At 63.4% G+C, this 225,716-nt stretch carries 215 protein-coding genes, 3 tRNA genes and 2 pseudogenes (2 of these 220 only partly in view); 102 read left to right on the top strand and 118 right to left on the bottom strand.

From position 1 onward, the window contains the following. Positions 1-775: the 3' portion of an NRAMP family divalent metal transporter gene (locus tag CWB41_RS04020; RefSeq protein ID WP_207206627.1), read on the top strand. Its footprint begins 566 nt before the window's first position; 775 of the gene's 1,341 nt are visible here — the last part of the coding sequence; its start codon lies off the left edge, out of view; the stop codon is at positions 773-775. A gap of 89 nt (positions 776-864) precedes the next feature. Then, positions 865-1,164 carry a hypothetical protein gene (locus CWB41_RS04015; RefSeq protein ID WP_129396390.1) on the top strand — a complete coding sequence of 100 codons (300 nt, stop codon included), beginning with the start codon at positions 865-867 and terminating at the stop codon, positions 1,162-1,164. Here CWB41_RS04015 and CWB41_RS04010 read toward each other — a convergent pair. From CWB41_RS04010 to lgt, 4 genes are all read right to left on the bottom strand, one after another. Beyond that, complete coding sequence (locus CWB41_RS04010; protein WP_165203973.1) at positions 1,161-2,501, bottom strand: Spy/CpxP family protein refolding chaperone; 1,341 nt, start codon at positions 2,499-2,501, stop codon at positions 1,161-1,163. The two genes, CWB41_RS04015 and CWB41_RS04010, sit on opposite strands and share 4 nt — an antisense overlap. Positions 2,502-2,597: 96 nt before the next feature. Beyond that, positions 2,598-3,371 (bottom strand): peptidoglycan editing factor PgeF, encoded by a 774-nt coding sequence (pgeF, locus tag CWB41_RS04005; RefSeq protein ID WP_115837180.1) that lies wholly within the window; start codon positions 3,369-3,371, stop codon positions 2,598-2,600. Continuing rightward, entirely contained in the window at positions 3,368-4,480 is a 1,113-nt protein-coding gene (locus CWB41_RS04000; protein WP_115837181.1) for a class I SAM-dependent methyltransferase, read from the bottom strand. The genes pgeF and CWB41_RS04000 overlap by 4 nt, the downstream gene beginning before the upstream one ends. Next, positions 4,477-5,289: a prolipoprotein diacylglyceryl transferase gene (gene lgt, locus CWB41_RS03995; protein ID WP_115837182.1), complete on the bottom strand. Its 813-nt coding sequence runs from the start codon at positions 5,287-5,289 to the stop codon at positions 4,477-4,479. Before lgt ends, CWB41_RS04000 begins: the two co-directional genes overlap by 4 nt. Positions 5,290-5,435: 146 nt before the next feature. On the opposite strand from lgt, the gene CWB41_RS03990 reads away from it, so the two are divergent. Beyond that, a complete protein-coding gene (locus CWB41_RS03990) occupies positions 5,436-5,696 on the top strand; it encodes an accessory factor UbiK family protein (protein ID WP_115837183.1) in 261 nt (86 codons plus the stop codon). A gap of 54 nt (positions 5,697-5,750) precedes the next feature. Continuing rightward, the gene (locus CWB41_RS03985) at positions 5,751-6,182 is read left to right on the top strand and encodes an MmcB family DNA repair protein (protein ID WP_115837396.1); all 432 of its coding nucleotides are present in this window, start codon (positions 5,751-5,753) and stop codon (positions 6,180-6,182) included. Positions 6,183-6,186: 4 nt separating this feature from the next. On the opposite strand, the gene CWB41_RS03980 is transcribed toward CWB41_RS03985, so the two are convergent. Further along, positions 6,187-6,786 carry an ActR/PrrA/RegA family redox response regulator transcription factor gene (locus CWB41_RS03980; protein ID WP_115837397.1) on the bottom strand — a complete coding sequence of 200 codons (600 nt, stop codon included), beginning with the start codon at positions 6,784-6,786 and terminating at the stop codon, positions 6,187-6,189. 83 nt (positions 6,787-6,869) lie between these two features. After that, entirely contained in the window at positions 6,870-8,228 is a 1,359-nt protein-coding gene (locus CWB41_RS03975) for an ActS/PrrB/RegB family redox-sensitive histidine kinase (RefSeq protein ID WP_115837184.1), read from the bottom strand. A gap of 353 nt (positions 8,229-8,581) precedes the next feature. Between CWB41_RS03975 and CWB41_RS03970 the strand changes: the two genes are divergently transcribed. Next, positions 8,582-9,853, top strand: coding sequence for a polyhydroxyalkanoate depolymerase (locus CWB41_RS03970; protein ID WP_245411317.1), 1,272 nt, complete (start codon positions 8,582-8,584; stop codon positions 9,851-9,853). 137 nt (positions 9,854-9,990) lie between these two features. Further along, entirely contained in the window at positions 9,991-10,758 is a 768-nt protein-coding gene (locus CWB41_RS03965; protein ID WP_115837185.1) for a M48 family metallopeptidase, read from the top strand. Between the two features lie 45 nt (positions 10,759-10,803). Here CWB41_RS03965 and trmB read toward each other — a convergent pair whose 3' ends face one another. The 13 genes from trmB to CWB41_RS03900 form a co-directional block, all read right to left on the bottom strand. Further along, a complete protein-coding gene (trmB, locus tag CWB41_RS03960; RefSeq protein ID WP_115837186.1) occupies positions 10,804-11,493 on the bottom strand; it encodes a tRNA (guanine(46)-N(7))-methyltransferase TrmB in 690 nt (229 codons plus the stop codon). Between the two features lie 3 nt (positions 11,494-11,496). Then, positions 11,497-12,693 carry a methionine adenosyltransferase gene (gene metK / locus CWB41_RS03955; protein ID WP_115837187.1) on the bottom strand — a complete coding sequence of 399 codons (1,197 nt, stop codon included), beginning with the start codon at positions 12,691-12,693 and terminating at the stop codon, positions 11,497-11,499. Between the two features lie 158 nt (positions 12,694-12,851). After that, positions 12,852-13,313, bottom strand: a complete 462-nt coding sequence (locus tag CWB41_RS03950; RefSeq protein ID WP_115837188.1) for a helix-turn-helix domain-containing protein — start codon at positions 13,311-13,313, stop codon at positions 12,852-12,854. 265 nt (positions 13,314-13,578) lie between these two features. Further along, positions 13,579-15,210: an apolipoprotein N-acyltransferase gene (gene lnt / locus CWB41_RS03945; RefSeq protein ID WP_115837189.1), complete on the bottom strand. Its 1,632-nt coding sequence runs from the start codon at positions 15,208-15,210 to the stop codon at positions 13,579-13,581. A 66-nt stretch (positions 15,211-15,276) separates the two neighbouring features. Beyond that, positions 15,277-16,278: a hemolysin family protein gene (locus CWB41_RS03940; protein ID WP_115837190.1), complete on the bottom strand. Its 1,002-nt coding sequence runs from the start codon at positions 16,276-16,278 to the stop codon at positions 15,277-15,279. Beyond that, positions 16,275-16,766: an rRNA maturation RNase YbeY gene (ybeY, locus tag CWB41_RS03935; RefSeq protein WP_115837191.1), complete on the bottom strand. Its 492-nt coding sequence runs from the start codon at positions 16,764-16,766 to the stop codon at positions 16,275-16,277. The genes CWB41_RS03940 and ybeY overlap by 4 nt, the downstream gene beginning before the upstream one ends. Further along, positions 16,763-17,818 (bottom strand): PhoH family protein, encoded by a 1,056-nt coding sequence (locus CWB41_RS03930; protein WP_115837192.1) that lies wholly within the window; start codon positions 17,816-17,818, stop codon positions 16,763-16,765. The genes ybeY and CWB41_RS03930 overlap by 4 nt, the downstream gene beginning before the upstream one ends. 46 nt (positions 17,819-17,864) lie before the next feature. Next, complete coding sequence (gene miaB / locus CWB41_RS03925; protein ID WP_245411336.1) at positions 17,865-19,241, bottom strand: tRNA (N6-isopentenyl adenosine(37)-C2)-methylthiotransferase MiaB; 1,377 nt, start codon at positions 19,239-19,241, stop codon at positions 17,865-17,867. Between the two features lie 291 nt (positions 19,242-19,532). Beyond that, positions 19,533-20,051 carry a GNAT family N-acetyltransferase gene (locus CWB41_RS03920; RefSeq protein WP_115837194.1) on the bottom strand — a complete coding sequence of 173 codons (519 nt, stop codon included), beginning with the start codon at positions 20,049-20,051 and terminating at the stop codon, positions 19,533-19,535. Next, positions 20,051-20,743 carry a tRNA (adenosine(37)-N6)-threonylcarbamoyltransferase complex dimerization subunit type 1 TsaB gene (gene tsaB, locus CWB41_RS03915; protein ID WP_115837195.1) on the bottom strand — a complete coding sequence of 231 codons (693 nt, stop codon included), beginning with the start codon at positions 20,741-20,743 and terminating at the stop codon, positions 20,051-20,053. Before tsaB ends, CWB41_RS03920 begins: the two co-directional genes overlap by 1 nt. Positions 20,744-20,765: 22 nt before the next feature. Further along, positions 20,766-21,329: a NifU family protein gene (locus tag CWB41_RS03910; RefSeq protein ID WP_115837196.1), complete on the bottom strand. Its 564-nt coding sequence runs from the start codon at positions 21,327-21,329 to the stop codon at positions 20,766-20,768. A 179-nt stretch (positions 21,330-21,508) separates the two neighbouring features. Next, on the bottom strand, positions 21,509-21,949 hold the full coding sequence (locus tag CWB41_RS03905) for a VOC family protein (RefSeq protein WP_207206626.1): 441 nt from the start codon (positions 21,947-21,949) through the stop codon (positions 21,509-21,511). Positions 21,950-22,280: 331 nt separating this feature from the next. Further along, positions 22,281-23,021: an outer membrane protein gene (locus CWB41_RS03900; protein ID WP_115837198.1), complete on the bottom strand. Its 741-nt coding sequence runs from the start codon at positions 23,019-23,021 to the stop codon at positions 22,281-22,283. Positions 23,022-23,532: 511 nt separating this feature from the next. On the opposite strand from CWB41_RS03900, the gene CWB41_RS16315 reads away from it, so the two are divergent. Beyond that, positions 23,533-24,021, top strand: a complete 489-nt coding sequence (locus CWB41_RS16315) for a tyrosine-type recombinase/integrase (protein ID WP_245411318.1) — start codon at positions 23,533-23,535, stop codon at positions 24,019-24,021. Positions 24,022-24,109: 88 nt separating this feature from the next. Here the strand turns inward: CWB41_RS16315 and CWB41_RS03890 are convergent. The 8 genes from CWB41_RS03890 to tsaD all read right to left on the bottom strand — a co-directional run bounded on the left by CWB41_RS03890 (position 24,110) and on the right by tsaD (position 30,304). Further along, a tRNA-Ile gene (locus CWB41_RS03890) sits at positions 24,110-24,185 on the bottom strand. 50 nt (positions 24,186-24,235) lie between these two features. Then, positions 24,236-24,730: a hypothetical protein gene (locus CWB41_RS03885; RefSeq protein WP_129396389.1), complete on the bottom strand. Its 495-nt coding sequence runs from the start codon at positions 24,728-24,730 to the stop codon at positions 24,236-24,238. Between the two features lie 19 nt (positions 24,731-24,749). Continuing rightward, entirely contained in the window at positions 24,750-25,778 is a 1,029-nt protein-coding gene (locus tag CWB41_RS03880; RefSeq protein WP_115837200.1) for a peptidoglycan -binding protein, read from the bottom strand. Continuing rightward, complete coding sequence (locus tag CWB41_RS03875) at positions 25,778-26,755, bottom strand: flagellar motor protein MotA (RefSeq protein WP_115837201.1); 978 nt, start codon at positions 26,753-26,755, stop codon at positions 25,778-25,780. The genes CWB41_RS03880 and CWB41_RS03875 overlap by 1 nt, the downstream gene beginning before the upstream one ends. 186 nt (positions 26,756-26,941) lie before the next feature. Beyond that, positions 26,942-27,733, bottom strand: a complete 792-nt coding sequence (locus CWB41_RS03870; protein ID WP_115837202.1) for an inositol monophosphatase family protein — start codon at positions 27,731-27,733, stop codon at positions 26,942-26,944. A gap of 60 nt (positions 27,734-27,793) precedes the next feature. After that, the gene (locus tag CWB41_RS03865) at positions 27,794-28,207 is read right to left on the bottom strand and encodes an EVE domain-containing protein (protein ID WP_115837203.1); all 414 of its coding nucleotides are present in this window, start codon (positions 28,205-28,207) and stop codon (positions 27,794-27,796) included. Between the two features lie 7 nt (positions 28,208-28,214). Next, entirely contained in the window at positions 28,215-29,234 is a 1,020-nt protein-coding gene (locus tag CWB41_RS03860) for an NAD(P)H-dependent glycerol-3-phosphate dehydrogenase (RefSeq protein ID WP_115837204.1), read from the bottom strand. 11 nt (positions 29,235-29,245) lie between these two features. Further along, a complete protein-coding gene (tsaD, locus tag CWB41_RS03855) occupies positions 29,246-30,304 on the bottom strand; it encodes a tRNA (adenosine(37)-N6)-threonylcarbamoyltransferase complex transferase subunit TsaD (protein WP_115837205.1) in 1,059 nt (352 codons plus the stop codon). A gap of 362 nt (positions 30,305-30,666) precedes the next feature. Between tsaD and hemC the strand changes: the two genes are divergently transcribed. From hemC to CWB41_RS03835, 4 genes are all read left to right on the top strand, one after another. Further along, positions 30,667-31,587, top strand: a complete 921-nt coding sequence (gene hemC, locus CWB41_RS03850; protein WP_245441065.1) for a hydroxymethylbilane synthase — start codon at positions 30,667-30,669, stop codon at positions 31,585-31,587. Between the two features lie 3 nt (positions 31,588-31,590). Beyond that, positions 31,591-32,301, top strand: coding sequence for a uroporphyrinogen-III synthase (locus CWB41_RS03845; RefSeq protein ID WP_115837207.1), 711 nt, complete (start codon positions 31,591-31,593; stop codon positions 32,299-32,301). A gap of 151 nt (positions 32,302-32,452) precedes the next feature. Continuing rightward, complete coding sequence (locus tag CWB41_RS03840) at positions 32,453-33,241, top strand: ABC transporter ATP-binding protein (protein ID WP_115837208.1); 789 nt, start codon at positions 32,453-32,455, stop codon at positions 33,239-33,241. A 71-nt stretch (positions 33,242-33,312) separates the two neighbouring features. Further along, positions 33,313-34,098, top strand: coding sequence for an ABC transporter permease (locus CWB41_RS03835; protein WP_115837400.1), 786 nt, complete (start codon positions 33,313-33,315; stop codon positions 34,096-34,098). Positions 34,099-34,169: 71 nt separating this feature from the next. On the opposite strand, the gene CWB41_RS03830 is transcribed toward CWB41_RS03835, so the two are convergent. Next, complete coding sequence (locus CWB41_RS03830; protein ID WP_115837209.1) at positions 34,170-34,568, bottom strand: c-type cytochrome; 399 nt, start codon at positions 34,566-34,568, stop codon at positions 34,170-34,172. Between the two features lie 126 nt (positions 34,569-34,694). On the opposite strand from CWB41_RS03830, the gene CWB41_RS03825 reads away from it, so the two are divergent. Genes CWB41_RS03825 through mutT form a run of 5 tightly spaced genes read left to right on the top strand, consistent with a single transcriptional unit; the run spans position 34,695 to position 38,225 of the window. After that, complete coding sequence (locus CWB41_RS03825) at positions 34,695-35,711, top strand: ABC transporter substrate-binding protein (protein ID WP_115837210.1); 1,017 nt, start codon at positions 34,695-34,697, stop codon at positions 35,709-35,711. 4 nt (positions 35,712-35,715) lie between these two features. Further along, positions 35,716-36,453, top strand: coding sequence for an ABC transporter permease (locus CWB41_RS03820; protein ID WP_115837401.1), 738 nt, complete (start codon positions 35,716-35,718; stop codon positions 36,451-36,453). Continuing rightward, entirely contained in the window at positions 36,422-37,156 is a 735-nt protein-coding gene (locus CWB41_RS03815) for an ABC transporter ATP-binding protein (RefSeq protein WP_115837211.1), read from the top strand. The genes CWB41_RS03820 and CWB41_RS03815 overlap by 32 nt, the downstream gene beginning before the upstream one ends. Then, complete coding sequence (locus CWB41_RS03810) at positions 37,153-37,827, top strand: HAD family hydrolase (RefSeq protein ID WP_115837212.1); 675 nt, start codon at positions 37,153-37,155, stop codon at positions 37,825-37,827. The genes CWB41_RS03815 and CWB41_RS03810 overlap by 4 nt, the downstream gene beginning before the upstream one ends. Then, positions 37,824-38,225 carry an 8-oxo-dGTP diphosphatase MutT gene (gene mutT, locus CWB41_RS03805; RefSeq protein WP_115837213.1) on the top strand — a complete coding sequence of 134 codons (402 nt, stop codon included), beginning with the start codon at positions 37,824-37,826 and terminating at the stop codon, positions 38,223-38,225. Before CWB41_RS03810 ends, mutT begins: the two co-directional genes overlap by 4 nt. Positions 38,226-38,236: 11 nt before the next feature. Here the strand turns inward: mutT and CWB41_RS03800 are convergent, their stop codons facing one another. After that, positions 38,237-38,803, bottom strand: a complete 567-nt coding sequence (locus tag CWB41_RS03800) for a L,D-transpeptidase (RefSeq protein WP_115837214.1) — start codon at positions 38,801-38,803, stop codon at positions 38,237-38,239. 213 nt (positions 38,804-39,016) lie between these two features. On the opposite strand from CWB41_RS03800, the gene CWB41_RS03795 reads away from it, so the two are divergent. The 3 genes from CWB41_RS03795 to CWB41_RS03785 all read left to right on the top strand — a co-directional run bounded on the left by CWB41_RS03795 (position 39,017) and on the right by CWB41_RS03785 (position 42,270). Then, positions 39,017-39,277, top strand: coding sequence for a hypothetical protein (locus CWB41_RS03795; RefSeq protein WP_129396388.1), 261 nt, complete (start codon positions 39,017-39,019; stop codon positions 39,275-39,277). A gap of 110 nt (positions 39,278-39,387) precedes the next feature. After that, positions 39,388-40,122 carry an outer membrane protein gene (locus CWB41_RS03790; protein WP_115837216.1) on the top strand — a complete coding sequence of 245 codons (735 nt, stop codon included), beginning with the start codon at positions 39,388-39,390 and terminating at the stop codon, positions 40,120-40,122. A 96-nt stretch (positions 40,123-40,218) separates the two neighbouring features. Next, a complete protein-coding gene (locus tag CWB41_RS03785) occupies positions 40,219-42,270 on the top strand; it encodes a M3 family metallopeptidase (protein WP_115837217.1) in 2,052 nt (683 codons plus the stop codon). Here CWB41_RS03785 and CWB41_RS03780 read toward each other — a convergent pair. Continuing rightward, a complete protein-coding gene (locus CWB41_RS03780; protein WP_165203969.1) occupies positions 42,267-43,022 on the bottom strand; it encodes a lysophospholipid acyltransferase family protein in 756 nt (251 codons plus the stop codon). The two genes, CWB41_RS03785 and CWB41_RS03780, sit on opposite strands and share 4 nt — an antisense overlap. Positions 43,023-43,159: 137 nt before the next feature. Here CWB41_RS03780 and olsB point away from each other — a divergent pair, with 137 nt between their 5' ends. Further along, positions 43,160-44,053: a l-ornithine N(alpha)-acyltransferase gene (gene olsB, locus CWB41_RS03775; RefSeq protein WP_115837219.1), complete on the top strand. Its 894-nt coding sequence runs from the start codon at positions 43,160-43,162 to the stop codon at positions 44,051-44,053. Here the strand turns inward: olsB and argJ are convergent, their stop codons facing one another. Both argJ and CWB41_RS03765 read right to left on the bottom strand, forming a co-directional pair. Continuing rightward, positions 44,054-45,301, bottom strand: coding sequence for a bifunctional glutamate N-acetyltransferase/amino-acid acetyltransferase ArgJ (gene argJ, locus CWB41_RS03770; protein WP_115837220.1), 1,248 nt, complete (start codon positions 45,299-45,301; stop codon positions 44,054-44,056). A gap of 73 nt (positions 45,302-45,374) precedes the next feature. Then, a complete protein-coding gene (locus CWB41_RS03765; RefSeq protein WP_129396387.1) occupies positions 45,375-46,076 on the bottom strand; it encodes a hypothetical protein in 702 nt (233 codons plus the stop codon). An 81-nt stretch (positions 46,077-46,157) separates the two neighbouring features. On the opposite strand from CWB41_RS03765, the gene CWB41_RS03760 reads away from it, so the two are divergent. After that, the gene (locus tag CWB41_RS03760; protein WP_115837222.1) at positions 46,158-46,628 is read left to right on the top strand and encodes a winged helix-turn-helix transcriptional regulator; all 471 of its coding nucleotides are present in this window, start codon (positions 46,158-46,160) and stop codon (positions 46,626-46,628) included. A gap of 1 nt (position 46,629) precedes the next feature. Here the strand turns inward: CWB41_RS03760 and CWB41_RS03755 are convergent, their stop codons facing one another. Continuing rightward, positions 46,630-47,487 carry a peptidylprolyl isomerase gene (locus CWB41_RS03755; protein WP_115837223.1) on the bottom strand — a complete coding sequence of 286 codons (858 nt, stop codon included), beginning with the start codon at positions 47,485-47,487 and terminating at the stop codon, positions 46,630-46,632. 350 nt (positions 47,488-47,837) lie between these two features. Between CWB41_RS03755 and secA the strand changes: the two genes are divergently transcribed. The 4 genes from secA (at position 47,838) to CWB41_RS03730 (ending at position 54,478) form a co-directional block, all read left to right on the top strand. Continuing rightward, complete coding sequence (secA, locus tag CWB41_RS03750) at positions 47,838-50,651, top strand: preprotein translocase subunit SecA (protein WP_115837224.1); 2,814 nt, start codon at positions 47,838-47,840, stop codon at positions 50,649-50,651. A 164-nt stretch (positions 50,652-50,815) separates the two neighbouring features. Next, entirely contained in the window at positions 50,816-51,088 is a 273-nt protein-coding gene (locus CWB41_RS03745) for a hypothetical protein (protein WP_115837225.1), read from the top strand. A gap of 164 nt (positions 51,089-51,252) precedes the next feature. After that, entirely contained in the window at positions 51,253-52,083 is an 831-nt protein-coding gene (locus tag CWB41_RS03740) for a transglutaminase-like domain-containing protein (RefSeq protein WP_115837402.1), read from the top strand. Positions 52,084-52,240: 157 nt separating this feature from the next. Next, positions 52,241-54,478 carry a primosomal protein N' gene (locus CWB41_RS03730; protein WP_115837227.1) on the top strand — a complete coding sequence of 746 codons (2,238 nt, stop codon included), beginning with the start codon at positions 52,241-52,243 and terminating at the stop codon, positions 54,476-54,478. 16 nt (positions 54,479-54,494) lie between these two features. On the opposite strand, the gene CWB41_RS03725 is transcribed toward CWB41_RS03730, so the two are convergent. Together CWB41_RS03725 and CWB41_RS03720 are read right to left on the bottom strand one after the other, a co-directional pair. Further along, positions 54,495-54,752 (bottom strand): hypothetical protein, encoded by a 258-nt coding sequence (locus tag CWB41_RS03725; RefSeq protein ID WP_115837403.1) that lies wholly within the window; start codon positions 54,750-54,752, stop codon positions 54,495-54,497. Between the two features lie 13 nt (positions 54,753-54,765). Beyond that, positions 54,766-55,323, bottom strand: a complete 558-nt coding sequence (locus CWB41_RS03720) for a thioredoxin family protein (RefSeq protein ID WP_115837404.1) — start codon at positions 55,321-55,323, stop codon at positions 54,766-54,768. A gap of 268 nt (positions 55,324-55,591) precedes the next feature. On the opposite strand from CWB41_RS03720, the gene CWB41_RS03715 reads away from it, so the two are divergent. From CWB41_RS03715 to CWB41_RS03690, 6 genes are read left to right on the top strand one after another with little or no spacing between them, the layout of a single operon-like run. Next, positions 55,592-56,155, top strand: coding sequence for a F0F1 ATP synthase subunit delta (locus CWB41_RS03715; protein WP_115837228.1), 564 nt, complete (start codon positions 55,592-55,594; stop codon positions 56,153-56,155). After that, positions 56,155-57,684 (top strand): F0F1 ATP synthase subunit alpha, encoded by a 1,530-nt coding sequence (gene atpA / locus CWB41_RS03710; RefSeq protein ID WP_115837229.1) that lies wholly within the window; start codon positions 56,155-56,157, stop codon positions 57,682-57,684. Before CWB41_RS03715 ends, atpA begins: the two co-directional genes overlap by 1 nt. Before the next feature lie 34 nt (positions 57,685-57,718). Then, complete coding sequence (locus CWB41_RS03705) at positions 57,719-58,585, top strand: F0F1 ATP synthase subunit gamma (protein ID WP_115837230.1); 867 nt, start codon at positions 57,719-57,721, stop codon at positions 58,583-58,585. Between the two features lie 12 nt (positions 58,586-58,597). Then, positions 58,598-60,043, top strand: a complete 1,446-nt coding sequence (gene atpD, locus CWB41_RS03700) for a F0F1 ATP synthase subunit beta (protein WP_115837231.1) — start codon at positions 58,598-58,600, stop codon at positions 60,041-60,043. A gap of 1 nt (position 60,044) precedes the next feature. Next, complete coding sequence (locus CWB41_RS03695; RefSeq protein WP_115837232.1) at positions 60,045-60,293, top strand: hypothetical protein; 249 nt, start codon at positions 60,045-60,047, stop codon at positions 60,291-60,293. Positions 60,294-60,310: 17 nt separating this feature from the next. Beyond that, positions 60,311-60,712: a F0F1 ATP synthase subunit epsilon gene (locus CWB41_RS03690; protein WP_115837233.1), complete on the top strand. Its 402-nt coding sequence runs from the start codon at positions 60,311-60,313 to the stop codon at positions 60,710-60,712. Positions 60,713-60,852: 140 nt separating this feature from the next. Here CWB41_RS03690 and msrA read toward each other — a convergent pair whose 3' ends face one another. From msrA to msrB, 3 genes are read right to left on the bottom strand one after another with little or no spacing between them, the layout of a single operon-like run. After that, positions 60,853-61,557, bottom strand: coding sequence for a peptide-methionine (S)-S-oxide reductase MsrA (gene msrA / locus CWB41_RS03685; protein ID WP_115837234.1), 705 nt, complete (start codon positions 61,555-61,557; stop codon positions 60,853-60,855). Positions 61,558-61,566: 9 nt separating this feature from the next. After that, complete coding sequence (locus tag CWB41_RS03680) at positions 61,567-63,360, bottom strand: cytochrome c biogenesis protein DipZ (RefSeq protein ID WP_115837235.1); 1,794 nt, start codon at positions 63,358-63,360, stop codon at positions 61,567-61,569. A gap of 9 nt (positions 63,361-63,369) precedes the next feature. Then, positions 63,370-63,864: a peptide-methionine (R)-S-oxide reductase MsrB gene (gene msrB / locus CWB41_RS03675; RefSeq protein WP_115837236.1), complete on the bottom strand. Its 495-nt coding sequence runs from the start codon at positions 63,862-63,864 to the stop codon at positions 63,370-63,372. Positions 63,865-63,993: 129 nt separating this feature from the next. On the opposite strand from msrB, the gene CWB41_RS03670 reads away from it, so the two are divergent. The 3 genes from CWB41_RS03670 (at position 63,994) to CWB41_RS03660 (ending at position 66,968) form a co-directional block, all read left to right on the top strand. Further along, entirely contained in the window at positions 63,994-65,808 is a 1,815-nt protein-coding gene (locus tag CWB41_RS03670; protein ID WP_115837237.1) for an ABC-F family ATP-binding cassette domain-containing protein, read from the top strand. Positions 65,809-65,872: 64 nt separating this feature from the next. Next, the gene (locus CWB41_RS03665; RefSeq protein ID WP_115837238.1) at positions 65,873-66,454 is read left to right on the top strand and encodes a YqaA family protein; all 582 of its coding nucleotides are present in this window, start codon (positions 65,873-65,875) and stop codon (positions 66,452-66,454) included. Between the two features lie 7 nt (positions 66,455-66,461). After that, positions 66,462-66,968, top strand: a complete 507-nt coding sequence (locus tag CWB41_RS03660; RefSeq protein WP_245411320.1) for a disulfide bond formation protein B — start codon at positions 66,462-66,464, stop codon at positions 66,966-66,968. 1 nt (position 66,969) lies between these two features. Here the strand turns inward: CWB41_RS03660 and rlmN are convergent, their stop codons facing one another. Beyond that, positions 66,970-68,250, bottom strand: a complete 1,281-nt coding sequence (gene rlmN / locus CWB41_RS03655; protein WP_245411321.1) for a dual-specificity RNA methyltransferase RlmN — start codon at positions 68,248-68,250, stop codon at positions 66,970-66,972. Between rlmN and CWB41_RS03650 the strand changes: the two genes are divergently transcribed. Next, positions 68,249-68,977 carry an SIMPL domain-containing protein gene (locus tag CWB41_RS03650; protein WP_115837240.1) on the top strand — a complete coding sequence of 243 codons (729 nt, stop codon included), beginning with the start codon at positions 68,249-68,251 and terminating at the stop codon, positions 68,975-68,977. The genes rlmN and CWB41_RS03650 overlap by 2 nt on opposite strands. On the opposite strand, the gene CWB41_RS03645 is transcribed toward CWB41_RS03650, so the two are convergent. After that, on the bottom strand, positions 68,974-69,846 hold the full coding sequence (locus CWB41_RS03645) for a methyltransferase domain-containing protein (protein WP_115837241.1): 873 nt from the start codon (positions 69,844-69,846) through the stop codon (positions 68,974-68,976). The two genes, CWB41_RS03650 and CWB41_RS03645, sit on opposite strands and share 4 nt — an antisense overlap. A 78-nt stretch (positions 69,847-69,924) precedes the next feature. Between CWB41_RS03645 and CWB41_RS03640 the strand changes: the two genes are divergently transcribed. The 4 genes from CWB41_RS03640 to CWB41_RS03625 all read left to right on the top strand — a co-directional run bounded on the left by CWB41_RS03640 (position 69,925) and on the right by CWB41_RS03625 (position 73,531). Continuing rightward, positions 69,925-70,725: a ComF family protein gene (locus tag CWB41_RS03640; protein ID WP_115837242.1), complete on the top strand. Its 801-nt coding sequence runs from the start codon at positions 69,925-69,927 to the stop codon at positions 70,723-70,725. Positions 70,726-70,762: 37 nt separating this feature from the next. Further along, on the top strand, positions 70,763-71,038 hold the full coding sequence (gene grxC, locus CWB41_RS03635; RefSeq protein WP_115837243.1) for a glutaredoxin 3: 276 nt from the start codon (positions 70,763-70,765) through the stop codon (positions 71,036-71,038). Further along, positions 71,035-71,457, top strand: coding sequence for a DUF1178 family protein (locus tag CWB41_RS03630; RefSeq protein ID WP_115837244.1), 423 nt, complete (start codon positions 71,035-71,037; stop codon positions 71,455-71,457). Before grxC ends, CWB41_RS03630 begins: the two co-directional genes overlap by 4 nt. A 94-nt stretch (positions 71,458-71,551) precedes the next feature. Further along, on the top strand, positions 71,552-73,531 hold the full coding sequence (locus CWB41_RS03625) for a tetratricopeptide repeat protein (RefSeq protein WP_115837245.1): 1,980 nt from the start codon (positions 71,552-71,554) through the stop codon (positions 73,529-73,531). Here the strand turns inward: CWB41_RS03625 and ubiG are convergent. Continuing rightward, on the bottom strand, positions 73,501-74,271 hold the full coding sequence (gene ubiG / locus CWB41_RS03620; RefSeq protein WP_115837246.1) for a bifunctional 2-polyprenyl-6-hydroxyphenol methylase/3-demethylubiquinol 3-O-methyltransferase UbiG: 771 nt from the start codon (positions 74,269-74,271) through the stop codon (positions 73,501-73,503). The genes CWB41_RS03625 and ubiG overlap by 31 nt on opposite strands. Before the next feature lie 146 nt (positions 74,272-74,417). Here ubiG and CWB41_RS03615 point away from each other — a divergent pair, with 146 nt between their 5' ends. The 3 genes from CWB41_RS03615 to prfA all read left to right on the top strand — a co-directional run bounded on the left by CWB41_RS03615 (position 74,418) and on the right by prfA (position 79,307). Beyond that, on the top strand, positions 74,418-75,653 hold the full coding sequence (locus CWB41_RS03615; protein WP_115837406.1) for an aspartate kinase: 1,236 nt from the start codon (positions 74,418-74,420) through the stop codon (positions 75,651-75,653). Between the two features lie 319 nt (positions 75,654-75,972). Then, positions 75,973-78,183, top strand: coding sequence for a phosphoenolpyruvate--protein phosphotransferase (ptsP, locus tag CWB41_RS03610; protein ID WP_115837407.1), 2,211 nt, complete (start codon positions 75,973-75,975; stop codon positions 78,181-78,183). A gap of 53 nt (positions 78,184-78,236) precedes the next feature. Further along, positions 78,237-79,307 (top strand): peptide chain release factor 1, encoded by a 1,071-nt coding sequence (gene prfA, locus CWB41_RS03605; protein ID WP_115837247.1) that lies wholly within the window; start codon positions 78,237-78,239, stop codon positions 79,305-79,307. A gap of 56 nt (positions 79,308-79,363) precedes the next feature. On the opposite strand, the gene CWB41_RS03600 is transcribed toward prfA, so the two are convergent. Beyond that, the gene (locus CWB41_RS03600) at positions 79,364-81,082 is read right to left on the bottom strand and encodes an SLC5/6 family protein (protein WP_115837248.1); all 1,719 of its coding nucleotides are present in this window, start codon (positions 81,080-81,082) and stop codon (positions 79,364-79,366) included. Between the two features lie 106 nt (positions 81,083-81,188). Between CWB41_RS03600 and CWB41_RS16310 the strand changes: the two genes are divergently transcribed. Next, positions 81,189-81,656, top strand: a complete 468-nt coding sequence (locus CWB41_RS16310) for a DUF6460 domain-containing protein (RefSeq protein ID WP_245441063.1) — start codon at positions 81,189-81,191, stop codon at positions 81,654-81,656. 99 nt (positions 81,657-81,755) lie between these two features. Here CWB41_RS16310 and CWB41_RS03590 read toward each other — a convergent pair whose 3' ends face one another. The 3 genes from CWB41_RS03590 to panB all read right to left on the bottom strand — a co-directional run bounded on the left by CWB41_RS03590 (position 81,756) and on the right by panB (position 84,109). Continuing rightward, complete coding sequence (locus CWB41_RS03590; RefSeq protein ID WP_115837249.1) at positions 81,756-82,874, bottom strand: quinone-dependent dihydroorotate dehydrogenase; 1,119 nt, start codon at positions 82,872-82,874, stop codon at positions 81,756-81,758. Beyond that, positions 82,871-83,215, bottom strand: a complete 345-nt coding sequence (locus CWB41_RS03585) for a DUF952 domain-containing protein (RefSeq protein ID WP_115837250.1) — start codon at positions 83,213-83,215, stop codon at positions 82,871-82,873. The genes CWB41_RS03590 and CWB41_RS03585 overlap by 4 nt, the downstream gene beginning before the upstream one ends. Positions 83,216-83,296: 81 nt before the next feature. After that, positions 83,297-84,109 carry a 3-methyl-2-oxobutanoate hydroxymethyltransferase gene (gene panB, locus CWB41_RS03580; RefSeq protein ID WP_115837251.1) on the bottom strand — a complete coding sequence of 271 codons (813 nt, stop codon included), beginning with the start codon at positions 84,107-84,109 and terminating at the stop codon, positions 83,297-83,299. Positions 84,110-84,220: 111 nt separating this feature from the next. On the opposite strand from panB, the gene dnaG reads away from it, so the two are divergent. From dnaG to CWB41_RS03550, 6 genes are all read left to right on the top strand, one after another. Continuing rightward, positions 84,221-86,161 (top strand): DNA primase, encoded by a 1,941-nt coding sequence (dnaG, locus tag CWB41_RS03575; protein WP_115837252.1) that lies wholly within the window; start codon positions 84,221-84,223, stop codon positions 86,159-86,161. 352 nt (positions 86,162-86,513) lie between these two features. Beyond that, entirely contained in the window at positions 86,514-88,571 is a 2,058-nt protein-coding gene (rpoD, locus tag CWB41_RS03570) for an RNA polymerase sigma factor RpoD (protein ID WP_115837409.1), read from the top strand. 156 nt (positions 88,572-88,727) lie between these two features. After that, a complete protein-coding gene (locus CWB41_RS03565) occupies positions 88,728-90,221 on the top strand; it encodes an NAD(P)/FAD-dependent oxidoreductase (protein ID WP_115837253.1) in 1,494 nt (497 codons plus the stop codon). 2 nt (positions 90,222-90,223) lie between these two features. Continuing rightward, positions 90,224-90,694: a GtrA family protein gene (locus tag CWB41_RS03560; protein WP_115837254.1), complete on the top strand. Its 471-nt coding sequence runs from the start codon at positions 90,224-90,226 to the stop codon at positions 90,692-90,694. Beyond that, on the top strand, positions 90,691-92,706 hold the full coding sequence (locus CWB41_RS03555; protein WP_115837255.1) for a hypothetical protein: 2,016 nt from the start codon (positions 90,691-90,693) through the stop codon (positions 92,704-92,706). The genes CWB41_RS03560 and CWB41_RS03555 overlap by 4 nt, the downstream gene beginning before the upstream one ends. A gap of 42 nt (positions 92,707-92,748) precedes the next feature. Then, positions 92,749-94,842, top strand: coding sequence for a hypothetical protein (locus tag CWB41_RS03550; RefSeq protein ID WP_115837256.1), 2,094 nt, complete (start codon positions 92,749-92,751; stop codon positions 94,840-94,842). Here CWB41_RS03550 and CWB41_RS03545 read toward each other — a convergent pair. Beyond that, positions 94,839-95,798, bottom strand: coding sequence for an inorganic phosphate transporter (locus CWB41_RS03545; protein ID WP_165203966.1), 960 nt, complete (start codon positions 95,796-95,798; stop codon positions 94,839-94,841). The genes CWB41_RS03550 and CWB41_RS03545 overlap by 4 nt on opposite strands. 146 nt (positions 95,799-95,944) lie before the next feature. On the opposite strand from CWB41_RS03545, the gene CWB41_RS03540 reads away from it, so the two are divergent. After that, complete coding sequence (locus CWB41_RS03540) at positions 95,945-97,429, top strand: hypothetical protein (protein ID WP_115837258.1); 1,485 nt, start codon at positions 95,945-95,947, stop codon at positions 97,427-97,429. Here CWB41_RS03540 and cbbX read toward each other — a convergent pair. The 6 genes from cbbX to CWB41_RS03510 are packed head-to-tail and all read right to left on the bottom strand — an operon-like array spanning position 97,401 to position 104,229. After that, positions 97,401-98,318 carry a CbbX protein gene (cbbX, locus tag CWB41_RS03535; protein ID WP_115837259.1) on the bottom strand — a complete coding sequence of 306 codons (918 nt, stop codon included), beginning with the start codon at positions 98,316-98,318 and terminating at the stop codon, positions 97,401-97,403. The genes CWB41_RS03540 and cbbX overlap by 29 nt on opposite strands. Before the next feature lie 8 nt (positions 98,319-98,326). Then, positions 98,327-98,737 carry a ribulose bisphosphate carboxylase small subunit gene (locus CWB41_RS03530; RefSeq protein ID WP_115837260.1) on the bottom strand — a complete coding sequence of 137 codons (411 nt, stop codon included), beginning with the start codon at positions 98,735-98,737 and terminating at the stop codon, positions 98,327-98,329. Positions 98,738-98,748: 11 nt separating this feature from the next. Next, positions 98,749-100,218: a form I ribulose bisphosphate carboxylase large subunit gene (locus CWB41_RS03525; RefSeq protein ID WP_115837261.1), complete on the bottom strand. Its 1,470-nt coding sequence runs from the start codon at positions 100,216-100,218 to the stop codon at positions 98,749-98,751. Positions 100,219-100,267: 49 nt separating this feature from the next. Then, entirely contained in the window at positions 100,268-102,274 is a 2,007-nt protein-coding gene (tkt, locus tag CWB41_RS03520; RefSeq protein ID WP_115837410.1) for a transketolase, read from the bottom strand. 11 nt (positions 102,275-102,285) lie between these two features. After that, positions 102,286-103,161 carry a phosphoribulokinase gene (locus tag CWB41_RS03515; RefSeq protein ID WP_115837262.1) on the bottom strand — a complete coding sequence of 292 codons (876 nt, stop codon included), beginning with the start codon at positions 103,159-103,161 and terminating at the stop codon, positions 102,286-102,288. Between the two features lie 12 nt (positions 103,162-103,173). After that, the gene (locus CWB41_RS03510) at positions 103,174-104,229 is read right to left on the bottom strand and encodes a class 1 fructose-bisphosphatase (RefSeq protein WP_115837263.1); all 1,056 of its coding nucleotides are present in this window, start codon (positions 104,227-104,229) and stop codon (positions 103,174-103,176) included. Between the two features lie 116 nt (positions 104,230-104,345). Here CWB41_RS03510 and CWB41_RS03505 point away from each other — a divergent pair, with 116 nt between their 5' ends. Further along, the gene (locus CWB41_RS03505; protein WP_115837264.1) at positions 104,346-105,266 is read left to right on the top strand and encodes a LysR family transcriptional regulator; all 921 of its coding nucleotides are present in this window, start codon (positions 104,346-104,348) and stop codon (positions 105,264-105,266) included. A gap of 19 nt (positions 105,267-105,285) precedes the next feature. Here CWB41_RS03505 and CWB41_RS03500 read toward each other — a convergent pair whose 3' ends face one another. Both CWB41_RS03500 and CWB41_RS03495 read right to left on the bottom strand, forming a co-directional pair. Further along, entirely contained in the window at positions 105,286-106,038 is a 753-nt protein-coding gene (locus tag CWB41_RS03500) for a hypothetical protein (protein ID WP_115837265.1), read from the bottom strand. Positions 106,039-106,156: 118 nt separating this feature from the next. Next, on the bottom strand, positions 106,157-107,410 hold the full coding sequence (locus CWB41_RS03495) for a cyclopropane fatty acid synthase (RefSeq protein ID WP_115837266.1): 1,254 nt from the start codon (positions 107,408-107,410) through the stop codon (positions 106,157-106,159). 241 nt (positions 107,411-107,651) lie between these two features. Between CWB41_RS03495 and CWB41_RS16110 the strand changes: the two genes are divergently transcribed. Continuing rightward, on the top strand, positions 107,652-108,269 hold the full coding sequence (locus tag CWB41_RS16110) for a hypothetical protein (protein WP_165203860.1): 618 nt from the start codon (positions 107,652-107,654) through the stop codon (positions 108,267-108,269). 97 nt (positions 108,270-108,366) lie between these two features. Here the strand turns inward: CWB41_RS16110 and CWB41_RS03485 are convergent, their stop codons facing one another. After that, on the bottom strand, positions 108,367-109,374 hold the full coding sequence (locus tag CWB41_RS03485; protein WP_115837267.1) for an NAD-dependent epimerase: 1,008 nt from the start codon (positions 109,372-109,374) through the stop codon (positions 108,367-108,369). Positions 109,375-109,541: 167 nt separating this feature from the next. On the opposite strand from CWB41_RS03485, the gene CWB41_RS16260 reads away from it, so the two are divergent. Then, on the top strand, positions 109,542-109,997 hold the full coding sequence (locus CWB41_RS16260) for a hypothetical protein (RefSeq protein WP_181902985.1): 456 nt from the start codon (positions 109,542-109,544) through the stop codon (positions 109,995-109,997). 265 nt (positions 109,998-110,262) lie between these two features. Further along, entirely contained in the window at positions 110,263-111,573 is a 1,311-nt protein-coding gene (hemA, locus tag CWB41_RS03475; RefSeq protein ID WP_115837268.1) for a 5-aminolevulinate synthase, read from the top strand. A gap of 16 nt (positions 111,574-111,589) precedes the next feature. On the opposite strand, the gene CWB41_RS03470 is transcribed toward hemA, so the two are convergent. Beyond that, positions 111,590-112,516 carry a hydrogen peroxide-inducible genes activator gene (locus CWB41_RS03470; RefSeq protein ID WP_115837411.1) on the bottom strand — a complete coding sequence of 309 codons (927 nt, stop codon included), beginning with the start codon at positions 112,514-112,516 and terminating at the stop codon, positions 111,590-111,592. Positions 112,517-112,666: 150 nt separating this feature from the next. Between CWB41_RS03470 and CWB41_RS03465 the strand changes: the two genes are divergently transcribed. Further along, complete coding sequence (locus tag CWB41_RS03465) at positions 112,667-113,221, top strand: peroxiredoxin (RefSeq protein ID WP_115837269.1); 555 nt, start codon at positions 112,667-112,669, stop codon at positions 113,219-113,221. A gap of 90 nt (positions 113,222-113,311) precedes the next feature. After that, entirely contained in the window at positions 113,312-113,833 is a 522-nt protein-coding gene (ahpD, locus tag CWB41_RS03460; protein ID WP_115837270.1) for an alkylhydroperoxidase, AhpD family, read from the top strand. 56 nt (positions 113,834-113,889) lie between these two features. Here ahpD and pnp read toward each other — a convergent pair whose 3' ends face one another. From pnp to CWB41_RS03435, 5 genes are all read right to left on the bottom strand, one after another. After that, positions 113,890-116,034 (bottom strand): polyribonucleotide nucleotidyltransferase, encoded by a 2,145-nt coding sequence (gene pnp / locus CWB41_RS03455; protein ID WP_115837271.1) that lies wholly within the window; start codon positions 116,032-116,034, stop codon positions 113,890-113,892. 431 nt (positions 116,035-116,465) lie between these two features. Further along, positions 116,466-116,735 carry a 30S ribosomal protein S15 gene (gene rpsO, locus CWB41_RS03450; RefSeq protein ID WP_115837272.1) on the bottom strand — a complete coding sequence of 90 codons (270 nt, stop codon included), beginning with the start codon at positions 116,733-116,735 and terminating at the stop codon, positions 116,466-116,468. Between the two features lie 147 nt (positions 116,736-116,882). Then, positions 116,883-118,499, bottom strand: coding sequence for a hypothetical protein (locus tag CWB41_RS03445; RefSeq protein WP_115837273.1), 1,617 nt, complete (start codon positions 118,497-118,499; stop codon positions 116,883-116,885). Continuing rightward, positions 118,487-119,524, bottom strand: coding sequence for an NAD-dependent epimerase/dehydratase family protein (locus CWB41_RS03440; protein ID WP_115837274.1), 1,038 nt, complete (start codon positions 119,522-119,524; stop codon positions 118,487-118,489). Before CWB41_RS03440 ends, CWB41_RS03445 begins: the two co-directional genes overlap by 13 nt. Before the next feature lie 136 nt (positions 119,525-119,660). Next, positions 119,661-119,912, bottom strand: coding sequence for a hypothetical protein (locus tag CWB41_RS03435; protein ID WP_115837275.1), 252 nt, complete (start codon positions 119,910-119,912; stop codon positions 119,661-119,663). Positions 119,913-120,261: 349 nt separating this feature from the next. Here CWB41_RS03435 and CWB41_RS03430 point away from each other — a divergent pair, with 349 nt between their 5' ends. Beyond that, on the top strand, positions 120,262-121,806 hold the full coding sequence (locus tag CWB41_RS03430) for a PAS domain S-box protein (RefSeq protein WP_165203963.1): 1,545 nt from the start codon (positions 120,262-120,264) through the stop codon (positions 121,804-121,806). A 12-nt stretch (positions 121,807-121,818) separates the two neighbouring features. Here CWB41_RS03430 and CWB41_RS03425 read toward each other — a convergent pair whose 3' ends face one another. Both CWB41_RS03425 and CWB41_RS03420 read right to left on the bottom strand, forming a co-directional pair. Further along, positions 121,819-122,730, bottom strand: coding sequence for a bestrophin family protein (locus CWB41_RS03425; RefSeq protein ID WP_115837277.1), 912 nt, complete (start codon positions 122,728-122,730; stop codon positions 121,819-121,821). Further along, positions 122,731-124,569, bottom strand: a complete 1,839-nt coding sequence (locus tag CWB41_RS03420) for a glucan ABC transporter ATP-binding protein/ permease (RefSeq protein WP_115837278.1) — start codon at positions 124,567-124,569, stop codon at positions 122,731-122,733. A 108-nt stretch (positions 124,570-124,677) separates the two neighbouring features. On the opposite strand from CWB41_RS03420, the gene CWB41_RS03415 reads away from it, so the two are divergent. From CWB41_RS03415 to CWB41_RS03405, 3 genes are all read left to right on the top strand, one after another. Then, positions 124,678-125,712, top strand: coding sequence for an RluA family pseudouridine synthase (locus CWB41_RS03415; protein ID WP_115837412.1), 1,035 nt, complete (start codon positions 124,678-124,680; stop codon positions 125,710-125,712). A gap of 178 nt (positions 125,713-125,890) precedes the next feature. Continuing rightward, positions 125,891-126,814 (top strand): RNA polymerase sigma factor RpoH, encoded by a 924-nt coding sequence (gene rpoH, locus CWB41_RS03410; RefSeq protein WP_115837279.1) that lies wholly within the window; start codon positions 125,891-125,893, stop codon positions 126,812-126,814. A gap of 95 nt (positions 126,815-126,909) precedes the next feature. After that, positions 126,910-126,986 (top strand) — tRNA-Pro (locus CWB41_RS03405). A gap of 43 nt (positions 126,987-127,029) precedes the next feature. Here CWB41_RS03405 and CWB41_RS03400 read toward each other — a convergent pair. Further along, on the bottom strand, positions 127,030-127,875 hold the full coding sequence (locus tag CWB41_RS03400) for an SDR family oxidoreductase (protein WP_115837280.1): 846 nt from the start codon (positions 127,873-127,875) through the stop codon (positions 127,030-127,032). A gap of 116 nt (positions 127,876-127,991) precedes the next feature. Between CWB41_RS03400 and CWB41_RS03395 the strand changes: the two genes are divergently transcribed. Then, complete coding sequence (locus tag CWB41_RS03395; RefSeq protein ID WP_115837281.1) at positions 127,992-128,393, top strand: winged helix-turn-helix transcriptional regulator; 402 nt, start codon at positions 127,992-127,994, stop codon at positions 128,391-128,393. Between the two features lie 9 nt (positions 128,394-128,402). Here CWB41_RS03395 and qhpR read toward each other — a convergent pair whose 3' ends face one another. Beyond that, on the bottom strand, positions 128,403-129,443 hold the full coding sequence (gene qhpR / locus CWB41_RS03390; protein WP_115837282.1) for an AraC-like transcriptional regulator QhpR: 1,041 nt from the start codon (positions 129,441-129,443) through the stop codon (positions 128,403-128,405). A 186-nt stretch (positions 129,444-129,629) separates the two neighbouring features. On the opposite strand from qhpR, the gene CWB41_RS03385 reads away from it, so the two are divergent. The 3 genes from CWB41_RS03385 to eutC all read left to right on the top strand — a co-directional run bounded on the left by CWB41_RS03385 (position 129,630) and on the right by eutC (position 133,487). After that, positions 129,630-131,195, top strand: a complete 1,566-nt coding sequence (locus CWB41_RS03385; RefSeq protein ID WP_115837283.1) for an amino acid permease — start codon at positions 129,630-129,632, stop codon at positions 131,193-131,195. 118 nt (positions 131,196-131,313) lie between these two features. Continuing rightward, complete coding sequence (locus CWB41_RS03380) at positions 131,314-132,693, top strand: ethanolamine ammonia-lyase subunit EutB (RefSeq protein ID WP_115837284.1); 1,380 nt, start codon at positions 131,314-131,316, stop codon at positions 132,691-132,693. Between the two features lie 2 nt (positions 132,694-132,695). Further along, on the top strand, positions 132,696-133,487 hold the full coding sequence (gene eutC / locus CWB41_RS03375; protein WP_115837285.1) for an ethanolamine ammonia-lyase subunit EutC: 792 nt from the start codon (positions 132,696-132,698) through the stop codon (positions 133,485-133,487). Positions 133,488-133,511: 24 nt separating this feature from the next. Here eutC and CWB41_RS03370 read toward each other — a convergent pair whose 3' ends face one another. The 8 genes from CWB41_RS03370 to CWB41_RS03335 all read right to left on the bottom strand — a co-directional run bounded on the left by CWB41_RS03370 (position 133,512) and on the right by CWB41_RS03335 (position 142,212). Beyond that, complete coding sequence (locus tag CWB41_RS03370) at positions 133,512-133,739, bottom strand: hypothetical protein (protein WP_207206625.1); 228 nt, start codon at positions 133,737-133,739, stop codon at positions 133,512-133,514. 29 nt (positions 133,740-133,768) lie between these two features. Beyond that, on the bottom strand, positions 133,769-134,668 hold the full coding sequence (gene truB / locus CWB41_RS03365; RefSeq protein ID WP_115837286.1) for a tRNA pseudouridine(55) synthase TruB: 900 nt from the start codon (positions 134,666-134,668) through the stop codon (positions 133,769-133,771). Beyond that, positions 134,668-135,072, bottom strand: coding sequence for a 30S ribosome-binding factor RbfA (rbfA, locus tag CWB41_RS03360; RefSeq protein WP_115837287.1), 405 nt, complete (start codon positions 135,070-135,072; stop codon positions 134,668-134,670). Before rbfA ends, truB begins: the two co-directional genes overlap by 1 nt. Positions 135,073-135,176: 104 nt before the next feature. Beyond that, positions 135,177-137,840, bottom strand: coding sequence for a translation initiation factor IF-2 (infB, locus tag CWB41_RS03355; RefSeq protein WP_115837288.1), 2,664 nt, complete (start codon positions 137,838-137,840; stop codon positions 135,177-135,179). Positions 137,841-138,187: 347 nt separating this feature from the next. Then, positions 138,188-138,889: an RNA-binding protein gene (locus CWB41_RS03350; protein WP_115837289.1), complete on the bottom strand. Its 702-nt coding sequence runs from the start codon at positions 138,887-138,889 to the stop codon at positions 138,188-138,190. Positions 138,890-138,919: 30 nt separating this feature from the next. After that, positions 138,920-140,527, bottom strand: coding sequence for a transcription termination factor NusA (gene nusA / locus CWB41_RS03345; protein ID WP_115837290.1), 1,608 nt, complete (start codon positions 140,525-140,527; stop codon positions 138,920-138,922). Between the two features lie 45 nt (positions 140,528-140,572). Next, positions 140,573-141,277: a ribosome maturation factor RimP gene (rimP, locus tag CWB41_RS03340; RefSeq protein WP_245411323.1), complete on the bottom strand. Its 705-nt coding sequence runs from the start codon at positions 141,275-141,277 to the stop codon at positions 140,573-140,575. A gap of 239 nt (positions 141,278-141,516) precedes the next feature. Beyond that, on the bottom strand, positions 141,517-142,212 hold the full coding sequence (locus CWB41_RS03335; protein ID WP_115837292.1) for an O-methyltransferase: 696 nt from the start codon (positions 142,210-142,212) through the stop codon (positions 141,517-141,519). Positions 142,213-142,360: 148 nt separating this feature from the next. On the opposite strand from CWB41_RS03335, the gene CWB41_RS03330 reads away from it, so the two are divergent. The 7 genes from CWB41_RS03330 (at position 142,361) to CWB41_RS03300 (ending at position 147,856) form a co-directional block, all read left to right on the top strand. Beyond that, positions 142,361-143,164: an AraC family transcriptional regulator gene (locus tag CWB41_RS03330; protein WP_115837293.1), complete on the top strand. Its 804-nt coding sequence runs from the start codon at positions 142,361-142,363 to the stop codon at positions 143,162-143,164. A 162-nt stretch (positions 143,165-143,326) separates the two neighbouring features. Next, complete coding sequence (locus tag CWB41_RS03325) at positions 143,327-144,262, top strand: metallophosphoesterase family protein (RefSeq protein ID WP_115837294.1); 936 nt, start codon at positions 143,327-143,329, stop codon at positions 144,260-144,262. A 17-nt stretch (positions 144,263-144,279) separates the two neighbouring features. After that, on the top strand, positions 144,280-144,597 hold the full coding sequence (locus tag CWB41_RS03320; RefSeq protein WP_115837295.1) for a cupredoxin domain-containing protein: 318 nt from the start codon (positions 144,280-144,282) through the stop codon (positions 144,595-144,597). 33 nt (positions 144,598-144,630) lie between these two features. Then, positions 144,631-145,173: a sigma-70 family RNA polymerase sigma factor gene (locus tag CWB41_RS03315; RefSeq protein ID WP_115837296.1), complete on the top strand. Its 543-nt coding sequence runs from the start codon at positions 144,631-144,633 to the stop codon at positions 145,171-145,173. Then, a complete protein-coding gene (locus tag CWB41_RS03310) occupies positions 145,170-145,940 on the top strand; it encodes an anti-sigma factor family protein (protein WP_115837297.1) in 771 nt (256 codons plus the stop codon). The genes CWB41_RS03315 and CWB41_RS03310 overlap by 4 nt, the downstream gene beginning before the upstream one ends. Before the next feature lie 122 nt (positions 145,941-146,062). Beyond that, positions 146,063-147,301: an argininosuccinate synthase gene (locus CWB41_RS03305; protein ID WP_115837298.1), complete on the top strand. Its 1,239-nt coding sequence runs from the start codon at positions 146,063-146,065 to the stop codon at positions 147,299-147,301. A gap of 243 nt (positions 147,302-147,544) precedes the next feature. Beyond that, positions 147,545-147,856 carry an SWIB/MDM2 domain-containing protein gene (locus CWB41_RS03300; RefSeq protein WP_115837299.1) on the top strand — a complete coding sequence of 104 codons (312 nt, stop codon included), beginning with the start codon at positions 147,545-147,547 and terminating at the stop codon, positions 147,854-147,856. A gap of 130 nt (positions 147,857-147,986) precedes the next feature. Here the strand turns inward: CWB41_RS03300 and CWB41_RS03295 are convergent, their stop codons facing one another. From CWB41_RS03295 to CWB41_RS03260, 8 genes are all read right to left on the bottom strand, one after another. After that, a complete protein-coding gene (locus tag CWB41_RS03295) occupies positions 147,987-148,616 on the bottom strand; it encodes a TMEM175 family protein (protein ID WP_115837414.1) in 630 nt (209 codons plus the stop codon). A gap of 53 nt (positions 148,617-148,669) precedes the next feature. Further along, positions 148,670-150,316 (bottom strand): glucose-6-phosphate isomerase, encoded by a 1,647-nt coding sequence (pgi, locus tag CWB41_RS03290; RefSeq protein WP_115837300.1) that lies wholly within the window; start codon positions 150,314-150,316, stop codon positions 148,670-148,672. A gap of 57 nt (positions 150,317-150,373) precedes the next feature. Further along, positions 150,374-151,594 (bottom strand): FAD-dependent oxidoreductase, encoded by a 1,221-nt coding sequence (locus tag CWB41_RS03285; RefSeq protein ID WP_342633314.1) that lies wholly within the window; start codon positions 151,592-151,594, stop codon positions 150,374-150,376. Positions 151,595-151,635: 41 nt separating this feature from the next. Beyond that, positions 151,636-152,172: a L,D-transpeptidase gene (locus tag CWB41_RS03280; RefSeq protein WP_245411325.1), complete on the bottom strand. Its 537-nt coding sequence runs from the start codon at positions 152,170-152,172 to the stop codon at positions 151,636-151,638. Positions 152,173-152,314: 142 nt separating this feature from the next. Further along, positions 152,315-154,261: an acetate--CoA ligase gene (acs, locus tag CWB41_RS03275; RefSeq protein ID WP_115837302.1), complete on the bottom strand. Its 1,947-nt coding sequence runs from the start codon at positions 154,259-154,261 to the stop codon at positions 152,315-152,317. 244 nt (positions 154,262-154,505) lie between these two features. Continuing rightward, a complete protein-coding gene (locus tag CWB41_RS03270) occupies positions 154,506-155,186 on the bottom strand; it encodes a hypothetical protein (protein WP_129396386.1) in 681 nt (226 codons plus the stop codon). Positions 155,187-155,292: 106 nt separating this feature from the next. After that, positions 155,293-156,021, bottom strand: coding sequence for a DUF1223 domain-containing protein (locus tag CWB41_RS03265; protein ID WP_245441062.1), 729 nt, complete (start codon positions 156,019-156,021; stop codon positions 155,293-155,295). Between the two features lie 199 nt (positions 156,022-156,220). Further along, entirely contained in the window at positions 156,221-157,420 is a 1,200-nt protein-coding gene (locus tag CWB41_RS03260) for a lytic murein transglycosylase (RefSeq protein ID WP_245411327.1), read from the bottom strand. Between the two features lie 180 nt (positions 157,421-157,600). On the opposite strand from CWB41_RS03260, the gene CWB41_RS03255 reads away from it, so the two are divergent. Next, complete coding sequence (locus CWB41_RS03255) at positions 157,601-159,442, top strand: CHASE3 domain-containing protein (protein ID WP_115837305.1); 1,842 nt, start codon at positions 157,601-157,603, stop codon at positions 159,440-159,442. Between the two features lie 240 nt (positions 159,443-159,682). Here CWB41_RS03255 and CWB41_RS03250 read toward each other — a convergent pair whose 3' ends face one another. The 6 genes from CWB41_RS03250 to CWB41_RS03225 all read right to left on the bottom strand — a co-directional run bounded on the left by CWB41_RS03250 (position 159,683) and on the right by CWB41_RS03225 (position 164,736). Continuing rightward, a complete protein-coding gene (locus CWB41_RS03250) occupies positions 159,683-160,462 on the bottom strand; it encodes a L,D-transpeptidase (protein WP_115837306.1) in 780 nt (259 codons plus the stop codon). Between the two features lie 187 nt (positions 160,463-160,649). Beyond that, complete coding sequence (locus CWB41_RS03245; protein ID WP_165203960.1) at positions 160,650-161,270, bottom strand: glutathione S-transferase family protein; 621 nt, start codon at positions 161,268-161,270, stop codon at positions 160,650-160,652. Positions 161,271-161,274: 4 nt separating this feature from the next. After that, positions 161,275-162,120: an enoyl-ACP reductase FabI gene (gene fabI, locus CWB41_RS03240; protein ID WP_245411328.1), complete on the bottom strand. Its 846-nt coding sequence runs from the start codon at positions 162,118-162,120 to the stop codon at positions 161,275-161,277. After that, positions 162,113-163,336 (bottom strand): beta-ketoacyl-ACP synthase I, encoded by a 1,224-nt coding sequence (fabB, locus tag CWB41_RS03235; protein WP_115837308.1) that lies wholly within the window; start codon positions 163,334-163,336, stop codon positions 162,113-162,115. Before fabB ends, fabI begins: the two co-directional genes overlap by 8 nt. Positions 163,337-163,396: 60 nt before the next feature. Beyond that, positions 163,397-163,921, bottom strand: a complete 525-nt coding sequence (fabA, locus tag CWB41_RS03230) for a bifunctional 3-hydroxydecanoyl-ACP dehydratase/trans-2-decenoyl-ACP isomerase (RefSeq protein WP_115837418.1) — start codon at positions 163,919-163,921, stop codon at positions 163,397-163,399. 233 nt (positions 163,922-164,154) lie between these two features. Beyond that, positions 164,155-164,736 (bottom strand): SH3 domain-containing protein, encoded by a 582-nt coding sequence (locus CWB41_RS03225; protein WP_245441061.1) that lies wholly within the window; start codon positions 164,734-164,736, stop codon positions 164,155-164,157. A gap of 250 nt (positions 164,737-164,986) precedes the next feature. On the opposite strand from CWB41_RS03225, the gene CWB41_RS03220 reads away from it, so the two are divergent. From CWB41_RS03220 to CWB41_RS03210, 3 genes are all read left to right on the top strand, one after another. Beyond that, positions 164,987-165,982, top strand: a complete 996-nt coding sequence (locus tag CWB41_RS03220) for a 2-hydroxyacid dehydrogenase (RefSeq protein ID WP_115837309.1) — start codon at positions 164,987-164,989, stop codon at positions 165,980-165,982. A 137-nt stretch (positions 165,983-166,119) separates the two neighbouring features. Continuing rightward, the gene (locus CWB41_RS03215) at positions 166,120-166,548 is read left to right on the top strand and encodes an Hsp20 family protein (protein ID WP_115837310.1); all 429 of its coding nucleotides are present in this window, start codon (positions 166,120-166,122) and stop codon (positions 166,546-166,548) included. 48 nt (positions 166,549-166,596) lie between these two features. After that, complete coding sequence (locus CWB41_RS03210) at positions 166,597-166,869, top strand: BQ00720 family protein (protein WP_115837311.1); 273 nt, start codon at positions 166,597-166,599, stop codon at positions 166,867-166,869. Positions 166,870-166,872: 3 nt separating this feature from the next. Here CWB41_RS03210 and CWB41_RS03205 read toward each other — a convergent pair whose 3' ends face one another. Next, positions 166,873-169,017: a transglycosylase domain-containing protein gene (locus CWB41_RS03205; RefSeq protein WP_115837312.1), complete on the bottom strand. Its 2,145-nt coding sequence runs from the start codon at positions 169,015-169,017 to the stop codon at positions 166,873-166,875. Positions 169,018-169,306: 289 nt separating this feature from the next. Between CWB41_RS03205 and dnaN the strand changes: the two genes are divergently transcribed. Continuing rightward, positions 169,307-170,425, top strand: a complete 1,119-nt coding sequence (gene dnaN, locus CWB41_RS03200; RefSeq protein ID WP_115837313.1) for a DNA polymerase III subunit beta — start codon at positions 169,307-169,309, stop codon at positions 170,423-170,425. 76 nt (positions 170,426-170,501) lie between these two features. Beyond that, positions 170,502-171,701, top strand: coding sequence for an SGNH/GDSL hydrolase family protein (locus CWB41_RS03195; RefSeq protein ID WP_181902979.1), 1,200 nt, complete (start codon positions 170,502-170,504; stop codon positions 171,699-171,701). Here the strand turns inward: CWB41_RS03195 and CWB41_RS03190 are convergent. After that, positions 171,698-171,862, bottom strand: a pseudogene (locus CWB41_RS03190) (carbamoyltransferase C-terminal domain-containing protein); the annotation flags it as partial. The gene CWB41_RS03195 and the pseudogene CWB41_RS03190 sit on opposite strands and share 4 nt — an antisense overlap. Before the next feature lie 351 nt (positions 171,863-172,213). Here CWB41_RS03190 and CWB41_RS03185 point away from each other — a divergent pair. Continuing rightward, the gene (locus CWB41_RS03185; protein ID WP_129396385.1) at positions 172,214-173,191 is read left to right on the top strand and encodes an SGNH/GDSL hydrolase family protein; all 978 of its coding nucleotides are present in this window, start codon (positions 172,214-172,216) and stop codon (positions 173,189-173,191) included. 9 nt (positions 173,192-173,200) lie between these two features. Here the strand turns inward: CWB41_RS03185 and CWB41_RS03180 are convergent, their stop codons facing one another. The 5 genes from CWB41_RS03180 to CWB41_RS03165 form a co-directional block, all read right to left on the bottom strand. Next, on the bottom strand, positions 173,201-175,042 hold the full coding sequence (locus CWB41_RS03180) for a carbamoyltransferase family protein (protein ID WP_115837316.1): 1,842 nt from the start codon (positions 175,040-175,042) through the stop codon (positions 173,201-173,203). A gap of 7 nt (positions 175,043-175,049) precedes the next feature. Further along, on the bottom strand, positions 175,050-175,199 hold the full coding sequence (locus CWB41_RS16105) for a DUF5989 family protein (RefSeq protein WP_165203957.1): 150 nt from the start codon (positions 175,197-175,199) through the stop codon (positions 175,050-175,052). An 11-nt stretch (positions 175,200-175,210) separates the two neighbouring features. Continuing rightward, the gene (locus tag CWB41_RS03175) at positions 175,211-175,636 is read right to left on the bottom strand and encodes an SxtJ family membrane protein (protein WP_115837420.1); all 426 of its coding nucleotides are present in this window, start codon (positions 175,634-175,636) and stop codon (positions 175,211-175,213) included. 122 nt (positions 175,637-175,758) lie between these two features. Further along, positions 175,759-176,724 carry an alpha-E domain-containing protein gene (locus CWB41_RS03170; RefSeq protein ID WP_115837317.1) on the bottom strand — a complete coding sequence of 322 codons (966 nt, stop codon included), beginning with the start codon at positions 176,722-176,724 and terminating at the stop codon, positions 175,759-175,761. A 43-nt stretch (positions 176,725-176,767) separates the two neighbouring features. Further along, complete coding sequence (locus CWB41_RS03165; RefSeq protein WP_115837421.1) at positions 176,768-178,225, bottom strand: circularly permuted type 2 ATP-grasp protein; 1,458 nt, start codon at positions 178,223-178,225, stop codon at positions 176,768-176,770. Between the two features lie 249 nt (positions 178,226-178,474). On the opposite strand from CWB41_RS03165, the gene CWB41_RS16100 reads away from it, so the two are divergent. Then, positions 178,475-178,642, top strand: a complete 168-nt coding sequence (locus tag CWB41_RS16100) for a hypothetical protein (protein ID WP_165203954.1) — start codon at positions 178,475-178,477, stop codon at positions 178,640-178,642. A gap of 9 nt (positions 178,643-178,651) precedes the next feature. On the opposite strand, the gene CWB41_RS03160 is transcribed toward CWB41_RS16100, so the two are convergent. The 3 genes from CWB41_RS03160 to CWB41_RS03150 form a co-directional block, all read right to left on the bottom strand. Beyond that, positions 178,652-180,256: a peptidoglycan L,D-endopeptidase MepK gene (locus tag CWB41_RS03160; RefSeq protein WP_245441060.1), complete on the bottom strand. Its 1,605-nt coding sequence runs from the start codon at positions 180,254-180,256 to the stop codon at positions 178,652-178,654. A 426-nt stretch (positions 180,257-180,682) separates the two neighbouring features. Next, positions 180,683-182,482 (bottom strand): L,D-transpeptidase family protein, encoded by a 1,800-nt coding sequence (locus tag CWB41_RS03155; RefSeq protein ID WP_115837318.1) that lies wholly within the window; start codon positions 182,480-182,482, stop codon positions 180,683-180,685. A gap of 150 nt (positions 182,483-182,632) precedes the next feature. Continuing rightward, positions 182,633-184,141, bottom strand: a complete 1,509-nt coding sequence (locus CWB41_RS03150; protein WP_115837319.1) for a sigma-54-dependent transcriptional regulator — start codon at positions 184,139-184,141, stop codon at positions 182,633-182,635. A 369-nt stretch (positions 184,142-184,510) separates the two neighbouring features. Here CWB41_RS03150 and CWB41_RS03145 point away from each other — a divergent pair, with 369 nt between their 5' ends. Both CWB41_RS03145 and CWB41_RS03140 read left to right on the top strand, forming a co-directional pair. After that, the gene (locus CWB41_RS03145; RefSeq protein WP_245411332.1) at positions 184,511-186,364 is read left to right on the top strand and encodes a M3 family oligoendopeptidase; all 1,854 of its coding nucleotides are present in this window, start codon (positions 184,511-184,513) and stop codon (positions 186,362-186,364) included. A gap of 220 nt (positions 186,365-186,584) precedes the next feature. Further along, positions 186,585-187,763 (top strand): glycosyltransferase, encoded by a 1,179-nt coding sequence (locus tag CWB41_RS03140; protein ID WP_115837321.1) that lies wholly within the window; start codon positions 186,585-186,587, stop codon positions 187,761-187,763. A gap of 110 nt (positions 187,764-187,873) precedes the next feature. Here CWB41_RS03140 and CWB41_RS03135 read toward each other — a convergent pair whose 3' ends face one another. Then, a complete protein-coding gene (locus CWB41_RS03135) occupies positions 187,874-188,557 on the bottom strand; it encodes a sterol desaturase family protein (RefSeq protein ID WP_115837322.1) in 684 nt (227 codons plus the stop codon). A 197-nt stretch (positions 188,558-188,754) separates the two neighbouring features. On the opposite strand from CWB41_RS03135, the gene CWB41_RS03130 reads away from it, so the two are divergent. Together CWB41_RS03130 and CWB41_RS03125 are read left to right on the top strand one after the other, a co-directional pair. Further along, a complete protein-coding gene (locus CWB41_RS03130) occupies positions 188,755-190,020 on the top strand; it encodes a glycosyltransferase (RefSeq protein ID WP_115837323.1) in 1,266 nt (421 codons plus the stop codon). A gap of 165 nt (positions 190,021-190,185) precedes the next feature. Further along, positions 190,186-191,058, top strand: a complete 873-nt coding sequence (locus tag CWB41_RS03125) for a hypothetical protein (protein WP_115837324.1) — start codon at positions 190,186-190,188, stop codon at positions 191,056-191,058. On the opposite strand, the gene CWB41_RS03120 is transcribed toward CWB41_RS03125, so the two are convergent. Both CWB41_RS03120 and CWB41_RS03115 read right to left on the bottom strand, forming a co-directional pair. After that, the gene (locus CWB41_RS03120) at positions 191,047-192,306 is read right to left on the bottom strand and encodes a glycosyltransferase (RefSeq protein ID WP_115837325.1); all 1,260 of its coding nucleotides are present in this window, start codon (positions 192,304-192,306) and stop codon (positions 191,047-191,049) included. The two genes, CWB41_RS03125 and CWB41_RS03120, sit on opposite strands and share 12 nt — an antisense overlap. Further along, the gene (locus tag CWB41_RS03115) at positions 192,306-193,472 is read right to left on the bottom strand and encodes a glycosyltransferase family 2 protein (protein WP_115837326.1); all 1,167 of its coding nucleotides are present in this window, start codon (positions 193,470-193,472) and stop codon (positions 192,306-192,308) included. Before CWB41_RS03115 ends, CWB41_RS03120 begins: the two co-directional genes overlap by 1 nt. 244 nt (positions 193,473-193,716) lie before the next feature. On the opposite strand from CWB41_RS03115, the gene CWB41_RS03110 reads away from it, so the two are divergent. After that, a complete protein-coding gene (locus tag CWB41_RS03110; protein WP_115837327.1) occupies positions 193,717-194,883 on the top strand; it encodes an LptF/LptG family permease in 1,167 nt (388 codons plus the stop codon). Between the two features lie 24 nt (positions 194,884-194,907). Here CWB41_RS03110 and CWB41_RS03105 read toward each other — a convergent pair whose 3' ends face one another. From CWB41_RS03105 to CWB41_RS03080, 6 genes are all read right to left on the bottom strand, one after another. Then, the gene (locus CWB41_RS03105; protein WP_115837328.1) at positions 194,908-195,675 is read right to left on the bottom strand and encodes an ABC transporter ATP-binding protein; all 768 of its coding nucleotides are present in this window, start codon (positions 195,673-195,675) and stop codon (positions 194,908-194,910) included. Next, the gene (locus CWB41_RS03100; protein ID WP_115837329.1) at positions 195,665-196,528 is read right to left on the bottom strand and encodes an ABC transporter permease; all 864 of its coding nucleotides are present in this window, start codon (positions 196,526-196,528) and stop codon (positions 195,665-195,667) included. The genes CWB41_RS03105 and CWB41_RS03100 overlap by 11 nt, the downstream gene beginning before the upstream one ends. Before the next feature lie 56 nt (positions 196,529-196,584). Continuing rightward, positions 196,585-197,610 carry a 5-oxoprolinase subunit C family protein gene (locus CWB41_RS03095; RefSeq protein ID WP_165203951.1) on the bottom strand — a complete coding sequence of 342 codons (1,026 nt, stop codon included), beginning with the start codon at positions 197,608-197,610 and terminating at the stop codon, positions 196,585-196,587. Position 197,611: 1 nt separating this feature from the next. After that, a complete protein-coding gene (locus CWB41_RS03090; protein ID WP_181902981.1) occupies positions 197,612-198,328 on the bottom strand; it encodes a 5-oxoprolinase subunit B family protein in 717 nt (238 codons plus the stop codon). 27 nt (positions 198,329-198,355) lie between these two features. Beyond that, the gene (gene uppP / locus CWB41_RS03085; RefSeq protein ID WP_115837332.1) at positions 198,356-199,231 is read right to left on the bottom strand and encodes an undecaprenyl-diphosphatase UppP; all 876 of its coding nucleotides are present in this window, start codon (positions 199,229-199,231) and stop codon (positions 198,356-198,358) included. A gap of 171 nt (positions 199,232-199,402) precedes the next feature. Further along, positions 199,403-200,284, bottom strand: a complete 882-nt coding sequence (locus CWB41_RS03080) for an SDR family oxidoreductase (RefSeq protein WP_115837333.1) — start codon at positions 200,282-200,284, stop codon at positions 199,403-199,405. A gap of 91 nt (positions 200,285-200,375) precedes the next feature. Between CWB41_RS03080 and CWB41_RS03075 the strand changes: the two genes are divergently transcribed. Then, positions 200,376-201,245 (top strand): helix-turn-helix transcriptional regulator, encoded by an 870-nt coding sequence (locus tag CWB41_RS03075; protein WP_115837334.1) that lies wholly within the window; start codon positions 200,376-200,378, stop codon positions 201,243-201,245. A gap of 71 nt (positions 201,246-201,316) precedes the next feature. Next, positions 201,317-201,799 carry a 50S ribosomal protein L19 gene (gene rplS, locus CWB41_RS03070; protein WP_115837335.1) on the top strand — a complete coding sequence of 161 codons (483 nt, stop codon included), beginning with the start codon at positions 201,317-201,319 and terminating at the stop codon, positions 201,797-201,799. Between the two features lie 29 nt (positions 201,800-201,828). Here the strand turns inward: rplS and CWB41_RS03065 are convergent, their stop codons facing one another. After that, positions 201,829-202,230, bottom strand: a complete 402-nt coding sequence (locus CWB41_RS03065; protein WP_115837336.1) for a VOC family protein — start codon at positions 202,228-202,230, stop codon at positions 201,829-201,831. A 171-nt stretch (positions 202,231-202,401) separates the two neighbouring features. On the opposite strand from CWB41_RS03065, the gene leuC reads away from it, so the two are divergent. From leuC to CWB41_RS03040, 5 genes are all read left to right on the top strand, one after another. After that, entirely contained in the window at positions 202,402-203,808 is a 1,407-nt protein-coding gene (gene leuC, locus CWB41_RS03060; RefSeq protein ID WP_115837337.1) for a 3-isopropylmalate dehydratase large subunit, read from the top strand. A gap of 278 nt (positions 203,809-204,086) precedes the next feature. Next, positions 204,087-204,173, top strand: a tRNA-Leu gene (locus tag CWB41_RS03055). Positions 204,174-204,344: 171 nt separating this feature from the next. Further along, entirely contained in the window at positions 204,345-204,554 is a 210-nt protein-coding gene (locus CWB41_RS16540; protein WP_115837338.1) for a GCG_CRPN prefix-to-repeats domain-containing protein, read from the top strand. 132 nt (positions 204,555-204,686) lie between these two features. Then, positions 204,687-205,745 carry a Dyp-type peroxidase gene (locus CWB41_RS03045; protein WP_115837339.1) on the top strand — a complete coding sequence of 353 codons (1,059 nt, stop codon included), beginning with the start codon at positions 204,687-204,689 and terminating at the stop codon, positions 205,743-205,745. Beyond that, positions 205,738-206,550, top strand: coding sequence for a family 1 encapsulin nanocompartment shell protein (locus tag CWB41_RS03040; protein ID WP_115837340.1), 813 nt, complete (start codon positions 205,738-205,740; stop codon positions 206,548-206,550). The genes CWB41_RS03045 and CWB41_RS03040 overlap by 8 nt, the downstream gene beginning before the upstream one ends. A gap of 41 nt (positions 206,551-206,591) precedes the next feature. Here the strand turns inward: CWB41_RS03040 and CWB41_RS03035 are convergent, their stop codons facing one another. Further along, the gene (locus CWB41_RS03035; protein WP_115837341.1) at positions 206,592-206,855 is read right to left on the bottom strand and encodes a hypothetical protein; all 264 of its coding nucleotides are present in this window, start codon (positions 206,853-206,855) and stop codon (positions 206,592-206,594) included. A 162-nt stretch (positions 206,856-207,017) separates the two neighbouring features. Between CWB41_RS03035 and CWB41_RS03030 the strand changes: the two genes are divergently transcribed. After that, positions 207,018-207,611 (top strand): hypothetical protein, encoded by a 594-nt coding sequence (locus CWB41_RS03030; RefSeq protein ID WP_129396384.1) that lies wholly within the window; start codon positions 207,018-207,020, stop codon positions 207,609-207,611. 84 nt (positions 207,612-207,695) lie between these two features. Here the strand turns inward: CWB41_RS03030 and CWB41_RS03025 are convergent, their stop codons facing one another. The 4 genes and pseudogenes from CWB41_RS03025 to uvrC all read right to left on the bottom strand — a co-directional run bounded on the left by CWB41_RS03025 (position 207,696) and on the right by uvrC (position 211,250). Further along, a complete protein-coding gene (locus CWB41_RS03025; protein WP_181902982.1) occupies positions 207,696-208,199 on the bottom strand; it encodes a molybdenum cofactor biosynthesis protein MoaE in 504 nt (167 codons plus the stop codon). A 1-nt stretch (position 208,200) separates the two neighbouring features. Next, positions 208,201-208,452 (bottom strand): molybdopterin converting factor subunit 1, encoded by a 252-nt coding sequence (gene moaD / locus CWB41_RS03020; RefSeq protein WP_115837343.1) that lies wholly within the window; start codon positions 208,450-208,452, stop codon positions 208,201-208,203. A 128-nt stretch (positions 208,453-208,580) separates the two neighbouring features. Continuing rightward, a pseudogene (gene pgsA / locus CWB41_RS03015) lies at positions 208,581-209,171 on the bottom strand (CDP-diacylglycerol--glycerol-3-phosphate 3-phosphatidyltransferase); the annotation flags it as partial. Between the two features lie 102 nt (positions 209,172-209,273). Then, complete coding sequence (uvrC, locus tag CWB41_RS03010) at positions 209,274-211,250, bottom strand: excinuclease ABC subunit UvrC (RefSeq protein WP_115837345.1); 1,977 nt, start codon at positions 211,248-211,250, stop codon at positions 209,274-209,276. Positions 211,251-211,516: 266 nt separating this feature from the next. Between uvrC and CWB41_RS16095 the strand changes: the two genes are divergently transcribed. From CWB41_RS16095 to CWB41_RS02995, 4 genes are all read left to right on the top strand, one after another. Next, a complete protein-coding gene (locus CWB41_RS16095) occupies positions 211,517-212,245 on the top strand; it encodes a hypothetical protein (protein ID WP_165203948.1) in 729 nt (242 codons plus the stop codon). Positions 212,246-212,347: 102 nt separating this feature from the next. Further along, entirely contained in the window at positions 212,348-212,770 is a 423-nt protein-coding gene (locus tag CWB41_RS03005) for a DUF2147 domain-containing protein (RefSeq protein ID WP_115837347.1), read from the top strand. Positions 212,771-212,823: 53 nt separating this feature from the next. Beyond that, a complete protein-coding gene (locus tag CWB41_RS03000; RefSeq protein ID WP_115837348.1) occupies positions 212,824-213,756 on the top strand; it encodes a ribose-phosphate pyrophosphokinase in 933 nt (310 codons plus the stop codon). Between the two features lie 185 nt (positions 213,757-213,941). Then, a complete protein-coding gene (locus CWB41_RS02995) occupies positions 213,942-214,892 on the top strand; it encodes an acetyl-CoA carboxylase carboxyltransferase subunit alpha (RefSeq protein ID WP_115837349.1) in 951 nt (316 codons plus the stop codon). A 24-nt stretch (positions 214,893-214,916) separates the two neighbouring features. Here the strand turns inward: CWB41_RS02995 and CWB41_RS02990 are convergent, their stop codons facing one another. Then, entirely contained in the window at positions 214,917-215,351 is a 435-nt protein-coding gene (locus CWB41_RS02990) for a nuclear transport factor 2 family protein (RefSeq protein ID WP_115837350.1), read from the bottom strand. A 10-nt stretch (positions 215,352-215,361) separates the two neighbouring features. Next, a complete protein-coding gene (purH, locus tag CWB41_RS02985; RefSeq protein ID WP_115837351.1) occupies positions 215,362-216,954 on the bottom strand; it encodes a bifunctional phosphoribosylaminoimidazolecarboxamide formyltransferase/IMP cyclohydrolase in 1,593 nt (530 codons plus the stop codon). A 123-nt stretch (positions 216,955-217,077) separates the two neighbouring features. Between purH and CWB41_RS02980 the strand changes: the two genes are divergently transcribed. Then, positions 217,078-217,908 (top strand): hypothetical protein, encoded by an 831-nt coding sequence (locus CWB41_RS02980; RefSeq protein WP_129396383.1) that lies wholly within the window; start codon positions 217,078-217,080, stop codon positions 217,906-217,908. On the opposite strand, the gene mtaB is transcribed toward CWB41_RS02980, so the two are convergent. Together mtaB and dapF are read right to left on the bottom strand one after the other, a co-directional pair. Beyond that, positions 217,880-219,091 carry a tRNA (N(6)-L-threonylcarbamoyladenosine(37)-C(2))-methylthiotransferase MtaB gene (gene mtaB / locus CWB41_RS02975; RefSeq protein WP_245411337.1) on the bottom strand — a complete coding sequence of 404 codons (1,212 nt, stop codon included), beginning with the start codon at positions 219,089-219,091 and terminating at the stop codon, positions 217,880-217,882. The two genes, CWB41_RS02980 and mtaB, sit on opposite strands and share 29 nt — an antisense overlap. A 71-nt stretch (positions 219,092-219,162) precedes the next feature. Further along, on the bottom strand, positions 219,163-220,029 hold the full coding sequence (dapF, locus tag CWB41_RS02970) for a diaminopimelate epimerase (RefSeq protein ID WP_115837354.1): 867 nt from the start codon (positions 220,027-220,029) through the stop codon (positions 219,163-219,165). 112 nt (positions 220,030-220,141) lie between these two features. Between dapF and CWB41_RS02965 the strand changes: the two genes are divergently transcribed. Genes CWB41_RS02965 through CWB41_RS02955 form a run of 3 tightly spaced genes read left to right on the top strand, consistent with a single transcriptional unit; the run spans position 220,142 to position 222,597 of the window. Beyond that, on the top strand, positions 220,142-220,882 hold the full coding sequence (locus CWB41_RS02965; RefSeq protein ID WP_115837355.1) for a GyrI-like domain-containing protein: 741 nt from the start codon (positions 220,142-220,144) through the stop codon (positions 220,880-220,882). Between the two features lie 16 nt (positions 220,883-220,898). Then, positions 220,899-221,888: a CDF family Co(II)/Ni(II) efflux transporter DmeF gene (dmeF, locus tag CWB41_RS02960; RefSeq protein ID WP_115837356.1), complete on the top strand. Its 990-nt coding sequence runs from the start codon at positions 220,899-220,901 to the stop codon at positions 221,886-221,888. A 31-nt stretch (positions 221,889-221,919) separates the two neighbouring features. Then, positions 221,920-222,597 carry a class I SAM-dependent methyltransferase gene (locus CWB41_RS02955; RefSeq protein ID WP_115837357.1) on the top strand — a complete coding sequence of 226 codons (678 nt, stop codon included), beginning with the start codon at positions 221,920-221,922 and terminating at the stop codon, positions 222,595-222,597. A gap of 17 nt (positions 222,598-222,614) precedes the next feature. Here CWB41_RS02955 and argE read toward each other — a convergent pair whose 3' ends face one another. Together argE and apaG are read right to left on the bottom strand one after the other, a co-directional pair. Next, on the bottom strand, positions 222,615-223,745 hold the full coding sequence (gene argE / locus CWB41_RS02950; protein WP_115837424.1) for an acetylornithine deacetylase: 1,131 nt from the start codon (positions 223,743-223,745) through the stop codon (positions 222,615-222,617). Positions 223,746-223,867: 122 nt separating this feature from the next. Then, positions 223,868-224,260 (bottom strand): Co2+/Mg2+ efflux protein ApaG, encoded by a 393-nt coding sequence (gene apaG, locus CWB41_RS02945; protein WP_115837358.1) that lies wholly within the window; start codon positions 224,258-224,260, stop codon positions 223,868-223,870. Between the two features lie 113 nt (positions 224,261-224,373). Here apaG and ybgC point away from each other — a divergent pair, with 113 nt between their 5' ends. Next, positions 224,374-224,793, top strand: a complete 420-nt coding sequence (gene ybgC, locus CWB41_RS02940) for a tol-pal system-associated acyl-CoA thioesterase (RefSeq protein ID WP_115837359.1) — start codon at positions 224,374-224,376, stop codon at positions 224,791-224,793. A 340-nt stretch (positions 224,794-225,133) separates the two neighbouring features. Next, on the top strand, positions 225,134-225,716 hold the 5' portion of the coding sequence (tolQ, locus tag CWB41_RS02935; protein WP_115837360.1) for a protein TolQ. It continues 146 nt past the right edge of the window; 583 of the gene's 729 nt are visible here — the first part of the coding sequence; its start codon is at positions 225,134-225,136; the stop codon falls past the right edge of the window.

Raw genomic sequence — 225,716 nt, 5'->3', positions numbered from 1 at the left:
CGCGACCTTTGTTCCGCATATCGAGTTCAACTTCGCCTTTCTGTTCATCATCACCGGTGTTTTGGGCACGTCGATCTCGCCTTACATGTTCTTCTGGCAAGCCTCGGAAGAGGTCGAGGAGGAAAGGGCGATCGCCGAACGCGACGGCAAGACGGAGCCGGAACTGCCGCCGCATTTCATTTTCAACATGCGCATCGACACGACGGTCGGCATGGTCGCCTCGCAGCTTGTGCAATGGTTCATCATCATCACCACCGGCACCGTGCTCTTCGCCCACGGCGTGAAGAACATCAACACCGCGGCAGACGCTGCGGCGGCGCTTGAACCGCTGGTGCGCTCGTTTCCCAATGCCGGGCAATTGGCGCGCGATATTTTCGCGTTCGGCGTCGTAGGGCTCGGGCTTCTCGCCATTCCGGTTCTTGCGGGCTCCGCAGCTTATGCCCTGGCTGAGGCGCTCGACTGGAAGCTGGGTCTGTCGAAGAAATTCGGCGAGGCGCGGGGCTTCTACGTCATCATCATGGTCGCGACCGTGATCGGGCTGGCGCTCAATTTCATTGGCATCGATCCGATGAAGGCACTGGTCTATACCGCCGTCTTCAACGGCATTGCCGCCGTGCCGCTCATCTTTGTCATCGCCAGACTGAATGGCCGGGCCGATGTCCTCGGCGAATATCGCGGTGGCCCGGTGTCGCGCTTCTTCGTCTGGCTGGCTTTCGTCGTCATGGCGATCGCCGGCGCGGCGCTCGTCTATACGACCCTGCACGGCGGCAGCTGAGTTTCCGATCGCTAAAATTTTAGCGACCCCACAAAAGGAAGATGAAGCCGCGCGAGCTATGACGTTACCGTAATAAAGGGGGGACGTTCATGGCGCTTTACGCCGTCGGATTTGGAACATCGCAATTTTCCCGGGCGACTCAGCCCCCGGCGCCGCAAAATGTAGCGGCGCAGCAGTCCCGCGACCTGTCCGACGCCCTAGTGGCGTTGCAGGCGCCCCGGATTCTGGCGACATCCGTTCGCGCCAGCGCCGGCACGCAGATGGCGACGCTCTGCCTCGTCCAGCCGAGTGACACGTCAAGCGATACAACAAGCCAGTCCGGCACGGCGTCGACAGGCGGCGCTTTCGGCAGCGCGCTCGCCGCCTATGCGACCGTGCTGGCTGATTAGCCGCGGCTCGTCGTGTCCGGCGTCGTATTCGCTGGCGGCGACAGAAGATTGAATTGCGCCTTCTGCTCGTCGGTGAGCGTCGCATAGAACGCCTTCAACTTAGGGTCGACCTGCTTGATCGCCGCGATCGTCGCCTTGAGGCGCGCGTCGATGGCGTCGAAACGCTCGGCGACGTTCTGCGGCGCTGTGTTCGGGCAGGCCGCCGCAACTGTCGCGCTGGCTTCGTCGGCGGCGGTTTTCAACGCATCGAAAGCGGACTTCTGATCCGGCGTCGGCTTGAGCGTATCAGCAATCTGCTGCGCCGGCAGCCCAGTGAATTGCTGCGAACGCTGCTTGCACAATGCGGCGACATCGGCGGGCGGTTCTTTCGCCTTGGTGGGCCGGGCGCGATGCCCGAGCGCGACCGCGTCGAACTTGGCCTTCTGCGCATCGCCAAGTGAGTCATAGAGGCGCGCGAGCGGCGTGCGAATCAGATCGATCGCCTGCTGCGTCGCCGTGAGCCTCTGCTCGATGGCGTCGAAGCGGGCCACGGGAGTCAGTGGCACCTGGCTCGGGCAGGCGGCGTGGAGAATGTCGCCGGCCTTGGTCTCGGCGTCCTTCAAATCGTTCAGCAGACTGGTCTGGTCGGTGCTGGGCTGAATCGCCTTGGCAATGCGATCGATCGGCAGAGACGTGACGTCCGGTGCCTGCGTCGCGCACGCATCCGACGCATTGGCTTGCGCCTGCGGCTGCTGCGTTTGCTGATGGTGGCGTCGATGGCGCGATGGCGGCGCTCCGGCATAGAGGTTGCCGGACCCATAGCCGCCGGAATAGGCGCCATAGCCGCTATCATCATAGCCCGGCCAGTAAAGTCCGGCGAAGAGAGCGTCCGGCCCGTAATCGAAAAACGAATCGTCGTAATAGTCCGGCCACAGAGCGAAGGAGAGCGCGTCGCCGTAATAATAGGGCCAGAAGACGGACCCGCCGCCCCAGCCCCAGCCGCCATAGCCGTACTGGTTATGCCAATAGCCACTGTGGCCACCCCATCCGCCGTGTCCCGCCCAGGCGCCGTGGCCGAAGCCGTGCCCCGCCGCTACACCGTGACCAACGCCATGCGCGAAATGCTGGTGGCCGTGGGCATGAGCGAAATGCCCGTGCCCAGAATGGCCCGCGTAATGATGGCCGCCGTAATGATGGCCCGCGAAATGACGCCCGCCATGGCCGCCAAAATGGCCGGAGTGTCCGCCTCCGAAATGTCCGCCGCCGCCGTGGCCGAAGGCATAGGCCTCACTCGCAAAGCTCAAAGCAAGGCAGAGAGCCGCTGTTGCGGAAAGCAATCTTTGTTTCAGGCCCGGCATATCAGCCTCCATTCCCCCCCCGCGGGTAATAGAACGCGCCGACGGCAATGCCGTTGCATTGACCCTGGTCAAACCGTTGCGCGCACTCTCGCGAGGCTAGACGAGGGCGATTGCAGCAATGAGACGGCCATAATCCGGCTCGTTGCGATGCACGGAGCGGCGGTAGGAAAAACAGCGCGCCTCGTCGGCATAGGTATCGACGCCGCAGCTCTCGAACCGGCCAATTCCGGCGCTCTTCACACGCGCGCCGATGAAGCGCGGCAGATCGAACATGAAATGGCCGATGCGCGCCGAGGGCTTGAAAAATTGCGCATAATCTTGCGCGGCATCGAGAAAACGCGCGAAAAATTCGGCGCCGACTTCGTATGAGTCGCCGCCGATCGTCGGGCCGAGCGCGGCGCTGATGGCTTCCCGCCGCGCGCCCCTCGTCTCCATCGCGTCGATGGTGGCCTCAAGCACGCCGGTCAGCGCGCCCTTCCAGCCGGCATGCGCCGCGCCGATGATCTGCCGCTCCGCGTCGGCGAACAGAATGATGCCGCAGTCGGCGCCGGTGACGCCGAGGCCGAGACCGCGCGTCGTGGTGACGAGCCCGTCGCATTTCGGCCGTTCCTCTTGCGCGAAGGGCGCATCGACTTGCAAGGCAATGGCCGAGTGAACCTGAAACGGCACGAGCAGATGATCGCCGGCGATGCCGAGCGCTTCGGCCATGCGGCGGCGATTCTCGTTGACGCGCGCCGGATCGTCCTTCGAGCCGACGCCGCCATTGAGCGACTCATAGACGCCTTGCGAGACGCCGCCGCGGCGCGTGAAAAAGCCGTGCGTGATCCCGGCGGCTTTGAGGAGATCGCTTTGGATGGCTTCGGCCGTCATTGATCTTGTCCTGGATCTTGTCCTGCAATTCGATCGAAGCCGGGCGGCGTGGGAAGATCGGGCGAGATGATTGCGAGAACCTTAAACAGCTCCGCCATGCTCGCGTTCGGGCCGCTCTCGGGGCCCGGTAAAGCGAGCCGGGCGAGCGCCGCGTCGATCGCGGCGGCCTGCGCTTCCGCCGCGTTGCGCTTCAACATTGCGGCGCGTTCGAAAATACCGAGCCGGGCGAGAAACTTGCCCTGACTGACCGGGCCGTAGACGGCGGCGCCTTCCGCCTGTGCCGCCCGCGTCAGCGCGGCGAAATCGACATGCGATGTCAGATCGGCCTCGCCCGGCGCGCGCAAAGGATCGTCTGGCTGGTGCTTCTGCAAGGCTTGCAGCGTATCGCCAGCGCCCGGCTGCGCGTAGCCGTAATCGATGGCGAGCAGAGCGCCCGGCATTGAGGCGAGCCGCGCCGCGAGCGTACGCATCGCGGCTTGCGCCGCCGCGCCGACTTCGATGATCGCGCCCTGTGCCGCATGGCTGCTTGCCGGTGCGCCTGTCGGGGCGAGTCCGAAGCAGAGTTCGCCCGCCGCATCGAGGCCGACGACCCGCTCGCAGAGGCCCTGCCCGGTGCTCACATATTGGCGGATCGGCAGGGCGTCGAAGAATTCGTTGGCGATAATGATCGCCGGCCCGTCGGGGATGTCTTCGATCGCGCGATGCCAGGTGATCCGCGCTCCCGCCAGCGTCTCACGCTGCACGTCCATCAGCGCTTCGCTGGCTTCGACGAGGTGAATATGTGCCGCTTGCAGAAAAGCCGGCCGCACTTTCGCGGCGCGCAGCAGGTCAGCCATCAACGTGCCGCGCCCGGGGCCGAGTTCGACCAGAAGAAAGGGCGACGGCTCGCCCATCTGCTGCCAGACCTCGACCGCCCAGAGGCCGATCAATTCGCCGAACATCTGGTGAATTTCCGGCGCGGTGATGAAGTCGCCCTCGGCGCCGATCGGCCGCCGCGTGCGGTAATAGCCAAGTTGCGGATGCAGCAGGGCGAGCGTCATGAACCGTTCGAGGCTGATCGGGCCGTCCGCGGCGATCATCGCGGCGATTTCCTGCGCCAGCGCGTTCACGCCGTTTTGCTCCGCGCTGCGTAAAGGATGAGCGCGAGCCCGGCGAGGATCAACGGCAGCGAGAGCAGCATGCCCATGGTCGCGCCGCCGAAGAGAAAGCCGAGCTGCGCATCGGGTTCGCGGAAGAATTCGCAGATGATCCGCGCCGTCCCATAGCCGAGCGCGAAAAGGCCGGTCGTAAGCCCCGGCCGTTTCAGCGCGCCGAGGCGCACCGCCAGCGCGAGGATAAGGAAGAGCGCGACGCCTTCGAGGCCCGCTTCGTAAAGCTGGCTCGGATGGCGCGGCTGGCCGTCGGAGCCGGGAAAGATCATCGCCCAAGGCACGTCGGTGGGCCGTCCCCAGAGCTCCGGCTTGATGAAATTCGCCAGCCGTCCCAGCGCTAGGCCGATCGGCACCGAGGCCGCCGTCGGGTCCATCACCGCGAGCACCGGCACCTTGATGCGACGGGCGAAGAGGATGATGCCGAGCATGGCGCCGATGAGGCCGCCGTGGAACGACATGCCGCCCTTCCAGACGGCAAGGATTTCGAGCGGATGGGCGAGATAGACCGGCAGATTGTAGAACAGCACATAGCCGATCCGCCCGCCGAGGATGATGCCGAAGGCAACATAGACCACGAGATCGTCGATGCTGGCCGGGCTCGGATGCCGAACCTTGCCCCAGAGCGAATCCTTGCCGACGAGATGGCGCACATAGGCCCAGCCGAAGATGATCCCGGCGATATAGGCGAGCGCGTACCAGCGGATCGGCAGCGGGCCGATATCGATCAAGACCGGATTGATCTTGGGATAGGGGATGAGGGCGAGCATTCGTCCGAATCTGCCTGAAATCTGCGGCGGTCATGCGACGCAGCCGCGGCGAGGTCAAGCCGCCCCCACGCCGGGCTTTACGCTTGCGGCAGCCGCGAAAACGCGCAACATAAGGGGAACGAAGACGACTATCTGGAGAGCGCGCGATGCCGCAAAGCCGCAGAGTGTTTGACGATTTCAGCCGCCTGGTGAACGACGCGACGGAAATCGCCCAGGGCGTGCGCCGCGAGGCCGAAGGCGCCGTCAAGGCGCAGGTCGAGCGTTTCCTCGCGGCGATGGACATCGTCAGCCGTGAGGAGTTCGAGGCGGTGCGCGAAATGGCGATCGCCGCGCGCGATGAGAACGACCAACTGAAAAAGCGCATCGAGGCGCTCGAGGCGAAGCTCGGCATCACTTCAGCGTCCTGAGCCGTGCCGCCTTTCAATGCCCCGGTGGCTGTCGTCGATGGCCGCCAATCCGACATGGCTTTGGCGATTGCGCGCGGCACCCGTCGCCTGCTGCGCAATCTGCGTTTCTCGACCTTGATGGAATTGCCGCTGGCGAGCGGGCGGCGCGCCGATATCGTCGCCTTGGCGAGCGATGGCACCATCCTCATCGTCGAGATCAAGTCCTCGCTCGCCGATTTCCGCGCCGATCAGAAATGGCCGGATTATCGCGCCCATTGCGACCGGCTCTATTTCGCGATCTCCGACAATCTCGCGCCTGCGATCATGCCCGAGGATGCCGGCCTCATCGTTGCTGATTCATTCGGCGCCGCGGTGCTGCGCGAGGCGCCCGAGCATCGGCTTCCGGGCGCCACGCGCCGTGCCATGCTGATGCGTTTCGCGCATGCGGCCGCGCACCGGCTGCATGGTCTGACCGATCCTGAGATTTTGGGCTTCGGGCCCTTGTAAGCCGCTAGCGCGGCGCGCGTTTGGCGAGGATGCGCTGCAGCGTCCGGCGATGCATGTTCAGCCGTCGGGCCGTCTCGGAAACGTTGCGGCCGCAAAGTTCGTAGATGCGCTGGATATGCTCCCAGCGGACTCGGTCGGCCGACATCGGATTTTCCGGCACTTCGGCTTTGTCGTGGTAGGTCGCCATCAGCGCGGCATAGATGTCGTCGGCATCGGCCGGCTTTGCCAGATAATCGAAGGCGCCGAGCTTCACCGCCGTCACCGCCGTAACGATATTGCCGTAGCCGGTGAGGATGATCGCGCGCGCCTCGGGGCGCTTGGCCTTCAACTCGGAGATGACGTCGAGGCCGTTGCCGTCGACAAGCCGCATGTCGATCACGGCAAAGGCCGGCGGCTGCTGGGCGATGGCGGCAAGGCCTTCGGCCACGGATTGTGCCGCGGTGACGATGAAGCCGCGCCCTTCCATCGCGCGGGCGAGCCGCGTGAGGAAGGCGCGATCGTCATCGACGATCAGCAGCGTCTTGTCCTCGGGCAGATCTCCAGAGGTCGAAATCGCTTCCACCCTGGCCCCCGCTGAAGGCTCGTAGGGGTCAATTTTCGTCATCATCCCGCCTATACTAATGCGAAATTGCCCACCCGAGAACGGGAATCTCCATGATCCGACCTTTTTGCATCCCGCCTTTTTGCCTATCGGGCGGTGAATGGCAAATATCGCGCGTCAGGGCGCCGGTCGTTGTGTGGCGCGACGCCCGTATCGAACCGCGTGCGCGGCCAGCGGATGGTGATGCGAGCGCCCGATTGCGGTGGCAGCCGGTTGCTGGTGATGACGGTCGCGCCGGAGCGCTCGAGCAAAGTCTTGGCGATGAACAGCCCCAGCCCTAGCCCGGAATCGGCCTCGTGCTTGGTGTGGCGTCCGGCGCGGGTCGTGATGTAAGGCTCGCCGATGCGATCGATCACGTCGGGGGAGAACCCCGGTCCGTCGTCCTCGATTGTGATTTCGATGATCGCCTTGTTCCAGCGGGCGATGACGCGCACTTCCGACTTGGCGAAATCGGTGGCGTTCTCGATCAGATTGCCGAGGCCGTAGATGAGCCCCGGATTGCGCTTGGTGACGGGCTCCGGCGCGCTGCCGTTCTTGACGATATTGATCGCGATATCGACGCCGCGATTGGGTGCGACGGCTTCTTCGAGCAGAAGGTCGAGGCTCACCTCCTGCAGCAGCGCGCCCGGCGCGTCCTCGTTGAGCGAGGAGAGCTTGCCGAGGATGCTGCGGCAGCGGCCGATTTCCTGGATGATGAGGCTGACATCATCATCGTAAAGGCCGGCCGGGAGCTGCTTGTGCAGCTCCTTCGCGGCAATGCTGATCGTCGCCAGCGGGGTGCCGAGTTCGTGCGCCGCGGCGGCGGCAAGCCCGTCGAGCTGTGTCAGCAATTGTTCGCGCGCGATGATGAGTTCCGTCGCAGCAAAAGCATCGGCGAGCTTGCGCGTTTCCTCGGCGATGCGCGAGGCATAGATCACGGTGAAGGCAGCGCTGACGGTGACGGCGGCCCAGATGCCGAGGCTATAGAGCCAGGGAAGCTGGAACGGCGCGTTCTGCGCCCAGGGCAGCGGATGGTGAAAGAAGCTGATGGTGGTTGCGGCGATCACCATCAGGACAAAAAGGCCGATGGCAGTGCGCGCCGAGAACGAGACGGCGGCGATCATCACCGGCGCCAGGAACAGGACCGCGAACGGATTCTCGATGCCGCCGGTCAGATAGAGCAGCGCCGCAAGCTGGATGATATCGTAGGCAAGGATCGCCGCGGCCGGCCTGTCGTCGAGCCGATCGCTGCGGCGATAGCGCAGGCCCAAAACAATATTGAGCCAGGCCGAGCCGGCGATGAACAGCAGGCAGATGCTGAGCGGGATTGGAAAGCCGAGGCCGAAGCGCACCAGCAGCACGGCCGCCAATTGGCCGAATACGGCGAGCCAGCGGAGCTTGACCAGCGTGTCAACATGCAGCCGGCGCGAGCGGCGGCCAAGGTCGAGATCGGCGCTGTCGGTCATCTCCGGCTACTTCCTTGATCCGGGCTGGTCGGTCCAACGCCGGCACATTGCAATAAAAACCGCCTCAGGCAATGCCGCGCGGCCGGACCCCGCGCTCCCAACCCGACTTGATTCATTATCCAGTGGCTATCCAGCAGGGCGCACCGCAATATGTTGCGAGGCCGCCGCCGCCGCCCTATGCTTGGGGAACCGATCCGCCCTGTCGTCAATTCAGGTTAAGGCTGGCTTGAGGGGCGGTTGCATAGCCTAAGACAAGTAACCATAATAAGCATTGCTGCAGTGCAGCAAATTGCATCCGGTTGGGGGAATCACGAAACCGCGGATTTTCTCAACCCGGGCGGGGAGAAACTAGGATGGCCTGGGCGATGAAGGATTCCTATTCGTATCAATGGCACGAGTTCGCCTATCTGGCCCTGGCGCCGGCACGGGCCGTCTCCGATGTCGCCCGGGTCTGGTTCAAGAGCCCGCTCAATCCGCTTGCGCACACGCCTGTTGGCCGCAATGTCGCGGCGTCCGCCGAACTTTTCGAACGTCTCACCCGCCGCTACGGCAAGCCTGTCTTCGGCCTGGACGAGACGACCATCGATGGCGAGCAAGTGCCGATCATCGAAAAGGTCGTCTGGGAACGCACCTTCTGCCGGCTGCTGCATTTCGAGCGCCAATGGACAAGGCCCCACGCGCCGCAGCCCAAACTGCTGATCGTCGCGCCGATGTCGGGACATTATGCGACGCTGTTGCGGGGTACGGTCGAAGTCTTCCTGCCCGATTATGATGTCTACATCACCGATTGGGTCGATGCGCGCATGGTGCCGCTCGCCAACGGCGGTTTCGATCTCGCCGATTACATCGATTACCTGATCGATATTTTCCGCGTGCTCAGCGTCCGCAAGGACGGTCTGCCGCTGCATACGATCGGCGTTTGCCAGCCGGCGGTGCCGTTACTCGCCGCCGTCGCGCATCTCGAGAAATTGCACGATCCCGATGTGCCGGCCTCGATGGTGCTGATGGGCGGGCCGATCGATACGCGGCGCAGCCCCACCGCCGTCAACAAGCTTGCCGAGGCGCGCGGCAGCCAATGGTTCAAGGACAATTGCCTGCATCAGGTGCCTTATCCTTATCCCGGCGCGCGGCGGATGGTTTATCCTGGGTTTTTGCAGCTCTCCGGCTTCATGGCGATGAATCTCGATCGCCACGTCAACGCGCATATCGACATGTTCAATCATCTGATGGAGGGCGACGGCGACTCGGCCGAGAAGCATCGTGAATTCTACGATGAATATCTCGCGGTGATGGACCTGACGGCGGAATTCTATCTGCAGACGATCGAAACGGTTTTCGTGCGTCACCTTCTGCCGGAAGGAAAAATGACTCACGACAATCAGTACATCGATCTCTCCGCAGTCAATCGCACCGCGCTGATGACGGTCGAAGGCGAGAAGGACGATATTTCCGGCCTCGGCCAGACCAAGGCGGCGCAGGATCTCTGTATCAATATCCCGCCGAAGCTGAAGTTGCATTACGAGCAGGCCGACGTTGGTCACTACGGCGTCTTCAACGGCTCGCGCTTCCGCAAAATCATCGCCCCGCACATTCGTGAGTTCCAGGCGGCGGTCGCGCCGCTCTAGACCGGCGCAGGGGCGCTCTTCCTCTAGGTTGCGCTGCAAAATAAGACAATTCCACACTCCGGGAACGGGTAAAATGCCGCCGATTTGAGCCACGGAGTTAGTGGCGACTCGGCTTGGCACCGGCTAAAATTGCCCGCATGGCTGGCTCCCCGAAGAACGCACCGAGAACATCCGATCTCGCCTTTATCGAGGTTTCGCATGCTGGCGAAACCTTTCGTATTGCGCTGAAGCGGATCAGCACGGCGCGGCGCTTCACCTTGCGTGTGCGCGCGGCGACGCGCGATGTCGTGCTCACCATGCCGCCGCGCGGCTCGCTTATCGGGGCGCGCAATTTCGTCGAGCGGCATGCGGCCTGGATCGGCGTGCGGCTTCAGCGTTTGCCGGCGCCGATGCCGTTCGGCGGCGGCGAGACGGTGCCGATCCGCGGCGTCAATCACCGCATTGTCGAGCGTCCGCGCGAGCGCGGCACGGTCTGGATCGAGCCGGCATCGATTGGCGACAAGAGCCTGCCCTTGCTCTGCGTCACCGGCGAGCGGGCGCATGTCGCGCGCCGGGTCCAGGATTTTCTGGTGCGCGAAGCCAGGCGCGATATCGAGGCCGCTGTCGCGCGCCATGCCGCCAAGCTCGGGGTCACGCCGCGCCGGATCACCTTGCGCGATACGACAAGCCGCTGGGGCTCGTGTTCATCGACTGGCGCGCTCAATTTCTCCTGGCGGCTCATCATGGCGCCGGGCTACGTGCTCGATTATCTCGCCGCGCACGAGGTCGCCCATCTCGTCTATATGAATCACTCGCCGGCATTCTGGAAAATCCTCGGCCGGTTGTCGGCGCATGTCGAACGCGCCGAAGCCTGGCTCAAGGCGAACGGCGCGGGACTTCTGCGCTTCGGCCCGTATAAAGCTTGAGCGCGTTTTCTGCACGCAAACCGCTTCCCGCTTCGCTCGAAAACGTTATTTCCGCACGAAGGTGAGATAGACGGGCGTGCGTCCGGCTGCGAGCGCTTTGGCCTCGTAGCGGGTGGCGGCCCAGCCAGACCACGCGCCGCGCCAATCCTGCGCGGTTTGCGCCCGCCATTCGAAATCGGGCGAGCGCAGGATGCGCGCGAGAGTCCAGCCGGCATTGTCGTCGATGTCGGTGGCGAAGCGGATTTCGGCGCCGGGACGCAGCGTGCGGGCGAGCTGCTTGAGCATTTCATCGGAGAGAAAGCGCCGTTTGCGCTGGCGCCGTTTCGGCCACGGGTCCGGATACAGGAGATAAGCGCCGGCGAGACTTTGCGCCGGCAGCGCGCCGATGATCGCGCCTGCATCGCCCTGATAGAGGCGGACATTGTCGAGATCCTTCGCGGCGATCAGCGACAGCACTTTGACGACGCCGTTCTCGAAGAACTCGCAGCCGATGAAGCCCTGGTCCGGATGTGCCTCCGCTTCCGCCGCGAGATGTTCGCCGCCGCCGAAGCCGATTTCGAGCCAGAGATCGGCCGGCGCCTGCGGGAACAGCGCCGCCACGTTGCCGAGCGGCTGCGCCGGGTCGAGCGCCAGGCGCGGCAGGAGCGTGTCGAGGAGGCTTTGCTGATGGACGCTCAGCTTCTTGCCCTTGCGGCGCCCATAGAGGCGCGTCGCAAGGGCAGAGGTTTCGCTCATGTGTTAATTGAAGCTCGCGCGCAGTTTGTCGACAAGATCGGTCTTCTCCCAGGAGAAGCCGCCGTCGGCATCGGGCGTGCGGCCGAAATGACCATAGGCCGCGGTGCGCGCATAGATCGGCTTGTTGAGCTGCAGGTGGTCGCGGATGCCGCGCGGCGAGAGCCGCATGATCTGCGGCACGGCCAACTCCAGCTTTTCCTCCGGCACGCGGCCGGTCCCATGCGTATCGATATAGATCGACAAGGGCTCGGGATAGCCGATCGCATAGGCAAGCTGGATCGTTACCCGATCGGCAAGGTCGGCGGCGACAATATTCTTGGCGAGATAGCGCGCGGCATAGGCCGCAGAGCGATCGACTTTGGTCGGATCTTTGCCGGAGAAGGCGCCGCCGCCATGCGGGGCCGCGCCGCCGTAGGTATCGACGATGATCTTGCGGCCGGTGAGGCCGGTATCGCCATCCGGGCCGCCGATGACGAATTTGCCGGTCGGGTTGACGTGCCAGATGGTCTTGTCGCTGATCCAGTGCTCGGGCAGCGTCTTGCGGATATAGGGCTCGACGATGGCCCGCACGTCGTCCGACGAAAGATCGGCATCGACGTGTTGCGTCGAGAGCACGATCTGCGTCGCGGCCACCGGCTTGCCATCGACGTAGCGAACCGTCACCTGGCTCTTGGCGTCGGGGCCGAGTTTGGCGGCATCGCCTTCGCGCGCGTGGCGCGCCTTCGCAAGGACTTCGAGAATCTTGTGCGAATAATAGAGCGGCGCCGGCATCAGCTCCGGCGTTTCACGGCAGGCATAGCCGAACATGATGCCCTGGTCGCCCGCACCCTCGTCCTTGTTGCCGGCGGCATCGACGCCTTGCGCGATATCCACGGATTGGGCGTGCAGCAGCACCTCGACCTTGGCGTTCGCCCAATGGAAGCCGTCCTGCTCATAGCCGATCGCCTTGATCGCCTGACGGGCGGTTTCTTCGATGATGGCGGGAGAAAGCTTGGGGCCACGGGTCTCGCCAGCGATGACGACACGGTTCGTCGTCGCCAATGTCTCGCAGGCAACGCGCACTTGATACGGGTCGATGCCGGCCTTGGCCGATTCACGGAAGAAGAGATCAACGACCTCGTCGGAGATGCGATCGCAAACTTTGTCGGGATGACCTTCGGAGACAGATTCGCTGGTGAACAGATAGTTTTGCCGAGGCACAGAACACTCCAAGTTTACCGAGCATGTGAAATTCGGGTGAGAATCCTGCCGGCCGCGATGGGGTGGGGCAAGACCGGAAAGACGGGAGAGTTTCGGTCAATCCGTTCGTTTCGTCAAGCTAATCCTGGAAATCCGTTCTTTATAACGAATATCGTCTCTCAGGATTTTTCTTCTTGCCGGACCTCGTGGCTTGGTGCGGGCGCGATGTCATCGCTGGCGAGGCTGGTGACGAGATCGATGATGCGCTTGCGCACCTTCGGATCCTGAATACGGGCGAATGCTTTGTTGAGATGCAGGCCCTCGGCCGTGGAAATGAAGTCGAGAACGAAGCTTGAGCTTGATGGTTCAGCGACGCTCAGAACAGACCCGTTTTCCAACCCTGTTTCGTCATGCAGCGGTGCGCCGTCGAAGAAGAAGGCGGGCGGAACGTTGAGCGCGCGCGAAATTTGCTGCAGACGGCTTGCACCGATGCGGTTGGTGCCTTTTTCGTATTTTTGGATTTGCTGGAACGTCAGTCCCAGCGCCTCGCCGAGCTTTTCCTGACTCATCCCCAGAAGAACCCGGCGCATACGAACCCGGCTGCCGACGTGACGATCAATCGGATTCGGAGCCTTCTTCACGAATTACATACTCCTGTCACTGCCGTCCCCCGAGGTGGTGGGGGTCGGATACATTGATCCCCTTGCGCAAGAAAACCTCCAGGAATGATCATGATAAAAGCTGGCGGAACGCTCTTTTTTCTTCGATTGCCAATGTGGGAAAAACGAACGAAACGCCAAGCGCGACGCAGCTTAGAACGCAGCTTGGCTTGAGGCCGCCTATCAAGGTTTCGCTTTGCCCCCACTGGCAGATTGCGGTCATATAAAGCTGTGTTATTCGCGGTTGTCAAACAATCCCTCGCAGCGCGAGCGCAGCGCAAAGCATTACAACCCAAGCTAAAATTCCGATGAGAAAAGGTGCCCGCGCAAACGGCGGCGGCGCAATCTTTTCGGGCAATCCGCCATCGATTACGCCTTCCTGTTGCAAGCCGAGACTATGCAATACGCGCCCATAAGGATCGATGATTGCAGAAACGCCGGTATTCGCATCGCGCAGCATCGGCAGGCCCTGTTCGATGGTCAAAAGCCGCGCTTGCGCGAGGTGCTGATAAGGGCCGGCTGTCCGACCGAACCAGGCATCATTGGTCACGTTGATGATGAAGCCGGGTTCAGTGCCGGGCGGCAGGTCCGGCGGCAAAGCTTCTTCCGGAAAGATCGCTTCGTAGCAGATCGAGCCGACCACCGGCGGCAGGCCCGGCAGGCTCAACAGCCGCTGCGCCGCGCCCGGCGCGAAGCCGCCGGGAATATGCACGAAATGATGCAGCCCCAAGTGTCGCAGCGTGGATTCGAACGGCAGATATTCGCCAAACGGTACCAGATGCACTTTATCGTAAGTATCAAGGATGATACCGCCTCGCGCGATGGCGAGAATGGAATTGAAATAGGCGGGATATTCCTCGCCCGCATGCGAAACGATGCCGACCCGCGCCGCGCCGGTGACGAGCGTCGTGTTGGGCGGCAGCGCGCCGCCGATCGCGGCAAGGGCCTGCGGGTCTTCGGTCAGAATGAAGGGGAAGGCGGACTCAGGCCAGATGAGTAGGCTGACATCAGCGAGGCCGGTATGTTCGGGGCTCGTCGCGCGATCCGAAAGCGCGAGATAACGGGCGATGATCTCGTCCTTGTGGGCGGCGCTGAAATTCTCGTCCTCAGTGACATTGGGTTGCATCAACCGCACTTTGACGCCAGGCAGGTCTTTCGGCTGTGGCGCGGACAAACGAATGGCGCCGAACGCGGCAATGGCGAGAAAAGCGCCGATGGCGACGATGACGCCCGTCGGCACGCGGCGCTTGTTTTTCTTGAAGCGCATATCGGCAACGAGCGCGGGCGACGCGCAAATCGCGATCGTCAGAACATTGAGCGCGCCAAGGCCGCCGATCGCCGCGAATTGCGCCAGTACGAGATGATTGCCGAACGCCATCCCGTAATCGTTCCAGGGAAAGCCGGTGAGCATATGCTCGCGCAACCATTCGCTGAAGCCGAGCGCCGCCGCCAGCGTCAGGACGCGAGCGGGCCCCGGCGACCAGCCGAGCCGCGCCAGCGCGAAGCCAAAAGCCGGAAACAGAGCGAGAAAAGCCGGCAGGCCGAAAATGCCGAGCGGCATAGCCCAGACAAAATCCTGCGGCTCGACCAGAAAGGCGGCGCCGAGCCACCAGAAGCCGGCGACGAAATAGCCGAAGCCCCACCACCAGCCGGCGCCGAAAGCATTGCGCACGGCGAGCGATCGCGGCCGCGCGCCGGGTGCTTGCCTGGCCTCCGCGGCGCCATCGATCAGCCAGACAGCGATGGTCATTGGCACGATCATCGCCGGAAGAAAATTGACCGGGGCGAGCGCCAGCGCGCCGCAGGCGCCGCCAGCGAAACTAATCAGCCGGCGCCGCCAGCCGTCGGCGAGGATCACATATTCGGCGATTGGATACATAATCTCGCGAAGGTCGGCGCGAACGCCGCAAGGGAGGATGCCGGAGAGAGTCGAATCGGCGCGAATTTAGCGACTTTTTGCGGCTTGGCTAAGTCCGGGCTGCGGCGCGGGCGTGGCCACTGGCACGGACTCCTGCCCCTCGGTCGCCGGTTCGGAAATCGGATGGATCTTGATGCGCTTCACCCGGCGCGGATCGGCGTCGAGAACCTCGAACTGGAATCCGTCGGCCCTCAGCGTCTCGCCGCGCAGCGGCACATGGCCGGCAAGGGTGGTGATGAGGCCGCCGAGCGTATCGACGTCTTCAGCATCGACCAGCGTCGAAAGATCCGAGCCGAGCACTTCCGAAACATCGTCGAGGCTCGCCCGGGAATCGACCACGAAAGTGCCGTCGGCGCCGCGATGAATCTTCTGGGCCTCGCTCTCGTCATGCTCGTCCTCGATATCGCCGACGATCATTTCGACCACGTCCTCGATCGAGGCGAGGCCGTCGGTGCCGCCATATTCGTCGATGACGAGCGCCATATGCGTGCGTGTCGTCTGCATTTTCACAAGCAGGTCGAGCGCCGGCATCGACGGCGGCGCGAACAGAACCGGCCGCAGAATGCCGGATTCGGCGAGGGTAATCTCGCTGAAGTCGCGCTGGTCCGGCCGTGGCGCGTTGAGCTTGAAGCCGTCCGTCAGCTTGGCGATGAGATCGACGAGATCGCGGATGTGCACCATGCCGCGCGGGTCGTCGAGATTTTCGGCATAGACGGGCAGGCGCGAATGGCCGGCGGTGCGGAAGGCGTCGAGCACTTCAGCGAGCTTCGCATCATGCGCGACCGCGATGATGTCGGTGCGCGGGATCATGATGTCGGCGACGCGGACCTCATGCAGCGAGAGCACATTGGTGAGCATCTCGCGCTCGAGCGCGGAGAAGCCGGAGGCCTCGGTAATCTCCTCGATCGCCTCCTGCACATCCTCGCGCAGCGAGCCGCCGCTGAGGCCGAGCAGCGCGCGCAGCCGGCCAAGCAAGCCGATCTTGCCGGATTTTTCCGGCGTACTCTCAGGATCGTCGTTGACGCTCATTCGATACCCGTAACGAAGGCCGCGTAAGGATCGTGGATGCCGAGCGCGGCGAGAATCTCGCGCTCCAAAGCTTCCATCTCCACCGCCTGCGCCTCCTCCTCATGATCGAAGCCGATGAGATGCAGAAAGCCGTGCGCGATGAGATGCGTCACATGCGCGCGAAAGCTCTTGTGCTCGGCTTCGGCTTCGCGCACGCAGGTCTCATAGGCGATAGCGATATCGCCGAGAGCGGGACGCGCCTCGACCGCGCCCGGCGCCGGGAACGAGAGCACATTGGTCGGCTGGTCCTTGCCCCGCCATTGCGCATTGAGCTTGCGGATCGCCGCGTCGTCGGCAAGCAGGAGGCTGATCTCGGCTCCGGGTTTCAGCTTCACGTGCGACTTCAAGACCGCCTCGCCGATCGCCGCCGCCGCCCAGCCGTAAACGTCAGGCGCCTTTTCCCACAAAGTGCTTTCGACCGCGATATCGATGAGAGGAAGCGCACTCATCGGCGGGGCCTATCCTCCAGGGCCGGGCGCGGCCGCGATTCATAGGCCGTGACGATGCGGCGGACGAGATCGTGGCGCACGACATCGCTGTCGGCGAAGCGCACATGGCCAATGCCTTCGAGCCCGCCGAGCAGGCCGACGGCTTCCGAGAGGCCGGAAATCTGTCCGGGCGGCAAATCCACCTGCGTCGGATCGCCGGTGACGATCATGCGCGAGCCCTCGCCGAGCCGGGTCAGGAACATTTTCATCTGCATGGACGTCGTGTTCTGCGCCTCGTCGAGCAGGACGCAGGCATTGGTCAGCGTGCGTCCGCGCATGAAAGCGAGCGGCGCGACTTCGATCATACCGGTCTGCATGCCGCGCTCGACCATGCGCGGGTCCATGAAATCGTTCAGCGCGTCGAAGATCGGGCGCAGATAGGGATCGACCTTTTCGCGCATGTCGCCGGGCAGGAAGCCGAGTCGCTCGCCCGCCTCGACCGCCGGGCGCGAAAGGATCAGCCGCTCGATGATGCCCTGCTCGAGCAGCGAGACGGCATAGCCGACCGCGAGCCAGGTTTTGCCGGTGCCGGCCGGGCCTTCGGCAAAACACAGCTCCTGCCGCTTCAGACAGCGGATATAGAGATCCTGCGCCGCGTTGCGGGCGCGCACGATGCCGCGCCGGCGCGTACTGATCTGCTCGAAATGGGTGCGCGGAATATCCGCGTTGGGGAACAGCGAGCCCTGCAGCGCGCGCTCCTCGATCGCCCCGTCGACATCGCCCGGCCCGACGCTCTGGCCGAGCTTGACGCGGCCGTACAAGGTTTCCAGAACTTCCCGCGCTTGTTCGCAGGCTTCCGGCGGCCCCTTGATCGTCACCTGATTACCGAGCGCGTTGGCGACGACGCCGAGCTTGCGTTCGACCTTGGCGAGGTTCTGATCGTAGAGACCGAAAAGCAGCGAGGCGTGCTTGTTGTCGTCGAAAGCCAAGGTCACCAGCGCCGGAGGTTCGGGCGCCAAGGGCACCGGCGGGGAATTGCCGCGCAGCGACAGCGAACGATCAGTTGGTCTCAAAGCTTCTCCTCAGATCACGATGATTTTGGATTGAATCGATCCAAAATCATAAACGTGATCGGTTCTCATAATCGGAGCGGGATTCAAGCGAAAAACCGGCATCCACTTTTTCGCATCCCGCTCCATCCGCCAGCCGTCCAAACAGTGAATTCGTCCCCAGGCCGGTAATCTCGACCGGCACAATCCGGCCGATCAGCGTTTCCGGCGCCTCGACCTGAACAGGTTGTAGATAGGGAGACCGGCCGCCGATTTGACCAGCACGCCGCCCCTTTTTCTCGAACAGAACAGCAAGAGTTTTGCCAACCAGGCTGGTGTTGAACGCCAGCCGCTGCGCGTCGAGCAATTCCTGCAGCTCAGCCAGCCGCATCACCATCACGTCCTCGGGCACCTGATCCCGCAGATCGGCGGCCGGCGTGCCGGGTCGCGGCGAATATTTGAAGGAAAAGGCGCTGGCGAAGGTAATCTCCCGGACAAAATCGAGAGTCGCGGCGAAATCGGCGTCGCTTTCGCCCGGGAAGCCGACGATGAAGTCCGACGAGAGCGCGATATCGGGGCACGCCGTGCGCAGCCGCCGCACGATGTCGCGATAGGCGGCGCGATCATGCTTGCGGTTCATCGCGGCGAGGAGCGCGTCGGAGCCCGTCTGCACCGGCAGATGCAGAAAGGGCATCAGTGCGGGCAGGTCGCGATGTGCGGCGATAAGATCCTCGTCCATGTCGTTCGGGTGGCTCGTCATATAGCGCAGCCGGGCGATGCCGGGGATTTCGGCGAGCCGCGCGCAGAGTTGCGCCAGCGACCAGATGCGCCCGTCCGGCCCTTCGCCGTGATAGGCGTTGACGTTCTGGCCGAGCAGCGTCACCTCGCGCACGCCGGCTTCCGCCAGAGCCGCGACTTCGGCGAGAATTTTTTCGACCGGACGCGAGACCTCGGCGCCGCGCGTATATGGCACGACGCAGAAGGTGCAAAACTTGTCGCAGCCTTCCTGAACCGTGACGAAAGCGGCGACGCCGCGGGCCTGAATCGCGCCACGTGAGGCGCGCGGCAAATGGTCGAACTTGTCCTCGGCCGGGAATTCGGTGTCGATCACCGGAACTTGTTCCGCGCGGCGCAGCAGATCGGGCAGACGGTGATAATTCTGTGGCCCGACGACGAGATCGACGGCCTTCTGCCGGCGCACGATCTCCCCGCCCTCGGCCTGGGCGACGCAGCCGGCGACGACGATCTGCGTGGCGCGCCCGTCCGCGCGACGGGCATCCTTCACTTCCCGCACCTTGCCAAGCTCGGAGAAGATCTTCTCCGACGCGCGTTCGCGGATGTGGCAGGTGTTGAGTATGACGAGGTCCGCGTCGTCCAAGCGTTGGGTTTCGTCGAAGCCCGCAGGCGCCAGCAAATCGGTCATCTTCTGCGCATCGTAAGCATTCATCTGACAGCCATATGACTTGATGAAGAGCTTGCGGCGCGGCGCGGCGGCGGGCGGCGTTTCGGCCGCGGCCTCCTCGACAGGCAGATCGAGAGTGTCGGTCATGGTCCTCGCTGGCGGCCGCCGCTGTGGCGCCGCCGATTGCTCCTTTTAGCCCGGATTCGCGTCCGCCGCCATGTTGTCGGAGCGTGTTCCGGAAAAGTTGCGTGACTTTTCTGACGAGAACACGCTCCAACATTTTGAACCGGCGCGATTTCTCATCGGCCAGATGAAGTCTTCTGGCCGGAAAGCGCGCTAGAAAAGATCGCGGCGTAAAACCAGGGCTGTGGCGGGGCTGCCGCCAGCCGTGCGGTAATAAGCCTTGCGCTCACCGACCTGGCGAAAGCCGAAGTTCTGGTAAAGCCTTATCGCGGCGGTATTGCCGGCTTCAACCTCTAAAAACAAGGATTTAACCCCCGCTGCCGCCAAAGTTGGCAGATGGGTCGTCAAAAGCGCCGCGCCAACGCCCTTTTGCCGGGCCTTGGGCGTCACCGCGAGGGTTAAAATCTCCGCTTGATCGGCCGCCCGGCGGGAAAGGATGAAGCCGACCGGGGTCCGGCCCGGCTGCCAGAAGGAGCCGAGGCTTGCCCCAGGATTCGCCCAATGGGCGATCACGTCGCGCCCGGCTAGCAGGGCCTCGAATTCCTCGGCGCTCCAGGGGTGCGGGAAGCTCTGCGCGTGAATACGCGCGCAGACCTTGCCGAACTGCGGGCCAAGGCGATGGACGGTCGGAGCGGTCGACTTCCCAAGCCAGTTGCCGAGCCAACGCAGCATCAGGCAGGCGCGAGCGGAATATGGGCCTGATCCTGAGGCTTGGCGTCCGGCGGCTTGAGATAGAGCGGCCGCGGCGGCGCCCCTTTCGGGTCGGCGAGCAGGCCAAGCCGGGCGACGAAGGCGATATCCGGCGCGCCGGTCTCGCCGACGACTTCTGCGCTGAGGCCGGCCGATTTGGCCTCGATCGCCAGCATCGGCGCGCCCGAGCCGGCAAGGCGTATCGGACCGGTGCCGAGCAGACGCACGGCCTCGCGCACCGTCGCGACGCGCGGCAGGACGAGCGCGCGCCCGTCGGGGCCGAAGACCGCGAAATAGAGGCTGCCGTGCCTGGCATCGATCGCCGGGACGACAAGACCGGGCTGTGCCTCAAGGATCAGCGGCGCGGCAAGCGCGGCGAGCGTCGAGACGCCGACGACCGGCACATGGCAGGCGAGGCCGATGGCGCGCGCGGCGGCGATGCCGACACGCAGCCCGGTGAACGAGCCGGGGCCGACCGTCACCGCGATCCGGTCGAGGCCCTTGAAGCCCTCTTCGGTCTGCGACACGACGCGATCGAGCAGCGGCATCAGCGCCTCGGCCTGCCCGCGCTGCATGAAGAGCGTTTCCAACGCGAGAGGCTCGCTGGCACTGTCATCGAAGATGCAGGCGGAGACCGCATCGAGGGCCGTATCGATCGCGAGGATTCGGGTCATTCAGCCGCGTTCGCTCTCCGCCCTAGATGGATTGCACCGTCTGCACCGCGGGCACGAAATGGCGCAGCAGATTCTCGATCCCGTGCCGCAGCGTCGCCGTCGAGGACGGGCAGCCCGAGCACGAGCCCTTCATCGCCAGATAGACCGTGCCATCGCGGAAGCCGCGGAATTTGATGTCGCCGCCGTCGCCGGCAACGGAGGGGCGCACGCGCGTCTCGATCAATTCCTTGATCGTCTCGACCGTTTCGGCGTCCTCGGCGGCGAAGAACTCGTCCGGCTCGTCGTCCGGGTCCGCGCTCACACCCTCGGCCAGCAGCGGCGCGCCGGAGGTGAAATGCTCCATGATGACGCCGAGGATGGCGGGCTTCAGCTCCGGCCAGTCGTTGGCGCCCTTGGTCACGGTGATGAAATCCGCGCCGAAATAAACGCCGGCGACGCCGGGAATTTCGAACAGAGCCGCGGCGAGCGGTGATTGCGCCGCGCCGGAGGCGTCGGGAATGTCGAGCGTGCCGTCCGGCATCACTTGCCGTCCGGGAAGGAACTTGAGAGTCGCCGGGTTCGGCGTGAGTTCGGTTTCGATAAACATAGCTTTGCTCCCAATCTCCGGTTCAAGGCCGGAACTGGCGGTTAATCCCTATATGGGCGAGGAATTTTGCGGGAGCAAGCCGTGAATTCCAGCGAGCGGCATTCGAGGCTGCAACTGACTTTCGGCTCGCGATCAAGCTAAGCGGCTGGCCTCAAGGCCGGCCGCCGTTATCCCAGCTATTATGCCTTTGGATGGACGGGCGTTGGCGTTGCCACTTCGACGAAGTAGCCGCCCTTTGCTTTGAAATAGAAGGTCCAGGCGCCGTGGTAATCGCGTGGCGCAGGCGCATCCCAACCGTCGGCAACGAGGCGCGCATGTATCGCATCGACCGCTTCTCGCGTTTCCTGGATGAACCCGATGTGCAGCACATCGGAATCTTCCGGATAAGAGAAGTCACCGCGCTTGCGCGTAAAATTATTCAGGACGAAGGCCATGCCGTCGTCATCTTCCATTACGGCCAATCCATTGCCGCGGGAAACGAGGCAGCGCAGGCCGAAATAGTGTTCGAACATTGCCCGGTCAGCCGGAATGTCGATGCTGGTGAGATTCACATGATTGAGCTTCATTGGACGTACCTTTCCCGTTGATGGAAAGGACGCGCCGGAAGCTGGTTCACGCAATCAGCAGGAAGCAGCCTGAACGAGCGCAAAGGCCACCTGGACTACCAACCGGGCCGTGGATTTTGCACGTCCAAGATCAGTATTGTCGGACAGCACGGAATTGTCAACCGTACCCGCCAGTCTCGATATCGAGGGACTGTAGTTGATATAAGAAGGTTCGGCGATGGTTGTGTGCCGTTGACTTCCGGGAGCGATTTGGTGGGCCGGGCAGGACTCGCCCTCGGGCGGCTTTTTTTGACCGCGCCTCGCCGTCGACGGCGGAGGGGTGAGAGCGAACATACGAAAAAAACGGCGGCCGAAGCCGCCGTCTGAATCGTCGTGCTGAAGCAATTCAGTATTTCGCCACGACCGGCGCGGCCGCCGCGAAGAGATCGAATTTGTACGAAAAACCAGCCTGCACGCGGTTGTCGGTCAGGTGATCGTGTATGACGAATGGGCTGAGAGCCAGCGTTGTATAATTAATTCCGCCGGCCCTGTAATCCGTATAACGGTACTCCGCGCGGACCGACCAGTTGTTATCGATGGCATATTCGAGGCCGCCACCGACGGTCCAGCCAACGGTGCTGGGGTTGTGGCTCTCAACAACACCAAACGGGTCGGTCAGGCTGGTATGAAAATCTCCGAAGGCGGCGCCCGCTGTCGCGTAGATCAGGATTCTATCAAAAGCGACGCCCGCCCGAGCGCGGAGAGATGCATCGAACTCTTCACTGCCATAGCCAGCGAAGCCCAAGTTTGTCTCGTTGCCGTGACTGGTCGAGCCGTTCGCGTCAGCTTCAACGCCGAAGACGAACTCCGATATCTGATAATTGTAGCCAACATGGCCGCCACCAAGAAATCCGGAGAGGTTAGAACCCTCGCCCTGAACGACAGCGCCCCCGGGAAACAGGATGTAATCAGACTTATGTCCCCATCCATAGCCAGCCTGCGCGCCGATGTAAAAGCCGGTCCAGGAAAAGACGGGCTGCGGCGGCGCATAGACCGGTTCGCCCTTGGTGCTGGGCAGATCGGCGGCTGCCGCAGATGCAGCCATAGCAAGAAGCAAACTTGAAGATAAAAAGAATTTGGAAAGCATTGTCGCTCCTAACGAGAATCCACAAAGCGCCCGCATGTTGTTGGTGCTTTACGCCCGAAGGGTTTACGAGCCGCTTAAACCGCGTTGAGCGATCGAGATGTCCGCAGCTTGTGCTTTTCTTACAACAAAATGACTCGCTCTTAGACAGTGGACGCATCTAATAGGGAGGCGTCACCGGCGGGCCAGCGGCGAAATGCTGCGGCTTCACTTGGCCTTCAACGCCACTCTCGGCCCGGTCGCCGAGTCGCCCGCTTCGAGGAACCGCACCGCGCCTATACTGATTCGCGGCCCTCGTCGGGCGGCGCAAGGCGCGACCTGGAAGACCTCAGAGCGGCAATCTCACCACGCAAAGGAAGGGCTGCACCGGGGCGTGGTGCGCGTGTGGTTACCGGAGAAGGGCCGACCCCGTGACCGATGGCTGACGTGCTCAGAGGCCGCCAGCCTCATTTGGTACTGCTGGCGAGCCTGCGAGGAACAGCGGCGCTGGCGAGGCCCGAACAAGGGCCGCACAATGCCCACGTCGAAGCGCCCGCTACAGCATGTGGCACGCTTTATATTGCTCGCCCTGTATAGCGGCACCCGTGCCGCGACGGTGGCCGCCGCTTCGCCCCTAAGGGCTGAAGGTCGGTCCTATATCGACCTTGAACGCGGCGTTTTTTATCGGCTTGCGGGAGGAAAAGAGCTACCGCCAAGCGTCAGCCACCCGTGCGGCTGCCGCCAGAGCTTTTGGCGCACCTGCGTGCGCTGTCAGAAGCTGGGCATCGCCAAAACCCATTTCGTAGAATGGAATGGCAAGCCCATCCAATTAGTCAGGACGGGCTTCGCAACGGCTGTCACAGGCGCCAAGCTGGAAGGCCGCGTCACGCCCCATACGCTTCGGCACACCGCAGCGGCCTGGCTGATGCAGAACGGCGTTCCGATGTGGGAGGCGGCTGGCTTCTGGGCATGTCGAAGGAAATTCTGGAAAAGACCTACGGCCACCATCACCCGAACCACATGAAGGCCGCTTCCCTTGGCTTCCGTAAACGTTTCGGTGGAGATAACGGTGGAGATGGCAGAGTGGCCAAAAGCTAAGTTATTGATAAATTTGGTGGGCCGGGCAGGACTCGAACCTGCAACCAGACCGTTATGAGCGGCCGGCTCTAACCATTGAGCTACCGGCCCGGCAGCGGCTGCGGGATTACACTGAACTTGGCCGCACGCGCAAGCAAGGCTCAGCGCAGAATCTCGATCAACAGGACCCAGGCGATCAGCACGCCCGAAATGAGGCTGAGAATAGTGCCTGCGGCGATCCAATAGAGTCCACTCGGATGACCGAGGATCAGGAGAATGCCGGCGATCAGCATGGCAAGGCTCGGGCCGCCATTCATGATCGCACGCACGATGGTGCGCCGCTGCGTCAGCGGCTCGACCCTCGAGGCGCGGATTTGGATGAAGGTGGGCACGAGCAGCATCGCCAGCGCGACCGCGAAGGTCTCGAGGCCGAAGATGATTTTGGGCTGATGCGGGATCAGTGCTGCGCTCGTCACGACGAGAACGCTGCCAAGCAGAATCAGGGCGGTGGCGGCCAATCCCGGAAGCGTTTTGTAAGTGAGAATGCGCGTCAGATTGATCGAGATCGCGACCACCACGAGCCCGGTGAGCGCCGCCGAAGCGCCGACTTCGGCAACAAAAAAATTGGCCCAATCGGCGTTTTGAATTTCGTTCAACACCCGCCCCGTCCGCCGGCTATTTTTCCGTCAGCTTCAATTCGATGCGGCGGTTCTTGGCGTAGGCATCGTCGCTGTCGGCGGGATCGATCGGCTGGAATTCGCCAAAGGCCGCGGCGACGAGCCGGTCGGCCGGCACGCCCTTGCTGACGAGATATTGCACGACGGCGATGGCGCGGGCAGCCGAGAGATCCCAGTTCGAATGAAACTCGCTCGATTGCATCGGCCGCTTATCGGTATGCCCGTCGACGCGCAGGACCCAGGGGATTTCCGGCGGAATCTCCTTGTTCAACTCGACGACGGCATCTGCGAGCTTATCGAGTTCGGTCTTGCCGTCGGGATTCAACTGCGCCTTGCCGGTCTCGAACAAAACTTCGGATTGAAAGACGAAACGGTCGCCGACCGTGCGGATATCCGGCCGGTCGCCAAGAATCTGTCGCAGCCGGCCGAAGAAATCGGAGCGATAGCGCGAAAGCTCCTGCACCTTTTGCGCCAGAGCGATGTTCAGCCGCGAACCGAGGTCGGCGATTTTCGCCTGCGATTCCTTATCGCGCGACTCGGAGGCGGAGAGCGCATCGTCGAGCGCGGCGAGCTGCCGCCGCAAGGCGCCGATCTGCTGATTGAGGATGTCGATCTGCGCCAGAGCCTGCGCGGAAATCTGCTTTTCGCTCGCAAGTTGCTGCTCGGCGGCGGTGAGACGCTGATCGGCGCTGCCGGCGCCCGCACCCGCCAGGGAAATCGCGCCCTGCAATTCGCCGTTCTTCTGTTTTTCCTCGGACAGCGTCGCCGTCAGGGAAGCAATCGTATTCTGCGCATCGGCGCGGTTCGTCTGTGCCAAAGCGAGCTGGGCGGTGAGTTCGGCGATCTGCTTGTTGAGCTTGTTGAGCACCGTATCCTTGCCCGAGACTTCGCGGGCGAGGAAGAATTGCGCGAGCATGAAGACGGAAAGCAGAAAGGTGATGACGAGCAGCATCGTCGTCAGCGCATCGACGAAGCCCGGCCAGTAATCGATCGGGCGCTGCGCACGCCGCGCGCGGGCGAGCGGCATCAGCGGCGCTCCGCTTCGCTGGCAATCTGTTTCAGTACGTCTTTCAATTCGTTGTTCTGCGCCGCCTGGGCCTCGACCCAGTCGCGGATCATCTGCTGCTCGGTGCGCATATGCTGCACCAGGCTCTGGATTCCTTCGGCGAGATTGGCGACGGCGATCGAGGTTGCGCGCGCCTGCGTCTGATCGGCGGTGGCGGCGATCTTGTCGAGCGCGGCGCGCAGATCCTGCGGTACAGCAACGGCGACAGCATTGGGTTCCAGCGGAGCGTCGGCCGCGGTGCGCGCGGTGAGATTGTCCTCGAGCTCGTTGTAGAAGCGGTTTTGCGCCTGGCCGGCCTGCAGATCGAGGAAGCCGAGCACCAGCGAACCGGCGAGGCCGAAGAGCGAGGAAGTGAAGGAAATGCTCATGCCGGACAGCGGCCGGGCGAGATTGTTCTTGAGATCGTCGAACATCACCGCGGCGTCGCCGCCGCTCTGCAATGAATTGAGGATGCCGCCGATCGAACTGACGGTCGTCAGCAGGCCCCAGAACGTGCCCAGCAGGCCAAGGAAGATCAAAAGCCCGGTGAGATAGCGCGAAGTATCGCGCGCTTCGTCGAGCCGCGTGCCAATCGAGTCGAGAACCGCGCGCAGCGTCAGCGTCGGCAGCACGGCCTCGTTCACCGGCCGTCCGGACAGGAGCGTGGCGATCGGCGCCAGCAGAACCGGCTGGGCGACCTCGTTCTCCAGCCCGCGCGGCAGCGCATTGACCCAGCGCACCTCGCGGAACAGGCGGATCACCTGCCGCAGCGCCAGCACGATGCCGACGAAGAGCACGAAGAAGATGAGGCTGTTGAGAGCGGGGTTGCCTTTGAAGTCCTTGGCGATCTGCTCGTTGAGGATCAGCGCGAGGAAGCCGACGAGGATAAGGAACACCACCATGCGGACGAGATAGATGCGCGGCGACGATAATTTGTAAGGATCAATCTCGACCGCCATCGGACGCGCTCCGCCTTCGCTTCCCCGCCAAATCTTGAGGTCTGTCTAGCATAGTTAGGCTGGGAGCGGGATGCCAAAAAATGGTCTCGGCGCGCGGCATTGCGAGGCGCGGAGCGAGGAAGCAATCCAGGAACAATTCTGGATTGCGTCGCTTTGCTCGCAATGACGCCTTTGCCGATAATTGCTCTATTTTGCGCTGCGCAGCAGCGCCAGCAGTTGCGTATGGATGGCGTCGTTGCCGGCGCAGATCGAGCCGGTGCCGAGAATGTCCGCGCCGCCGTCGGCATCGGTGACGAAACCGCCGGCTTCCCGGATGATCAGCAGGCCCGCCGCCATATCCCAGGGTTTCAGGCCGCGCTCCCAAAAACCGTCATAGGAGCCTTGCGCGACAAAGCAGAGATCGAGCGCCGCGGCGCCGAGCCGCCGCAGATTGGCGGCGCGGGCCATGACGGCGGCGAATTCCGCCTGGAAGCCCTCATGCCCCTTTTTGCCGAGATGCGGGATGCCGCAGCCGATCAGCGCACTGGAAAAATCGCGCCGCGCCGCGACACGCAGGCGGCGGTTGTTGTGATAAGCGCCCTGACCCTTTTCGGCAATATACATGTCGTCGCTGGCGGGGTTGTAGACGAGCCCGGCGACCATCTGGCCCTCGCGCTCCAGACCGATGGAAATCGCGAAGAGCGGCAGGCCGTGGAGAAAATTGGTCGTGCCGTCGAGCGGGTCGATATACCAGGTGTGCGTCTTGTCGGCGCCCTCGATGATGCCGGATTCCTCGAGCACGAAACCATAACCTGGCCTTGCCTTGGAGAGTTCCTCAAAGAGGGTTTTCTCGGACTTCCGGTCGGCGGCAGAGACGAAATCGCCGGGCCCCTTGATTGAAACCTGAAGGTTCTCGACTTCGCCGAGATCGCGCTTCAGGCCGCGCCCGGCTTTCAGCGCCGCGGCGGTCATCACATTCATCAGGGCAGAACGGATCATTATGAACTCTGGATGGCGGGAATGCGCAGCATCTGCCCCGCTTGCCCCGCGCGCGTCAAGCTAAACCCCGCCCAGCTTGCAGATGAGCGTCCATTCCGCCTCGCTCACCGGCTGCACCGAGAGGCGCGAATTGTTGACGAGCACCATATCCTTCAAGCGTGGCTCGGCCTTTATCGCTTCGAGCGTCACCGGATGTTTCAGCGGCTTTACGGCGCGCACATCGACCATGCCGAACTTGCCGCTTTCGTCGCTCGGGTCGGGATAATAGGGCTTGATGATCGTCACGATGCCGACGATCTCCTTGCCTTCGTTGGAATGATAGAAGAAGGCCTCTTCGCCGACCTTCATCGCCATCAGATGCAGCTTGGCGCTGTGGTTGCGCACGCCGTTCCAGAACGTGCCTTTGGCGCCGGCTTCGACCTGCTGTTGCCAGGACCAGGACGAAGGTTCGCTCTTCAAAAGCCAATGCGCCATGCGTCCTTCATCCTTCGTTGGAAAGCGCCTGCGTCAGTTCCGACTTCAACGGCCGCGCCAGCAGCGCCTCGATCGCCGCATCGATGCTAATGCGCTCGGCCAGCACGGCATCGACGGCTTCGCTGATCGGCATGTCGATTCCTTTGCGATGCGCCAGATCGACGAGCACGCCGGCGGTGAAGACGCCCTCGGTCGTATGGCCCTCGGCGCGCGCCGCGGCGATGTCCTTGCCGCGCCCGAGCGCGAAGCCGAAAGAGAAATTGCGCGATTGGCCGGAGGTGCAGGTGAGCACGAGATCGCCGAGGCCGGAGAGGCCCGCGAGCGTCGCGACGTCGGCGCCATAGGCGCGGCCGAAGCGCGATAGCTCAGCGAAGCCGCGCGCGATCAGCGCCGCCCCGGCGCTGGCGCCGAGCCCGCGCCCGGCGGCGATGCCGCTGGCGATGGCGAGCACATTCTTCGCCGCGCCGCCAATTTCGACGCCGCGAATGTCGCGCGAATGGTAGAGCCGGAACCACGGCGTGGCGAGCGTGCGCGCCAGCTCGGCTGCCTCATCTTCGCTGCGCGCGGCGAGCGTCACCGCCGTCGGCAGTCCTTTGGCGACATCCTCGGCGAAGCTCGGGCCGGAAAGCACGGCGCCCGGATTCTCCGGCAGGACTTCGGCGATCACCTCGCTGAGGAAAAGTCCGCTCGTCCGTTCGATACCCTTGGCACAGATCACCAGCGGAACATCGTTGCCGATGATCTCCGCGAGCGCGAGACAGGTCTGCCGCACCGCCTGCGCCGGCACGGCGAGAAAGATCGCTTCGGCGTTGGCGATATCGGCAAGCGCCGCGGTCGGGACGAGATTGGCCGGCAAGGGAACGCCGGGCAGGCGCCGCGCATTAACGCCCGTCGCCGTCATCTCGATCGCGTGGTTCGGGTCGTGCGCCCAGAGATGAACCTTGGCCGCGTTGCGCGCGGCGAGGTTGGCGAGCGCCGTACCCCAGGCTCCGGCGCCAAGCACGGCGATATGGGTGTAACGTGCCATCTCGTTCCGCTTCAGGCTTTGCCGTGATGCAGGGCTTCGGCTTCGCTGTCGAGCGGCCAGCGCGGTCGCGCGGCGAACGTCATGTCGTCGCTGAGGCCGAGGCGCAGCCGCTCGATGCCCGCCCAGGCGATCATCGCGCCATTGTCGGTGCAAAGGCCGACGGGCGGCACGACGAGCCGCAACCCGCTCTCGCTGCAGAAGCGCATCAGCGCGCGGCGGATGGCCGAATTGGCGGCGACGCCGCCGGCGACGACCATCGCCTGGCAGGGGCCGATCCTTTCGCCGAAGACGCGCACGCCGGCGCGGAGCCGGTCGACAAGCGTATCGACGACGGCGGCCTGAAACGAGGCGCAGAGATCAGCGACAGCGCTCGGGTTCAGCGGCGCGATCTTCTCGGCCTCCAGCCGCACCGCCGTCTTCAGTCCGGAGAAGGAGAAATCAGGCTTCGGGCGGCCAAGCATGGGACGGGGAAAATCGAAGCGGGCGGCATCGCCTTTCAGCGCCACGCGCTCCACCTGCGGGCCGCCGGGGTAGGGCAGGCCGAGCATTTTGGCGACCTTGTCGAAGGCCTCGCCCACGGCATCGTCAACGGTGGCGCCGAGCCGCACATAATCGCCGACGCCGCGCACCGCGACGAGCTGGGTATGGCCGCCGGAGACGAGCAGGAGCAGATAGGGAAAATCGAGGCCGCCGGCGAGCCGCGCGGTCAGGGCATGGGCTTCGAGGTGGTTGACGGCGACAAACGGCTTGCGCGCCGCGAGCGCGAGGGCTTTGCCTTCCGTCAGGCCGATGATCACCCCGCCGATCAGGCCGGGCCCGGCGGCGGCGGCGATGCCGTCGAGATCGTCAAGCTCGACCTTGGCCGTTTCGAGCGCCCGCTGGATCAGCCGGTCGAGCACTTCGATATGGGCGCGGGCGGCGATTTCCGGCACCACGCCGCCATAGGCCTGGTGTTCGGCGATCTGGCTGAACACTTCATTGGCGAGGATTTCCCCGCCGCCCTCGGGCTTCAGCGCGACGACGGCCGCCGCCGTTTCGTCGCAGGTGGTTTCGATACCGAGAAAACGCATGAAACATCTCAATGGCTTAGAGAAACCGGGCTTGGGGAAAACCGGCGCTGGCCGCGGCTCCGCCGTAAAGGCATAGTATTGATCGGCTATCCACTAAAGCCCCTTAGGGCGCTTTCCGATCGCCAAGACTCCGGCCATCGACAGAAATCGCGCCAAATCAAAAGACCGGAGCAAATTCTGATCGAAAAAGTCTATCAACTTTTTCGGAATTTGCCCCGGCTGGCCATAACGCCCGCTTTTGGTGCAAAACACGCCTCCAACGCGAAACAGCCGTGAACCGGCTTTTTCCGCGTCCCGCTCCATAAACGATAACCCAAAATCATGGGGGATTGGCAATTCCTGGTTCTTCCGTTGAAAGCGCCTTGCCGGCGCAATTGAGAATCGGCACCCGCGGCAGCCCTCTGGCGCTGGCGCAGGCCGAACACGTGAAGCAAAGGCTCGCGGCCGCCCATGGCGCTCAGGCGCCGGAGCTGGATATCGTCGTCATCAAGACGAGCGGCGATCTCATCCAGGATCGCGCCCTCGCCGAGGCGGGCGGCAAAGGACTTTTCACCAAGGAACTCGATAGCGCGCTGGAGCGCGGCGACATCGATCTCGCCGTCCACTCCGCCAAGGATCTGCCGACCTTCCTGCCGCAAGGGCTCGAAATTTCCGGCTATCTGCCGCGCGAGGATGTGCGCGATGCCTGGATATCGGAGAAGGCGGACGATCCCCGCGCGTTGCCGCCCGGCAGTGTCGTCGGCACGGCGTCCCTGCGCCGCAGCGCCATGCTGCTGCGGCTGCGGCCGGACCTCGCCATCTCGCTCCTGCGCGGCAATGTCGAAACGCGCCTCGCCAAACTCGCGCGCGGCGAGATCGACGCGACGATCCTCGCCATCGCGGGGCTGAAGCGGCTCGGGCTGGCCGATCGGGCGACGCGCCTGCTCGACGCCGCCGATTTCATCCCGGCCGTCGGCCAGGGCGCGATCGCCATCACTGCGCGTCGGGACGATGCGCCGGTCACGGCAGCGTTGCGCCCCATTCTCGATTCCGCGACGGGCGTCGCTCTGGCCTGTGAACGCGCTTTACTGCAAGTGCTCGACGGCTCCTGCCGCACCCCAATTGGCGGTCACGCCTGGCTCGCCGGCGATGCGCTTCATCTGCGCGCCATCATCCTGCGGCCGGACGGTTCGGAATCTTTTGCGACCGAGATCAGCGGGCCGCACGCCGATGCCATCAACCTCGGCGAAAAGGCGGCGCGCGAACTCCTCGTGCGGGCGCCGCCCGGCTTTCTGGCGGGGTGAAACATGCTGGTTCTTGTTACCCGCCCCGCCGAGCAGGCCCTGGAGACGATGGTGAAGCTCGCCTCGCGCGGACACGAGGCCGTTCTCTCGCCGGTCGCCGACATTGCGCCGGCGGGCGCACATTGGCCGGCGGCTACGATCGATGTGCTGGTCGCGACAAGCGCCCGCGCTTTCGAGGCTCTGCAAACGGCGCCGGAGTTTCCGACGCCGGAGACGAAACACTTGCTGCCGCTGTTTCTCGTCGGGCAGAGAACGCTGGAGGCCGCGCGCACTGCTGGCTTCACTGGGGCGGCGCGCGTTGCCACCGATGTGAAGGAACTGGCGCCGAAGCTCATCGCGCATCTGCGCTCCACCAGCACGGCCCTTTATCTCGCCGGGCGCGAACGCAAGCCCGATCTCGAAAACATCTGCGCTTCGGCCGGGTTCAAGCTCATGCTTCTCGAAACCTATGGCGCCGTGGCGGCGGCATCGCTGAGCGAGGAGGCGCTTGTGGCGCTTGATGCGGGTGCCGTGGACTCGGTTCTGCACTATTCGCAGCGGAGCGCGGCGATCTTTCTGGAGTTGCTGGAAGCTGCAGGCTTCGATCCGGCGGAGCTGCGCCATCTTGCGATTTCCGAGGACGCTGCGGCGCCGTTGCGCGAACTGGGCTTGCTTCATATTGAGATCGCGGCGCATCCGGATGAAGATTCGCTGCTGGCGTTGCTCACGATCTGAGGACGAACCTGAACAAATATCTTACAAACCGGCCGGTTCTCAGATGATAGATGGATGATAAATATCCGCCGCCTCATGTGACAAAAGCCGCGTGGGCCCAGGGATTTGCCAAGCGCTGCGAATGACAGAAGTACTGGCTCAACGGGAAGAAATGCCAAAGTCGCAAGCGCCGCTGCCGCAGGCGGCTGCCGCCCCGGCCGCGCTTGAGGTCGCTGGCGTCACGCATTTTTACGGCAAGCGTAAAGCGCTCGACAACGTCTCCTTCACGGTAGCGCCGGGCAGTTTCACCGTCCTGCTCGGGCTTAATGGCGCCGGCAAGAGCACGCTGTTTTCGCTGGTCACACGGCTCTACGTGACGCGCACCGGCGCGATCAAGATTTTCGGCTATGATGTCGTGCGGCAAAGCAGCCAGGCGCTGCGCCGGCTCGGCGTGGTCTTCCAGGCCCGCACGCTCGATCTCGAACTGACCGTCACGCAAAATCTCATCTATCACGCCGCGTTGCACGGCATCGGCCCGTTCGAGGCCAAGCGCCGCATCGCTGATGTGCTCGCCCGCGCCGGGCTGGCCGACCGCGCCAAGGAAAAGGTGCGCAATCTGTCCGGCGGCTATATCCGCCGTGTCGAGATCGCCCGCGCCTTTCTGCATCATCCGGAATTGCTGCTGCTCGACGAGCCGACCGTCGGCCTCGACATCAAGGCCCGCGCCGACATCATCGCGCAAGTGCGCAGCCTTGTCGCGGACGCGGGCCTCGGCGTGCTCTGGACGACGCATCTCATCGACGAGATCGCGCCGACCGATTCGGTCGTTGTCCTGCATCACGGCAAGGTGTTGGAAAAGGGTCTTGCCACCGACATCCTGGCGCGCACCGGCACGTCCGACATGCGCGCCGCCTTCGTGAAAATCACCGGCGCCGACCTCAGCCACGGAGATGCGCCGTGACCAGCCTTGCGACGACGCAGACACAACCCGCGGCGCGCCGCGGCTTCACGCTGGCGCAATATCTCATCTGCATGGGCGGCATCATTTGGCGCGAGGCTTTGCGCTTCGTCCATCAGCGCGGCCGGTTCGTTTCCGCGCTCGTGCGCCCGCTCGTCTGGCTTTTCATTTTCGCCGCCGGCTTCCGCTCGGTGCTCGGCGTGTCGATCATTCCGCCGTACCAGACCTACATTCTCTATGATGCCTATATCACGCCCGGTCTGATGGCGATGATCCAGCTCTTCAACGGCATGCAGTCCTCGCTGTCGATGGTCTACGATCGCGAGACCGGCAATATGCGCACGCTGCTGGTGAGCCCCTTTCCGCGCTGGTATCTGCTGACCTCGAAGCTGCTGGCGGGCACGGCGGTGTCGATCCTTCAGGTCTATGCCTATCTGCTCATCGCCTATTTCTGGGGCATCGAGCCGGATTCGCTGTGGGGCTATGTTACCGTGCTGCCGGCGCTGCTGCTCTCCGGGCTCATGCTCGGCGCGCTCGGCATGGCGCTGTCCTCACTCGTGCGGCAGTTGGAGAATTTTGCGGGAGTGATGAACTTCGTCATCTTCCCGATGTTCTTCGCCTCAAGCGCGCTCTACCCGCTCTGGAAAGTGCAGGAAGGCTCGCCCTGGCTTGCCACGGTCTGCCAGCTCAATCCCTTTACCTATGCGGTGGAGCTGATCCGCTTCGCCCTGTATCTGCAGGTCGATTGGACTTCGCTCGCGGTTGTCTCGGGCTGCCTCGTCGTTTTCCTGGGCGCGGCGATCTTCGCTTACGATCCGGCGCGCGGCATGTTGATCCGCCGCGGCGGAGCCGCCGAATGAGCGCCGCCATCAAACAAAAACGCCCCGGCGCGGGCCGGAGCGTTTGTCGCCATCTTAAAAAAGATTGGGCGTTATTTCGAGCCGTCCGCCTTGAACTGCGAAATATAGGCCCAGATGTTGTCCCGCTGGCTCGTCTTTTCGAGGCCGGCGAAGAACATCTTGATGCCCGGAATGTCGGCCTGCGGATTGGTGATGTATTTCTTGAACGCGTCCTCGCCCCAGGTGATGCCGGAATTCTTCATCGCGTCGGAATAGGCATAATCGGCCACCGTGCCTGCCTTGCGGCCGTTGAGGCCGTTCAACTCCGGACCGACGAAGTTTTTCGCGCCGGGGCCAATCTGATGACACAGGTGGCACGTGTGCTCGAAAATCTGCTCGCCGGCCGCCGCGTCGCCCGCGGCATAGGCCGGGGCCAGCGCCGCCATCGTCAACAAACCAGCCGCGGCAAAGACGATACCAGTATACTTCATCGTTCCCTTCCCTTCCTCCCGGCGCCTCACGCGGGCGCACGCCAATTTAGACGGCTTCCAACATATGTTTAGCCCGATCTGCGGCGGGAAGACAATCCACATTCCAATTCACGAGACGAGCGAACAATGAGCGACATTTCTGTTCCGCGAGCGAGGGCGTCCCGACATGCGCGCCGCAAGATTGCCGCGTCCTGCCTCGTCTTCCTCGTATCCTGCTGCGGTCAGGCCCGCGCCGAGGAAAATTTGCGCATCGCTGTGCAAAAGACCGGTACTTTTTCCTGGGAACTTGGCGTCATCGAGGAGCACGGACTCGACAAGAAGGCGGGCATTCATCTCGATGTCACGGAACTTGCCACGACCGAGGCCGGTAAAGTCGCGATCATGGGCGGTTCGGCCGATATCATTCTCTCGGATTGGCTCTGGGTTTCTCGTGAACGCAGCCTTGGGGGCAAGCTCAAGTTCTATCCTTATTCAAGCACACTCGGCGCCGTGATGGTGCCGCCCGCCTCGCCCATCGCCAAGCTCGCCGATCTCAAAGGCAAGAAGCTCGGCGTCGCCGGTGGTCCGCTCGACAAGAGCTGGCTGCTGCTTCAGGCCTATGCCAAGAATTCCGACATCGATCTCGATTCCGACGCGCAGATTCTTTACGGCGCGCCGCCGCTGCTCGAAGAACAGAGCTTGCAGGGCAAGGACGATGCGACGCTCAATTTCTGGAACTTCTGCGCGGCGCTGGAGACGAAAGGCTTCAAGCGGCTGATCGGCATTGATGACGTCGAGAAGGCGCTTGGCGCGTCGGGCCGTGTCGCGATGGTCGGCTATGTCTTCGATGAGAGCTATGCCGCACACCATGCTGACCTCCTGCGGCGCTTCTTCGCGATGACTTCGGAGGCGCAGGACATCCTCGCCCATTCGACATCCGATTGGCAGAAGATCGGCGAGAAGATCGGCGTCACCGATCCGGCGGCGCTCGAAATCTATCGCAAGCGCTATCTCGAAGGCGCCGCGCATCGCCCCATCGCTGATGAAGAGGCGGATGCCCGCAAGCTCTATCTGGTGCTCTCTCAGATCGGCGGCGCCAAACTCGTCGGTCCCGCCGCGGAGCTCGATGCCGGTACTTTCTACAAAGACGCACCGGGCGATTGACGTGCTGCTGCGATTGCTCTCGCTTCTCATTCTGATCGCGCTTTGGCAGGCCGCCTCGATGGTGGCCGACAGCCGCCTCTTGCCGGCGCCGCTCACAGTGCTCGCCGTGATCGGTCATGAAGCACATTCGCACGCGCTTTATTTCAACATGGCGACCACATTGGCACGTGTCGCTGTCGCCTTCACACTGGCGATGGTGTTCGGCACGGTCTTCGGCGTCTTGATGGGGCGCAGCCCGACGATCGACCGGCTCGGCGATCCCTGGCTCGTTATTCTCCTGAACCTGCCGGCGCTCGTCGTCATTGTTCTCGCCTATATCTGGCTGGGGCTGACGGAGGTCGCCGCCGTGTTTGCGGTCGCGCTCAACAAATTGCCAAATACCACGGCGACGATCCGCGAGGGCGCCCGCGCGCTCGATCCGGGTCTTGAGGAAATGGCCACCGTCTTCGCCATGCCCTGGCAAACCCGCGTCAGGCATGTCCTGCTGCCGCAGCTCGCGCCCTATATCGCCGCGGCGACGCGCTCGGGCCTCTCTCTCGTCTGGAAGATCGTGCTTGTCGTCGAACTCCTGGGCCGTTCCAACGGTGTCGGATTCGAGATCGGCAGCGCCTTCCAGCTCTTCGACGTAGCGCTGCTCCTGGCCTATGCGCTGCCTTTCGTCGGCATCATGCTGGCGATCGAAACCTTTCTTGTGCAACCCTTCGAGCGTCATGTCTCCCGCTGGCGATCCAAAGCAGCTTGAGGTCCTTGTCAAGCGCAAGGCCTTCCGCACCGCCAACGGCGACGTGCGCGAGATTTTGCACGACTTTTCGCTGACGCTCGAAGCGGGCAAGATTCACGCGCTTGTCGGCCCCTCGGGCTTCGGCAAGACGACGCTGCTGCGCATTATCATCGGCCTCGACCGCGATTTTGAGGGCAGCGTCACGCTGCCGCCGGGGACGAAGATCGGCATGGTCTTCCAGGAGCCGCGGTTGCTCCCCTGGCGCACCGTGCTCGACAATCTGAAGCTCGCCGCGCCGGAGGCGAGCGAAACCGCGCTCGCCAGCTTGGCGAAGGATCTTGGCCTCGACGATCATCTGCGTAATTTTCCGGGCGAACTCTCGCTCGGTCAGGCGCGCCGTGTCGCGCTGGCGCGGGCGCTGGCGATCGAACCCAATCTGCTGGTTCTGGACGAGCCTTTCGTTTCGCTCGATGCGGCGCTCGCCCGCCGCCTCGCCAGCGAGCTTGCCGCGCTCGTCGAGCGCACCGGGGTCACGACGCTGCTCGTCACCCATGACATCGACGAAGCGATCCGGCTCGCCGATCACATCATCCTGCTCGGCCATCGGCCGGCCGAAATTGTCGGTAATATCGACGTCAGCTTGCCGCGCCGGGCGATGACCGCCGACTACGCGGCAAAGACCAAGGCGCTGATTGGCGCTATTCTGGCGGAGAACGCGGTTTGAGCCTCATCATTTTTGATTGCGACGGCGTGCTCGTCGATTCCGAGGTCATCGCCTTCGATGTTCTGAGGCAGATGCTGACGGAGCTGGGGCGGCCGATGACCTTGGCCGAATGCCGCCGCCGCTTCATGGGACGCCGCACGGGCGACGTGCTCACCGAGATCGAAAAGGATCTGGGCCATCCCATCCCGCCTGATACCGGCGCGCGGATGAAGGCGATGCTCTTCGCGCGGCTGCGGCTGGAGTTGCAACCTGTCGCGGACGTCAAGGAGGCAATCGCCCATCTCGCGCGGCCGATCTGCGTCGCTTCCTCCTCGCCGCCGGATCGCATCGCTTTATCTCTCGAGGTCACGGGCCTCGCGCCCTTGTTCGGCACGCATGTCTTCAGCGCCGAGCAGGTCGCTGCGGGCAAGCCCGCGCCCGATCTTTTCCTCTTTGCCGCCAAATCCCTGGGTATCATGCCGCAAGACACCATCGTCATCGAGGATTCGCCGGCGGGCGTGACGGCGGCGCGCCGCGCGGGCATGGGGATCATCGGTTTTGCCGGGGCGAGCCATGCCGACAGCGCGCTTATCGCCGCGCTGCGCGAAGCCGGCGCCGAAAGCATCGTGACGGATATGGCGGACCTGCCGGCGGCGATCGACCGGCTACGCACCGCGCGGCCGGCGGCATGAAGCTCCTGCTCGTCGTCGCCGCGGCGCTCGTCGATGCGGATGGCCGCGTGCTGATCGCCCAGCGCCCCGAGGGCAAGCAACTGGCCGGCCTGTGGGAATTTCCCGGCGGCAAGCTGAACGAGGGCGAGCGGCCGGAGATCGCGCTGATCCGCGAGCTGAAAGAGGAACTCGGCATCGACGTTGCGGAGACCTGCCTCGCGCCGCTGACCTTCGCGAGCCACGCCTATCCCGAGTTTCATCTGTTGATGCCGCTCTATATTTGCCGGCGCTGGCACGGCCAGGTCGCATCGCGGGAAAATCAGGCGCTCAAATGGGTGCGCCCGCACAATCTGCGCGATTATCCAATGCCGCCCGCGGACGCGCCGCTCATTCCCGCGCTCATCGATCTTCTCGGCTAGCGAGCGCTAGGCTAGTAGCCGCCGTAGGGGCTGGCACCCCAGGCGGGTCCTTGCGGCGCGTAGCCCCCCCAGGAGCTGTAGCCATATTGGGCGGGCTGTCCCCAGCCGCGGCCGGCATAGACCGAGGCGCGGTGGTGGTGCCGCACGGCATAATGGGTTTCCGGCGGTTGGCCAGTGATATGGATGATGGCGCCTTCTTCCTTGACCATGTCGAAGAGCACCGCCGCATTCTCCGGCGAGATGCGCACGCAGCCATGCGAAGCCGGGTGGCCAAGCCAGCCGGTCTCATAAGTTCCGTGGATGGCATAGCCGCCGGCGAAGAAGATCGAATGCGGCATGGGCGAATGATAATATTTCTTGGAATAATGCATCGTCTGCAGGCTTTGCGGGACGAACGTGCCATTCGGCGTCGCATAACCGTCGCGGGCGGAGGAAATCGGCCAGTCGTAGGTGCCCCCTGAACCTTCCACGTGCATGGTCTGGGCGCTGAGATCGATATCGATCACGACTTTGGCCATCGCGGGCGAAACCGCAAAAACGCCGCTCATCAGAAACAGGAGCCCGATAAATTTACGCATAACGCATCTCCGGCAACACACAGGCCGCCCGATGTCTATTCGTCTCACACTGTAAATGCCGCGTAAACCGCGGAGCTTCAGTAACGTTTATGGGAAACCCTGGATGAAGGAATCATCGGATTCGATATAATTTGGCATTGGATAAGAGAAGATCGTTAAATCGAAGACGAAAGCCGCGTTTTCAACGCATGGCCGAACCAGCTCGCGCCCGGCATGGTGCGCAAATCTTCGATGCCGCCGTTGGTTTTTCTGTTTCCCGGCAGTTTTTATAGCCCGCGCCAGAAAATGGGAGCGATCCCACGTCCCGAACGCTTTGCCCGCGATCACCCCTGCGTCGGCGCCCAGCACCAAAAAATGCGTGGTGCTTTGCGCGCTGATGGGCTTTCACCCGGCCCGCGATTCAATTTTGAGCTCCGCAATTCGCCAGGAATGACCGTCAGAACATCCAATATTGGTCATTTTAGTTGCTTATAAGCAACAGTTGCTGGCTATCTGCCGCATCTGCCTCCCTAACGGAAGACTCATTTTTACTGTGCTGTTCATGTCTACTAGAAGTTGAGCACGCTTTGCGGGGGGTGTGCTCCATGAGTAAATCACTGGTTGCAATTGTATTTATTTCAGCCATTTCAGGGTCTGCGCTGGCTGCAGATCTGCCGAACACGAAGGAAGCGCCTGTCTTTACGCCGGCGCCGGTGTTGAGCTGGACGGGATTTTATGCCGGTTTGAACGCTGGCTATGTCGCCGCTGATGTTGATGTCCGTGACGTCAATGGCGGCGTGACGCCCGGGCCGTTTTCCTATCATCCCGATGGCGGCTTTGGCGGCGGTCAGCTTGGCTACAATTATCAGTTCAACCAGTTCGTCGTCGGTATCGAAGGCGATGTCGGGTATATCGGCCTGCAGGGCAAGGGCATCATCGGATCAGCTGCGGCTGATCACCATCAGGATCTAACGCTGGACAGCGGCGTCTATGGCGATATTACCGGACGCGTCGGTTATGCCTTCGGGCCGGCCCTGATCTACGCCAAGGGCGGTTATGCGTGGTTTGGTGGCTCGGCTGAGCAAACCACGACAAATCCCGGCTATGTGACGACCGGGACGAGCACGTTCAGCGGCTGGACTGCGGGCGGCGGCGTCGAATATCTGATCACCCAAAACATCAGTGTGAAAGCCGAATATTTGCACTTCGATTTCGGCTCGAAGGGCGGCTATCAAACCAATGTCGGCGACGATTCATCGCCGATCGGCTACGAGTTCTGGAACGAAACCAGCCTGAGATTCGATACGGTGAAGGTGGGCCTGAACTACCGCTTCTGGTAGCTGACGGCAGCGCGGACATTCGGAACAGTCTGAGGCAGCGGTAGCGAAGGCCGTCCGGTTCCCCCATATTGGGGCAAATAATCCGGATGGATCGCAATGACGCACGATACCCAAAACGCGCTGCTGGAAGACTGGACCGGGCCATTCGACGCGCCGCCTTTCGCGCGGGTCGAGGCCGCCGATTTTCCGCCGGCTTTTGACGCGGGCTTCGCCGCGCATAGAGCCGAGATTGCGGCCATCGCCGCCAATCCGGCGCCGCCGACCTTCGAGAACACGGTCGGCGCCTTCGAGCGTTCCGGCAAATTGCTTGGCCGCTTGTCGGCGATCTTCTTCAATCTCGCCGGTGCCGACACCAGCGAGGCGATCGAGACGATCGAGCGCGAGGTCGCGCCGCGCTTTGCCGCGCATGACGCCGAAATCCATCTCAACGACGCGCTTTTCGCCCGTTTCGATACGCTCTGGCGTGCGCGTGAAACTCTCGGCCTCGGTGCCGAGGAACTGCGCGCGCTGGAGCGTCATCACATCACCTTCCGCCGCGCCGGCGCCGGCCAGCCGCCGCAAGTGAAGGCGCGGCTCGCCGCGATCGGTGAAAGGCTCGCCGCGCTCGGCACGCAATTCTCTCAGAATGTGCTCGCGGACGAGAACGCTTTCGCCTTGATTCTTGATGAAGCCGATCTCGCCGGCCTGCCGGATTGGCAGCGCGCCGCGGCCGCGGCGGCCGCGACCGAACGCGGGCATGAAGGCAAATTCGCCATCACTCTGGCACGCTCGTCGGTCGAGCCCTTCCTGCAAACCGCGCAGCGGCGCGATTTGCGCGAGAAAATCTTCCGCGCCTGGCTTGCGCGCGGCGAAAACGCGGGCGCGAGCGACAATCGCGCCATTGCCGCCGAGATGGTGAAGCTGCGTCAGGAGAAAGCGCGGCTTCTGGGCTATGGGAGTTTCGCCGAATTCCGCCTCGCCGATCAGATGGCCAAGAGCCCGGCCGCGGCGCAAAACCTGCTCGATGAAGTCTGGACGCGCGGCCGCGCCCGGGCCTTGCGCGAGCAGTCGGTATTGCAAGAGCTTGTCGCGGTCGAGGGCGGCAATTTCACGCTTCAGCCGTGGGACTGGCGCTATTATGCCGAGAAGCGCCGCAAGGCCGAGTTCGATCTCGATGAGGCGGCGTTCAAGCCCTATCTGCCGCTCGAACAGATGATCGAAGCCGCGTTCTACACCGCCGGGCAGCTTTTCGGCCTCACGTTCGAGGAGCGCGAGGATATCGCGCTTTATCATCCCGATGCGCGCGCCTGGGCCGTGCGCGACAGGGAGGGCCGTGCCATCGGCCTTTTCATCGGCGATTATTTCGCCCGCGCCTCGAAGCATGGCGGCGCCTGGATGGGGGCTTACCGCGATCAGGAGAGGCTCGATGGCGAAATCCTGCCGATCATCGTCAACGTGCTGAATTTCGTGAAGCCAGCGCCGGGCGAGGCCTGCCTTCTGAGCTTCGACGACGCACGCACGCTTTTCCACGAATTCGGCCATGCGCTGCACGGGCTCTTATCGGACGTCACCTTTCCCTCGCTCGCCGGCACCAATGTCGCATCGGATTTCGTCGAATTCCCCTCGCAGCTTTACGAACATTGGTTCGAGCAGCGCGAAATCCTGCGCCGCTTCGCGCGCCATCATCAGACCGGCGTGCCGATGCCGGAGGATTTGATCGACAAGGTCATCGCCGCGCGTCAGTTCAATCAGGGCTTCCAGACGGTCGAATATACCGCTTCGGCGCTGGTCGACCTCGCCTTGCACAGCACGCCGGCGTCGGACGATCTCGACATTGTCGCTTTCGAGCGCGACACGCTCGCGCGGCTGGGGATGCCGGAGGCCGTCGCCATGCGTCACCGGCTGCCGCATTTCACCCATGTCTTCGCCGGCGACGGTTATTCCTCCGGCTATTATTCTTATCTCTGGTCGGAAGTGCTGGATGCCGACGGCTTCGCCGCTTTCACCGAGGCGGGCGATATTTTCGCGCCGGAGGTCGCCGCCCGGCTGAAGCAGCATGTCTATGCCGCCGGCAATCGCGCCGATCCCGAGGCGGCTTACGCGGCCTTCCGCGGCCGGGCGGCCTCGCCCGAACCCTTGCTGAAGAAGCGCGGATTGGCGGAAGTCTAAACGCGCTGACTGCTATAGGCCGCGGCGATCCGCGCGAAACATTCCTGCGCGACCGCCCGGCGCGGCATGGGTTCAGCGAGCGGCAGCGGTTCGCAGAAGATCAGTTCGCAGGTGATCGGCGCCCCTTGCATCAGACCGAGCACATGCGGCAGCAGGGCGTCATCGCCGATCCACGGCGCATGAGGCGCGGAATAGCGGATCGCGATCGGCTGGATGGCGTAGCCCGGTCCCAGCTTGAACAATTCCTCGACGACGGCGAAATGCGAGGAATGGAACGGCTGCGGCCCGCCCGCATGGGTCGTCGCTTCCGGAAAAAGCACGACATGCTCGCCCGCCCTGATCTGCGCCAGCATGGCGGCATTGGTCACGGGGATGCTGGCGCGGGCGTTGCGATCGACGAAGATCGTGTTCACCAGCCGGGCGAAGGTGCGGATGATCGGCCAGCGGGCGACCTCGCTCTTGGCGACGAAGGCGGCCGGGAAAAGTGCGCCGAGCGCGAAAATATCGGTCCAGGAGACGTGGTTGGTGACGACCAGCGCGGCCAGGCTCCCCGGCATGTCGCGGGGTATGCGGCCGCTGACCTCCACCCGCACTTTCACCAATCGGAGCACGGTCGCGTAGAACAGCCGCGGCAAAATCCAGCCAAAGCGCGGGTTCAGCCGAAGGACTGCCCATTGAATAGGCGCCAGCACCAGGAAGGCGATGAAAATCACCAGCGCGAGCCCGAGCGCGCGCAGGCTGACCTCCACCATCAAAAGGCCGCGTGAAACGAAGTGGGAAATGCGATAGAACATCTGGGCAGGTGAATGCGGGTGCGCCGCGTCATCAAAGTTTCGTTCGGGCTAACTAGCCTCATTCGATACTACCCAAGCGGACGATTCGACGAAACATGTGGCCAATTGAGCCGCCCTTCGGCACCGTAATTCCTTTTTCGGCCCGCGGCTTCCTGCCGGCCAAGAACCCGTCCGATTTGCCGCGCGTTCTCGGCCGGTTCGGCAATTTTGAGATCCGTATCGCCACCCGCAAGGAAGTGCGCAAGGCGCAACGGCTGCGCTTCAAGGTTTTCTACGAGGAAGGCGGCGCGGTCGCGCATGGCCCGGCGGCGCTGGTGCGGCGCGACATCTGCCGCTTCGACAAATTTTGCGATCATCTGCTGATCGTTGACCTCACGGCCCGCAACCGCTTCGGGCGGCAAAAGCCGAAGATCGTCGGCACCTACCGGCTGCTGCGCGGCGACGTAGCGGCACGCCACGGCGGCTTCTACAGCGAAAGCGAATTCAACATCGCACCGCTGCTGCAGGGTCATGCGGGCAAGAATTTTCTCGAACTCGGCCGCTCCTGCGTTCACGCCAAATATCGCTCGAAGCGCGTGATCGAGCTTTTGTGGCGTGGCCTCTGGATCTACATCCAGCACCACCATATCGATGTGATGTTCGGCTGTGCCAGCCTGCCAGGCACCAATCCGCTGGCTCTGGCGCTACCGCTGAGCTTTTTGCATCATCATGCCTCGGCCAATGCGGAATGGCAGGTGCGCCCGAGCGAGGGCCGCGCCGTGCCGATGAATGTGCTCGACAAGGGCGCAATCGATCAGCGCAGGGGCCTTGCGGCGTTGCCGCCGCTCATCAAAGCCTATCTGCGCGTCGGTGCGAAATTCGGCGATGGCGCCGTGATCGATCCGCAATTCGGCACGATCGACGTTTTTACTGTGATGCCGATCGCCGAGATCGAGCAGCGCTATATCGCCTATTACGGCAGCGATGGCGGCGAGAACGCAGCGGCGTAATTACGACCGGTAGTCGCCGTTGATGGCGACATATTCCTTCGTCAGGTCGCAGGTGTAGATTGTCGCCTTGCCGGTGCCGAGGCCGAGATCGACGCGGATCGCGATCTCGGGCAGACGCATGAGCGCGGAGACCGCTGCTTCGTCATAGCCGGGGTCGCGCAATCCCTTGTGGGCGACACGTATATCGCCGAACCAGATGGCGAGGCGGTCGCGCTCGGCCGGCTCGCCCGCCTTGCCAACGGCCATGACGATGCGGCCCCAATTGGCGTCCTCACCGGCGATCGCCGTCTTCACCAGCGGCGAATTGGCGATCGAATTGGCGATTGCCTTGGCCGATTTGTTGGACGTCGCGCCCTCGACCGTGACGCTGACGAATTTGCGCGCGCCCTCGCCGTCGCGCACGACCTGGAAAGCCAGGTCGCGCAACACCTCGTCCAAGGCGCGGCGGAAGTCCTTGAGCTGGCCACCGCGCACTGAGTCGATTTCGGGCACGCCGCGTCTGGCGGCGGCGCCGGTGGCAAACAGCAGCAACGTGTCGGAGGTCGAAGTGTCGCCATCGATGGTGATGGCGTTGAAGGAAGGTTCGACGCCCTTGTCGAGGAGCTTCTGCAAAACGTCGGCGCTAATCGGCGCGTCGGTGAAGACGAAAGAGAGCATGGTCGCCATGTCCGGCGCGATCATGCCGGCGCCCTTGGCCATGCCGGCGATCGTCACCTCGATGCCGTCGATCAGCGCTTTCGCTGTCGCGACCTTGGGATAGGTGTCGGTGGTCATGATCGCCTTGGCGGCGGCGAAGAGACCGTCCGGAGCCGCCTCAGTAACGAGCTTCTCAAAAAAGCCGTCGAATTTGCTCGCGTCGAGCGGCTCGCCAATCACGCCGGTCGAGGCGAGGAAGATGTCCGCAGGCCGCACGCCGGTCGCCTCGGCGGCCAGCGCCGCGGTGCGCTTCACTGCCTCGGCGCCGGTCTTGCCGGTGAAGGCATTGGCGTTGCCGGAATTGACGACGAGCACCCGCGCCTTGCCGCGGCCGAGCCGCGCGCGGCACCAATCTACCGGAGCCGAGGCGCATTTCGAGGTGGTGAAGACGCCCGCGACCTGCGTGCCCTTGTCGAAGAGCGCCAGCATCACGTCGGTGCGGCCCTTATAGCGGATGCCAGCCGCACCGGTCGCGAAACGCACGCCTTCGACGGGCGGGATGTCCGGATAGCTTTTGGGCGCGAGCGGCGAAATTTTGGCAGCGTCGGACATGCAGGGGCCAAGGCTTGAGAGGAGCGCCCGTGCATAGCTTATCGTCCGTGACAGGTCGATGAAATTTCCGGCGCTACGGCCGCGCGGGCCGCAACAGGCGCAGGCCCACAAGCACAAAGGCAATTGCGCCGCCGCCGATGCCGAGGCCGACAAAATTGTGGAGGTCGAATCCGAGCAGCGTACCCGCTCCGGCGAGGGCCGAGACGACGGCGAAGACGAGCGCTGGCCACGCGGTGCCACCGAGCCCCTGCACGCGGCCGCGGATATAGGGCGTGAGCAATACAATGCCGCCGAGCCCGAAGCCGAATGTGCCGAGGGCGAACAGCGTATTGGTGAAAATCTTGACGCCGAGGAAGGCTCCGGAGCTTTGCGCGGCGAGGGCAGAAAGCACAAAGCCGAGCGCCGTATCGACGCCGATGAAAACCAGCGTCGCGGTGGCGATCAGCATCCAGCCGAGGGCGCGGCTGTCGCCGTTATCCTCGAGGCTCGCCTGCGCGCCGAGACTCAGCGCCGCCGAAGCGAGGATCACATCGGAGGTGATGCCGATAAGCCCGGCGACATGTAGCGTTGCCGCGCCCCGGAGTGCGCCCGCCGCCGCCCGCGTCGGATCGAGCGGCACAAAGGGCAACACCGCCTCCGGCGGCGAAAGCAGATAAAAGAGACTGGTCGCCACGACGCCCGCAGCCCCGGCCGTCAGGGCAAGCACTGGCCAGAAGCAGGGCTCGATTGCTTGCGGTATTGCTTGCGATCGTTGCTGTGGCGCACTCCCCGTCATCTCGCGATCCTCCGCGCAACTTGAGCTGCCGCCCTTTTGGTTGCATAATGAAACTATCCAAAATGGTTTTGTTTTGCAACCATGCCGCCAAAATCCGATCTGTCCCTGTTAAATTGCTCGCTCGCCCGCGCCCTGAGTTCCGTGGGCGACGGCTGGACTTTGCTGATCATCCGCGATGCCTTCTTCGGCCTTTCGCGGTTCAGCGATTTTCAGAAAAGCTCGGGCGTCGCGCGGAACATTCTGGCGCGCCGGCTCGAGGCCCTGATCGCGGCGGGAATCCTGTGGCGCGACGGCAGCGATGCCCGCCCGCTTTACCGTCTCACCGAGAAGGGGCGGGCGCTATTGCCCGCCCTCGTCGCCTTGATGCAATGGGGCGACCGCTGGGAGAGCGATGACTGCCCGCCGGTGGTGCTGACCGATGCCGAAGGCAGCGCTCTCGCGCCGGTACGGGTCGAAACCTCCGCCGGCGAGGCCGTGACGGCGGAGACGATCCATTTCGCCGCGGGGCCGGGCGCCGATCCGCGGACGGCGGCCTTCTTCGGCCGGCGCTAAGTTATTTCTTGTCCGGTACGGGCGCGGGCGGGGTCGGCGCGGCATCCAGCCGGACGATTTTGGCATCCTTGCGCAATCCCTCGACGAATTCCGTCTGCGCCTTCTGGACCACGTAGGAGGTGACCTGACCCTTGATCTGGTCGAAAGGCGGGAATTGCGTCTGCCGCGTGCCGAGCACCTGGATCACATGCCAGCCGAACTCGCTCTTCACCGGCTTGGAGATCTCGCCGACCTTCAGCGTGAAGGCTGCATTGGAGAATTCCGGCACCACTTTCTCGCGGGTGAACCAGCCGAGGTCGCCGCCGTCGGAGCCGGTGTCCTTGGAGAGCTCTTTCGCGATCTTGGCGAAATCCTCGCCGGCTTTCAGCCGCTTTTCGACCGCTTCCGCTTCGGGCAGGGTCGCGACGAGAATGTGCCGGGCGTGGATTTCTTCCTCCGGCTTCTGCGCCTTGGCCGCCTGGTCGTAGGTTTTTTTCAGATTTTCCGGCGTGACCGCGTCCCGCGCGACCTTGGTCAGCACGGCTTCCATCAGGACTTTCGAGCGGTAATAGGCGAGCTGCCTGGCGAAGTCCGGCCCCTGATCGAGCTTGTCCTTAAGCCCTTGCTGCGCCACGAGCGTGCCGTCGATGAGATAATCGAGCAAATATTGGCGCTTGCCTTTGGCATCGAGCTGGCGCGGGACGCTGTCGCCCAGGTCCTCGCTGGCGATGCGCAGGTCGTCGTCGGTGATGTTGACGCCATTGACCGTTGCCAGGACTTCGGTCGCCGCGGCTGGCGTGACGACCGCCAGCGGCGTCGCAGCCAAAATAATCATGCCGGCGCCGAGGGCGCGCGCGTGCAATCTTTTCAGGGAAATCATGCGGAGGCTCCTCAATATGGGAAAATGTCGCCCGGCTGGCGGGGTCTTGGATGGGAATTCCGGCTTAATTGCGCCGCGGCCTTTCGCCAAGCCCGGAACGCAAAAAACAAGCAAAATGGCTTCGATTGACAAGCTGGACCCCCCCTCTTATCTCTCGGGGCATCCCGGCACGGGTTGCTGCAGTGCGCCCAAGCGGCGTTGCGCGTTTTGATTTCACCGCGTTGAGACAGACGCAGATTAGGTCCGATGTCGGAGTCGGCTCGGTTGCATGGGGCCTTCGCCCGCCGCGGCGGCGCTCCGCATCCGCTTTCAACGGCTTGACGAGACGGTGGACCGCGAAAGGGCTTTGAATGTTCAGCTCGGTAGCTAAGAAAATCTTCGGCTCGTCGAATGAGCGGCGGCTGAAGACCTATCGCCCGAAGGTCGTGGCGATCAACGCGCTCGAGCCGGAAATTCAGAAACTGACCGATGCCGAATTGCGCGCCCAGACGGATAAGTTCCGCGCCGAGCTGAAGGCGGGCAAGAAGCTCGACGATCTGCTGGTGCCGGCTTTCGCCACGGTGCGCGAGGCGGCGCGGCGTGTCCTCGGCCAGCGCCATTTCGATGTTCAGCTCATCGGCGGCATGGTGCTTCATGAGGGCGCAATCGCCGAGATGCGCACCGGCGAGGGCAAGACGCTGGTCGCCACCCTCGCGGCCTATCTCAATGCGCTGCCCGGCACCGGCGTCCATGTCATCACGGTCAATGATTATCTCGCCACCCGCGACGCCGAATGGATGGGCCGCGTCTATAATTTCCTTGGCCTGACGGTCGGCACCATCGTCCACGGCAAGGACGACAGCCAGCGAGGCGAGTCCTACGCCGCCGACATCACCTATGGCACCAACAACGAATTCGGTTTCGACTATCTGCGCGACAATATGAAGTATGAGCTGAACCAGATGGTTCAGCGCCAACATGCTTTCGCGATCGTCGATGAGGTCGATTCGATCCTCGTGGACGAGGCGCGCACGCCGCTCATCATCTCCGGCCCGTCGGACGACAAGTCCGAGCTCTACAATACCATCGACAAGCTGCTCCCCCACCTCAAGCCCGAGGACTACGACCTCGACGAGAAACAGCGCACGATCAGCCTCACCGAGGCGGGCAACGAGCATATGGAAGAATTGCTGCGCGAAAACGGCTCGCTCGGCGCAGAGGACGGCTCGCTTTACGACGCCGGCAATGTGACGATCGTCCATCACGTCAACCAGGCTCTGCGCGCGCACAAGCTCTTCCAGCGCGACAAGGATTACATCGTCCGCAACGACGAAGTGGTCATCATCGACGAGTTCACCGGCCGCATGATGCCCGGCCGGCGTTATTCGGAAGGTCTGCATCAGGCGCTCGAGGCCAAAGAGCACGTGCAGGTGCAGCCGGAAAACGCGACGCTCGCCTCGATCACCTTCCAGAATTATTTCCGGCTCTACAAGAAGCTCGCCGGCATGACCGGCACGGCCTCGACCGAGGCGGACGAATTCGCCGAAATCTACAAGCTCGATGTCGTCGAGATCCCGACCAACAAGACGGTGCGCCGCTTTGACGAGGACGATGAGGTCTATCGCACGGCCGAAGAGAAATTGACCGCCATCGTCGCCGAAATCGATGCCGCCAACCAGAAGATGCAGCCCCTGCTTGTCGGCACGACGTCGATCGAGAAGTCCGAACAGCTCGCCGAATTTCTGAAGAAGAAGGGCTATAAGCAGATCGACTTCACCGCGCCGGGCGCGCTCCAGCCGCTCTATGCAGCGGCCCGCGCCGGCAAGCCGGCGAAGCTGTTCGCCGTGCTGAACGCCCGCTTCCATGAGCAGGAGGCCTATATCGTCGCCGAAGCCGGCGTGCCGGGCTCGATCACGGTTGCGACCAATATGGCCGGCCGCGGCACCGACATTCAGCTTGGCGGCAATGTCGATATGCGTGTGGCGCAAGAATGTGCCGGCCTGCCGGAAGGCGCGGAACGTGAGGCCAAGGAGGCCGAGATCCGGGCCGAGGTCGCGAGTTTCAAGGAAAAGGCGCTCCAGGCCGGCGGCCTCTACATCGTCGGCACCGAACGGCATGAGAGCCGCCGCATCGACAATCAGTTGCGCGGCCGCGCCGGCCGTCAAGGCGACCCGGGCCGCTCCAAATTCTTCCTCGCGCTCACTGACGATCTGATGCGCATTTTCGGCTCGGACCGTATGGATTCCATGCTGGTGCGGCTCGGCCTCAAGGACGGCGAGGCAATCGTTCATCCCTGGATCAACAAGGCGCTCGAAAAAGCCCAGCAGAAGGTCGAGAACCGCAATTTCGACATCCGCAAGAACATCCTCAAGTACGACAACGTGATGAACGACCAGCGCAAGGTCGTCTTCGAGCAGCGCCGCGAGATGATGGGCCAGGATTCGCTCGAAGAGATGATCACCGACATGCGCCACGGCGTCGTCGATGACATCGTCGCCAAACATGCCCCGGCCGATGCCTATCCCGAGACCTGGGAAATCGACGAGATGGCCAAGGCGGTGGAGACCGGACTGAATATCACTCCGCCTCTCGCCGATTGGGCGAAGGAAGAAGGCATCACCGACGAAATCCTGCGCGAGCGTCTGGAGCAGGCCTCGGACGAGGCTTATACCGCCCGCGTCGAGAAGAATGGCGCCGGGCTGATGCGCTATGTCGAGAAGCAGATCCTGCTGCAATCGCTCGATCAGCTCTGGCGCGAACATCTCGTCACGCTCGATCATCTGCGGCAGGTGATTGGCTGGCGCGGCATGGCACAGCGCGATCCGCTCAACGAATACAAGTCCGAAGCCTTCGAGCTCTTCGGCGAATTGATCACCCAATTGCGCGAGACGACGACGGCGCAGATCAATCATGTCGAGCTCGCTTATGAGGCGCCGCCTCTGCAGGCGCAGAGTTTCGATGCGATGACACCATCGCCGGCCAGTTTCATCGAGGCCCTGCAGCCGCCCGCGGCGGCTCTGCCTCCGGCCGCCTCGCCCGTGGCCTTGCAGCAGCAGCCGGAGCGCGGTGTCGCGGCCGCCCGCGATCCGAACAATCCGGCGACGTGGGGCAAGGTCGGCCGTAACGAGCTTTGTCCTTGCGGTTCGGGCAAGAAGTACAAGCACTGTCACGGCCAGATCGGCTAGAGCAGGTGCGAGGTTTCGCATCTGCTGCATTTAAAAGCCTGCGTGTGACGCTGCGCACGCGATTTGGTTCTCCACCCGTGCGTGCGGGCACCTCCGACCAGCCGCGCGGCCTCTAGTCTCTCCTCATCGCCGCATATTTCCGGTGATCGAAAGGGAGACATGCTATGATCAATTTGCGCAAAATCGCTATTGCCGGTTCGGCTGTTGCTCTGGTTGTCGTATCGCTGGCTGGGTCCACGACCTCCGCTTCGGCACATGGTTGGGGATATGGCGGCTGGGGTTGGGGCGGCTTCGGCGTCGGTGCCGCAACCGGTCTCGCTATTGCCGCGACCGCCGCGCAACCAGCGTATTATGGCGATTGCTACCTCGCCCGTCAGCCTGTCTACGATGCCTACGGCAATTTCGTCGGGTATCGTCAGGTTCAGGTCTGCAATTAAGCTCGCAGTCTGGTGGATGTTGCGGAAGCCTCCGGTCGTCACCGGGGGCTTTCGGTTTTTGCGCGGCAAGCGGAACCTTAGCGAGGTTAGATGGTTAGACGCACCCGGCTCGGGACTTGCTTCGCTTCTTTCAGTCCGGGCTCTCGACGGAGGTAAGCCCAATGATCCGCATTAAGGTTGGATGTCACCTGAATTTCGAGTTTCCCCAGCCGACGCCGATGATCGTTCTGCTCAGCGTGCATTATTCGCGCGTCTCCGATCTCGAACAGCCGGACTATATCATCACCCGCCCCAGCGTGCCGCTTGAGGGCTATCGGGACAGTTTCGGAAATTGGTGCTGCCGCTTCGTCGCGCCCGCGGGGCATTTCGAGATTTTGACCGATGCGGTTGTGCGCGATTCCGGCGAATGGGATATGGCGACGCACGATGCCGTCCAGCATCCGGTCGAGCAGCTTCCCACGGATGCAATCCAATATCTTCTTGCCAGCCGCTATTGCGAGACGGATCGGCTGATGGACGAAGCCTGGCGGCTGTTTGGCAATATGCCGGCCGGCTGGGCGCGGGTGCAGGCGATCTGCGACTATGTCCACGACTTGATGACCTTCGGCTACGAATATTCGCGGCCGACCCGCACCGCTTATGAGGCCTATTTCGAACGCCGGGGCGTCTGCCGTGACTATGCGCATCTCGCCGTCACATTCTGCCGCTGCCTCAATATTCCGACGCGCTATTGCACCGGCTACATCACCGACATTGGTCTGCCGCCGCCCTACGAGGCGATGGATTTCGCCGCCTGGATGGAGGTTTATCTGGGCGGGCGCTGGCACGTTTTCGATCCGCGCAACAACGCGCCACGCATCGGCCGTATCCTCGTCGCGCACGGCCGCGACGCTGCCGACGTCCCGCTGACCCATAGTTTCGGGCCCAGCATCTTGTCGAAATTCACCGTCTGGGCCGAGGAGGTGGCGCCGCTGGTCGCAGCGGCGTCGGCGTAATATTTCGGTTTCCACCGGCCGGGGCGATGCTCTGGAGCATGTTCCGAAAAAGTTGTATGACTTTTTCGATTGGAACATGCTCCGACATTTTGAGCTGGCGCGATTTCTTATCGACGAGATGATTCCATCGGGTCGGAAAGCGCGCTAAGCCTCGCGCATGAGCGAGCGCACGAGTCGTAAGGGGCCGCGCGTGGCCGAAGTTCTCGTGCCCGTCGCGATCGATCAAGCCTATTCCTATCGCGTCCCGGACGAGCTCGATCTCGCCGTGGGCGACTTCGTCGAAGTTCCGCTCGGCACACGGCAGACCGTCGGCGCGGTTTGGGACATCGCGGCAGGCGCCAGGGGCAGCAATCTCAAGACGGTCACTGCCCGTTTCGATATTCCGCCGCTTAGCGAAAATCTGCGCAGCTTCGTCGATTGGGTGGCGCGCTGGACCTTGAGCCCGCGCGGCATGGTGCTGCGCATGTGCGCCCGCGCGCCCTTCGCGGCGGTGGAGGAACGGCCCCGCATTGGCTTGCGCCGGGCAGGGCCGGAGCCCAAGCGCATGACGCCCGCCCGTGTCCGTGTCCTCGCGGCGATGGAGGGCGACCTTGCCGTAACGAAAAGCGAATTGGCCGAACGCGCGGCGTGCTCGACCAGCGTCATCGATTCGCTCGTCGATGAGGGCACGCTGGAGGCCGTGGCGCTGCCGCCAGAGCCCGTCGCGGAATTCTGCGATCCGGATTTCGCCCCGCCGCAGCTCGAGGCCGATCAGGCCAGGGGCGCCGCCGCGCTCGTCGCCGAGGTCGAATCGCGCGGCTTTTCCGTCACTTTGCTCGAAGGCGTCACCGGCTCGGGCAAGACGGAGGTTTATTTCGAGGCCGTCGCGGAAGCTCTGCGCCAGGGACGGCAGGCGCTGATCCTGATGCCGGAAATCGCGCTGACGGCGCAATTCCTCGACAGATTCGCCAAGCGCTTCGGCGTACGGCCAGCGGAATGGCATTCGGGCGTCAGCCCGCGCAAGCGCGCCCGCATCTGGACCGGGCTCGCGCAAGGCGCGGTGAAGGTCGTCGCCGGTGCGCGCTCGGCTTTGTTCCTGCCGTTCAACGATCTCGCCGTCCTCGTCGTCGATGAGGAGCACGAGTCCGCCTACAAGCAGGACGATGGCGTCTCCTATCATGCGCGCGACATGGCGGTGGTGCGCGGCCAGATCGACAAGGCGGCGGTGATTCTCGCCTCGGCAACGCCGTCGATCGAATCGCGCGTCAATGCCGAGCAAGGCCGCTACAAGCATCTGCGGCTCGCCGCGCGCTTTGGCGGCGCGAAGCTGCCGACGATCGCCGCCGTCGATCTGCGCTGGCAATCGCCGCCGCGCGGCAACTGGATTTCGCCGCCGCTCGTCACGGCTGTCGGCGAGGCGCTGGCCGCCGGCGAACAGGCGCTGCTTTTTCTCAACCGGCGCGGCTATGCGCCGCTGACGCTCTGCCGCGCCTGCGGTCACCGTTTCCAATGCCCGAATTGCACCTCCTGGCTCGTCGAACATCGCTTCCGCCGCGCGCTCGTCTGCCATCAATGCGGTCATATCGAGCGCGTGCCGCAGCATTGTCCGGAATGCGACAATGTCGATACGCTGACGCCCTGCGGCCCCGGCGTCGAGCGGCTGGCGGAAGAAGTCGCGAAACTTTGGCCCGATGCCAGGGCGCTGATCCTGTCGTCGGATTTTCCCGGCGGCACCGAGCGGCTGCGGCAGGAACTCGATGCGGTCGCCAACGGCTCTTGTGACATCATTATCGGCACGCAGCTTGTCGCCAAGGGACATAATTTTCCGCTGCTGTCGCTCGTCGGCGTGATCGACGCCGATGTCGGCCTCTCGAACGGCGATCCGCGCGCGGCGGAGCGCACGTTCCAAATTCTCCAGCAGGTGACGGGCCGTGCCGGGCGACTGGGGCGGCTCGGGCGAGCTCTGGTGCAGACCTGGCAGCCGGAGCATCCGGTGATCCGCGCGCTCATCTCCGGAGATGTGGAGCGTTTCTACAGCGAGGAGACGGAGCAGCGCCGCCGTGCCGGCCTGCCGCCGTTCGGCCGGCTCGCGGCGCTCATCGTCTCGGGCAAGGATCGCGCCTCGGCCGAAAATCACGCCCGCGCTCTGGTGCGCGCCGCGCATGCCCTGCCGCCGAATCCGAAATGGCGGCTCGCGGCGCTCGGCGGCCTGCCGCATGAAGAGGAGATCAGCCTGCTCGGACCGGCCGAGGCGCCGATCGCCATCATCCGCGGCCGGCATCGTTTGCGGCTGCTGGTGCGGGCGCCGAAGAGCGCCGACCTTCAGGGCTTTCTGCGCGCCATGCTGGCGACCGCGCCACCCGAGCGCGGCGGGGTACGCGTCGCCGTCGATGTCGATCCGCAGAATTTCATGTGAGAAGAGCGGCGACCCTTTAGATATTCGGGTCCTCGGCCGCGTGCGCGCGGGCGATGGCTTCGATCAGGCGCGGTTCGAGCTTGTGCCGGTCGACGATCACCTTCTGCGCATGGACGGCCGTAACCGCCGCGGCCGGGATGACGAAATCCCCGGCATTTTCGACATAGACGATAATGTCCTGCCGGTTGCGCGAGACTTCGCGCACGGCGCCGAAGGCCTTTTGGTTATCGGCGAGAAAAACCTCGAATCCTTCGCCAACTTCGAGCGTAGTCATTTGCATCTCCAATTCAGGAATTTGTCTTCCATTTGATCGAACAGCCGATCGATGGAATCTGGTGGTCCGGCGCATGGCCGGTTCTGGCGATGAGCCGCATGGCATCGAGCAATTCGCGCCGCGCGCCCGCCGGCGGCGGACTGGTGCGGCCCTCGTCGAGCCGGCCGCGATATTTGAGTTTCAAATGCCGGTCGAAGCCGAAGAAATCCGGTGTGCAGACCGCGTCATAGGCATGCGCGACCTTCTGGCTCTCGTCGTGGAGATAAGGGAAGGGGAATTTATGCTTTTCGGCGAAGCGGCGCATTTTCTCGAAAGAATCCTCGGGATAGGCCTTGGCGTCGTTCGAGCAGATCGCGGCGAAACCAATCCCTTCCGCGAGCAGCAGCCGCGCATCGGCGACGAGGCGGTCTATCACCGCGATCACATAGGGACAATGATTGCAGATGAAGACGATGACGCTCGCCTTTTCGCCGGCAACATCGGCGAGCGAGTAGGTTTTGCCGTCGGTCGCGGGCAGGCGGAAATCCGCCGCCGGCGTATCGAGAACGATCGAGGTTACGGCTGCGGCCATGACACTGCTCCAAGTCTCGCGCAAAATATAGGCAAAAGCCCGCATGTGGCCAGCGTCCCGATGAGGGGAGAGACTGCCGCGGCTTTATGCACCCGTGGACGGGTTGCGCGCAAAAAAGCCATATGTTAGGGACCGCTCGCCTTGGGAGGGATGGCGAGTTTCGCGCCCAAACCTGGCTTTCTCTTGCCCGCTTGCGGTTGGTCGCGAATTGCTGCGCGAACTCTTGGAAGCCGGGCCATTTCGCCTTCGGATTCAAGGGTTAATTGTCTTGGCGCAAGACGAAAGCATCGTATCGGGAGTAGGTGGCCGCTATGCCGTGGCGCTCTATGAGCTCGCCAAGGAGCAGGGCCTGACCGATCAGGTCGCCAAGGACCTTGAAAATTTCGCGGCGCTGGTCGCCGGGAGCAAGGATCTCAAGAGATTCGTCTCGGCGCCGATCTATTCCGCCGAGGAGCAATTAAGGGCGCTGAACGACATTCTCGCCCAGGCCGGCATTTCCGGCATTTCCGCCAATTTCGTGAAGCTCGTCGCGCTGAAGCGCCGGCTCACCCATATCGGCGACATCATCGCCGATTTCCACAAGCTCGACGATCAGGACAAGGGCCGTATCCGCGCCGAAGTGACCGCCGCCGTGCCGCTGAAGGACGCGCATGTCGAGGCGCTGAAAAGCGCCCTCGCCGAAGCGACCGGAGGCAAATCCGTCGCGCTCGCCTTGAAGGTCGATCCCGGCATCATCGGCGGCCTTGTCGTCAAGCTCGGCTCGCGCATGATCGACGGCTCGCTCAAAACCAAGCTCAATTCTCTCCGCACACGTTTGAAAGAGGTCGGCTGATGGATATCCGCGCCGCAGAGATTTCATCGATCCTGAAAAAAGAGATCGCCAATTTCGGGACTGAGGCTGAAGTCACCGAGGTAGGTCAGGTTCTTTCGGTCGGTGACGGCATCGCCCGTGTTTATGGCCTCGACAATGTCCAGGCCGGTGAAATGGTCGCCTTCGAGAGCGGCGTGCGCGGCATGGCGCTGAACCTCGAGAGCGACAACGTCGGCATCGTCATTTTCGGCTCCGACCGCGACATCAAGGAAGGCCAGACCGTCAAGCGCACCGGCGCCATCGTTGACGTTCCGGTCGGCAAGGAGCTGCTCGGCCGCGTCGTCGACGCGCTCGGCAATCCCATCGACGGCAAGGGCCGGATCAACGCCCAGCGCCGCGCCCGCGTCGACGTCAAGGCGCCCGGCATCATTCCGCGCAAATCGGTGCATGAGCCGATGTCCACCGGCCTCAAGGCGATCGACGCGCTGATCCCGATCGGCCGCGGCCAGCGCGAGCTCATCATCGGCGACCGCCAGACCGGCAAGACCGCCGTGGCGCTCGATGCGATCCTCAATCAGAAGTCGATCAATCAGGGCACCGACGAAAGCGCCAAGCTCTATTGCGTCTATGTCGCCGTCGGCCAGAAGCGCTCGACAGTCGCGCAATTCGTCAAAGTGCTCGAAGAGCATGGCGCGCTCGAATATTCGATCGTCGTCGCCGCCACGGCTTCCGACCCCGCGCCGATGCAGTTCCTGGCGCCGTTCGCCGGCTGCGCCATGGGCGAGTATTTCCGCGACAACGGCATGCACGCGCTGATCGTCTATGACGATCTCTCGAAGCAGGCCGTCGCCTATCGCCAGATGTCGCTGCTGCTGCGCCGCCCGCCGGGTCGCGAAGCCTATCCGGGCGACGTGTTCTATCTCCACTCGCGCCTGCTGGAGCGCGCCGCCAAGCTCAACGACGAGCACGGCAATGGCTCGCTCACCGCGCTGCCGGTCATCGAGACGCAGGCCAACGACGTTTCGGCCTATATTCCGACCAACGTCATCTCGATCACCGACGGCCAGATCTTCCTGGAGACGGACCTCTTCTATCAAGGCGTCCGTCCGGCGGTGAACGTCGGCCTCTCGGTCTCGCGCGTCGGCTCCTCGGCGCAGACGAAGTCGATGAAAAAGGTCGCCGGCAAGATCAAGGGCGAGCTGGCGCAATATCGCGAGATGGCCGCGTTCGCGCAGTTCGGCTCCGATCTCGACGCGACGACGCAGCGGCTGCTGGCGCGCGGTTCGCGCCTCACGGAGCTTCTGAAGCAGGCGCAGTTCTCGCCGCTGAAGATCGAGGAGCAGGTCGCCGTCATCTACGCCGGCGTCAACGGCTATCTCGATGCGCTGCCGGTCAACCGCGTCAAGCCGTTCGAGGATGGGCTGCTGGCGCTGCTGCGCTCCAGCCACCCGGATCTTCTGGCGACGATCCGCGATTCGAAGGATCTTTCGGACGATTCGGCCGCCAAGCTGAAATCGATCGTTGAGACCTACGCCAAATCCTTCGCGTGAGGCAGCAACGCGTTGAACTGAGAGCGGAGCCGACATGCCCTCGTTGAAGGACCTGCGCAATCGCATCGCCTCGGTCAAGGCGACGCAGAAGATCACCAAGGCGATGCAGATGGTCGCCGCGGCCAAGCTGCGCCGCGCGCAATTGGCGGCCGAGGCGGCGCGGCCCTTCGCCGAGCGTATGGAAAAAGTACTGACCGGCGTTTCCGCCGGCTTCTGCGGTACCAAGCCGCCGCTGCTCGGCGGTACGGGCAGCGATGCCCGCCAGCTTCTTATCGTCTGCACGGCCGAGCGCGGCCTCTGCGGCGCTTTCAATTCCTCGATCGCGCGTCTCGCGCGCGACAAGGCGGTGGAGCTTCAGGCGCAGGGCAAGACGGTCAAGATCCTGTGCGTCGGGCGTAAGGGCTACGAGCTTCTGAAGCGCCAGTTCGGCGCGCAGATCATCGAAACCATCGAATTGCGCGGCGTGCGCCAGCTCGGCTTCGGCAATGCCGACGAGATCGGCCGCAAGATCATCGCTCTTTTCGAAAAGGGCGAGTTCGACGTCGCGACGCTGTTCTTCTCGCGCTTCCGCTCGGTGATCGCGCAGATCCCGACGGCGTTACAGATCATCCCGGCGGAGCTTCCGGGCGGTGGCGGCCACGCGTCCGTCCATTACGAGACGGAGCCCGAGCCGAACGAGCTTCTCTCCCAGCTTTTGCCGCGCAATATCTCGGTGCAGGTGTTCCGCGCGCTTCTCGAAAACGCCGCCTCCGAGCAGGGCGCGCGGATGAGCGCGATGGACAACGCCACGCGCAACGCCGGTGAAATGATCAAGAAGCAGACATTGAAATACAACCGCACACGTCAGGCGATGATTACGAAAGAACTCATCGAAATCATCTCCGGCGCCGAGGCGCTCTAAAGAGGACGAAGCATGGCCGACGAAACCAAGTCCATTGGTCACATCACCCAGGTGATTGGCGCCGTCATCGACGTCAAGTTCGACGATCACCTGCCGGCGATCTTGAACGCGCTTGAGACGCAGAACGGCGGCAACCGCCTGGTGCTCGAAGTGGCGCAGCACCTCGGCGAGAACACGGTACGCACCATCGCGATGGACGTCTCCGAAGGTCTCGTGCGCGGCCAGGAGGTCATCGACACCGGCGCGCCGATCAGCGTGCCCGTCGGCGACGAGACGCTGGGCCGCATCATGAACGTCATCGGCCAGCCGGTCGATGAGGCCGGTCCGATCCAGACCACGGCCCGCCGCGCCATCCATCAGCCGGCGCCCTCCTATGCCGATCAGGCGACGGAAGCGCAGATTCTCGAAACCGGCATCAAGGTCGTCGATCTGCTCGCGCCTTATGCGAAGGGCGGCAAGATCGGCCTCTTCGGCGGCGCCGGCGTCGGCAAGACCGTGCTGATCATGGAACTCATCAACAATATCGCCAAGGCGCACGGCGGCTATTCCGTCTTCGCCGGTGTCGGCGAGCGCACGCGCGAGGGCAACGACCTCTACCACGAGATGATCGAGTCGAAGGTCAACGTCGATCCGCATGAAAACAACGGTTCGGCCGCGGGTTCGAAATGCGCCCTCGTCTATGGCCAGATGAACGAGCCGCCGGGCGCGCGCATGCGCGTCGCGCTCTCCGGCCTCACCGTGGCGGAAGATTTCCGCGACAAGGGCCAGGACGTTCTGTTCTTCGTTGACAACATCTTCCGCTTCACTCAGGCGGGCTCGGAAGTGTCGGCGCTGCTCGGCCGCATTCCGTCGGCCGTCGGCTATCAGCCGACGCTTGCGACCGACATGGGCGATCTGCAGGAGCGCATCACGACGACCAACAAGGGCTCGATCACCTCGGTGCAGGCGATTTATGTCCCGGCCGACGATTTGACCGACCCGGCCCCCGCGGCCTCCTTCGCCCATCTCGACGCGACCACCGTGCTCTCGCGCACCATCGCGGAAAAGGGCATCTATCCGGCGGTCGATCCGCTCGACTCGACCTCGCGCATGCTCTCGCCGCTCGTCGTCGGCGAGGAGCATTACAATGTCGCCCGCCAGGTGCAGCAGATCCTCCAGCGCTATAAGTCGCTGCAGGACATCATCGCCATCCTGGGCATGGACGAGCTTTCCGAAGAGGACAAGCTGACCGTCGCCCGCGCCCGCAAAATCGAACGCTTCCTGTCGCAACCTTTCCACGTCGCGGAAGTTTTCACTGGCTCACCCGGCAAGCTCGTGTCGCTCGCCGACACGATCAAGGGCTTCAAGGGCCTGATCGAGGGCAAGTACGACAATCTGCCGGAAGCCGCTTTCTACATGGTCGGTTCGATCGACGAAGCGGTGCAGAAGGCCGAGCGTCTCGCAAAGGAAGCCGCCTGACATGAACACACGCGTCCTGTTTCTGATCGTCGGATTGGGGCTGGGCGCGCTCGTCGGCTGGCTCACGCGGCCGGAAGCGGCCGAACTCAAACTCGGGCCGATGTCGATCGAGGTTCAGGGCGATCATGCCGCCGGGGCGCACGACACCGGCCCCCTGACCAACACCCAGATTCAGCATATTGCTATTTACACGGTTGCCGGCGGCGTGCTCGGCGCACTGGCCGGTCTGCTCGTTACGCGGCGCGGCTAAAAGGGTGAGAACTGATCATGCCGACTTTTCCCTTTGAACTCGTCTCGCCGGAAAAACTTGTCTTCTCGGGCGAGGTCGAGGCGGTCGTCGTCCCTGGCGTCGAGGGCGAGTTCACGGTGCTGAAGGACCATGCGCCGACGCTCGCTTTGCTGAAGCCGGGCATCATTGAATACGATCAATCGCAGTCGCAGAAGACGCGGCTCTTCGTCCGTGGCGGCTTCGCGCAGATCGCGCCGGACGGCTTGACGATCCTCGCCGAGCAGGCCATCGCGCTCGAGGAACTCGATGCCGCCAAGCTCGACGCCGATCTCAAGAATGCAGAAGAAGACGTCGCCGACGCGAAGTCCAACGAGGCGCGCCGCGTCGCGACGGAGAAGCGCGATCAGCTCAATGAGCTGAAGGCGGCGCTGAAGCTGTAAGCATCTGCCTCGGCGCACCAGATTGTCATGGCCGGGTTTGTCCCGGCCATCCACGTAATCGGGGTGCGCAAACCTTTCGCGTTATGTGCAGCGGCACGGCGTGGATGCCCGGCACAAGGCCGGCCATGACGCGCGAGCCTCTATTCCGCTGCCGTTCCCACCAGTCTCGGCTCTGCCTGATAGAGCGCCGGGAACAGACGGCGCAAATTGTCGATCTTCGGCAGATCGTTCTCGGCGATATAGCCATCGTCGGGATGCAGCGTCGCGAAATCCTGATGATAGGCTTCGGCCGGATAGAAGCTCTTGAACGGATCGACGTGCGTCTCGATCTTCGCGTCGAAGATATGCGCCTTGTCCAGTTGCGCGATATAGGCCGAGGCGACCTTTCTCTGGCTATCCCCCGCGGCGAAAATGACCGAGCGGTATTGACTGCCGACATCCGGGCCTTGCCGGTTCAACTCCGTCGGATCGGTCGCGACCGAGAAATAGATCTGCAGGATCTGCCCGTAGCTGACGATCCGCGGATCGAAGGTGATCCGCACGGATTCCGCATGGCCGGTCTGGCCGGTGCCGACAAGCTCGTAATGCGCGTTCGCCGCGCTGCCGCCAGAATAGCCGGAGAGCGCCTGCGCGACGCCCCTCACATGCTGAAAGACGCCTTGCACGCCCCAGAAACAGCCGCCGGCGACGACGGCGGTTTCGCTTTCCGCTTGCGGCGCCTCATCAATGGCGGGCGCCGGCACACGCATCGCCGGTGCGGCGCTGCCATGCGAGCTTGACCACAGGGCTCCGGTTGCGATCAGCGCCGCCGCGCCGAGGCCCAAAATCATGTGTCGTTGTGACATAAGCGCCTCCTATCCGAATGTGAAAGCGAAAGCCTCGACGCCGGGGTCGAGAAATTGAATTTCGAATGTACGGTCTGTGACGGAGCCCTTTTGCCGGACCAGTTGATAAAGCCTCTGCTCCGTTACCGTCCCGTTGCCCGTAGCGTCCACATCGGCGCCGTGATCGGCGCCCGGCGTGTGGCCATCGATAAGAATGTGAAAGCGCACTGGCTTGCCGGCTTCGCCCGGCCCCAGCACGAGGTGTAAATCCCGCGCGTGAAACCGGTAGGTGATCCAGCCGTCCCGCGCATTGAGGGCCGCGTGCTCGCCACCGACCGTCCAATCGCCGGTCAGGCCCCATTGGTTTAGCGCGAGTTTCGGCGCGAGTGCGTAGACATGCGGCATGTTCCGCGCCGCATTCTCCGTCGAAGCAAAATTCTGCGCCCGATCATAACCGATATAGGTTTCGGGCGATTGCACGTCCGCCATATCCGGCGCGGCCTCGGCGCCGCCAGCCGAGACTTTGACGATGTTGCCTGCGTCAATGTTGGCGGCATCAGTGTTCCGTCCCGCTTCGGCCAGAAGCTGCTGGATGATTTTCTCCGACCCGGCGTAATCGCCTTCGCCGAAATGATGGTGGCGGATGCGGCCTTGCGCATCGATGAAATAATGCGCGGGCCAGAATTCGTTGTTGAACCCCTGCCAGATCGCATAATCATTGTCGATCGCGACGGGATAGGTGATGCCGAGTTCGCCGACCGCGCGGCGCACGTTGTCGATATTCTTTTCGAAGGCGAATTCCGGCGCGTGTACGCCGATGACGACGAGGCCCTTGTCTTTGTACTTTTCGGCCCAGGCGCGGACGTAAGGCAGCGTGCGCAGGCAATTGATGCAGGAGTAAGTCCAGAAATCGACCAGCACGACTTTTCCGCGCAAGCCTTCCGCAGTCAGCGGCGGCGAGTTCAGCCATTGCGTCGCGCCCGCGAGCGAGGGCATGATGCCCTCGATAGGCAGAGCCGTCGCAGCGGTGGGATGGTGCGACGACATCATCATCGCGCCCGCGCCGTCGCTCATGACGACGGGCGTTGCCGGCTTCGCTGGCGTAGCCTTTTCGATCAGCGCCTGCTCCAGCGCATTGGTCGGCGCGGCCGAAAGCCGGGCCAGAAAACCGGTGTCGAAACCCAACGCGATTGCGGCGACACCGGCGAGCACCGCGATGCCCAGTCCGCGGCGCACCCATTCGCCTGCGCCGAGCGCGCGTTTCATCGTGGCGAAGACGCGCCCGCCAATCAGCAGAGCGCAGGCCAGCGAGGTCGCCGCGCCGGCCGCATAGGCGAGCAGCAGGAGCGAGGTTTTGGCATTGGCGCCTTGCAATGCCGCGCCCGTCAGAACGAGGCCGAGGATCGGCCCGGCGCATGGCGCCCAGAGCAGACCCGTGGCAATGCCCAGCACGAAAGAGGAGAGAATCTTTTCGCCGGCGTGCGCTTCGGTCGCCGCCGATTGCGACAGCCGGTCGCCGAGTGCGACAATCGGCCGGGTCAATCTGTCGGCAATCGAGGGGATAAGCAGGGTCACGCCGAATATGGCCAGCAGCACCAGCGCGGCGTCGCGGCCGAGTTCATTGGCACGCACGGCCCAGCCGCCCCCGACCGCGGCAAGCGTCGCCACGGCGGCGAAGGTCAGCGCCATGCCGGCGAGGAGCGGCAGCCCGGCCTTCAGGAAAGGCTGGTCAGCCCGGGCGAAGACGAAGGGCAGCACCGGCAGAATGCACGGGCTGAGGATCGTCAACACGCCGCCGAGATAGGCGATGACCGCAATCAGCATGGCCTCTCCTCAGGCGGCTTTGTCGGGAATGAACTTCAGCGCGACGCCGTTCATGCAATAGCGCAGGCCGGTCGGCTTCGGCCCGTCATCGAAGACATGGCCCAGATGGCCGCCGCAGCGCCGGCACGAAATCTCCGTGCGCACCATGCCGAAGGAATTGTCCTCAGCCTCGTTCACCGCATTGGGCAGCGGCGCCCAGAAACTCGGCCAGCCGGTGCCGCTGTCGAACTTGGTTTTCGACGAGAAGGCCGGCAAGTTACAGCCGGCGCAGGCAAAAACGCCGGCGCGATGCTCGTTCAGCAGCGGGCTGGTGAAGGCGCGCTCGGTGTCTTTCTGGCGCAGCACCCCGTATTGATCGGGCGTCAAAAGCTGGCGCCATTCCGCGTCGGTATGGGTGACTTCGTAGCTCGGCGCGGCTTTGGCGGCCTGTCCGTGGGCCAGACGGGTGAAGCCGAGAGCGGCGACCCCTGCTGCGGCGATGGAAAAACCTCTGCGGGTCAGCATTTTGCGTCCTCGAGTCTCGGGCGGCCCTCGCGCTTCTTGCCGCCATTCGTTAGGAGATACGGGCCCAGCCGGCAAAAGGTTACGCCGCCGCCCGGCTTTCACGGACAGTTGAAAGATTAAATCGCGTTCATGGCCGCTCCGCTCCTCACCCTCCAATCCATTCGTCTCAGCTTTGGCAGCACGCCGCTTTTGACCGAGGCCGAGCTTACGGTCGGCGCCGGCGAGCGGCTCTGCCTTGTCGGCCGCAACGGCTCGGGCAAATCGACCCTTCTCAAGATCGCCGCCGGGCTGATCGAGGCGGACAGCGGGCGCCGCTTTCTCCAGCCCGATGCCAGCCTGCGCTATCTGCCGCAGGAGCCGGACTTTTCCGGCTTCGCCACGGCGCTGGATTATGTCGTCGAGGGTCTGAACCCGGTCGATGGCCTGTACGTCGGCCGTGCCCTGCTGAATGAGCTTGGCCTGAGCGGTGACGAGAACCCGGCGCTGCTGTCGGGCGGCCAAGCGCGGCGCGTGGCGCTGGCGCGGGTTCTCGCGCCCGAGCCCGATATTCTGCTCCTCGATGAGCCGACCAATCACCTCGATCTGCCGGCCATCGAATGGCTGGAGGCCAAGCTCGCCTCGCTGCGTTCGGCCCTCGTGCTCATCAGCCACGACAGGCGCTTCCTGCACAATCTGACGCGGAAAACCGTCTGGCTCGATCGTGGCATCACCTTCAACCGCGACCGTGGCTTCGCCGAATTCGAGGCCTGGCGCGATCAGATGCTCGAAGAAGAGGAACTGAAACAGCATAAGCTCGCGCGCAAGATCGCGGCCGAGGAAGACTGGCTGCGCTACGGCGTCACCGCCCGGCGCAAGCGAAACCAGAAGCGGCTCGGCGATCTTCAGGGCTTGCGCAAGGCGCATCGCGAGCACCAACGCGCGGTTGGCCAGGTGAAATTCGCCGCCAGCGAAACCGGCGCCACGCCCGCGCTGGTCATCGAGACGCGCGACATCGCCAAAGCCTATGACACCCGGCCCATCGTCCGGGATTTCTCGGTGCGGATTCTGCGCGGCGACCGGCTCGGCCTCGTCGGCGCCAATGGCGCGGGCAAGACGACGCTCATCAACCTTCTCACCGGCGTGCTCGCGCCGGATACGGGCGAGGTGAAGCAGGGCGCTGGCCTCGCCATGGCGAGCCTCGACCAGAACCGCACCTCGCTCGATCCGAAGACGAGCCTGAAGGACGCCCTGACCGGCGGCGGCAGCGATTTTGTCGAGGTCGCGGGCGCGCGCAAACATGTCATCGGCTATATGCGCGACTTTCTCTTTGGCCCGGAGCAGGCAGGCACGCCGATCGGCCGCCTATCCGGCGGTGAGCGCGGCCGGCTGATGCTGGCGCGCGCTCTTGCGCAGCCGACCAATCTGCTGGTGCTCGACGAGCCGACCAACGATCTCGATCTCGAAACGCTCGACCTGCTGCAGGAATTGCTGACCGATTACAAAGGCACCGTGATTCTCGTCAGCCATGATCGCGATTTTCTCGACCGTGTCGCCTCCTCGGTGCTTGTCGCCGAGGGTGACGGCCGCTGGACGGAATATGCAGGCGGCTATTCCGACATGGTGGGTCAGCGCGGCCGCGGTCTCGGCGCCGCCCCGGTGCTGAAGTCGGCGCGGGGAAGGGCCGACCCCAAGGGACACACGGGCGCGCCGCCCAAGAGCAAACGCAAGTTGTCCTTCAAGGAAAAGCACGCGCTGGAAACCATGCCGGCGCGGATGGAAAAACTGCGCACTGATGCGGCGCGGCATAAGGCCGTGCTGGCGGATGCCGAACTTTACCGCAGCGACCGGGCGAAATTCACCAGCGCGACTGAGGCCCTCGCCAATGCGACGGCCGAGCTTGCCAAGGCCGAGGAAGAGTGGCTGGCGCTCGAAATTCTGCGCGAGGAAATCGAAGGGGCGGGTTAACCCGAGCGGGTCATATTGGCGCCACGGGACTCCTGCTACGACCAAGCCAATTTTCGTAGGGCCGATGTTCAACAGACTTTATCGATGGACGCTTTCGCTTGCCAACAGCCCCCATGCCACCTGGGCGCTGGCGGCAATCGCTTTCGCTGAAAGTTCGTTCTTTCCCATCCCCCCGGACACGATCCTGGTGCCGATGGTGCTGGCACGTCCGAAGCGCGCCTTCTTCTACGCCTTGGTGGCAACGCTCGCCTCCGTGGCCGGGGGCATCCTCGGCTATGCCATCGGCGCGCTGCTTTATGAGACGCTCGGCAAATGGCTCATCCATCTTTACGGCTACGGGTCGCGGGTCGAGGAAGTACGCGCGCTCTATGCGCACTGGGGCTGGGCCTTCATCCTCATCAAGGGCATGACGCCGATCCCGTTCAAGATCGTGACGATCACCAGCGGTCTTCTCGCCTATAGCCTGCCGCTTTTTATTCTGCTCTCGCTCATCACCCGCGGTGCGCGCTTCTTTCTGGAAGCCGCCTTGCTCAATCGCTATGGCGCGCCGATCAACGGACTGCTGGAGAAATACTTCGGCTATTTTCTGCTGCTTCTTGCTGCCGCCGTAATTCTCGGCTTTGTCATCGCCGCGCATCTGGCGTGAGGGGAAAGTGACCGCGACGGATTTTCGAAATGTGCAGGCCGCGCACGTTGCGGGCCTGATCCTCCTGATCGCCGCCGCGACGATTGGCGGCGCCTGGATCTTCCAGGCTTTCGGCTACGCGCCCTGCGAACTCTGCCTGAAAGAGCGCATCCCCTATTACGTGGGCGTTCCGGTCGCCGCCGTGGCATTCGCCTTCGCGGTGAATCAGTCGCGCGGCTTGACGCGCGTCGGCTTTGTCCTGCTGTTTCTGATCTTCGCGTTCAGCGCGGGTTTTGGCATCTATCACGCGGGCGTCGAATGGCGCTTCTGGCCGGGGCCGACCGCCTGCACCGGCAGCACGCTGACCAAGGCGAATTCGGTACAGGACTTTTTGCATCAATTGCAGACGCAGAAAGTCGTGCGTTGCGATGCGGTGGCGATCCGCATCCTCGGCCTCTCGCTCGCCGGTTGGAACGCTTTGATTTCGGCGGTGCTGGCGCTGCTCGCGATTTGGGGCCTGCGCAAGGCCGCCTGAACTAGTCCGTTTCCGTTGCCAGACGCGCCCTTGCGCGCAGCTTCTCCGTCTCGCTCTTCAACTGGCCGCAGGCGGCGAGGATGTCGCGGCCCCGTGGCGTGCGTACCGGGCTTGCGTAGCCGGCGTTGAAGACGATTTCGGAAAAAGCTTCGATCTTCTCCCAGTCCGAGCATTCATATTGCGTGCCCGGCCAGGGGTTGAACGGGATGAGGTTGATCTTTGCCGGAATGCCCTTGAGCAGGCGCACCAGTTCGCGCGCCTCGGCGGGCGAATCGTTGACGCCTTTCAGCATTACATATTCGAAGGTGATGCGGCGCGCGTTCGAGGCGCACGGATAGGCGCGGCAGGCGGCGAGCAAGTCCTTGATCGGATATTTTTTGTTGAGCGGCACCAGCACGTCGCGCAGATCGTCGCGCACCGCGTGCAGCGAGATCGCCAGCATGGGACCCGCCTCCAGACCGAGCCGTTCGATTTGCGGCACGACGCCGGCGGTCGAGACGGTGATCCGCCGCTTCGAGACGGAAAGCCCGTCGCCGTCGGAGAGCACGCCGACGGCATCGCGCACATTGTCGAAATTATAGAGCGGCTCGCCCATGCCCATAAAGACGATATTGGTGATCGGCCGCGCCGCGTCCTGCGGCAGCAGGCCATCGGTCGGCGGCGTCAGGCCGGCGAAATCGCCGAGCCGCTCGCGCGCGACGATGATCTGCGCGACGATTTCCCGCGACGAGAGGTTGCGGACGAGCTTTTGCGTTCCGGTATGGCAGAAGCGGCAGGTGAGCGTACAGCCGACCTGGCTCGAAATGCAGAGCGTGCCGCGATCGCTCTCCGGAATGTAGACGCACTCGACTTCAGCGCCCTTATCGTTGGCATCGACCGGGGCGAGACGCAGCAGCCATTTGCGCGTGCCGTCCTGCGACACCTGTTCGGTGACGACCTGCGGGCGTGCCAGGTTCTCGTGCGCCGCGAGTGCGCTGCGCAGGCCCTTGCCGATGTTCAGCATGGCGTCGAAGCTGCTCGCGCCCTGGAAGTAAATCCAGTGCCAGAGCTGCGCGACGCGCATCTTGACCTCGCGTTCCGGCACGCCATGAGCCCGCAGGGTCTCGGCCAGCTCGGCGCGCGTCGCCCCGGCCAGCGAGACCCGGGGCGGCGTGAGCGTGGCGTCATCATCTCGCCGCACCGGCGCGGAAGATGGGAGGAGGTCGGCCGTTAAATTCATCGCTGTCATGTAGCATCCGCCGACAGATTTCTCCACCTCGCCCTGCGAAGGACTTGAATCCATGGCTTTTGCCCCTCCCGCCCTCGCGCTCCTCTTCGCCCTGTCGCTGCCGGGCGCCGCCTCGGCGCAGGCGGCGCTCGTCGATTCGGTGCCGCATATCGTCGTCGTCGGCCATGCGCATACCGAGGTCGCGCCGGATTATGCGGTGCTTTCGCTTGCGGTCGTGACCGAGCGGCCGAAAGCGGCTGCCGCCGCTGCCGCGAATGCCGAGGCGGCGCAGGCCGTGATCGATGCGGTCAAGACGCAGGGGATCGACCCGAAGGACGTGCAGACCAGCGAGGTGTCGCTGAATCCGGTCTACGACACTATTTCCGACGCCGTCGGGCGCGGCACGACGCAAAAGCTGCGCGGCTATCAGGCGCGCAACAGCCTGACGATCCGCGTGCGGGCGATCGACAAGGCCGGCGCGCTGGCCGCCAGCCTGATCGACAAGGGGGCGAACGAATTTCAGGGCATCAGCTTCGGCTACAGCCGCGAGGATGAGCTTAACGCCAAACTCTATGATGCCGCGTTCCGCGACGCCTTGCGTGCCGCCAAGGCCTATCTGCCGGCGGCGGGCGTGAGCCTCGGCCGAGTGCTCGAAATTGCGCCGAATGATGAGGGCGGCTATCGCCCGCGCGTCTTCGCTAAGACCGCGACATTCGCTTCCGATGCGGCTGTGCCGATCGAGCCCGGCACGCTGAGCTACGATTCGCAGGTGCGCGTCACCTGGGAGCTTGTCGGACACTAAGTCCGACGCAAAACCTCTGCGAGCGAGATTTTTCCGCTGCCCGGCTTCAGCGGCTTCTGCTGACTCTCGTGCGGCGCCCAGCCGGAGAGGAAGACGATCTCAAAGGTCGCGCGCAGCCGCCCATCGGCATCGGCATCGGCATTGTCGCGCGCGTAAATCTCTGCCGCGCGCAGAAACAGCGCCCGCCGTGCCGGCCGGCGCAGCCGCTCGACAAGCGCATTGGTCGCGCCCATCGCCCGCAGATCGGCGAGCAGCGCGAAGAGATGCGAATAACGTACAGTCAGCGTTTCGACATCGGTGACGGGCAGGGCGAAGCCGGCGCGTTGTAGCAAGCCGCCCATGTCGCGCAGATCGGCGAAGGGCGCGATGCGGGGCGAGACGCCGCCCGCGATTTCGCTCTCGGCTTCGGCCAGCGCGGCGCGCAATTCGCGCAGGCTCGCGCCGCCGACGAGGCAGCCGAGAAACAGTCCGTCCGGCTTCAGCGCACGGCGGATTTGCGCGAGCGCGCCGGGCAGATCGTTGACGTCCTGCAGCGCCAGCGCCGAGACGGCGAGATCGAACGTATTCGGCGCGAAGGGCAAAAGCTCGGCATCGCCGACAAGGCGGTCCGTCCCCGCCGTCTGCACAAGTGGCGCGAGCCGCGTGATCCGCGCGGCGGGATAGGCGGCGGCGAGGGCTTGGGCCAGCAGCGGCAGCGGCGTGCCGATGTCGACGATGGCGGAAAAGCGCCGTGTGACCGCGCTGAGGCGTTCCAGAATCTCGTCCGTTGCCCGCGCGAGCAGAAAATCGGCGGGCCCCGCCGCCAGCGCGCGGGCGAGGCGGCGGCGCTGCAAGGCGCGGTCGAAGATGAGAAAACTGTTCTGTGCCACATGCGCCTTTTACCTCAGGCGCGCGATCTCGTCGTGAAAACTTCTAGTACTCCGGAAAACCTGACCTATGCTGGTGTCATGACCGACGTCTCCTCCGCGACCGGCCCGGCGACGCCCTTGCTGCGCGAATGGGCGACGCATGCTTGGAAGCATGGCGGGGCATTGGCCAGTGCCGCGCTCGACGTGGTCTTCCCTCCGTCCTGTCTCGTCTGCCGCACGGCGGTGGCGGCGCATGGCGCGCTTTGCCCCGCCTGCTGGCGCGGCATCGGCTTCATCGAGAAACCTTATTGCGAGCGGCTTGGCACGCCCTTCGCGTATGATCTCGGCGTGCCCGGCCTGCAATCGCCGGAAGCGATCGCCAATCCGCCCGTCTATCACCGCGCCCGCGCCGTCGCGCGCTTCGAGGATGGCCCGGTGCGCGACCTGGTTCACCGGCTGAAATACGGCGACCGGATGGAGCTGGCGAAACCGCTCGGCCGCTGGATGGCGCGCGCCGGAGCGGAGCTTCTGGCGGAGGCCGATCTGCTCGTGCCGGTGCCGCTGCATCGGCACCGGCTGATGTGGCGGCAGTTCAATCAGGCCCATGCGCTGGCGCAAGTCGTTGCCCACTTGAGTGGAAAGACGGCGGACCCTTTTGCCTTGAAGCGGATCAAGCCGACACGGCCGCAGGTCGGCCTCAGCCGCGCCCGGCGCGCCGAAAACGTGCAGGGCGCCTTCGCCGTGCCGGAGGCGGCAGCGGTTGCAGGTCGCAAGATCGTGCTCATCGACGATGTGCTCACCTCCGGCGCGACGCTCAATGCCGCGGCCCGCGTCCTGCTTCGGGCGGGAGCGGCGCGCGTCGACGTGCTGGTCTTCGCCAGAGTTGTCGGCGCCGCCTGAGACACCATATACTCAGCAATCCCAAGAGGTTGATTCAATGCCGCAGCCGGTCGATATCGTCATCTACACAACTGCTTCCTGCCCCTATTGCCGGCGGGCCAAGGCGCTGCTCCGCGAGCGCGGCCTTGAATTCACGGAAATTTCCGTCGATGGCGATGCGGAAGCGCGCGCGACCATGACGGCCCGCGCCGGCGGCCGCTATACGGTGCCGCAGATTTTCTTCGGCAAGACGCCTATCGGGGGCTGTGACGATCTCTATGATCTCGATGCGCGGGGCGGGCTTGAGACGGCTTTGGTTGACGCGGCGCGATGATCAAATATGCCCTGAAATGCGCCAACGGCCACGAATTCGATTCCTGGTTTCCCAGCGCTGCGAGTTATGACGCGCAGGCTGCGCAGGATCAGATCGCTTGTCCGATTTGCGGCTCGTCCGTGGTCGGCAAGGCGATCATGGCGCCGGCGGTCAAACATGGCGAAAGTATCGACGCACCCGCTGACGCCGCCGAGCTTCGCGCCCGTCAAATCGCCGGACTGCGCGCTCTGCGCCAGTATGTGATGGGCGTGACCGAAGATGTCGGCGCCCGCTTTCCCGAGGAGGCGCGGCGGATCGCCGAAGGCTCGGGCGAGGAGCGAGCGATTCGCGGCGAGGCGACGCTCGAGGAGGCCAAAGCCTTGCACGAGGAGGGCATTGCCATCCTGCCGTTGCCGCTCGTGCCGGAAGACCTGAACTAAGAAGACCTGAATAAATCGTGCGCTCCGGGTCGCGCGTAAGTCCCGCACAAGCCCTATTGCGGAGAGTGCCGGTTTCGTAAGGCGGAGCCGCCTCATGTCATTCGCCCACGATGCAATCCCCGCGAAACGCGGCCCGGCGCCGCGCCTCGGCTTGGGCCTCGATCTCGACGCCGCGCTGAACGAGGCCGCGGACCGGTTGCGGCAGGGCCGCAAGGATGAGGCGCTCGCGCCGCTGGCGGGCCTCGATCCGGCGAATATCGGCAGCCCGGAGCGCTGTCAGCTTGCCGGCCTCATTCATCTCGGGGCGGAAGCCTGGGCGGCCGCAGTGCCGTGGTTCGCGCAAGCGCGCGCCTTGCGGCCCGATTTCCTCGACGCGATCGTGCGGCTGGCGCGCGTGCTGCAAATGCTCGGCCGCTTCGAGGAAGCCGCGGCGGCCTTCGATGAGGCGGAAAAACTTGGGCTTGCGGACCCGGCGGCCTATTACAATCACGGTCTTGTTCTGCGGGCTCTCGGCCGCAGCGGCGCGGCTATCGCCGCCTTCGATCACGCCCTGCGATTGCAGCCCGCCTATCCCGAGGCTTTGCGCGCCGGAGCGATCATCCTTTCCGAGAGCGGCAATTCCGATGGCGCGCTGAAATTTCTTGAGGAAGCGCTCCGTCTCAAGCCGGATTATTATGAGGCGCTGCTCGATCGCGCCAACATCCTCAGCAGGCTGGAACGCCATGAGGCCGCGCGCGCGGCCTATGTCGAAGCGCTCACGCGCTTCCCCGGCCATCCCGAGCTTCTCAACAATCTCGGCGTCGTGCTGATCGAGCTTGGCGATCTTCCCGGTGCGGTCGCGGTCTTCGATCAGGCGCTGGCGACGCGGCCGGATTTTCCCGAAGCCTGGTTCAATCGCGGCACGGCGCTGACGAAAACGGCGGGGCCGGAGGCGGCGCTCGCATCCTTCGATCGCGCGCTGGCGCTGCGGCCGGACTATCCGGCGGCGCTCGTCGGGCGCGGCGTGGCGCTCAAGGAAACGAGTGCCTTCGATGCGGCGGACGTTGCTTTCGACGCCGCGCTCGCGCTCGCGCCGGACAACGCCCATGCGCGTAACAACAAGGGTGCGCTGCAATTGCTGCGCGGCGATTTCCGCAACGGCTGGGACGGGTACGAATATCGCTGGGCTTGCGGCACGACGCCCCAGAACGCGCTGAAATTCCCCATTCCGCAATGGCAGGGGACGTCGCATCCGGGCGAAAAGCTCATCGTCTTCGACGAGCAGGGCCTTGGCGACACGTTACAGTTCTGCCGCTATCTACCGCTGCTGGCCAAGGCCGGTATCGATGTCACTTTTTTCTGCCGCAGCAAGATGATCCGTCTGCTGCGCGGGCTGATGCCGCAGGTGCGATGCGTCGACGATCTTGGCCCGCACGAACGCTTCGACAGTCAGGTTGCCCTCTCCAGTCTGCCGCGCGCATTGAAGACAGGGCTTGCCAACGTTCCGGCGCGGACGCCTTACCTCGCTCCCGAGCCCGCGCTCGCCGCCAAATGGGCCGAGCGCCTGGCGAACTCGGGCGATCCTTCCACCTTCAAGGTCGGCCTTTGCTGGCACGGCAATCCCAATCCGAAGGCCGATCCGGCGCGATCGGTGCCGCTGGCGGCTTTCGCCGCGCTGGCCGGGGCGCGGGACGTCCGCTTCATCAGCCTGCAGAAGCACGATGGGCTGGATGAGCTCGCGGCGGCAGAGCTCAAGATCGAGACGCTGGGGACCGACTTCGACGCGGGTCCGGACGCCTTCGTCGATACGGCGGCGGTGATGCAGGCGCTCGATCTCGTGATTGCCTGCGATACGTCGGTCGCGCATCTGGCCGGTGCGCTGGGCCGTCCGACCTTCTTGCTGCTGAAGAAAGTTCCGGATTGGCGCTGGCTGCTCGACCGCAAGGATTCGCCCTGGTATCCGACGATGCGGCTGTTCCGGCAGCGAACGCGCGGCGATTGGGCCGAGGTGATGGAGCGCGTTCTCGCGGCGGCCGAAGCAAAGCGCGATTACGCCTTGGGCCTTCAGGCCCTGCGCTCGGCGGCGATCATGTAATTCACGTCGAGGTCGCGGCTGCGCCGCCACGTGCCGGTCAGCGGGCTATAGGTCACGCCGGTCTCCTCGAGGATTTTCAAGCTACCGGCCCGCAGCGCCAGCCGCAATTCGCGCGGCGTGACGAAATGCTCCCAATCATGCGTGCCGCGCGGCAGCCAGCGCAGGACATATTCGGCGCCAACGATCGCCAGCGCATAGCTCTTCAGCGTTCGGTTGATCGTCGCCGCGACGAGAACGCCGCCCGGCCGCACCAGCGACGCGGCCGTCGCGATGAAGGCTTTGACGTCGCGCACATGCTCGACGACCTCCATAGCAAGCACCACGTCATAGCGGCGCTTTTCTTCGGCGAGCGCCTCCGCCGTGGTCTGGCGATAGTCGATTGTGAGGCCCGCTTCCCCGGCATGCAGGCGCGCCACGGCGATATTGGTCGGCGCCGGGTCGATGCCGGTCACTTCGGCGCCGAGCTTTGCCAGTGCCTCGCTCAAAATGCCGGCGCCGCAGCCGATATCGAGGATTTCGAGTCCCTCCAGCGGCCGGTCCGGCTGTCCGGTCGGGCGGCTGTCGCCACGCGGGCGCGCGGCCAGAAGCTCTTTGAGATAATCGACGCGGACGGGGTTGAATCGGTGCAGCGGCTTCATCGGTCCCTGGGTGTCCCACCAGGTCGCGGCCAACCGGTCGAAGCGCGCGACCTCCTCGGGATCGACGCTGGCGCCGACCTGCGGCTCCTCTAGCCCTGGCATCTTAACCCTCCCGCCCCGCATCCCGGCCGCTGAATTGACTGTCAGTCAAGGTCGTGATGTATACGCGCCGCATCGCCGCGATGCGCGTTCCTGCCACCGCGGTAAGCCATTCCAGAGACCGAAACAAGAAAGCGCTGCCGGACCCGATGGCCCGCCTCGTGATGAAATTCGGCGGGACTTCCGTCGCAGACATTGACCGCATCCGCAATGTCGCGCGCCATGTGCAGCGCGAGGTCGCGGCCGGCAACGAAGTGGCCGTTGTCGTCTCAGCCATGGCCGGCAAGACCGATGAACTGGTCGCGCTCTGCAAGGACGCCTCCCGTAATTACGATTCGCGCGAATATGATGCCGTCGTCGCGACTGGCGAGCAGGTAACGGCCGGGCTGCTGGCCATCGTTCTTCAGGATATGGGCATCCCGGCGCGCTCCTGGCAAGGCTGGCAGGTGCCGATCCTGACCAGCGAGGCCGCCAGCGCGGCGCGCATCGCGCAGGTCAAGGGCGAGCATATCCTTGCCGGATTTCTCGCCGGGGAGGTGGCGGTCGTCGCCGGTTTTCAGGGCCTTCATGCGGCGACGGGGCGGATCACCACGCTCGGGCGCGGCGGCTCGGACACCAGCGCCGTGGCTATCGCGGCGGCGATCAAGGCCGAGCGCTGCGACATCTATACCGACGTCGATGGAATCTATACGACCGATCCGCGCGTCGTGCCGAAGGCGCGCCGGCTGGATCGCATCGCCTTCGAGGAAATTCTGGAAATGGCCTCGCTCGGGGCCAAGGTGATGCAGGTGCGCTCGGTCGAACTGGCAATGATGAAGCGCGTCAGGACATATGTACGCTCGTCCTTCGACGATCCCGCCGATCCGCGGCCCGGCACTTTGATTTGCGATGAGGAGGATATCGTGGAACAGCAGGTCGTTACCGGCATCGCTTTTTCACGCAACGAAGCGCAGATCACCTTGCGCCGCGTCGCGGATCGCCCAGGGGTCGCCGCGGCGATCTTCATGCCGCTCGCTGAAGCGCACGTCAATGTCGACATGATCGTTCAGGTTGCCTCCGACGATACGGTGACGACGGACATCACGTTCACTGTCGGGGCCAATGATTACGAGCGCGCCCTCGCCATTCTGGAAAAGGCGAAGGCGACGGTCGGTTATGCTGCGTTGCAGGGCGCCGTCGATGTGGCCAAGGTCTCGGCGATTGGTATCGGGATGCGTAGCCATGCCGGCGTCGCGGCGCTGGCCTTCAAGGCTTTGTCGGAAAAAGGCATCAATATTCGCGCAATCACGACATCAGAGATCAAATTTTCCATATTAATTGACGCTGCCTATACTGAGCTTGCCGTGCGCACGCTACATACGCTTTACGGTTTGGATCAGGTCTAAATTCCGGCATCTTGCGAAACGTCACGCGATTGATGCTTGCGGTCTGATCTTTGCATTCGCTATAGGGTATCTCTCACGTTTCGTCGGCATTGGTTCTGCTGCGGCGGGGTTCGTCTGGGCCCTTTTCGATCGCCGTCATGCCATCGCCGGAGAAACGTGCGGTGGGCCTTTTTCCGGAATTGAAAATCTCAGATCCCTCAGTGGATGATGCTTTGTGCCGACCTTTGAATCCGAGGCCTCCGGGCCGGAAAAAGACAAGTCCGCACGTGCGGCAGCGCCGGGCGGTCCGCGTCAGTTGCTGCGGCGGCTGCGCGAGGTCATGGCCGAGCAGATCAGCCCGCAGGATCGGCTGGATAAGATCGTCGTCCTCATCGCCGCGAACATGGTCGCCGAAGTCTGCTCGGTCTATGTTCTGCGCGCCGACGGGCGGCTTGAACTTTTCGCAACCGAAGGCCTGAACCGCGAGGCCGTCCATCTTACGACAATGCGCAAGGGCGAGGGCCTTGTCGGCCTGATCGCCGAATCGGCCGAGCCGCTGGCGCTCGCCGATGCCCAGCATCATCCCTCGTTCTCCTACCGGCCCGAGACGGGCGAGGAAATTTATTCATCCTTCCTCGGCGTGCCGGTCCTGCGCGGCGGCAATACGCTCGGCGTTCTTGTCGTGCAGAACCGCGCCCGCCGCGTCTATCTCGAAGAGGAGATGGAGGCGCTGCAGACGACGGCGATGCTGCTCGCCGAAATGGTCGCTTCCGGCGAATTGCAGTCGATCGGCCTGCTCGATACCGAAATCGCGCTCAACCGGCCGGTGGCGCTCAAGGGCGTGCCGATCGCCGAGGGTGTCGGCCTCGGCTATGTCGTGCTGCACGAGCCGCGCATCACGGTGAAACAGCTCGTCGCGGAGGACGTGAAGGCGGAGACCGATCGGCTTGAAACCGCCATTGGCGGCGTGCGCGAATCGATCGACAAACTGATCGAGCGCGGCGATCTCGGCCATGGCGAGCACCGCGAAGTGCTCGAAGCCTTCCGTATGTTCGCCTATGACCGCGGCTGGATCCGGCGTCTGCGCGAAGCTGTCGCGACGGGTCTGACGGCGGAGGCGGCGGTCGAGCGGGTGCAGAGTGATGCCCGTGCGCGGCTGCAACGCCAGACTGATCCTTATCTGCGCGAACGCCTGCACGATCTCGACGACCTCGCCAACCGGCTGCTCTATCAGCTTGCCGGCCGCGACTTCGTCGTCTCGCAGGCGGAACTGCCGGACAATGCGATCATCGTCGCGCGTACGATGGGGCCGGCGGCGCTGCTCGACTACGATCGCACGAAGGTGCGCGGCATCGTGCTGGAGGATGCCGGCCTCTCGAGCCATGTCGCCATTGTCGCGCGCGCGCTTGGTATTGCGACGGTCGGCGAGGTGGCGAACATTCTCGCCTTCGTCGAGCCGGGCGATGCCGTCATCATTGATGGTTCGACCGGCGACGTGCAGGTGCGCCCGCCGCCGGATGTCGAGAATGCCTATGCCGAAAAGGCGCGCCTGCGTGCCCGCCGGCAGGAGCAATATCACAAGCTGCGCGATGTTCCCTGCGTGACCCGGGATGGCGTGCCGTTCGAGCTGCATATGAACGCCGGCCTGCTGGTTGATCTGCGCCATGCGGAGGAGACGGGCGCGACGTCGATCGGCCTGTTCCGCACCGAATTGCAGTTCATGATCGTCTCGCAATTCCCGCGCATTCAACAGCAATACGATTTCTATACCTCCGCCTTCGCGGCGGTGCCGGGCAAGCCGATCACGTTCCGCACGCTCGACATCGGCTCCGACAAGGTGCTCCCCTACATGACTCAGACGGAGGAGGAGAATCCCGCGCTCGGCTGGCGTGCCATCCGCATTTCGCTTGATCGCCCGGCCCTGCTGCGCATGCAGTTGCGGGCGCTGCTGCGCGCGGGAGCGGGCCGCGACGTGCGCATCATGTTCCCGATGGTTGCCATCGTCGATGAATTCGTGCGCGCGAAGGATCTGGCGATGCGCGAGATCGCCTACCTCAAACGGCATGGCTATGGCGTGCCGCGCGACCTGCAGCTCGGCGCCATGGTCGAAGTCCCGGCGCTGCTGTGGCAGCTCGATGAGATCTCCGAGCGGGCCGATTTTCTCTCCGTCGGCACCAACGATCTCATCCAGTATATGTTTGCCGCCGACCGTGAGAACAAGCACGTCTCCAGCCGGTTCGATTCCCTCTCGGCGCCGTTGCTGCGGGCGCTGCGCTCGATCGTCGAGACGGCGGCGCGCCACAATACGCCCGTCACCCTCTGCGGCGAGATGGGCGGCCAGCCGCTGGAGGCCCTGGCGCTGCTGGCGATCGGCTTCCACAAATTGTCGATGTCCCCGTCCTCGATCGGCCCGGTCAAGGCGGCGCTGCTTTCGGCCGATGTCTCGGCGCTGAAAAAACTGGTCAATGGACTGATCGACGCCAAGGATGGCGCCAAGTCGATCCGCGACGCCGTGCAGAAATTTGCCGCGGACAACGCTATCCCGGTTTAGCGCTGCCGCCCCACGGCATTGACGGGGCCGCCGTGATAAGCTCTTAAACAGCCATGCTGCCGCGAGAAAAGCTCGATCTCATCCTGCGCCGCCACGCCGAAATTTCCGACCGGCTGGCTACTGGCCCGGATTCGGCGACCTTCGTTGCTCTGTCGCGCGAATTGTCCGAACTCGACGACGTCGTCGCGGCGATCCGCGCCTATCGCGGCGAGACGCAGGAAATCGCCGGTATCGAATCGCTTCTGGAGGATCCCAGGCTCGATGCCGAAATGCGCGGCCTTGCCGAGAGCGAACGCGCCGAGGCCCGCGTGCGGCTTGCGGCGCTCGAACAGGAATTGCGCGTCGCACTGCTGCCGAAGGACGCTGCCGACGAGAAAAGCGCCATCCTCGAAATCCGCGCCGGCACCGGCGGCGACGAGGCGGCGCTGTTCGCCGGCGATCTGTTCCGCATGTATCAGCGCTATGCCGAAGCGCATGGCTGGCGCGTCGAAGTGCTTTCGGCGAGCGACGGCGCGCTCGGTGGCTTCAAGGAGATCATTGCCGAGATCGAAGGGCGCGGGGTCTTTGCGCGGCTGAAGTTCGAATCCGGCGTGCACCGCGTCCAGCGCGTGCCGGATACGGAGACGCAAGGCCGTGTGCATACATCGGCGGCGACGGTGGCGGTTCTGCCCGAGGCGCAAGACGTCGATATCGACATCAACGAGGCGGACCTCAAGATCGATACGATGCGCGCGCAGGGCGCCGGCGGCCAGCACGTCAACAAGACGGAATCGGCTATCCGCATCACCCATCTGCCGACCAATACGATTGTGTTCGTGCAGGACGAGCGTTCCCAGCATAAAAATCGTGCGCGGGCGATGGCGCTGCTGCGCGCGCGTCTTTACGATACGCAGCGCCAGAAGCTCGATGCCGAGCGCGCGGCGGACCGGCGCGCGCAGGTCGGCTCAGGCGATCGCTCCGAGCGCATCCGCACCTATAATTTCCCGCAAGGGCGCGTCACGGATCACCGCATCAATCTCACGCTCTACAAGCTTGACAAGGTCATGACCGGAGAGGCGCTCGATGAGATCATCGATGCGCTCATCACCGAGCATCAGGCGAACCTACTCGCGAGCGAAAAATAATCTTCAGCCGCATCGGATTTGTCCGAAAATTGCTCTGCACTTTTCGGTCTGATGCTTCAATCCGGCCCGACCAATTGGCCCGGCGGCGGCAGAGCCGGCCCGGCCGGAGCTACCGCGCGGCCATGCAGAAGGCTCGCGAAAAATCCGGCAAAGGCCGCATCGAGCGCGGCGAAGATCGCATTTCCGGCGAGCGCGACGACCGGCCAGCCCTGCCTATGGGTGAAGAAGAAATGCGCCATCAGCGCGATGGCGACGGCGAGCGCGGCGGCGGCGTCGAAGGCGGTGACGCGCTTTATCAAGGTTAGTGCCAGGACCGGCGCGACGAGGCTCGCCGAAAAGATCGTGGCGAGCAGAATAAGGTTGCGCGGATCGGCGTGGCGATGTTCGAGAAAGGCGGCGCAGAGGACGATCAGCAGGATGGTTAGCGCCCGCGCGACCGCGAGCCTGCGGCTTACCGGCCCGAAGCGCCGGCGGTCGGGATGATAGATGTCGTGCCCGAGGCTGGTTGTGAAGGATTGGATTCCGGCTGCCGCGACGGCGATGCCCAGCGTCATCGCGAAGACCGAGGCGAGGCCCGCGAGCACGGCGCCGAGGTGCGTGAGATTCGGCAGGTTCTCGAGCAGATAGGCCGCGCTCGTGCCGATGTCCTGCGGACGCAGGGTTCGTGCAAAACCCGGCTGGCCCGCGCAGGCGCTGGCGATGGCGCGCACATCATCGCTCGCGATGCCGCAGAGCGAGATATCCTGCGCGCGGCTTGCGACGAGAAGTTGCGCCGGCAGTTTGGCCGGCTCCTGGCCGACCAATGCGGAATCGAGCGCGTGGGTCGCGCGCGTCAAGGTCAGAACCGAAAGCAGCGCCAGCGCGCCCAGGAAAAAAACTGCGAGTGGTCCGGCGCGCAAGGCGGGGATGCGTCCGCCGCTCGCCACCGACGGGCCGAACAGTGGCGTTAGCACGGCAAGGCCGAGCGCCAGCGCGAGGGTGATGGTCGGACTGAACGCCGGTGCGGCGCTGGCGCCCGATATTTCGGCGAAGCGTGCGGTGCCGCTCAGCCAGAGCGGCGACTCATGGAAGATGTTGAGTGCCGCGGGCAGGCCGAGCGCCGTCAGGCTCACGATCATCGCGCCGGCCGCGAGCCAGATGACGCCGGAGAGGCCGCCCGGAACGATCAGCAGAACGAGCAGGACGCCGACAATGGCGATGCCGAGACTGTGGCCGATGCCGGTCGTCGCGATGAAGGCGCGCAGCGCGATGTCGAAGCCCGCGAGCGCAACGAAAACAGCGCAGCCAGCGGCGATTACCGCGATCGCGCAGCGCACCAGCGGATGCGGAAAGCGCGTGCCGACGAGGTCGGCAATGGAGAAGGCGGCGCTGCGGCGCAGATAGGGCCCTGTCACACACAGCGCGCAGGTGAGGCCGCCCGCGAAACCCGCCGCCAGCGAGGTAAAGCCGACGCCGGGCAGCAGCGGCGGCAGAAAGGCCAGGAACAAGCCGGCCGCGAGGCCCGCATAGGCGAGCGCGGCATAGACCGGCGGCAGATTGCGGCCGCCGGCGTAGAATTCTCCCGGTCGCATTGTCCGCAGCCGCACGGCGATGACCGCAAGGCCGGCGAAGATGATCGCCCAGACGCAAAAGTGCAGCATCGCGCCGGGCAGGCCGACGCGGGCGAGAACGCCAAGCAGGCCGAGCCCGATGGCGAAGGCCGCCAGCGCGAAGCTGAAGCCGGCGTCGATCGAGGCGCGTGCCGAATAGGCGTCCGAACCGTCCTTTTGCGTCACAGGCAACTCTCGATCGCAGCGAATCCGTCGCGCGGCGCATCATAATGGCATCGCAATCATTGGGGAACATGCGCAAACGGCCTTGCGACGTACGATGCAACCGCCTGTGACGGGGCGCACTTGGACGGCGCGCGGGCGCACCTATATCCGGGCCGTGTTCGGGATCGGAAAAACACGCAACTTTCCGGAACGCTCTCTTGAGAGGCTCACTTACATGGTCGAGGACATCAAAGCGCCGCCGCTGGGCAATGCACCGCAGGCGAACGTCTGGGCGCCCGTCGAAGCCGGCGCTACACCCCGGGAATCGCCGTCGGCTACATCCTTGACGCGGTTTTTGGGTGGCTCGCCGCTCAGCGTCTTCTGGCGGCTGTTCTTCCTGTCGCTGATCGTCGGCGCACTGTTGATGTGGCTCGATATCCGGCCCTACGACATCTTCGAGACTTTGGTGCGCTTCGCGCATCGGATCTGGGCGCTCGGCTTCGACGCGGTCCGCCAGGTTGCGGACTATCTGCTCGCCGGGGCGGTCATTGTCGTGCCGCTCTGGTTCATTTCGCGGCTTGTCTCGCGGCGTTAAAGCATCGGACCGAAAAGTGCGCAGCGGTTTTCGGACAAAATCCGATGCGATTAAAGGGACATAACCGCGCCGTGACATTCGGTACGAATGTCCGCTGCGCTAGACGAGCTTTCTGAACTGAATATCGGCGGTGGTGATCTTTCCCGCCGCCCAGTCCGTCGCCGTGCGGCCGCGCGCAGCGGCGAGGCGGTCGAACCCGGCCGCGTTCAGATGTTGGACAAGCCCGTCCTTGATGTTTGCGACAAGCCCGGCGCCCTTGTAGACGAGAGCCGAATAAAGTTCGATCAGGTCGGCGCCCGCCTCGATCTTGGCGAATGCGGTCGCCGCATCCTCGATCCCGCCGATGCCGATCAGCGCAAACGCGCCTTCGGCCCGTAGATAAGCCTGCGCCAGCAGCCAGGTCGAGAGGTGGAACAGCGGCCGGCCGGAAAGGCCGCCATGCTGTTTGGCGATCTCATGATCGACGAGGTTTTCCGGTCGCGAGAGCGTCGTGTTGGAAATCGCCAGGCCGTCAATCCTGCGGGCCTGGCAGACCTCGATGATGCTGTCGAGTTCATCGAGCGTGAGATCGGGGGCGATCTTGACGACGAGCGGCACGCGCCGGGGCGCGGCGTCGCGGGCGGCGAGGACGGCTTCAAGGAGATCGTTCAAGTCTTGCCGGCGCTGCAGATCGCGCAGGCCGGGCGTATTCGGCGAGGAAATGTTGACGACGAAGATGTCCGCGACATCGGCGAAAGTCGCGATGCCCGCTACATAATCGCCAATGCGATCCTCGGAATTCTTGTTGGCGCCGATATTGACGGCGACGAGGCCCTGCGTGGCTGTCCGCGCGGCGAGCCGGCGATGGACCATCGCGCTGCCCGCGCTGTTGAAGCCGTAGCGGTTGATGACGGCGCGGTCGTGCCGCAGGCGGAAGAGGCGCGGGCGCGGATTGCCCGGCTGCGGATGCGGCGTCACCGTGCCGACCTCGGTGAAGCCGAAGCCGAGTCGCAGGACGGCATCGACGGCTTCGCCATTTTTGTCGAAACCCGCCGCGAGGCCGAGCGGATTGGGAAAGTCGAGTCCGAGGACATTCACGGCAAGCCGCGGATCGTCGGCGTCCGGATGCGGCGGCGGCAGGATCGACAGCGTTCTGACTGTCAGCCGGTGCGCCGTCTCTGGCGGCAGACGCAGCGCCACCGGATGTGCGAGGCTGGTGAAGAAGCGATAGGCAGTCACGGGAAGCTCGGATCGAAGTGATGCAGGCCGTCGGGGCCGAGCGGCAGCGCCGTCACCGAGACGACCGCATCGAGATTCAACGCGGCGTAAAGGTGCGGAAACAGCGCACCGCCGCGCGACGGCTCATAGCGCAGGGCCGCGCCCAGACGCTGCGGATCGACGCCGACGAGCAGGAGTCCGTCCTCGCCGGCGAAATGGCGGGCTGCCGTGCCGCGGACCTGCGCCGCGGTCGAAAGATGGATGAAGCCGTCAGCCACATCCACGGGCGCGCCGGCGAAGACGCCTCTCGCCTCGGCTTCCTCCCAGAGGTCTTTCGGCACGATCTTGTAGATGAGGTCCATTCCCCGCGCGCTTTCCCAACCCGCAAGCTGCAACAGGCTTACGCGGGTTTTTGCGCGCGGCGCAAGAGCCTACGGAAGAGCCTAGCTGCCGCCGCTCTCGAAGCTGAGCAACGCCTCCTTCGGCATGGCGAAGGCATTGGCCTCGGTGGGGAAGGCGCGCTGGTGCACATCGCGGACATAACCGGCGATGGCCGTGCCGATCAGCGGGCCGAGTTCGGCATAGCGGCGGTTGTGGCGGAAGTTGGCGCTTGTCAGGCCGAGCAGATCGGTGATGACGAGCACCTGCCCGTCGGTATAGCGGCCGGCGCCGATGCCAATGCTGGGCGCCGCAATTGCCCGCGTGAGGCGGGCCGCAACCTCTTCGGGAATCAACTCCAGCACGAGCAGGGAAATGCCGGTTCGGTCGAGCGCGACCGCAGCCTCGACCAATTGCGCCGCCTCCACGGCGGAACGGCCGCGCAATTTCTTGTCGAGATGGGTCTGCGGTTCGAGGCCAAGGTGGCCGCAGACGGGAATGCCGGCCGCAATCAGGGCGGCGGCGATCTCGGGCCGCGCGCCCTCGAATTTCACCATGTCGGCGCCTGCCTCACGCAATTGCCGCGCATTGGCGACGGCCATTTCCGGCGTCTCATAGGTGCGGTAGGGCAGATCGGCCAGAATGGGGGCTTGCGGCGCGCCGCGGCGCACGGCGCGGACGTGGTGCGCGATATCGGAGAGCTGCACTTCCTGCTCGCTGGCATAGCCGAGCACATTGGTGCCGACGCTGTCGCCGACGAGAATGAGATCGACGCCGGCTGCTGCCTCGGCCTTGGCCGTGGGATAATCATAGGCGGTCAGCACGGCGATCGGCCGGCCCTGCCGCTTCATCTCCAAAAACCGCGCCTTGATGTCCATCGCTTCCCGAATCGTTGCCGCCGGCGGTCCGGCGCTGTGAATAGCGAGGAAAAGATTTATCCGCGCCGCGGCTCTTATCTATAGTGCGGGGAGCCAAACCTGAAGGCGTCGATGCGATTCTCAGCCACCTTCCTCGACGAATTGAAGGCCCGCGTGCCTGTCTCCGAGGTCGTGCGCCGCCGGGTGAAGCTGACCAAGGCCGGGCGCGAATGGCGCGGCCTCTCGCCTTTCAATGCCGAGCGGACGCCGTCCTTCTACGTCAACGACCAGAAGATGGCCTGGTTCGACCTTTCGGCGGGCAAGAACGGCAATATTTTCGATTTCCTGATGGAGACCGAGGGGCTTTCCTTCCCCGAGGCGGTCGAGCGTCTGGCGCAGGAGGCGGGTGTGGCTCTCCCGCGCGCGACGCCCGAAGCCGAGGCGCAGGAGAAGCAGCGCGCCAGCCTTTATGACGTGCTCGACGCCGCAGCCGCCTATTTCGCCGCTGAACTCAATGGCCGTGGCGGCGCCCACGCGCGGGACTATCTGGCGCGCCGGGGCCTCACGCCGGTTCTGCAAAGCGAATTTCGCCTCGGCTATGCGGGGCCGGAGAAATTCGCGCTGCGCGATCATCTGGCCAGCAAGGGCATTGCCGCCGAACAGATGATCGCCGCCGGGCTGCTCGTCCACGGCGACGATATTGCCGTGCCGTATGACCGTTTCCGCGACCGCGTCATGTTTCCCATCGCGGATCGCAGCGGCCGCACCATCGCCTTCGGCGGCCGCGCGCTCAGCAAGGACGTACAGGCGAAATATCTCAATTCGCCAGAAACGCCGCTCTTCCACAAAGGCGCGGTGCTCTACAACCATCATCGCGCCCGCAAGGCGGCGCATGACAAGGGCAATGTCATCGCCGTCGAGGGCTATGTCGATGTCATCGCCATGTCGGCGGCGGGCTTTCCGCAGACCGTCGCACCCCTCGGCACGGCGCTCACCGCCGACCAGTGCGAATTGCTCTGGAAAATGGCGGAGGAGCCGATCCTGTGCTTCGACGGCGACCGCGCCGGACGCAAGGCAGCCTTCCGCGCCATCGATCTCGCCCTGCCGCTGATCGGCGGCGGCCGCTCGCTGCGTTTCGCTTTGCTGCCGGAGGGACAAGACCCGGACGATCTTGCTCGCGCCGGTGGTCCGGCGGCGGTGGCAGACGTCATCGGTGCGGCGCTGCCGCTTGTGGATCTTATCTGGCAGCGCGAAACCGAGGCGGATGTGCTGGCGACGCCGGAACGCCGTGCCGCGCTGGAGCGCCGCTTGCAGGCGCTATGCGGCGAAATCCGTGACGAGATTTTGCGGCGGCATTATCAGGCGGACTTCCGCGTCCGGCTCGCGACATTGTTCGCGCCGGCGCCACGCGGCGAGGGGACATTCTCGCCCCGCTCAGCTACGCGGGGACGCCCGGCCCGGCCCTGGCAACCCCGCGGCCGTTTCGGGTTGGAGGAGCCGCAGGGCTATGCCTCTTTGCCGCCGTCGGTCGGCCCTGGCCTCGCGCGCTCGCCCATCCTGCGCCCGAAAGCCCCGGACCTGACCCCGCGCGAATCTTTTATCTTATTGATATTCATCAATCATCCGGCGCTTATCGACGGTCACGGCGAGGCTTTGGGAGAGCTTGAACTTGGCGATCCCCAAGCCGCTGCCCTGCGTGGCAAGATGCTCGATCTCTGGGCGCACGGGCAGGTGATGCCTGCGGCCTTCCGGGAGGGCCTCGTTTCCGCCGGGTTCGAAGCCTTTTTGCGGCGGCTCGACGCAAGCGCCCATGCTGCGCTATGGATTGTCGCGCCCGAGACGGCAGACATCGACGCCGAAGAGGCTTTGAAACAAGCCTTGGCCTTGCATCGTAAGACGCGGGCGCTACATAGCGAATTGCACTCCGCGGAGATGGCCTTGGTGGCGGAGGCCAGCGAGGTCAATCTGGCCAGATTGCTGGATATTCGGGCGCAATTGTCGGCCCTGACCGGTACTGAGGCGATGATCGAAGGCTTCGGCGCGGCGTCCGGCCGGCAGGGCGGAATGGCTTAGCGGCTTGATTCGGGCGGGGGGCAGCGGGCTTAAGGTCTTCACTTAAGGGGCATTTCTCTGGATTAAACGGGTGACTTTGCCACACCGCGCGGCATGGAATTCGTAAGGGCTGGCGGCGTGGGAACCAGATTTTAAGGCTCAATCGTCCATCGCAGGGGGCATTCTCCATTTCGGGCGGACAAAGCGCTATTTGATTCGGCGGGGAGATGACTCCCGCTTAAAGACATCGCGGCAAGACTTCGCGGCAAGACATCGGGGCGGCGTACCGCTCCAACTTATTGGACTGTTGCGCCAGGGACGGACGGCGCATTTCGGCGCGGCGGCTATGGCCGCCGGGACAAATGAGGATTCGATGGCCAAAAAAGATAACGAGAAGACGGAAGCCGAAGGCACGACCGCTGTAGAGACTGCCGACAGCCCGCTGCTCGATTTGTCGGATGCCGCCGTCAAGCGGATGATCAAGCTCGCCAAGAAGCGCGGCTTCGTCACCTATCGCGAACTGAATGCGGTGCTGCCGTCGGAGGAAGTCAATTCCGAGCAGATCGAGGACATTCTGGCGATGCTCAACGAGATGGGCATCAATGTCGTCGAGGCTGAGGAAGCCGAGGAGGCTGATTCCGAGGAAGAGGCCGAGGAAGAGATCGAGGGCGGCGAGCTCGTCGAGATCACCCAGTCCAAGGCGGTCGCCACCCAAAAATCCGAACCCGCCGACCGTACCGACGATCCGGTGCGCATGTATCTGCGCGAGATGGGCTCGGTCGAATTGCTGTCGCGCGAGGGCGAGATTGCCATCGCCAAGCGCATCGAAGCTGGCCGCGAAGCGATGATCGCCGGTCTTTGCGAGAGCCCGCTGACCTTCCAGGCCATCATCATCTGGCGCGACGAATTGAACGACGGCAAGGTTCTGCTGCGCGACATCATCGATCTCGAAGCGACCTATGCGGGGCCGGACGGCAAGAACACGCCGAAGATCGACATGACCGCGCCCGGCGCGCAGGAGGCGCTGGCGGCGCAGGTCGCGCAACGCGCGCCCGCCACGGCGCCGATCAATCCGCCGGCCGGGCTTCGCGCCGCGAGCGACGACGAGGCCGAGCCGCCGATCCCGGAAGAGAACTTCGATGAAGAGGACGATATGGAGAATTCCGTATCGCTCTCCGCGATGGAGGCCGAGCTGAAGCCGAAGGTGCTCGAAACCTTCGATCGCATCGCCGACGCCTACAAGAAGCTCAACAAGCTTCAGGTGCAGAATGTCGAGAGCAAGCTGAAGAACGAGACGCTGACGCCGGCGCAGGAGCGCCGCTACAAGGCGCTGAAGAAAGACATCGTCGTCGACGTCAAATCGCTGTCGCTCAACCAGAACCGCATCGATGTTCTGGTCGAGCAGCTTTATGACATCAACAAGAAGCTGATCGGCCTCGAGACAAAGCTGCTGCGTCTTGCCGAGGAATCCGGCGTCGCGCGCGAGGACTTCCTCAAGAATTATCATAATTCCGAACTCGATCCGAAATGGCTGCTGCGCGTCTCCAAGCTCGGCGGTCGCGGCTGGAAGGATTTCGTCACCCGCCGCAAGGATCATATTCGCGAACTCCGCGGCGAGATTCACGATCTCAGCAAGGAGACCGGCGTCGAGGCGGCGGAATTCCGCAAGATCGTGCATGTCGTGCAGAAGGGCGAGCGCGAGGCGCGTCAGGCAAAGAAGGAAATGGTCGAGGCGAATCTGCGCCTCGTCATCTCTATCGCCAAGAAATACACCAACCGCGGCCTGCAATTCCTCGACCTGATTCAGGAAGGCAATATCGGCCTGATGAAAGCGGTCGATAAGTTCGAATATCGCCGTGGCTATAAATTCTCGACTTATGCGACTTGGTGGATTCGTCAGGCGATCACCCGCAGCATCGCCGATCAGGCACGCACCATCCGTATCCCGGTGCATATGATCGAGACGATCAACAAGATCGTGCGCACCTCGCGCCAGATGCTGCATGAGATCGGCCGCGAGCCGACACCGGAAGAGCTGGCCGAGAAGCTCGCCATGCCGCTCGAAAAAGTGCGCAAGGTGCTGAAGATCGCCAAGGAGCCGATCTCGCTCGAAACGCCGATCGGCGACGAGGAGGATTCGCATCTCGGCGATTTCATCGAGGACAAGAACGCCATCCTGCCGATCGACGCGGCGATCCAGTCGAACCTGCGTGAGACGACGACGCGCGTGCTCGCCTCGCTCACGCCGCGCGAGGAGCGCGTGCTGCGCATGCGCTTCGGCATCGGCATGAACACCGATCACACGCTGGAAGAAGTCGGCCAGCAATTCTCGGTGACGCGCGAACGCATTCGCCAGATCGAGGCGAAGGCGCTGCGTAAGCTGAAGCACCCGAGCCGGAGCCGCAAGCTGCGGAGCTTCCTGGACAATTGAGGGCAGGCGCGGGCCTTTTCGGGCTGCCCCTGACTGGTTAAGGGACTGTTCCCCGCCTGCCTCCGAGTTGGCGGGTCTTTCTATGTTCCGCCTAAGCCCGTTTTAACCTATTCATGGTCTTCTCCCTCCGCTGCGACAGGCATACGGGAGAAGCCTTTGAAGAAGCTCGACGCCCTGGTCATCGGTGCCGGTCCCGCGGGGCTGACCACCGCCTATAGCCTCGCCAAGGCGGGCAAGAGCGTCCTCGTCTTCGAGCAGGACCCCGAATATGTCGGCGGCATCAGCCGCACGGCGCATTACAAGGATTATCTCTTCGACATCGGCGGCCATCGCTTCTTCTCGAAATCCAAGGAAGTGGTCGATCTCTGGAACGAGATCCTGCCCGACGATTTCATCGAGCGGCCGCGCCTCTCGCGCATCTATTATCGCGGCAAATTCTTCTCCTATCCGCTGAAAGCCTTCGAGGCGCTGAGCAAGCTCGGCCCGTTCCAGAGCGCGCTGTGCCTTGCCTCCTTCGCCTATGCCCGCGCCTTTCCCGTCAAGGACCCGAAGACCTTCCATCAATGGGTGCGCAACCAGTTCGGCGAGCGGCTCTTCTCGATCTTCTTCAAGACCTATACCGAGAAGGTGTGGGGCATGAGCTGCGACGAGATTTCGGCCGATTGGGCGGCCCAGCGCATCAAGGGCCTGAGTCTCGGCGGCGCTATCGTCGATGGCCTGCGCCGTTCGCTCGGCTGGCGCGCGGCGGGCGGGGCCTCGGCCAAGAGCCTGATCGAATCCTTCCGCTATCCGCGCCGTGGCCCCGGCATGATGTGGGAGGCCTGCGCCCGCAAGGTGAAAGAGCTTGGCGGCGAGATCGTCATGGATCGCAAGCTACGTTCGCTCGCCTACGACAAGCACAACGGGCTCTGGTCGGTCGCGGTCGAGACCAGCAATGGCCAGGTCGAGCATTATGAAGCCGCGCATGTCGTCTCCTCGGCGCCGGTGCGCGAATTGATCGCCGCACTGAAGCCGACGCCGCTGACACTGCTCCATGCGCGCGAGCTGAAATATCGCGACTTCCTCACAGTCGTCCTCATCGGCGAGAGCAAGAGCGATCTGCCCGACAATTGGGTTTACATCCACGATCCGAAGGTGAAGGTCGGCCGGGTGCAGAACTTCCGGTCGTGGTCGCCGGAAATGCTCCCGGACGAGACATCGATCTGCCTCGGCCTCGAATATTTCTGCTTCGAGGGCGACGGGCTGTGGAATGCGTCGGACGAGGAACTCATCGCCCGCGCGACGCGCGAGATCGGCGAGATCGGCCTCATGGACCCGGCCGACGTGCGCGATGCCTGCGTCGTGCGGCAGAAGAAGGCCTATCCCGTCTATGACGATGCCTATGCCGATCACATCAAGGAGATCCGGCGCGAGCTGAAGCTCTCCTATCCCGATCTGCATCTCGTCGGCCGCAACGGCATGCACAAATATAACAATCAGGATCATGCGATGATGACCGGCATGCTCACCGCCGCGAACATCGTTGCCGGCGAAGAGCTTTACGACGTGTGGCAGGTAAACGAGGACGCCGAATATGGCGAGGCCGGAACCTCCGGCGCGCAGGAGGCGCTGAAGAGCCTGCGTCTCGTGCCGAAGCGCGCGGCGGCCTGAGCATGAGCGCTGTCAGCGACACTCTGCCCCGACAAGATTCCGATGCGGCGCCAGGCACGCGGCGCGCAAAACTGCGCCTCCTCGTCTCCGATCTTCTTGGCTATGGCCTCGTCAGCGCCGCGGCACTGGCGCTCGATTGGGGTCTGCTTGTCACCTTCGTCAAGGCGGGCATGAATTATCAGATCGCCGCCGCGACAAGTTTCACGCTCGGTATGCTGCTCGCCTATGCGGGCAGCGTTCTCTTCGTTTTTCGCGGCCGCCGCGAACGCAGCTTCGGTGCCGAGGCTTTGGGCTTTTTCGCGATCGGTTTTCTCGGGCTCGCGCTGAATCAGGGCCTGCTCTTCGGCTTCGTGCATTTCGCCGGACTGCCGGTCGCTCTCGCCAAGGCGCCGACGGCGGGCTGCGTGTTCAGCTTCAATTTTCTCGCCCGGCGAACGCTGCTGTTCGTCTCGGAGGCGGCCGGCGTCAGATGAGGGCGCGGACGGCCGTCTCTTTCGAGGATGCCCGGGATCGGACAAAGCCCGAAAAGGCTGCCGTAGCCAGGAGCGCGCATTATTCCTCAGCATCGATCTTCGGCGTTGCCCTCCAGAACAGCGGCGTTCTTCTGGCGCTCATCGCCGTCGCGCTGTGGGCTTTGACGCACAGCTATCAGGGCATATTCGGCGACACCAACGTCTATGTCGGCCGTGCGCTCGCCGATCTCGATCCGACGGGAATCGGGCGCGACGTGATGTTCGTCAACGACGGGCAATCGCGCTTCAGTCTCTTCCCGCTGCTGCTCGACCGTCTCATCGGCACGCTCGGCACGCCGGAGACGGTGCTGCTGCTCGCGCTTCTCGCCATGACGGCGTGGATGTCGGCGCTGGCGCTTTTCGCCCGCCAATTTGTCGCCTGGCGCCTCGTGCCGGTCGTCATCATCTTCGTCGCGGTACTGCCGACCTTCTATGGCTCGATCTGGCATTTCGGCTATTCGGAAATCCAGAGCGTGCCGCGTCCCTTCGCCGAAGCGCTGGTGCTTGGCGCTTTGGCGGCACTTGCCGCGCGGCAGTCTGTGTTGAGCGCCGGTCTGCTGCTGCTTGCGACATTGTTACACCCGCTGATGGCCCTCGCCGGCTGGGGCGTCTTCGCCATCGTTTTCTGCTCCGAGGATCGCCGCTGGCTGCTCGTCGCGCTGCTGGCGTTCGCCGCCGTCTTCATCGCCGCCGCGCTCGGCGCGCCGCTGTTCGATCGGCTCTTTCGCGTCATGGCTCCGGACCTGAAAGCCCTCGCGCAAACGCGCAGCGCCATGCTGTTCCCGACACGCTGGTCTCTCGCTTCCTACGCACCGATCGTCCTGCAGGCCGCGACCCTCATCGTCGCTGCGAGCTTCTTCGCGGGGCGGCACAGGAAAATCCTGCTGGCGGTGATTCTCGTCGGCGTTGGCGGCATCGCGGCGCAGGCGCTGTTCGGCGATTATTTCTCCATCGTGCTCGTCATCCAGGCGCAGCTTTGGCGCATGGGCTGGCTGCTGGCCGCGATGGGCGCCGCCGCGCTGGCGCTCTGCGCGCTCAAACTGCCGCAGAAGGGCCCCGCCGGCTATCTCGTGCTCGCGCTCCTTGCGGCGGCATGGCTGGCCTATGACAATCTTGCGGGCGTCGTGGCGCTGTCGGCGCTGGCGCTTCTCGTTCATTTCAACGCCGCGCGCTTGGCGCCGATCGCGACATGGCGCGTTGTCGTTGCGGCCTGGGTCGGCGTCGCGGTCTATGGGCTGCTGCTCAACGGGCTCTACATCGAAAGGTTTTGGGCCTTCCTTTCGAGCATCCCGGCGCAGGGTCCGGGCGGCACGGGCCTCTTCTGGAACAACCGGCGCTATATCGCTCTGCCGATTGCCGCCGCAGCTGTTGCTTTGAGCCTGCGTGGTTCGTCGCGTCTTGCCGCGGCCGTCGAAGCCGCCGCGGCGCTCGGCCTTGCAATTGCCGTCTGGCATTTCTGGGACGACCGTTCGGCGTTTCAGAAGCTCATCGACAGCAATCGCCATCCGCCGGAGTTGATGCAGCTTCTGGCCGGCAGGGACGGCGAAATTCTTTGGCTCGGCGGCCAGACGGAAGCCTGGTTCCTCACGGGGCGCCCGCAATGGGCCTCGCCGCAGCAAGGCGTCAGCACGATCTTTTCGCCCACGCTGGCGCGCACCTGGCGCGACCGCACGCAATTTCTCATCGACGACAAGCTTGTCGAAAAGGAAGCGCTGGCGATCGTCCACAATCTTTCAAGCGCGGAACTGATGCCGGTGACCGCGCAGGCGATTGTGCGGCTCTGCGCCCGCCCCGATGCGCCCGCCTGGGTTGTCGCGCCGGTCTATCAGGGCAGCGCCATCCCCACTGATCTGCGGCCGGAATATTGGGTTCCGCCGGTTCCCAATTTCCACATGACGGAAGAGCCGGACAAATATATCTGGCACCGCATCTCGTCCTATGCCGTCGTGCCCTGCGCCGGGACACGGGTCTAAAAGGCCTTGAAAATGCCGGCAGAGTGCGGTCTCTGCGGGTGAATGAGCGCTTATTCCCTCGCCTTTGCGCCGCTGCTGCCGCCGGCCGTGCTCTGGGTCTTCGCGGCTTTGGCTCTGGCCGTCACCGTGCTCGGCCTTCTCAGTCGCCGTCGCGGCGCGCTGCTTCGGGCACTGGGTCTTGGCCTTGTGCTGCTGGCGCTGACCGATCCCTCGCTGGTACGCGAGAATCGCAAGCCGCTGAGGGACGTCGTCGCCATCGTCGTCGATGAGAGCGGCAGCCAGACGATCGGTAATCGTGCGCAGCAGACGCAAAAGGCGCTCGCCGATCTGAAGAAACGGCTTCAGGCGCTCGGCGATGTCGATATCCGCACCATCGAAGCGAGCCGTGACGATACCGAGAACAACGGCACGCGGCTTTTCTCGGCGTTGAACGAAGGGCTGGCGGATGTGCCGGCCGAACGGATCGGCGGCGTCTTCATGATTACCGATGGCATCGTGCATGACATTCCGGCGAATGTCGCGGCGCTTGGCTTCAAGGCGCCGCTGCACGCCTTCATCACCGGACACGAGGGCGAGCGCGACCGGCGCATCGAACTTGTGACCGCGCCGCGCTTCGGCATCGTCGGCAAGGATGTGACGCTCGAATTGCGCGTGCTCGATACGGCGAACGGCACGGAGCCCGTGGTGCTGCATGTGCGCCGCGACGGCAATCCCATTGCTGACGTGACCGCCGCCATCGGCGAGACGATCAGCGTGCCGGTCAAGATCGAGCACGGTGGTCCCAACGTCGTCGAGCTTGAAGTCGAGGCTTTGCCCGACGAGTTGACCGCGATCAACAACAAGGCGGTGCTGACGATCGATGGCGTGCGCGACAAGCTCAAGGTGCTGCTCGTCTCGGGTGAGCCGAACCAGGGCGAGCGCATGTGGCGCAACTTGCTCAAGTCCGACGCCAATGTCGATCTCGTGCATTTCACCATTCTGCGGCCGCCGGAGAAGCAGGACGGCACGCCGATCAACGAGCTTTCGCTCATCGCCTTTCCGACCGCCGATCTCTTTGGCCGCAAGATCAGCGATTTCGATCTCATCATCTTCGATCGCTATTCCAATCAGGCGATCCTGCCCTCCGTCTATCTCGAAAACATCGTGCGCTATGTGCGCGCCGGCGGCGCCTTGATGATCGCGGCGGGGCCGGACTTCGCCTCGCCGGACGGCATCTATTATTCGCCGCTCGGCGCGCTCGCGCCGGCGGAGCCCTCCGGCAACGTCATCCAGGAAGCGTTCCGCCCCGCCATCACGGCGATCGGTGCGAAACATCCGGTGACGCGCGGCTTGCCGGGGTCGGACGAGACGCCGCCGGCCTGGAGCCGCTGGTTCCGGCAGGTTGATGCCAACGTCAATCGGGGCACCAGCGTCCTTTCCGGTGCCGATAACAAGCCGCTGCTCGTGCTCTCGCATGAGGACAAGGGGCGCGTGGCGCTCTTGCTCTCGGACCAGATGTGGCTTTGGGCTCGCGGCTTTGAAGGCGGCGGCCCGCATCTCGCTCTGCTGCGGCGTCTGGCGCATTGGCTGATGAAGGAGCCGGAGCTTGAGGAAGAGGCACTGCGCGCCACGGCGGACGGCGAGGAATTGACGATCGAGCGTCAGAGCCTGAAAGATCAGATTCCGCCGGTCGAGGTCTTCGCGCCGTCCGGCAAGAAAACGACGGTGACGCTCGCGCCCACGCAACCGGGTCTTTCCCACGCGACGATCAAGGTTTCGGAGCTCGGGCTTTATCGGGTGACGGACGGCGCCTTGAGCGCGCTCGTCAATGTCGGCCCCGAAAATCCGCGCGAATTCCAGGAAGTCGTCTCGACGGCCGAGAAGCTGCGGCCGCTGGCTGAGGCGACAGGCGGCACGGTCCGGCGCATCGGCGTGAGCGGTAGCAGCGATGTGAGCCTGCCGCGGATCGTGGCGATGCATTCGAGCCCGGTCTATGGCGGCTCGGATTATGCCGCGATCAAACGCACCGATGCCGCGCAAGTGACGGGCATCGGCATCGCGCCGCTGGCCATCGGCTTCCTTGGGCTCTTGTTCCTGCTCGCCAGCACGATCGCCGCCTGGCTCTATGAGGGGCGCAGCCGCGGCGTGCGCGCTTAACGGACGCCGAGCGCCTTGGATGCCAAGAGATAGAGCAGGTACGAGGCGAAGCCGGCGAGGATCGGCGTGAAGAACCAGGAAAAGACGATTTCCGTCAGAGCGCGCCGGTTCAGCGAGGCAAGGCCGCGGGCACGGCTCGCGCCGGCGATGCCGCCGATCAGCGCCTGGTTCATCGACGTAGGGTAGCCGAGCATCGCGGCGGTATGCGCCGTCACGCTTTGCGCCAATTTGGCGCCGACGGCCATATCGAGATCGAGCTGCGCGATCCCCTTGCCCATTTTTTCCAGGATCGGCCGGCCCCAGGTCAAGGCGCCGAGGGCCATGACGAGACCGCCGATGACGCCCGCCTTCAGAGGCGTCGCGAGTTTCAGCCCGTAGAGGACGCCGACGGCATTGCCGGTGTTGTTGGCGCCGAGCGTATAGGCTGCATAGCAGCAGCCCGCGAGCAACGCCCAGCGCAGGACGCGCGTTGCGATCTCCGCACGGCCGCGCATGGCGAGATCGACAAGGCGTGTCAGCAGGAAGCCGAGCAGGGCGCTGGCGATGGGCGTGCCGATCCAGGTGGCGAAGAGAAAGATGATCGTGGTCGACCAGTTGACCGGCGCGCCCATCCCGAGCCCGGCGCCGACGACGGAAAAACAGGCGAGCTGCGAGGTCGAGACCGGCCATTTCATATAGGTGTTGGCTGCGGTCACCAGCGCCGCTGTGAACATCATCACCATGCCGCCGAGCGGCGTCATTGAGCCCGCCGGAATAATGCCGGTACCGACCGTCTCGACGACGTGATGGCTCTCGAAAGTCGCGCCGAGGATGACGAAAAAGGCGATCAGCACCAGCGCCGTCATCGGCTTTTTCACGACGCCAGCGCCATACGCCATTCCCATTGTGGCGCCGGTGTAATGCGAGCCGATCGCCCAGCCGAAGAAGAGGCCGGAGAGTACCATCCCAATCGTCAAGAAGGTTTCCATCCCGCGCGATAACCTCTAACGCTCTGCGTGCCACCGCCGGTTGGTACAACCGGGCTTTAATGATTAGAGATTACACGAATTGACGCGACTTTCGCGCGCGAGCTTCCATTCCGCGCCACGCGAGAATGTGTTTCATGGCAGAACGGCTCGACTATAGCCATCCGGCAGCGCGCTTCGCGCCGGCGCTTGCGTTTCTCCTCGCCCTTTGCGCGTTTCTTTCCTTGTTTCATGACATTTATGTCGATGACGCCTACATCGCGCTGGCTTACGCCCGTAGCTTCGCGGCGAGCGGCACCTGGGGGATGCACCCCGGCTTTGTCTCCAATGCCGCGACCTCGCCGCTCGATGTTCTTCTGCTGAGCGGTTTTATCAAACTCGGCTTTCCCGGTGTCTGGGCGGTCTATGTCTTCGAATGTGTGCTGGCCGTCGTGATTTTCTGCGCCCTGACGTTCCTCTCGCGCCGCGTTTTCGGCTCGGATCTTTGGGCCTATCTCGGCACGCTCGCGCTGTTCACCAATCCGCTGCTCATCTCCACCTCCGGGCTTGAGACTTATCTCTTCGTCGCGGTGCTGCTCGGTTGCGTGATCGCTTTTCTTGCCGCGCGCTATTTCCTGCTCGGACTTGCCGCCGGATTGCTCGTGCTCGCGCGGCCCGACGGCGTTCTGCTGCTTGCGCCGCTCTTCGCGCTCATGGTTTGGGAGAAACGGGGGCTGGACTTCGTCAAAGTCCTTGTCGGCTTCGGTATCGTCGTCGGCGCTTGGGGCTTCGTCTCATGGCTCTATCTCGGCTCGGCGATCCCGGACACTTATTTCATCAAGCGCAAGGAAGCCGCCTGGCACGATTTCTCCTTCGCCAACGGGCTCGTGCTCTATTATTTCAAATATCCGCTGGCGACGCTGCTTTCCCTCGCGCCGGCTCTCTTCATTCCCTTCGCGCTGCCGCTTGCCAAAACCAACAGGGATTGGCGCGCTTTCGTCGTCCTCGCCGGCGGTCTGGCACTCGTGCATTACGCCGCCTACAGCCTCCTCAATCTGCCGCCTTATCATTGGTATTACGGCATCTTCATCAGCGCGCTTGCGCTGATCGGCGCGGGCGGCCTCGTTGTGCTGACACGCGAGGGCCATGCGGCCCGTCTCGCTGCGCTCGGGCTCGCCGCGATTCTGGCTCTCGCGGGCGCGGTCACGTGCGCCGAGGCGGCGCTTGCGCGCAAGCAGATGCCGATCCACACCAATCTCGGAACGGTGGCGCAATATCGCGCCATCGGCGAATGGCTCAACGCCAATATGCCGGCGCATGAATATCGGATAATCGGCGAGCTGGGGGTCATCCAATATTACGGCCACGCCGATGCCGTTAACAGTTTTTCGGACCGGCAGATTCTGCGCGATTTTGCGGCCAAGCTGCCGGAGCACTCGCCGGGCAAGTGGCTCGCGGAACTGAATTTCGCGCATCTTACCGTGCGGCCGCCTGTCGGGTCGGATTATCGTCTCGAAGAGAACTGCAAGGACGCTCGCGGCGCGTTGAAGACATGGACGACGTCGTCGATCTGGATCGATTCCGTTCTCTGGTGCCTGCGGCGCGAAAGCCCTGTCAGTCCGGCTTCGCCGCGTCCTGACTGAAGACGCGGCTGGCGCGCACATCCTCCGCGGTGATCGTCGTTAGATCGTCGAGCGTGACGAGGCCGGGGCGGGCGAAATGCCGGTTCGCCTGGCGCATCCGCATCCGGTCCAGCGCATTGCGGATCGAGCGGGCGTTGGCGAAATGCGGCTGCTTGCGCCGCGCGGCGATATAGTCGCGGAACGCCGCCGCCCCGCCCGCGTCGAAATGGTAGCTCAGCGATGTGAGCATCAATTCGGCGATGTCCATCAATTCGGCGTCGCTGTAGTCGGGAAAGTCGATGTGATGGGCGATGCGTGAGCGAAAGCCGGGATTGGCGCGGAAGAATTTGTCCATCCGGTCGGCGTAGCCGGCGAAGATGACGACCAGATCGTCGCGCTGGTTCTCCATCACCTGAAGCAGGATTTCGATGGCCTCCTGGCCGTAGTCGCGCTCGTTCTCCGGCCGGTAGAGATAATAGGCCTCGTCGATGAACAGCACGCCGCCCATCGCCTTCTTCAATACTTCTTTCGTCTTCGGCGCCGTATGGCCGATATATTGGCCGACAAGATCGTCGCGGGTGACGGAGACAAGATGGCCGCGGCGGATATAGCCGAGCTTGTAGAGAATTTCGGCCATCCGCAGCGCCACCGTCGTCTTGCCGGTGCCCGGGTTGCCGGTGAAGCTCATATGCAGCGTCGGCGTCTCGGCCACGAGGCCCATGCTTCGGCGCACCCGGTCGACGAGGAGCAGCGCGGCGATCTCGCGAATTCGGGTTTTCACCGGCACGAGGCCGACGAGTTCGCGATCAAGCTCGTCGAGCACTTCGGCGACCTGTGTCTCGGCCAGCTCCTTATGCAGGTCGATCGCGGTCGCGGCTTGTGGAGGCGCGCTGGTCTCGGGCTCGGCCATTCTTTGCTTTACCGGCTCGCGCCCGCGAGCGGGCGCGCCTGGAGCGTATATTGGATCGTCTGGCCGCCGCCCTCGTTGCGTGTCAGGACAAAGCCGGGTTCCTCATCCGGCCGCCCGACGAGGAAGGAGATGCGCACGCTTTCCCAGCCATGCGTGCTGTCGAAGCCGCAGAGGCGGATATATTTACTCCCGCCATGCACTTTGCGGCAGGCGTTGAGCTCCAGCATGATCGCCGCCGCGTCCTTGACGTCGAACGCCGGCAGGCTCCACATCTCCCAGAAGGTATTGCGCGGGTGCGGATCGTCGGTGAATTCGACGTTCACCGCCCAGCCTTTGTCGATGCAATATTGCACCTGGGAGCGGATCTCCGGGTCGGTCAAATCCGGCAGATATGAGAAGCAGCCTTGAGTCACGCGCATCGCATTTCTCCTCAAAAGGCGGGCGTCGCGGTCGGCACGAAATCCGGCGTGTCGGTCGAGGTGTAGTTGAAGGTCACGTCTTTCCAGGTGTCGAGCGCCTGGCGCAGCGGCAGGCAATGCTTGGCCGCATCTTCGAGAATTTGCGGGCCCTCGGTGCGGATGTCGCGGCCGGCATTGCGGGCGAAGATGATCGCTTCAAGTCCGACGCGATTGGCGGTGGCGCCGGCCGCGATCCCCATCGGATGGCCGATCGTGCCGCCGCCGAATTGCAGCACGCAATCCTCGCCCAGCAGATCGATCAATTGATGCATCTGTCCGGCATGGATACCGCCCGAGGCGACGGGCATCAGCTTGTTGAGCGAGGCCCAGTGCTGATCGAAGAAGATGCCGTGTTCGAGCTGAACCGGGTTAAAATCCTCGCGGCAGATGTCGTAATAGCCGCGCACATTGTTGGGGTCGCCTTCCAGCTTGCCGACGACCGTGCCGGCGTGGATATGGTCGACGCCGGCGAGGCGCATCCATTTGGCGATGACGCGGAACGAGACGCCATGCGCCTTCTGCCGCGTATAGGTCGAATGTCCGGCGCGATGCAGATGCAGGACCACATCGTTCCGGCGCGCCCATTTGGCCATGGACTGGATCGCCGTATAGCCGACGACGAGATCGATCATGACGATAACCGAGCCGAGCTGCTTGGCGAAATCGGCGCGCTCGTACATGTCCTCCATCGTCGCGGCGGTGACGTTGAGGTAGGTACCTTTCGTTTCGCCGGTCGCGGCTTCGGCCTTGGCGACGGCTTCCATGCAATAGAGGAAGCGCTCGCGCCAATGCATGAACGGCTGCGAATTGATGTTCTCGTCATCCTTGGTGAAGTCGAGGCCGCCCCGCAGCGCCTCATAGACGACGCGGCCGTAATTGCGGCCGGAGAGGCCGAGTTTCGGCTTCACCGTCGCCCCGAGCAACGGCCGGCCGAATTTGTCGAGCCGCTCGCGCTCGACGACGATGCCGGTCGCCGGCCCCTGGAAGGTTTTCACATAGGCGACCGGGAAGCGCATGTCCTCGAGCCGCAGGGCTTTCAACGGCTTGAAGCCGAAGACATTGCCGATGATCGAGGCGGAGAGATTGGCGATCGATCCCGGCTCGAAAAGATCGAGGTCATAGGCGATGAAGGCAAAATAGGAGCCGGGGGCGTTGGGGACGGGATCGACACGGTAGCATTTGGCGCGATATTTCTCGGAGGCCGTCAGCCGGTCGGTCCAGACGACGGTCCAGGTTGCGGTCGAGGACTCGCCGGCGACGGCGGCGGCGGCTTCGATAGGATCGACGCCATCCTGCGGCGTGATCCGGAAAACGGCGAGGATGTCGGTGTCCTTCGGCGCGTAATCGGGCTGCCAATAGCCCATCTCGCGATATTCCATCACGCCGGCGGCGTAACGGCTGCGCTTTCCGTCGGCGGGCGCCTTTTTATCGAGTACGTTCATCCTACGACTCCTTGAATCCTGTCGGCGCCCCCACGCAAAAGTGAATCTCTCAGCTTACGGTTCCATGCCCCGCGGCGGCCCGCGCCGCCTGCACGATCGCATCTACCGTGATGCCGAAAAATTTGTAGAGATCGGCAGCCGGCGCGCTGGCGCCGAAATCCGTCATGCCGATGAAGAAATCCTGCGGCTCCAGCACCGCGCCCCAACCCTGTCGCAGGGCCGCCTCGATGCCGATGCGCGGCGCCTGGCCGAGGACAGCCGCACGATAGCCGGGCTCCTGCTCGGCGAAGAGCTCGAAACAGGGGATGGAGACCACCGCCGCCTTGATGTTCTGCGCCGCAAGCTGCTCCGCTGCCTTGACCGCGAGCGAGACTTCCGAGCCTGTGGCGAGAAGCGTGACATCGCGTTCGCCCGGCGCTTCGCGCAGCACGTAGGCGCCCAGCGCCGAGAAGTTCTCGGCCTTATGCGCGGTGCGCACGACCGGCAGGTTCTGCCGCGACAGCGCCAGTACGGAGGGCGCATGCTTGAGCTGCAGCGCCAGTTCCCAGCTCTCCGCCGTCTCCACCGCGTCGGCGGGGCGGAAGACATAAAGATGCGGGATCGCCCGCAGCGAGGCGAGCGTTTCGACCGGCTGGTGCGTCGGGCCGTCTTCGCCAAGGCCGATGGAATCATGCGTCAGCACATAAATGACGCGCTGGCGCATCAGCGCCGAGAGGCGGATCGCCGGGCGCGCATAATCGGCGAAGACGAGAAACGTGCCGCCATAGGGAATGAATCCGCCGTGCAGCGCGAGACCGTTCAGCGCCGCCGCCATGCCGAATTCGCGGATGCCGTAATGGATATAGCGGCCGGAGAAATCCACCGGCGTTACGGCTTGCATATCGGCGGCCTTGGTATTGTTCGAGCCGGTGAGGTCGGCCGAGCCGCCGAGAAGATTGGGCTGGATTTTGGCCAGCACGTCGAGCGTCTTCTGCGACGAGACGCGCGTCGCCTGCGCGGCATTGGCGCCGCTGGCCGCGCGCTTGAATTCCGCGATCGTCTCCGCGAGATCCGGGCTCAACGTCCCGGCGGTCTCACTGTCGAAGCGCGTCGCGGCCTCGCCGAGATGGCGCGCCGTCCAAGCCTCCCGCGCGACCTTGCCGCGCGCTCCGGCCGCGCGCCAGGCGGCCAGAATGGGTCCGGGAATCTCGAAGGCCGGCGCCGTCCAGCCGAGCTTTTCGCGCGTCGCCGCGACCTCGGCGGCGCCCAGCGCCGCGCCATGCACGCCATGCGTCCCGACCTTGTTCGGCGCACCGAAGCCGATCTGCGTCTTGCAGGCGATCAGCACGGGCCTGTCGGACTGCTGCGCCTTGCTCAGCGCCGCGGCGATCTCCTGCGGATCGTGACCGTCGATGTGCCAGGCATCCCAGCCCGCGGCCTTGAACCGCGCCACCTGATCGGTCGAATCGGAAAGGTTCACCGCGCCGTCGATGGTGATGCTGTTGTTATCCCAGAGCACAACGAGCTTGGAGAGCTTCAAGTGCCCGGCGAGCGTGATGGCCTCCTGACTCACGCCCTCCATCAAACAGCCGTCGCCGACGACGACATAGGTGCGATGATCGACAAGATCGCCGCCATAGCGCGCGCCAAGCAGCCTCTCCGCGATGGCCATGCCGACCGCCGTGGCAAGGCCCTGGCCAAGCGGGCCGGTGGTCGTCTCGACGCCGGGGGTGTGGCCATATTCGGGATGGCCCGGCGTCTTCGAGCCAAGCTGCCGGAAGCGCTTGATCTCCTCGATCGTCATCTCCGGATAGCCGGTGAGATAGAGCAGCGCGTAGAGCAACATCGAGCCGTGGCCGGCCGAGAGCACGAAACGGTCGCGGTCGGGCCAGGCCGGATCGGCGGCATCGAATTTCAGGAACCGGGTGAAGAGAACCGTTGCGACATCGGCCATGCCCATCGGCATGCCCGGATGGCCGGAATTGGCCGCCTCGACTGCGTCGATGGCCAGGAAGCGGATCGCATTGGCGAGTTCAGCGTGGGTGACGCCAGCCTCAGCCTTGGCGAGCACGTTCATCGAAGTCTCCTTCACAGCGCGCGCCGGGCGCGTTCGACAAGTTGCAGAATAATTGGCGTCAGGATGAGCTGCATGGCAAGATCGAGCTTGCCGCCGCCGATGACGATGGAATTCGCCCGCGACATGAAACTGTCGGAAAGCATCGACAGCAGATAGGAAAAATCGATGCCGCGCGGATTCTTGAAGCGGATGATGACCATGGATTCGTCCGAGGTCGGAATCCAGCGTGCGGCGAAGGGGTTCGACGTATCGACCGTCGGCACGCGCTGGAAGTTGATGTCCGTCTCGGTGAACTGCGGGCAGATATAGTTCACGTAATCGGGCATCCGCCGCAGAATCGTGTCCGTCACGGCTTCCTGCGAATAGCCGCGCGCCGCCTTGTCGCGATGGATTTTCTGAACCCATTCGAGATTGATGACCGGCACGACGCCGATCTTCAGGTCGGCGTAGCGCGCGACATTCACTTTATCGGTGACGATCGCGCCATGCAGACCTTCATAGAACAGAACCTCGGATTTTTCCGGCAGCGGTCCCCAGTCGGTGAATCTCCCGGCCTTGCTGCTGTAATGTTCGGCCTCGGCATCGTCGTGGATATAGTGGCGCGTTTTGGCCTGCCCGGTCTCGGCATAGGTGCGGAACGCGGCTTCGAGTTCATCCAGCAGATTGGCGCTCGGGCCAAAATGGCTGAAATGCATGTTGCCGCGCTTTTCCTCCTCCGTCATCACATAGCGCATCTCCTCGCGGTCGTAGCGGTGGAAGGCATCGCCCTCGACAAAGGCCGCTGCGATCTCCTCGCGCCGGAAGATGTGCTCGAAGGTTCGCCGCACGGAGGTCGTGCCGGCGCCCGAGGAGCCTGTAACCGAGATGATGGGATGCTTGGCCGACATTCGCCCCCTCGCTCAGAATCGCATCAGGCCACGGCGCCCGAAGAGCGGCGAATGTTCCGCGGAGAATTGCGGATCGGTGTGATAGCGCGTGACGAGATGGACGACGTCCGCCGAACCGAAGACGAGGGGCGTGCGCGCATGAACATCGGTCGGTACGATATCGAGAATGCGGCGCGCGCAATCCGTCGCCGAGCCGCCCGCGTTCTCGATGATGAGACCGATCGGGTTGGCTTCATAGATAAGGCGCAAGCGGCCGGCGCTGTAACCCTGACGCAGATCTCCGGGGTAAAGAAACACGCCGCCGCGCGCCAGGATGCGATAGGCTTCGGCGACCAGTGAGGCGACCCAGCGCATGTTCTGGTCCTGCCCGACCGGGCCTTCAGTACCCTTGACGCAATCGTCGATGAAGGCGCGTACGGACGGCGCCCAATGCCGGTAGTTCGAGGCATTGATCGCATATTCCTTCGACTTCGGCGGAATATCGGCGCGCTCCTGCGTGCGCACAAAAGCTCCGATCCGGCGGTCGAGGATGAAAATCTGCGTCGTGCCCTGAGTCGCGAGAACGATCGCGGTCTGCGGCCCGTAGATCACGAAGCCCGCGGCCAGTTGATTGCGGCCCTGTTGCAGGAAATGGGCTTTCGGGTCGCTGCGCTCGGGCAGCAGCGGCAGGATCGAGAAGATCGTGCCGATCGTGACATTGGCGTTGATGTTGGAGGAGCCGTCGATCGGGTCCATAGCGACGGCAAGCGGTGCCTCGGGATCGAGCAGCAACGGTTCGTCCAACTCCTCCGAAAGCACGACCGAGACCGGTGCGCGCCGCAGGGCGTTGATGAAAAGCTCGTTGCCGACGACATCGAGCTTCTTCTGCACGTCGCCGCCGCCGTTGACGTCGCCGACTGCGGCGGCGATGTCGCCGTTCAGCGCGCCGAGCGCGATCACATCGGCCATTTCGATTGCGGCGCTCGCGATCTCGTGGATGAGCGTGGCAATCGGCGCGAAGGCGGCATCGCGCGCGGTCAATCCCCGCAAGACATCTCCCAAATGATTGCTGTGCGCGACTTTGAGCATGTCCACCCTGTGTGCTCGTTTTTAACTGGAGCCTTATGGCCCGAAGTCAGCCCGGATGGGGCAAAAGAAAACTGATCTATATTGAGATAGCACCAAAAAAAATCTAATAATAGAGGATGAAGCGCGTCACCATTAAGCAGCTCGAGAGCGTCCGCGCGGTCGCCGAGGCCGGGACAATCGTCAAGGCCGCCGACAAGCTTAACGTAACGCCGGCGGCGCTCACGTCACGCATTCAATTGCTGGAAGAGGATGCCGGTATCGCCTTGTTCGAACGCGCCAACGGCCGCCTGCGGCTGACTGTCGCCGGAGAAGAGGTGGTCGGCGCCGCCCATCGCCTCGAGCGCGTCTTGAGCGACCTCGATGTGGCGCTCGGCGCCATGCGGGGATTTCACAGCGGCCGCATCAGTGTCGGCATCGTCTCGACCGCGAAATATATCGCGCCGCGGCTCGTCGCCGCCTTCGCCCGCCGCAACCCGCGCATCGAAGTGGCCGTCTCGGTCGGCAATCGCTCCGAGATGGTCAGTCAGTTGCGCGACCACAAGATCGACGTCTGCCTGATGGGCCGCCCGCCCGCCGACTTCCCGGTCGAGAGCGTGACCATCGGTGAGCATCCGCAGGTCATCGTCGCCGAGCCGGATCACCCGCTCGCGCGGCGGCGCAACATCGACAAGGCGGAACTGGCGAAGGAGAATTTCATCATCCGCGAGGAGGGCTCCGGCACCCGCGCGGTCTTCGACTATTTCTTTTCCGACGTGCCGGTGCGCCACCCGACGGTCAATATCGAGATCGGCTCGAACGAGACGATCAAGCAGGCGGTGATGGCCGGACTCGGGCTGGCGCTTCTTTCCGCCCATACGATCGAGGCGGAAATCGCCAGTGGCCGGCTGATTATTCTCGACGTCGCCGGCCTGCCGCTTCTGCGGCACTGGTTCATCGTCCGCCGCGCCGACCGGACGCCGAGCGCGCTGGCTCAGGCGATGTGGGATTTTTCCCTCGTCGAAGCCCCGAAACTGATGCCGAAGATCAACGGAGTCTGAAGCCAGGGCGCTCGAGACGCTAGCTCGCCGCCTGGAATCGCGTCTGCGGCTGGCCGACGAAATTATAGGCGCCGATGTGAGTCAGCTTGCCTTCGGTGTCGAGCCAGATTTTGCCGCCGATGTCGCGCCATTTCTGGCAGAAGCCGAAATCCTCGCTGACATAGGTTTTGGTCTCCGGATCGATCGCGCATTCGAAGAGCGCGTAGCTCTCGCCACCCTTCGCGTTGCTATAAGCGTGGACGCCGGCATAGCGCGCCTCGGGATAGGCGGCGATCATCTTCTCGATCGTCTGGCGCTTGAGCATCATGAAGCCGCCGCCGCAATAAATACCGGTGGCGAAACGGCCCTGACGCTCGATCTCGTTGCCAGTGCAGGGCGTGCCGACGTAGAGCAGGGGGGCGCTCTGCAAGGTCTCGCCGGTGGTCAGCCGCCGCATCGCCGCGGCGCTCCAGTCGATCACCTTCAGCGGATACATACCGGCGACGAAGTCCTGATCGAAGGCCAGCATGTCGTAGACCTGCTGCGGATCGAAGCAGATGTCGGCATCGATGAAGAGGATATGCGTGGCCGGCGAGTTGAGAAACTGCGTCAGCAGCGTGTTGCGGCTGCGGGTGATGAGCGAATCGTGGCCGAGCAGCGCCAGCATCGCATCGAAGCCCGTCTGCCCGGCGAACTGAATGAGGCTGATCACCGATTGCATGTAATGTTGCGAGACGAGACCGCCGAAACAGGGTGTCGCGATGAACAGCAGCGGGCGGTACGGCGTCGTCATGGCGGCCTCGGCGCATCTGAAAGAGAATCGCCCGGCATCCTGCGGGCGGCCCTGCCGAAAGGCAATGCCGCCCCGCCTCGTCAATTCAGCTTCGCGCCAGCTTTGACGGTCTGACGTTTTAACCAGCGATCCGCAGCCCCGGTGAGGTGCTGTCGCGCCGCCGCAGTTCAGCCTCGCGCCGCAGGATGTAATCGCGCGTCAGCGGCACGGTCCCGACCTTTTTGGCCAACTGGATCTGGAAGACGGCCTCGCCAGTGTAGCGGAAGGCGCATTCCGAAGCCGCAAGATAATATTCCCACATCCGGCAAAAGCGTTCGTCGTAAAGCGCCAAGGCTTCGGCGCGGCGGGCGAGGAATCGCTCGCGCCACAATCTCAGCGTCTCGGCATAATGCAGCCGCAGCACTTCGAGATCGGTCACATAGAGTCCGGCGCGTTCGATCGATGGCATGACCGTTGAGAGCGCCGGAATATAGCCGCCGGGGAAGATGTATTTGTTGATCCAGGGATCGGGCTCGTATTGGACGCGCGCGGTCCCGATCGTATGGATCAATGCCACGCCGTCGGGATTGAGCAGTTTGGCGACCTGCTGGAAATAGGCGTCGTAATATTCCGGTCCGACATGCTCGAACATGCCGACCGAGACGATCTTGTCGAAGCGCTCGTCGATCTCGCGATAATCCTGGAGACGGAATTCGATCGCGGTTTGCCGCGCCTCCGTGGCGCGGTCGCGCGCGAAGGCGAGTTGCTCGCGCGACAGAGTGATCCCCGTCACCCGGGCGCCGCAGATGCGGGCGAGATAAAGCGCCATGCCGCCCCACCCGCAGCCGATGTCGAGCACGCGCTCGCCCGGTTCGATCAGCAGCTTGGCTGCGATATGCCGCTTCTTGGCAAGCTGCGCTTCATCGAGCGTCGCTTCGGGTTTTTCAAAATAGGCGCAGGAATATTGCAGGTCGGCGTCGAGGAAGAGCTGATAGAGCCTGCGGTCGAGATCGTAGTGATGCGCGACGTTGCGGCGCGCGCGGGTGGAATTATTGCCCTTCAGAATATGCTGAAGACGGCCATGCCAGGTCGTAAGCGCCTGCACCCACCAGATGCGTTCGAGATTGTCGATGTTGCGGCAGATGACGGCGAGCACATCATAGATCGAGCCATTCTCGACGACGACGCGCTCGTCCACGAAAAGCTCGCCGAAGCGGAGCGTCGGATGAGACAGGACGGCGGCGAGCGCGGTCTTGTCGGCAAAACGCAGGCGTGGCTCTTGTCCGCTGCCGTCGCCATCGCCGACACGAAAGCGCGTGCCGGAGGCCGTTTCAATTTCAAGAGACCCTGTCTTGATGAGGGCGGCGACGAACCGCCGGAACATCCTTTCCATCCTGCACCTCGCCGCTATTCGTGCGGTCGAACCCTGCGGCGCTGACCCGCGACGGGCGCGGCCTCACTTTCCATTTGTGTGCAAACGCACAAGGCGCGCGCATCACATATGGCTTACCTCATGATCGGGAACCTTCCGCCCCCTACCGCTTTGCCAGTCTGCGACCATGTATAGGCGAGCTAGCGAAGGCGGCGTTTGATCTAAGCCAACACGCGCTAGTTTAAGGACTGGAGTTGGAAAGATGCAAGGTTCTCGTTTCGCGCGCGCGTTTGTTTGCGCTGCTGGATTGCTGATCGCGGCGCCGGCCTTCGCCTTCGGTGGCGGACACGGCGGTGGTGGTGGTGGACATGGCGGGGGCTTTGGTGGCGGCGGTTTCCACGGTGGTGGTTTCAGCGGCGGTGGTTTTCATGGCGGCAGTTTCGCCGGTGGTCCGCATGGCGGCTATTCGGGCGGCGGATGGCAAGGCGGTGGCCACGGCGGCGGATGGCAAGGCGGCGGTGGCCATTGGCATGGCGGCGGCGGCTGGGGCTACCCGGTCTATGGCTGGGGCTATGGTTATCCCTACGATTACGGCTACGATTATCCAGACGACGATGGGTACTACAGCTATGACTATCCTGGTAACGATAACGGCTACGATAACAGCTATGACAATGGCTATGGCCCTGGCGTCTACGCGCAAGGCGGCTACGGTCAAAATTCCGGTGGCTATACGCCGGGACCGCAGGCCTCCGGCCAACTCGGCCAATATTGCCGGACCCAGGTAAAGACCTGCCAGCTCTACAATGCGAGCACGGTCGGCGCTGGCTGTTCATGCCGCAATGGCGCGACACGCGCTTACGGCCAAGTGACGCCGTAAGCCGACGCCGTAAGCCAGCGTACTCTTAATCGATCTTGCCTATCCCGCGTTCGGCATCCCGGCTGAATGCGGGATACGCTCGTGCAGCGGCGTTGCGTCAGAGCCCGTAGTGCTCGCGATACCAGGCGACGAAACGCGGCACGCCCTCTTCGACGGAGGTGGCGGGCCGGTAGCCGGTGAGCTTCTCCAAGAGATCGGTATTTGCGAAGGTTGCCGGTACGTCACCCATTTGCATCGGCAGCAGCTTGCGCTCGGCCTTCTTGCCCAGCGCCCGCTCGACCGCAGCGACAAAATCCTCAAGTTCGACCGGCCGGCCGGCGCCGATATTGACGACGCGCCAGGGCGCGACCGGTGAAAGGCTGTCTCCGGCAATGCTGCCATGCGTGCTGCCGGGGGCCGGTGGAGCGTTGTGCAGAAGCCGCAGCATGGCTTCGACGAGATCGTCGATATAGGTGAAATCGCGCCGCATCTTGCCGTGGTTGTAAAGTTCGATCGGCTGGCCTGCGAGAATGGCCGCGACGAATTTGAACAGCGCCATGTCCGGCCGGCCCCACGGACCATAGACCGTAAAAAACCGCAGCATGGTCGTCGGAACGGCGAAGAGATGCGCGTAGGAATGCGCCATCTCCTCATTGGCCTTTTTGCTCGCTGCATAGAGCGTCAGCGGATGGTCGGCGTGGTCGGTTTCGAAGAAGGGGATTTTGGCATTCGCCCCGTAGACCGATGAGGTCGAGGCCATCAGCGCGTGTCGCGGCGGGTTGGCGCGCATGAGTTCGAGAAGATTGTAGGTGCCGACGAGATTGGCATCGACATAGGCGCGCGGGTTTTCGAGGCTGTAGCGCACCCCGGCTTGCGCCGCGAAATGATAGACGATGTCGAAACCATCGCCGTAGGCGCGTTGCAGCGCGTCGGAATCCTCCAGCATCAGCCGATGGCCGGTGAAGAGCCCATGCTGTGCGAGCTGCACCTCCCGTGCGGATTTCAACGCGACATCGTAATAGGGCGTGAATCCGTCGACGCCGACAACTTCGTCGCCGCGTTCGAGAAGCCGGCGCGCCATGTGGAAGCCGATGAAACCCGCGGCGCCGGTAACGAGAACACGCATTATTGAATTAACTCCGCCTTAATGACGGCCGCAGGAAGCGCACCGGTTTGACCTAGCGCAAAAGCCAAAACCGGCCATCGCCGTAACATTGCAATAACGAGGCTGTGCCCACCTTGCCAATGGTTTTTGGCCGGCTGCGGGCCAGCGACGCGGCGAAGGAGAATTCAATGAAACGCATAGTCAGAGGATTGGCGATATTGGGCCTCGCGTGTGGCCTGATGGGCGCGCAAGACGCGGCCTTCGCGCGCGGCGGCGGCGGCGGCGGTCACGGTGGCTTTGGTGGCGGCGGTTTCGGGGGCCATGGCGGCTTCGGCGGCGGTGGTTGGCACGGCGGTGGCGGCGGCTGGCATGGCGGTGGTGGTTGGCACGGGGGTGGCTGGTATGGCGGCGGCTGGTATCCCGGCTGGGGCGGTTGGGGCTGGGGCTATCCCTATTGGGACTATGGCTGGGATTACCCGTACTATGATTACCCGTATTCCTACGGGAACGATTATCCGCCGCCGCCCCAGCCGCTTTATTGCGTGACGCGGGCGCATCTCTGCGCCTCGACGTCGTCGCGGGCGCCGGGCGCACGCTGCACTTGCGCCGGCGTGAAGGGCCATATCTCGGTCCTGCAGCGATAGCACTTGCCAAGCGCCCGGCTCGGGGAACCAGCCGGGCGCTTCCGCGACGGGTTGGCTTCGAGCGCATTGATTCATATCAATAAAATTCATCAACCGACGCGCCCTGGCTGGGACTTTTCGCCCACTTGCGCCGTTTTTAGAATTAGGCCAAAACCAAACACGGGGAAGCGACGGGCCGGTTCAGGCGAGCTTTCGGCGGAACGCCGGGCTCCGCCCAGAAGGCGCAGCAAGGGCTCTAGGCGCCACATAAGGACTGGGTTCGCTGATGGGGTATCGAGCATATTTTGAAGACGCTTTGGGCCGTCTCAAAGCCGAGAAACGCTATCGCGTTTTCGTCGATCTCGAGCGTGACGCCGAGCATTTCCCTTACGCCCGCTGGCACCGCGAGGACGGGGGCGTCGAGGACGTCATCATCTGGTGCTCCAACGATTATCTCGGCATGGGCCTCAATCCGCAGGTGATCGAGGCGATGCGCGCGGCTGCCGCCAAGCATGGCGTCGGCTCCGGTGGCACCCGCAACATCGCCGGCACCAATCATCCGCTCGTCGCGCTTGAGACCGAACTCGCCGATCTGCATGGCAAGCCCGGCTGTCTGGTCTTCACCTCGGGCTGGATTTCCAATCTGGCGGCGATCTCCGCTATCGGTTCGCTGTTGCCTGACTGTCTGATCCTGTCGGACGCCTATAATCACAACTCGATGATCGAGGGCATCAAGCGCTCCGGCGCCGAGCGCCAGATTTTCCGCCACAACGATCTCGAACATCTGGAAGACCTGCTCAAGGCGGCCGGCCGCGAGCGGCCGAAGCTGATTGCCTTCGAGAGTCTTTATTCGATGGACGGCGATATCGCGCCGATCGGCAAGATCGCCGACCTCGCCGCGCGCTATAATGCCTTGACCTATCTCGACGAGGTTCATGCCGTCGGCCTTTATGGCCCGCGCGGCGGCGGCATCGCCGATCGTGATGGCGAGATGGACCGCATCGACGTGATCGAGGGCACGCTCGCCAAGGGCTTCGGCACTTTGGGTGGCTATGTCGCGGCGGATACCGCAATCATCGACGCCGTGCGCTCCTACGCGGCCTCGTTCATCTTCACGACCGCGCTTTCGCCGGCCCTCGCCGCTGCGGCGCAAAAGGCTGTGCAAATGCTGAAAGGCGAGCAGGGTGTCGATCTGCGCGCCCGCCATCAGCGCCAGGCGGCGCTCACCAAACATGCGCTTTCCGCCGCCGGCCTGCCGGTGATGGCCAACGCTTCGCACATCGTGCCGGTGTTCGTCGGCGACGCCGAGCGCTGCAAGGCGGCTTCGGACATGCTGCTGGCGCGCCACAGCATCTATATCCAGCCGATCAATTATCCGACCGTCGCGCGTGGCACGGAGCGGCTGCGGATCACGCCGTCGCCGGTGCATTCCGACGGCCATGTCGCGCATCTTGTCGATGCGCTGGTCGATGTCTGGCATGCGCTCGACCTGCCGTTCACCGAGACGGACAATATCGTCAGCTTCCCTGGCGCCGCGCCACGTGTGTCGGAAGAGGCGCATTGCACTTTCCCCGACTTCAAGAAGGCGGCGGAGTGAAATTCCCTCTCCCCATTCATGGGGAGGGAGGGGTGTCCGCGTCCAGTCCCGGCAGGCAATGCTTGCGGATATGCGCTGCGAGCACGCGATAATCGTCGGCACGCACCGCGCCCTTGCGCCAGGCGAGCACCAAGGTCCGCGCCGCTTTGGGCGCGGAATAGGGGATGAGCTTCACCTGCGTGCCGGCGACGGCGTCCATCGCGATCTTCGGCAGCAGCGTAATTCCCATTCCGGCCTCGACAAGCTGCACCAGGGTCAACAGCGAGGCGGCGCGCACGTCATTCTCTTCAGTGATCGCGTCGCGGCCGAGCGCCACCATTGCGTGTTCGCGCAAGCAGTGGCCCTGGTCGAGCAGCAGCAGCGGCTCATGGGCGAGCTGCGCCATGGTCACCTCGTTGAGCCGGGTGAGCGGATGGCCGGGCTTGACCGCGAGATAGAACGGGTCCTTGCCCAGTTCGGCGATTTCGACGCCTTCGAGCGAGGGCATATGGGCAATGAAAGCCGCGTCGAGCCGGCCGCTCGAAACCTCGGTCAGCAGCGAATGCGTCAGCCCTTCGCGCACGTGCAGGTGCAGCAACGGATAATCCCGGTTGAGGCTTGAAAGCAGCCGCGGCAGGACGAACGGCGCGACGGAGGGTATGACACCTAGCCGCAGCCGCGTGCTAAGTGGCAAGACTTCGCGGCCGGCATATTGGGGCAGTTCCTCGATCTCGGCGAGGATATGCCGGGCCCGGCGCACCATCGCCTCGCCAAAGGGCAGGAGCTGCATCCGCCGCCCGGAGCGGTCGATGAGCTTGTGCTCGAACTCCACCTCAAGCCCTTGAATCGCCGCGCTTAATGTCGATTGCGTGATGCCTGCGGCCTTGGCCGCGGCGGCGAAGGAGCCGCTCTCGGCGAGCGTCACCAGGTAGCGCAGGTGGCGCAGGTTGATGTTTACATTCATATATTGCTTATATCGGAAAATCCGAACGTAAATATAAAAATTATCGGCTTGATCGAAGGCCGCAAGCCCCGTTAGCTTGCAGTGCAACATCGCGCCGTGGGCCGGCGGATGCGAGCCCCCCACAACAGACGCCTTCAAAGGAATATCGGAATGGCTGGAATTGGAGACAAACTGCCCTCGTTTTCGGTGACGGGCGTGAAGCCCGGCTTCAACAATCACGAGGAGAACGGCGTCTCGGCCTTCGAGACGCTGACCGAAGAGAGCTTCCCCGGCAAGTGGAAGGTTATCTTCTTCTACCCGAAGGATTTCACCTTCGTCTGCCCGACGGAGATCGCGGAATTCGCCAAGCTCGGCAAGGATTTCGAGGAGCGCGACGCGGTGGTGCTCGGCGGCTCGACCGACAACGAATTCGTCAAGCTGGCCTGGCGGCGCAACCATAAGGATCTCGACAAGCTGCCGATCTGGTCGTTTGCCGACACCAATGGTTCGCTGACCGACGGCCTTGGCGTGCGCTCGCCGGACGGCGTTGCCTATCGCTATACGTTCGTCGTCGATCCGGACAATATCATCCAGCACGTCTACGCGACGAACCTCAACGTCGGCCGCGCGCCGAAGGATACGCTGCGCGTACTTGATGCGTTGCAGACGGACGAACTCTGCCCCTGCAATCGCGAGATCGGCGGCGAGACCCTGAAGGCCGCGTAAGCCGCGTTTTCACCGTTTGGCAATCAATCGGCGGGGCCAAAAGCTCCGCCGTTTCGTTGCGCGCTTCTCCCTCGAAGGAATGATTCCATAATGTCGCTCGACGCCCTCAAGGATAAAATCGCCGACTTCGCCAAGGATGTGCGGCTCAATCTCTCGTCGATGGCCAGCGACGAGACGCTGACGCCGGTGCAGAAATACGGGCTCTTCGTGGCGGCCGGTATCGCCTCGCGCAATGTCGAAGTACGCCACGCGCTCATCGCCGAGGCGATACAGCACATTGATGCGACGGCGATCAGCGCCGCCAAATCGGCGGCGGCGATCATGGGCATGAACAATGTCTATTACCGCTTCCTGCACCTCGCCTCGAACGAGGAATTCCGCACCATGCCGGCAAAGCTGCGCATGAACGTCATCGCCAATCCCGGCGTCGCGAAGGTGGATTTCGAGCTTTGGTCGCTGGCGGTCTCGGCGATCAATGGCTGCGGCATGTGCATCGACGCGCACGAGGCGGAATTGCGCAAGGCGGGCGTGAGTTCGCAGGCCATTCAGACCGCGGTGCGCTTCGCCGCGATCATTCAGTCAGCGGCGATCGCCGTCGAGGCGGCGGAATAGGGTTGCTAAAAGCGTCATGCGCGGAGCGTTCCGCGCATGACGTTTGTCGAAAAATCTTACTCCGCCACGTCGGCGTCGGCGGCCTTTTCTTTGGCTTCGAGATCTTCGCCCGTCACCTGATCGACGACACGCATCGAGAGCCGCACCTTGCCGCGGTCGTCGAAGCCGAGCAGCTTCACCTTTACCTTGTCGCCTTCCTTGACGACGTCGGAGGTCTTGGCGACGCGGCCCTTGGCGAGTTGCGAGATGTGGACGAGGCCGTCCTTCGAGCCGAAGAAGTTCACAAAGGCGCCGAATTCGACCACCTTGACGACAGTACCCTCGTAGATATGGCCGATTTCCGGGTCCATCGCGATCGACTTGATCCAGGCGACCGCCGCCTTGATGGAATTGGCGTCGCTCGAGGCGACCTTCACCGTGCCGTCGTCCTCGATATTGATCTTGGCGCCGGTCTTCTCGACGATCTCGCGGATCACCTTGCCACCGGTGCCGATCACTTCGCGGATCTTGTCGGTGGCGATCTTGAAGCTTTCGATGCGCGGCGCGAATTCGCCCAGCTCGGCGCGGGCGCCGGTGAGCGCCTTGGCCATCTCGCCGAGGATATGCAGCCGCCCGTCCTTGGCCTGGCCGAGGGCGACACGCATGATCTCCTCGTTGATGCCGGTGATCTTGATGTCCATCTGCAGCGACGTGATGCCGGTTGCGGTACCCGCCACCTTGAAGTCCATGTCGCCCAGATGGTCCTCGTCGCCGAGAATGTCGGAGAGCACGGCAAAGCGCTCGCCTTCGAGGATGAGGCCCATAGCGATACCGGCTGTCGGCGCCTTCAGCGGCACGCCGGCGTCCATCAGCGCCAGCGAGGAGCCGCAGACCGTCGCCATCGACGACGAGCCGTTCGACTCGGTGATCTCGGAGACGACGCGGATCGTGTAGGGGAATTCCGCCGCCGTCGGCAGCACCGGACGGATAGCGCGCCAGGCGAGCTTGCCGTGACCGATCTCGCGCCGGCCGGGCGAACCCATGCGGCCCGTCTCGCCGACCGAATAGGGCGGGAAGTTATAGTGGAGCAGGAAGCGCTCCTTGTAGGTTCCTTCGAGCGAATCGATGTACTGCTCGTCCTCGCCGGTGCCGAGCGTGGCGACGACCAAAGCTTGCGTCTCGCCGCGGGTGAACAGCGCCGAGCCGTGCGTGCGCGGCAGGATGCCGACCTGCGCCAGGATGGGTCGGACCGTCTTCACGTCGCGCCCGTCAATGCGGATGCCGTCGTCGAGAATGTTCCAGCGCACGACCTTGGCCTGGAGATCGTGGAAGGCTTCGCCGACCTGCTCCTTGGTGAACTTGGCTTCGCCATCGGCCGGCAGGAGCGCTGCCGTTACCTTGGCCTTCACGGCGTCCACGGCCTTGTAGCGTTCCGCCTTGGCGGTGATCTTATAGGCCTCGCGCAGCTCCGCTTCGGCGATGCCGGCGACCGCCGCCTCGACGCCGGACTTGTCGGCAACGACGAGTTCGCGCGGCTCCTTCGCCGCCTTTTCGGCGAGACGGATGATCGCGTCGATGACGGGCTGGAAGCCCTTGTGGCCGGCCATGACCGCCGCGAGCATGGTCTCTTCGGAGAGTTCCTTGGCCTCGGACTCGACCATCAGCACGGCTTCGCCGGTGCCGGCGACGACGAGATCGAGCGCCGAATCCTTCAGCTCCTCGATCGTCGGGTTAACCTTCAACTGGCCGTTGATGTAGCCGACGCGCGCGCCGCCAACCGGCCCCGTGAACGGGATGCCGGAGAGCGTGAGGGCGGCGGAGGCCGCCACCAGCGACAGAATGTCGGGATCGTTTTCAAGATCGTGCGAAAGCACGGTGACGACCACCTGCGTGTCGTTGCGATAGCCGTCCGGGAAAAGCGGGCGGATCGGCCGGTCGATCAGGCGGGAGACCAGCGTCTCCTTCTCGGAGGGACGGCCTTCGCGCTTGAAATAGCCGCCGGGAATGCGGCCGGCGGCGAACGCCTTCTCCTGGTAATTGACGGTGAGGGGGAAAAAATCGATGCCGGGCTTCGGCGATTTGGCAGATACGACGGTGGCGAGGACAGTGGTCTCGCCATAGGTAGCGAGCACGGCGCCGTCCGCCTGGCGGGCGATGCGCCCGGTTTCGAGCACGAGCTTGCGCCCGGCCCAATCAAGTTCTTCACGATGGATATCGAACATTGGTCTTTCTCTTCAGGTGAGGCAAAGACCGAAGGCCATGTGCAGAACGGCGAGAGGCTCCGCGCTTGACGCGAGAAGCGCCTGGCGATCCTGCCATGGCACTGGTCTTTCCCGGGCAGCGGCGGCCCCATGCCGCGCTGCCAATTTCCAGGATCGCGATGCGCTCAGGCGGGATAACCCAAACGCATGTATCGCGATCGCTTCCAATAAGTCAGAGCGGGATTTGGCGAAAAACCGCCAAATAGGCTTTGGTATCCCGCTCCGCCCGGCGCGAGACGCCGGACGATCTTAGAGCATTTTCGCCGGCGAGGAACCGGCGGTCGTATCGACTTCCGGCCGCCGCCCCCGAGGAGCAAACGACCTCATGGCTTAAGTAGTTGTTCAGGCGCCGATTTCCAGCGCCTGACGTGTTGGGCATGAACCAGTGCGGCTTAGCGGCGGATGCCGAGACGCTCGATCAGCGTCTTGTAGCGCTGCTCGTCTTTGCGCTTCACGTAATCGAGAAGCTGACGGCGCAGCGAGACGAGCTTGAGCAGGCCGCGGCGCGAATGATTGTCCTTGATATGGGTCTTGAAATGGCCGGTGAGATTGCTGATCCGCTCGGTGAGGATCGCAACTTGCACCTCTGGCGAGCCGGTATCGCCGGATTTCGTCGCATATTCCTTGATGAGCGCGTCCTTGCGCTCGGCCGTGATCGACATCGGTTTTCCTTTCGGGTTTGGAAATGCCTCCGCCCGCGGCCAGGCCGGGATGTCGTCCAGCAAGGTTTTGGGGGAGCGCGCGGGCCAAGGGCCAGCGATCGGGGCTTTATACAGGAAATTGCGGCGGAGGGAAGGGCGCTGCCGCCTCTAGTTCCCGGCCTTTGCCGCCGTGCGGGGACCGGCGCAAATCGCGCCGCGCGCGAACAAAAACAGATCGTCGCCTTCGAGGATCGAACCGCGCCAGATCATCCCGCCCTCGGTCTTCGCCGCGAGACAATAGCCCGCTTTAACGGCCGCCGTCATGCAGGCATCGATAACCGGCCGCGCCATTTCGCCGGGCGAAAGCAAAAGCGCGTCGTAGCCTCCAGTAGCGAGTTTGCGCCATGCCGGTAATTCCGCAGCATAGGCGAAGCGGTTCGTCGTTATCCACTTGTAATAGGCCGGCCGCTCCGCGCCGCCGTTATAATTCGCGAAAATATTGGCGGGAAACCACGGTGCGACGGTGAAGCTTTTGAACCCCATGCCGGCAATCCGCGCGTGCGGATGGGCTGCACGATAAGCCTTCAACTCGACGGCCATCGCCGGGCCGGATGAATAGGGGCTTGCGATATCGCGAAGCCCGGCGGCGATGGCGCCATATGTTTGAATCACGCTCAGGAACACGAGGCTGGCGATCAGCGTGTAGCGCCCATTTCGCGCGAGGCGTCCGGCCTGCGGCCAGCTCTGCCAGAGACAGAAGAGCCAGGCGAGATAAAGAAAGCCGGCGTGCCAGGCATTCGCGAATTCCACAAAGGCAAATACAATCAGCGACGCGGTGAGGGCGGCAAAGAGCGGAAGAACGCCTGCCCGCCAAAACAGGACGATCGAGGGCGTCAGAAGAAATCCGGTTGCCAGCCATTGCAGAGCGATGGAGCGCGGGTCGAGGCCAGCGCCCGTGACAAGGCTGATGCTGCCCATGAAGGCGTCGTCGATCTGGATGAGAGCGTAAACCCAGGAAACCCCGCGCGGGCCGACGATAAAGCTGACGTCCGCAGGTACGCGGGCCTGAAAAACCGCCGCCGCGGCAAGGGCGATGAATATTGCACAGGCTTGTACAATTCGCGGCGGCCATGTCTTGGCCCGCCAGGTCGCGATCAGAAATTCGGTGAAGAGAATGCCCGCTATGATGAAACTGTGGGCGTTGCTGTTGGCGCAAAGACCCAGCACCGTGCAGTAGAGCAGCGGCCGTTCGCGCCGTTCCCGGAACAGGAGTGCCAGGACGGGCAGGAAAAGCAGATCGAGCGCGTAGCTGCGCGCCACGACGGCATATTGATAGGCAAAAAAATAAGAGGTGACGCAGGCGGCGCGAAGCCAGAGCGGAAAGGGCGCCTTGAAAAGGATGACCGCCGCTCCCGCGCAGGCGAGCGTTGTGCTGACGAGCCAGAGGCCGCTGAAGGGCAGGCCGGCGCGTTGCACGAGCCAGAGCAGGAGATGCCAAAGCCCCGGGCTGCCCTCGTAGCGGACCTCGCGGAGGAGCAAATCGGTCAGCGAATTGTCGCGCGCGAGGAGCCATGCCTGGGCCTCGTCGAACCATGGCTCATGCGCGCTGCCGACGCGCGCCAGCCAGGCGGCGAGGGCGAGGAGGATGAGGACGGCGGGCCAGCCGCGCTCCGTCGCCGGCGCGGCGGTGTCCGTGGAGTCGAATTCCTGCGCGGCCGCCGTCGGGGACAACAGCGCCTCGGCTGGCGTGCGTGCGATCCGCCGGAGCGTGTCTACGAAAGCCACTTCAGCACCCTGATAGCGCCCATATCGGCCGGCTTGCGATGCGCCGAGACGTCCTGGCGATTTTGAATCTCGACGCGATTGGCGGCGTAGTAGCGGTAGGCGACGAGCAGCATGTCATGATTGGCGAGCGTCGGGCGCCAGCCAAGCTCGGCTTTGATGCGTGACGTGTCGAATTCGAAACTCGAGGCGATCATTCGATATTGGTAAGGCCCAAGCGGCGAGAGCCTCAGGCCATAAGCGGCGCGCATGGCGAGAAGCGTCGGGCCCTTCGGCAGCGAGGCCACACGCGCACGACTTTGCGCCGCGGTGATGACATGCTCGTAGCATTGGCGTAGCGAGGCGACATTATCGGAGCCGATGCCAAAGAGGGAATTCCTGCCTGCCCGCCAGGCCAGCTTCATCGCGTCGATGAGATCGCGCGCATAGATGAACTGGTAGCGATTCGAGCCGTCGCCAACGAGCCAGACGCGCCGCCCCTCGGCGATGAACTCGAACAGAATGGCGAGCAGACCGAGCCGCCCCTCGTCGATGATCGTCGGGCAGCGGATGATCGTGGTGGCGAAGTCGGCGCGATGAGATTGCAGGATCTCTTCGCCCGCGAGCTTGCTCGATCCGTAGATTTCGGCCGGTGCCGGCGGCTCGTCTTCCTTCACTGGCAGCGAGAAGCCTGTGCTCCAGAGGCAATTGCTGGACGTGAAGATAACCTGCGGAATTTTCGCCGCCGCAACAGCCGCGGCGAGCGTGCGCGTGCCATCGACATTTGCGGACCAGAGTTCTTGCGGCGAGATGCGCCCATGCGCCAGCAGTGCGGCGCAATGAAGGACGACCTCATGTTGTGTGTCCCGCAGCAAGCTGTCGAGCAGAGCGCGATTGCGGATATCGCCGACGACAGACCGCAGGCGTGGATGTTTCAGCTCGCTTGGAACGAGATCGATATTGGTGACGCTATGGCCGGCGGCGAGCAGATCATTGACGAGGAGGGTGCCGAGAAAGCCGGAACCTCCGGTCACAAAAACAAGCGCCATACGCCGCCTCAGCCATCAAGAAAACAGCCTTGGCTTAAGCCAGAACCGTTAATCGACGCTGAAACAGACCCGCGATGAAAGCCCGAACTGCCGTCTCGGGAGCGTGACGGCGGGGAGGCTGGCCGGGCATGCCGCTCTATCCGGCGTCGCCTTGAGAGCTTTTGCGACCGTTTGGCTTGGTTTCGTCGGCGATCATCCCGAAATCCTGTGACCTGGCGCTTTGCTCGGCAAGGTCGAAGCCTTCCGCGGCCAACCCCCGCCGCAGAAGCTCGCGCACGGCGGCGGCCCGGCTCGGCATTCTCTTACCGAAACGCCAGTCGTCCAGCGCCCGCAGCTCTTCAACGGTGAGCATGATCTGCAAGCGTTCTTCTCGAGACAATTTGGCCACGGCTTTCCCCCGTGAAGAGGTGATCAGAAGCGACGATAATAATGCGCCTATTACATAAATGGCGTCAATTACTCATTCAACGCCGAATGCGCAAAAATCTTACTCCGTGCTTTGTCGGCTTTTCGCGCCATGACAGCCAGTGCTGCATCAGTCTGTAAAGATGTATTCGCGTAGAGTGTGTATTTAGATCGAAATGCGTCAATTGTTTAATAGTATTCGTGAGGAACCAATCTTAGCGCTCGCTTGTTGAATGCTCTAATTATACAGAAGTGTTTGTTCTCCAGCCGTGGGCACACACATGAGGCCGTTCTCAGAAAAGACTGGAACGCACCTAGCAACGGAACCTGTCATGATTAGCCTCAACGGCGTTCAGGGATCGCTTCGCCGCGATGGAATCAGTGTCGCGGCAAGACCGCATGATCCGAGGACGGTGAATCTCCTCGAAGCGCTGCACGAGATATGCGCCCCCCTCCACCAGCCTTCGTCGGCGCGACTCGAAATCTTTTCGCCCAATCCAGCGAACTGTGAGGTGGCCGGCGAGGCGGCTGATCTGATTTCCCTCATTGTAAAAGAGGCTGTCGTCAACGCCATCCGCTATTCGCATCCCGCGGGGGTGGCCGGAGTCGTCAGCGTCGCTTGCGAACGCAATGTCGATGGCACGCTCGCGGTCGATGTCGTTGACGATGGCGTCGGTCTGCCGGAGAATTTCAATGCCATGACAGATGCGGGTCCCGGCCTGCGCATTATCCGCGCGCTGACAGACCGGCTTGGTGGCAGCGTTACGTTTGACTCGACGAGCCTCGGGCTTCACGTGCGTTTGCTCGTGCCGCGCAGCTCGGTCGATATTGCTGGCGCGGCGCCGACGGCCGTGGCGGGGGCAGAAGGCGGGGAGCGCCCCGGTCCAGGCAACAGGCGCTCGGCCCTGGATGCGGCAATACCGCAACGGCTCGCGGCCATCGTTGAATCGTCCGACGATGCGATCTTGAGCAAGGACCTCAACGGCATCATCACAAGCTGGAACGAGGGCGCGCGGCGGCTCTTCGGCTATGAGGCCGAGGAGATGATCGGCAAATCCGTGACGATTCTTATCCCTACGGATCGCGCTAACGAGGAGCCGGCAATTCTCGATCGCATTCGGCGCGGCGAACGCGTGAAGCACTACGAAACGGTGCGGGTGCGCAAAGACGGCAGCCTCGTTGAAATCTCACTTAGCATTTCGCCGATCAAGGACGCGAACGGACGCGTCGTCGGCGCATCGAAGATCGCCCGCGACATCAGCGAGCGCAAGCAGGCCCAGGCGCGACAGGAACTGCTGACGCGCGAGATCAATCACCGCACGAAGAATTTGTTCGCCGTGATTCAATCCGTCGTATCCAGAAGTTTTGCCGGCAAAACCTCGGTCGCGGATGCCAAGACAGCGGTGCTCAACCGCCTGTACACATTGGCGCAAACCAACGTCTTGCTGATGGAGCAGGATTTTCACGGCGCCGATATCCGGCAAGTCGTCTGCACCGAAATGAGTCCCTATCAGGATCGCACCGAAATCGAGGGTCCGCGCATCGTCGTGACGGCACAGGCAGCACAGAATCTCGCCCTTGCCGTGCATGAGCTTGCGACAAACGCTGCCAAATACGGCGCGCTCTGCACCGCTTCTGGACGGGTGCGCATCAACTGGCAGGTTTTCGAAGACGGCGGCCGCCGTTTTTTTGCGTTCCGCTGGCAGGAAGAGGGCGGACCGCCGGTGCAGGTGCCGGAGCGCAAGGGTTTCGGCAGCACGGTTCTCGAACAGGTGATGGCGGAATATTTCGACACGCCGCCGCGGATCGATTTTGCAACTTCCGGCGTCGTTTACGAACTGACCGGTCTTCTCGATGGGATCGCGGCGGAAAAATAACTGCTGCGAGCGTCAATCGAGGATGAAGTTCCTGGGCTTCAGCGGCTCGGGCAACGTCGCATCTCCCAGGGCCTCGCCGACGGCAATCTCGATATTGCGGACCAGTGCATCGAGCGGCAAGGCGTTCTGCGTCTCGCCGAACGGTTCTTCCAATTCTTCCCCCAGGGCGTCGAGGCCAAAGAAGGCATAGGCGAGGATCGCGGTCAGGATCGGCGTGGCCGCGCCGATCGTGCCGACGAGGCCGAAAGGCAGCAGAAGGCAGAACAGCCAGGCCGTCCGGTGGAGCAGCAGCGTATAGGTGAAAGGCGTTGGCGTCGTATGCAGCCGCTCGCAGGCGGTTTGTACATTCGTCATCCCCTCAAGCCGCTGCGCGAAGAAGGAATAAAGGATGTCGCTCAGCCGGCCGCCGCGCAGCAGTGCTGAAAGCTCCGCCGTTTGCATGCGCTGGATGGCGTCCGGCTGGGAGCGGCTCGCCGCCACTGCGGCGCGCTCATTCTCCGGCAGCCAATCCGGCGTCTTGCCGTCATCGCCGTCGCGCAATTGGTTGCGCAGTGCATGCGCGAAAGCGACGAGCCGATTCACACAGCGCCGCCGCAACGCACTGTCGTCGGGCAGCACGGCCAAAAATTCGCGCGTCAGGTTTCGCGTTTCTGCGGTGAGTTGGCCCCATTGCTTGCGGCCCTCCCACCAGCGCTCGTAGCAGGCATTGTTGCGGAAGCCGAGAAAGATCGAGAGCGCCAGTCCGAGCAACGTAAAGGGCGCCGCGGGGACATCGCGGAAGGAGGCCGGGGCGAGATGATGCCAGATCACCACCCCGACCGAGACCGCCAGCACGCAGAGCACGCGCGGGGCGATCATCGGCAGAATGGAGCCGCGCAGGATGAAGAGCAGGCTGAAGGCGTTGGGGCGGCCGCGGACGATCAATTAAAATCCTTCCGGCCGCGCGCCGTGGCTGGAGACGGCCTCGAAATCCGATTCCGGTGTCTGCAGCACGTTTTGCGTCTCGGCGAGCTTGGCGAAGCGTCCGCCGCGATCGATCAAATCCTCGTAGCTGCCCTGTTCGACGATCCGGCCATGATCGAAGACGAAAATGCGGTCGGCGTTGCGCACCGTCGCCAGCCGATGGGCGATGATGAAGGTCGTGCGTCCCTTCGTCGCCTTCGTCATCGCAAGCTGCAATTGCCGCTCGGTCTCGACATCGAGCGCCGAGGTCGCCTCATCGAAAATCATGATCGGCGGGTCTTTCAGCAGCGCGCGGGCGATGGCGAGGCGCTGGCGTTCGCCGCCGGAGAGCGAGCGGCCGCGCTCGCCGACGATCGTGCCGAGCCCCTCGCTCTGGCGGGCGACGAATTCGTCGGCCTGCGCCAGATCGAGCGCCTGTTCGACTTCGGCCGCGCTCGCGTCGAGCTTGCCGATCTTGACGTTCTCCTCGATCGAGCGGGCGAACAGCATCGGCTCCTGAAAGACAACGCCGATGTTGCGGCGCAGACCCGCGAGCGTCATGTCGCGGATGTCGGTGCCGTCGATCGTGATCCGCCCGAACTGCGGATCGAAGACGCGATGCAGCAGGCTCATCGTCGTCGATTTGCCCGAGCCGGTCGCGCCGACCAGCGCCACCGTTTCACCCGGCGCGACATCGAAGCGCACATCGTCCACCGCGCGTTTGCCGTCGGCATAGGCGAAGGTCACGTGATCGAAGGTGACATGGCCTTTGAGCCGGCCCGGGTCTTGCGCGCCCGGCCGGTCGGCGACGCTCGGGGCGGTGTCGAGCACACGGAAGAATTCGGAGAGTTTCGGCGCCTGCAGGAACAGGCCGTTGATGAAATTGACGATCTCGACCAGCTTGCCGATCAGCATGGTCGCGAGCGCCATGAAGGTGACGAGCTGGCCGATCGTGGCGAGTCCCTGCGCATGGAGCCAGACGCCGACGATGAAGATCGTCAGTAGTGTCAGCGTCGAGGCCGCCCGCGCCGCCACCACCGCGACCGCCCACCAGGAGAGCACCGGCAATTGCGCGTTGAGCACCGCCTGGATGAGTTCGTTCATCGCGAAGGCTTCGCTCTGGATGCGGGTGAAGCTCTGGATGACGGCGATGTTGCCGAGCACGTCCGAGGCGCGTTCGGAGAGGTTGGCGTTATAGCCCTCGACTTGCGTCTGCAGCGTGTGGGTGCGGCGGACGACGAAGATGATGATGATGCCGAAAATCGCGACGAGGATGATGAGCGGCAGCCCGAGCCGCCAGTTGATGAAGAGCGCCAGCGGCAGCAGCACGGTGAGGGCGACGAAATCGGCGCATTTTTCGCGGAAGAAGGAGAGCCAGAGCCAGAAGAGGCCGGCGGCACCCTCCAGCATGCTTTTCAGCAGCCGGCCGGAATGGACCGAGGCATGGAAGGAGAGCGGCAGGTTGAGCACATGCTCGAAATAGATGCCCATGGCCGCGAGCCGGCGCCGGTGCGCCATCCGATCGGCGCGCAGGCCGACGAAGACCGCGCCGATGATCGAGAACAGGGCGAAGCCGATCCAGACGCCGATCAGCGGCGCAAGCTCCCGGACGCCCGGACTGCGATGCAGGGTTTCGCCAATGTTCATCCGGTCGATGATGCGGCCGAACAGCACCGGCTCGGCGAATTGCGAGGCCGCCAGGGCGAAATTGGCGATGGCGAGGAAGATCGCCACATGAGTCTCGGTGCCGAGCAGGCCGAGCGCACGGAAATAGAGCCGCGTCAGCGAGGTTTCCTCGATGTGGTGTTCAGCCTGGGACATGCGCTACAAGTCACGAAACGATGGATGCGCCCTGACTAGAGCATTTTCGGGCGAAGCCCAAGATGCGCCGTCGGCGCATTATGAAAGCAAACAGCAGAACAGATGAATATGAGCTTGACGGACAGCGACGCGGCCGCGGCGGAAACTTTTGCCTTCGCCATCGATAGCGAGGCGGCGGGGCGGCGGCTCGACGCGGTGCTCGCCGCACGGCCCGAGGCGCAGGCGGCGGCGCTCTCGCGCACGCGGCTCAAGGCGCTGATCGAAGGCGGCGCGGTCGCGGTCGATGGCGCACCGGCTCAGGACGCAGGCCAGAAGGTCAAAGCCGGGCAGAAGGTCGAAGTGACCGTGCCACCGGCGGAAGACCCGGTGCCGCAGGGCGAGGCGATCCCGCTCTCCATCGTCCATGAGGACGCGCATCTGATCGTCATCGATAAGCCGGCGGGGCTCGTCGTCCATCCCGCGCCGGGGCATTCGAGCGGCACGCTGGTCAATGCGCTGATCGCCCATTGCGGCGACAGCCTTTCGGGCATCGGCGGAGTAAGGCGCCCCGGCATCGTCCACCGGCTCGACAAGGACACGTCCGGCCTTATCGTCGCCGCCAAGACCGATGCCGCGCACAAGCGGCTCGCCAAACTTTTCGCCGACCACAGCGAGGATGCGCTGACGCGCGAATATCTGGCCTTCGTCTGGGGCGTGCCGGAGCGGACTGCCGGGACGATCGACCTGCCGCTCGGCCGCCACAAGGTCGACCGCGAGAAAATGACGGTCGTGCGCGCCGGCGACGGCCGCGAGGCGGTGACGCATTGGGAACTGCTCGAGACTTATGACGGCAGCGACGGCAAGCCGGTCGCGAGCCTGCTGCGGTGCCGCCTGGAAACCGGCCGCACCCATCAAATCAGGGCGCATCTGGCGCATATCGGCCATCCGCTTTTGGGGGACGCGGTCTATGGCCGCGGCTTCAAGACCAAGGCGACACGGCTCGGCCCCAAGGCCCAGGCGGCGCTGGAAAAGCTGGGCCGGCAGGCCCTGCATGCCGGGACGCTCGGCTTTATCCACCCTGTTTCTGCTCAGAAATTTTTATTCGAGCGGCCGCTGCCGGCGGATTTGGCCAAGCTGCAGAAGACCCTCGCGGCGGCCGCCTGACGCGGGCTCTGCGCGGGTTTTGCAGCAAACCCGCGCATCCTGGTTACCCATTTGTAATCTCTGCCGGCCGAACCGCCCTTTCAGAGGGTGGGGGGTGAGCCTATATTGCTACGCACGGTCGACTCCGGTGGCCGTTTTGAACCCGCCTGATGGGGGTTCGATAGGAGGGATTTTTAAAATGGCTTCATCAGCCGCGCTTCCCATTCTCTCGGGGGAAAACGGACTTTCGCGCTATCTCCGCGAAATCCGCAAGTTCCCGATGCTGGAACCGCAAGAGGAATATATGCTCGCCAAGCGCTGGCGCGAGCACGAAGACCCGCAAGCCGCGCATAAACTGGTGACGTCGCATCTGCGACTCGTCGCCAAGATCGCCATGGGCTATCGCGGCTACGGCCTGCCGATCGGCGAGGTGATCTCGGAAGGCAATGTTGGCCTCATGCAGGCGGTCAAACGCTTCGAGCCCGACCGCGGCTTCCGCCTTGCCACCTACGCCATGTGGTGGATTCGCGCCTCGATTCAAGAATATATCCTGCGCTCCTGGTCGCTCGTGAAAATGGGCACCACGGCGAGCCAGAAGAAGCTGTTCTTCAACCTGCGCAAGGCCAAGAGCCAGATTTCCGCGCTGGAGGACGGCGACATGAATCCGGAGCAGGTGGCGATCATCGCCACACGCCTCGGCGTCTCGAAGCAGGACGTGATCGAGATGAACCGGCGCATGTCCGGCGACGCCTCGCTCAACGCGCCGCTGCGCGAGGAAGGCGAAGGCGAGTGGCAGGATTGGCTCGTCGATGACAGCACCAGCCAGGAAAACCTGCTGGCGACACGGGAAGAGACCGACAATCGTCTCGGTGCGCTGCATGAGGCGCTTGGCGTGCTTTCCGATCGCGAGCGGCGCATCTTCGAGGCACGGCGCCTGGCTGAGGATCCGATCACGCTTGAGCAATTGTCGGACGAGTTCCACATCTCGCGCGAGCGCGTCCGTCAGATCGAAGTTCGCGCCTTCGAGAAGGTGCAGGAAGCGGTGAAGGCCGGTATGGCCAAGATCGAAGCCGCTCCGGCTGCGCTGCCTCCCGCCGGTTCGCGCCAGGCGGCGGCTGTTTAATTACCTTATCGACTCCCGCGCCCTTGTCGGGCGCGGGCAGCCTAGCTATAAGGCATGCGCCGCCGGCGCCTGCGCGTCCGGCAAATCGGCAAAGTCGGAGTGTAGCGCAGCCTGGTAGCGCACCTCGTTCGGGACGAGGGGGCCGGAGGTTCGAATCCTCTCACTCCGACCAATTCTACTTTTTGACCTTTTCTATTTTTGACTTTGCCCTCGGCTCACCCGAGCGCCGCCGCGATGGTTGTCGCGAGCGGTACCGTCGGCCGGCCGATCAATCCCGAAAGCTGATGCCCCGTGTCGAACAGCGCCCCTTTGGCGGCGCCGATGTCGCTGTCCGCCAGCAATTTCGCGACGAACTCCGGCAGCCCGGCACTGAGGAGCGCGGCGGCATAGTCCGCCTCCGGCAGGTTCTTGTAGGGGATCGTCCTGCCGGTCTGTCTGGAGACTTCGGCGGCGAGGTCCGCGAGCGTATAAAAACTATCGCCCGCGAGTTCGTAGGTCTTGCCCTCATGGCCGCTGCCGGTGAGCACCACAGCCGCAGCTTCAGCATAATCGGCGCGCGCTGCCGAGGAGATCTTGCCGTCGCCCGCGCTGCCGATGAACGCGCCGGTCGCCAGCGCGCCGGGGATCGCGGCCGTATAGTTTTCCGTGTACCAGCCGTTGCGCAAGATCGTGAAAGGCACGCCGGAGGCTTTCAGATCGGCCTCGGTTGCAAGATGCTCCGCCGCGAGACCAAGCGGCGAGGTGTCGGCGTGGAGAACGCTGGTATAGACGATCCGCTTTACGCCGGATGCCTTCGCCGCGTCGATGACATTGCGATGCTGCGCCGCCCGCTGTCCGATCTCGCTTGAGGATACGAGCAGCAGCGTCTCGACGCCGGCGAGAGCGCGTGCGAGCGTCTCGGGTTTTGTATAGTCGGCTTCGCGGCCGGCGACGCCGAGATCGGCGGCCTTCGCGGGCGTGCGCGCCAGGGCGATGACATCCGCCGCCGGAACCTTTTCCTTGAGCTTGGCGATGACGAGACGGCCGAGATGGCCGCTGGCTCCGGTGATGGCGATGGTCATGGGTGGGTCGTTCCTTGCAATGGAGGCTGCGCCCTACTTAAAGCCTGTACTTATTTTTCGTAAGTACTTACACAAATGTAACCGCTATTCCGGGTTCCCGCGCGGGAAAAGTCCGAATGACCAAAGCTCGATCCGCTTCCGGCGACAGCAGGGTGCCTTTGTCGGCGAAATTGCGCCGCGGCGACCTGCTGACGACCAACTGCCCCTCCCGAGAGGTGCTGAAGCACGTTACCAGCCGCTGGGGTGTATTGGTGCTGATTGCTCTGGAGACGGAAACGCTCCGCTTCAGCCAGCTACGGCGCAAGATCGGCGGGGTCAGCGAGCGCATGCTCGCGCAGACCCTGCAATGTCTGGAGAGCGACGGAATCGTCCGGCGTGTGGCTTACGATATCGTGCCGCCGCACGTCGAATACAGCCTGACGCCCCTGGGCCGGCAAGCGGCGCAGAAGGTGCGCGGTCTCGCGGACTGGATCGAAATCAACATGCCGCGCATCGCCCGCGGCTGGGACAAGCGTTAGCCGAAGCGGCTAACCCGCCAGCGCCGCGCCGCGAAATTGGTTGGGCGAAATCCCTTCCCAACGCTTGAAGGCGCGGGAGAAGGCGCTGACCTCGGAATAGCCGAGCAGCAGCGCGATCTCGCTCACCGCGATATGGCGCTGCGCGAGATAGAGGCGGGCCTGCTCGCGGCGGACCTGCTCGACCAGTTTGGCGAAACCGATATTCTCGTCCTCCAGCCGCCGCGCCAGCGCCGATTGCGACATCTTCAACGCCGCCGCGATGTCTGAAAATTTCACGTCGCCGGCGGCGAGATGCGCGCGGATTTCGCCGGCGAGCCTATCCTTGAAGGCGAGCTGCGTCGTCTGTGCCACGCGCGTCAGCGAGGCACGCAGAAGCGAAAGCAGGCGCGGATCAGCGCCCGGCATCGGCCGCTCGAGATGTGCGTTGCGGAACACCAGCCTGTTACTGCCGCGGCCGAAGAAGATCGGCGCGCGGAACGCATGTTCATGCTCTTCCGGAGCCTGCGGCGCCGCATGTTCGAGATGCACTTCCTCCGGCGTCCAGGCGCGGCCGAGGCAATGGCGGAAGAGATTGGCGAACATGCCCATCGTCAGTTCGGCATCCTGGCGGCGGTTGACGATGCGCCCGTCGAGGATCTGGTAGTCGAGATAGAGCAGGCCATCGTGAGCGAGAAGCTGCGTGCGCGTGCCGGATTGATGCAGCGGAAAATAATGCGCGAGGTTTTTCACCGCTTCGCCCAAAGTCGGCGACGCCAAAGCGATGAAGCCGATGAGGCCGAGCATGTGCGGCTCGAATTGCTGGCCGTACCAGAGACCGAAATTGTCTTCACCGGTTTGCCGCGCTGCTTCTTCGAAGAGGCCGCAATAGCCGCGCAGATCGACCGGGTCGGTAGGAATTTCCAGTTGCTGGAGATCGACGCCGGCGACGGCCGCCACGCGTTCCGGATCGCCGCCATGTGCGGTGATGAAATCGACTGCACCATGTGCCGCTGCCGCGAGCACGACGGGATTGCTGGCGGTGCTGTCCGGGAAGGCGCGCTGCGGAACCACTGAGCGGTTTCTCCAGCCTATTCCGGAGAAGGTCAAATCTTGGTGGGAAAATGTCAAGAAAATAAGTCTCGGCCATGTTCAGACTGGCGACGTTTTCTTTCTTCGGGCACGGCATACAAATCGCATCTTCCTATGCCGTTCCGTTGAAGCTGCCGGCTCTCTTTGGGGGAGCGCGAGGAGAGGCAAATGTCAGTCGAACCCGAATCCGCCGACAAGGCGACACTTGAAGCGGACGTACATGTGCTGCACCAGATGGGCTATGCCCAGGAGCTGGCGCGCGGCATGAAGGGCTTTTCCAATTTCGCGATTTCGTTTTCGATCATTTGTATTCTGGCCGGCGGCATCACCAGCTTCCAGACCGGTTTCTCGACTACGGGCGGTTTCGGCATCGGCGTCGGCTGGCTCGTGGGCGGCATCTTCTCGCTCATCGTCGGCCTGTCGATGGCGCAGATCGGCTCCGCCTATCCGACGGCTGGCGGCCTCTATCACTGGTCATCGATTCTTGGCGGCCGCGGTTGGGGCTGGGCGACGGCCTGGGTCAATCTTCTCGGGCTGATCTTCGTCACCGCCGCGGTGACGGTCGGCGCCTATACGATGTTCACGAGTTTGGTGCTCGCCAACATCTTTCATGTCGATATTTCGAAATGGGGGTATTGGCAGCAATTGGCCGGCGTCAGCATCATTGCCGTCGCGCAAGGCCTGCTGAATCATTTCGGCATCAAGCTGACGAGCAAGCTCACAGACTTTTCCGGCTATCTGATCTTTGCCGTGGCGCTGCTGCTGACCGCGACCATGCTGTTCAGCGTGCATCATTTCGATTTCTCGCGGTTGTTCCACATCGTCAACAATACCGGCGATCCGGGCGGCGATGTCGTGCCGCGCACCAATAATCTGCTCTATGCCTTCTTGCTCGGCCTGCTGCTGCCGCTCTATACGATCACTGGCTTCGATGCTTCGGCCCACACCGCCGAGGAGACGTTGAACGCCCGCGTCGCCGTGCCGAAGGGGATCATCAATTCGATCCTCTATTCGGTGATCTTCGGCTACATCATGGTTTGCTCCTTCGTGCTCGCGATGTCCGATCCCGTCGCGGCGGCGAAGGACGGCGGCAACGTCTTCTTCAATCTTTTCGCCGGTCTGTCCGTCCCCACTCTTTGGAAAGACGCGCTCTACGTCCTGATCGTCATCGCCAATTATCTCTGTTCGCTCGCCTGCGTCACCTCGACCTCGCGCATGATCTTCGCCTTCTCGCGCGATGGCGGCGTGCCGTTCATCTCGCCTTTGCTGCGCAAGGTCAGCGCGACCTATCGCACGCCGATCGGCGGCATCTGGACGACGGTGATCCTCGCTGTCGCCGCGACGCTCTATTCCTCCGCCTATAACGCTCTGGCGGCGGGCTCGGCGGTCTTCCTCTACATCTCCTATGCCATGCCGGTGGGGGCGGGCCTCTATGCTGAATCGAAGGGCTGGAAAGCGTCCGGGCCGTTCCAGCTTGGGGTCTGGTCGAAGCCGCTCGCAGTCATCACCTGCGTCGGCGTCCTCCTCGTCACCTGGATCGGCCTGCAGCCGCCGAACGACATTGTCACCAATTATGCGATCGGCATTCTCGTGCTGCTGCTCGTCGGTTGGTTCGCGCTGGAGCGCAAGCGCTTCCCCGGGCCGCCGATCAGCGCCGCCGACATCGCCAAGCGCCACGATGAAATCCTCGCCGAAGAGCGGGCCGTCGGTGAAACGGCTCACGCCGGATTGTGACGCACTCCTCGTGGTCATTGCGAGGCGCGTAACGACGAAGCAATCCAGTCCTCGACGCGTCTTGAGCTGGATTGATTCACTTCGTTCGCAATGACCGCACGCTTTGGGAGTTTCGAACATGGGCTTTCATTATGCGACGGGGACGACCCGCTGGGCGTTCGGTTCCCTGGCCGATCTCATGGCCAAGGCGACGCCGCCGCGCTCCGGCGACATGCTCGCCGGTATCGCCGCGAGCTGTGCGGAAGAGAATGTCGCGGCCAAGCTCTGCCTCGCCGACGTCCCGCTGAAGCGCTTTCTCGAAGAAATGCTCGTTCCCTATGAAAGCGACGAAATCACTCGGCTCATTGTCGATACGCACGATCGCACGGCCTTCGCGCCGATCGCGCATCTGACCGTCGGCGAATTCCGCGATTTCCTGCTCTCGGACGAGGCGACGCCCGAAATCGTCAGCGCGCTCGCGCCCGGCGTCACGCCGGAGATGGCCGCGGCCGTCAGCAAGCTGATGCGCAATCAGGATCTTATCCTGGCAGCGAAGAAATGCCGCGTGGTGACGAAATTCCGCGACACGATCGGCCTGCCGGGCACGATGGCGGTGCGGCTGCAGCCCAATCACCCGACCGACAGCCGCGCCGGCGTTGCCGCCTCGATCATCGATGGGTTGATGTACGGCAGCGGCGACGCGGTGATCGGCCTCAACCCGGCCTCCGACAGTCTGCCGGTCCTCGCCAGCCTTCTGCAATTGATCGACGGCGTTATCGCCCGGTTCGAGATCCCGACACAGGCCTGCGTGCTGACCCATGTCACGACCTCCATTGAACTTATCAATCGCGGTCTGCCGGTCGATCTCGTCTTCCAATCCGTTGCCGGCACCGAGGCGGCGAACCGCTCCTTCGGCGTCGATCTCGCCGTGCTCAACGAGGGCCGCGAGGCGGTGCTGTCGCTCAAGCGCGGCACCGTCGGCGACAACGTCATGTATTTCGAGACGGGGCAGGGCAGCGCGCTCTCGGCCAATGCCCATCACGGCATCGACCAGCAAACACTCGAAGCGCGCGCCTATGCGACGTGCCGCCCGTTCAAGCCGCTGCTCGTCAACACGGTCGTCGGCTTCATCGGCCCCGAATATCTCTACGACGGCAAGCAGATCATCCGCGCTGGGCTTGAGGATCATTTCTGCGGCAAGCTGATGGGCCTGCCTCTTGGCTGCGACGTTTGCTATACCAATCATGCCGAGGCCGATCAGGATGACATGGACAATCTGATGACGTTGCTGGCGGCGGCGGGCATCACCTACATCATGGGCATACCCGGCGCCGACGATGTCATGCTGAATTACCAGTCGACATCGTTCCATGATGCGCTCTATCTGCGCGATGTCTTCGGCCTGCGCCGTGCGCCGGAGTTCGATGCCTGGCTTCAGCGGATGCAGATCACCGGCGCCGATGGACGGCTACTGCGCCAGCAGGCGGCGCATCCGTTGATCGCCTGGCATGAAGGCTGAGAATGCGCCCCCCGGTCGTTGCCGATTTCTGGAAGAACCTATCGCGGACGACGCAGGCGCGCATCGCGCTCGGCCGTGCCGGCGCCTCGCTGCCGACGCAGGAAGTTTTAAACTTCTCTCTCGCCCACGCGCGTGCCCGCGATGCTGTCCATACGCCCTTCGATCGCGATAAGGTCGCGGGCGAAATCCAGGCGCTCGGATTCGAGACGATCTTTGTCGAAAGCGGCGCGCCCGATCGCGCCAGCTATCTGCGCCGGCCGGATTGGGGGCGGGTGCTGAGCCCCGCGAGCCGGGCGCTGCTCGCCAGCCGGAAAGACGCTTCCTGCGATCTGGCGATCGTCGTTGCCGACGGGCTGTCCGCGACGGCGGTCCATAGCCAGATCGCGCCTCTCCTCGCTGCCTTCAAACCTTACATCGCCCGCGCCGGCTGGCGTGTCGCCCCGGTCGTCATCGCCAGCCAGGCGCGCGTCGCTTTGGGCGATGAGATCGGCGTGCTGTTCGGCGCCCGTGCTGTCATCCTGCTGGTCGGTGAGCGGCCCGGCCTTTCATCGCCGGATTCGCTCGGCATCTATCTGACTTACGATCCCAAGCCGGGCCGCAATGACGGCGAGCGCAATTGCATTTCCAATGTGCGCGACGAGGGCCTGAGTCATGACCTCGCCGCGTTCAAGCTCGCGTGGCTTGTCGACCAGGCGCTGAAGCGGCAGTTGACGGGGGTGGCGTTGAAAGACGAGTCAGACGAGCTTCTTGCGGCTGACGGCAAGCCGACGATGTTCCCGGCATCCTCTGGCTAGAGTCATCTGCGCGCCAACGCGCCGTCACAAACTTCCTTTGTCTCGCTCGACAATATGCAGCCTGCGCACCGTCAGCTCGTCGACCTCAAGCGCGCCGATCCGCACTTTTTTAATCGCGACGCGGCCCACGGCGAGGCGGCCGATCGCTAGTGCGCCTATGGCGACGGCGCCGAACGCCGCCGCACCCAACGCAAGCGCCAACAGGCTCGCGGCAGGAATGGCCTGAGATCGAGGAATGAGGTTGCGCGGCACGGGTACCTCCAACGGCGGAAGCATGACCTCTAGAACGGCAGATTAAAGACGCGACCCGGCACCAGCTCGCCGCGCTCGATCGCGCCGATGGCGACGACGACGCCGCCGCAGGACGCATAAGCCGCGCCCTCGCCCGGCGCGTCGCGGCCGCGCAGCAGGACAGACTGGCCGCGCCGCAGCCGCGCCGCCGAATCGCGATCGACAATCACCTGCGGCAATTCTTCAAGACCCGCCTCGACCCGGCGCATCGCCTCCGGCGCCGCCGCCTCTTCGATTTGCGCCAGCGGCACGGCATCCGTCTCGGAGAAAGGCCCGACGCGTGTGCGCCGCAAGGCTGTGACATGGCCATAACAGCCGAGCACGCGGCCGAGGTCGCGGGCAATGGCGCGCACATAAGTGCCCTTGCCGCAGCGCGCCTCGAACGTCGCTTCGTCGCGGCCGAGAGAGACCAGAACGAGTTCGTGGATCGTCACCGGACGCGGCGTAAGCTGAGGAATTTCGCCGTCGCGGGCAATATCATAGGCGCGCTCGCCGGCGATCTTGATCGCCGAAAAGGCGGGCGGCAATTGCAGGATCGTGCCGGTGAAGTGCGGCAGCGCCGCGAGGATGGCCTCGGTCTGCGGCCGCACCTCGGATTGCGCGGTGATCTGGCCGTCGGCGTCGTCGGAATCCGTCTCCGCGCCCCATTGGATCGTGAAGCGGTAGGCCTTCTCGCCATCCTGAACAAAGGGCACGGTCTTCGTCGCCTCGCCGAAGGCGACCGGCAGCACGCCCGAGGCAAGCGGGTCGAGCGTGCCGGCGTGGCCCGCCTTCTTGGCGTTGAAGAGCCGCTTCAGCCGCGTGACGGCATGGGTCGAGGTCATGCCGACCGGCTTGTCGAGCACGACCCAGCCGTTGATTTCGGTACGCTTGGAGCGTGGCGCGTTCATCAGTCCTCAGTGTCCTTGATGAGGTCGCGCTTGACCTCGGGCGAGTCGAGCAAAGCGTCGATCCGCGCCCCGCTGTCGAAGCTCTCGTCGGGCCGGAAGCGGACATCCGGTGCGAATTTCAGATTGACGGAATGGGCGATCTCGCCGCGCAGGTAACGCTTGTTGCGATCGAAGGCGGCGATCACCTCGTTCATGTCTTTGCCGCCGAGCGGCATGACATAGACAGTCGCGAGCTTGAGATCGGGGCTCATGCGCACATCTGGAATGGTCACGACATGGCCTTCGAGCACGGGGTCGTTGACGGCGCCGCGGCTCAGAAGATCGGAGATCGTATGGCGGATCACTTCGCCGACACGCAACATGCGCGGCGTCGGTACGCCGCTCGGATGATGCACTTTCGACATTTCAGTAAAGCCTCTAATCCGACGCGCGCCGCAGGGCGGCGCGCATCCAATGTTATTCGGTCATGAATATAGCGGGAGCGCTCAAGCCCTAAGGGGCCTGTGCCTTACAGGCTCCGCTTGATCTCCTGGACATTGTAGCACTCGATCACGTCGCCGACGCGCATGTCCTGGTAATTCTCGAAGGCCATGCCGCATTCCTGTCCGGCGACGACCTCCTTCACTTCGTCCTTGAACCGCTTCAGCGTCGAGAGCTTGCCTTCGTGCACGACGACATTGTCGCGGATCAGGCGCACATTCGCGCCGCGCTGGACGGTGCCATCGGTCACGCGGCAGCCTGCCACCTTGCCGACCTTGGAAATGTTGAACACCTCCAGGATAAGGGCGTTGCCGAGCATATCCTCGCGCAGAGTCGGCGGCAGCAGACCCGACATCGCCGCTTTCACGTCATCCACGAGATTGTAGATGATGTTGTAATAGCGGATTTCGATGCCCGCCTGCTCGGCGAGGTTACGCGCCTCCTTGTGGGCGCGGACGTTGAAGCCGATGATGATGGCGTGCGAGGCTTCCGCCAGGGTCACGTCCGACTCGGTGATGCCGCCGACGCCGGCATGCAGCACGCGGGCGGCGACTTCCTCGGTGTTGAGCTTCTCGAGCGTCGCGACGATGGCTTCGACCGAGCCTTGCACGTCGCCCTTGATGACGAGCGGAAATTCCTTGCGGGCCGCCGCCTTGAGCTGGGTCATCATGTCGACGAGCGAGGTGCGCGCGCCGGTGCCGCGGGCGGCGGCTTTCTCGCGCTTCTGGCGCTCGCGATATTCGGTGATTTCGCGCGCGCGCGCCTCGGTCTCGACAACAGCGACGCGATCGCCAGCCTCCGGCGAGCCGGAAAAGCCGAGAATCTCGACGGGTGTCGAGGGCCCGGCGCTTTCAATCGTCGCGCCCTTGTCGTCGATGAGCGCCCGCACACGGCCCCATTGCGAGCCGCCGACGACGAGATCGCCGACATGCAGCGTACCGCGCTGAACGAGCACGGACGCGACCGGGCCGCGGCCGCGGTCGAGCCGCGCCTCGATGACGGTGCCTTCGGCCGTGCGGTCGGGATCAGCCCTGAGGTTGAGCAGTTCGGCCTGCAGCGAGATCAATTCGAGCAGCTTGTCGAGGTTGGTCTTCTTGGTCGCCGAGACTTCGACCTCGAGCGTCTCGCCGCCGAGGGATTCGACCTGCACTTCATATTGCAGCAGTTCCTGACGCACGCGCTCGGGCTTGGCGTCCGGCCTGTCGATCTTGTTGATGGCGACAATCAGCGGCACGCCGGCGGCGCGCGCATGGGTGATCGCCTCGATCGTCTGCGGCATGACGCCATCGTCTGCGGCAACGACGAGCACGACAATGTCCGTCACCTTGGCGCCGCGGGCGCGCATCGCCGTGAAGGCGGCGTGGCCGGGCGTGTCGATGAACGTGACGAGCTCGCCGTTTGGCGCCGTCACCTGATAAGCGCCGATATGCTGGGTGATGCCCCCGGCCTCGCCGGAGACCACATTGGCATGGCGGATCGCATCGAGCAGCGAGGTCTTGCCGTGGTCGACATGGCCCATGATCGTGACGACAGGCGGGCGCGGCACGAGATTGGCGTCGGTGTCGGGCGTGTCGAACAGACCCTCCTCGACATCGGACTCGGCGATGCGTTTGACAGTGTGGCCCAATTCCTCGGCGAGGAGCTGCGCCGTATCGGCGTCGATCACATCGGTGATCTTCACCATCTGGCCTTGCCGCATCAGAAGCTTGATGACGTCGACGCCGCGCTCCGCCATGCGGTTCGCGAGTTCCTGGATGGTAATCGTCTCGGGCAGGACGACTTCGCGCGACAGTTTTTCCTTCTGCTCGGCGACATGGCCCTTGAGCCTCTGGGTGCGGCGGCGGAAGGCCGCGACCGAGCGGGTGCGCTCGTCCTGCTCGCCGGTGGCGGCGGTGACAGTGAGGCGGCCGCGGTTCTTCTGCTCGCCGCCGCGCGTCGGACGCGGAATGACGACCTTGGTCGGCATGCCTGGCCGGCGGATGATGCGTTTGGCCTCTTCCTCCTCGGTGGTCGGGACCAGCGGCCGCGCGGCCGCAGGTGCCGCGGCGGAGGCCGTGAGGCCGAGCGGCTTGCGGGCAGCGGGTGCTGCGGAGGGGAGCGGCGCGGGCGGCGGGCCGCCGACTTCGATCCGGCGCTTGGCCTCCTGCTCCGCCCTGCGTTTGGTCTCGGCATCGTGGGCGCGGCGCGTGTCTTCCTCGCGCTTGCGCTCTTCGGCGGCAGCGCGCTCTTCGCGTTCGTGGGCTTCGCGTATCTCGCGCGCCTTGGCATCGTCCACGGCACGGCGGCGCTCTTCCTCTTCGCGTTCACGCGCGCCGGACAGGGCGCGGGAGCGCGCTTCCTGCTCTTCCTCGGTAAGGGTGCGCAGCACGACGCCGCCGCGCGGGGCGCCGGTGCGCGAAGGCTCCTGGCGCCGCTCCTGCTGCGGTTGCGGGCGCTCCTGATGCGAAGGCTGCGGGGCGCGTGCCTCGGTCGGGGCGGGCGCGGCCGGGGCGGGCGCAACCGCCTCGCGCGGCGGATGCACTTCGCCGGGCGCCAAGGTCCGGCGCTTCACCTTCTCGACGACCACGGCCTTGGTGCGGCCATGCGAAAAGCTCTGCCGTACGATCCCCGATTCCACCGGTCGTTTCAGCGACAGTGTTTTGGTCGGGGCGACGGACAGCGTGCTGTCGCCGGAATTTTTCGAGTCAGTCATGCGTTCCCAATCCGGGCCAAGCCCAATTCACCGAGCTCCGGAGCATGTTCCGAAAAAGTTGCGCGACTTTTTCGGAACATGCTCCAAATATTAAATCCGGCGCGATTTCCAATGGCCGGATGATCCCATCCCGCCGGAAAGCGCATTGCGCCATTATAACCAAAAGCCGGCGCGATGGCCGGCTCGGCCCCTCCAGCCCTAACGGCCGCGAAACGGGGCCTTACATTCGCGTGCTCTTGAGCGCGCGGCGCCCTGTCGGGCGGCTTTTGCTTCTTCCTATGTCGTTTTTCCCAAGCCTGCCTGCAAGGTGCGCCGGGGACGCTTATCACGTTTAAACCGCTGTTACCTCATGCTTTCGTCAACTCGGGCGGAGGCGAGAACGCCTCCGCTCCCGGCTCCAGCTCGTCTGTCGCCGGCGCCGCGCTCGGCCCCGAAAGATAAATTTCCAGGCGCTTGCACTGGTCAAGAAAGGCCTGTGCCGCCGCGCCCCGCGTGACGGCAGCATGTATCACATTTGTGCCGCCCAGTGCCAAACTCAATTGCGCCTCGGTAAAGAGTTTAATTTCCGCCACGTCCGCCCCGGCGCGGCGCAACGCCTGGTGCAGCTTGCGGCTGCCGTCCGCGCTGCCGTCACTGGCGCCGATCAGGCCCGCGACCGTGCCGGCTTGCGCCGCCGCCGTGACCTTGGTGAAGCCCGCGACGACCACCCCGGCCTTTTTCGCGAGCGAAAGGCTCTGGAGACAGGCCCGCTGCATCAACTCGGCGACGTCCTCCGGCAGGGTTTCGGAGACCCGTACCTCGGCCTTGAACCCGCGTGCGAAAGCCTTGCGCTTGACCGCCTGGGCGACGACCTTGGCGTCCGCCGTCACCCAGACCCCGCGGCCGGGCAGCTTGTGCCGCAAATCCGGCACGACCGCACCATCCGGGGCGCGGACGAAGCGCAGCAGGCCCTCCGGCGCCGCTTTCGCCCGTGTGACGATGCAGGTGCGCTCAGATTCGCGCTCGGATTCGCGCTCGCTGGCAAGCTCGGCTTTCGTCGGACGGTCCAAGCCTCTCTCCGTTTCGTGCGCCGCCTCGGTTTAGTGCGCCGCCGGGGCTTCTTCGGCCGTCTCGGCTTCCACTTCCGGCGCGGCCAGCGCGGCCTCGTCCACCCAGCCCGCCTTGACGCGCGCCTTCATGATCAACGCCTCGGCCTCTTCGCGCGAAATTTCGACGCCGTCGAGGAACCCAAGGTGCTTGACCGTCTCGTTATCCTTGCGCTCGCTCCAGCCGATGAGATCGTCGGTGGCGCAGCCGGCGAGATCCTCGATCGTCTTGACGTCGTTCTCGCCGAGTTTCACCAGCATGACGGTGTTGAGGCCGCTGATCTCGCGCAATTCGTCGGCGACGCCGAGCTCCTTGCGGCGGGCCTCAAGCTCGGCCTCGATCTTGGCGAGATTCTCGCGCGCCCGGTTCTGGATTTCTTCCGCCGTGTCGGCGTCAAAGCCCTCGATCGAGGCGAGTTCGGACGGTTCGACGAAAGCAAGTTCCTCGACCGAGCGGAAGCCTTCGGAGGCCAGCAACTGGCCGACGACCTCGTCGACGTCGAGCGCCTTCATGAAGATGTTGGTGCGTTCGACGAATTCCTTCTGCCGCCGCTCGGATTCCTCGGCTTCGGTCAGGATATCAATATCCCAGCCGGTGAGCTGCGAGGCGAGACGCACGTTCTGGCCGCGCCGGCCGATGGCGAGCGAGAGCTGGTCGTCCGGCACAACGACCTCGATGCGCTCGGAATCCTCGTCGAGCACGACCTTCACGACTTCCGCCGGCTGCAGCGCATTGACTATGAAGGTCGCGGCATCCTGCGACCAGGGAATGATGTCGATCTTCTCGCCCTGCAACTCGTTGACCACCGCCTGCACACGCGAGCCGCGCATACCGACGCAGGCGCCGACCGGGTCGATCGAGGAATCGCGCGAGATGACCGCGATCTTGGCGCGCGAGCCCGGGTCGCGGGCAACCGCCCTCACCTCGATCACGCCGTCATAGATTTCCGGCACTTCCTGGCGGAAGAGCTTGGCCATGAATTGCGGATGCGTGCGCGACAGGAAAATCTGCGGGCCGCGCTGCTCGCGCCGCACGTCGTAGACATAGGCGCGCACCCGGTCGCCGGGACGGAACTGCTCGCGCGGGATCATCTCGTCGCGCCGGATCGTCGCTTCACCGCGGCCGAGGTCGATGATGACATTGCCATATTCGACGCGCTTGACGACGCCGTTGACGATCTCGCCGATCCGGTCCTTGAACTCCTGATATTGCCGGTCGCGTTCGGCCTCGCGCACTTTCTGGACGATCACCTGCTTGGCCGATTGCGCGGCGATGCGGCCGAAGTCGAAGGGCGGCAGCGTCTCGGCGATCCAGTCGCCGACCTGCGCGGCGGGGTTCTTCTTGCGCGCCTCGGTGAGGGTGATTTCCTTGGCGTCATTCTCGATCTGATCGACCACCTGCAGCAGGCGCGAGAAGCGCACTTCGCCGGTCTTGGCGTTGATCTCGGCGCGCACTTCCGTCTCCTGCCCGTAGCGGGAGCGGGCGGCCTTCTGCATCGCGTCCTCCATCGAGGCCAGCACGATCTGCCGGTCGATGGATTTTTCCCGCGCGACCGCATCGGCGATCTGCAGAAGTTCGAGCCTGTTGGCACTGACGGCCATGAACGTTCTCCTTAAAATCCGGCTGCGCCTTCGCGCCAGCGGCGGTTAGCTTTGGGTCTTCTTCGATTTGGATTTGCTTGCTGCAGGCTTCGGCCCGGCTTGCGGTTTGGCTTTCGGCCCGGCGAAGCGGCCGGGGCCGCGTCGCGGCGCTTCGTCTGTCTTTACGCCTTCGGTTTCGGCACCTTCGGCCTCGGCCTGTTTGGCGGCGCGCAACGCGGCGCGGATCAAATCTTCGGTCAGCATCAGCTTGGCTTCGGCCAGATCGGCGAGCCGTAATGTCACCTCGGGATCTTCGTCCGGCTTGGCATCCGTGCGGCGCAATTTGACCTGTGTCTGCGCGCCGTCGTCGTGAAGACCCTCGATCAAGCCGCGAAATCTCTTGCGGCCGCCGACCGGCGCCACCGTTTCGATTTTCGCCTCATGCCCGAGGGCGCGGAGAAAATCCGAAGCGCGCACCAGCAGCCGGTCGATGCCGGGCGAGGAAATCTCCAGCCGATAGCCGCCGGGGATCGGATCCTCGACATCGAGCACCGGCGAGAGCGCCTGGCTCACGATCTCGCAATCCTCGACCGACATGCTGCCGTCCGGCCGCTCGGCCATGATCTGCACCGTCGCGCCATCCCTAGCGGAAACCTTTACGCGCACGAGGCGAAAGCCGAAATCGGCGAGCACCGGCGCGCTCACCCCGGCGATGCGCGCGGCGAGGCCCGTTTCCGAGATAAAACGCTTTTCGTCCAACGTCGCTTGCAAATCCGACTCGTCTCTGGCGGGCGCCAATGCGCCCGTAACTTATTGATTTATTGCATTCTCTTGCGGTTTTAACGCGCGTCCGCCGGCGGCAATAAAAAAGAGCGGGTCCGGCGGGCGGCCCACTCTCAAAACCCGATCACCGGACGATGACCGCTATGAGGAATTACAACGAAGCGGAATATACATTTCTGCGGCCGGTTTGCAAGGTTTCCGAACCGGCTGACTGGCTTCCGTCGCGATCATGAGGTTCTCACGGTGAATTCGTTGCCGCGGCCTTCGTCCACCGGAAGCGGTTGCGAGACATAACCGTTCGCGGGATTGCGGACATAATCCAGATATCCCGGGTCGAAGGCGTTCTCCCCAAGGATCACGGCTCCGGTCTTCAGGCGCGGTTCGATCAGCTTCAGCACCGGCAGATAAAGGGAGAATGCGCCGTCGACCAGCAGCAGATCGACCTCGCCGCCCACATCCTTGAGCGTCTCGAGCGCGTCGCCTGCGCGAATCTCCACCAGATCGGCAAGGCCCGCCGCATCGAGGTTGGCGCGCGCCCGCGTCACCTTGGCCGGCTCGAGATCACTGCCGATCAGATGCCCTCCGCCATTGTCCCGGAGCGCGGCGGCGAGATAGATCGTCGAGATTCCCATCGATGTGCCGAACTCGACGATCCGGGTCGCCTTGCGGGCGCGTGCGATCATGTAGAGGAAGCGGCCATAGGCTGGCGAGACGGCGAGAAAGTTGTCCGCGTAGCGGCGATAAATCGTCCGATAGTCGGCCCGTTCTTCGGCGATCATATCCGCGACCACCTGCTCAACCGATGTGCCGGGGGCCTCGATGGCCGCCATCATCGCCTGGAGATGCTCGCGGTCCGACGCCTCGGCGTCCTGATGAAGTCTGTCCAGAATCCGGGCGACACGCCCGCTGCTCAGAATGTTCATGAGTTTCCCTTCCCGATTGCGAAGGCCACAAGGGCCTCGACTGGTCCGTAGCGATCGGATAAAGGGAGGAAGGTTTGGCGTCATTCCGAAGTCTGGACAGAATGTTATCCAATCTCGCCAATCCCGCTTCCCGATCTGATGGCGCGCCGTGCCTGTCCTGAGCTCCCCGTCCGACTGGATTGATCCCGACGAGGTGCCCCGTCCTGTCGTGGCCTTCGGGGCCGCGATGGCCGAAGTCGGCAAGATTGAACTGGACCTCCACAGGCACATGAAGGGACAGGTCCTGCTGGTGCAGCAGGGCGCGCTCAGTTGCGAAGTGGAAGGTGGATTATGGATCGTGCCCCCGCGCAGCGCCGTGTGGATACCCGGCGGAGCACTTCATGCCATCAAAGCGTCGGGTATGCTCGAAGGTTTCGCTGCCTTCGTCGATTCCGCTGTCAGCCGGGGGCTGCCCGAGGTCTGCTGCGCCGTGTCGGTGACACCGCTGCTGCGCGAGCTTCTGATCCGCTCCGCGCACCTGCCAGCCCTTTATGAAGAAGGCGGCGCGAACTCGCGCTTGATGGCGGTGCTTCTCGACGAACTCGCGGCGGCGCAAGTCGAGGACTTGCATCTGCCGATGCCGGCTGACACGCGCCTGCGCAAAATCGTCGATTTGATGATGGCCGCGCCGGCGGATCGGGGAACCCTGGACGTCTGGGCGAAGCGGGCGGGTCTCAGCGAGCGCACCTTGGCGCGAACGATCAGCCGGGAAACTGGCATGAGCTTCGGCCGCTGGCGCCAGCAGCTTGGCGTCATGCTTGCGGTGAAATGGCTCGCCGCCGGTGCGTCGATCCAGCAGGTCGCTGCCGACCTCGGCTACGAGAGCGTGCCGAGCTTCGTGACGATGTTTCGAAAGGCGCTGGGCACCTCGCCGGGTCGCTATATGGCGGAACGCCATGCCGGCCGATCTTGAGATTTGGGGATCGAAGGTCCGGCTTCGCCGCTCCGTTCTTTGCGTGGTGCCCGGACGCTGAAAAGCTGCACATTCGCCGCGCATAAAAAAAAGTGCGCGGCGGCGGGAATAAATCCATCGCCACCTGAGTCTCCTGATCAACGCACAAGCAGGGAGACCAGAATGACCGACAATAACGATCCGTCTCGCCGCAAGGTTCTTGAGTGCATGACCTGGGCCGGGACCGGCGTGCTTTGGACGCTTGCGGGCGGAGTTCCGAAATCACGCGGTCTCCTCGATGACACCGCCGCCGCGGCGGAAATAGATGACTTCGCCTTCCTCCAGATTTCCGACAGCCACATCGGCTTCAACAAGGCGGCCAATCCCCATGCGCTTGATACACTGAAGGAAGCTATCGGCAAGGTAAAGGCCTTGCGCGTCAAGCCGGCCTTCATGATCCATACGGGCGATATCACGCACCTCTCGTTGCCGGAGCAATTCGATACCGCCGCTCAAGTTATCGGCGAACCCGGTCTCGATGTGCATTACGTGCCCGGCGAACACGACCTCATCGATGCAGATAACGGCAAGCTTTATCTCGATCGTTATGGCGCCGGAAAAAAGGGCTCAGGCTGGTATTCTTTCGATCATCAGGGCGTGCACTTCGTCGGCCTCGTGAACGTCGTCAATCTGAAGGCGGGCGGTCTTGGTTATCTCGGGGCGGAACAACTCGCTTGGCTGGCCGATGATCTCAAGGCCAAGTCGAATTCAACGCCGATCGTCGTCTTCGCTCATATCCCGCTCTGGACGATCTACGCCGATTGGGGATGGGGGACCGACGACGGCGCGCAGGTGCTGCAGCTATTACGGCGCTTTGGCTCGGTCACTGTTCTCAACGGCCATATCCACCAGATCATCCAAAAGGTCGAAGGCGATGTCACTTTCCATACCGCGCGGTCGACCGCTTTTCCGCAGCCGGCCCCCGGCGCGGCGCCGTCACCCGGCCCGATGAAGGTTCCCGAAGCGCAATTGCGGCGGTTCCTGGGCCTCACCAGCGTCGCGGTCAAATTCGGTTCGCAGCGCCTCGCGGTGACCGATACCACGCTGGCGGACGCATAAGCCGGGAGGCGGAAGCCATGCGTGCGGAAAAGTCTTTCCTGGTCGTTGTCTTATTGCTCGTTGCCGGAACCGCGCCGGTTGCTGCCGCCGCGACTGTCTCGATCTCGAATTTCACGTTTCAGCCGAGCGATCTTCACATAAGGGCTGGGGATACGGTGACCTTCAAAAACGATGACGACATTCCCCATCGCGTCGCCGCAGAAGACGGCAGCTTCGCGACCAAGGCGCTTGATACGGATGACGTGGCAAGCGTCACGTTCGTGAAGCCGGGATCGTTCCCATATTTCTGTACAATTCATCCGCACATGCGGGGTAAGATCACCGTCATGCCCTGAATTCTCTCTTCAGCGGTATATTGGAACATTAATTTGGCGCACAGCGACGAGGCGGCTGCCGAACGTTTTCGGCACATCGTCGTGCCGCATCTAGCGGACGCGCTGTCGCTTGCCCGCTGGCTCACCGGGAATGGGTTTGATGCTGAGGATGTCGTGCAGGAAGCTTGCGTGCGGGCGTTCTCGGCAATCCAGTCTTATGATGGACGCGGCGAACGCGCCTGGTTGTTGAGCATCGTGCGCAACACCTGTTTCACCTGGCTTGCGAAGAACCGGTCAAGGAATCTCGTTCTTATGGGAACGCCGGCCGAGCTAAGCGAGGCGCAGGGGGCCATTCACGAGGATCTCGCGCTTGATCCGGAGGCGGATCTGATCAGGAAGGCCGACGTGACTCTGATCGAAGCGGCGATCAGCAGCCTGCCGCAACCCTATCGGGAAGTGCTTGTGCTGCATGATATAAATGACCTGAGCTACAAAGAGATCGCGGCGATGATGTCGATTCCGATAGGGACAGTTATGTCGCGTCTGTCGCGGGCGCGTAAGCAACTCGCCGCGCAACTCGGACAGGCAACGCAATGAAACGCATTTCGCCCGCAGATCATCTGCTTCTGCATGCACTCGCTGACCAGGAATTGGATGCGGCTGCGGCGTTGCCGCTTGAGGCGCGGATCGAGACCGATCCGGCGCTCGCCGACGAATATGCGCGCATCGTCGCGCTCAAGGATCGGCTCAAGGGTCTGCCCAAGCAGGAGGTTTCGCAGGACTTTGCCGCCCGCATCACGGCGATTGCGGGCGGCAAATCATCATCGGGGCGAGCGCGAATTTTGTCGCTTGATCACGTAGACTGGCGCGCGCTGGCCGCCTGCCTCGTTCTGACAGCCTTGCTGGCGAGCGCCGGCACCTATCTCGTCACCGCGCCGCGTAGCGATGCGGCCATTGAAGACGAGATAGCGAATGACCATCATCGGAGCCTTTTAGCCTCCAGCCAGACCGACGTTCTTTCCTCCGAGCGCCATACCGTCAAACCGTGGTTCGACCGGAAGCTGGGGTTGTCGCCCCCGACGATTGATCTTGCAGGCGAAGGGTTCCCGCTCGTCGGCGGCCGCGTCGCGGTCGTCGCGGGCAATGCTGTCCCGGCGCTCGTCTACCGACGCCGGCAGCACTTGATCACTTTGGTCGCAATGCCGCAGAGCGCCGGGCAGGATCAGGTCGAGACACCACACGCAATGGTCGTTGACGGCTACAATACGGTACACTGGGCCGCTGGGGGCTTCAAATATTGGGCGATCTCCGATCTCGATGCGGACGAGCTCGAGAGTTTTGTCACGGCTCTGGGGGCGAGATAGGATTTTTTGGTCCGGTCCCCGTCCTGCGGAACGGATTGGCAATTGCGCCGCATTCGGCTCTTGCACCCCTGAGCGCGCCCTCTATAGTCGCGCCGCTTTCAAAACCCTCCTTCGAGAAGAAAATGTCCGATCCGAAAAAGATCAAGCGCGTCGTCCTCGCCTATTCCGGCGGCCTCGATACCTCGATCATCCTCAAATGGCTGCAGACGACCTACGGCTGCGAGGTCGTCACCTTCACCGCCGATCTTGGCCAGGGGGAGGAACTTGAGCCCGCGCGGCAGAAGGCGCTGCTCCTCGGCATTAAGCCCGAGCATATTTTCATCGAGGACCTGCGCGAGGAATTCGTCCGCGACTATGTCTTCCCGATGTTCCGCGCCAACGCGCAATATGAGGGGCTTTATCTGCTCGGCACCGCCATCGCGCGGCCGCTGATCGCCAAGAAGCAGATCGAGATCGCCCGCAAGGTCGGTGCCGATGCGGTGGCGCATGGCGCGACCGGCAAGGGCAACGATCAGGTGCGTTTCGAACTCGCCTATTATGCGCTGGAGCCGGACATCAAGGTGATCGCGCCGTGGCGCGAATGGGACCTGACCTCACGCACCGCGCTGCTCAATTTCGCCGAGCAGAACCAGATTCCGATCGCCAAGGACAAGCGCGGCGACGCGCCTTTCTCGGTCGATGCCAATCTGCTGCACGTTTCCTCCGAAGGCAAGGTGCTGGAAGACCCCGCGCAGGACGTGCCGGATTACGTCTACTCGCGCACCGTCAATCCGGAGGATGCGCCGGACAAGCCGACCTTCATCGAGATCGAATTCAAGTCGGGCGATCCCGTCGCTGTCGACGGCGAGGCTCTGTCGCCGGCGGCTCTGCTCACGCATTTGAACGCGCTCGGCCGCGTCAACGGCATCGGCCGGCTCGATCTCGTCGAGAACCGTTTCGTCGGCATGAAATCGCGGGGCATGTACGAAACGCCCGGCGGCACGATCCTGCTCGCGGCGCATCGCGGCATCGAGCAGGTCACGCTCGATCGCGGCGCGGCGCATCTCAAAGATGAGCTGATGCCGAAATATGCGGAGCTCATCTACAACGGCTTCTGGTTCTCGCCGGAGCGCGAGATGCTGCAGGCACTGATCGACAAGTCGCAGGAGTTCGTCACTGGCAAGGTGCGGTTGAAGCTCTACAAGGGTTCCGTCGGTGTCGTCGGCCGCTCGAGTCCCTATTCGCTTTACGATCAGGATCTCGTCACTTTCGAGGACGGCGCCGTCGCCTACGATCACCAGGATGCGGCGGGCTTCATCAAGCTCAATGCTCTGCGCTTGCGCACGCTGGCGCGGCGGAAAAGCAAGGCGAAAGCGAAGTGACTCCGAAAAACGCCCCTTGGAGGCGCAGCTATGCGATTTGCGCATGGCTATGGCCCTCGGGGTGCCTCCTGCGGGGCTCTCGGCGCCCTGGGGCGGCGCGTGCGGCGCAATGAGCAAGAATTGCCCTGAATAAATGGGTCGAAATTGCCAATTCCGCTTGCGGTCCGTTTGCCAGCGCAGCGATTTTAGGTACTAGGGCAATGAGCCCGTGTTGGTTCGCGCGATTCGATTGGAGAGAGAGCGATGCCTAGCGCACCGAAAAAGACTGCCACCAAAGCCAAGGCCCCCGCCCCCAAGAAGACGGCGGCGCCCGGTATCAGCGCCTTCAACAAGCCGTTGACGCCCTCCAAGGAACTCGCCGCCGTTGTCGGTGCCGAGCCGCTGCCCCGCACCGAAGTGGTGAGCAAGGTCTGGGTCTATATCAAGAAGCACAAGCTGCAGAACCCGGCCAACAAGCGCGAGATTCTTGCGGACGACAAGCTTCAGGCTGTCTTCGGCAAGAAGTCCGCCACCATGTTCGAACTGAACAAGTTCCTCGCCAAGCACCTGAAATAAGCGCGCGGCAACACAATCGTCATTGCGAGCCAACGGGTCTGGCCTTCGGCCGGCCCGATGGCAAACTCAGCGAAGCAATCCGGGATAGAAACGGTTTGCTTTGCCGCGCGCTCTGCCATTGTTGCCGGCCTCACAATTTCGGTAAAAATCCGATCCGCGGCGCCAGCGCGTAATTCAACTGCACGAGCAGAATGAATCCGAGCGCCCAATAGGTGTTGATCAGGCAGAGCGCGGCGCCGAAGGCGTAAAGACTTTGCGCGCCGATCACGCGCCGCTTGAAGGCTTGCTGCACGACCTGCGTCACATCGGCCTTCACCAATTGCGCACGGATCGCATAAGACCAGCTCGCATACAGAAGTATGCCGAGCAGCAGGATGTTCGCCCAATAGACGACAAGCGCGACACGATAGGCGATGAATTCCGCCATCAGCGATGTCGAGAAGGGCGTCAGCGATACCGAAAACAGAAAGGCGAGATGCAGCCAGGAGAGGTCGCGATCGCTGCGTTCGAGATGGTTGAGCTGGGTCTGCTGGCCGACCCAGAAAATGCCGAGCGTCAGGAAGCTCATCAGGTAGACGAGCAGGCGCGGCGCGATGGCGAGGATCGCCCGCCACAACTCGCCCTCGCTGTGGATCGCCTCCGCAGCGGGCGTATGCAGATCGAGCACCAGCAGCGTCATCGCCACGGCGAAGACGCCATCGCTGATGGCCGCCAGCCGCTCGATGCTTTGCCCGGCGATGCGATTGTAATAGTTCAGCACGGCTGGATGTCCCCCATTCTTCGCGCCGATCTTGGGCCGAGCGCGGCCTTGCTTCAAGTCTTGCGTAAAGCGCGCAGATGCGCGAGCAGGCCTGCCGTCGAGGCATCGAGGCCGGTCGTGTCCGCCGCCGGATCGGCCGAGAGCGGCGCGAGTCGCAGCGCCAGTTCCTTGCCGAGTTCGACGCCCCATTGATCGAAGGGGTCGATGTTCCAGATGACGGACTGGACGAAGACCTTGTGCTCATAGAGCGCGATCAGCCGGCCGAGCGTGCGGGGCGTCAGGCTCTTGTAGAGGAAGGTGCTCGACGGCCGGTTGCCCTCGAAGACCTTGTGCGGCGCCAGCGCCGCGATGGCTTCGTCGTCGAGGCCCTGCGCTCGCAATTTGGCTTCGACTTCGGCCCGCGTGCGGCCGCGGAACAAGGCTTCGCTTTGGGCGAGGCAATTGGCGACGAGCAAGGGGTGCTGCGCCGGGTCGCTCGCGAGAGGTTCCGCCGCGAGGAGGAAATCGACCGGGACGATCTCGGTACCTTGGTGGAAGAGCTGGAAGAAGGCGTGCTGCGCATTGGTGCCCGGCTCGCCGAAGATTACCGGCCCCGTGGACGTGCCTGCGGCCGCGCCCGAAAGATCGACCGATTTGCCGTTCGATTCCATTTCGAGCTGTTGCAGATAGGCGGGGAAGCGCCCCAGCCGCTGATCGTAAGGGATCACTGCCTGCGCCGCACAATCCCAGAAGTCGCGATACCAGATTTCGATCAGCGCCATCAGCACGGGGATGTTTTCGGCGAGCGGCGTTGTCGTGAAATGATTGTCGACGTCTTCGCCGCCGCGCAGAAAATCCTCGAAATTCTGTTTGCCGATGCCGATGGCGAGCGACAGCCCGATCGACGACCAGAGCGAATAGCGCCCGCCAACCCAATCCCAGAAGAGGAAGCGGCAGTCCTCCGGGATGCCGAAGGCGGCGACCTCCTTAGGCGCAGTCGAGACGGCGGCGAAATGCGCCGGCACGGCCGCTTCGCCCAGCCTGTCGATCACAGCCCGGCGCGCCGCGCGGGCGTTGGTCATCGTCTCGAGCGTCGTGAATGTCTTCGAGCTGACGACGAAAAGCGTGCGCGCGAGATCGACGCGCTTCAGCGTGTCGGCGAGATCGGCGCCATCGACATTGGCGACGAAGTGAAGATCGAGATGCGGCGCGACGAAGGGCGAGAGTGCGCGCGCCGCCATCGCCGGCCCGAGATCCGAGCCGCCGATTCCGATATTGACGACATGGGCGAAGCGCTCTCCTGCCGCGGTTTTCAGGCCGCCGTCGCGCACGGCTTCGGCGAAGGCGAGCATCTTGTGCCGTTCGGCCAGAACCTCGGGCATCACGTCGCGGCCTTGCACCTGCATCGGCACGCCGCTCATAGTGCGCAGGGCCATATGCATTGCGGCCCGGCCTTCGGTCGGATTGATGGTGGCGCCGGCGAAAAGCACCGCGCGACGCTCTTCGAGCTTCGCGGCGCGGGCGAGATCGAGGAGCAGCTTGAGCGTCGTGCGGTCGATCCGGTGCTTCGAGAAATCGAACAGCAGATCGTCAAGCACGACATGAAAATCGGCGAAGCGGCGCGCATCCTTCGTGAACAGATCGGCGATCGTCACATCATGAAAATCGCTGAGATGCGCTTCGAGTGCAAAAAACGCTTCGGAAATTTCGGGACGGTCCATGGCTGATCCGGATCGAAGGGTTTGGGCTCTCTATCACAGGGACGGTCGCGGCCGCCATCACACACGCACGCGCTCCGGCCGGAAGCCGAGGCCGATGACGCGCGCGGGAATCCGCCGCAGCCAAGGAAAATACTGGAAGAGCCGCATTGGCCAGGGCGGTGGCAGCGGCCGGTCCTGCGCAGCGAGAACGTTGGAGATCACCCGCTTCTGGATAAAGACCTGCAGCGCCTGCATGAGCTTGACCGCCAGTTCGCGCCGGTGCTGTACCTCGGCGAGCATGGCAGTGCTCGGCGTCTCCTTGCGTGCCAGCGTCGGCGCCAGGATATTCGCTGCGGCGATGGCGTCCTGAATCGCGAGATTGATGCCGACGCCGCCGACCGGCGACATGGCATGCGCGCTATCGCCGATGCAAAGAAGGCCCGGCCGATGCCACAGCGCCAGCCGGTTCACCGTCACCGTCAGCAGACTGACATGGGTCCAGTCGGCGAGTTCGGCGACACGGTCGGCCATGAAGGGCGCGAGTTGCGCGACACTGGAGCGCAGGACATCGATGCCCTGTGCTTTCAAGACGTCGAAGCCGCCCTTGGGAATGACATAGCCGCATTGCCATTGATCGCCGCGATTGATCATCACCAGAAACTTTCCGGCGGCGATGCGGCCGAGAGGCTCCGAAGTGTCGCCGGTGCGACGTGTGAGCTTGAACCAGAGCACATCCATCGGCGCGCCGATATCCGTTGGCGTGAACCCCGCCTTTTCGCGCACGCTCGAACGGCGTCCGTCGGCGCCGATGGTCAGGGCGGCGCGGATTTCGAGCGGGCCTTGCAGCGTCTGCGCTTTGACGCCTTTCACCACGCCGTCCGCGATAACGAGATCATCCACATCGGCGTGCATGATGAGCCGGAAGTTCGGATAGTTTTGTGCCTCGCGCGCGATGAAATCGAGAAAATCCCATTGCGGCATGAAGGCGATGAATTTCGCCCGCGTCGGCAGATGCGAGAAATCGGCGATGGCAATGCTCTCGTCGCCGAATTGCGCCGAAAGAATCGTCGCCTCCTGGTGCGGCAGGGCGAGAAACCTATCGTAGAGGCCGAGATCGTCCATCGCCTGCAGGGTCGAGGGATGGATCGTGTCGCCGCGGAAGTCGCGCAGGAAGTCGGCGTGCTTCTCCAGCACGATCGTATCGACCCCGGCGCGGGCGAGGAGCAGTCCCGCCATCATGCCGGCGGGGCCGCCGCCGGCGACCACGCAGCTCGTTTCAATAATCTGGGCCAAACGCACCTCCCGCACCATTCTAGGGCGGAAGGGACGCGGCGGACAGGTCAGGGAATAGCGAGAACCGGCGTTCCGACATTGACCCGCTGATAGAGGTCGACCACGTCCTCGTTATACATGCGGATGCAGCCATAGGAGGCGGCGGTGCCGATCGAGCGGCGCATGGCCTTGGTGGTGCCGTGGATCGCAACCTGATAGCGCGACAGGGTGATTGCCGCCGCCCCCATCGGGTTGTGCGGCGAGCCGCCGGGGATGAAATGCGGCAGATACGGATGATCGTGCGCGACGATGGCCGGCGGCGACCAGTTCGGCGCCAGATATTTACCCTCGACCGAGGCTTCGCCGAGCCAGGCCATGCCGCGCTTGCCGATCGCGACCGGATAGCGGATGGCGCGGCCGTCGCCCTCGGTGAAATAAAGTGCGCGCTGACGCTGGCTGATGATGATCTCGCCGGCCGGATAGGCGGTCGAGAAGTGAACGTCCTGCTGCGCGGCTAGGGTCGGCGCGACCGCGCCGAGCATGACAGTACCAACGAACGCGAACACGGCCGGCGCAATGCCAGCCCGCTGACTCAAGGTGCTCATAACGCCCCCCGCACAAACAAACTTCAGTCCGCGGCGACGATAGCGAGTGTCGCAGCGGGCTGGAGTCTATTTTGCACAGGCGCGTTAAAATCCTCTTGCCGTGTGGCGCGGACGCCGCACGTGGCGCCGATTCGGCCCTGGCTCAGAGCTTCTTGCGCTCGCGGATCAGGTCCTCGACGACGGCCGGGTCGGCGAGGGTCGACGTATCGCCCAGCGCCTGAAACTCGTTCTCGGCGATCTTGCGCAGGATGCGGCGCATGATCTTGCCGGAGCGGGTCTTCGGAAGGCCGGGGGCGAATTGCACGATGTCGGGCGAGGCGATGGGGCCGATTTCCTGCCGCACCCAGGCGACGAGATCCTTGCGCAGCTTGTCGCTCGGCTCGTGGCCGTTGATCAGAGTGACATAAGCGAAAATGCCCTGGCCCTTGATGTCGTGGGGGAAGCCAACGACTGCGGCCTCGGCGACGCGCTCATGCGCGACGAGAGCGCTCTCGACCTCGGCCGTGCCCATGCGGTGGCCGGAAACGTTGATCACGTCATCGACGCGGCCGGTGATCCAGTAATCGCCGTCCGCATCGCGGCGGGCGCCGTCGCCGGAGAAATATTTGCCCGGGAATGAGGCGAAATAGGTCTGGATGAAGCGGTCATGGTCGCCGAAAACCGTGCGCATCTGGCCGGGCCAGGAATCGGCGATGACCAGAATGCCTTCGGCCGGCCCCTCCTGTACGACACCGCTGCCATCGACGATCTCAGGCTTGATGCCGAAGAAGGGCTTGGTCGCGGAGCCGGGCTTCAAGGGCGTCACACCGGGCAGGGGCGTGATCAGATGGCCGCCGGTCTCGGTCTGCCACCAAGTATCCATGATCGGGCAGCGGCTGTCGCCGACGACCTTGTAATACCATTCCCAGGCTTCCGGATTGATCGGCTCGCCGACGGTGCCGAGCAACCGCAGCGAGGCGCGGCTGGTCTTTTTCACCGGCTCTTCGCCCGCGCCCATCAGCGAGCGGATCGCCGTCGGCGCGGTGTAGAAGGTGTTGACCTTGTGCTTGTCGACGACATCCCAGAAGCGCGAGATCGTCGGATAGGTCGGCACGCCCTCGAACATCAGCGTCGTCGCGCCATTGCAGAGCGGCCCGTAGAGAATGTAGCTGTGGCCGGTCACCCAGCCGACGTCGGCGGTGCACCAGTAGATGTCGCCGTCGTGGTAGTCGAAGACATATTGGTGCGTCATCGCCGCATAGAGGAGATAGCCCGCCGTGGTGTGGACGACGCCCTTCGGCGTGCCGGTCGAGCCCGACGTATAGAGAATGAACAGCGGATCTTCGGCGCCGACCGGCGTCACCGGGCAATCGGGCGAGACGTTTTCGATCTCTTCGTGCAGCCAGAAGTCGCGGCCCTTTTCCCAATGGATGTCGCCGCCGGTGTGCTTCACGACGATGACCTTGTTGACGATGAACGGCACTTTTTCGAGCGCCGTATCCACATTTGCCTTGAGCGGAACTCTCTTGCCGCCACGCAGGCCCTCGTCAGAGGTGATCAGCAGCTTGGAGCCGCAATCCTTGATGCGGCCGGCGAGCGAGTCGGGCGAGAATCCGCCGAACACGACGGAATGAATAGCCCCGATCCGCGCGCAGGCGAGCATCGCATAGGCCGCCTCGGGGATCATCGGCATGTAGATCGTGACCGTGTCGCCCTTCTCGATGCCATGCGCCTTCAGCACATTGGCGAAGCGGCTGACACGCTCGTGCAATTGGCGATAGGTGATCTTGAGGCTGCGGGAGGGATCATCGCCCTCCCAGATGATCGCCACCTGATCGCCGCGCTTGTCGAGATGCCGGTCGATGCAGTTCAGGGCGATATTGGTGACGCCGTCCTCGAACCATTTGATATGGACGTCGCCCGGGCCGAACGAGGTGTTCTTGACCTTGGTGAAAGGCTTGATCCAGTCGAGGCGGCGGCGGGCCTCGTCACCCCAGAAGCCGTCCGGATCATTGATCGAACGCTTGTACAGCGCCTGATACTTGTCTGCGTCGATAAAGGCGCGATGCGCCCATTCCCCGCTCACGGGATAGACGAGAGACTCAGACATACTTCCTCCCAGTGACTTCTTATGTGGCGGCCTCGTGAGTGGCCGGCGCCGTCACTTCGTTTACGTCATTGATCGGGAAATGCCTCCGGCGTCGGCCGGACGCACCGCCTTCCGCCACATTATGCGCCACGGGCGGGCGCCGAACAAGGCGGCTAAAAGGCGGAGATGTCGCGGTTATCTTTCGCCCGCAGGCCTTCGGCCGGAAAGCTTGCCAATTCGCAAGCCGGGAGCGTCCCGGGCAGGCTCAGTGGCACTCGTGTGCGGCCTGGTCGAGCGCCTGGCGCACACCGGCGAGGGAATAGGTGTCGGTCGTTACCTTCCCCCGGCTGGAAGCGGCTTTGACGATAAGCTTGGCATTGTGCCGCAGCGCGGCGACGAAATGGCCTTCTTCGGCCGGGTTCTTGATCCAGGCGTTGCGGCCCTTGGAGACGAGATCGAACGTTGTCCCCGCGACATCGGCCTCGGCGTCGCCATCGTCCTTCATGGGGAAGCCCATGGTGATCGAGATTTCGTTGTGAATGTGCTCGCCGGGCCGGTTGGAAATGAACACATAGCCCGGATCGCGCTTCAGATTCGCCGGCTCGCGGCTCTTGGGCTGGGCGAGAACGTAGCAGGTCTTGTCGTCGCCGTTCTCGGCGACGAAGGCGCCCCAATCGCCGTAGCTGCCAACCTGCGTCGGCTTGGTGTGGTCCGCCTCGGCCGCGTGGCCGGCCTTGGATTTCTTGCCCTTTTTGGCGCTTGTCTTGGTCGTCGTCTTCTTCGTCTTCGCCGTCTTGTGATGGTGGGTCGAGCCGGTCGTATCGTCATCGTTGGCGGCGACGAGGAACGGCGTGCGGGCGGCGTCCTGCGCGCGCGCCGGGACAGCGGCAGCGCCGCATGACAGGAGAAGCGTGGCCGCAAAAGCCAGGCGGGTACAGCGAATCATGTCCGGCAACATATCCTGTTTCGAGGCGCGAGGGCGAGACAGTGGAATGAAACCGGCGATCGGGGCAAAATTCCGGCTTGAGACGGATTGGCGGCGGTCCGGCAGATTAAAGACCTTCACTCTTGGCCGCACCGAGGATCGCGCCCGGCTGCCCCAGCGAGCCACGCTGCAACAAGACGACATAGCCTTCGTCGTCGCTGCGCAATTCCGTGAGGTTGAGGCTCAGCGGCGCGCCGTCCCAGTCGCCGACCTTGCGGATGGCGCGCACCACGTTCGTGTAGGTGACGCTGCGACCCGAGTTCTCGCCGCGTGAAATCAGTACCGTGCGCGTCCTGGCGACCCGCAGCACATAAATCCCCGCCGGTTCGGCGGCGCCGCGGCCGATGTCGATTTCCAGTTTGCCGCCGGATTCGCGCAGATGCGCGGGAACGCTCAGAGCCATGCCGCCGGACTTGCCATGCGCAATGGCTTTTTCGATCGCCGCACCGTCGCTGCCGACGGCATCAAAGAGGCCGTCAATCACGGCTTCGGGGGTGTAGACGTGCGGATCGGTGCGGCTGTTGGCATAGGCCTGCTGCCGGGCGGTGAATTCCGGCGCCGCAAGCGTATCCTTCCAGCCGATATAGTCCCAATAATTGATGGCGAAGGTCAGCGCCACGGTGTCGGGCCGGCCGGCCAATTTGGTCAAAAGGCGGTCGGCGGGCGGGCAGGACGAGCAGCCCTGCGACGTGAAAAGCTCAACGACGCCGCCGATGGCGCCGGACGTCGGCGCGGCAAGCGCGGCGGTGCTCGCGAAGAGCCCCGCAATCACCCAACTCTGTCGCAGAAAACCCAATAAAAGCATTTATATAAGCTACTTTTTCCCAGCCCCGGCAGCTTAAATCAGACCGCGTCAGGCGCGAGTCAATTCCCGGTGAAATTTGCGATTGCGGGAACACTTCCAAGTGAAGTGCCGAAGGTCTTGAAATACGTGCAGCGGATATCGCCCCTGCGGCGTGTAATATCGCAGAGCAAATTTAATTTGTTGATGCCTGTCAATGGCTGCGGAGCGCCGTGAGCACCGATTGGCTGGCGCGGCCCGTCGGCTTCAATCCGGAGCGGCGCTGAAAATCGGAGATCGCTTCTTGCGTCTTATGTCCCAGCACCGCGTCGATCTTGCCGCCGATGTCATAGCCATGCTGGATCAAGAGCCGCTGGACTTCGCGGCGGCCGGCGCGTGACAGGCCGGGATCGTCCGTCGGCCAGGGGGTGACGATCGGCCCGTGTCCGCGCAGCCGGTCCGACAGAAGCGCGATCGCCAGCGCGTAGGACTCAGCGGCGTTGTAAGAAAAGATCGCATTGAAATTGCGGCTCACGAGAAAGGCCGGCCCGCGTGGCCCGGCAGGCAACAGCAGGCCATAAGCGCCCTCGCCGGACAGCGGCGCGCCATTGATGTGGGTAAAACCGCGCCCCGCCCAGGCCGCAAGCGGCTGCTTGCTGGCGCGCCAGCTATCGCGGGCCGGATAGCCCGGCGGCACTTTCACCTCGAAGCCCCAGGGCAGGCCCGGGATCCAGCCGCTGCGGTGCAGATAATTCGCGGTCGAGCCCAGCGCGTCCGGCACCGAATTGATGACGTCGCGCCGTCCGTCGCCGTCGAGATCGACGGCGAGCCGCAAAAAGGTCGAGGGCATGAATTGGGTATTGCCGAACGCACCCGCCCAGGAGCCATTGAAATTGGCCGGGTTGGCGTTGCCCTCGCCGACGATCTGCATCGCGGCGAGGAATTCGCGATGGTAATAGCTTGGCCGGATCGAGTTGGAGCAGACGAGGCTCGCCAGCGATTGCAGCACCGGCTTGTTGCCGAAATTCTGGCCGAAATTCGATTCGACGCCCCAGATCGCCGCGACCACCGAGCCGCTGACGCCATAGCGCTGTTCGGCCACGTTGAGCCAATGTCCCCATTTGGCGATGGCGGCGCGCCCGTCGGCGACACGCTCGTCATCGACGAGAGCGGCGATATAGTCCCAGATCGGCGTGGTGAATTCCGGCTGCGAGCGCTCAGCCTGAAGCACGTCCGGATTGAAGGTCAGGTTGGCCGTCGCGGCCTCGGCCACTTGCGCCGGAACCCCGTGCGCCTCTGCCTCAGTAGCAAGGCCGGCGACGCAGGAGTGGAAATCGGCGCGGACCGGCTGGGTCACGGTAAGCGCGAGGAAAAATGCGGCGGCGAGCGCCGGGGCGGGAGAGAATCGCATCATTCGTCGAGTCTATCGCAAACCGGTCGCAGGGACCACGGCGGCCGGTCATCGCCCCGCGCCTGAAAAATCCCGCGCCTTTTTCGGACGGAGTCTCTAGGCGCCTGTTTCCTCAATAAGTTTTCTTTACGAACGGGCAGCTTGGCGTATCCTGCCGGCAAGCGGGGTTGGAGTTTCGTGCAGATGCCGGCGCGCAGAGCATCCCTGATTTCATCGGTTCCTCTGCTTATTGGTTTCGTTCTCCTCTTTATCGCGGCGGTCAGCACGGCCTTCCTCGCGCACCAGCAACAGGAAATCGATACGCGAATCCGCCATACGTTTCAGGTGAATGATACGCTGGAACGTATTCAGACCCTCACCACGGACGCGGAATCGGGACAGCGCGGCTATCTGCTCACCAATCGGCTGGCCTATCTCGATCCCTATAATCTCGCGAGGCGCGCGCTTCCGCAGGAACTCGACACGCTGCAATCCGAACTGGGCGGCAGTTCGACGCCCGAACTCACGGATTTGCGCGCGGCGGCTGCGGAAAAGCTGGCGGAGCTGCAAAGCACGATCGATTTGCGTGCCGCCAACAATCCCGCCGCGGCGCTCGCCATCGTGAACAACGACAGCGGCAGGCGATTGATGGATCGCATCCACAAAACGCTCGCCGCCCTGCATTCCGCACAGGAACACCTTCTCGAAAACCGGTCGGTCGAGGCGGCGCAGCTCAACGCGAGCCGAAGCACCCTGCTGCTCGGCAGCGTCCTCCTCGTCATCGTGCTCGGGATCGGAACGCTGCTCGACAATCGCCGCCGCGTGACGGCGCTCCAGCTTGCCAACAACCGGCTGCAGGCGGAGGCCACGGTGCGCCGGGCGGCGGAAACGCAGGTCCGCCAATTGCAGAAGATGGAAGCGGTCGGCCAACTGACTGGCGGCATCGCACACGACTTCAACAATATGCTGGCGATCATCGTCGGCTCGCTCGATCTGGCGCGGCGCAGGCTCACGGCCGGCGACACCGGCGGCACCGGGAGATACATCACCAATGCCAGCGAGGGCGCGCAGCGGGCAGCGGTGCTCACCTCGAGGCTGCTGGCCTTTTCGCGCAAACAGGCGCTCGAGCCGAAGGTCTTTGACGCCAACAAGCTTGTCGGCGGCATGTCCGAACTGTTGCGCAGCACGATCGGCGAGCAAATCCAGATCGAGACGGTTCTGGCCGGCGGCCTCTGGCGCACCTTTGCCGATCCGGCGCAGGTCGAGACGGCGCTGCTCAATCTGGCGGTCAATGCGCGCGATGCGATGCCGGACGGCGGTAAGCTGACGATCGAGACCGCCAACACCTATCTCGATGAACGCTATGCCGCCGCGCATAACGAGGTTGCTGTCGGCCAATATGTGATGGTCTCGGCCACCGATACCGGCGCCGGCATGGCACCGGATGTGGTCGAGCGCGCCTTCGAGCCATTCTTCTCGACCAAGGGCTCGGGCCGGGGAACGGGACTCGGTCTCAGCCAGGTCTTCGGCTTCATCAAACAATCGAACGGCCACGTTAAAATCTATTCGGAGCCGGGCGAAGGCACCACCGTCAAGATTTACCTGCCGCGCTATGTCGGCGCGGCCTCTGCGTTCGAGGCGGAAGGCGCAAGCTCTGAAATCCCGAACGGTCATCTCGACGAGATCGTGCTGGTCGTGGAAGACGATCCCATCGTCAAACGCATGTCCATCGAAGCCCTGCGCGAGCTCGGCTACACGGTCATCCACGCGCAAACCCCGGCCGAGGCGCTGCAGAAATTCGACGCGCATCCGCAGATCGCGCTTCTCTTCAGCGATATCATCATGCCGGAGATGACCGGGCGCGAGCTTGCCGAGCGTCTGACCGCTTTGCGCCCGGGGCTGAAGGTGTTGTTCACGACCGGCTATACGCAGAATGCCATCGTCCACAACGGCATCGTCGATCCCGGCACCGCCTTCCTGCCAAAGCCGTTCACCCTCGATCAACTCGCCCGCAAGGTGCGGGCGGTGATCGACGGCAAGGAATAAAGCGGCATACCAGGCAAAATAAAAGCTCCGGCTTGCGCCGGAGCTTTCCTGTTCGTTGGGCTGCCAAGATGAGCCCGCAATGTCAGCGCAGCCGCTGAGCCCCCGCGACGAGTGCGGCGGTGAGTTCCAGCGGCCTTGCGATCAGACATTGAGACACTGGATCACCTCCTTTCGATAGGTTGACGACGCAGCGAATCTAAGCTGCGTCGGCCCATCTGCCAAGAGAGTCGTTTCGAGCAGTCAGCTCATCTTCGGCTGGGCATGGCCGAGCACGACGACCCGGGTGCCGACCGGCGTCTGCTGGTAAAGGTCGATCGCGTCCTGGTTGATCATGCGGATACAGCCCGAGGAGGCATGCGTGCCGATCGACGAGGGTTCGACGGTGCCGTGGATGCGGTAGAGCGTGTCCTTGTTGCCCTGCCAGAGGTACATGGCGCGGGCGCCGAGCGGATTGCCCGGGCCGCCGTGCATGCCGATGCCACTCTGTAATTGCGCGAGCTCTTTGCGCAATTGCGGCTCGCGGGCGATCATCTCCTTCGGCGGATACCAGTCCGGCCATTCCTGCTTGGAATGGATTTCGGCGACGCCCGACCACATGAAACCTTCGCGGCCGGGGCCGATGCCGTAGCGCATCGCCTTGCCGTTGGGCAGCACGTGATAGAGATAGCGCGCGGCAGGGTCGATGACGATCGTGCCGGGCTGCTCGACGGTCTGATAATCGACGAGCTTGCGCATGAAGCCCTTCTTGATCTGCGAAAGCTTGACCGGCGGGACCGGAAAATTGCCGTCCTGAAAGCCGGCGTACATCGCAGAATAATTGATCGGCCCGTTCGTCTCGTCGGCCTGGGCGATCAAGTCCGCCGCGGGCGCCGCCGGGGGCGGAGTCGCCGGCTGCTGCGGCACGGACGCATCGGCCTCGAAGCCGGGGCCCGACTGGGTCGAGACACAGCCGGCGAGGGTGAAGGAAGCGCCCGCTGTGGCGGCGCCGAGCAGAAGATTGCGACGATTGATGAGGCTCATGAAACTTACCTGCGAGATCAGCGATGCGCGCCAGGCGACACCAGCCCGGCGGATGGCACCCCGCCTGCGGAAACGTCGACCTTGCGATAGGTGTCTTAAAAATACGGCAAAATGGCCGTCGAGGTTGTGTCCTGCGCGCCACGCCCGGCGATTTTCCTGCCCGGGCTACGCTCCAAGTCTCCCGAAGTCACTTGTCGAGCGCGGCGCCGAGCTCGTCGAGCACGCGCGCGACGGCCGGGTGCTTGCGGCTGGTTTCGACATAGCGGGCCACCGCCGGGTAGGCCGCGATGAGGTCGCGATTGACCAGCGGGGCGACGACGCGCGGCACGCGGAAAAGCGCTGGCGCCAATTGGCAGTCGGCCAGTGTCAGCTCCGGGCCGGCGGCGAAAGGCGTGCCGCTCAACAAGGTTTGCAGCGCCGAGAGCCCGCGCACCAGCCGTGTCAGCCGGGTGGCGCTTTCCTCGGTATTGGGGGCGGCCTGGGCGAGTTCGACTGTCTGGGCGGCGATGTGCAATTCGCCGATGCGTTGCAGGAGCCGCACATTGGCGCGCGCCTCGGCGCCCTCGGGCAACAGCCGAGGCTGGGGAAATTTTTCTTCGAGATATTCGATGATTGCCGAGGATTCCGGCAGCCGGGCGCCCCCGTCGAGAATGAGGCAAGGGATCGTGCCGAGCGGATTGATGGCGTGATATTGGGCCGAGCGCAGGCCGCCGGGCGGGGCGACGATCTCGATATCGAGGGATTTGGCATAAATAGCGATGCGCACCGGCGCGGAAAACGGCGAGGAGTTTTCCGAATAAAGCCGCATGGGCTCAGCCGCCCTCCGCCTCGGCCTGCGGGTCGAGCTTGAGACGCTCCGGCCGCGGCATGGCGATGATGCTGTAGCCGGCGTCGACATAATGGATCTCGCCGGTGACGCAGCGGGCAAGGTCGCTCAAGAGGTAGAGCCCCGCGCCGCCGACGTCCTCGATGGTGATGGCGCGGCGCAGGGGTGCGTGCAGCTTTTCGTAATTGAACATGGCGCGGGCGTCGGTGATGCCGGCGCCCGCCAGCGTGCGCACCGGCCCGGCCGAGATCGCATTCACCCTGATGCCCACGGGGCCGAAATCGGTGGCGAGGTAGCGCACAGAAGCTTCCAGCGCCGCCTTGGCGATGCCCATGACGTTATAGTTGGGCATGGCACGTGTCGCGCCGCCGAAGGTCAGCGTGAGCAGCGAGCCGCCGTTGGGCATCAGAGCGGCGGCGCGCTTGGCCGCCTCCGTGAAGGAGAAAGCGGAGATCAGCAGCGTGCGCTGGAAATTCTCCCGCGACGTGTCGGCATAGCGGCCGCGCAATTCGTTGCGGTCGGAATAGGCGATGCAATGGACGAGGAAGTCGAGCGAGCCCCAGGTTTCGGCGATCGCCGCGAAGACCGCGTCGACATCGTTGAGGTTTTCGACATCGCACGGCAGCACCAGCGAGGAGCCGAGGCTCTGCGCCAGCGGCTTGACGCGCTTGCCCAGCGCCTCGCCCTGATAGGTGAAGGCAAGCTCCGCGCCCTCTTTGGCGAGCGCGCTGGCGACGCCCCAGGCGATCGAATGATCGTTGGCGACCCCCATGACGAGGCCGCGCTTGCCCTGCATCAAGCCCTGACGCTCGCCTTGGCGCTGATCAGGCATCGATGTGCTTGAAAACGAGCGAGGCGTTGGTGCCGCCGAAGCCGAAGGAATTGGAGAGCACGGCGCGCAGGCTCACATTGTCGCGGCGCTCGCGCAGGATGTTCATGTCGGCGAAGGCGGGGTCGAGTTCCTCGATATGGGCGCTCTTGCAGATGAAGCCGGCCTGCATCATCAGCAGCGAATAGATCGCCTCATGCACGCTCGTCGCGCCCTGGGCGTGGCCGGTCAGCGACTTGGTGGCCGAGATCGGCGGGCACTTGTCCTCGTTGCCGAAGACGGCGCGGATCGCCTCGATCTCCTTCAAGTCGCCGATCGGCGTCGAAGTCGCATGGGGGTTGATATAGTCGATCGGCACTTTGACGTCCTGCAAGGCCATCTTCATGCAGCGCGCCGCGCCCTCGCCCGAGGGGGCGACCATGTCGGCGCCGTCGGAGGTCACGCCATAGCCGGCGATCTCGGCATAGATTTTCGCGCCGCGCGCCTTGGCAACTTCGAATTCCTCGAGCACCAGCACGCCGCCGCCGGCGGAAATGACGAAACCGTCGCGGTTCTTGTCGTAGGCGCGGGAGGCGACCTCCGGCCGGTCATTATATGAAGACGAGAGTGCGCCCATCGCGTCGAAGAGGACGGTCAGCGTCCAGTCCAGTTCCTCGCAGCCGCCGGCGAACATCCGGTCCTGCTTGCCGTAGCGGATCATCTCGTAGGCATTGCCGATGCAATGATTCGAGGTCGCGCAGGCCGAGGAGATCGAATAATTGACGCCCTTGATCTTGAACCATGTGGCGAGCGTCGCCGAGGCGGTCGAGGACATGGCCTTCGGCACCGCGAAGGGGCCGATCTTCTTCGGACCCTTGGTGCGGGCGGTGTCGGCGGATTCGACGATGGTGCGGGTCGAAGGGCCGCCGGACCCCATGATGATCCCGGTCCGCTCGTTGGAGATTTCCTCGGCCAAAAGTCCGGCATCGAGAATCGCCTGATCCATCGCGACATGGTTCCAGGCGGTGCCGCCGCCGTGGAAGCGCAGCGCCCGGCGGTCGATCATATGCTCCGGGTCGAGCGTCGGCGCGCCATGCACCTGGCTGCGGAAGCCAAGCTCGGCGTATTTGTCGGCCCTGACGATGCCGGATCTGGCCTCGTGCAGCGAGGAGAGCACCTCCTGGGTATTGTTCCCAATCGAGGAGACGATGCCCATTCCGGTGACGACGACGCGTCTCATTCCAATCTCCCGCTTAGGCCGGCGAGGCGGCCCTGAAAACCGTCGGCGTGCGCGTGTGAATCAGGTTGCCGATGATGGTGCGGCCTTGAACAGGCCGACTTTAAGATCCGTCGCATGATAGATGCGCTGGCCATCGGCTTCGAGCCAACCATCGGCGATGCCCAACACCAGTTTGGTATTGAAGACGCGCTTGAGATCGACCCCGTAGATCAGCCGCTTGACCGTCGGCAGCACCTGCTCGGTGAATTTCACCTCGCCGACGCCAAGCGCCCGGCCGCGTCCCTGCAGGCCGAGCCAGCCGAGATAGAAGCCGAGCAATTGCCACAGCGCATCCAAGCCGAGACAGCCCGGCATGACCGGATCGCCCTTGAAGTGACAGCCGAAGAACCAATGATCCGGCTTGATCGCAAATTCGGCGCGGATCGTGCCTTTGCCATTGGCGCCGCCCTGCTCGGAAATGGTGGCGATCCTGTCGAACATCAACATTGGCGGCAGCGGCAATTGCGGATTGCCGGGGCCGAACAGATCGCCGCGGCCGCAGGCAATGAGGTCTTCGTAATCGAAGCTGGAGCGTCGCTCGCTCATCATATCTTTCGCGTTCGAGGATTCGCCCCGAAGGCGCACCCACGCGAGCGAAGATGGCGGCTTCTAACATAGGCCGGGCCGGGCTGAAAGGGTCTGGCGGGGCCTCGATGGGGACGCCGGCGATTTTCCGCCTCCGCCGGTGCCAGAGCCGCTACAGGCGCGGGAAAGCCACCACAGGCCAATTTGGAACAATTTTTATGATGCGCCGCCATCTTGCGGCGTTCTGGCGCGCGTCAGTCAATCTTCTCGTTGGGATAGACGCCCCAGAGGACATCCTGGCGGATGTAGCCGTCGAATCCGTCGCCGTAGATTTCGCACCAGCCGCCATCGCAAGTTTTGATCGCGCCGATGACGCCCGGCTGCAGGCGGGCGAGCGGCGCCGCGTTGTCGGCGGGGCGGCTGTAAATCGTGAAAATCGTGTCCTTTTTCCACGGCGCGACAATGGCCGTCCGGCGTCCGGACAGAAGGTTGTGGAGCACCCAGCCCTCGGTCCCGTCGGAATCGCGGACCTTGCGCCACATGCCAAACTCGGCGGTGATTTCGACCGGCAGGCCAGCCCTCTGGTAGATCCACGTGGTGCGGTGGTCCTTGGAGGGGCCTTCGCGGAGGTTGACGCGGTCGGCCTTCAGGCTGACGAACCGCGGCACGGGAAGTCCGCTGACGGAGCCGACCGTCTGTCCATTGGCGTCGGCCGTCTCGGCGGCCCGGCCGGGCAGGCTCGCAACGCACGTGGCGAGGCCGAGCCCGAGAATCAAAATTCCCCGCAAAATCCCGCGCAGCAGAAGAAGGCGACGATCCATATCCAGGCGATTCATTGTCCAATCCGCGTCGCGTCACCAGAGACGGCCGATGCCGCCGTTTTTATGTCGCCAAAATCCATTGGTCGACCCGGTTTGGGCCCATCCACCATTCTTGTGTTTGGACCACCATCTGCTAGAGAGGCGCGGGAAATTTCGCGCGACCTCGCAGCTTGGCCGCCTTATTAAGTGCGTTGCGCTGAGTTAAGGCCGCGTGAAGGCCGCGCCCCGCGACGGGCGGGTGCCGCGGTTCACGGACGGATGCAGGATGGTCAAGAAAAAACCGCTCGTAGTCCTCACGCGCAAGTTGCCGGACGTGATCGAGACGCGGATGCGCGAGCTTTTTGACGCCCGGCTCAACATCGACGACAAGCCGATGAGCCAGGAGGACCTGATCGCGGCCGTGCGCAGCGCCGATGTCCTGGTGCCGACCGTGACCGACCGGATCGATGCCGCGCTCATCGAACAAGCCGGCAGCCAACTCAAGCTCATCGCCAATTTCGGCAATGGCGTCGACAATATCGATGTCGCCGCGGCCGCCAAGCGCGGCATCACCGTCACCAATACGCCGGGCGTGCTGACGCAGGACACCGCCGATATGACGATGGCGCTGATTCTTGCCGTGGCGCGGCGCATCGTCGAAGGCGCGGAGGTCATCCCGCACGGACATTGGGGCGGCTGGTCGCCAACCTGGATGCTCGGCACGCGAATCACCGGCAAAAGACTGGGCATCGTCGGCATGGGCCGTATCGGCCAGGCGCTCGCCTACCGGGCACGGGCCTTCGGCCTGCAAATCCATTATCATAACCGCCGCCACGTCGCCGCCGCGATCGAGGAAGAACTCGAGGCGACCTATTGGGAATCGCTCGACCAGATGCTGGCGCGGATGGACATCGTCTCGGTGAATTGCCCGCATACGCCGGCGACGTTCCATCTGCTGTCGGCGCGGCGGCTGCAGCAGCTCCGCCCGCAAGCCATTCTGGTCAATACCGCCCGCGGCGAGATCATCGACGAAACGGCGCTGATCGAGATGCTGGAAGCGGGCGAGCTCGCTGGTGCCGGGCTCGACGTCTTCGAGCATGAGCCCGCCATCAACGAACGGCTGCTCAAGCTCGCGGAAGCCGGCAAGGTAACGCTGCTGCCGCATATGGGCTCGGCGACGCGCGAGGGCCGCGTCGATATGGGCGAGAAAGTGCTCATCAACGTCAAGATGTTCATGGACGGCCACCGGCCGCCCGACCGGGTTCTCCCCAGCGCGACCTAGACGCCGGGAGACATCGCCAAGCTGCCGCTCTGGCTTCGCTTTCCCGCCCTTGAAGGCGCGCCGCGAAACTCCATATTTCCTCTGCGGAGGTGCCATAACGGGCCTCCGGACGTATCGAAGGCCTGAGGGCTTCGCCCATGTCGCGAATGTTGACCATCAATTCCCCCTTTCTGCTCGGGTTCGAGGAATTCGAGCGGATGGTCGACCGGGTGACGCGGGCGGGTTCGGACGGTTACCCGCCCTACAATATCGAGCGGGTCGCGAAGACCGATGCGGAGCCCGAAAGGCTGCGCATCACCCTGGCAGTCGCCGGGTTCCTGCGCGATCAGCTTGAAGTGACGGTCGAGGAAGGCCAGTTGGTCATCCGCGGCCGCCAGCAGGACGAGAAACCGCGCGATTTCCTCCACCGGGGGATCGCGGCCAGGCAGTTTCAGCGGGTTTTCCTCCTTGCGGAGGGAATGCGCGTTGCGGCCGCCGATCTGGCCCACGGGTTGTTGACGGTGGATCTCGTGCGGCCCGAACTGTCACGAGTGGTTAAGAAGATCGATATCATGATGCGAGACTGAATGTTCGCATCCGCGCGGGTCTCGAAGAGACCGCAGAAGGAGTGTTGAATGTTGGACGAAGTCAAAGAGGTCGTTGAGACCGCGACTCCCCTCACCGAAGAACAGTTCGCCCATCTCGGCGGTGGTTCGCTCGCCTATGTGCGCGCCCTCCGGTCCGAGGATGTGAGCCGGCTCTTCCCGCAGGCCCCGCCGCTCCAACCGGGTCTTGAGCTTTTCGCTTTGCTGGGCGCTGACGGCACGCCGATCATCCTCACGGATTCGCGCGATGCTGCCCTGGCCAATGCCCTGCAGCAGGAGTTGCAGACGGTGAGCGTGCACTAAGCTCTAGAACAGACCGAAGAAGGGTTTCTCCTGCTGCCGGTTGGCCTCGCTTCCATTCGGGATCGAGGCGGGCGGCAGGAAACGCCCATCATAATCGCGGCGCGCCGGTCGAGACGGCGCGCTTTGCGTTTGTGCGGCACGCGGCCAGTGCTGCGACGGCGGCGTTTGCGCGGCGGGCTGGCTCTGACCGGCGAAAAAGTTGACGATGGCGTTGGCGACCGGAATGTTCGGCGCCACGGGCTCTGACCAGATGCCATCGACCAGCGGCGCCGGCGCCAGGCCGGCGTGCGCGACCTGCATGAAACGCGACCAGATGACGACCGGCAGCGAACCACCCGAGGCGCGCTTCGTCGGCGAGTTGTCATCATTGCCGAGCCAGACGCCGCAGGTCATGTGGCTCGTATACCCGATGAACCAGGCATCGCGGAAATCCTGGCTGGTGCCGGTCTTGCCGGCGGCCTGCCAGCCGGGCAGGTCGGCGCGCCGCGCCGTGCCGGAAATCAGCGTTTCGCTTAGCATCCGGTTCATCATCGCCACATAATCCGGCGCGATGACGCTGCCGTTGGTCGATGGCGCGTGCTGGTAGAGCACATGGCCGTTCGCCGTTGCGACTCTGGCGATGACATAGGGCGCGACGGCGATGCCGCCGTTGGCGAAGGGCACATAGGCCGAGGTGAGTTCGAGCGGCGTCACCGCGGAGGTGCCGAGCGCGATCGTCGGATTGATGTCAAGATTCGAAGTAATGCCGAGCTGATGCGCGGTGCGCGCGACGGCGGCGGGGCCGACTTCGAGGCCGACCCGCACCGCGACCGTGTTGAGCGAATTGGCGAGCGCCGTCGTCAGCGTCACCGGGCCCATGTAGCGATGCTCGTAATTCTCCGGCTGCCAGCCGCGCAGATTGATCGGCGCGTCGTTGCGCACGGAGTCGGGCGTCAGGCCGTGTTCGAGCGCCGTCAGATAGACGAAAGGCTTGAAGGCGGAACCTGGCTGGCGCTTCGCCGAGGTGGCGCGGTCGAACTGGCTCTCGGAATAGTCGCGGCCGCCGACGAGCGCGCGCAGCGCGCCGTCCGGGTCGAGCGCGACAAGCGCCCCCTGGGTTACATCATAATGCGCGCCTTTCGCGCTGAGCGCCTCGCGCAATGCCTGCTCCGCCGCGGTCTGCAGCGGCGCGCTGATCGTCGTGCGGACGGAGATGTCTTCATCGACCGGGCCGACGAGCGCGTCGAGCTGATCCATCACATAATCGGCGACATAATTGATCGTGCCGCCGTTGAGCTTGACCGGCTTTGCCGGCTGGGCGAGGGCGAGCTCGGCCATTGGCTTGGTGATGAAGCCCTGTTCCAGCATGGCGTTGACGACGTCGCGGGCGCGGTCGGTGGCGGCGGCGAGATTATGGTTCGGCGCGTAGCGCGAGGGCGCTTTCATCAGGCCGCCGAGCATGGCCGCCTCGGCGAGGGTGACGTCGCGTGCGCTGTGGCCGAAATATTTCTGCGACGCCGCCTCGACGCCGAAAGCGCCCGAGCCGAAATAGACCCGGTTGAGATAGAGTTCGAGGATCTGATCCTTGGAATATTTGTGCTCGAGCCAGAGCGCGAGGATGGCCTCCTGGATTTTGCGTGAAACCGTCCGCTCCTGCGTCAGGAACAGGTTCTTGGCGAGCTGCTGGGTCAGCGTCGAGCCGCCTTCCATGCCGCCGTGGCCAGTCGCGTCGCGGACGAGGGCGCGCAGAATGCCGATCGGATCGATGCCCCAATGATCGTAGAAGCGGCGGTCCTCGATGGCGACGAAGGCTTTCGGCAGATAGGGCGGCAGTTCGGCGAGATGGACGGCCGCACCGCCCATGTCGCCGCGATTGGCGAGCAGGGTGCCATTATCGTCGAGAATGGCGATGTTGGGCGGCCGCTTGGGGATGGCGAGCTGGTCGATCGGCGGCAGTTGCGCCGCGTAATAGGCGACGACCGCGGATGCTCCGACGGCGCCCCAGAGCCCGAGCATTAGCAGCCAATAGACAAGCCGGCTCAAGAGCGGCGGGCGCTTCTTGCGCTTTGATTTGCGTTTCTTCGGCGGCGCGCGGCGCGGCTTCTCCTCCGGCTCCGGAAAGCCATCGAAGACCGGCTCCCGCCGCTCGCCGTTCCACTCCTTGGCCATTCTCGTTGACGCCGCCGCTCGCAGATAATGCCGCGCTGACCCATGCCGGCGCCCGAGACCCTAAACCGGCGCGATTAAGGCGGGGTAAAATGGTCGAAACCGGGTGGCTGCGGGGCAAATCAGCGGCACCTTCGCCGCAGCCGCAGGCGGGCGAAAACTGGGTACCCAGGCATGGCGGCGCTTGCGATTTGGCTTGAGCCGCGCCACAGTTGCGCCCCTTGCCCGGCACCCGCCGCGCCTGCCTGCCAGCGACCCCAACCCGTAAGCCTGAAGAGTCCGGATTCGTCCCATGCAAGTCACTCTCGAACGCGCCACTCTGCTGAAGGCGCTCGGCCACGTGCACCGCGTCGTCGAACGGCGCACGACGATCCCGATCCTCTCCAACATTCTCTTCAGCGCCGACGGCAGCGCGGTCCTCCTGAAAGCGACCGACCTTGATCTCGAAGTGACCGACAAACTGCCGGCCGATGTCACCCAGGCAGGCGCGACGACCCTGCCGGCGCATATTCTCTACGAGATCGTCCGCAAATTGCCGGAGGGGGCGCAGGTTTCGCTCGAAGCGGCCGGCGATGCCGGCCAGCTTCTGCTGCGCTCGGGCCGCTCGCGCTTCCAGCTTCAGGCCCTGCCGGAAAGCGACTTCCCCGATCTCGCCGCCGGCGATTTCACCCATCGCTTCACCCTGGCCGCCGCCGATCTCAAAAAGCTGATCGACAAGACCCAGTTCGCGATCTCCAGCGAGGAGACGCGCTATTACCTCAACGGCATCTACCTGCACACGGCGGAGAGCGGCAAGACGACGGTGCTGCGGGCGGTCGCGACCGACGGCCACCGGCTGGCGCGCGTCGAGATTCCCGCTCCGGAAGGCGCGGCTGGAATGCCGGGCATCATCATTCCGCGCAAGGCGGTTGCCGAAGTGCTGAAGCTGATCGAGGATCTCGAGGCCGATGTCACGATCGAGATTTCGGCGACCAAGGCGCGCTTCAGCTTCGGCGATGTCGTGCTGATCACCAAGCTGATCGACGGCACGTTCCCGGATTATGCGCGCGTCATCCCGGCGGGCAACGATAAATTGCTGACGGTCGAGCGCGGCCCCTTCGCTGACGCGGTCGATCGCGTCTCGACCATCTCCTCGGAGCGCGGCCGGGCGGTGAAGCTGGCCGTGGCCGACAACAAGCTGACGCTCTCCGTCACCAATCCGGATTCGGGCTCGGCGGTCGAAGAGCTTGAAGTCGATTATGACGCGGCGCCGCTCGAAATCGGCTTCAACGCCCGCTATCTGCTCGATATCACCAACCAGCTCGACGGCGACACGGCGCTCTTCAAACTGGCCGATGCCGGTTCGCCGACGCTGGTGCTCGACCACGAGGGCGCATCAGCTCTCTATGTCTTGATGCCGATGCGGGTGTAAACGCGGCCGCGATTAAATAAACTCAGCCAAAACAACCTGGCGGAATGCGACCGCGCGCGTGCGAGGGGAATTAATAATGAAAAAGGCACTGGGCCTTGGCCTGCGCCTCGTCGCTGTTCTGATCCTCATAGCCGGTATCGTTTATCTTGAAACGTCACGAAGCCTTCCTGCTTTCAGGTTCTGGACGTTTGTTCTTTTTGCTATCGCGCTCGCCTTTCTCACGTCCTTTCTGCGTGGCGGCTGGCGCGACGGCGCGCTCGTCGCGACGTCCCTGGCTTTCGGTCTTTGCGCTGTAGAGGGCGTCGCTACGCTCCTAAGCCCGCCCCCTGTTGTTCACAGTCCGCGTGGCTTTATCGTCCCCTGGGCGCCTCTCGGGTGGCAGCCGGGACACGCCGGACAATTTCACGTCACGCGCATCGATCCGAAGAGCCGCGCCACGATCTATGATGTAACTTATTCCATCGATCGCGATCATCTGCGTCAAACCCGCTCATGTGCGAGCGGGCCGACGGTCGGCTTTTTCGGCTGCTCGTTTACCTTTGGCGAGGGCTTGAACGATGCCGACACGCTGCCACAACAGGTTTCCGATTCATTCGGCGATAATTTGCGCGTGCTGAACTTTGGCCTTCCCGGCTATGGACCCCATCAATTCCTGCGGGAAATGCAACTCGGCGTTTTCGACGGGCTCCTCGGCTCGCAGCCCAAGCTCTTCGTTTATCTTACGGCGCCCTGGCATGCGGAGCGCACCGCGTGCAAATCCGCTTGGGGGGGGAATGGCCCGCGCTATGCGCTCGTCGATGGCAAAGCCGTCTATCAAGGCCGTTGCATGAGCGGACTGAAACTGGGCCTGCATGAATGGGCAGAGCACAGCGCCGCCTATCGGGTCTTCATCGAACGCAATTTCGATCAGGTCACGCATGCCGATATCGAGCTCTATATTCGCATCCTGCTCGATTCCGCCCATCTCGCGCAGACGAAATATGGCGTCCCCTTGGTGATCGCCTATATGCGGGCGCCGCCCGGCTATCTCCGGGCAACCGGGTTTACCGATGATGAGATCATCGCGAGGCTGCGCGCTGGCGCTCCTTACGTCTTCGACGTGTCGCTCCCCGAAAAATCCGGAAAGCCGCTCACGCTCGCCGGTGACCCGCATCCCAATGCTTACGCGAACAATCTTCGCGCGGCGATGCTCAAGGACTACATCATTGCGCATTTTGGCCCGGCGCTGTCGCTCTCGGCGGAAGGTCAGGCGCCGCTCTGTAGGGCGGCGCATTAATCGAGATCGAAGGCGTCCTTATAATCGCGCTTGAGCGCCGGATCCTGCTCGCTCTTGTGCAGGATGCAATCGCCGATCGCGAGGAACTCGATTTCCGTTCCCATGAAGCAGGCGAAGGCGTCTTCCGGCGTGCAGACGATCGGTTCGCCGCGCACGTTGAAGTCACCTGCGCACTCCGGAGATCGGAATCCTTTCCCTATTTTGCGCGCCTTTCTCTCCCTTAGGGAAGAAGGCCTTAGCTAATGCTTGGCCTTGAGGCTTTGCAAGATTGATGCTACCGGAGGTTGCATAAATATGAAATTTTGGGATGAGGTATGCGCCCGCTCGCCGAGATCATTATTGCCGCGTTGCTATATTTAATTGGCGGATTTCTGATTTATTTCGCGAAATTGCCGGCGATCTTGCTTCTCGGCTATTGTTTCGCATTCGCTTTGTTCGGCGTTTTCCGGTGGCGCGGTGCTGCGCAAAATCTCTGCCTGACGCTCGCTAGTTTTTTTGCGATCATATGCCTCTTGGAGACAGCCGCGCTGGTCGCGGAACCAAAGAGCGAAACCACCAAGCGAGATATTTCGGACGCGAAGCGCAGTCTCGACGGTCGGCAGACCATTCTGGGCTGGCGACCTGCGCGTGAAGGGCGCTACAGGGCGGTGAAGACCCTGAATGGCCGCGTCGTCTATGATGTGATCTACACGATCGATAATAACCTTCTGCGCAAGACACATGCCGCTTCGAGCGGTGCGGGAATCGCCTTTCTCGGCGATTCCTATGTTTTTGGCGAAGGCCTGAACGATGCGCAGACGCTACCGCAGCAATTCGCCGATCTTGAGGGGCGTGCCTACCCCATCTACAATTTAGGATTTTCGGCCTACAACGTCTCGCAGGCCCTGATCGAGATGCAGACCGGCATGTTCGACGGGCTTTTGAATAGATCGCGACTTCTGGTGGAATTTATCGCGCCGTGGCAAGCGGAGCGAACGTCCTGCAAGGCATCGTTTGTCACCGGCGCGCCTCGTTATGTGGATCGCGATGGCAAGATTGAGCTGCAAGGCGTCTGTCACCCCGCCGTTTCACCCTGGACCTATTTTGCAGCCTATCGTGTTTTCGTCGCGCCGCGCCTTTCGATCGTTCGCGATAGCGACATCGATATATTCGTGGATGTCGCGCGCGCGACTGTTCAATTGGCGAGAGAGAAATATAAGAAGCCGATTCTCGTCTATTACCTTCGCAATCCCGGCTATCTCAAAAGATTGGAAACGTGGAATGACGATAAAATCGTCAAGGCCTTGGAGTCGGCCGGCGCGACGGTCCTCGATTACGGGATCGATAACGAATATGGCGACCCACGCTATGAGATCACAGGTGACGGACACCCGACAGGGCTTGCAAATAAGATTCGTGCTGAGCGGCTCTTTACGTTCCTGAAGAAAAATTTTCCGGACATAGAGCCGCAAAATATGGAGCGGCTTACGCCGGAGACGGCTCGGCAATAGCCTCGCAGATCAATCCAGATCGAAAGCGTCCTTATAATCGCGCTTCAGCGCCGGGTCCTGCTCGCTCTTGTGCAGGATGCAATTGCCGATCGCGAGGAACTCGATGTCCGTTCCCATGAAGCAGGCGAAGGCGTCTTCCGGCGTGCAGACGATCGGTTCGCCGCGCACGTTGAAGCTGGTGTTGACCAGCACCGGGCAGCCGGTCAATTCGGCGAACTTCTCGATCAGCGCATGATAGCGCGGGTTCGTCTCTTTATGGACGGTCTGGATGCGCGCGGAATAATCGACATGCGTCACCGCCGGAATCTCCGAGCGCACAGCGTTGAGCTTGTCGATGCCGAAAAGCTGCTCCTCCGCTGCTGACATTTTGCGGCAGCGCGTCTCCTTCACATTGGCGACAAGCAGCATGTAAGGCGAATCCGTATCGAGGTCGAACCACTCGGCGACCCGTTCGCGCATAACCGAGGGCGCGAAGGGGCGGAAGCTCTCGCGATATTTCACCTTGAGGTTCAGCGCTTTCTGCATGGTCGGCGAGCGCGGATCGCCGAGGATCGAGCGTCCGCCAAGCGCGCGCGGGCCAAATTCCATCCGGCCCTGATGCCAGCCGACGGCCTTGCCGTCCGCCAGCGCCGCGGCGGTTTCATCGATCAGCGCCGCGTCGTCGGCGGTGTGGAATTTCGCGCCGGCATGTGTCAAACGCTGTTCGATATCGTCCTGCGCATAGGCGGGGCCGAGATAGGCGCCCTGCATGGCGTCGGGTTTCATGACGCTGGATTTCAGGCCGGCGTCGCGGCGTCCGTCGTAATAGCCGGCGAGAGCCGCGCCGAGCGCGCCGCCGGCATCGCCCGCCGCGGGCTGGATGAAGATGCGTTCGAACTTGCCATCGCGGAGAATCTTGCCGTTGGCGACGCAATTGAGCGCGACTCCGCCGGAGAGGCAAAGATTCTTCTCGCCTGTTTCAGCCGCGAGCCCGCGCGTCAGCCGCAGCACGACCTCTTCCGTCACCGCCTGGATCGAGGCGGCAAGGTCCATATGGCGCTGGTCGAGCAATTGATCGGGCTGGCGCGGCGGACCGCCAAACAATGCGTCGAAGCGCGCATCGGTCATGGTGAGCCCCGTGCAATAGGCGAAATAATCCATATTGAGCCGGAACGAACCGTCGTCCTTCAGGTCGATCAGATGATCGAAAATGGTCTGCGCATATTTCGGCGTGCCATAGGGCGCGAGCCCCATCACTTTGTATTCGCCGGAATTGACCTTGAACCCGGTGTAATAAGTGAAGGCGGAGTAGAGCAGGCCGAGCGAATGCGGGAAGCGGATTTCCTTGATGATGTTGAGATCGTCGCCCCGGCCGAGCGCCGCGGTCGTCGTTGCCCATTCGCCGACGCCGTCCATCGTCAGCACGAGCGCCGAGGTAAAGGGCGATGGATAATAAGCCGAGGCCGCGTGCGAATAATGATGCTCAGTAAAGCCGAGTTTGGATTTTTCGCCGAGCGCGGGATCGATCGCTTTCAACTCGCGAAGCAGCAGGTCGCGCTGAAACAGCTTCTCGCCGATCCAGAGCGGCATCGCCTTGCGGAATGAGGCGAAGCCTTGCGGCGCGAAGGTGAGATAGGTTTCGAGCAGGCGCTCGAATTTGACGAAGGGCTTTTCATAGAAAATGACGCGGTCGATCCCGGCGGCACGGCCCGGCGTCTGGCTCAGGCAATATTCAATAGCGTTGCGTGGAAATGCCGGGTCGTGCTTCTTGCGCGTGAAGCGCTCTTCCTGCGCGGCTGCGATGGCGCGCCCGTCCGCGACGACGGCGGCGGCGCTGTCGTGATAAAAGGCCGAAATGCCGAGAACGCGCATCTCTCGGCTAGAACAATGTGTAGATGAAGGGCGCGAGGGCGGAGCCCTGGCTCAGGATGAGCAGGCCGCCGAAGACCAGAAAAAGCACCAGCAAGGGAATCAGCCAGAACTTCTTCCGCGCGCTGAGAAATTCGAGAAGCTCTGCGAAAATCGACATTCGCGCCCTCCCTAGAATTGTTTGCCGAGCGATCCCGACGGCGGTCCCGGCGGGTCGCGTGTGATCCAGTATGTCGAAGCTTCGGGCGCCAGGCGCAAGCCGAGAATATCCTCGCCCGATCTACGCATGAGCCAGCCGATCGGAACGACGGCGCCGAAGAATAATCCCCCCATGACGATGGGGCTGACAATCGTGTTCAGCGCCAGGCCGAACTTGAACCAGATACGGTTCGGCCAGGCGAGGATGGCCGGAAAGGCCGCGCCAGCGATGAGAAAGATGGCCGCGACGGCGAGCAGCCACCAATGCGGAGCCCGATGGTGCAGCAGCGGCAGGAATGTCAGCGCGAGCAGAACGGCGCCAATCGTCAGGCCGAACCTGCGGTTCGAACTAACCTCGATCTTCCGAAAGCTGGTGAGAGTTTCGTGAGTTTGCGTCAAAAGCTTTCCGGCGGCGCGGTTGAATTGGCGCGTGTTTTGGCACGCCTGCGGCCAAAAATCCACGGCTCTATCCGTACCGCCGCTATCCCTGCTTTTGCAGAGCTTGATACGCAGAAATCGGTTTACTCGAACAGATATTGCTCGCAGATCGTCGTGCCGAGCCGGGCGTTGTCCTCGACGAAGACGGTGACGAATTCGTGCAGACCGGATTGGAAAATTTCTTTCGTCGACGATTTTGAAAGTCGCGCCATGATCTGATGCGCCTGCACCTGGGCGGTGCCTTTCTGCCCGTAAACCTGGCCGATTGAATCGAGAAAGCGCACGATATTGTCATAGCAGGCGATGAGCGAGCGCGGCATTTCGATACGCAGGATCAGCAGGTCGGCGATGAGCCAGGGTTTGAGGCTCGTGCGGTAAACCCAATGATAGGCGGTGAGCGCCGAGACCGCGCGCAGGATCGAGGCCCATTGGAAATAATCGAGCGAGCCGCCGATGGTCTCCGTCTGTGGCAGCAGGATGTTGTATTTGACGTCGAGAATGCGCGCCGTGTTGTCGGCGCGCTCGATGTAAAGCCCGAGACGCGAGAACCAATAGGCATCGTTGCGCAGCATGGTGCGATGCGCGGCGCCGTCGTAATCGAGCGAAGCCTTCTTGACGAAATCGAGGAAGCGCGTCAGCTCGACCCGATCGAAATGCGAGCTGTTGGCGCGCGCCTGCAGATAGCGCTTGAGTTCGATCCAGGCGCTATTGATCGCATCCCACATTTCCGCCGTCAGCGCGGTGCGTACCGCGCGCGCGTTGGTCCGCGCCAGCTCGATGCAATTACAGATCGAGGAGGGATTGTCCTCGGCGAAGACGAGATATTCGACGACATGCTGCTCGTCGGCCACGACGGTCGTCTTGCGGAAAGCCTCCGCCGCGCCGGAGGCTTCGAGCACGCTGTCCCATTCCGTTCCGGTACCTGACCCCGCCTCGGCGGTCGGCACGGTCGCGAGCCGTCGCGTCGCGTCGATGATCCGCGCCAGGAAATCGGCCCGCTCCATATAGCGTGCGAGCCAGTAGAGATTGTCGGCAGTCCGAGCCAGCATGACTTATTCCGTGGGGCCGGGATTCGGGCGATAGGTTAATGCGTTACAACATCTGTTGCGCTTGGGAAACATCGTACGGCAGCGGGGGCGTCGCGCTGCAGTCCTTGTCATCGACGACCCATGTGTCCTTGGTGCCGCCGCCTTGCGAGGAATTGACGACCAGGGAGCCCGCCTTCAGCGCGACACGGGTGAGGCCGCCGGGCACCACGCGCACTCCGTCGGAACCCGAAAGCACGAAGGGGCGCAGATCGACATGGCGCGGCGCGACGCCGGATTCGAGCGCCGTCGGACATGTCGAGAGCGCGAGAGTCGGCTGGGCAATAAAATTGTTGGGATCGGTGCGCAGCTTCTCGGTGAATAGCGCCAGTTCCGCCTGACTCGCATGCGGGCCGATCAACATGCCGTAGCCGCCCGAGCCATTGACCTCCTTGACGACGAGTTCCGGCAGATGCGCGAGCACATAGGCGAGCGCCGCCGGCTCACGGCAACGCCAGGTGGGCACATTTTTCAGGATCGGTTTTTCGCCGAGGTAGAATTCGACGATCTCCGGCATGTAGCTGTAGATCGCCTTGTCATCGCCGATCCCGGTCCCGACCGCATTCGCCAGCGTCACATTGCCCGCTTTATAGGCAGAAAACAGGCCCGGAACGCCGAGAACCGAGTCCGGCAGGAAGGCGAGCGGATCGAGAAAGGCATCGTCGATCCGCCGGTAGATGACATCGACGCGCTTCGGCCCTTCGGTCGTGCGCATGTAGACGACATCGTCCTTCACCAGCAAGTCGCGGCCTTCCACAAGCTCGACGCCAAGCCGGTCAGCGAGGAAGGAATGTTCGTAATAGGCCGAATTATATTGGCCCGGCGTCAGGAGAACGATGGCCGGCTCGCCCGCCGTGCTCTCCGGCGCGACGGAGCGCAGCGTCGCGAGCAGAACGTCAGGATAATTCTCGACCGGCGCGACGCGATGCTCGGCGAAAAGATCCGGCGCGAGCCGCATCATCACCTCGCGGTTTTCCAGCATATAGGAGACCCCGGAGGGCGTGCGCAGATTGTCCTCGAGGACGTAGAAATCGTTCTCGTCGATCCGCACCACATCGATGCCGGCGATCTGGACATAGATATTGTGCGGCACTTTGAGGCCGCGCATCACCGGCAGATAGAATGGATTGTTGAGGACGATATCGGGCGGCAGAAGGCCGCTCTTGAGAATTTCCTGCGCGCCGTAGATGTCGGCGAGGAACATGTTCAGCGCGTTGACGCGCTGGAAGAGCCCTGTCTCGAGACGCTTCCATTCGGCGCGGCCGATGACGCGCGGCACGATGTCGAAGGGGATCAGGCGTTCGGCCGCATCCTTGCTGCCATAGACGGCGAAAGTGATGCCAATTCGCCTGAACAAAAGTTCGGCCTGCGCCCGGCGGGAGGCGAGATGTTCCGGCGGCGTTTCCTCCAGCCAGCGGGCGATTTTTTCATAGACGGCGCGTGTCTCGCCGTCCGGAAGTGTCATTTCGTCAAAGGAAGGCCCCATGGTCCGCAACTCGGCCTCTCAAATCGTTTTTCTTCCCAACGCTTATTAAGCAAAATCGATGCAACTCGGCGCCGGATCCAGCGCGCTTTCGCAGCCACGCTCTCAGGCGGCCGGCCGGGACAGGGTAAAGGATCGCTAACCAAATATGGTTAATTTAATGATCGAGCGCAGCACCAGTCTCTCGATCGTGGTGCGTTTTCGTATTCCCAGCCGCGGAGCCGGTCGATCATGCCACGAAGACCCCTGCGCATGATCAAGGTGCGCAGCGCCTGTTCGACCGCGCAGATGCTCCGCGCAATCTCCGTCGCGGCGCTTTTCGCGCTTCTCCTCGCATGGACCCTGCGGGAAGTACCGGCCAGCGCCGCTCCGGCGGCTCACATTTTCGCCGCGCGCTGAAGCTTCCGCTTAATTGCCCGGCGGAGTGTCGACAAGGACGAGATGGCGGTCCTGGCTGAGGGCCGCGACCGACGGGCCGCGGAATTGGTCGGCCGAGAGCGCCGTCGCCGAGTTTTCGAAGCGTGCCAGATAGCCCGATGACGGATGGGCGGAAAGGGCGCTGTTCTCGGCTCGCGCCGCGCTGCGCAGGCCCGCGAGCGTCGGGCCGAAGATCGTCGCGCTGACAAGCTCCGCTACATCGGTGCTGCCGGTGAGCGTGCCGAAATTCGAGCCGTCAAGCCGCGCCGGGACGATGGTCACGGCGGCGCGCGCCGTCCGCTTCGGAACAGAGGCCGCCTCAGCGCCGCGCACCGCCGAACGCAGGCCCTCCATCTGCGCGACCGGCGCATAGGCCAAGGCCTGTGAAAGCGCGCCGTAGCTGCGCGAAAGCTGTTGCGTCGGGCGTCCATCGCTGGGGCCCTGAGTGATGATACCGGGAAGCTCGGGCGCGGCGGTCTCCGCCTCGGCGACGGCCATCGGCGCGGCGCTGGCTGCATCGTTGGCCGGAACCGCCGCCGCGACCGCCAGAGCGGGACGCTCGGGCGGCAATGGCACGTCGGCTGCGAACGTCAGACCTGTCGGGCGTTCCGGCGGCAGGGGCATATCGACTTCGGCCGTTTGGGCCGCTGCCTCTGGCTCAGCCGTTGCCGGCTGGCCGGAAATGCTGCCGGTCGTCGCGTCGGCCTGCATCGCCGCTTCCGGCGCGGCGGGTATTTGCGCAGCCGCTGTTTCGACGGGCTGCGGCGCGGGGGCTTGCTGCTGCGTCGCCGCGTTGTCCTCGTCGTCGCCGCTGCCGCCCTTGCCGAAGAGCCAGGCGAAGAAAGTCCCGATGCCCGAATTCTGCGCCGGCGGCAGGCTTGCGATAGCGGTGCCATTGGCGGCGAGCTCGGCGCGCGCCTGCTCATAGCCCGGCAAGGTGCGCCCGTCCGCCGCGATATGAACCGTCTTGCCGTCGGGGAAAAGGCGCATGAGCTGGGCATAACTCATCCGCGGCCAGGCGCGTACGCCGCCGACGTCGATGTGGACGAAATTCGTATCGCCATAATAGCCGACGCCGCCCAGTTCGAGCCGCATGGCGGATTCGCGCACACGCTCCATCGACATGCCGGGCATGGTCGTATCCATGGCCTTGCCGAGAATGTGCTGCGAATGTTCGGCGACCGCGCGCGAGCGCCGCCGCAGCATGGCGTTCGTCTGCGGCGAGCGATAGCCGCACAAAACGACGATGCGGTTTGTCGCGCCGGCGCCGCGATAGGCTTCCCACACCGCATCGAAGAGACGCGGGTCCATATTGGTTTGCTGATTCAGTCGCCAGTCGCGCAGGAACCAGTTCAGCTTTTTGAGAACCTCGGGATCGTAATGCCCGTCGACACGATAGGTGGCGTCGATCGATTCACCGGTGTGCGCGTGATAGAGATAAATCGTCCGCGTATCGCCATTGGCGCCGGCGGATTCGGTGGAGGCGGGCGCGAAGAGAAAGAAAGTGGCGCCGATCAAGCCAGCAGCGAGAACTTTGCTGCAAAATGGATGGAGATTGAGGAAGGATTTTGCCGTGGCGAGCTTCGCGCCAATCAAATTTGCAATCGCATAACCGTTACGCCATCGGGCGCGCACATTCAGGTCCGTTACGGAATGCCGTTTTGGCAAAACAAATCCCCGGTTCTCGGATGCGGCGTTACGCCGATCTGCTAGTTGCGGCGTCTCCGCCGAATGAACAGCATCTCTACCGAGAACCGTTAACGTTCCATCGCCGAAGCAGGAACGTCACCCCCGTTCCACGGTTGTCCTGCATCAATGACACTCTTAAGCGTTGTCGAAGATGAAGACCAAGTCAGGTAAGCCAGCAAATGTGGCGAACCTGTGTCGGCGATGATGCCAATTCGCCGCGCACTTGATCACGACCGCAAGTGAGAACGAACGCCGCTTTTCGTTTCGAATGAGAATCTTCGCTGATTCGCGGCGCGATCGTCAATATCGCGCGAGACAGAATTGCGATGTTAATCAACCCACAAGACCCAGTGCCTGCTCGATCCGGTGCTCATAGCCGTAGATGTCGCCGCGCAGCACCAGATGGCCGTCGTCATCCACATAGGCGGTGAAATATTCGATATGGATCGGCAGCGGAATCGGCAGGAAGACATAGTGTTCCTTGCCGCCGACGAGCCGCTTGATGCGTTCTTGCGGCCATTTCGGTCCGAGAATGGTTTCGGCGAAATCGAACGGCTGGTCGACGCGCACGCAGCCATGGCTGAACGCGCGTTTCGTCTCCGCGAAGAGACGGCGCTGCGGCGTGTCGTGAAGATAAACCGAATATTGGTTGGGGAACATGAACTTGATCTGGCCGAGCGCGTTCCTCTCACCCGGCGGCTGGCGCACCATGAGATGGCCGTGAAGATAGAACGTCTCGAAACCCATGCGCTGCAAGTAAAACGGGTCGCGCGCGAGATGCGGCAGCATTTCCTTGTGCAGGATTGACGGCGGCACGTTCCAGTACGGGTTCACGATGAGAAACTTCATCGTGTTGGAGAACACGGGCGTCGGCGTCGCCGGCTTGCCGACCACCACTCTGTTCGTCAGGACGACATTGCCGTCGCGAACGACACGCACCTCGAAATCGGGAATGTTCACGTCGATGCGGCTCTGGCCGAGATTGCGTGGCATCCAGCGCCAGGTTTCCATATTGGCGATGATCTCGTTTGCGACGTCCGGCTTCTGCTCCGCTGTAAGGCTCGCAAGCGTGCGCGGGGTGAAAACGCCGGAGACGCGCAGGCCGTTGGCGCGCTGAAAATCCGCCACCGCGGCGGCAACCTGCGTATCGTAGATCAGATCCGCATCGCCCTGCACCACATCGAGGCCAAAGCGCGCGCGGATCAGCGGCACGCGCGGATCGGTCATGCCGAGCTTCAGCGAGGGACCGGGCGGAATGGACTCGCCGGCGACGGCGTCATGGCCCTGCTGGCGCAGCGCGATCAGCTTCGCGCGCAGCGCGAGATAGGGTTTTTGCTGCGGGTTGAAGCCTTGCAGCATCTTGCCGCCGTCAAGTCCCGCGGCGGCAACGGTGCCAAGAATGAGGCCGGGCGCGGCGACATCCGGCTTCGTGCCGATCAACGGATTGATGTCCTGCGGATCGATGCGCACGCCGCTGGCCTGCCGGCCATAGGCAACGATTTCTTCCGAAAAGGCGATTTCCGCCGCGGCGAGATGGTTGGTGTCGCCGGAAAAATCCGCCTGCGGAATCCCCGCGAGGCTCAGCCCGTCATCGCCCGCCAAAGCGAGCCGGGTCTTGATGCTGGCGACGGCAGCGATCGGCTTGCTGTCGCTGATCCAGAGCGGGGTATAATCACGCGCTGAGTAATAGGCAGCGATATCCTTGTGCTCGAGCCACAATTCGGCGGCCTGGCGGCCCTTGCCCTGCGGCGGCGGCCAGGAATCGAGCGCCGTCTTGATCGCGGCGGCAAAGCCGGTGAGCGGCTTGGGCGCAATGCTCGGGGCGGCGGCAGCCGGAGCCGACGCGCTGCTTTTTGGCAGCGGCGTCGCGGCCGATGGCGCGCCGGGGGCAGGCACGTCCGGAGTGGCATTTTGCGCCGGTATGGCTTCCGCGCCGCCGTCGGGCAGCGTCGTCTCGCGCGCGGTCGGGATCGCGCCGGTGATATCGTCGGACGCGAAGGGGTCTTTCGGCGTCGCTGCGGCCAGATTCGCGTGCGATTCGGCCGCCGGAGCCTGTGCGCGGGCCGGCGCCAAACCAAGGCAGATTGCCAGTACAATAGGCAGGCCAAGCCGTAATTGAGCGTCGCGGTCCATGCGCGTCCTTACGCCGGAGATTCACCAACGATGCGATAACATAAAACGGTAAATTAAATTGGGCGGCTGCGTGAAAAATCACGCCCCGCGCATCGAGACCGTCGCCGGCCTTCGAGACGCATTGTCCGCATAGCGATCGATTAGCGACATCTAGGCAGCGGCATCACCTGCGTCAGGGTCCTTGTCCATCAAACTCTCGTCATCGCCCTGATGGAATCCGTATTCTTTCATCTTGCGATAGAGGGTCGAACGGCCGATGCCGAGCTTGCGCGCCACGGCGGACATTTGTCCGCGATAATAGGCGAGCGCGAATTTGATCGTTTCGGCCTCGATATGATCGAGCTGGCGCAGGTTTCCCGCGCCGTCGAGCAGGGGCAGAACGTTCGGATCGCGCACCTCGACGCGCACCACTTCGCGTTCCGGCCGCGCCGGCCGCACGAGCGAGGCGGGCGCCGGCGGGATGCGGACATCGAAGCCCTTCACCTGGGCGGCGATCTGCGGAAACTCGGCGACCGTCAGTTCATCGCTGTCGGCGAGGACGACCGCGCGGAAGGTCGCATTCTCCAATTGCCGCACATTACCCGGCCAGGGATAGGAGTTGAGCAGCGCGATGGCCTCGGCGCTGATGCCGCGCAGCGGCTTGCCCTCCTCCGCCGCGAATCGCGCCACAAAGCGACGGGCGAGATCGGCAATATCCTCGCGCCGCGTCCGCAGCGTCGGAATAGTGATCGGGAAGACGTTCAGGCGATAATAGAGATCCTCGCGGAAGATGCCGCGCTTGACGAGATCGATCAGGTCCTGGTTCGTCGCCGAAATGATGCGGACATCGACCCTGGTCGGGCGCTTGGCGCCAACCGAATCGACTTCACCGTCCTGAACCGCGCGCAGCAGCTTGACTTGCGCCTCCGGCGGCAGGTCGCCCACCTCATCGAGAAACAAAGTGCCGCCGTTGGCCTCGACAAATTTGCCGAGGTGGCGTTCGGTCGCGCCGGTGAAGGCGCCCTTCTCGTGGCCGAAGAGAATCGATTCGACGAGATTTTCCGGCAAAGCGCCGCAATTGACAGTGACGAACGGCTTGCTGCGCCGGTCGGAGGCGCCCTGGATCGCCCGCGCGATGACTTCCTTGCCAACGCCCGATTCGCCTTCGAGCAGGACCGGGATTGTCGATTTCGCCGCCCGTTCGCCGAGCCGGATGACGCGGTCCATATCGGGGCTCTTGCTGCGCAGATCCTTGAAGGTCAGCGTCCCCGCGGCCTGGCGGTTGAGCCTGCGCACCTCGTCTTCGAGCGCCTCGACGCGCAGCGCGTTCTTGATCGAGATTTGCAGCCGTTCGGCGCCGACGGGCTTGACGACGAAATCGCTCGCTCCCGCCCGCATGGCCGAGATCACTGTCTCGATCGAGCCGTGTGCCGTCTGCACGATGGTCGGGACGGCGCGTTTCTGGTCGCGCATACGCTCCAACACCGTCATGCCGTCAATGTCAGGCATTACGAGGTCGAGAATCAGGAGATCGATTTCAGGCGCACGCGCTTCGAGGCGCTGCAGCGCCGCCGCGCCGCTGTCGAGCGATTCACATTCATAGCCAAAGCGGCGAACGAGCGTTTCCAGAACCCGGCGCTGCACTGGATCGTCGTCGACAATCAGCACGAGTGAGGACATTGGCACTTTCTTTATGGGCGACATCATGCCGCCGTTGGGCCAGCGGGGGCTTAGCCCCGTGCCGGTTCGCTTCCTCGACCTATGGCTTGGCCGGCCAGCGCCACGTCGGGGCAAGGGCGGCAATCCATCGAGGTTCATGCTGGCCCATCAGGGTAAATGCGATGTTAATGGGAGGCCTATTGCGGCACAGTTCCGGGGTTCGGCGCGCGCGCAGCCGGCTAAAATGCCGTTTCAAGGCCGTTTTCGGCGGCTTCGCCGCGATGGACCGCCGAGGCGGCAATGGCCGCTGGACGGCTTTCGCGCGCGGCGCAGCTACGGTATTGGTCGTCGGTCTTTCCGCAACAGAGCCTTGCCCGGTACGGTCCCCTCATGACGTCGCATGCCAATTCCGCTGTCTCAACATCCGCCGCACATGCCGCCGAGCCTGCGCTCGGCCCGCTGCCCGAATGGTCGCTCGCCGATCTCTATCCGGGGATGGATTCGCCGCAGCTCATCGAGGATCTCGTCCGCGCGGAACACGATGCCAAAGCCTTTGCGGAAGATTATCGCGGCAAGCTCGCCGCGTTGGCCGCTCAAGACCTCGCCGATCCCAAGTCGCACCTTCTGATCGATGCCGTGCGCCGCTACGAAGCCTTTGACGAGCTCACCGGCAAGCTGAGCTCTTATGCAAGTCTCGTCTATTCCGGCGATACGTCCGACCCGGTGCGGGTGAAATTCTACAGCGATACGCAAGAAAAGCTGAACGCGGCCTGGACCGGATTGCTGTTCTTTCAGCTCGAACTCAATCGGCTCGACGACGCTGTGATCGCCGAATTGGCGGCGCGCCCGCCGCTCGACCATTATCGCCCCTGGCTTGACGATATCCGCAAGGACAAGCCCTACGAACTTGCCGACGACCTCGAGCGGCTGTTCCACGAAAAATCGGTGACGAGCCGCGCCGCTTTCAACCGTCTGTTCGACGAGACGATCACCAGCCTGCGCTTCAAGATCGGCGGCGAGGAACTGGCGCTGGAGCCGACGCTCAATTTCATGCAGGATACGAAAGAAGAAGTGCGCAAGGAGGCGGCTGGCGCCATTGCCGAAACGCTCTCGCAGAACCTGCGCACCTTCGCTTTCATCACCAATGTCCTCGCCAAGGATAAAGAGATTTCGGATCGCTGGCGCGGCTTCAAGGATGTGGCCGATTCACGCCATCTTGCCAATCGCGTCGAGCGCGAGGTCGTCGATGCGCTCGCTGCGGCGGTGCAATCGGCCTATCCGCGCCTCTCGCACCGCTATTACAAATTGAAGGCGCGCTGGTTCGGCAAGGAGGCAATCGACTTCTGGGACCGCAATGCGCCGCTGCCGAGCGTGCCGCAACGGACTTATAGCTGGAACGACGCACGCGACACGGTGCTCGGCGCTTATACTGATTTTTCGCCGCGCATGGCGGGCATCGCGGAACAGTTTTTCGATCGCAACTGGATCGATGCGCCGGTGCGGCCCGGCAAGGCGCCGGGCGCCTTCGCACATCCGACCGTGCCCTCGGTGCATCCTTACGTGCTGCTCAATTATCAGGGCAAGCCGCGCGATGTGATGACCCTGGCGCATGAACTCGGCCACGGCGTGCATCAGGTGCTTGCCGCGCCGAACGGCGCCTTGATGGCGTCAACGCCGCTCACCCTGGCCGAAACGGCGTCGGTCTTCGGCGAAATGCTGACCTTCCGCGCTTTGCTCGCCAAAGCCACCTCCGTCACCGAGCGCCGCGCCATGCTGGCGGCGAAGGTCGAGGATATGATCAACACCGTCGTGCGGCAGACGGCGTTCTATCTCTTCGAGCGCAAGGTGCATATCGAGCGCCGCAATGGCGAATTGACGCGCGAGAAGATTTGCGAACTTTGGATGAGCGTGCAGAGCGAGAGCCTCGGGCCGGCCATCCGCCTCGGCCCCGGCTATGAAACGTTCTGGGCCTATATCCCGCACTTCATCCACTCGCCTTTCTATGTCTACGCCTATGCCTTCGGTGATTGCCTGGTGAATTCGCTCTACGGCGTCTATCAGCGGGCGAGCGAGGGGTTCGCCGAGCGTTATCTCGCTATGCTCGCGGCGGGCGGCAGCAAACATTATTCGGAACTTCTGGCGCCGTTCGGCCTCGATGCGCGCGATCCGGCCTTCTGGCAGATCGGCCTCGGTATGGTCGAAGAGCTGATCGGGGAACTCGAAAGCCTCGAAGGCAAGGCTTAAGGCCCGTTCCGGGCAGTCGGGCCTTTCTCGCCGGATATACTGCTATCCACTTGATATAAAAGGGCCGGTCTCTCAATTCAGTTCGGAACTTGAGCCTTGGCCTTGAGCCGCGGCTCAGGATGTGCTCGACTGCGGGCCGTCGCCGGGATGATTTGACGTTTCGGTATGACCGTGTGATTTGCGTGTCGCCTCGCAAATCGGGGGCAGGTCAAGGACGCTGATGATTTTCTTATCCTACCTGGGCGTTGTTTGGCTCGTCATCGCGCTGGTCGTGTTTTTCGCGACCTGTATCGGCGCTTTGCTTCAGCCGCTGCTTCAGGGCAATCGCGCCGAAAATTTCGAGCAGCCGCCGGTTACGGCGGTGATGCCGATCAAACTGGAACATTCGGGCTTTGCCACGGCCCAAGCCTCCATCTACGGTCAGGATTATCCGGAATACGAGGTGCTGTTCAGTGCGGCCGAGGCCGGCTCGCCGGCGCTCGAAACCGCGCTGGCATTGAAAATGGGCCATCCGCAGGTTCCGACGCGCATCCTGCGCTCGCAGTCCGATTTCGCGGTGAGCCCGAAGCTCAACACGCTCGATGCGCCGCTATCCGCCTCCTCGCACGATTACATCCTCGTCAAGGATTCGAACATCATCCTTGAGCCGGATACGCTCGCCGCTTTCATGCGGAATTTCGCGCCCGGCATCGGCATGGTCGTCGGTGTGCCGATCGCCGAACAGGCATATTCGCTCGCCGGCCATATCGAGGCCGTCACCATCAATGCCCATGCGCGGTTGCTGCTCACCGCGTCGGCTCTCGGCTTCGGCTACGGGGTCGGCAAAGTGATGCTGTTCCGGCGCAGCGATATCGCCAGGGCGGGTGGAATCGACGCGATGAGCTATACGCTGGCGGAGGATACCGCCATCGCCAAGGGGCTCGACGCGGTCGGCCTGCGCACCGTCTTCGCGCATCGCCCGCTGCGTCAGCTCATCGGCTGGCGGACCTTGCGCGAGGTCTATGACCGGCAAGTGCGCTGGAGCGTCATTCGCCATACGCATGAGCCGCTGACCTTCCCCCTGGAGCCGATCGTCAGTCCGCTGCCCACGGCCTTGGCCGCAGCCCTTGCCGCGCCGGTTCTCGGGATGCCCGCGATCGAGGCTTTCGCCATGACGCTGACGGGCTTGTTCGCGGCCGAGACCGGATTGTCCTGGCTCAAGGGCTGGCATGTCTCGCGCTACGCGCCGCTGGCTTTCCTTGGCCGCGAGCTTCTTACCTTGGCAGCCTGGCTGCGCGCCTGGACGACAAACGATGTCGTCTGGCAGAACGGCCGCTTCGACGTCTTCGTCGGTGCCCGCGCCCCGCGCGCCCAAAAGCTGGCGTTGCAGCCTGAGACATCCGTGCGGGAACGCATCTGACGCGGCCGGTAAGTTTCAGCGGGACTTACCAAGATCGGGTTCTTCGCATCCCGCTTCAGCCGCGCGGTGCTTTCATCCGATCGGCTACGATGTCGAAAATCGGGCCTTCTTCAGCCGTGGTGGGTTTCGGACGAGGCCGCCGGCGGAATGTGGCGCGTTCCGAAAACGGCGTCCCAATACGGCGCGCTGACGCCGTAATAGGCGTCGGGGTTGCGGAAGTGATGCACCATATGCACCTGCCGCAAATAACGCCCGACCCGCGTCGTGGGCGTCGCATGGTGCACGTAATAATGCACCATGTCGTAGCCGACATAGCCGACGATGAAGCCGATGAGGACGGCGTAGCCGAGCGGAAAGCCGAAGAGGAGCCAGACGATGGCGAGCGCGAGGAGCATGATCGGCACGCTGAGCAACGGCGGCATGACGAGTCGCAACGGATCGCTGGGATGATCGTGATGCACGCCGTGGATCAGGAAGTGGATGCGCGCACCCCATTCGCCGGGGAATTCCGCGTGGAACAGGTAACGATGCCCGAAATACTCGATCAAGGTCCAGATGCCGTAGCCGAGCGCCGCCGTCAGAAAGACCGTGAGGGGCGAAAGGCTGCGTAAGCTGAGCCATACGAGCACGGCTACGACCGGCGTATAGAGAATCAGGGGCATCGACCAATGCACACGCGACAGCTTGTCGAGCACGGGATTGTCGAAGAGACGCGGCGACGCGCGCAGGATCTCCGCGTTGGGCGCGCCGCGGCCGTGCAGTGGCTCACCTTGAATTTCGCTGGGCGATGACATGAATGTGACCTCTTGTCCCGTCTGTTCCGGCGCCGGGGAAGCCCCCGTGGCACCTCAACGCACACGCCTGTGATGGCGGATCACGTTAATATTCGGATAGTTTCGTCAAGCCCACTGCTCAATCACGCCGTAAAAAGATATTTCATCGTCGAAAGATTTCGGATTTCAGCAGTTTTTTCAGGTCGAAAGGCGGTTCGATGGACGTCATTGTGCTCGACAACGGGCTCGTCAGTTGCGGAGAGCACAGCTATCAGCTTCTAATGGAAGTCTGCGATGCGCTGTCGCAGCGCAGCATCTCTTATCGCGTTTTCGGCATGAAGGGCATGGACGCCGCGGTGGTCCGCGACATCGGCGCGAAACCCTGGTTCAGCCGCAGCCTCTACTGGGGCTATCGGCGCCGGTTCCCCTCCCGACGCAATTTCCTTGGCGACACATTCGCGATGGCGCGAAATTTCGTGCAGCGGCGGCGGACCTTTTCCGAGCCAAGTACCTGGCGTGTCCTGAACGAAGTTTATCGGCGCGACCTCGCAAGGCTTCCGCCTGACGTATGGCGCCACGACAATGTCATCGTCGTGCCGGGCATTTCGCAAAATCAGATTCTCGGTCTTGTACGGCATCTCTTGTCGCTGCCCTGGGCGGCGCTGCCGAATGTCGTCTGTCAATTGATGTTCACGCCGAATTGGACACCGTGGGATCAGATCGGCGAGCGCGGGACGGCCTATTACCGCCAGGCGTTCGATCTCGCCGGCGAACTGATCGGCAAGTCCTTGTTCTTCACCACAGAGAACGAGGCCCTCGCCAAGATCTATACCCAGCAGTTCGGGATCAAGACCACGCTGCTGCCGATTGTCCTGCGCGCCGCTCAGGCGCGGCCGAAACCGCAGGGCAGGGTGCGGCTCGGTTTCTTCGGCTATTCAAAATCGGAGAAGGGGTTTCACCTCTTGCCCGGGGCGATTGAAATCTGCCGGGCCAGGAACCTGCCCGTCGATTTCATCGTCCAGATTCAGCATTCGAATTGGGAACGCGAAACGGTCGAGGCGGAACAGAAACTGCGCCGGCTTTCCGGCATCGAGCTCGTCGAAGGCATCATGGACAGCGCGGAATATGCGCAAAGAACCAATGCCGTGGATGTCACGTTGTTGCCTTATGATCCAGGCCGCTTCGGCCAGCGCGGCTCGGGTCTTTATACCGAGGCGGTGGCTGCCGGCCGGCCGGTCATCGCCGCGCGCGGAATTTACGCCGCAACGGAGATCGAGAGCGGTGTGGCGGAAGGGGAGATTTTTGCGCCCTATACGAGTGAAGCACTCGCGGATGCCATAGAACGGCTGCTGCCGCATCTTGCCGAGAGCCAAAGCAAGGCAGCGCAGGGCGCGCCCGACTTTGCCAGCCGGCACAGCGGCGCGGCCTATGTGGATGTGATCCTGAAGCTCGTAAATTCGGCCCGTTCAATGCCCGAAGCTTGATCCGCTGCTCCGCTGTCGCTAAAAGGGCGCCATCCGTGTCGGGAGCCGAAATCCCGGTCCTCGAACAAATTCATCAAGGCCGGGGCGAACTGGGACCGATATCGTTGCATATGGTTTTCGATCGAATGTGTCCGCCGCCATGCCTGCGGTCAGAGGAGGCCGCCCATGTCGGATACGCGCGAGCCTTCTGAAACTGCCCCAGCGAAGAAATACGGCATCGCGATCATCGCCAACGATCGCGTCATCGATTGGCTCTTGCCCTTTCTCGAGAGCTATCGCGCGTGGAGCTCTTCGATCCCGCTCTATCTCATCCCTTATGATGACAATCTCACCCGCACCCGCCTCGTTGCGGAAGCCTATGGGGTCGAGGTCGTCTCCCTCGACAGCGGCGAACTCGATGCGCTTGCGCGCCGGCTTTATCCGCTGAATCCGGGCCATCGCCGCAGGCTGCGCAAATTGCTGGCGCTGACGCTGCCGCTCGACGAGGTGATCTACCTCGACGTCGACATCATCCTGCTGCAGGACTTCACCAAGCTTCTCGGCCATATCGAGGCGGGCAAGACGGAGTTCATCGTCTCCGCGCGCGTTACCGATTACATCTATAATTCGCGCTTCCGGGATTACGATTACCTGCGCGACGCTCTTTTGTTCAACGACGGGTTTTTCGTGACGTCGCGATCTGTCCTGTCGCTGCAGGACTTTTACGATGTCATCACCCGAGACGAGCGAATCTTTCACGCCGTCCGGCAGCGTGGCGGCCTGTTCGCCCAGCCGCTCACCAATTTCGTGGTGCATCGCCAGGCCTTGAAAATCGCGACCTTGTCGGAGATCGTTCCGCACGCCTCGGAGGAAAGCTATTACAAGTCGGACGGGATCCTGGCATCTCCGGACGGCCCCGAGGATCGTAAGGGCAACAAGGTCTATTTCTGCCATTGGCCCGGCATTATCGGCATGCCGCGCCATCGCCGGCCCATCGACATCATCTGGCATCAATATGCGGAAAAGGCCAAGGCCCGCCTCAAGGCTCTAGGTCTGTAGGACGTCGCTGCGTGCAAGCAACGGTGCGACGAGCGCCGCCAGCGTCTCCTTGTAGGCCGCGGCCGTGAACAGTTTTTCATAGAGCAGACGGGTGTCGCTTGGACCACTGGCGTCGTCGCGTCGCGGCGTTTTGGCGGCGAGCTGACGAATCGCGGCCGCGAAGGCCGGCGCGTCCTCGGCCAGAATGACGTTTTTCAGGTTCGCGGGATCGATCCCCATGCCGCGGAAGGCTGGCGTCGTGGCGACAAGCGGCACACCGCTCGAAAGCGCCTCGATCGTCTTGATCGAGATGCCATAGCCGGTCGTGGTCGGAAGCAGGATCGCCGCCGCTCTCGCATAGGCTCCGGCAAGATCGCCGGTGAAGCCGACGAAAAGCGATCTGTATCGACTATAGAGCAGCGGTGCGCGCCGGCGGACCATCTCGTTGATATTTCCGACGATGCGGATCGGCACAGCACCAGCGCGCGGCATTACCTCGCTCAGAAACCATTTGAGGCCGAGGAAATTCGGATAATTGGCGCTGGCCACGATGATGATCTCGTCGCCGCGGCCGAGCGGCATAGGCCTCACACTGGGGAAAATCAGCGCATGCCGCTTCTCCGGAAGAAGCTCGCTGAAAGCGTCCGCTTCTTCGGTGTTGAGATGGATCAGGACGTCGGCGGCACGCATATTTGCCAGCTCGCTGGCCAGCATGGTTTCGTATTTTGCCTTCGGCCGCAACGTCCAGGCATTGCGATTGCGCAAAGCGAACTGCCTGGCTTGCAGATCGTGCGTATCGAGCAGTAGCGGGCAGCCGTGGATGTCCCGCAATCTGGCGGCGATGGGAATGCAGAAGAAGTGATTGCAATGGATGAGGTCGATTTTTACGGCCGAGAGTTCGGCCGGGTGCGCCGACTGGCGCGCGGTCTCGATCAGCATCGCGGCATAATCGCCGTGCAGCCAGGCGTTCGCCGCCTGAAAAAACTCCGGCGAGGCGATGGCGCCGGGCGGCATTCCGGTAAAAAAGCGGCTGTCGGCCGGCAGATCCTGTGTCGCAGCGAGATAGGATTTCGCCGCGCCCGATTCCGCCGCGAACCCGGGGAAGGTGTTGATTGCGAGGCTGATGACCCGCGCGCCCAGGGCGCGATAGGCGTCTGCCTGAGCGACGAAGACGTTATAGCTGCCGCACGAGTGCCAGGCCGGATGAACGAGAAGGACATTTTTGCCGGCGAATTCCGCAGCGCGAGACACGTCCGTCTGTCTTGCCATCATGAGCTTCGTTTTGCGGTCTGCGCAATGAGCGTCGGCGGAACGCCAAACCAGAGCATGAGAGCCCATGTCTTCCACGGGCCGATCGTCGCGGCGACGTCGGCGTAGCCATCAACGAGATGCCCGGCCACACGTGATCGTTGCCGCCAGGCCGGCAATCTCGGGTCCGGATCATGCTGATCGAGTTGCTTCAGGGCATGGAAGTAATCGAGAGGCGAACGGCTGCTCTGATAGAAGCGATCGATTTTCGCAACCAGATGATCGACGAGGAGTCGCAGCGCATAGGCGTTGTTGTTGTTTGAGCTTCCGTCATACGCCTTGCAGCGGTTGAGTTGCGGATGGCGGGTGAATTCGTTGCCTCCGTGGATACGGTAGACAAAAACCGGCGTGTCGATGATGGCGCTTCCGTAGAGCGCGCCGATGGCATGTGCGAAATACATGTCCGTTCCGGTTCGCAAACTCGCGAGGTCCGGATTGTCGACGAATTGACGCAGCGCATCGCGGCGAAAACAGAGGCCGGTCGTCGGCGACCAGACCCATCTCGTCGTCTGGTGCGGCACGAGGTGAATTTTATCCGCGAGAAATTCGCCCAGTTCGCGCGGCGGCCATTGCGGCTCAAATGCATGTTCGTAATTACGCAGCAGGTTTTTGCGCCGCCCCTTCCCGCTGAGGACGTAGCGATTGAGTTCCTCGCCGGTGCCGATGACGATCTGATCATCGGCGCTTTGCAGCATGTCGCCGGACGTGAAGCCGACATGCACGCGCAGCGAAAGATGGGCGAACATATGCGTCGCGGCCGCCTGCGGCAGCAAAATATCATCGGCGTCTACGAAAATCACATAAGCGCCACCGGCGGCGTCGAAGCCATCCAGCGAAGCCGCGGTCTGTCCGTCGTTCGAGCCGCGCCGAATGATTCGCACCCGCGGGTAGCGCGCCGAGATCGATTCCAGCACCTCGGGGCTTTCGTCGGTCGACGCATTGTCGACGATGATGCATTCCACGTTCGGATAAGTCTGGCCGAAGACGCTGTCGACCGCCTGATCCAGAAAACGGCCGTAATTATAATTGACGATGATAATGCTGACCAAGGGGAGCCGAAAATCCGAACTGCCCGCCGCCACCGTTGCCTGCACGATAGTGCTCAGTCGCGGGTTCAGGATGTTCATGGAAACATGCTCGGCATCGGTATTCTACTCTTTTGAATTTATAAGGATTTTCTCGGTCGCCCCTGTCGACAGGCCGCCACGCGGTACGCTTGGCAAACATATCGGTTTTGTCTGCCGAGGTCGATAGCAGGTAAAGTCAAGAGTTGACTAGGATGCGAAGCGGGCGGATTTATGCCGCCGCGATCAAGGTTAGCGCCGGCCCGCATTTGGTAACGGAAACATAGGGCAAGAGCAGGGAATCGAAGTGCCGAAGCTGCTATACTTCTACCTCGGCCGGCGGGTGTTTTTTTCCGTCATTCTGCTCGAAGTTGGCCTGTGCGTCCCGGTGGTGCTGACCCAGCTCTTCCACTATCTGCCGGCCTCGGCGGTACGCAGCGGCCTGCTGATGCCGGCGTTGATGGGCACCTTGCCGACGGCGATCTATCTTGCATTGCCGATGGCGGTCGGCATTGCCGTCGCGCTGGAGTTTTCGCGCATGGCCGCCGACGGCATGATCGCCGTGCTTTATTCGCTGCGACTGTCGGTTGTGGCGGTCTGCGTCCCCGCAACCCTCGTCGCCTTGATCGCGGTGGTCTTGGGGTACTGGACCTCGATCTTCATCGCGCCGGACAATGTCGGCCAGATGCACGACGTCATTTACGTCATCCGCAATTCGCTCAACCATCGGATGCTCGAACCAGCCCAGTTCTACACGTTCGATCATGGAACGCGGACACTCTATTTCAAGCGCTGGAAGTCGGAAGACGTCGTCGAGGGAATGTTCATCCACCAGATGAACGAAAAGAAAAAGGAAGAAGAGATCATCACCGCGAAACAGACGGAGTTTCGCCGCAACGATCACGGCGTGCTTCTGGTGATGAGCCACGGCTCGCTGCAGAGCCGCCCGGACGGAACCAACGAGATTCGCACCGCCGACTTCGACCAATATGTCATTCAGCTCGATATGCAGGGCACGAAGGGCATGCCCAGCCGCGGCTGGCGCGGTGTCTTTGAAATGCCGGGGCAGCAATTCCTCGAGGCATGGCCGGGCCGCGATGGCACGAAGCAACTCCTCTCCGATTGGATGAGCGAGGCGGCGAAGCGCTTCGGCATTCCGATCCTGGCTTTGACCCATGCCTTGCTGGCGATCGGCCTCGTCCTGACGCTATCGAGTGCGACGGGGCGCAACACGACGACGATCGCGGCCCTCGTTGCGATTCCGGCGATCCATATCGGAATTTTGATCGGTACGGAAAGCGTCGTCCGGCGCGACCCGTTCCTGGTCTATACGGTCGCACTGGCAATCGGCCTGGAACTGGCGATCGCGCTCATACTCATTCTGCGTCAGCAGGCCCGCTTTCCGGTGAAGCACGGGAAGCGCCGTGAGACGGGCGTTCCGCGCGGCGCGAGCGGCGCCGGAGCCGCGCTCTAACCGGTCTCGGCGTGAGCGGTGTGCTTAAACGACCAACCGCGGCGCGGTGACGAGCTTGGTGATGTTGAAGGCGCGCCGATAGGCGGTGATCACGTCGGCCGGCTTGCCGACGGCGGCGACGCGGCCCTCGTCGATCCAGATGACGTTATCGCACAATTCCTCAAGCGTCTTGAGGTCGTGCGAGACGACCAGGATCGTGCCCTTCTCCGCAAAGTTGCGAATATAATCGTCGCATTTCTTGGCGAAGGTCGCATCGCCGACGGAGAGCGCTTCGTCGACGATCAGAATGTCCGCGTCGGCATGCGCGCAGACGGCGAAAGCGAGACGCGCGGTCATGCCGCTCGAATACATTTTGAGCGGCTGGTTGAAGAATTCGCCGATATCCGCGAAGGCCGCGATCGAAGGGAGCTTGGGGATGATCTCCTTGCGGCGCAGGCCCAGAATTGCGCCGCCGATCAAAGCATTTTCGCGTCCGGTCAGTTCGAGATCGAAGCCGGCGCCGAGCGCCAGGATCGGCGCGATCCGGCCGGAGACGCTGATGTCGCCGTGACTCGGCTTGCTGATGCCGCAGATGAGCTGCAGCAAGGTGGTCTTGCCGGTGCCATTGCGGCCGATGATGCCCCAGGTCTCGCCGCGGCGTACATCGAAGCTCACATCACGCAGCACCCAGTGCGGGTGATAGAACTGCTTCCAGCGCCCGAACAGCGCCTGATACAGCTGGTCGTTCCGCTTCAAGTAGAGCTGAAACGCTTTGCCGACGCCCTTGCAGCTAATGGCGATCTCAGATGACATCGACGAAGACATTCTTGTAGCGCATGTAGAATCGATAGGCGGAACGGAAGACGAGGAGTGAGACAATCACAGTCCCCAGATAGAGCCAAGGGTTCGGAATCTTGTCGAGCAGAACGACGTCGCGGGTCAGCTCGACATAATCGCCGACGATATTGGCGCGAAGGAAAATCTTCAGGTTCCCCGGGACGTCGTCGATCGAATAGAAGATCGGCGTCGCGAACATGAAAACCGGGACGATCGAGGCCATCAGGTGCATCACGTCGCGCGTGAACGACCCCAGCGCCATCAGGAACCAGCTTACCCCGAGAAGAAAGAGAAAGAACGGCACGAAGACGAAGGGCAGCAGCAGGATCGTCGGCGGCAGCTTGTGGGTGATGAGGAGTTCGAAAACCAGCAGGACGCAGAAGCTGATAGCGGCATAGACGGCGGCGCGGATCGCCGCGGTCCAGGCCAGCGTCTCGCTCGGAAAGATCGACTTCTTGATGAAGTTCACATGCTCGTGCAGCAGTCCTGGCGCGCGATAGGCCAGTTCGCCGAACAGGTTGAAGACGATAAGGCCGACGAAAATATTCAGCGAATAATTGGCCACGCCGTGCGCGGCGGTCGACGCGCGAATGCCGACCGCGTGCGAGAAGATGACGGTATAGACCGACAGCATCAGCAGCGGCCCGAAAATCGCCCAGAGCCAGCCGAGGATCGAGCCGCTGAACCGCGCCATCAGCTCGCGCCGTACCACGGCGCGGATCAGTTCGCGAAAGTGCCAGGCCCGCGCCAGCGGCGTGATCAGGCCGAGATTTTCGGCAAATTCTCCCGCAATGCCGCTGTCCGGCTTCTTGATGGCAGCGTCTGTCATGAGATGAGCAAAACCCGTATTTGGACGCGGATGTAGACCAGTTTACGTTCGCCGCGTCAACGCAGCCGGTGGTTGCCGACGGCCGACCAGGGCGAGCGGTCCGAGGGCGGTAGACCCGCCAGCGCGACCACACGGCGCAGCGGCCGGCAGAAGCTTTGCGTCGTCACGACCGCGTCTTCCAGCGCCAGCAGGGCCACGCGCGCCGTCTCGGCGCTCACCTGAGCAAAATGACAGGTCCGGCCCGGTCGCAATTGCGCCAGGCGCCCGATATCGGCGCGGGCGATATGGCCAAGCTTGGGATAGCCGCCGGTCGGCGGATGATCGGCCATCAGCACCAGCGGCTTTTTGTCCCCGGCGATCTGGATGGCGCCCAGGGCCACGCCGTCGGAGACGATATTGTAGCCCCGGCTGTGAGCGATTGCCGGGCCGTCGAGGCGGTAGGCCATGCGGTCGCCAGCCGTGACCTTGAAGGGCGCGCTGAAGAAGAGATCGAGCGCCGCCGCGTCGAAATAATCGTCCTGCGGGCCGACGACGACCCGCAGCGGCGCGTCAAGGTCTGGCCGTAGCCAGGGGGCGACGATCATCGCCTCGTCGCCGGGGGTGCCGGCGTCCTCCGCCAGCGGCAGAAAATCGCCCCCTTGCAACATGCCTCCATAGAGACCGCCGCGGGTATAGGTCGCCCGGCTGCCCAGCTCGACCGGCGTGCGCAGACCGCCGACGACGGCGAGATAGGTGAAAATGCCCGCGACACCGGGCCGCGCGGCCAGATGAGCGCCGGGGGTCAGAACCAGCCTCGCGGCGGCCCCGGCTAATTGACCGTCGCGGAACCAGGAAAAGCCGCCGCCGCAGAAGGCGACACCGATCGGGCCGGGGCTCGCATTGACGAGTTCGATGCCGCCGGGACCGATTTCAAGCGCCGCGGCATCGGGCGCGTTGCCCAGCGCCAGATTGGCGGTGCGGAAAGCCGCCCAATCCATCGGTCCGGCCGGCGTCACGCCGTAGCGGCGAAAGCCGAAGCGGCCGCCATCCTGGACCGTCGCGCCGGGTCCGGCGCTCAGCACGCTGAGATGCGGGGCTTCCATCTCACGCTTTCTGTTCGATGACGGGCGCGCCTTCGGCGGCTTCTCGGCGCAGGCGTGCGAAAGCCGCGCCATCGACGGGCGTGAAGCGGATGCGGTCGCCGATGTCGAGCGCGACCGGCGGGCTGCGCTTTGGATCGAAGAGCAGGGCCGGCGTCGCGCCGAGGTTGTACCAGCCGGTGGGCATTGGCCGGTTGGCGATCAAAGCCTGGCCACCGGCGATCAACAGCGCGCCTTGCGGCACCGGCGGGCGCGGCTTCGGCCGCCGGGAGATGTTGAGCTCGGCCGGCAAGCCGCCAAGGAAGACATAGCCCGGCGCGAAGCCGAACATATAGACGCGATATTCCGCCCCGGCGTGCAGGGCCGCGACCCGTTCCGCCGTGAGGCCGAGCGCCGCTGCGACCTCGGCCAGATCCTCGGCGTGGGGCGGCTCGTAGCAGACGGGGATCGACCAATGTTTCGGCACGCCCGCTGCGCCGGGGCCGATCTGAAGCTTGCGCAGTTCCGCGATGAGCGCGTCGGTCGCAACCTGGCGCGGATCGAAATGGATCATCAGCGAGCGATAGGTCGGCAAAGTCTCGACAATGCCGGGGATCGCCGCGGCGGCGAGCGCGTGGTCGAAGGCGCGGACCTTGTCGTTCAGCGCGGGGTCGATCGCCGCGCCGAATTCGACGACGAGCGCGGATTCACCGGCAGGCAGAAAACGGGGTGTGGCGGGCATAGAAGCCTCCAGCCCGATGCTCTCGCCTCAATTGGGCAGCCAATGGGCGAAAACGGCGACGAGCAGAAAAATCCCGAGCGCCACGCGATAGATGGCGAAGGGCCAGGAGGAGAAGCGCTCGAGGATGCGCAGCAATCCCCAGATGGCGATGAAGGCCGAGATTGACGCGACAACGAGTCCGACGGCGAGGACCGACCAGCCATGCGCGTCGAGATGTGCCTTGTGCAATTCGTAGAGCTCTTTCAGCCCGGCGGCGGCTATGGCCGGAATGCCGAGCAGGAAGGAGAAGCGCGCCGCCTCGGTGCGCTCAAGGTCGCGGAACAGCGCCGCGGTGAAGGTCGAGCCGGACCGTGAGACGCCGGGAATCAATGCGCCGCATTGGGCGAAGCCGACGATCAGCGCGTCTTTGAGAGTGACGTCGTCGAGCGTGCGCTTGTGCCGCGAATAGACTTCGGCAAGGCCGAGCAGCGCGCCCATGACGATATAAGCGACGCCGATGGCGGAGAGAGAGCGCAGCGGCGAATTGCAGGTATTGAGCAGCTTCGACAGCAATGTGCCGGCGACGAGGATCGGCAGCGTGGCGATGAGGATCCAGACACAGAAGCGCAACGACCAGTCGTTGAAATCGCGCCGCTTGATGGCGGAGATGGCGCCGCCCGTCAGCCCCTCTACGTCGGTCCAGAAATAGCTCACGACGGCGGCAAGCGCGGCGAGCTGCATCGCGGCGGAGAAGGCGGAGCCGGGATCACGCCAGCCGAGCAGGGCCGGGACGATGCGCATATGCGCCGTCGAGGAGACGGGCAGAAGCTCGGTAATGCCCTGCACGACGCCGAGAAAGGCGACCTTGGCATAGCCCAGCGCGGCAAATCCGGTATCGAGCCCCTCGGTGCAAGCGCCAGCCATGTCGATGAAGTCCCGCCCGTTTTCGAATCGCGTTCTGCGTGCCGCAAAAGTCTGCCCAAGACAAGAGGCGGCGTAAATGGGGCGGGGGTTATGAGGGGCGAGAACGCCCCATCAAATGTCGTGTTCGGCGGCAAGCTGCGTTTTCGGCCGCGAACTAGCCCGGCCGGTCCTTCATCGATCAGGGATGTAAAGCTGTTCGAGATCGGCGATCAAACCGCGCTCGGTCGGCTGCCATCCCAATTTTTTGCGCGTCTTTTCGCTTGAGGCCGGCATATCGTACGCCACAAACATTGCGAGCCAGCCAAAATGGGCCTGTGCCTCATCGGGCGCGATGGATTTGACCGGAATCTGCAAACGTCGCCCAAGCGTGTCCACGATATCCTTATGCGAGACGCCTTCCTCCGCGACCCCATGATAGATCGCGCCCGCTTCGGCCTTTTCAAGCGCCAACCGATAGAGCCGCGCCACGTCGAGTACATGCGCCGCGGGCCAGCGGTTATGGCCGTCTCCGATATAGGCAAACGCGCCCTTTTCCCGCGCGATGGCGATGGCATAAGTGACAAGGCCCTGTTTGACCGTGTCGTGGACTTGCGGGAGCCGCACGACCGATGCATTGAGCCCATCCGCCGCCAGCGCCAACGCCGTCGCTTCCGACGCGCGCGGGAAATCCCGCGCGGGCTTGTCGTCTTCGGTCGCGATGCGGCCCGGGGCCAGGAGGCCCACGCCGGACGTGACCACCAGCGGCCGGTCCGAACCTTTAAGCGCCGCGCCGAGGGCTTCGATAGCGCGACGGTCGATCTCGCAGTTTTCCACGAATTTCGAGAAGTCGTGGATGAAAGCCAGATGGATCACGCCATCCGCCGCGGCCGCACCGCTCCGCAGGCTGTCGAGATCCTCCAGATCGCCGTGATGCACGTCCGCGCCGGCGGCGGTCAGAGCCTTCGCGCCGGCCTCCGAGCGGGTGAGGCCAAGCACTGTATGGCCGGCCGAGATCAGTTCCTTGACGACGGCGGCGCCGATGAAGCCGGTCGCGCCAGTCACAAAAACACGCATGAAGTTAGTCTCCGGTTGAGAGGCGGAGACTATTGGCGCATAATATATCCTGGTAAATAAGTGATCTTATACAGGTATAATAGCTAACAGCATGGACGCGCGGATCGCCAACGAGAACCTGCTGGGAACCTATCTGAAGGATCGCCGCACCCGGCTCGATCCGGCCGCGTTCGGCCTGTCGGGAACACGCCGGCGCACGCCCGGCCTGCGCCGCGAAGAAGTTGCCCAGCGCGCCAATATCAGCCCGACCTGGTACACATGGCTGGAACAGGGGCGGGGCGGGGCGGCGTCGGCCGACGTGCTCGACCGGATCGCCCGCGCGTTGATGCTGACGGATGTCGAGCGCGAACATCTTTTCCTGCTCGGCCTCGGCCGGCCGCCCGAGGTTCACTACAAGGCGGCCGAGGGGGTCACGCCACGCCTGCAGCGCGTGCTCGACGCGCTTGAATCCAGCCCGGCCTTCATCAAGACGCCGATCTGGGATGTCGTCGCCTGGAACCGCGCCGCCGCGGCGGTGCTGACCGATTACGCCACGCTCGAAATCGAGAAGCGCAATATCCTGCGGCTGCTCTTCTGTGAGCCGTATATCCGCGCCCGGCAAACCGATTGGGACAACGTTGCCCGCTTCGTCGTTGCCGCCTTCCGAACCGATGTCGCCCGCGCCGGAGCGGCGGATTATGTCAAGAGCTTCGTCGAGGAACTGTGCCGGGAAAGCCCTGAATTCGCTGCGATCTGGAGCACCAATAATGTGCGCACCTATGGCGAGGGCACCAAACATATGCGCCATCCGGTCGCCGGCGTGATCGAGATGGAATATTCGACTTTCGCCGTCGATGGCCGCCCCGATCTCGGCATGGTGGTCTATAATCCGGCGACGCCAGCGGATGTGGACAAGGTTAGGGCGCTAATGGAATCGCAATCTCGACAAAGGCCGCCGCCTCGTGTAGAAGCCGCGCCTTAACTCAAAACAGCGTTCCGAAACGCCCGTCTGGCGGCTGCGGCCGAACCAGGCGAAACGGAAGGACTCATCCTATGGCTAATATTATCGAGCAGCTCGAAGCCGCTCAGGTCGCCAAGCTCGCCGCCGTCCGGCCGGTCCCGGAATTCCAGCCGGGCGATACCGTCGTTGTCAACGTCAAGGTGAAGGAAGGCGAGCGCACCCGCGTTCAGGCCTATGAGGGCGTCTGCATCGCCCGCACCGGCGGTGGCCTCAACGAGAGCTTCACCGTCCGCAAGATTTCCTATGGCGAGGGCGTCGAGCGCGTCTTCCCGGTTTATTCGCCGAACATCGATTCAATCAAGGTCGTGCGCCGCGGCAAGGTCCGGCGCGCCAAGCTCTATTATCTGCGCGACCGTCGCGGCAAGTCGGCCCGTATCGCCGAGAGGCTCGAGACGCCCGCCGCCAAGGCGGCCCGCGAGGCGGCCAATGCCCAGGCTCCGACGGTGAAAAAGGTGGCGCCGGAGAAGAAGCCGAAGGGCGCCATCCGTGCGCCCAAGGGCGGCGGCAAGAAATAAGCTCCGGAGCCCGGAGCGTTGCGGCCGGGTCAGGTCAGCGGCGCGTTGAGGATCCAGCGGTGGCCGAACGGGTCGCGGAAGGTCGCGAGCCGTGTGCCCCAGAAGCTGTTGGTCGGGTTCGTCTCGCCCTTGCTGCCGAGCCCGATCGCTCGCTTGAAGATGAGATCGACCTCGTCGGCGGTCTCGAATTCGAGACTGACCGAGGCGGTCATCGGCTCGCCAGGGACTGGGACGCGGGTATTGCCGAATTCCGGGAAGGCATCGGCCAGCATGACCGAGCCGCCGTTGATCGTCAGTTCGCAATGCATGATCCGCAGCCCGTCGAGCGCCGGCATCAGCGCCTGCTGCTTCGCGCCGAAGACGGTCGTATAGAAGGCGATCGCCGCCATGGCGGGCGAAACGGTCAGATAGGGCGCGACAGGCGGACGCATTCTTCTCTCCGCTCTCCAGGCGGTTTCCGCCCGGATGCCTCCTTGGAGGCGATGACGTTTTTTATAACTGTTCCTATATGCGGGTTGGGGTTAATAACTGCCCCAGTTTCCGTCAGATAGGCTGTGGCGGCAAGCGGCACGGGGCCGCAACCTATGAAGAGTGCTTGAGAGATGGCCGAGTTACGCACGCTCTACGACAAAATCTTCGATGCCCATGTGGTCGATCGCCAGGACGACGGCACTTGCCTCCTCTATATCGACCGCCATCTCGTTCATGAGGTGACGAGCCCGCAGGCATTCGAGGGGCTGCGTTTGGCCGGGCGTCAGGTGCGCGCGCCGCAGAAGACGCTCGCCGTTGTCGATCATAACGTGCCGACCACCGATCGCTCGAAGGGCATTCAGGACGAGGAGAGCCGTATCCAGGTCGAGACGCTCGCCGCCAATGCCAAGGATTTCGGCATCGATTATTTTAACGAGCAGGATAACCGCCAGGGCATCGTCCATATCATCGGCCCCGAGCAGGGCTTCACACTGCCGGGCACGACCATCGTCTGTGGCGACAGCCACACCTCGACGCACGGCGCCTTCGGCGCGCTGGCGCACGGCATCGGCACGTCCGAGGTCGAGCATGTGCTGGCGACCCAGACGCTGATCCAGTCGAAAGCCAAGAACATGCAGGTGGTCGTCGACGGCAAGCGCGGCGAGGGCGTCTTCGCCAAGGACATCATCCTGGCGATCATCGGCAAGATCGGCACCGCCGGCGGCACCGGCCATGTCATCGAATTTGCCGGCGAGGCAATCCGCGATCTTTCGATGGAAGGTCGGATGACCGTCTGCAACATGACGATCGAGGGCGGCGCCCGCGCCGGGCTCATCGCCCCCGACGAGAAGACCTATGCCTTCATCAAGGACCGCCCGCGCGCGCCGAAGGGCGCCGATTGGGATGCGGCACTCCGGTATTGGGAAACGCTCCAGTCCGACGAAGGCGCGCATTTCGACAAGGTGATCCGGCTCGACGCCGCCAATCTGCCGCCGATCGTCACCTGGGGCACGAGCCCTGAGGACGTGATCTCGATCGACGGCCGGGTGCCGACGGCCGAGCAGGGTGCCAGCGAGGCCAAGCGCGCCTCGATCCGCCGTGCGCTCGACTATATGGGCCTCTCGGGCGGCGAGAAGATCACCGATGTCGCGATCGACCGGGTGTTCATCGGCTCTTGCACCAATGGCCGCATCGAGGATCTGCGCGTCGCCGCCAGGTTGATAGAGGGAAAAAGGGTGTCGGATCGCGTCAATGCGATGGTTGTGCCCGGCTCCGGTCTCGTCAAGGCGCAGGCCGAGGCGGAAGGTCTCGACAAGATTTTCCTGGCCGCGGGCTTCGAATGGCGCGAGCCCGGCTGCTCGATGTGCCTGGCGATGAACCCGGACCGTTTGGCGCCGGGCGAGCGCTGCGCCTCGACCTCGAACCGCAATTTCGAGGGCCGCCAGGGCTTCAAGGGCCGCACCCACCTCGTCTCGCCCGCTATGGCGGCGGCGGCGGCCGTCACCGGCCATTTCGTCGACGTGCGGGACTGGCACTGACCGCATCACCCCGAAAAGTTGCAGACTTTTCGGATCGGGTGATGCGCAGAAGGATCGATCGCCCCGAAAAGTTGCAGACTTTTCGGATCTGGGGTGATGCGCGATGAAAACTGCGCCCCGCCGCTTGTGGGCCGCGCGGCAATCTTATAATTCAGCGCCTTCATCTGGAGCAAATTCCGGAAAAGTTGTTCGACTTTTCGATCGAAATTTGTTCCGGCTTTTTTAATTGGTGCGATTTCTTATCGATCATCCTTCCGGGTGGTCGGCAAGCGCGCTAGGCGGGCGTGGCGGAACTGGTAGACGCGCCAGACTCAAAATCTGGTTCTGGTAACAGAGTGTCGGTTCGATTCCGACCGCCCGCACCACACATCAATCCGCGATAAACCAAGCGCGATGATTTAATCTTAGAAAATCATCCACTTAACTAAATCGCATCCAAATTCATCGAAATTCCCGCGTCGGTATCCCGCGAAGCGTTCGCTTGGGGTACAAGATGCAACGCGATTTGCCATAGTCGCGCATCAAGGGAGTGATCTATGAAAACGCTCTGCACTGTATTGCTTGGCATTCTGATCCTTTCCACCAGTCTGTCGTCGGCGTTTGCCTTGGGCGGGTGCGGTCCGAACCGCCATCGCAACGGATGGGGCAATTGCGTATGGGGCGGTCAAAACCAGGATTGGTGTCTAAGACGTACCGGTCATACCGCCGTCCGCATGCCCAACGGAAATCTCCGCTGCTTCAGGTAATTGTCTTCAGCCCTGTATGATCGAGCCGGCGATTTCGCCGGCTCTTTTATTTTGGCTGATGAGACTGCAAATTCTGCGTATGGTTTTGACACGCTGCGATCTTGGTGTTGAAAGGTTTCCCGGGGAGTTGTCGTGGGTTCAATCGAGAGTCAGCCGGTCGCCGCAAGACTTTCGCGTTCGGCGATCTTTATTGTCGCAACGCTGAACGAGGGGGAGGAGAGCGCCCGCGCTGTCCGCGCGCTCTGCGGCGATCTTCCCGCGCTCGTCCGGGCGGTCGGATTCCGCGACCTTGATAGCGGGCTGTCCTGCGTGCTGGGGTTCGGCTCGCAAGCTTGGGATCGCCTGTTTGATGGACCCCGGCCGAAGGATCTTCACCCTTTTCGGGAGATAAACGGCGAACATCATGCGGTTTCGACACCGGGCGATGTTCTGTTTCATATCCGTGCGACGCGCATGGATCTCTGCTTCGAGCTCGCCACACAGATTATGTCCCGGCTCGCCGCCGCGCTGCGTGTGGTCGATGAAACGCACGGCTTCAAATATTTCGATGACCGCGACCTGATCGGGTTTGTCGACGGCACAGAAAATCCGGTGGGCGAGGCGTGTGTCGATGCCGCCATCATCGGCGACGAAGATGCGGCGTTCACCGGCGGCAGTTACGTGATCGTCCAGAAATATCTCCACGATCTCGACAAATGGAACCAGATTCCGACCGAGAAACAGGAAGGCATTATCGGCCGCAAGAAATTGTCGGACATTGAACTGGACGATGCCGCCAAGCCGCCATTCGCGCATAATGTCCTGACGACGATCGTCGAGAACGGCAAACAACTCGAAATCATTCGCGACAACATGCCTTTCGGCAGCGTCGGGAAGGGCGAATTCGGCACGTATTTTATTGGCTACGCCCGTTCACCGCATAGAATAGAGCGGATGCTGGAGAATATGTTCATCGGCAATCCGCCAGGAAATTACGACCGCCTGCTGGATGTCAGCCGCGCGGTCACCGGATCGTTGTTTTTCGTGCCGTCAGCGACATTTCTGGACTCCGTCGAACCGGACGAGGCCGGACCGCCCGCATCCCCGGCGCAGTCCGAAGGCGCGGCGGCCACACCCGCCGGTTCGCAACGGCCGCGGTCCGACGGATCGCTCGGGATCGGTTCTCTGAAACAAGAGGGACAGAATGAATAACCTTCATCGCGAGCTGGCGCCGATTTCCAGCAGCGCCTGGGAGCAGATCGAGCAGGAAGCGGCGCGAACGCTGAAGCGTTATCTGGCGGCGCGACGTGTCGTGGATGTTCAGGGGCCGAAGGGCTTTGACCTCGCGGCGATCGGCACCGGCCATACGCGTCAGATCACGCCGCTGCGCGGCGATCTTGAAGTCTCTCAACGCGAAGTCAGACCGCTCATCGAACTCAAGGTTCCGTTCGAGCTCACGCGCCAGGCGATCGACGATGTCGAGCGCGGATCGAACGATTCCGACTGGCAGCCGCTGAAGGATGCCGCCCGCGCGATTGCCTTCGCCGAGGATCATGTGGTGTTCGAGGGCTATGCCGATGCGGGAATCCAGGGCGTGCGCCAGGTGACCAGCAATCAGCCCGTCACGCTCCCCGCCGATGTGCGGGCCTATCCGGATGCGGTCGCCGAGGCCGTGGAGCGTTTGCGCCTCGCGGGTGTCAACGGCCCTTATGCGCTTGTCCTTGGGGCGGAGCCTTACACCGCCATCACGGGCGGCAGTGATGAAGGATATCCCATCCTGAAGCACATTCGGAGCCTGGTCGACGAGGAAGTGATTTGGAGTCCCGCCATTAGCGGCGGCGTCGTGCTGACGACCCGGGGCGGCGATTTCGACCTTTATCTCGGGCAGGATATTTCGATCGGCTACCTCAGCCATTCCGAGAGCGCGGTGAAACTCTATTTTCTGGAATCGCTGACCTATCTCACGCAGACCTCGGAGGCTTCGGTCATCCTCCAGCCTCCCGGCGCCGCAAAATAAGCGGCCCGCTGCTTGCGGGCCGCGCCGATCCGCGGAGCTTGTTATTGCCCGTTGCCGCCGTGTTCTGCGGCGAAGTCGATCCCGGCCTTCACTTCGGCGATCGCGCCGCGAATCAGTTCGATCGCCCGTTCCCGGTGGCCGCCCTTATTCCCACTCGCTTCTCGAAGCGATTCCAGCGCATCGCGCAGCGAATTGAGAGCACGTAACATATTGCCTTGATAGGCTTTGGCCGGCAACGCCGACGCCAGCAATCCCCCGGCTGCGACCACGGCAGCCATCTGGCGACGTGAAAGTTCCTGCGACATTCCTCACTCCCCATGTGTGCGCGAGACCCGCGCTGCCGGCGAGAATGCCGCGATTTTGCCCAAGAATAAAGCCGTTGCGCGCGGGGGTGACGCTGCCCGTGCCGCCGGATATAAGGCCGCCTGACGGGCGACAGGAAACGAATAAGGACAGGGAGTATGAGGATGCGTGGCAAAACGGCCCAATGGGTCCGGCCGGTTCTGGTTGGTGGTGTTTTTGGATTTTTGGGCCTCGGACTGGCGAGCGCGCGGGCTGATGATGCCGCCTGCAAGGGGCTGGCGGATGCCATGCTCACCAACGCCAAGACGGCCTATCACAGCGTCGGCACGATTTCGTTCGATCCCAAGGACCCGCCGGTCCCCGGCAGCGCCGGTGCGCCGAACGCGATCGCGACCGAGACGATTTTCACCGGCACGCAAGTCTTCGTGAAATTGCCGAACGGCGAGTGGAAGGACGTCCACGCCGATCTCGCCGATCTGCGGTCCAAGGTGAAGCAAAGCGCCATGAGCTTTAACGATTGCGCGCATCTGGCGAACGACAAGATCGATGGCAAGGATCTCACGGTCTATACGGGAAGCGACAAGACCGATGCGATGAATGTCCTGACGAAGGTGTGGGTCACGCCCGATACCGGTACGCTCATTCGCAGCGAGACCGACATCGCCGGTCCGACGGCGCCGGACGGCAAGGTCCGCCACCAGCATCTGTCGCTGCATTACGATTATAATGACATCAAGGCGCCGGCGGTTTCGAACTGATGCATCATCCCGAAAGGTTGCAGACTTTTCGGATCAGATGATGCGCTGAAAACAAGGACGCCGGGAGCGCCCAAGCCCCTCACCCTAACCCTCTCCCCGCGGGCGGGGAGAGGGGATGTTCTGCGTCCACTTCTCCGCCGCGGCTTCGTCTTCCTCGCGCGGCGCGATCCATTCACCGGCACGGCCATCACGGCCGTGCTGCTTCTTCCAGAACGGCGCGCGGGTCTTGAGGTAATCCATCAGGAATTGCGCTGCCTCGAAGGCTGCGGCGCGATGTGCGCTGGCGGTCGCGACGAGGACGATCGCTTCCCCGGCGCGGATCAGCCCATAGCGGTGAACAATGAGCAGCGCGTCGAGCGGCCAGCGGCTTCCGGCCTCGGCCGCGACGCGGGCGATTTCGGCTTCCGCCATTTCCGGATAGCATTCGATCTCAAGCGCCGCGAGCCTGCCGCCTTCGTCGCGGCAGAGCCCGGTGAAGGTGACGAGCGCGCCGCTCTCGGGGCCGAGCCCCAACGCCGCCGTCTCTGCCGCAGCATCGAAAGGCGTCTCTTGAACGCGCAAGTGAGTGCGCAAGACGCGCCGCGTCATCTCAGCCGCCCGTCATCGGCGGAAAGAAGGCGACTTCCGCCGCATTGGCGAGCGGCGTGCCCGGCTTCACATGCTGGCGGTCGAGTGCCGTGCGGATCGTGGCTTCGTTGGCGAAGGCTGTCGCATAATTCTCGCCGCGCTGCTTCAGCCAGACGATGAGATCGGCGACGGTCGCGACGGAGGCCGGCGGCGCGATCTCCTCCTCGGTGAGGCCGACGCGTTCCCGCACCCAGGCGAAATAGCGCGCCTTCATGGCTTTTCGTCCCCGTCTAGAGCGGGATGCGAAAAAGTGGATACCGGATTTTCGCGTAAATCCCGCTCTAAATTATGAGAATCGATCGCGTTCATGATTTCGGGTCGCTTCGATCCGAAATCATCATGATCTAGGAGGTGCTTTACGCCCGCCGTGAAATAATCCCAGCCGGTATAGAGCGTCAGGATGGCCGAGACCCAGAGCAGGCCGAGGCCGATCCTCGTCGTGCCGGGCAGATAGGGCTCGGCGGCCGGCCCGGCAATGAGAAAGCCAAGCGCCACGAGCTGCAGAGTCGTCTTCCACTTTGCCACGCGGCTGACCGGCAGCGAGACTTTCAACTCGGCCAGAAATTCGCGCAGGCCGGACACGAGAATTTCGCGGCACAGGATGATGATCGCCGCCCAGAGCGAAAAGCTGGCAATCGTATGATCGGCGGCGAGCATCAGCAGGACGGCGGAGACGAGCAATTTGTCGGCGATCGGATCGAGCATGCGCCCGAGCGAAGATTGCTGCGCCAGCGCGCGGGCGAGATAGCCGTCGAGGAAATCGCTGATGCCGGCGAGGACGAAAATCGCCAGCGCCGCCCAGCGCGCTGCGGCGACCTCCGGCCAGAACAGGCAGCCGACGACGACGGGCACGGCCGCGACCCGCCCATAGGTCAGGAGATTGGGCAGATTGAAGCGCCGGCTTGAGCCACGCGCGAAAGTAAAAACGGCCATGCCGGGAGGGAACATGCCGCGGCGCGAAAGGTCAATAGAAAGGGCACGCACAAAGCCGGGAGAGGGACCACATCCTTTCCCGCCCGGGGCAGGCGGGGCCGGTCACGCCCGTTCGCCGTGGAAGAAATCGTAGACGAGCTTTGCCGTTGCCGAATTGATGCCGTCGACTTTTTCGAGATCGGCGAGGCCGGCGCGTGAGACGGCCTTGGCCGTGCCGAACGCCTGTAACAATGCCCGTTTCCGCGCCGGTCCGACGCCGGCGATCTCGTCGAGCGGGCTGCGGGTGAATTCCTTCTTGCGGCGGGCGCGGTGGGTGCCGATGGCGAAGCGATGCGCCTCGTCGCGCAGCCGCTCGACGAAATAGAGCGCCGGGTCGCGCGGCGGCAACCGGAATGGCTCTTTGCCTTCGACGAAAAACGTCTCGCGCCCCGCCTCGCGGTCGAGCCCCTTGGCGATGGCGACGATCGCGACATCGTTGATGCCAAGATCGGCGAGCACTGTCCGGGCTGCCTCGAACTGGCCCTTGCCGCCGTCGATCAGGACGAGATCGGGGCGCTGCGGAAAGGCGTCGGGATCCTGGTTGGCGCCTTCATCCTCCTTGGCGAGGCGGGTGAAGCGGCGGCGCAGCACCTCGCGCATCATGCCGAAATCATCGCCCGGCGTTAAATCCTCGCCCTTGATGTTGAAGGTGCGGTAATGCGTCTTCATGAAGCCTTCCGGCCCGGCGACGATCATCGCGCCGACGGCATTCGTGCCCATGATGTGGGAATTGTCGTAGACCTCGATACGCCGCAGCGTATCCTCGATGCCGAAGGCGGCCGCCAGACCGGCGAGCAATTTCTCCTGGCTCGCGCCCTCGGCCAATTTGCGGCCGAGAGTCTCACGGGCGTTCTGCGTCGCGTGATCGACGAGGTCTTTCTTCTCGCCTCGCTGCGGCACGGCGACCTCTATGCGATGGCCGGCGCGCTCGGACAGCGCCCGCTCCAGAAGCTCGCGATCCTCGATCTCGTGCGAGAGCAGGAGAAGCCGCGCAGCCGGTTTGTCGGCATAGAATTGCGCGAGGAAAGCATCGAGCACTTCACTCTGGCTGAGGCTCTTGTCGGCACGCGGGAAATAGGCGCGGTTGCCCCAGTTCTGATAGGTGCGGAAGAAGAAGACCTCGACGCAGAACTGCCCCGCCTCCTCGGCGATGGCGAAGACATCCGCCTCCTCGACCGAATGCGGATTGATGCCTTGCGCGCCCTGGATGTTGGAGAGCGCGGAGATACGGTCGCGCAGCCGCGCCGCGCGCTCGTAGTCGAGCACTTCGGCGGCTTCGTTCATCTCCTTCGCCAGCATGTCGCGTACCGCGCGGCTCTTGCCGGAGAGAAAGGCGCGGGCTTCCCCGACCAAAGCGGCGTAATCCGCCAACCCGATCTCGCCGGTGCAGGGCGCGGCGCAGCGCTTGATCTGATGCAGCAGGCACGGTCGCGTGCGGTTGGCAAAATAGGAATCGGTGCAGGAGCGCAGGAGAAAGGCGCGCTCCAGCGCGTTCAAGGTGCGGTTCACCGCCCAGACGCTGGCGAAGGGGCCGAAATAGTCGCCCTTCCGTTCGCGCGAACCCCGGTGCTTCATGATCTGCGGCGCCGAATGGTCGCCGCTGATGAAGATGTAAGGGAACGACTTGTCGTCGCGCATCAGGACGTTGAAGCGCGGCTTCATCTGCTTGATGTAATTGGTTTCGAGCAGCAGCGCCTCGGTCTCAGTCTCGGTCGAGACGAAGACCATTTCGGCGGTCAGCGAGATCATCCGGGCGATGCGGTTGGTATGGCCGCCGAGCCGCATGTAGCTCGCAATGCGCTTGCGCACGCTCCTGGCCTTGCCGACATAAAGCACCTCGCCATCGGCGCCGAGCATGCGGTAGACGCCGGGGCCGAGCGGCGCGTGCTTCCAGTTGGCCTTGATGACATCGACGCCGCGGCGAAGCGCCGGGTCCGCCGATTCGTCGAGCAGGATCGCCGGCTCCGCCGGGAGGGGTTCGGCGGCCGGATTTTCGGGGCTAGGAGTCTCCGGCGTTTCGGAATTGTCTCGGGGTGTCATCGCCTCAGATGTAGGCGGCCCGGACGGCGAGGGAAAGCCGGATTTGGTCCGCATTTCAGCATCCATCGCGCCATTGGGGACACCGCGCAATTGCGGTAACATGATGATCGCAGGCCGGTTTCCAACGCCCTGCCGCTGCGTCTGGACCTGCGGTTAAAATCGGGTTAGCTGTTGAGCCGAGCCTGAGGCCCAATTTGGGCCAGCGATGGCACGCCCGCTGTTCCGGGCGAGGGGTGGTTGCATAGGCGGCCTGACATTGAGGCGATATGGATCGAAGCTTTGACGCGCGCGCCTGCGTTCGACGTCCGGCCGGCCCCGCCCGCGGCTGGCTGATCGGCGCGGCGCTCGCCTGCGGCCTCGGCCTCGGAGGTTGCGTCGAAGATACCGCGCAAGCCCCGCCGCAGCCGGCCGCGCCTCCTTCTGACAACATCGCCCGGAGGCCGAACGTCAGCCCCGCAGGCGCGACGGTGGGGGTGGCCAGCATCGGCGGCGCTCCGGGCGGTCTCGACGACAAGTTTCAGGCGTTGTTCGTCGACGCCGCCAAACGAAGCGATGTATCGGTCGCCGCAGCCGATGATCCGAATTATCTCGTGCGCGCCTATCTGAGCGCCTATCCCGAGGGCGACGGTACGACGGCCGTCGCCTATGTCCTCGACGTTTTCGATTCGAAAAAGCAGCGCACGCAGCGCGTTGAGGACGAGGTTCTCATTCGCGGCCAGGCGCCGGATTCCTGGTCCCTGGTCGGCGACGATGCTCTCGCCGCCGTGGCGGCGAAAAGCGCGGCCGATCTCGCTGCGGTCATGACCAATACGCCGGAAGCCATTGCTGCCAATGCGGCACCGGCGGCCCCCGGGGAGACGGCGCCGCAAGTTGCCACGAATGCGCCCCCGGCCCCGCCAGACGGCCGGACCGTCGTGGCGGCGACCGCCCCCGCTTCCCCGGCAGTGGCGGCTGCGTCCCCGGGCAACGGCGACGGAGTGACCGCTCAACGCTAGCCAGCCTCCCCCCGATGCGATAAGCACTCCCCCAATTGTGTCGTTTGCGGCGTCCCACCGGCCGCGAACGGCCGCCAAGTGAGTTCAACCACGAGGACCCCCATGAATTTTTCGCAGATTGCGCGCCCGCTTTGTTTGACCAGTCTGCTTCTCGCTTCGCCGGCGGCTTTCGCCGGTCCTTCGCCGCAGGGCGAATGGCGGGTCGCCGATGGCACGGCGACGATCCGCGTCCACCGTTGTGGCGCGGCCTTCTGTGGCAATATCGCGACGACGATCACCCCGGCCGGCAAGGACATTCACAATCCCGATCCGCGCAAGCGCAACCGCACGGTGCTCGGCATCGAGGTTCTCTACGCCTTGCGCGCCACCGGCCCGAACGCCTGGTCGGGTTACAGCTACAATGCGCAGGACGGCCAGACCTATACGATTACCGTCTCGCTCGCGAGCGCGACCACACTGCGCGTCCAGGGCTGTGTGCCGGGTGGCGGTGCTTGCGGCGGCGAGACATGGACGCGGGCACGCTGAGAAGCGGAATTTAGAGTGGATCCAGCGGGCCTCATCCGCCAATGTCAATTCCTATGAAAATCCTCGCCGGCAATTCCAATCTCGCGCTGAGCACGGCGATCGCGACCTATATCGGCGTGCCCCTGACCAAGTGTCAGGTCCGGCGCTTCGCCGATATGGAGATCTTCGTCGAGATTCAGGAGAACGTGCGCGGGCAGGACACGTTCATCGTCCAGTCGACCTCGTTCCCGGCCAATGATCACCTCATGGAAGTGCTGATCATGACCGACGCGCTGCGCCGCGCCTCTGCCCGGCGCATCACCGCCGTTATCCCCTATTTCGGCTATGCCCGTCAGGACCGCAAACCGGGGCCGCGCACGCCGATCTCGGCCAAGCTCGTCGCCAATCTCATCAGCCGCGCTGGCGCCGACCGCGTTCTGACGGTCGATCTCCATGCCGGCCAGATTCAGGGCTTCTTCGACATCCCGACCGACAATCTTTTCGCCGCGCCGGTCATGGTCCGCGACATCAAGGAACGCAACGATCTGAAGAATGTCATGGTCGTTTCCCCTGATGTCGGCGGCGTGGTGCGGGCGCGGGCGCTTGCCAAGCGCATTGATGCGCCGCTCGCCATCGTCGACAAACGCCGCGAACGGCCCGGCGAATCCGAGGTGATGAACGTCATCGGCCATGTCCGGGGCAAGACCTGCATCCTCGTCGACGATATCGTCGATTCGGGCGGCACCCTCTGCAACGCCGCCGATGCGCTCCTCGCCCAGGGTGCCAAAGACGTCTATGCCTATATCACCCACGGCGTGCTCTCCGGCGGCGCGGTGGCGCGGATCAGCGGCTCCTCGCTCAAGGAACTGGTCGTTACCGATACGATCGCGCCGACCGAAGCGGTTCTGCTGACGAATAACATCCGTGTTCTGCCGATCGCACCCTTGATCGGCGAGGCGATCGCCCGCACGGCGAAGGAAGAAAGTGTCTCCAGCCTCTTCGACTGAGCCACGCGGCGGAATTAAGCATCTTTTTGCCGGTCCTTTGCGTTGCGCCGTGGTGGCCACCATCTTTCTTGACTTGAACCTTCGAAATAGGGGAGTTTCCCCGGCCTTTCGGGGTGGGATGCGCACAGATCCCGCCCCAAATCTTTGGAATCGATCACATCTTGATCTTGGCCCCCAGGGCGTTCATGCGTAGCTATCTCGATTTCGAAAAGCCCGTTGCCGAACTCGACACCAAGGTCGAGGAATTGCGCGCGCTCGTCGCCGACGGCGACAATGTCGAGAGCGAGGATCTGACGCGGCTTGAAATTAGGGCCGAGAAGGCGCTCGCCGATCTTTATGCCAATCTCACGCCCTGGCAGAAGACGCTTGTCGCGCGCCATCCGCAGCGTCCGCATTGCGCCGATTTCATTGCCGGGCTGACCAGCGATTTCACGCCGCTTTCGGGCGATCGCCTGTTCGGCGAGGATGCTGCCATCGTCGGCGGCTTCGCACGGTTTCGCGGCACGCCCGTCTGCGTCATCGGCCAGGAGAAGGGCAACGACACCGAGTCGCGCCTCAAGCGTAATTTCGGCATGGCCCGGCCGGAGGGCTATCGCAAGGCGGTGCGGCTGATGGAATTGGCCGAACGCTTTTCCCTGCCGGTCATCTCGCTGGTCGATACGGCGGGCGCTTTTCCCGGCGTCGATGCCGAGGAGCGCGGCCAAGCCGAAGCCATCGCCCGCTCGACCGATAAAACCCTGTCCCTCGGTGTTGCCAATGTCGCGGTCGTCATCGGCGAGGGCGGCTCGGGCGGCGCCATCGCCATCGCCGCCTGCAATCGCGTGCTGATGCTGGAGCATGCGATCTACACCGTCGCCTCGCCCGAGGCCTCGGCCTCGATCCTCTGGCGCGACGCGGCCAAGGCGCAGGACGCGGCGACGAACATGAAAATCACCGCGCAGGATCTGCTGCGATTCGGTATCATCGACACAATCATTTCGGAGCCGATCGGCGGCGCGCATCGCGACCCCGCCACGGCCATTGCCTCGACCGGCAACGCCATCGCCGCGGCGCTCGAAAGCCTCGGCAACCTCTCGCCCGACGCGCTGCGCGAATCCCGCGCCGACAAATTCCTGGCGATGGGCCGGAAGATTTAGGACGCTTCCGCTTCCGTTATTGCCTTAGCGAGCGGGCGCCATCAGCGCGTTCCACGCCGCAAGAGAGTCCATGTAATCTCTCCAGTGCGCGATTTTCCGGTCTTCAATCCTGATGATCGAGGCGAAGCGATTGTTATATTTCACGCGTGTCGCGAGGATTGTCCCGTGGACTTCATATTCGATGACAACGACACGGCCGTCGTCCGTCTTGTGGGCGATCAGTCTGTCTGCAGCCTCGATCCTGATGTTGTCGGCATAGCCGGCGAACCGTGCCATCAGATCGGCACGTCCCCGGATAATGCGGGGCCAGCCGGGGAAGTCGTAGAGAACCTCGTAAACGACATCGTCGGAAACGATATCGAAAAAGTGCGCGCCATCGACCAGGTCGCCGAGCGCGCCCCGGACGAGATCGAAGTAAGGTTTGACGGGTTCGTAGGCAGCGTATTTCGAATTCGGCATCCTGAACTCGCTAGTGCCTGAAATGCCGGGTGCCGGTGAAGACCATGGCAAGTCCGGCCGCGTCCGCCGCTTCGATCACTTCGCTGTCGCGCAACGAGCCGCCGGGCTGGATCACCGCCGTCGCGCCCGCGTCCGCCGCCGCCAGCAGACCGTCGGCGAAGGGGAAGAAAGCGTCCGAGGCGACGACCGAACCCTTCGCCAGACTTTCTGAAAGTCCTGCGGTCTGCGCGGCTTCGAGCGCCTTCTGCGCGGCGATGCGCGAGGAATCGACTCGGCTCATCTGTCCCGCGCCGATGCCGACCGTCGCGCCGCCCTTGGCATAAACGATGGCGTTCGACTTGACATGCTTGGCGACGCGGAAGGCGAATTTGAGATCTTCAAGCTCGGCGGCGCTTGGCGCCCGCTTGGTGACGACCTTCAACTCCATGTCGTCGACGAGGGCATTATCGCGGCCCTGCACCAGGAAGCCGCCGTTGACCGAGCGGAACGTCAATTCCTGCCGGCGCGGGTCGGGCAGGCCGCCGGTCAGGAGCAGGCGCAGATTGAGCTTCGTCGCGATGATCGCGCGCGCCTCCTCGCTCGCATCGGGAGCGATGATGACCTCGGTGAAGATTTTTATGATCTCGCGCGCGGTCTCGGCGTCGAGCGTGCGGTTCAGTGCGATGATGCCGCCGAAGGCCGAGACGGGATCGCTGCGCAAGGCAAGACGATAGGCCTCCGTGAGGTTCGCCGCCTGCGCGACGCCGCAGGGATTGGCGTGCTTGATGATCGCAACCGCCGCCGTCCTTGCAGGCTCAAACTCGCTGACAAGTTCGAGCGCGGCATCGGTGTCGCCGACATTGTTGTAGGAAAGCTGCTTGCCCTGGATCTGCTTCGCCGTGGCGAGGCCGAAACTCGGCTGCTCGTTGGCATAGAAGGCCGCCGCCTGATGCGGGTTTTCGCCATAGCGCAGCGTTTCGAGCTTATGGCCGCCGAAGCCGCGATAATCCGGCGCCGCCTCACCGATCTGCGCCGCAAGCCAGTTGGAAATGCCGGAATCATAGACCGCGGTGCGGGCGAAAGCCTTCTGCGCCAAGGCGCGGCGGAAGGCGAGGCGCGTCTTGCCGCCTTGCGCGTCGAGCTCGGCGAGGAGACGCGCATAATCGGCGACATCGACAACGACGCTGACGGAGTCGAAATTCTTCGAGGCGGCGCGGATCATCGCCGGGCCGCCGATATCGATATTCTCGACGCATTCGTCGAAGTCCGCGCCTTTCGCCACCGTCGCCTCGAACGGGTAGAGATTGACGACGAGCAGATCGATCGGCGCGATGCCATGCGCCAGCATCGCCGCCTCGTGCTCGGGATTTTCGCGGATCGCGAGCAGGCCGCCGTGCACTTTGGGGTGCAGCGTCTTCACGCGGCCATCCATCATTTCGGGGAAGCCGGTTAATTCCGACACGTCGCGCGCGGCGATCCCGGCGGCGACGAGCGCCCGATGCGTTCCGCCCGTCGAGACGATCTCGACATTGCGGGCAGCGAGCGCGCTGGCGAAATCGATCAGCCCGGTCTTGTCGGAGACGGAGATGAGCGCGCGGGCGATGGGAAGCAGTTTTTGTGACATAGAATTGTCCAACGAGTTTTCCACGCCCTAGCATAACTCGCCGTAAAGCCAAATTGGCTTTACGGCGAACTTATTATTCGTCACGATGCGGAACATTTGGCCTAAGAATAATTTGAGCTTCACATGCACCCGGACGACTCTCCGCATTCCTATGAAGAAATCAGACAAGTGGTCGTTGACGTGCTTACAAAACGTGAATGGGTCCAATACGCGCCTGAACAATGGATCAGTCTTGTTCGGAGCGTTGAGGATGTTTTTGCTCGTCGCAAAGCGCCTTCTCGCGGAAGAACCCTTTACGAAGGGAGCAATAAACTACATCCGGACGATGCTGAGCTTGTACGCGACGTATTTTGGGATTTATTTCGCCAAGGTGTAATAACTTTGGGATTGAACGAATCTAATCCGGCATGGCCGTGGTTTAGGCTTAGTCATTTTGGGGAAAAAATACTCAAAGCTAACGATACATACCGATTTCATGACGTGACATCGTATACCTCCCTCGTCCGAGATCAGGCGGGCGATATTGCTTCTGAAACCATGCAATACCTGGAGGAGGCGGTTGCGGCATTTTATGCGGATTGTCGGCTTTCGACCTGCGTAATGCTAGGAGTTGCAGCGGAGGCGGAGTTTCTCAGAGTTCTAGAGGTCGCGGGCAATTCATCACGCTATGCTGCTAAATTCACGTCTTTAAACGGCGACGTATTCATCGGAACTAAGATCAAGAAATTTCAGAAAAATCTGGACAGCATAGTGCCTGAGCTGGAGCCAAAAAAAGATTTTGAAAATCTGCATACGAACCTCAATTTTATACAGTTAGTATTGCGTTCAGCGCGAAATGATGCAGGTCATCCAAACGGGGCAAAAGCCCCAACGCGCGAGCAGGTATTTATTAATTTACAACTCTTCATACCATTTGCTTATCAACTCATGAAGCTTCGCGAAGCTTTGGTTTAGTTGTGAGATCGCCTTGAATGGTCAAGTATTTTCCGTCGTGGCCGGCGATCTCGACATCGATCAAGCGCCCCACTAGGCCGTCGCCGACGCGCACCTTGGTGAAATCCTCCGCCCGCGCGGTGCCGCCGCGCTCGGTCAGCACGGTCAAGGTTTTGCCCATATGCGCGTCGAGGTGACGCCGCAAGGCGGCCTCGCCCGCCTGCCGCAAAGCCTTCGCCCGGGCGGCGATCATGTCCGGCGGGAGTTGCGGCATCAGTGCCGCCGGGGTGCCGGGCCGCGGCGAAAACGGAAAGACATGGAGATGCGTCAGCCCGCAATCTTCGACCAGCGCCAAAGTCTCGGCGAACATTTCGTCCGTCTCGGTTGGAAATCCGGCGATGAGGTCGGCGCCGAAGACCATATCCGGCCGCGCGGCACGAATCTCCGCGCAGAAGCGCACTGCGTCGGCGCGGGCGTGGCGGCGCTTCATCCGCTTGAGGATCATGTCGCTGCCGGCCTGCAAGGAGAGATGCAGGTGCGGCATCAGCCGCTTCTCGCGGGCGATCGCGTCGAGTAAAGCGTCGTCCGCCTCGATGCAATCGATCGAGGAGAGCCGCAGCCGTGCGAGGCCGGGCACGGATTCGAGAATGGCGCTTACGAGCCGGCCGAGGCCGGGCCGTCCATCGATGTCGCGGCCATAGGCGGTAAGATCGACGCCGGTCAGCACAATCTCCTGAAAGCCCTGCGCAACGCAATTTTCAGCGGCGGCGAGGATGGCGTCTACCGGGGTCGAGCGCGAAGCGCCGCGTCCATAGGGAATGATGCAGAAGGTGCAGCGATGGTCGCAGCCGGTCTGGATGGCGAGAAAGGCGCGGGTGTGATCCTCGACGGCGCCGCGCGCCGGCGGCACGGCTGACGCGGCGAAAATATTGCCGACGGCGATTCGCCCCGCCGCGCTGGGCCGGAACGCCTCCGCGGCGAGCTTTTCCGCATTGCCAAGCACTTGCGCGACTTCGGGCATTGCGGCGAAAGTCTGCGGCGCGATCTGCGCCGCGCAGCCGGTAACGATGATCGTGCGCTCCGGCGCCTCGCGCTTCAGCCGGCGGATCGTCTGGCGCGCTTGGCGTGCCGCCTCGGCGGTGACCGCACAGGTATTGACGATGACGAGATTCTCGCGTCCCGCCGCCTCGGCGGCGCGGCGCATGGCGTCGCCTTCGACGAGGTTGAGCCGGCAGCCGAAATTCACGACTTCGATCTTGGCCCGCGACGTGGGCCTCACGCTGCCGCGTCCTCAAACCAGCGGGATTCCAGGATCGCCTTGAATTCCAGTTCGACCGGGCCCGCCAGAACCACCTGATCGTCGCTTTGGCGCCAGGTGACATGAAGATCGCCGCCGGGCAGGCTGATGACAGCGTTGCGCTCGGCGAGGCCCCGGCGCACCGCCGCGACCAGAACGGCGCAGGCGGCCGAGCCGCAGGCATAGGTCAGACCCGCGCCGCGCTCCCAGACGCGCACGACGATATGGTTGCGCTCGCGCACCTGAGCGAAGGAGATATTCGCCCGCTCGGGGAAGATCGCGTCATGCTCGAGCGCGGGGCCGAGGACCGAAAGATCGTAAGCGTCGAGATCGTCGACGAGGAAGACGGCGTGCGGATTGCCGACATTGACCGCGGCGGCGAGCAGCGGCGTGCCGCCCGGGCCGATCGGGAAGGGGATCGCCGCCGTGTCCGGGACGGGTCCGGAGAGCGGGATGTCCTGCCAGCCGAACCTGGGCCGGCCCATCTCGACCGAGAAGCGCCGCTCCCCCTTGCGTTCACAGACGAGGATGCCGTTCAGCGTCTCGACCCGCAGCGTCTCGTGCGGCGTATCCTGCATCAGGGTCCAGGCGACGCAGCGCGTGCCGTTGCCGCAGGCTCCGGCCTCGCTGCCGTCGCGATTGTAGATGCGCACATAGGCTTCGGTGCCGGCGGAAACCGGCGCATGCAACACCATCAATTGGTCGAAGGCGAGGTCCGGCGCCTGAGCGATGGCGCGCACGCTCCGGGCGTCGAGTTCATAAGGCGAGTCGCGCAGGTCGAGAAGGACGATCTCGTTGCCGATGCCGTTCATCTTCGTCACCAGTCTGCGTGCTAAAGGATGCATCGGGTCAACTCGCCATAAGTTTGCGCTTCATATAGGACAAAGCTCCGACGGAGGCCAAGGATTTGCCGCGCGCGGCAGCGTCAGTGGCGGATTTGCGCACGGAGACGGGCGGATGAGGGGTTTTTGGGCGGGGTTCGCTCTCGCGGCTGGGCTGGCCACGGCCGCCCTGCCGGCCCGGGCGCAGATACAGACATCGCCGCCCAACCCGGCGGCGAAGCCGCAACCCGGCGCGCAATCTCCCGCCAGCCCGTCACCGCCCGCTCAGTCGCCGGCGGCAAAGCCAGTGCAGCCGCCGCCTGCCGGGGCGCCCCCGCCCGGTCCGCCGCCCGGATTGTCGTCCACGCCCGGGCCGAACGAGCCGGATCAGGGCGCGCCGGGCGTGCCGAGCGATTCCGCGACCGTCATGCTCGACGTGCCCGCGCGGACTGTGGCGGAACTCACGGCCAAGGCCAAATGGGACGAGGGCTTCAAGGTCGTCAAGGATACCGAGGCGCGGGTGAAGGCGGCGGCCGAGAAAGCGGGCCTTAAGATCATCGGCGCGCCGATTGCGGTCTTCACCCAGGAGGACGACAATGGCTTCGGCTTCACGGCCATGCTCCCGCTCGCTCCCGGCTCAAAGGCGACGCTTACGGATGGAGTGGCGATTGGCGCCTCGCCCGCCGGAAAAGCGATCAAATTTCAGCATCGCGGCGCCTATGACGACATCGATTCGACCTATGATCTCATCACCGCCTATCTCGACGAAAAGAGCCTTGAGGCGCAGGATTTCTTCATCGAGGAATATCTGACCCCTTTGACCAGCGCTGAAGATCCATATCTGGCTGTCGATATCTATGTGTTTCTGAAACCCTGAGCGGCGGAGGAGGACCATGCACGATCACGCGAGCGATGGACTGAGCCATCCACACGTCTTCCTTGGCGCGCAGCACGCCGCCAACGAGCGGCGCACGCTTGCCGTCGTCGTGCTGACCGTGGCGATGATGATCGGCGAGATCATCGGCGGCGCCGTCTTCGGCTCCATGGCGCTGATCGCCGACGGTCTGCATATGTCGACCCATGCGGCCGCGCTCGGCGTCTCCGCCTTCGCCTATTATTACGCACGCCGTCACGCGGAAGACCCGCGCTTTGCCTTCGGCACGGGCAAGGTCGGCGATCTTGCCGCCTTCGCCAGCGGTCTCGCGCTGGCCATTGTGGCGCTCTTCATCGGCTACGAGAGCCTTGAGCGATTCTTCGCTCCCGAGCCGATCCATTATACCGAGGCGCTGACCCTCGCCGCGCTCGGCCTCGCCGTCAATATCGCGAGCGCCTGGCTCCTGCGCGATTCGCATGATCATTCGCATGGCCATGATCACGGTGTGGATCACGTTCATGACCATTCTCACGCCGCGCATGATCACGCCGACGATCACCACGATCATGCGCCTGCCGACCAGGATCTGAACCTGCGCTCGGCCTATGTGCATGTCATCGCCGATGCGGCGGTCTCGATTCTCGTCGTTGCCGCCTTGCTGCTCGCACGCGCCTTCGGCTGGGTCTGGCTCGATCCGGCCATCGGCCTCGTCGGCATGGTTGTTATCCTGAGCTGGTCCTATGGGCTTTTGCGCGCCGCCGGCGCCGTTTTGCTCGATATGACGCCGGACGAAAAGTTGAAGGAGACGATTCGGTCCCGATTGGAAACGAACGGCGATTTCGTCAGCGATCTGCATCTGTGGCGCGTCGGGCCCGGCCATCGCGCGGCGATGGCAACGATCGTCAGCGCGAATCCGCGGCCGGCGGAGGAGCACAAGGCGCAACTGGCCGATCTGCCGGGCCTCAGTCATGTGACTGTCGAGGTTCTGAAGTGTCCGCACGCGGATTGAGAGGCTTTTTGGGTAAGCATCGGCGCGAGTCATGAGTTGGCGTGACTTATTTGGCGGCGGTCGGGCTGGTCGCGTTAGCGGCCGCTATCCCGCCGCCTATTATGACGATGTCGCCAAGGCGATCGCGGCGCAAATTCCCGCGCCGGAGGCGGCGGTGCTCGATTATGGCTGTGGCGAAGCCCCCGCCGCGACGCTGATCGCAGAACATTGCGCGCGACTCTACCTTTACGATCCGGCACCGAAGATTCAGGCGGCGCTGCGCCAGCGCCATGCGTCCAATCCGCGGATCAAAATCCTGACCGAAGCGCAGGTGCAGGCGCTGCCGGAGGCGTCTCTGGACATGGTTCTGTTCAATGCGCTGTTCCAGCATCTCACGCCGGCGCAATGCACAGTGGCGGTGGATTTCGCCGCGGCGAAATTGCGGCTCGGCGGACGGCTCGTCGTTGCTGATGTCATCCCGCCCCATGCCGATCCACTGAGCGAATCCTGGGCGCTCGTCGAATATGCCTATCGCGGCGGCTTTCTCCTCGCCGCATTACGCGGCGCAGTTTCACGTGGCCGCCCGCGCCGCCCGCGCGTCGGATTCACGACCTTCGCAATCCCGGACATGCAGCGGCTGCTCGCGACGCACGGCTTCGAGACGCGCCGCGCCGACCGCAACATCGGCCATAACCAGATCCATATGACGTTTCTGGCGAAGCGGGTTTAGCGCGGAGCGCGCGCAGCTCAGCTCAATTCCGTGACGAGCCGGCGCATGAATTCGACGCCCGCGGCGAGCTGCGCAATCTCGATATATTCGTCCGGCTGATGCGCCTGGTCGATCGAGCCCGGCCCGCAGATGACGGTCGGGATTCCGGCCTGCTGGAATTGCCCTGCCTCGCTGGCATAGGAGACGGTGATCGTCGCGTTGCGGCGGCTGAGCTTCAGCGCCAGGCTTTCCGCCGCCGAACCGGGCGCCGGATTGAGGCCCGGCACCGGATGATGCGCGTGTGTTTCGACGCTCGCGCGCTTCGTCGGATCGGGCGCCTTGGCGGCGACGATCCGCTCGATCTGCGCATTCATGTGATCGACGGCGGTATCATAGGCGACATTCGGCAGGCCGCGAAATTCCCAATCGAACGTGCATTCCTTGGCGAGAATGTTGCGCGCCGTGCCGCCGTGAATGATGCCGACATGGATCGACGAAAACGGCGGATCGAAGCGGCCGCTCGGATCGCCATCGGTCTTGAGCTCATCGGCGAGACTGTAAAGCTCGTTGATCAGCGCGCAGGCGACTTCGATCGCACTTGTGCCGAGATAGGCTTTCGAGGAATGGGCCTCATGGCCATGCACGATCGTGCGATAGGTGGTGATGCTCTTGTGCGCGTCGGCGACCTCCATCAGCGAGGGCTCGCCGACGATGGCGATGCCGGGGCGCGGCAGATCAACGCCGAATCGCGCGATCGTATCGAGCGGGCCACGGCAGCCGATCTCCTCGTCGTAGCTGAGCAGGATATGAATCGGCCGCTTGAGATCGGCGCGCTGGAATTCCGGCACCATCGCCAGGCAGAGCGCGTCGAAGCCCTTCATGTCGCAAGCGCCGCGCGCGTAAACGCGGCTGCCGTCGCGGCGGAGCGTGAACGGGTCGGATGTCCAGGTCTGTCCGGCGACGGGCACGCAATCCGTATGGCCGGAGAGGATGACACCGCCGTCGATGCTCGGGCCGATGGTGGCGAACAGCGCCGCCTTGTCGCCCGCCGCATTCGGCACTTTGACGTAATCGACGCCATGAGCTTGCAGATAGTGCTCGACATCGGCAATGAGCGGCAGGTTGGATTTCACGCTCTCGGTGTCGAACGCTGCGAGCCGCGCCAGCATGTCGAGTGTCGCCGCAAGCCTGTCGGTGGAATCGATGCGGCGGTCTGACACGATGTCTCCAATGATCAATGAAAAAGCAGCCGCGCAAAGCGGCGCTGCCGGACGGCCCGGAGAAAGCTGCGTTAATTCAAAACCCGGACCACATAGGGCGAATCGAGCGAGAAGACGGGGATTTCCGCCTCGAAGACTTCGCCGTTTTCCGCCACCATGCGGTAGGTGCCGGTCATGATGCCCGATGGCGTCGAAAGGGGGCAACCGGATGTGTAACGGAAGCTTTCGCCCGGCTTGAGGACAGGCTGCTCGCCGACGACGCCGGTGCCGAGCACTTCTTCCGTCCGGCCGTTGCCGTCCATGATTCTCCAGTGCCGGGCAGTTAATTGCACGGTTTGATCGCCCTGGTTGGCGATTTCGACAGTATAGGCCCAGAAAAACGTCGCCTGTTCCGCGTCCGAGCGCTCCGGAACAAATTCCGGTTCGACTGTGACCTGAATGTCTTGGGTGATGCTGCTGTACATTGCTTGCGCCACCGGGCAGTTTGCTAAGAGAGAGAGTTTCTTTACGGTACCATAAGTTTCCAGAAGAGCAAAAACCGAATCGGCATCGTCCGATCGCCCGGATCATCCCGCCCATGCCCGAAATTCCCCGCCTGCATCGCCTGCCGGTCCGCATCTATTACGAGGACACGGATTTCTCCGGTGTTGTCCAGCATGTCGCCTATCTGCGCTTTCTGGAGCGCGGCCGCACCGAGTTCCTGCGCGCCTGCGGGGTCGATCAGTCGGCGCTGTTCGCCGGTCCGGCGCCGCTCGCCTTCGCTGTGCGGCGGCTCAGCGTCGATTATCTCAAGGCGGCGCTGATGGACGATCTCATCAGCGTGGAGACGCATGTCGCCAGGATGGGCGGCGCCTCGATCGACATGGCGCAGCGGATTTTGCGTGGTGACGAGCTTCTGGTGACGGCCGATGTGCGGGTCGCCGCGGTCGCGGCTGGCCGGGCGCAGCGGCTGCCGGGCGAGATTCTTGCCAAATTGGCGCACCCAAGCCGGCCATAGGCACGGGTTTTGCGAAAATGCCGCCTGCGGGACCCGTCGCGGCGCTTCGTAACCCATTCTTAACGGTGCTGATGGCTCAACTAAATGCGTCGCATTTTAGTGACATGGACCGGCCGGAAGCCCAAGAAATGACGGAATTCCGGGGGAGGAGTGAGTTAACCGCCGGTCCGATCAAGAAGTTCCGATTTATCAAAGGCATTCTCCCGAAGCTTTTGAACCGCCCGTTGGACAGTCTTTGAGCGGTTTTGGCGTGGCCGGGGTGCCGCCCCGGTTTCTGGCGCATCGGGGCCCGTAGATGATTTCGGCCATTTCGACCGCTGCTTTGCAAGGACGTAACTGAATGAACCCTACTGATGTCGCTGCAGCGGTTGCCTCGCCAGCAACGGAAGTCTCACTCTGGAGCATGTTCCTCTCGGCGCATATCGTCGTGAAGATCGTCATGCTCGGCCTGCTCGGCGCATCGGTCTGGTGCTGGGCCATCATCATCAACAAGACGCTGCTCTTCGCCAAAGTGCAGCGGGCGATGGACCGTTTCGAGCAAGTCTTCTGGTCGGGCAACTCGCTTGAGGAGCTTTACGCCAACCTCTCCTCGCGGCCGACGACCGGCATGGCGACGCTCTTCGTTGCCGCCATGCACGAATGGAAACGCTCGGTGCAATCCACGGCGAGTTCGTTCATGGGCCTGCAGACGCGCGTCGAAAAAGTGCTCGACGTGTCGATTGCCCGCGAGGTCGAGAAGCTCGAATCGCATCTGCTGGTCCTCGCCACTGTCGCCTCGGCGGGCCCGTTCGTCGGCCTGTTCGGCACGGTCTGGGGCATCATGACGTCGTTTCGCTCGATCGCGGCGTCGAAGAATACCTCGCTCGCGGTTGTCGCGCCCGGCATCGCCGAAGCCCTGTTCGCCACCGCCATTGGCCTCTTTG

This window comes from Methylovirgula ligni, from assembly GCF_004135935.1.
Classification (GTDB): domain Bacteria; phylum Pseudomonadota; class Alphaproteobacteria; order Rhizobiales; family Beijerinckiaceae; genus Methylovirgula; species Methylovirgula ligni.
The sequence above is the reverse complement of the archived record's forward strand: the minus strand, read 5'-3'. Positions and strand labels throughout refer to the sequence as shown.

Coding starts and splice junctions, on each gene's coding strand:
- CWB41_RS04015 (WP_129396390.1), top strand. CDS start 865: ATGGCGCTTTACGCCGTCGGATTTGGAACATCGCAATTTTCCCGGGCG.
- CWB41_RS04010 (WP_165203973.1), bottom strand. CDS start 2,501: ATGCCGGGCCTGAAACAAAGATTGCTTTCCGCAACAGCGGCTCTCTGC.
- pgeF (WP_115837180.1), bottom strand. CDS start 3,371: ATGACGGCCGAAGCCATCCAAAGCGATCTCCTCAAAGCCGCCGGGATC.
- lgt (WP_115837182.1), bottom strand. CDS start 5,289: ATGCTCGCCCTCATCCCCTATCCCAAGATCAATCCGGTCTTGATCGAT.
- CWB41_RS03990 (WP_115837183.1), top strand. CDS start 5,436: ATGCCGCAAAGCCGCAGAGTGTTTGACGATTTCAGCCGCCTGGTGAAC.
- CWB41_RS03985 (WP_115837396.1), top strand. CDS start 5,751: ATGGCTTTGGCGATTGCGCGCGGCACCCGTCGCCTGCTGCGCAATCTG.
- CWB41_RS03980 (WP_115837397.1), bottom strand. CDS start 6,786: ATGACGAAAATTGACCCCTACGAGCCTTCAGCGGGGGCCAGGGTGGAA.
- CWB41_RS03975 (WP_115837184.1), bottom strand. CDS start 8,228: ATGACCGACAGCGCCGATCTCGACCTTGGCCGCCGCTCGCGCCGGCTG.
- CWB41_RS03970 (WP_245411317.1), top strand. CDS start 8,582: ATGGCCTGGGCGATGAAGGATTCCTATTCGTATCAATGGCACGAGTTC.
- CWB41_RS03965 (WP_115837185.1), top strand. CDS start 9,991: ATGGCTGGCTCCCCGAAGAACGCACCGAGAACATCCGATCTCGCCTTT.
- trmB (WP_115837186.1), bottom strand. CDS start 11,493: ATGAGCGAAACCTCTGCCCTTGCGACGCGCCTCTATGGGCGCCGCAAG.
- lnt (WP_115837189.1), bottom strand. CDS start 15,210: ATGTATCCAATCGCCGAATATGTGATCCTCGCCGACGGCTGGCGGCGC.
- CWB41_RS03940 (WP_115837190.1), bottom strand. CDS start 16,278: ATGAGCGTCAACGACGATCCTGAGAGTACGCCGGAAAAATCCGGCAAG.
- ybeY (WP_115837191.1), bottom strand. CDS start 16,766: ATGAGTGCGCTTCCTCTCATCGATATCGCGGTCGAAAGCACTTTGTGG.
- miaB (WP_245411336.1), bottom strand. CDS start 19,241: ATGAATGCTTACGATGCGCAGAAGATGACCGATTTGCTGGCGCCTGCG.
- CWB41_RS03920 (WP_115837194.1), bottom strand. CDS start 20,051: ATGCTGCGTTGGCTCGGCAACTGGCTTGGGAAGTCGACCGCTCCGACC.
- tsaB (WP_115837195.1), bottom strand. CDS start 20,743: ATGACCCGAATCCTCGCGATCGATACGGCCCTCGATGCGGTCTCCGCC.
- CWB41_RS03910 (WP_115837196.1), bottom strand. CDS start 21,329: ATGTTTATCGAAACCGAACTCACGCCGAACCCGGCGACTCTCAAGTTC.
- CWB41_RS03900 (WP_115837198.1), bottom strand. CDS start 23,021: ATGCTTTCCAAATTCTTTTTATCTTCAAGTTTGCTTCTTGCTATGGCT.
- CWB41_RS16315 (WP_245411318.1), top strand. CDS start 23,533: ATGCCCACGTCGAAGCGCCCGCTACAGCATGTGGCACGCTTTATATTG.
- CWB41_RS03880 (WP_115837200.1), bottom strand. CDS start 25,778: ATGCCGCTCGCCCGCGCGCGGCGTGCGCAGCGCCCGATCGATTACTGG.
- CWB41_RS03875 (WP_115837201.1), bottom strand. CDS start 26,755: ATGGCGGTCGAGATTGATCCTTACAAATTATCGTCGCCGCGCATCTAT.
- CWB41_RS03870 (WP_115837202.1), bottom strand. CDS start 27,733: ATGATCCGTTCTGCCCTGATGAATGTGATGACCGCCGCGGCGCTGAAA.
- CWB41_RS03865 (WP_115837203.1), bottom strand. CDS start 28,207: ATGGCGCATTGGCTTTTGAAGAGCGAACCTTCGTCCTGGTCCTGGCAA.
- CWB41_RS03860 (WP_115837204.1), bottom strand. CDS start 29,234: ATGGCACGTTACACCCATATCGCCGTGCTTGGCGCCGGAGCCTGGGGT.
- tsaD (WP_115837205.1), bottom strand. CDS start 30,304: ATGCGTTTTCTCGGTATCGAAACCACCTGCGACGAAACGGCGGCGGCC.
- CWB41_RS03845 (WP_115837207.1), top strand. CDS start 31,591: ATGCTGGTTCTTGTTACCCGCCCCGCCGAGCAGGCCCTGGAGACGATG.
- CWB41_RS03840 (WP_115837208.1), top strand. CDS start 32,453: ATGCCAAAGTCGCAAGCGCCGCTGCCGCAGGCGGCTGCCGCCCCGGCC.
- CWB41_RS03835 (WP_115837400.1), top strand. CDS start 33,313: ATGGGCGGCATCATTTGGCGCGAGGCTTTGCGCTTCGTCCATCAGCGC.
- CWB41_RS03830 (WP_115837209.1), bottom strand. CDS start 34,568: ATGAAGTATACTGGTATCGTCTTTGCCGCGGCTGGTTTGTTGACGATG.
- CWB41_RS03825 (WP_115837210.1), top strand. CDS start 34,695: ATGAGCGACATTTCTGTTCCGCGAGCGAGGGCGTCCCGACATGCGCGC.
- CWB41_RS03815 (WP_115837211.1), top strand. CDS start 36,422: ATGTCTCCCGCTGGCGATCCAAAGCAGCTTGAGGTCCTTGTCAAGCGC.
- mutT (WP_115837213.1), top strand. CDS start 37,824: ATGAAGCTCCTGCTCGTCGTCGCCGCGGCGCTCGTCGATGCGGATGGC.
- CWB41_RS03800 (WP_115837214.1), bottom strand. CDS start 38,803: ATGCGTAAATTTATCGGGCTCCTGTTTCTGATGAGCGGCGTTTTTGCG.
- CWB41_RS03795 (WP_129396388.1), top strand. CDS start 39,017: ATGGTGCGCAAATCTTCGATGCCGCCGTTGGTTTTTCTGTTTCCCGGC.
- CWB41_RS03790 (WP_115837216.1), top strand. CDS start 39,388: ATGAGTAAATCACTGGTTGCAATTGTATTTATTTCAGCCATTTCAGGG.
- CWB41_RS03785 (WP_115837217.1), top strand. CDS start 40,219: ATGACGCACGATACCCAAAACGCGCTGCTGGAAGACTGGACCGGGCCA.
- CWB41_RS03780 (WP_165203969.1), bottom strand. CDS start 43,022: ATGGTGGAGGTCAGCCTGCGCGCGCTCGGGCTCGCGCTGGTGATTTTC.
- olsB (WP_115837219.1), top strand. CDS start 43,160: ATGTGGCCAATTGAGCCGCCCTTCGGCACCGTAATTCCTTTTTCGGCC.
- argJ (WP_115837220.1), bottom strand. CDS start 45,301: ATGTCCGACGCTGCCAAAATTTCGCCGCTCGCGCCCAAAAGCTATCCG.
- CWB41_RS03765 (WP_129396387.1), bottom strand. CDS start 46,076: ATGACGGGGAGTGCGCCACAGCAACGATCGCAAGCAATACCGCAAGCA.
- CWB41_RS03760 (WP_115837222.1), top strand. CDS start 46,158: ATGCCGCCAAAATCCGATCTGTCCCTGTTAAATTGCTCGCTCGCCCGC.
- CWB41_RS03755 (WP_115837223.1), bottom strand. CDS start 47,487: ATGATTTCCCTGAAAAGATTGCACGCGCGCGCCCTCGGCGCCGGCATG.
- secA (WP_115837224.1), top strand. CDS start 47,838: ATGTTCAGCTCGGTAGCTAAGAAAATCTTCGGCTCGTCGAATGAGCGG.
- CWB41_RS03745 (WP_115837225.1), top strand. CDS start 50,816: ATGATCAATTTGCGCAAAATCGCTATTGCCGGTTCGGCTGTTGCTCTG.
- CWB41_RS03730 (WP_115837227.1), top strand. CDS start 52,241: ATGAGCGAGCGCACGAGTCGTAAGGGGCCGCGCGTGGCCGAAGTTCTC.
- CWB41_RS03725 (WP_115837403.1), bottom strand. CDS start 54,752: ATGACTACGCTCGAAGTTGGCGAAGGATTCGAGGTTTTTCTCGCCGAT.
- CWB41_RS03720 (WP_115837404.1), bottom strand. CDS start 55,323: ATGGCCGCAGCCGTAACCTCGATCGTTCTCGATACGCCGGCGGCGGAT.
- atpA (WP_115837229.1), top strand. CDS start 56,155: ATGGATATCCGCGCCGCAGAGATTTCATCGATCCTGAAAAAAGAGATC.
- CWB41_RS03705 (WP_115837230.1), top strand. CDS start 57,719: ATGCCCTCGTTGAAGGACCTGCGCAATCGCATCGCCTCGGTCAAGGCG.
- atpD (WP_115837231.1), top strand. CDS start 58,598: ATGGCCGACGAAACCAAGTCCATTGGTCACATCACCCAGGTGATTGGC.
- CWB41_RS03695 (WP_115837232.1), top strand. CDS start 60,045: ATGAACACACGCGTCCTGTTTCTGATCGTCGGATTGGGGCTGGGCGCG.
- CWB41_RS03690 (WP_115837233.1), top strand. CDS start 60,311: ATGCCGACTTTTCCCTTTGAACTCGTCTCGCCGGAAAAACTTGTCTTC.
- msrA (WP_115837234.1), bottom strand. CDS start 61,557: ATGTCACAACGACACATGATTTTGGGCCTCGGCGCGGCGGCGCTGATC.
- CWB41_RS03680 (WP_115837235.1), bottom strand. CDS start 63,360: ATGCTGATTGCGGTCATCGCCTATCTCGGCGGCGTGTTGACGATCCTC.
- msrB (WP_115837236.1), bottom strand. CDS start 63,864: ATGCTGACCCGCAGAGGTTTTTCCATCGCCGCAGCAGGGGTCGCCGCT.
- CWB41_RS03670 (WP_115837237.1), top strand. CDS start 63,994: ATGGCCGCTCCGCTCCTCACCCTCCAATCCATTCGTCTCAGCTTTGGC.
- CWB41_RS03665 (WP_115837238.1), top strand. CDS start 65,873: ATGTTCAACAGACTTTATCGATGGACGCTTTCGCTTGCCAACAGCCCC.
- CWB41_RS03650 (WP_115837240.1), top strand. CDS start 68,249: ATGGCTTTTGCCCCTCCCGCCCTCGCGCTCCTCTTCGCCCTGTCGCTG.
- rlmN (WP_245411321.1), bottom strand. CDS start 68,250: ATGGATTCAAGTCCTTCGCAGGGCGAGGTGGAGAAATCTGTCGGCGGA.
- CWB41_RS03640 (WP_115837242.1), top strand. CDS start 69,925: ATGACCGACGTCTCCTCCGCGACCGGCCCGGCGACGCCCTTGCTGCGC.
- grxC (WP_115837243.1), top strand. CDS start 70,763: ATGCCGCAGCCGGTCGATATCGTCATCTACACAACTGCTTCCTGCCCC.
- CWB41_RS03630 (WP_115837244.1), top strand. CDS start 71,035: ATGATCAAATATGCCCTGAAATGCGCCAACGGCCACGAATTCGATTCC.
- CWB41_RS03625 (WP_115837245.1), top strand. CDS start 71,552: ATGTCATTCGCCCACGATGCAATCCCCGCGAAACGCGGCCCGGCGCCG.
- ubiG (WP_115837246.1), bottom strand. CDS start 74,271: ATGCCAGGGCTAGAGGAGCCGCAGGTCGGCGCCAGCGTCGATCCCGAG.
- CWB41_RS03615 (WP_115837406.1), top strand. CDS start 74,418: ATGGCCCGCCTCGTGATGAAATTCGGCGGGACTTCCGTCGCAGACATT.
- ptsP (WP_115837407.1), top strand. CDS start 75,973: ATGGCCGAGCAGATCAGCCCGCAGGATCGGCTGGATAAGATCGTCGTC.
- prfA (WP_115837247.1), top strand. CDS start 78,237: ATGCTGCCGCGAGAAAAGCTCGATCTCATCCTGCGCCGCCACGCCGAA.
- CWB41_RS03585 (WP_115837250.1), bottom strand. CDS start 83,215: ATGGACCTCATCTACAAGATCGTGCCGAAAGACCTCTGGGAGGAAGCC.
- panB (WP_115837251.1), bottom strand. CDS start 84,109: ATGGACATCAAGGCGCGGTTTTTGGAGATGAAGCGGCAGGGCCGGCCG.
- dnaG (WP_115837252.1), top strand. CDS start 84,221: ATGCGATTCTCAGCCACCTTCCTCGACGAATTGAAGGCCCGCGTGCCT.
- rpoD (WP_115837409.1), top strand. CDS start 86,514: ATGGCCAAAAAAGATAACGAGAAGACGGAAGCCGAAGGCACGACCGCT.
- CWB41_RS03560 (WP_115837254.1), top strand. CDS start 90,224: ATGAGCGCTGTCAGCGACACTCTGCCCCGACAAGATTCCGATGCGGCG.
- CWB41_RS03555 (WP_115837255.1), top strand. CDS start 90,691: ATGAGGGCGCGGACGGCCGTCTCTTTCGAGGATGCCCGGGATCGGACA.
- CWB41_RS03550 (WP_115837256.1), top strand. CDS start 92,749: ATGAGCGCTTATTCCCTCGCCTTTGCGCCGCTGCTGCCGCCGGCCGTG.
- CWB41_RS03540 (WP_115837258.1), top strand. CDS start 95,945: ATGGCAGAACGGCTCGACTATAGCCATCCGGCAGCGCGCTTCGCGCCG.
- cbbX (WP_115837259.1), bottom strand. CDS start 98,318: ATGGCCGAGCCCGAGACCAGCGCGCCTCCACAAGCCGCGACCGCGATC.
- CWB41_RS03530 (WP_115837260.1), bottom strand. CDS start 98,737: ATGCGCGTGACTCAAGGCTGCTTCTCATATCTGCCGGATTTGACCGAC.
- CWB41_RS03525 (WP_115837261.1), bottom strand. CDS start 100,218: ATGAACGTACTCGATAAAAAGGCGCCCGCCGACGGAAAGCGCAGCCGT.
- tkt (WP_115837410.1), bottom strand. CDS start 102,274: ATGAACGTGCTCGCCAAGGCTGAGGCTGGCGTCACCCACGCTGAACTC.
- CWB41_RS03515 (WP_115837262.1), bottom strand. CDS start 103,161: ATGTCGGCCAAGCATCCCATCATCTCGGTTACAGGCTCCTCGGGCGCC.
- CWB41_RS03510 (WP_115837263.1), bottom strand. CDS start 104,229: ATGCTCAAAGTCGCGCACAGCAATCATTTGGGAGATGTCTTGCGGGGA.
- CWB41_RS03505 (WP_115837264.1), top strand. CDS start 104,346: ATGAAGCGCGTCACCATTAAGCAGCTCGAGAGCGTCCGCGCGGTCGCC.
- CWB41_RS03500 (WP_115837265.1), bottom strand. CDS start 106,038: ATGACGACGCCGTACCGCCCGCTGCTGTTCATCGCGACACCCTGTTTC.
- CWB41_RS03495 (WP_115837266.1), bottom strand. CDS start 107,410: ATGGAAAGGATGTTCCGGCGGTTCGTCGCCGCCCTCATCAAGACAGGG.
- CWB41_RS16110 (WP_165203860.1), top strand. CDS start 107,652: ATGCAAGGTTCTCGTTTCGCGCGCGCGTTTGTTTGCGCTGCTGGATTG.
- CWB41_RS03485 (WP_115837267.1), bottom strand. CDS start 109,374: ATGCGTGTTCTCGTTACCGGCGCCGCGGGTTTCATCGGCTTCCACATG.
- CWB41_RS16260 (WP_181902985.1), top strand. CDS start 109,542: ATGAAACGCATAGTCAGAGGATTGGCGATATTGGGCCTCGCGTGTGGC.
- hemA (WP_115837268.1), top strand. CDS start 110,263: ATGGGGTATCGAGCATATTTTGAAGACGCTTTGGGCCGTCTCAAAGCC.
- CWB41_RS03470 (WP_115837411.1), bottom strand. CDS start 112,516: ATGAATGTAAACATCAACCTGCGCCACCTGCGCTACCTGGTGACGCTC.
- CWB41_RS03465 (WP_115837269.1), top strand. CDS start 112,667: ATGGCTGGAATTGGAGACAAACTGCCCTCGTTTTCGGTGACGGGCGTG.
- ahpD (WP_115837270.1), top strand. CDS start 113,312: ATGTCGCTCGACGCCCTCAAGGATAAAATCGCCGACTTCGCCAAGGAT.
- pnp (WP_115837271.1), bottom strand. CDS start 116,034: ATGTTCGATATCCATCGTGAAGAACTTGATTGGGCCGGGCGCAAGCTC.
- rpsO (WP_115837272.1), bottom strand. CDS start 116,735: ATGTCGATCACGGCCGAGCGCAAGGACGCGCTCATCAAGGAATATGCG.
- CWB41_RS03440 (WP_115837274.1), bottom strand. CDS start 119,524: ATGGCGCTTGTTTTTGTGACCGGAGGTTCCGGCTTTCTCGGCACCCTC.
- CWB41_RS03430 (WP_165203963.1), top strand. CDS start 120,262: ATGATTAGCCTCAACGGCGTTCAGGGATCGCTTCGCCGCGATGGAATC.
- CWB41_RS03420 (WP_115837278.1), bottom strand. CDS start 124,569: ATGTCCCAGGCTGAACACCACATCGAGGAAACCTCGCTGACGCGGCTC.
- CWB41_RS03415 (WP_115837412.1), top strand. CDS start 124,678: ATGAGCTTGACGGACAGCGACGCGGCCGCGGCGGAAACTTTTGCCTTC.
- rpoH (WP_115837279.1), top strand. CDS start 125,891: ATGGCTTCATCAGCCGCGCTTCCCATTCTCTCGGGGGAAAACGGACTT.
- CWB41_RS03400 (WP_115837280.1), bottom strand. CDS start 127,875: ATGACCATCGCCATCACCGGAGCCAGCGGCCATCTCGGCCGTCTCGTC.
- CWB41_RS03395 (WP_115837281.1), top strand. CDS start 127,992: ATGACCAAAGCTCGATCCGCTTCCGGCGACAGCAGGGTGCCTTTGTCG.
- CWB41_RS03385 (WP_115837283.1), top strand. CDS start 129,630: ATGTCAGTCGAACCCGAATCCGCCGACAAGGCGACACTTGAAGCGGAC.
- CWB41_RS03380 (WP_115837284.1), top strand. CDS start 131,314: ATGGGCTTTCATTATGCGACGGGGACGACCCGCTGGGCGTTCGGTTCC.
- eutC (WP_115837285.1), top strand. CDS start 132,696: ATGCGCCCCCCGGTCGTTGCCGATTTCTGGAAGAACCTATCGCGGACG.
- truB (WP_115837286.1), bottom strand. CDS start 134,668: ATGAACGCGCCACGCTCCAAGCGTACCGAAATCAACGGCTGGGTCGTG.
- rbfA (WP_115837287.1), bottom strand. CDS start 135,072: ATGTCGAAAGTGCATCATCCGAGCGGCGTACCGACGCCGCGCATGTTG.
- infB (WP_115837288.1), bottom strand. CDS start 137,840: ATGACTGACTCGAAAAATTCCGGCGACAGCACGCTGTCCGTCGCCCCG.
- nusA (WP_115837290.1), bottom strand. CDS start 140,527: ATGGCCGTCAGTGCCAACAGGCTCGAACTTCTGCAGATCGCCGATGCG.
- CWB41_RS03335 (WP_115837292.1), bottom strand. CDS start 142,212: ATGAACATTCTGAGCAGCGGGCGTGTCGCCCGGATTCTGGACAGACTT.
- CWB41_RS03325 (WP_115837294.1), top strand. CDS start 143,327: ATGACCGACAATAACGATCCGTCTCGCCGCAAGGTTCTTGAGTGCATG.
- CWB41_RS03320 (WP_115837295.1), top strand. CDS start 144,280: ATGCGTGCGGAAAAGTCTTTCCTGGTCGTTGTCTTATTGCTCGTTGCC.
- CWB41_RS03310 (WP_115837297.1), top strand. CDS start 145,170: ATGAAACGCATTTCGCCCGCAGATCATCTGCTTCTGCATGCACTCGCT.
- CWB41_RS03305 (WP_115837298.1), top strand. CDS start 146,063: ATGTCCGATCCGAAAAAGATCAAGCGCGTCGTCCTCGCCTATTCCGGC.
- CWB41_RS03300 (WP_115837299.1), top strand. CDS start 147,545: ATGCCTAGCGCACCGAAAAAGACTGCCACCAAAGCCAAGGCCCCCGCC.
- pgi (WP_115837300.1), bottom strand. CDS start 150,316: ATGGACCGTCCCGAAATTTCCGAAGCGTTTTTTGCACTCGAAGCGCAT.
- CWB41_RS03280 (WP_245411325.1), bottom strand. CDS start 152,172: ATGAGCACCTTGAGTCAGCGGGCTGGCATTGCGCCGGCCGTGTTCGCG.
- acs (WP_115837302.1), bottom strand. CDS start 154,261: ATGTCTGAGTCTCTCGTCTATCCCGTGAGCGGGGAATGGGCGCATCGC.
- CWB41_RS03270 (WP_129396386.1), bottom strand. CDS start 155,186: ATGATTCGCTGTACCCGCCTGGCTTTTGCGGCCACGCTTCTCCTGTCA.
- CWB41_RS03260 (WP_245411327.1), bottom strand. CDS start 157,420: ATGATGCGATTCTCTCCCGCCCCGGCGCTCGCCGCCGCATTTTTCCTC.
- CWB41_RS03255 (WP_115837305.1), top strand. CDS start 157,601: ATGCCGGCGCGCAGAGCATCCCTGATTTCATCGGTTCCTCTGCTTATT.
- CWB41_RS03250 (WP_115837306.1), bottom strand. CDS start 160,462: ATGAGCCTCATCAATCGTCGCAATCTTCTGCTCGGCGCCGCCACAGCG.
- CWB41_RS03245 (WP_165203960.1), bottom strand. CDS start 161,270: ATGCGGCTTTATTCGGAAAACTCCTCGCCGTTTTCCGCGCCGGTGCGC.
- fabI (WP_245411328.1), bottom strand. CDS start 162,120: ATGCCTGATCAGCGCCAAGGCGAGCGTCAGGGCTTGATGCAGGGCAAG.
- fabB (WP_115837308.1), bottom strand. CDS start 163,336: ATGAGACGCGTCGTCGTCACCGGAATGGGCATCGTCTCCTCGATTGGG.
- fabA (WP_115837418.1), bottom strand. CDS start 163,921: ATGAGCGAGCGACGCTCCAGCTTCGATTACGAAGACCTCATTGCCTGC.
- CWB41_RS03225 (WP_245441061.1), bottom strand. CDS start 164,736: ATGAATCGCCTGGATATGGATCGTCGCCTTCTTCTGCTGCGCGGGATT.
- CWB41_RS03220 (WP_115837309.1), top strand. CDS start 164,987: ATGGTCAAGAAAAAACCGCTCGTAGTCCTCACGCGCAAGTTGCCGGAC.
- CWB41_RS03215 (WP_115837310.1), top strand. CDS start 166,120: ATGTCGCGAATGTTGACCATCAATTCCCCCTTTCTGCTCGGGTTCGAG.
- CWB41_RS03210 (WP_115837311.1), top strand. CDS start 166,597: ATGTTGGACGAAGTCAAAGAGGTCGTTGAGACCGCGACTCCCCTCACC.
- CWB41_RS03205 (WP_115837312.1), bottom strand. CDS start 169,017: ATGGCCAAGGAGTGGAACGGCGAGCGGCGGGAGCCGGTCTTCGATGGC.
- dnaN (WP_115837313.1), top strand. CDS start 169,307: ATGCAAGTCACTCTCGAACGCGCCACTCTGCTGAAGGCGCTCGGCCAC.
- CWB41_RS03195 (WP_181902979.1), top strand. CDS start 170,502: ATGAAAAAGGCACTGGGCCTTGGCCTGCGCCTCGTCGCTGTTCTGATC.
- CWB41_RS03180 (WP_115837316.1), bottom strand. CDS start 175,042: ATGCGCGTTCTCGGCATTTCGGCCTTTTATCACGACAGCGCCGCCGCC.
- CWB41_RS16105 (WP_165203957.1), bottom strand. CDS start 175,199: ATGTCGATTTTCGCAGAGCTTCTCGAATTTCTCAGCGCGCGGAAGAAG.
- CWB41_RS03170 (WP_115837317.1), bottom strand. CDS start 176,724: ATGCTGGCTCGGACTGCCGACAATCTCTACTGGCTCGCACGCTATATG.
- CWB41_RS03165 (WP_115837421.1), bottom strand. CDS start 178,225: ATGACACTTCCGGACGGCGAGACACGCGCCGTCTATGAAAAAATCGCC.
- CWB41_RS16100 (WP_165203954.1), top strand. CDS start 178,475: ATGCCACGAAGACCCCTGCGCATGATCAAGGTGCGCAGCGCCTGTTCG.
- CWB41_RS03155 (WP_115837318.1), bottom strand. CDS start 182,482: ATGGACCGCGACGCTCAATTACGGCTTGGCCTGCCTATTGTACTGGCA.
- CWB41_RS03150 (WP_115837319.1), bottom strand. CDS start 184,141: ATGTCCTCACTCGTGCTGATTGTCGACGACGATCCAGTGCAGCGCCGG.
- CWB41_RS03145 (WP_245411332.1), top strand. CDS start 184,511: ATGACGTCGCATGCCAATTCCGCTGTCTCAACATCCGCCGCACATGCC.
- CWB41_RS03140 (WP_115837321.1), top strand. CDS start 186,585: ATGATTTTCTTATCCTACCTGGGCGTTGTTTGGCTCGTCATCGCGCTG.
- CWB41_RS03135 (WP_115837322.1), bottom strand. CDS start 188,557: ATGTCATCGCCCAGCGAAATTCAAGGTGAGCCACTGCACGGCCGCGGC.
- CWB41_RS03130 (WP_115837323.1), top strand. CDS start 188,755: ATGGACGTCATTGTGCTCGACAACGGGCTCGTCAGTTGCGGAGAGCAC.
- CWB41_RS03125 (WP_115837324.1), top strand. CDS start 190,186: ATGTCGGATACGCGCGAGCCTTCTGAAACTGCCCCAGCGAAGAAATAC.
- CWB41_RS03120 (WP_115837325.1), bottom strand. CDS start 192,306: ATGGCAAGACAGACGGACGTGTCTCGCGCTGCGGAATTCGCCGGCAAA.
- CWB41_RS03115 (WP_115837326.1), bottom strand. CDS start 193,472: ATGAACATCCTGAACCCGCGACTGAGCACTATCGTGCAGGCAACGGTG.
- CWB41_RS03105 (WP_115837328.1), bottom strand. CDS start 195,675: ATGTCATCTGAGATCGCCATTAGCTGCAAGGGCGTCGGCAAAGCGTTT.
- CWB41_RS03100 (WP_115837329.1), bottom strand. CDS start 196,528: ATGACAGACGCTGCCATCAAGAAGCCGGACAGCGGCATTGCGGGAGAA.
- CWB41_RS03095 (WP_165203951.1), bottom strand. CDS start 197,610: ATGGAAGCCCCGCATCTCAGCGTGCTGAGCGCCGGACCCGGCGCGACG.
- CWB41_RS03090 (WP_181902981.1), bottom strand. CDS start 198,328: ATGCCCGCCACACCCCGTTTTCTGCCTGCCGGTGAATCCGCGCTCGTC.
- uppP (WP_115837332.1), bottom strand. CDS start 199,231: ATGGCTGGCGCTTGCACCGAGGGGCTCGATACCGGATTTGCCGCGCTG.
- CWB41_RS03080 (WP_115837333.1), bottom strand. CDS start 200,284: ATGCGTGTTTTTGTGACTGGCGCGACCGGCTTCATCGGCGCCGCCGTC.
- CWB41_RS03075 (WP_115837334.1), top strand. CDS start 200,376: ATGGACGCGCGGATCGCCAACGAGAACCTGCTGGGAACCTATCTGAAG.
- rplS (WP_115837335.1), top strand. CDS start 201,317: ATGGCTAATATTATCGAGCAGCTCGAAGCCGCTCAGGTCGCCAAGCTC.
- CWB41_RS03065 (WP_115837336.1), bottom strand. CDS start 202,230: ATGCGTCCGCCTGTCGCGCCCTATCTGACCGTTTCGCCCGCCATGGCG.
- leuC (WP_115837337.1), top strand. CDS start 202,402: ATGGCCGAGTTACGCACGCTCTACGACAAAATCTTCGATGCCCATGTG.
- CWB41_RS16540 (WP_115837338.1), top strand. CDS start 204,345: ATGAAAACGCTCTGCACTGTATTGCTTGGCATTCTGATCCTTTCCACC.
- CWB41_RS03040 (WP_115837340.1), top strand. CDS start 205,738: ATGAATAACCTTCATCGCGAGCTGGCGCCGATTTCCAGCAGCGCCTGG.
- CWB41_RS03035 (WP_115837341.1), bottom strand. CDS start 206,855: ATGTCGCAGGAACTTTCACGTCGCCAGATGGCTGCCGTGGTCGCAGCC.
- CWB41_RS03030 (WP_129396384.1), top strand. CDS start 207,018: ATGCGTGGCAAAACGGCCCAATGGGTCCGGCCGGTTCTGGTTGGTGGT.
- CWB41_RS03025 (WP_181902982.1), bottom strand. CDS start 208,199: ATGACGCGGCGCGTCTTGCGCACTCACTTGCGCGTTCAAGAGACGCCT.
- moaD (WP_115837343.1), bottom strand. CDS start 208,452: ATGAAGGCGCGCTATTTCGCCTGGGTGCGGGAACGCGTCGGCCTCACC.
- uvrC (WP_115837345.1), bottom strand. CDS start 211,250: ATGACACCCCGAGACAATTCCGAAACGCCGGAGACTCCTAGCCCCGAA.
- CWB41_RS16095 (WP_165203948.1), top strand. CDS start 211,517: ATGGATCGAAGCTTTGACGCGCGCGCCTGCGTTCGACGTCCGGCCGGC.
- CWB41_RS03005 (WP_115837347.1), top strand. CDS start 212,348: ATGAATTTTTCGCAGATTGCGCGCCCGCTTTGTTTGACCAGTCTGCTT.
- CWB41_RS03000 (WP_115837348.1), top strand. CDS start 212,824: ATGAAAATCCTCGCCGGCAATTCCAATCTCGCGCTGAGCACGGCGATC.
- CWB41_RS02995 (WP_115837349.1), top strand. CDS start 213,942: ATGCGTAGCTATCTCGATTTCGAAAAGCCCGTTGCCGAACTCGACACC.
- CWB41_RS02990 (WP_115837350.1), bottom strand. CDS start 215,351: ATGCCGAATTCGAAATACGCTGCCTACGAACCCGTCAAACCTTACTTC.
- purH (WP_115837351.1), bottom strand. CDS start 216,954: ATGTCACAAAAACTGCTTCCCATCGCCCGCGCGCTCATCTCCGTCTCC.
- CWB41_RS02980 (WP_129396383.1), top strand. CDS start 217,078: ATGCACCCGGACGACTCTCCGCATTCCTATGAAGAAATCAGACAAGTG.
- mtaB (WP_245411337.1), bottom strand. CDS start 219,091: ATGCGCCGCGCCGCCGAGGCGGCGGGACGCGAGAATCTCGTCATCGTC.
- dapF (WP_115837354.1), bottom strand. CDS start 220,029: ATGCATCCTTTAGCACGCAGACTGGTGACGAAGATGAACGGCATCGGC.
- CWB41_RS02965 (WP_115837355.1), top strand. CDS start 220,142: ATGAGGGGTTTTTGGGCGGGGTTCGCTCTCGCGGCTGGGCTGGCCACG.
- dmeF (WP_115837356.1), top strand. CDS start 220,899: ATGCACGATCACGCGAGCGATGGACTGAGCCATCCACACGTCTTCCTT.
- CWB41_RS02955 (WP_115837357.1), top strand. CDS start 221,920: ATGAGTTGGCGTGACTTATTTGGCGGCGGTCGGGCTGGTCGCGTTAGC.
- argE (WP_115837424.1), bottom strand. CDS start 223,745: ATGCTGGCGCGGCTCGCAGCGTTCGACACCGAGAGCGTGAAATCCAAC.
- apaG (WP_115837358.1), bottom strand. CDS start 224,260: ATGTACAGCAGCATCACCCAAGACATTCAGGTCACAGTCGAACCGGAA.
- ybgC (WP_115837359.1), top strand. CDS start 224,374: ATGCCCGAAATTCCCCGCCTGCATCGCCTGCCGGTCCGCATCTATTAC.